This window comes from Escherichia sp. WS1368 (genome assembly GCF_046487485.1).
GTDB classification, from domain to species: Bacteria; Pseudomonadota; Gammaproteobacteria; order Enterobacterales; family Enterobacteriaceae; genus Escherichia; species Escherichia coli.
Genome location: NZ_JBJQJI010000001.1, coordinates 573,621 through 804,306 on the forward strand (window position 1 = coordinate 573,621; position 230,686 = coordinate 804,306).

Sequence of the window (230,686 nt, forward strand, 5' to 3'; positions counted from 1 at the left end):
GTGGAGCCTACACAGGCGTAACGGCAAAGTGGTTACATACCAAAGACCCGAAGCCACAAAAGCAGAAGGTAAAACTGAAACGCAAAAAGAAAGAGAAACACCTGCGCGCACTGGAGCACCCGAAAGCGAAACCGGTCACGCAGAAGAAAGCGCCAAAAGTACCGGAAGCGCGCGAAGGTGAATACATGGCCGGTGAGGCTGACAATGTTTTTGCCCTGACCACGGTATATGCCACGAAAGCGCAGGCCATGCGCGCCGCTCAGGCGAAGTGGGATAAACTGCAACGGGGCGTTGCGGAGTTCTCCATCAGCCTGGCTACCGGTCGTGCAGATATTTACACGGAAACACCGGTCAAAGTGTCAGGCTTTAAGCGCGTCATAGACGAGCAGGACTGGACAATCACTAAGGTGACACATTTTCTGAATAATAGCGGCTTCACGACGTCCCTGGAGCTTGAGGTCAGGCTTTCTGATGTGGAGTACGAAACAGAAGATGACGAGTGATGTTTTTATTTTATCTATTTGTTTTATAAGGATAAATTAACTAAAATGGCACCATCAACAAAACCGGAAGAGGTGCTCGCGATGTTTCATTGTCCTTTATGCCAGCATGCCGCACATGCGCGTACAAGCCGCTATATCACTGACACGACAAAAGAGCGTTATCACCAGTGTCAGAACGTGAATTGCAGTGCCACGTTCATCACTTATGAGTCGGTACAGCGATACATCGTGAAGCCGGGAGAAGTCCACGCCGTAAGGCCGCACCCGTTGCCATCAGGGCAGCAAATTATGTGGATGTAATTACAAACAGAAAGCCCCTCAGTCGAGGGGCTTTTTGTCGATGTGGTCAATGTGTGGACGTGACCAGAAATAAATCCTTTTATTTCAATTTGTTGTACGTAAAAAATAAGCCCGTGTAAGGGAGATTACACAGGCTAAGGAGGTGGTTCCTGGTACAGCTAGCATTTTATGGGTTATGTTTTTCAGCGAAACGGATGATAACCTTAATAAATGCAGCTGTATGTGATCGGTTTCTAAGAATTTTCCATCCGGGAAAAATAATCGAAATTAATCACTTACCGTGGGGGTTACGCGTGGTTTCCCCGGAGAAATTACGCATCAGCAGCGCGTAATTGAGCTCAAGATCCTGCGGGACCGGGATCCACACAGTATAACCATCGCCCGGTGCGACCGGCATTGCTTTGCCTTTGGCGTTTTCCATCTGCTCAAGGGTAAAGTTAATGTTCCCTTGCGGCGTCATCAGCTCAAGGCTGTCGCCAACGGAGAATTTATTTTTCACCGCTACCGCCGCGAGGTCGCCCTTGCGCTCACCGGTAAACTCACCAACAAACTGCTGGCGGTCAGAAACTGAATAACCGTATTCGTAGTTCTGATAATCGTCGTGAGTATGACGACGCAGGAAACCTTCGGTATAGCCACGATGCGCCAGACCTTCCAGAGTTTCCAGCAGGCTGGTATCGAACGGTTTGCCCGCAGCGGCGTCATCGATAGCTTTACGATAAACCTGCGCGGTGCGTGCGCAATAGTAGAAAGATTTAGTACGGCCTTCGATTTTCAGCGAATGCACGCCCATTTTGGTCAGGCGTTCAACGTGGGCGATGGCACGCAGATCTTTCGAGTTCATGATGTAAGTGCCGTGCTCATCTTCAAACGCGGTCATATACTCGCCCGGACGCTGGGCTTCTTCGATCATAAACACTTTGTCGGTCGGCGCGCCGATACCCAGCGTCGGCTCAACATTTTGCACCGGAATCGGCTCGTACTTGTGTACGATGTTGCCAACGTCATCTTCTTTCCCTTCCTGGACGTTGTACTCCCAACGGCAGGCGTTGGTGCAGGTGCCCTGGTTCGGGTCGCGCTTGTTGATGTAGCCAGAGAGCAGGCAGCGACCGGAGTAGGCCATGCACAGCGCGCCGTGAACGAAGATCTCTACCTCCATATCTGGCACCTGATTGCGGATCTCTTCAATCTCTTCCAGCGACAGCTCGCGAGAGAGGATCACGCGGGTCAGGCCCATTTGCTGCCAGAATTTCACCGTCGCCCAGTTCACGGCGTTAGCCTGTACCGAGAGATGGATCGGCATTTCAGGGAAGTGCTCACGCACCAGCATAATCAGCCCTGGATCGGACATAATCAGCGCATCCGGCCCCATTTCCACCACCGGTTTCAGGTCACGGATAAAGGTTTTCAGCTTGGCGTTGTGCGGTGCAATGTTGACCACGACATAAAACTTTTTCCCCAGCGCGTGGGCTTCGTTAATGCCGAGTTGAAGATTTTCGTGGTTGAATTCGTTGTTGCGCACACGCAGGGAGTAACGCGGCTGGCCCGCATAAACAGCATCTGCGCCATAAGCGAAAGCGTAACGCATATTTTTCAGCGTTCCCGCCGGGGAAAGGAGTTCCGGTTTAAACATAATTCTCTCGTTCTGATGACAGGTCAGATCCGCTTCACCTGATGAAGCGGTTAGGGGAGTGCCCCCACTTTAAGGGCGGGCATTGTAGCGCTGTAGGGGGGAGTTGGTAAAGCGCCGGACGCCAACAACACGCGCCCGGCATCGTAATTACGTATTGTCTTTCACCGTCTGGCTTGTGCCATTGGCTTTAACGGAGGCAATTCCGGTTTCACGAGATTGCGCGGTGGCGTACATTTGGCTGGAGCCGATAATTTGATGATTGGCGGCTTTCAGATTGAAATAGAATTTGCCGTTGCTTGCCGTTTTTTTCTCATAGCGTTCTTCTTGCGGGCTGTTGCTACGCACCGACGCGATGCCCTTTTCCGCAGAGGCTTTTGAGGTATACAGCTCGCTGGTGAGGATAGTCTCACCATTGCCCGCTTTTAGCACAAACCGGAATTGATTATCACTGCTCTTACTGAGTTCAAACCAACCAGCCATAATGACTCCTTGATTGAAATTGCGTATCGAAAACAGCATCTAAAGGTGCTGTTTACCGATTAAAGTATGAGCGATTTTCTGGTGCCTGCCAGGGCGGAGAGATAATGTCAGTTTGCTGACCATGCGTGGGATTATGTTGCCGGATGCGGCGTGAATGCCTTCTCCGGCAGGTAAAAATGTTAAACGATGCGGCAGGCGTCGGCTTCCCAGCGGTAACCGACGCCGTAAACGGCACGGATAAAGGACTGTTCGGCGTCGAGAGATTCCAGCTTGCGGCGCAGGTTTTTAATGTGGCTGTCGATGGTGCGGTCGGTTACTACGCGGTAGTCGTCATAAAGATGATTGAGCAATTGCTCGCGGGAGAACACTTTTCCTGGTTCATGAGAGAGCGTTTTCAGCAGACGAAATTCCGCAGGCGTCAGGTCAAGCATTTTACCGCGCCATGAAGCCTGAAAACGACCTTCGTCGATAATCAACGGGCTTTCAGCATCCTGTTGCTGCAACTCACGCTGCGGTTTGCAACGGCGCAAAATGGTTTTGACGCGCGCTACCACTTCCCGTGGGCTGTACGGCTTACAGATATAATCATCTGCGCCAATCTCCAGTCCGAGCAGGCGGTCGATCTCTTCTATTTTTGCCGTCACCATCACGATAGGAATGTCAGAAAAACGACGAATTTCTCGGCACAGCGTCAAGCCATCGGTGCCAGGGAGCATCAGATCCAACAGGATCAGATCCGGTGGTGTCTGGCGCACATACGGCAGTACCTGATCGCCGTGGCTGATAAGCGTCGGCGCATAGCTCGCAGCACGCAGATAATCAATGAGCAACTGTCCCAGCTTCGGTTCATCTTCCACGATCAAAATACGCGGTGTGTTTTCGTCGATTGGTAACTCGGTCATACTTCTCTCTGTAAATCCCGTTCCAGCGGTAACTCTACTGTAATGCTTACCCCGCCAAAAGGCGAATGGGCAGCAATAATGCGGCCATTATGTGCTTCAACAATGTTCAGGCAAATCGCCAGCCCCAGCCCGGAACCGCCGCTGGCTCGGTTGCGGGAACCTTCGGTGCGATAAAAACGTTCAAACAATTTTTGTAGCTGATCGTCACTGACGCCCGGCGCGCTGTCGGCAAAGGTCAGTCGCACCGTTTTGTCGTGCTGCTCGGCAGAGATTTTCAGGCTGCCGCCGCTGTCAGTGTAGCGCAGGCTGTTTTCAAGTAAGTTATTGAATAACTGCATTAAACGGTCGCGATCGCCAAATACGGTAATACTGTCTGGCAGGGAAAATTGCAGTTTCAGGCCACGGCTGGCAAATCGTTCGCGAAATGCGCCGCCCGCCACTTCCAGCAGTGGGATCAAATCTACCGGTGCTTTTTGATAGGCGAGAGCGCCTTCATCAGACATCGACAACTGATGAAGATCGTCAACCAGTTTGGTCAGTGTACCGACCTCCGCCTGTAAAGACGCCACCGTCTCCGGCGTGAATTTGCGCACGCCATCCTGAATGGCTTCCAGTTCACCGCGCAGCACCGCTAATGGCGTACGCAGTTCGTGAGAAATATCGGCCATAAAATCGCGCCGCATTTGCTGGTTTTTCTCCAGCGTGCTGGCGAGCTGGTTGAAGTCCTGCGCCAGTTTGCCCAGTTCATCTTCACTGGTGGGCGTCACGCGGGTTGTGAAATCGCCCGCCGCCAGTTTGTGCGTGCCGTCCACCAGCCGTTTGACCGGGGCCAACAGACCACGCGCCAGCAGAAAGGTGGCGAGCGCCGCGAGTAACGTTGCCAGGGCGACAATCAGCCAGCTGGTTTGCCGCTGTTGTTTATCGAAATTGATATCAGTATTGCGGGTCAGTCGCTCAACAGGGGAGGCAATCACCGCACCCACTTCCGCACCGTTGACCAGAATGGGTCGCCGTGTACCGTCAGGTGGAATCGGCGCTCGCGGACCAACCAGCACTTTGTTGTTTTGATCGACCACCCAGAATTGAGTACGCCAGCCGTGCGGCGGCATACCCGGGCCGGGTTTATCTTCCGAATTATCGTGTTCAAATGAACGCAAGATCTGAAAGACAAAGCGATCGTTGTTGCGCAGGAAGCGCCAGTTGCCATGCTGCGCATACTGCTCGCCAAGCGCATCACTTAACAGCTGTAATCGCTGTTCATTGCCGTGTTTGATGTAATCAATAAAGCCACGCTCAAAACTGATACGCACCGCCCAGTGCATACTGATCAGCAAGACAATGCAGGTGGCGAAAATCGCCAGAAACAGTTTGCCGGTAATACCGGGTCGCCAGAACTTCATTGCGCGCTCCTTTTTCGCCGCGAAATAGCTACATTTTGATGCGTATCGTTCGGCACTCTGGCAAAGATGAACGCCGGAAGGGCGATGATAAACGCCATGCTAAGCCAGGTGTACATAAAGACGGTTTGTGTGGTGCCGCTGTCGACGCTGACATGCTGCGAACCAAAAAGCCCCAGCAACAGCCCGGCGATGGTGACGCCGATACTCATCGACAATTGCATAATCATCGACAGCAGGCTGTTTCCGCTGCTCGCCAGATTGTCCGGGAGATCTTTCAGCGTCAGGGTGTTCATGGAGGAGAAACGGGTCGAGTTGACCATCCCTTGTAAAAACAGGACGAACGGCAAAACGTAGTACCAGCCCAGCAGAGCAGTGGTCATAAACAACAGGGTGACCAGCGACAGACCCAGCGTGGTCGACACCAGTACCCGACGATAACCAAAGCGATTCACCACCTGTACCACAATTCGCTTCATTCCCATGCTGCCGAGTACCATCGGGATCATCATCAGTCCGGCATGAAACGGCGAGAAACCGAGGCCAATTTGCAGGAAAACCGGTGTCATAAAGGGCAACATGCCACTGCCAATACGTCCGGCAAAGCTCCCCGCCAGACCCAGCGAAAAGGTACGAGTGCGGAACAGTTTCAGACTGAACAGGGCGCGGTTGTTATTTCTGGCGTGCAGCAGATAAAGCACCAGTGCTACCACGCCAACAGCGACCAGGCCAGCAATCGCCAGCGGCGATAAACCTGTACCTTTACTGCCGTCCAGCGCCAGGGTTAATACCGCCATGCCAACCGCCAGCAATAAAAAGCCGGAGAGATCAAAGCGCCGCGTCTGCATGGTGTAGTTCGGCATTAACATCAGTGTGGCGATCGCGCCGATAATTCCCACCGGAATGTTGATCAAAAAGATCCAGTGCCACGATGCGTACTCCACCAGCAGACCGCCGAGCGCCGGACCCAGCAGCGGACCGACCTGACCGGGCAGTGTGACAAAGGTCATCGCCGCCATATACTGCTCGCGCGGTACGATTTTCATCACCGTCAACCTGCCGACCGGCACCATCATCGCACCGCCAACGCCCTGTAACGCGCGTGCCAGCAACAGTTCGTTCAGCGTGCCGGAAAGCGCGCAAAACAGTGAACCGAGAGTAAACAGCACGATGGCGGTAAAGAAAATATTGCGCACGCCGACTTTGTCCGCCAGCCAGCCGCTGGCGGGCAGCATCACCGCCACGGTCAGTACATAAGAGACAATGACCATGTGCATATGCAACGGACTTTCCCCGAGGCTTTGCGCCATTGAGGGAAGCGCGGTGTTTACGATGGTGGTGTCCAGCGACTGCATAAAGAAGCCGAAAGCCACAATCCACAATTGCCAGCGGGTGCTGTCGGGAAGATCTGTCATTTACTCGGTTACCGTTTGTTTAGGTTTACGCGAAAAACGCAGCCGCAGACGGTCGAAAAAGAGATACACCACCGGCGTGGTATACAGCGTCAGAAGCTGGCTCATTACCAGACCGCCGACAATGGTGATCCCCAAGGGTTGGCGCAGCTCCGAGCCGTCACCGCCCGACAATACCAGCGGCAGCGCGCCAAACAGCGCCGCCAGGGTAGTCATCATAATCGGGCGAAAACGCAGCAGACAGGCCTGGAAAATAGCTTCCTGCGGCGTCAGGTTACCGTGCCGTTGGGCTTCAAGCGCAAAATCGACCATCATAATGGCGTTTTTCTTCACGATGCCGATTAATAGCATGATCCCTATCAGGGCGATTAGGCTGAACGGGGCATTGAACAGCTCCAGCGCCAACAGCGCTCCAACGCCCGCCGAGGGCAGGGTGGAGAGAATCGTCAGCGGATGTACGTAACTCTCGTAAAGGATACCCAGCACGATATACACCGTGGCGATGGCGGCGATAATCAGGATCACCTGCGAGTTCATCGTCTCCTGGAACACCTGCGCCGTGCCGGCAAAACTACCGCGCACCGTCGAAGGCACACCAAGCTGGGTCATTGCGCGATCGATCGCCGCACTGGCGTCCGAGAGCGATTTCCCGGTCGGCAGGTTGAACGAGATGGTCGAGGCCGCCGATAATCCCTGATGATTCACCGATAGTGGGGCATTCGCCGGTTGCCATTTAGCGAAATACGACAGCGGGATCGCTTTTCCTTCGTTATTGATAACGAACATTTTTTCCAGCGCGCTGATGTCCTGGGTATAGCGCGGATCCACTTCCATTACCACTTTATACTGGTTCATCGGCTGGTAAATGGTCGAGATTTGCCGCTGACCGAAGGCGTTATTTAACAGGCTGTTGGCGGCCTGTACGTCGATTCCCAGCCGTGCCATGGTGTCGCGATCGTAAACCAGATTCATCTCCGCGCCGTTATCCTGCTGATCGGAGTTCACGTCCGCCAGTTCCGGCAACGTCGCCAGTTTTTTGCGGATTTTCGGCTCCCATTCGCGCAGTGCCGCCAGGTCGTCGGATAACAACGTGTACTGGTAGCTGGCGTTCGACTGACGCCCACCAACGCGAATATCCTGTACCGCCATCAGGAACAGATTCGCCCCCGGTTCTTTCGCCAGTTTTACGCGCAGACGGTCGATAATTTGCTGCGCCGTTTCGCTGCGTTCGTCGCGTGGCTTGAGGGTGATAAACATCATCCCACTGTTCACCCGCGAACCGCCGGTAAAGCCGGTGACATTATCCACCGCCGGATCGTCACGGATAATTTTCATAAAATCCTGCAACTTACCGCGCATCGCCTGAAACGAAATACTCTGATCCGCCTGTATCCCGCCCATCAACACGCCGGTGTCCTGCTCCGGGAAGAAGGTTTTCGGGATCGAGATATATAGCCAGATATTCAGCGCAATGGTGCCAAGCAGCACCACGCCCACCAGACGGGTATGATTGAGCACCCATTTCAGCGACTTGCCATAGCCTTGTTGCAGGGCTACCAACATGCGACCAAAACCACGCAGTCGCTTTTGCTCGCGCGGCTTGCTGGCTTTCAGCATCCAGCCACACATCATCGGCGTTAGCGTCAGGGAAACCAGCAACGAAATACCAATGGCGACAGAAAGCGTCACGGCAAACTCGCGTAACAGTCGGCCCGGCAATCCGCCCATCAACAGCAGCGGCAGGAACACCGCCACCAGTGACAGACTCATCGACAGCACCGTAAAACCGACTTCGCGAGTACCTTGCAGTGCGGCTTGCAACGGTTTCATTCCCGCTTCCAGATGACGTGCAATGTTTTCCAGCACCACGATGGCGTCATCCACCACGAAACCAGTAGCAATGGTGAGCGCCATTAACGAAAGATTATTGAGACTGAAACCGCACAGGTACATCGCCGCAAACGTACCAATCAGCGAAACCGGCACCGCAACGGCGGGAATAATAGTGGCGCGACCCGAGCGCAGGAATAAAAAGACCACCAGAATGACCAGCGCCACCGAGATAATCAGCGTTTGCTCGACTTCCTCCAGCGAGGCGCGAATAGTGGGGGAGCGATCCTGGGCAATTTGCAGATCAATCGCCGCCGGAATGGTCTCCTGCAACTCCGGTAATTTTGCCCGGATGCTGTCAACCGTCTGAATTATATTGGCTTCCGGCAGCTTGCGGATCATCAGCAAAATAGCCGGTTTGGCGTTGGTCATCCCGGCGTTGCGCACATCCTGCACTGAGTCGGTCACCGTCGCTACATCGCCCAGACGAACCGCGCCGCCGTTGTTGTAATGAATAATCAGCGGCTGATATTCAGCGGCGGTTTTCAGTTCATCGTTAGTCTGGATCTGCCAGCGGTGAGTGCCATCTTCCAGCGCCCCTTGCGGTTTACGCACGTTGGCATTGCTGATGGCAGTGCGTACGTCGTCCAGCGAGACGCCCTGATTAAACAGCGCCTGCGGGTTCAGCCCGACGCGCACCGCAGGTAGCGAGCTGCCGCCAACATCGACATCACCGACACCGTCGATTTGCGAAATCGTCGGAGCCAGCTGCGTCGAGGCAAAATCGTACAGTTCACCTTGCGAATAAGTATCGGATGTTAGCGTCAGGATCATAATTGGCGCATCCGACGGGTTCGCTTTGCGATAGGTCGGACGGCTGGGCATCCCGCTGGGCAGCAAACTTTGCGCGGCGTTGATCGCCGCTTGCACATCGCGCGCTGCGCCGTTGATATCGCGGTCAAAATCAAACTGCAAAATAATGCGCGTGCTGCCGAGCGAACTGCTGGAGGTCATTTCACTGACCCCGGCAATGCGCCCAAGCGAACGTTCCAGCGGCGTGGCAACGGAAGACGCCATTGTTTCTGGTGACGCACCGGGCAGCGAGGCGCTGACCATAATCACCGGAAAATCGACCTGCGGCAGTGGGGCGACCGGCAGCATACGGAAGCCCAGTATGCCGCACAGGGTAATGGCGACCGACAGTAAAATCGTCGCCACCGGGCGGTAAATGAAGAGGGCAAAAAACTTCACTTACGCCTCCTCTTCATGACGAGCAAAGCGGCTTTTGGTCCACAATGCCAGGCGGTCGAACAGCAAATAAATCACAGGCGTGGTAAACAGCGTCAGCACCTGGCTGACAATCAGACCGCCGACCATGCCGATACCTAACGGACGACGCAGTTCCGCGCCGACCCCGGTACTCAACATCAGCGGCAGTGCGCCAAGCAGAGCCGCCAGAGTGGTCATCAGGATCGGACGAAAACGCAACAGACAAGCCTGGTAGATTGCCTCGCGCGGCGACATGCCTTGCTCGCGCTCAGCAGCCAGCGCGAAGTCGATCATCATGATGGCGTTCTTCTTCACGATACCGATCAGCAAAATAATGCCGATAATCGCAATCACATCCAGCTCGCTACCGGCAATCATTAACGCCAGCAGTGCGCCGACCCCTGCGGTGGGTAGCGTCGAGAGAATGGTGATCGGGTGAATAAAGCTCTCGTACAGAATGCCGAGCACGATATACATCGCCACCACCGCCGCGACAATCAGCCAGACAGTGCTGCCCAATGCCGACTGGAAGGCGAGGGTGCTGCCCTGGAACTGCGTGGTGATATCCACCGGCAGATTCAGCGTCTTCTCTGTGTCCATAATCGCCTGCACCGCATCGCCCAGCGAATAGTTATCCGGCACGTTAAAGGAGATAGTCGTTACCGGGAACTGATCCAGATGGTTGATGGAGAGCGGCGCAAAACGCTGCTCAATTTTGGCAATTGAGCTTAGCGGCACCACGCCGCCGTCGCTGCTGGTCAGGCGAATGGTATCCAGCGCCGCGAGGCCTGGGGTATTTTCAGTGTTGTGTTCCAGCACCACGCGATACTGGTTAGCCTGAGTATAAATAGTGGAAATCAGCCGCTGACCAAACGCGTTGTACAGGGCGTTATCGACGTCCGCCATGCTGATCCCCAGACGGCTGGCGCTGTCGCGATCAACATTGACATACGCCACCAGCCCTTGATCCTGCCAGTCGCTGGAGACATCAGAAAGCTGTGGCAGTTGCTGGAGTTTTTCCATCAACTGTGGCACCCAGGTACTGAGCGCATCCAGTGACGTGGCCTGCAAGGTAAACTGGTACTGGGTGCGGCTGACCTGAGTATCGATGGTCAGGTCCTGCGTTGGTTGCAGGAAGAGATCGACGCCCGGCACTTTATCCACCGCCGTTTGCAGACGGGCGATGACTTTTTGCACCCGATCATCACGTTCATCCAACGGTTTGAGGTTGATCTGCAAACGCGCACTGTTCAGCGACGGGTTAGTGCCATCAACGCCAACAAATGAGGTCAGACTTTGCACTGCCGGATCCTGCAAAATCACATCCGCGACCTGGCGTTGCCGCTGGGCCATATTGGTAAAGGAGCTGGATTGCGGTGCCTGCAAAGTGCCCTGAATAATGCCGTTGTCCTGTACCGGGAAGAAACCTTTCGGAATGAACACCCACAACAGCACGCTAAGCAGCAGCGTGCTGAGCGCCACGCTTAAGGTCAGCCACGGATGATTCAGCACTTTCGCAAGTCCCTGACCATAGGCGGCGATTATCCTGTCGAACATTTTCTCCGAGGCTCGGGAGAAGCGATTCTGTTTACGCAGCGACTCCTGGCTGAGCATCCGCGCGCACATCATCGGCGTCAGAGTCAGCGACACCACGGCTGAGATCAAAATCGCGACTGCCAGAGTAATTGCAAATTCGCGGAACAGTCGCCCGACGATATCGCCCATAAATAGCAGTGGGATCAACACTGCAATCAGCGAGAAGGTCAGCGAGATAATGGTAAAACCGATTTCACCTGCGCCTTTGAGCGCCGCCGCCAGCGGTTTTTCGCCTTTTTCGATATAGCGCGAAATGTTCTCGATCACCACGATGGCGTCATCGACCACGAATCCGGTGGCGATAGTTAACGCCATCAGCGTCAGGTTATTGATCGAAAAATCGAGAAACACCATGACTGCGAAGGTGCCGATTAACGACAGCGGCACTGCGACGCCAGGAATAATGGTCGCCGGAATATTGCGCAAAAACAGGTAGATAATCATGACTACCAGCGCGATAGCCATCATCAGTTCAAACTGGGTATCGTCGACCGATGCGCGGATGTTGGTGGTGCGGTCAGAAAGCACCGTCACTTTTACCGATTTCGGCAAACTCTCGGTGAGTTGTGGCAGCATCTGCCGGATGCTGTCGGCGGTGGAGATAATGTTAGCACCGGGCTGGCGCTGAACATTCATCACAATGGCCTGTTCTTTGTTCGCCCACGCGCCGAGCCAGCTGTTTTCTGCTCCTTGCTCTACGGTTGCGACATCGCCCAGACGAATCGGCGCGCCGTTCTGGTAGGCGATGATCAGCTGGCGATACTCTTCGGCGGATTGCATCTGGTCGTTCGCGGAAAGTGTGACCGCACGGGAAGGGCCGTCGAGGCTACCTTTTGCCGAGTTAACGTTAGCGCCGGTAATAGCGGTGCGCACGGTTTCGCTGGTCAGGCCGAGGGCGGCAATCGCCTGGGCGTTAAGTTTGACGCGAACAGCCGGACGCTGGCCGCCGGAAAGCGTCACCAGGCCGACGCCGGAAATCTGCGAGATTTTTTGCGCGACGCGGGTTTCCACCATATCTTCCACTTGCGTCATCGGCATGGCGGTTGAGGTGACAGCGAGCGTCATGATTGGCGGATCTGCCGGGTTCACTTTGCTGTAAACCGGCGGGTTAGGCAGATCGCTCGGTAGCAGGTTGGTCGCAGCGTTAATCGCGGCCTGCACTTCCTGCTCGGCGACATCCAGCGGTAATGTTAGCTGGAACTGCAAAGTGATAACTGACGCACCGCCGGAACTTTGCGACGACATCTGTTTCAGGCCGGACATCTGCCCGAACTGGCGTTCGAGCGGCGCGGTAACGGCAGAGGTCATGACATCCGGGCTGGCACCTGGGTAGAGGGTGACCACCTGAATGGTTGGATAGTCCACTTCCGGCAGCGCCGAAACGGGCAGGGCACGATAACCGATAATCCCGGCGAGTAAGATCGCCACCATCAGCAGCGTGGTGGCGACAGGACGCATAATAAACAGGCGCGATGGGCCGCCTGTGCTGCTCGGGGGTAACACCTGCATCAGGAGCGTGCTCCTTTTTTCGCGTATTCGCGGCTGGTGGCTTTCTCTTCCGGAGTGGTGGCGCTCTGGGCTTCCACTACTTCCACTTTCGCCCCTTCGGTCAGGCGATCAATGCCGTCTGTCACTACGCGGTCGCCCGCAGAAATACCTGCGCGGATCACCACTTTCTGACTGTCCTGAATGCCCGGCGTCACCAGATGTTTGCTGACCTTGTTTTCGCTATTCAGCACCCAGACAAAATGGCCTTCATTGCCCATTTGCAGGGCGGCGGTGGGGATCACCACGGCGTTTTGTTCGGTGTCGACTAACATACGCGCGTTAACAAACTGATTGGGAAACAGTGCATCATCCTGATTATTAAAGCGTGCTTTCACTTTAATCGTACCGGTAGTGGCATCGATTTGGTTATCGAGACTTAACAGCGTGCCTTCACTTAATTTCTTCGAGTTGGTGCGATCCCAGGCTTCAACAACCAGCGGTTTTCCGGCTTTTTGCGCCTGTACTACGGTAGTGATATCGCTTTCCGGCAGGGTAAAGAGCAAATCGATAGGATGCGTCTGGGTGATCACCACAATCCCGGTGGTATCACCACTGGAGATTTGGTTACCAACATCAACCTGCTTGAGACCAACGCGACCATCGACTGGTGCGGTAATACGGCTCCAGTCGAGCTGCAGCTGCGCGCTGGCGACGCTTGCTTCATCAGCCTTAATGGTGCCTTCGGTTTCACTGACCAGCGCTTGTTGGGCATCCAGTTCCTGACGAGATACGAGATTGGTTTTTGCCAGTTGCTGATAACGCGCCAGGTCACGGCGGGCGTTGGCAAGCGTGGCTTTATCTTTTGCCAGTTGGCCCTGGGCTTGTGCTAATGCAACTTTGAACTGGCTTGGGTCAATTTCTGCCAGTAAATCGCCTGCTTTGACCTGCTGGCCTTCCTGGAAATGTAACGCTATCAGTTGGCCGTCCACGCGGCTGCGCACCGTAACGGTATTAGCGGCGGTAATGGTGCCAAGCCCGGTGAGGTAACGCGGAACTGCCTGTTCTACGGCGGTCGCCGCCTGAACCGGGGCTAATGGGCCGGAACGCATACCACGGCGACCACCCGCTGGCGATTGCTGCGCTTGTTTCGTCGCCCCTGGGGCTGCACTCCGGGAGTCATTGCGGCCTTGCCAAAACCAGAATGCGGCGATGGCGGCGATAACCACCACGATTACGATTACCCAAAGGGATTTATAACTACCTTTCATCGTTAAGAGTTTCTCTTCCTGAAACGTTTCGCGGAATGATACTAGTGTAGCCAGCCAATAAGGGAGAAAAATGGAGGAATTATGAAACACTATCGGGAATCGTCTGAATGGCGGGCACATTTGCGAGCACGCATCCAGTAATAACACAGGAAACTATTTTATCTACGCGTTAGCGATAGACTGCTTGCATGGCGAAAGGAGGTAAGCCGACGATTTCAGCGGGACGCTGAAACGGGAAAGCCCCTCCCGAGGAAGGGGCCATAAATAAGGAAAGGGTCATGATGAAGTTAGTCATCATCGTGGTGCTCTTAGTGATTAGCTACCCAGCATACTAAGACTACCAAGGCGGGGGAAACCCCGCTCTACCCTCACTCCTGAAAGTATGCCTTCACGATAAGATTGTCAATCTGCAGGCTTTGCAGTCTGCGATCCTGCCAGCAAATATTCTTTGCGAGACGTTACGCAATAATCACACTGGAAACTATTTTATCCGCAAGTCAGCGATAGACTGCATACAGGGCGAAAGGAGGTAAGTCGACGATTTCAGCGGGACGCTGAAACGGGAAAGCCCCTCCCGAGGAAGGGGCCTTAAATAAGGAAAGGGTCATGATGAAGCTACTCATCATCGTGGTGCTCTTAGTCATAAGCTTCCCCGCTTACTAAGACTACCAGGGCGGGGGAAACCCCGCTCTACCCTCACTCCTGAAATTATGCCTTCACGATAAGATTGTCAATCTGCAGGCTTTGCAGTCTGCGATCCTGCCAGCAAATATTCTTTGCGAGTCGTTACGCAATAATCACAGAGGAAACTATTTTGTTCACGCGTTAGCGATAGACTGCATTCAGGGCGAAAGGAGGTAAGCCGACGATTTCAGCGGGACGCTGAAACGGGAAACCCTCTCCCGGAGAAGAGGGCTTTTAATAAGGAAAGGGTTATGATGAAGCACGTCATCATACTGGTGATACTCTTAGTGATTAGCTTCCAGGCTTACTAAGAACACCAGGGGGAGGGGGAAACCTCTCCCTAACCCTCACTCCTGAAATTATGTCACTCCGCCCTTAGTGTCAATCGACGGCTCTCCGTTCTTGCGAGGCGAATAGCAAAATTTTCTGCGCCGCCGGGCCTAATTCTGAAAGTTGCTTTGCCTGCTCATATTTCATTGTTGCAGTCGGTATGATACCGGACCTCAATAATTCTCTAAGAAAGGATTTCTTATGAGCGAACAAATCACGTTTGCCACCAGCGATTTTGCCAGTAACCCGGAACCACGTTGCCCCTGCATTTTGCTGCTGGATGTTTCTGGTTCTATGAACGGTAGACCCATTAATGAACTTAACGCCGGATTGGTTACCTTTCGCGATGAGCTGCTTGCCGATTCGCTGGCCTTAAAAAGAGTGGAACTCGGTATTGTGACGTTCGGCCCGGTGCATGTGGAACAACCCTTTACCAGCGCCGCTAATTTTTTCCCGCCCATCCTGTTTGCCCAGGGCGATACACCAATGGGGGCCGCCATTACCAAAGCCCTGGATATGGTTGAGGAGCGCAAACGTGAGTATCGCGCCAATGGTATTTCCTATTATCGCCCGTGGATTTTCCTGATCACCGATGGCGCTCCAACCGATGAGTGGCAGGCTGCCGCCAACAAAGTGTTTCAGGGGGAAGAAGATAAGAAGTTTGCCTTCTTTTCCATCGGTGTTCAGGGGGCGGATATGAAGACTTTGGCACAAATCAGCGTTTGTCAGCCTTTGCCACTGCAGGGATTACAATTCCGTGAACTGTTTAGCTGGTTATCCAGTTCGCTGCGTTCGGTTTCCCGCTCCACGCCGGGAACGGAAGTTGTGCTGGAAGCGCCAAAAGGCTGGACGTCAGTGTGAGCTGGCGTCTGGTCTATGCATCAACCGTTGGAACGTCGCACATCAGCGCGGACTTGCCTTGCCAGGATGCCTGCCAGATGCAGGTTGCCTGGTTAAATGACCAGCAGCCATTATTGTCGGTATTTGTCGCTGATGGCGCAGGCAGCGTCTCGCAGGGTGGCGAAGGTGCGATGCTCGCCGTCAATGAAGCGATGGCTTATATGTCGCAAAAAGTGCAGGGCGGGGAATTGGGGCTTAATGATGTCCTCGCAACGGACATTGTGCTGACCATTCGTCAGCGACTTTTTGCCGAGGCGGAAGCCAAAGAATTAGCGGTTCGCGATTTTGCCTGCACGTTTTTGGGATTGATTTCATCAGCTAATGGCACCTTGATTATGCAGATTGGCGATGGCGGCGTGGTGGTAGATTTGGGTCACGGTCTGCAATTGCCTCTCACGCCGATGGTGGGTGAATATGCCAACATGACGCACTTCATTACCGATGACGATGCTGTTTCCAGACTGGAAACTTACACCAGTACTGAGCGTGCGCATAAAGTTGCAGCATTTACGGATGGTATTCAGCGGCTGGCGTTAAATATGTTGAATAATTCTCCGCATGTGCCTTTTTTTACCCCGTTTTTCAATGGACTGGCGTCAGCAACGCAGGAACAACTCGATTTATTACCTGAATTGTTAAAGCAGTTTTTGTCCAGCCCGGCGGTAAACGAGCGTACCGATGATGATAAAACGTTGGCACTGGCGCTGTGGTTACCATGAAACCCACTTTATATACTGCTACTGGTGAGTGCGTTACGCCAGGCCGTGAACTGGGCAAAGGCGGTGAAGGTGCGGTTTATGATATCGAGGAGTTTGTCGATAGCGTCGCCAAGATTTATCACACGCCGCCACCCGCCTTAAAACAGGACAAACTTGCCTTTATGGCTGCGACAGCTGACGCGCAGTTGTTGAATTATGTCGCCTGGCCGCAGTCAACACTTCACGGTGGACGAGGCGGAAAAGTTATCGGTTTTATGATGCCAAAAGTTTCTGGTAAAGAACCGATTCATATGATCTATAGCCCGGCACATCGTCGCCAGAGTTACCCTCATTGTGCGTGGGATTTTCTACTCTATGTTGCGCGTAATATTGCTTCATCTTTTGCTACGATTCACGAGCACGGGCACGTCGTGGGTGACGTAAACCAGAACAGCTTTATGGTAGGCCGTGACAGCAAAGTGGTGTTGATTGATAGCGACTCCTTTCAGATTAACGCCAATGGCACACTGCATTTATGCGAAGTCGGCGTGTCGCATTTTACGCCGCCAGAGCTGCAAACCTTGCCATCATTTGTCGGCTTTGAACGCACCGCGAATCACGATAATTTTGGCCTTGCGTTGCTGATTTTTCACGTCTTGTTCGGTGGTCGGCATCCTTATTCCGGTGTACCGCTTATCTCTGATGCGGGTAATGCGCTGGAGACGGATATTGCCCATTTCCGTTATACCTACGCGTCAGATAATCAGCGACGTGGTTTAAAACCGCCGCCACGATCTATTCCGCTGTCGATGTTACCGGGTGATGTTGAAGCCATGTTTCAGCAGGCATTCACGGAAAGTGGCATGGCAACCGGGCGTCCGACGGCAAAAGCGTGGGTAGCGGCACTTGATTTACTACGCCAACAGTTAAAGAAATGTACCGTTTCGGCAATGCATGTTTACCCCGGTCATTTGACTGACTGCCCGTGGTGTACGCTGGATAATCAAGGCGTTATCTATTTTATTGATCTCGGCGAAGAGGTCATTACCACCAGCGGTGATTTTGTGCTGGCGAAAGTCTGGGCGATGGTGATGGCGTCAGTAGCACCACCAGCATTGCAACTGCCATTACCCGATCATTTTCAACCGACTGGCAGGCCGCTTCCTTTAGGCCTTTTAAGGCGTGAATACATCATTCTGATTGAGATCGCACTGTCAGCGTTATCGCTGTTGCTTTGCGGCCTTCAGACAGAACCGCGTTATATTATTTTGGTTCCTGTGCTGTCGGCTATATGGATTATTGGCAGCCTGACAAGCAAAGCGTACAAAGCAGAAATCCAGCAACGCCGTGAGGCGTTTAATCGCGCGAAAATGGACTATGACCATTTAGTCAGCCAGATCCAACAGTTGGGCGGGCTGGAAGGTTTTATAGCCAAACGGACGATGCTCGAAAAAATGAAGGACGAAATTCTTGGGTTACCGGAAGAAGAAAAGCGCGATCTGGCAGCACTTCAGGACACCGCAAGGGAACGGCAGAAGCAGAAGTTTCTGGAGGGATTTTTTATTGATGTTGCCTCTATTCCCGGCGTTGGCCCTGCGCGTAAAGTGGCGTTACGGTCCTTTGGTATTGAAACGGCGGCAGACGTTACCCGACGGAGCGTTAAGCAAGTTAGAGGTTTTGGTGATCATCTGACCCAGGCAGTTATCGACTGGAAAGCAAGTTGCGAACGCCGTTTTGTGTTCAGGCCGAATGAAGCGGTAACGCCAGTAGACAGACAAGCGGTAATGGCGAAAATGACCGCCAAACGACATCAGCTGGAATCGGCGCTGACTGTCGGTGCGACAGAGTTGCAGCGATTCCGCCTTCATGCTCCAGCACGGACCATGCCGTTGATGGAACCGTTACGTCAGGCGGCAGAAAAACTGGCTCAGGCGCAGGCTGATTTAAGCTGTTGCTGAGCCAGTTTTCAATTAACGAAACACCACTTCCGCCCAGCGTGCCAGCCCGGCGGTGACTGAGCCAAAGTCATCGCCACCTGCAATCGGAATGCCCGGCAACTGTTCTGTCAGCGCTTTTTTAATCAGCGGTGAACGGGCGCTACCGCCGGTCAGATAGATAACATCCGGTTTTTCCTGGGCGTTATCCAGCACCAGTTGCACCTGTTCCAGAATCCGCGCCAGTGGCTGGTTGAGGGCGCTTTCCAGCCCTTGCTGGCTAATCAGCGTAGCCAGTTCATCGCTGATAAACGGCAGTGAGGCGCGGGTTTCCGCTACGCTTGAAAGCGCAATTTTGCTCTCTTCTGCGCTACGTACCAGGCGATAGCTTAAACGCTGACGCCAGACTTTCTGTAACAGGGCCACTTTTTCCGGTTCGCGGGCATCGCGTACCAGATCGTTAAGCAGACGACCGTTGGCACTACTGTAGAAATCACTTTGCGCAGGTACGTCGTTGATGGCAACCGCATTCCACCACGGCAGAATCGGCAGGGCGATGCCTTTTTCGGTTTCGCCACCCATGCCCAGTAACGGCATCAGGTTTTTAAACGCCAGTGCGATATCCAGATCGTTACCGCCAATACGGCAACCACTGTGACCCAGCAGGCTGGCTTCACGATCGAGACGCGAACGCCACTGCGGCCCCATCAGCAGCAATGAACAGTCAGTCGTACCACCGCCGATATCCACCACCAGCACCCGTTTTTCTTCCTGCAAGGTGGCTTCGTAATCCAGCCCAGCCGCGACCGGCTCGTACTGGAATACCACATCCTTAAACCCGGCACGCTTCGCCGCGCGTTCCAGAATCCCCTGCGCCTGGGTGTTTGCTTCATCGCCGCCCAGCCCCTGGAAGTTGATAGGGCGACCAATCACCGCCTGAGTAATCGCTTCTGGCAGCTGTGCCTGCGCCTGCTGGCGAATGTGCAACATCATTGCGCAGACCAGATCCTCAAACAGCGCTACCTGCTGCGGTTTTAAGCCGCTGGCACCGAGGAACGATTTTGGTGATTTCACAAACCACACTTCTTCTGGATCATCAATGTACTGTGCCAGTGAGGAAAGACCGAACTGCACGCTTTTCGCCGTAACATCGATATCTTCTTCGCGGTTATAACGAATCGCCCGACGCAGCAGCGCCTGCGTTTCATCGTCGTCTGCCGGAACATCATGATGGCGGTACAGCCATTCGCTTACCGCTTCACGCGTTGGCGCGCAAAGCATTGAAGGCAGCAGCGTGCTGTCGTTTTCCATTTTCAGTAATTGCGGCTTACCGTCGCGCATGACCGCCACTGAACAGTTTGCTGTACCGTAATCAAAACCAATAAACACGAAATAATCCCCATGCCGGTGAAGAAGGGGCGTGACTTTAGCGAAATGTTGCCGTCGCGACAACCGGAATATGAAAGCAAAGCGTAGCGTCTGAATAACGTTTATGCTGAAAGCGGATTAACAAGGAGATGCGATGTATACCCTGAACTGGCAGCCGCCGTATGACTGGTCGTGGATGTTGGGATTTCTCGCCGCCCGTGCGGTGAACGGTGTGGAAACGGTCGCTGACGATTATTATGCCCGTAGTCTGGCGGTGGGCGAATATCGCGGCGTGGTGACTGCTATTCCGGATATAGCCCGCCATACTCTGCACATAAATTTAAGTGCAGGTTTAGAACCTGTTGCCGCAGAGTGTCTGGCGAAAATGAGCCGCCTGTTTGATCTGCAATGTAACCCGCAGATTGTTAACGGTGCGTTGGGCAAGTTAGGCGCGGCGCGGCCCGGATTGCGTTTACCTGGTTGTGTTGATGCTTTTGAGCAGGGCGTGCGGGCGATTTTAGGCCAACTGGTGAGCGTGGCGATGGCGGCAAAATTGACCGCCAGAGTGGCACAGCTTTATGGCGAACGGCTGGATGATTTTCCGGATTATGTCTGCTTCCCCACGCCTCAGCGGCTGGCAGCAGCCGACCCGCAGGCATTAAAAGCGTTAGGTATGCCGTTGAAACGGGCAGAGGCACTGATTCATCTGGCAAATGCGGCGCTGGAGGGCACCTTATCAATGACAATTCCGGGCGATGTGGAGCAGGCGATGAAAATGCTGCAAACTTTTCCGGGTATCGGGCGCTGGACGGCGAATTATTTCGCCTTACGTGGCTGGCAGGCGAAAGATGTTTTCCTGCCGGATGATTATCTGATTAAACAGCGATTTCCGGGAATGACACCGGCACAAATCCGCCGTTATGCCGAACGCTGGAAGCCCTGGCGTTCTTATGCGCTGTTGCATATCTGGTATACGGAAGGCTGGCAACCAGACGGAACGGACGAATTGTAGGCCTGATACGCCGCATCAGGCGATGGGGAAGCACGCCTTAGTTAATCGCGAAATAACTGCTATTCACCAGCAAATCCAGCGGTTGGGCATCGGCAATCACATCGCCATAAATCAGATCGACGCCGATGCCAGAAAGCGTATCCATCACCAGGGGTAAAACTACTGGCCCGGCGATGGTCTTCATCCCGAGCCGCTGAGCGTGCCCCTGAATGATCGTAATCAGCATCTCATCCATCAAATTTCCCTGCACATTGGCGCATAACTCACCATCAAGTAGCAGGTAATCTGCCATATTTGCTTTCAGCGAGTTGAAGATTTGCAGATCGCGGCCCACCTGACTGAATACGATCCGACATCCCGCCAGCCGCAGTTTTTGCACGCTTTCTGCGTGATCTAAAATCGCGTCTGCCGGAATAATCAGATGTAATAACCGTGGTGGTAGAGGGCTATTTTCCAGCTGCTCAATTAGTTCATTCACCAGCGTGGCGCTACTCAAACCGGCAACGGAAAGGGGGAGGGCGATACTTAAGCCTTTACTGGCAATAGCTTTTGCGGCCTGCTGGAAAAAATCGTGGAATACCCGTCGGTCAAGAGCATGGCTAAGTGCCGGATCGCTGAAGCTACGACGAAATGTTTGTTCATCAATAATCTCGCCTTCGCAACTCCAGAGCTTAAGTGAAATCAGCCACAAATTACGTGCTTCCGGGATCCGCGGCGAAGCGACACCGTGGGCGATCATCATCAACTGATTTTCTTTAATCATCCGCCACTGTTCATCAAGCGATATCGCCGCCCGTTCGCTATGTGTGGCAGCTTGCTGCGGTTCGTAAATCGTCACCCGGCCCCGTCCACCATTTTTGGAGGCATAACAGGCGATATCAGCCTGCGACATCACTTCAGCTGCCTGATGATTGTTGTCATCAATCAAGGTAATCCCGGCACTGGCACCTACCCGATGTACTCGTCCTTCCCAGATAAAGTGATAGTCATTAACGGCGCTGATAATGCGTGTAGCGATAAAACGCGCACTTTCGACATTACAGTCTGGCAGCAGCAGACCAAATTCATCGCCACCGAGTCGCGCCAGCACGTCGCTGGAGCGCAGCATACTCAGCATCAATGACGCCAGTTCGCGCAACAAAGCGTCGCCAGCGGCGTGCCCGGCGCTGTCATTCACCGCTTTAAAGCGATCAAGATCGATAAACACCAGTGCATGTCGCTGATGTGTATTGTTTACCGTTTGCAGCAGGATACGCAGTTGCTTCTCAAAACTGGCGCGATTGGCGAGATGCGTCAGTGCATCATGGGAGGCGCTGTAGCTCAGCTGGCGCAGCATTTTGCGTGATTCGGTGACGTCCTGAATCACCAGAACCGAGCCTATATTGCTGCCGTCCAGAGTACTTAACGGCGTAATACTATAATGCACGTCGTAGCTGCCGCCGCTCCGACAGTGCAACACCACATCTTGTTCAATCGCGGAACGTGAGGTGTCGGCACTGTAAATGTTCTCCATTAATGGTCCGTTGTCGCCAAAAGTAATATGCAACACCGTCAGGAGCGGAACACCTAATGCTTCTTCCTGCGTCCAGCCGCTCATCTTCTCCGCCACCGGATTCATAAAGGTAATTTTCATCGCCATATCAATACAGACCACGGCTTCACCGATGGAGTCCAGCGTAATGTGCAGGCGCTCTTTTTCCTGAAACAATGCCTCGTTAAGCTGTTTCACTTCGGTCATATCCATATTAATGCCGAGCAGGCGTTCGACTTCGCCTTCTTTATTCAGTACCCGGTTAGCGAGGGCGCGGATATGGCGAATGCCGTCTTTCACGGTAATGCGAAATTCCAGTTTAAAGGGAGAGCGTGATTGCAATGAATCGCGAATCACTTTTTCGGCGTGCTGGCGATCTTCCGGCAGCACGCACTCGTACCACACCTGCCAGTTCGGTTTGATATGCGGAGGAATTTCATACAGCTCGAACATCCGCTTATCCCAGCTAAAAATATTCGGCTTTAGCTCCCACTCCCAGATGCCAATCCCGCCCGCTTCGTTAGCCAGCGTGATGCGCTCCATCAGTTGCTGATTCACCTGTTCAGTGCGTTTTAGCTCGTTAATGTCTTCAATCTGAGCGATAAAATAGAGCGGCGTGCCATCCGTGTGGCGTACCAGTGAGACGGCAAGCAACGCCCAGACAACATCGCCATTGCGGTTGTAGTAGCGTTTTTCCATTGAATAGGTGTTTATTTCACCGCTGATCAGCTTTTCAACCTGTTGCAGATCTTTATTGAGATCCTCCGGCCAGGTCAGCTGCTGAAAGGTGAGTCCGCGCAGTTCTTCCTGACTGTAACCGAGAAACTGGCAGAGCGCTTTGTTGGATTGCAGCCATTGTCCCTCGGTGCCCACTAATGCCATGCCGATGGCGGAATATTCCATGGCGTTACGAAAGCGGGTTTCGCTTTCAGAGATGTGTTTGCGTTCCGCACGAAAGGCATACATCACCATCGTCATGATGTTGGCGGGCAGCAGGATCAGCAAAAACGGTAGCCACGGCATATGGCTCATCAGGTATGTACGCGGCGTAGCAAGCAGGGAGGGATCAGCGGCCATCATCAGTGACACCATCATCACCGTGGTAAGGAAGATCAAAAAGGCTTCCATTCGTGGCAGGCGCACGGCGCTCCACATCAACAGCACAATAATGAAAGTAAAAGGCCACGGCAGATACAGCATCGAAAGCCAGCTTAACGTCAGTGTGATGGCTAACGTGAGCAGCGACTCAAAAAGCAACCGTGGGTTGCGATGGCGCAGCAGATAGTGTGGTTTAAATAACAACCCCAGCGGCACCAGTGCCAGTGCGCCGATGGATTCTGAAAGTACCCATATCAAAAATGCCCTGAGAGGATCGTCTCCGGGCGTCAGCAGGACAACCAGAACACCCCCCAACAGAGGCGGAACAATGGCGCTGCCGAGTGCCAGACGCAGCCAGTCAGCCAGATTTTGCAATGGGTTATACCACGGCAGCAATTTACGCAGTAGCACTGCCCCGACCACGGCTTCAACAATATTGATGGTCGTCCAGGTCATGTTCAGCGAGCTGGTGGAAAAAAGCAGGATGGATGCGGCGATATTTCCCAGCGAGCAGCTCAGCGCAATCCCCGGCCACATGCGCCCGGCATGGCGATAAAACGCCACCATCATGATGGACGTCGGGAACCACAATGGGGCGAGTTGGGTGCCAAACTGCGAAAGCTCAAGCGAGAAAAGGGTAAAGATAAACGAGACTAAACCTAAACTGACCAGGTGAAGCAGCGGGTGGGGCAGGGCAATTAATACATGCTGTGATTGTTTGCTCATTACCGCTTTATCCGCAAGACCAGGTCGCCAGTATTCGTTTCTGTGTTTATGCTAGTACAAAAGTTTTACATTTTATATGCGAATTGCTCATAAAGTGACGTAAAGGCGGATAATTTGCGCAACTTCGTATAACAATTTTTACCTTGCATTAAAACTGAACAACGTAATTTGCCACCGGGAATTATTCGTCAACAATTACTCTGAGCGCGCGGCAACGCTATTCGACTGGTATCAGGCGGATGAAATCCCTATAATTGCCGCGTTTGGCGCTTCGTCGCCCCCTTCCTAACATCCAGGTTAATCAGGTCGCTAAATATATGACTGATCAGTCTCATCAGTGCGTCATTATCGGTATCGCTGGCGCATCGGCTTCCGGCAAGAGTCTTATTGCCAGTACCCTTTATCGTGAATTACGTGAGCAAGTCGGTGATGAACACATCGGCGTAATTCCCGAAGACTGCTATTACAAAGATCAAAGCCATCTGTCGATGGAAGAACGCGTTAAGACCAACTACGACCATCCCAGCGCGATGGATCACAGCCTGCTGCTTGAGCATTTACAAGCATTGAAACGCGGCTCGGCCATTGACCTGCCGGTTTACAGCTATGTTGAACATACGCGTATGAAAGAAACGGTGACGGTTGAGCCGAAGAAAGTCATCATTCTCGAAGGCATTTTGCTGCTGACGGATGCGCGTTTGCGTGATGAACTTAACTTCTCAATTTTCGTTGATACCCCGCTGGATATCTGCCTGATGCGCCGCATCAAGCGTGACGTTAACGAGCGTGGGCGTTCAATGGATTCAGTGATGGCGCAATATCAAAAAACCGTGCGCCCGATGTTCCTGCAATTCATTGAGCCTTCTAAACAATATGCGGACATTATCGTGCCGCGCGGCGGGAAAAACCGCATCGCCATCGATATATTGAAAGCGAAAATAAGTCAGTTCTTTGAATAAGCTTGATAAATTGTGTACCGTTCAGTGATAACCTGGTATGCCCTTGACGTAATTGGCGTTAAGGGAGTGATGCACGAAAGGAGAAAATGCCATGCGTCTGTGTGACCGAGATATTGAAGCCTGGCTTGATGAAGGCCGTTTGTCGATCAACCCACGTCCGCCAGTGGAGCGTATTAATGGCGCGACGGTGGATGTGCGCCTGGGCAATAAATTTCGTACCTTCCGTGGTCACACGGCAGCGTTTATCGATCTGAGCGGTCCCAAAGATGAAGTGAGCGCCGCGCTTGACCGCGTGATGAGCGATGAGATCGTACTCGATGAAAGCGAGGCGTTTTATCTTCACCCAGGAGAGCTGGCGCTGGCGGTGACGCTGGAGTCGGTGACGCTGCCAGCCGATCTGGTGGGATGGCTGGACGGTCGTTCCTCACTGGCGCGTCTGGGGCTTATGGTGCACGTCACCGCGCACCGTATCGATCCGGGCTGGTCTGGCTGTATTGTGCTGGAGTTCTACAACTCCGGTAAGCTGCCGCTGGCGCTGCGTCCGGGCATGTTAATTGGTGCGCTGAGCTTTGAGCCGCTTTCCGGCCCGGCGGCGCGACCTTACAACCGCCGTGAAGATGCGAAATATCGCAACCAGCAGGGCGCGGTAGCCAGCCGAATCGATAAAGACTAATTCAGGCCCATTGAGGATACCATGAGACGATTTCTGACGACGCTGATGATACTCCTGGTCGTGCTGGTGGCCGGGTTATCTGCGTTAGTGTTGCTGGTGAATCCGAATGATTTCCGCGACTATATGGTCAAGCAAGTTGCTGCACGTAGCGGTTATCAATTGCAGCTCGACGGGCCACTGCGTTGGCACGTCTGGCCGCAACTTAGTATCCTCTCCGGGCGAATGTCTCTCACCGCCCAGGGCGCGAGCCAGCCACTGGTTCGCGCAGACAACATGCGTCTGGACGTGGCGCTTTTACCACTGCTGAGTCATCAACTGAGCGTTAAGCAGGTGATGCTAAAAGGGGCAGTGATCCAACTGACGCCGCAGACGGAAGCGGTACGCAGTGAAGATGCCCCGGTTGCACCACGCGACAATACCTTGCCGGATCTGTCAGACGATCGCGGATGGTCGTTTGATATATCCAGTCTTAAGGTGGCGGACAGCGTGCTGGTGTTCCAGCATGAAGATGACGAGCAGGTGACAATCCGCAATATCCGCCTGCAAATGGAACAAGATCCCCAACATCGTGGCTCATTTGAGTTCTCCGGGCGGATTAATCGCGATCAGCGCGATCTCACGATATCCCTTAACGGTACGGTAGATGCTTCTGATTATCCGCATGATTTAACGGCGGCTATTGAACAAGTTAACTGGCAGTTGCAGGGTGCAGATTTACCAAAACAAGGTATTCAGGGGCAGGGGAGTTTCCAGGCCCAGTGGCAGGAGTCACATAAACGCCTTTCATTTAACCAAATTAGTTTGACCGCCAATGACAGTACGCTGAGCGGGCAAGCACAGGTCACGCTGACAGAGCAACCGGAATGGCAGCTGAGACTGCAATTTCCGCAACTGAATCTTGACAACCTCATCCCGCTTAATGAAACAGCGAACGGTGAAAACGGTACCGCGCAGCAAGGGCAGAGCCAATCAACGTTGCCGCGCCCGGTCATTTCTTCGCGTATTGATGAACCGGCCTATCAGGGACTGCAAGGCTTTACGGCTGATATTTTGTTGCAGGCCAGTAACGTGCGCTGGCGCGGAATGAATTTTACAGATGTTGCCACGCAAATGACCAACAAGTCGGGTCTGCTGGAAATTACTCAACTGCAGGGCAAACTTAACGGTGGACAGGTTTCACTGCCGGGCACGCTGGACGCGACATCAATAAATCCGCGGATAAACTTCCAGCCACGGCTGGAAAACGTTGAGATTGGTACCATTCTGAAGGCGTTTAACTATCCGATTTCGTTGACCGGAAAAATGTCACTGGCTGGTGATTTCTCCGGTGCTGACATAGATGCCGACGCATTCCGCCACAACTGGCAAGGACAGGCACATGTCGAAATGACCGACACGCGCATGGAAGGGATGAACTTCCAGCAGATGATTCAGCAAGCGGTAGAACGTAATGGTGGTGATGTGAAGGCCGCTGAAAACTTCGATAACGTAACGCGTCTTGACCGCTTTACCACCGATTTGACGTTGAAGGATGGCGTCGTGACGTTAAACGACATGCAAGGTCAATCGCCTGTGCTGGCGCTTACAGGGGAAGGTATGTTGAATCTGGCAGATCAAACCTGCGACACCCAGTTTGATATTCGGGTCGTGGGTGGCTGGAACGGGGAAAGCAAACTGATTGATTTCCTCAAAGAAACGCCAGTACCGCTGCGGGTTTATGGCAACTGGCAGCAACTCAATTACAGTCTGCAAGTGGATCAGTTACTGCGCAAACATCTACAGGACGAAGCGAAACGTCGCCTGAATGACTGGGCCGAGCGGAATAAAGATTCCCGCAATGGCAAAGATGTGAAGAAGTTGCTGGAGAAGATGTAGGTTACCAGGTGACCTGTCCTGTAGGCCTGATAAGACGCGTAAAGCGTCGCATCAGGCGTTCGTGGCGGCACCATTATATTCTGAATATGTAAGATCGAAGGCTGTTCCGTTCACTTGATGTTCCTCGTTACTATGGAACGCTCAAGCCGGTGAACGTGCCAGGGTGGCTCAATCGCCACCACCCTGGCAACGCGGGCTCCCGGCGATAAATCGCCGCTGGCGCGGTTCCCTCATCTTATTCCTTTCGGCTATCGGGTACGGGCGCGAGGTAACATCCCTGTAAAACGCGCCCTCAGCCCACATCCATGTGGGCTGCCCCGGCCTACAGGAAACGATTCGGCGATTTACAGCCGGACCCACACCCCCGCTGTGATGTCCATGTACCACAGACAACGCTTCATTGCTGAAGTTATAAGGCGTTACGAAGCATTGGGTAAAATGGCCGATACCATCACACCTCGTATTCCATCTCGCCATCCTTATGCAGCGGAATAATCTGCACCTTCTGCACGCGATGGCTTTCCACCTGCAACGTTTTAAGCAAATAATCCCCCACCTGAACTTCTTCGCCAGGTTTTGGAATACGCTGCAAATATTCCATCAATAGCCCGGCAATGGTGTGATATTCACGTTTTTCATCCAGCGGCAGCGGCACATATTGCACCAGATCCTCCAGCGGCATATGACCATTCGCCGTCCAGGAACCGTCCGCATTTTTCTGAATATCATGGCGGGCGTCGATCTCTTCCACTTCGTTCGGTAAGTTACCGGCAATGGTTTCAGTGACGTCACTTAATGTCACAATCCCTTCCACCGAGCCAAACTCATCCACTACAAAAGCAAAGTGCGTGCGGGCATTACGGAACTGCTCCAGGGCAGGTAACAACGGCAAGGTTTCCGGGAACACCAGCGGCTGGCGAATCAACACCCGCAGGTTGAGCGGTTCGCCGCGCAGAGACTGTTGTAGCAGGTCGATAACGTGAACAACACCGAGCAAATCTTCTGCGTCATCACCGTCGGTAACCACCACCCGCGTATGCTGATTTCGCTCCAGCAACTGGCGGATTTCTTCTTCCGGCGCGTTGAGATCGATATGCTCAATATCGTGGCGCGACGTCATAATGCTGCTGACGGTACGCTGATTAAGATTAAGTACCCGCTCAATCATCCGCCGTTCCTGCGGATTAAAGATCTGCTGGTTACCATGATCCACCAGCATGGACGCGGTTTCGGCGTCCAGTTCCGCATCTTCTTTTTGCCCGCTAAGCAGGCGCATTACCGCTTCGGTAGTCCGCTGGCGCAGTGTCTGGTTAGCGGAAAGAAAACGTCGACGGTTAAAGATAGCCAACTGATTGAGCGCCTCGATCATCACCGAGAAACCAATGGCAGCGTACAGGTAGCCTTTCGGAATGACGAAGCCGAAACCTTCTGCCACCAGGCTAAAGCCAATCATCAACAGGAAGCTTAAGCAGAGAATAACGATGGTCGGGTGACTGTTAACAAATTGCGTTAACGGCTTGCTGGCCATCAACATCAGGCTGATAGCGATAACCACGGCGGCCATCATGACCAGTAAATGGTCGACCATCCCGACGGCGGTAATCACCGAGTCGAGTGAGAAGATGGCGTCCAGTACCACAATTTGTGTCACCACCCCCCAGAACTTCGCACCTTTGCGTTGCGTGGGGTTATTGCTGTCTTTCCCCTCCAGCCGTTCGTTCAGCTCCATCGTGGCTTTGAACAGCAGGAAGAAACCACCAAACAGCATGATTAAGTCGCGGGCGCTAAAGGTAAACGAGCGAAAGCTGAATAGCGGTTGTGTCAGGGTGACCAGCCAGGAGATTGACGCCAGCAGTAACAGGCGCATTAACATCGCCAGCAGCAGCCCGGTAACCCGTGCGCGGTCGCGCTGCTTCGGCGGTAGTTTTTCGGCGAGGATGGCAATAAAGACCAGGTTATCAATGCCGAGGACCAGTTCGATCACAATCAGCGTGATTAACCCGGCCCAGATAGACGGATCGGCAATCCATTCCATAGTAAGTACAAAACCTATTCGTTGTATGACAAATGTCACAATTCGATCATGGATAAATCAGGGCAAAAATGCAATGTTGCGGCACTATTTATCTCACATTATTTGAGGTTTATAACCTCACATTATCCCTGAATTAAAAGTGGTAATAATAAAACATTATTTAAGAAATATCGCATGTGGAGACACTATATTAAATATTGTCAACCTAAAGAAACTCCTAAAAACCATATTGAATGACACTTAATATAATTCTTAAAAATAGCCAATTACCGAATTGTTACCTTGCCTGCTATTCCGTTAGCTGTAACACTTCCTCCTGCATTATTGGAGAGCCAATATTCAATTACCATAATGTCACCTTATATTCGGAAGTTAATTTCCGTAATAACCCTTTCTCATCAACGACTGCATGTTGAGAGGGTTTTAAAAATTAAACTAAATCAGTGTATTGGTAGCTAAAAAGCCAGGGGCGGTAGCGTGTCTGGATGCCTGAAAGACCAGTCTGAATTATTCTGTCAATAGCCTGCGGATGAAATCAATTTTTTTAGGACTGATGCCAGTTAAATTTTTATTCAATTAACTGCAAGGTAAATGTGCATGGCGACATTGCTATTAATAGTGCACAGGATAATTACTCTGCCAAAGTGATAAATAAACAATGATGAAATCCAAAATGAAATTGATGCCATTATTGGTGTCAGTAACCTTGATAAGCGGTTGCACAGTACTTCCGGGCAGCAATATGTCGACGATGGGTAAAGACGTCATCAAACAGCAGGACGCTGATTTCGATCTCGACAAAATGGTGAATGTTTATCCGTTGACCCCGCGCCTGATTGATCAATTACGCCCACGACCCAACGTAGCGCGCCCCAATATGACGCTGGAAAGTGAGATCGCGAATTACCAGTATCGCGTCGGGCCGGGGGACGTTCTTAATGTCACCGTCTGGGATCACCCGGAACTCACCACGCCAGCCGGTCAGTACCGCAGCTCCAGCGACACCGGCAACTGGGTACAGCCTGACGGCACTATGTTTTATCCGTATATCGGCAAAGTTCACGTGGTGGGGAAAACGCTCGCTGAAATCCGCAGTGATATTACCGGGCGCTTAGCGACGTACATCGCTGACCCGCAGGTGGACGTTAATATCGCCGCCTTCCGCTCGCAAAAAGCCTATATCTCCGGCCAGGTGAATAAATCCGGCCAACAGGCGATCACCAACGTGCCACTGACCATTCTCGACGCCATCAACGCCGCAGGTGGCCTGACCGACACCGCTGACTGGCGCAACGTGGTGTTAACACACAATGGTCGTGAAGAACGCATTTCATTGCAGGCGCTGATGCAAAACGGCGACCTCAATCAGAATCGACTGCTTTATCCTGGCGATATTCTCTACGTGCCGCGTAATGATGATCTGAAAGTGTTTGTGATGGGTGAAGTGAAGAAACAGAGCACCCTGAAAATGGACTTTAGCGGCATGACCCTGACTGAAGCCCTTGGTAATGCTGAAGGCATCGACATGACCACCTCCAACGCCAGCGGCATCTTTGTCATTCGTCCGCTGAAAGGCGAGGGTGGGCGTAACGGCAAGATTGCCAATATCTACCAGCTGGATATGTCCGATGCCACGTCGCTGGTGATGGCGACAGAATTCCGCCTGCAACCTTATGACGTGGTGTATGTCACCACCGCACCGGTTTCCCGCTGGAACCGTCTGATCAATCAGTTGCTGCCAACTATTAGCGGTGTCCGTTACATGACGGATACAGCCAGCGACATTCATAACTGGTAATCGTCATGTTTAACAACATTTTAGTTGTCTGTGTCGGCAATATTTGCCGTTCCCCGACGGCGGAACGCTTACTGCAACGTTATCACCCGGAGCTGAAAGTGGAGTCCGCTGGACTCGGCGCGCTGGTCGGTAAGGGCGCTGATCCTACCGCTATCAGCGTCGCCGCAGAACATCAACTGTCTCTGGAAGGTCACTGTGCACGGCAAATCAGCCGTCGCCTGTGTCGCAACTACGACCTGATTTTGACCATGGAAAAGCGCCATATCGAACGCTTATGCGAGATGGCACCTGAGATGCGCGGCAAAGTGATGCTGTTTGGTCACTGGGATAACGAATGTGAAATCCCCGATCCGTATCGCAAAAGCCGGGAAACGTTTGCAGCGGTGTACACATTACTTGAACGGTCTGCCCGCCAGTGGGCGCAGGCATTGAACGCAGAGCAGGTATAAGAATGACAGAAAAAGTAAAACAACATGCCGCTCCGGTAACGGGCAGTGATGAAATCGATATTGGTCGCCTGGTTGGCACCGTCATTGAGGCGCGCTGGTGGGTAATTGGCATCACTGCCGTATTCGCCCTCTGTGCCGTGGTTTACACCTTCTTCGCTACGCCGATATACAGCGCCGACGCACTGGTACAAATCGAACAAAGCAGCGGCAATTCGTTAGTGCAGGATATCGGATCGGCATTAGCCAACAAACCGCCTGCATCGGACGCCGAGATCCAGTTGATTCGTTCGCGCCTGGTGCTTGGTAAAACGGTGGACGATCTCGACCTCGATATTGCGGTGAGCAAAAACACGTTCCCGATTTTCGGTGCGGGCTGGGATCGCCTGATGGGACGCCAGAACGAGACGGTAAAAGTGACCACCTTTAACCGTCCTAAGGAGATGGCGGATCAGGTGTTTACGCTTAATGTGCTTGATGACAAAAACTACACTTTGAGCAGCGATGGCGGCTTTAGCGCCCGTGGGCAAGCGGGCCAGATGCTGAAAAAAGAAGGCGTCACGCTGATGGTTGAAGCTATTCACGCCAGCCCGGGGAGTGAGTTTACCGTCACCAAATACTCCACGCTGGGGATGATCAACCAACTGCAAAACAGCCTGACGGTAACGGAGAACGGCAAAGACGCAGGCGTACTGAGCCTGACTTATACCGGTGAAGATCGTGAACAGATCCGCGACATTCTTAACAGCATCGCTCGTAACTATCAGGAACAAAATATTGAGCGCAAATCGGCGGAAGCGTCGAAAAGCCTCGCTTTCCTCGCGCAACAGTTACCGGAAGTACGTAGCCGCCTCGATGTTGCCGAAAACAAACTGAATGCCTTCCGTCAGGATAAAGATTCTGTTGATCTGCCGCTGGAAGCGAAAGCGGTGCTCGATTCGATGGTGAACATCGACGCGCAGTTGAACGAACTGACCTTTAAAGAAGCGGAAATCTCCAAGCTGTACACCAAAGTTCACCCGGCGTACCGCACGCTGCTGGAGAAACGGCAGGCGCTGGAAGACGAAAAAGCCAAACTTAATGGTCGCGTAACGGCGATGCCGAAAACCCAGCAGGAAATTGTCCGTCTGACCCGCGATGTCGAGTCTGGGCAGCAGGTCTATATGCAACTGCTGAATAAAGAACAGGAGCTGAAAATCACCGAAGCCAGCACCGTCGGCGATGTGCGCATTGTTGACCCGGCAATCACCCAGCCTGGTGTGCTGAAACCGAAGAAAGGGCTGATTATCCTCGGCGCAATTATCCTCGGCCTGATGCTCTCTATCGTGGGTGTGCTGCTGCGCTCGTTGTTTAATCGCGGCATCGAAAGCCCGCAAGTGCTGGAAGAACACGGTATCAGCGTATATGCCAGCATCCCGCTGTCGGAGTGGCAAAAAGCGCGCGATAGCGTCAAAACCATCAAAGGGGTTAAACGCTATAAACAGAGCCAGCTACTGGCGGTGGGGAATCCAACCGATCTGGCGATTGAAGCCATCCGCAGTCTGCGTACCAGTCTGCACTTCGCGATGATGCAGGCGCAGAACAATGTGTTGATGATGACCGGGGTTAGCCCGTCAATCGGTAAAACCTTTGTCTGCGCCAACCTGGCGGCGGTGATCAGCCAGACCAATAAACGGGTGTTGTTGATCGACTGCGATATGCGCAAAGGCTACACCCACGAGCTGTTGGGCACTAATAACGTTAATGGCCTGTCGGAAATTCTGATTGGTCAGGGCGATATTACTACCGCTGCTAAACCGACCTCTATTGCCAAATTTGACCTGATCCCGCGCGGTCAGGTGCCGCCAAATCCTTCTGAACTGTTGATGAGCGAACGCTTTGCCGAACTGGTGAACTGGGCGAGTAAAAACTATGACCTGGTGTTGATTGATACGCCGCCGATTCTGGCAGTGACCGATGCGGCAATTGTTGGTCGTCATGTCGGAACCACGTTAATGGTGGCGCGTTATGCGGTCAACACATTGAAAGAAGTGGAAACCAGTCTGAGCCGCTTTGAGCAAAATGGTATTCCGGTGAAAGGGGTGATTCTCAACTCCATCTTCCGCCGCGCCAGCGCGTATCAGGATTATGGCTATTACGAATACGAATATAAGTCGGACGCGAAATAACGAGATCCGCTGTCGGATGCGATGCTGACGCATCTTATCCGACCTCCGTTCACGCCGCATCCGGCAACAGAACCCGTAAACAAGCTTATAAACCGGCAGAACATCTCGACACTCCGGGAGAACAACCTATGAAAGACAATCCGCTGATTTCAATCTATATGCCGACCTGGAACCGCCAACAACTGGCGATTCGGGCGATAAAATCGGTCCTGCGCCAGGACTACAGTAACTGGGAGATGATCATCGTGGATGATTGCTCCACCTCCTGGGAACAGCTGCAACAGTACGTCACCGCCCTCAACGACCCGCGTATCACCTACATTCACAACGATATTAACAGCGGGGCGTGCGCGGTACGTAACCAGGCGATTACGCTGGCGCAAGGGGAATACATCACCGGGATCGATGATGATGATGAATGGACACCCAACCGTCTGAGCGTCTTCCTCGCCCATAAACAGCAACTGGTCACTCACGCCTTTTTGTACGCTAACGACTACGTTTGCCAGGGCGAAGTCTATTCCCAACCGGCAAGTTTGCCACTGTATCCCAAATCGCCGTATTCACGCCGCCTGTTCTATAAACGGAATATCATTGGCAATCAGGTCTTTACCTGGGCATGGCGTTTCAAAGAGTGTTTGTTTGATACCGAACTGAAAGCGGCACAGGATTACGACATCTTCCTGCGGATGGTGGTGGAGTATGGCGAACCGTGGAAAGTGGAAGAGGCGACGCAGATCCTGCATATCAATCACGGTGAAATGCAGATCACCTCGTCACCGAAAAAATTCTCCGGGTACTTCCACTTTTACCGCAAGCACAAAGACAAATTCGACCGTGCCAGCAAAAAATATCAGCTGTTTACCCTCTACCAGATCCGCAATAAACGCATGACCTGGCGCACTTTGCTGACGCTGCTGTCGGTGCGTAACGGCAAACGTCTGGCTGATGGTATTCGGGGGCGCTAAAGATGCTGGAAGATCTGCGCGCCAACAGCTGGAGTTTACGCCCGTGCTGCATGGTTCTTGCCTATCGCGCCGCTCATTTTTGTTCGGTGTGGCGCAAAAAGAACGTCCTCAACAATCTGTGGGCGGCCCCGCTGCTGGTGCTGTATCGCATTATCACCGAATGCTTTTTCGGTTATGAAATCCAGGCTGCCGCGACCATTGGCCGCCGCTTTACTATCCATCACGGTTACGCCGTAGTGATCAATAAAAACGTGGTAGCGGGGGATGATTTTACCATTCGCCACGGCGTCACTATCGGCAATCGTGGTGCCGATAACATGGCATGTCCACACATTGGCAACGGCGTCGAGCTCGGTGCCAACGTCATTATTCTTGGTGATATCACGCTTGGTAACAACGTCACCGTGGGCGCGGGCAGCGTGGTGCTCGACTCTGTCCCGGACAACGCGCTGGTGGTGGGAGAAAAAGCGCGAGTGAAGGTAATTAAATGAATATTCTGCAATTTAATGTGCGACTGGCGGAAGGTGGGGCAGCAGGTGTGGCGTTAGATCTCCACCAGCGCGCGCTGCAACAGGGGCTGGCGTCACATTTTGTCTACGGTTACGGCAAAGGCGGCAAAGAGAGCGTCAGCCATCAGAACTATCCGCAGGTCATCAAACATACGCCGCGGATGACCGCGATGGCGAACATTGCCCTGTTTCGTCTGTTTAATCGCGATCTGTTCGGCAATTTCAATGAGTTATATCGCACCATTACTCGCACACCGGGTCCGGTGGTCCTGCATTTTCATGTGCTGCACAGCTACTGGTTGAATCTTAAGAGCGTGGTGCGCTTTTGCGAAAAAGTGAAAAACCACAAACCGGATATCACTTTGGTCTGGACGTTACACGATCACTGGAGCGTTACCGGACGCTGCGCCTTTACCGACGGTTGTGAAGGCTGGAAAAAGGGCTGCCAGAAATGCCCGACCTTAAATAATTATCCGCCGGTGAAGATTGATCGCGCGCACCAACTGGTGGCGGGCAAACGCCAGTTATTCCGCGAGATGCTGGCGCTGGGCTGTCAGTTTATTTCCCCCAGCCAGCATGTGGCTGATGCTTTCAATAGTCTGTACGGTCCAGGGCGTTGCCGGATTATCAATAACGGTATTGATATGGCAACCGAAGCGATTCTGGCGGACTTGCCTCCGGTGCGCGAAACCCAGGGCAAGCCGAAAATCGCGGTGGTGGCGCATGACCTGCGTTACGACGGCAAAACTAACCAGCAACTGGTACGCGAGATGATGGCGCTGGGCGACAAAATCGAACTGCATACCTTTGGTAAGTTCTCGCCGTTCACCGCTGGCAACGTGGTTAATCACGGCTTTGAAACTGACAAGCGCAAGTTGATGAGCGCGCTCAATCAGATGGATGCGCTGGTATTCAGTTCTCGCGTCGATAACTACCCGCTAATTTTGTGTGAGGCGCTATCGATTGGCGTGCCGGTGATTGCCACCCATAGCGACGCGGCGCGGGAAGTGCTGCAAAAATCCGGCGGTAAAACCGTCAGTGAAGAAGACGTGCTGCAACTGGTCCAGTTAAGCAAACCGGAAATCGCGCAGGCGGTATTTGGTACCACGCTGGCTGAGTTCAGCCAGCGCAGCCGTGCCGCCTACAGTGGACAACAGATGCTGGAGGAGTATGTCAACTTCTATCAGAATCTGTAGCTACCTGCTGCTGCCGCTGATCTACCTGCTGGTTAACGTCAAAATCGCCCAGCTTGGTGAAAGTTTCCCCATCACCATCGTCACTTTTTTACCTGTCTTGTTACTGCTGTTTTTAGAGCGCATCAGCGTTAAAAAATTAATGATTGCCCTGGGGATTGGCGCGGGACTCACGGCGTTTAACTACCTGTTTGGTCAGTCGTTGGATGCCAGTAAATACGTCACTTCAACCATGCTGTTTGTCTATATTGTGATCATTATTGGCATGGTGTGGAGTATTCGCTTTAAAACGATTTCGCCCCACAACCACCGCAAGATATTACGCTTTTTTTATCTGGTGGTCGGGTTGGTGGTGGCGCTGGCGGCGGTGGAGATGGCGCAAATTATCCTCACCGGCGGCAGCAGTATTATGGAATCGATTTCGAAATATCTGATTTACAGCAACAGCTATGTGCTGAATTTCATCAAATTCGGCGGCAAGCGCACGACAGCACTTTATTTCGAACCGGCATTTTTCGCTCTGGCATTAATCTCAATTTGGCTCAGCATCAAACAGTTTGGTATCAAAACGCCTAAAACCGATGCTATGATTCTCGCAGGGATAATATTATCCGGATCGTTTTCAGGGGTTATGACCTTTATCCTGTTTTATTTGCTGGAGTGGGCATTTCAATATCTGAATAAAGAGGCGATTAAGAAAAAGTTACCGTTAGCATTGATTTCTCTGGCTGTATTCCTGGTTGGTGTGGTAATTGCATTTCCTTATATTTCCACCCGTCTGGGTGATTTAGGCACGGAAGGATCGTCATCGTATTATCGTATTGTCGGTCCGCTGGTGATGGTCGGTTATTCTTTGACCCATATTGACGGTGTAGTCAGATTTGGCTCACTTTATGAATATGTCGCATCATTCGGAATATTTAACGGTGCGGATGTCGGAAAAACCATAGACAATGGTTTGTATCTGCTGATTATTTATTTTTCCTGGTTCGCAGTGTTTTTATCGCTGTGGTACATGGGGAAAGTGATAAAAATGATGATCAACGCTTTTGGTGATAACCGCAATTTTCGCGTGCAATTATATCTTTTTACTCCGGTATCGCTGTTTTTTACCGGTTCGATATTTAGCCCGGAATATGCATTTTTAATCGTCTGTCCGTTTATTTTGCGAAAAGCGTTAAATATTACGAGGTAAGAATAAGAACATGTTGCTTAGCATAATCACTGTCGCGTTTCGTAACCTCGCAGGGATAGTCAAAACACACGCCTCGCTGGCGCATCTGGCGCAGGCGGACGATATCAGCTTCGAATGGATTGTTGTCGATGGCGGTTCCAATGACGGCACCTGTGAGTACCTGGAAAATCTCAAGGGTATCTATAACCTACGCTTTGTCAGCGAGCCAGATAACGGTATCTACGACGCCATGAACAAAGGCATTGCGATGGCACAAGGCAAGTTCGCGTTGTTTCTCAACTCAGGTGATATTTTTCATCAGGATGCCGCAAATTTTGTCCGTAAGTTAAAAGTACAAAAAGATAACGTGATGATCACTGGCGATGCGCTGCTGGATTTTGGCGACGGGCATAAAATTAAACGTAGCGCCAAACCGGGCTGGTATATTTATCACAGCCTGCCCGCCAGTCATCAGGCGATATTTTTCCCGGTATCCGGCTTGAAAAAATGGCGTTATGACCTGGAATATAAAGTTTCGTCCGACTACGCGCTGGCGGCCAAAATGTATAAAGCCGGTTATGCATTTAAAAAACTCAATGGTCTGGTGTCTGAATTTTCCATGGGTGGGGTATCTACCACCAATAATATGGAATTGTGTGCTGACGCCAAAAAAGTCCAACGGCAGATATTGCACGTGCCTGGCTTTTGGGCTGAATTATCCTGGCATTTACGCCAACGTACTACCTCAAAGACGAAAGCCTTATATAACAAAAGCTGAATATAAGGGAAAACGATGCAGGATTTAAGTGGATTCTCGGTGCCGAAAGGGTTCCGGGGTGGCAACGCTATTAAAGTGCAATTGTGGTGGGCAGTACAGGCAACAATATTTGCCTGGTCGCCACAAGTATTGTATCGCTGGCGGGCATTTTTATTACGTTTATTCGGCGCAAAAATAGGAAAAAACGTAGTTATTCGTCCGTCAGTAAAAATTACCTATCCGTGGAAATTAACCTTAGGTGATTACGCGTGGGTCGGCGATGACGTCAATTTATATACCCTCGGTGAAATAACCATTGGCGCACATTCGGTGATATCGCAAAAAAGTTATTTATGCACCGGGAGCCACGACCATGCAAGTCAACATTTCACCATTAACGCCACGCCTATTGTGATTGGCGAGAAATGCTGGCTGGCGACAGATGTTTTTGTTGCCCCTGGCGTCACGATCGGCGACGGCACCGTCGTGGGTGCGCGAAGCAGTGTTTTTAAATCGCTTCCGGCAAATGTGGTTTGCCGGGGGAATCCCGCAGTGGTGATACGCGAACGCGTTGAAACTGAATAAATTCAAAAAATACAGAGGAATAAGACATGTCAAAAGTCGCTCTCATCACCGGTGTAACCGGACAAGACGGTTCTTACCTGGCAGAGTTTCTGCTGGAAAAAGGTTACGAGGTGCATGGTATTAAGCGTCGTGCATCGTCATTCAACACCGAGCGCGTGGATCACATTTATCAGGATCCGCACACCTGCAACCCGAAATTCCATCTGCATTATGGCGACCTGAGTGATACCTCCAACCTGACGCGTATTTTGCGTGAAGTGCAGCCGGATGAAGTGTACAACCTGGGCGCAATGAGCCACGTTGCGGTTTCTTTTGAGTCACCGGAATATACCGCAGACGTCGATGCGATGGGTACGCTACGCCTGCTGGAGGCGATCCGCTTCCTCGGTCTGGAAAAGAAAACCCGTTTCTATCAGGCTTCCACCTCTGAACTGTACGGTCTGGTGCAGGAAATTCCGCAGAAAGAGACCACGCCGTTCTACCCGCGATCTCCGTATGCGGTCGCCAAACTGTACGCCTACTGGATCACCGTTAACTACCGCGAATCCTACGGCATGTACGCCTGTAACGGTATTCTCTTCAACCATGAATCCCCGCGCCGCGGCGAAACCTTCGTTACCCGCAAAATCACCCGCGCAATCGCCAACATCGCCCAGGGGCTGGAGTCGTGCCTGTACCTCGGCAATATGGATTCCCTGCGTGACTGGGGCCATGCCAAAGACTACGTAAAAATGCAGTGGATGATGCTGCAACAGGAACAGCCGGAAGATTTCGTAATTGCTACCGGCGTTCAGTACTCCGTGCGTCAGTTCGTAGAAATGGCGGCGGCACAGTTGGGTATCAAACTGCGCTTTGAAGGCACGGGCGTTGAAGAGAAGGGCATTGTGGTTTCCGTCACCGGGCATGATGCGCCGGGCGTTAAACCGGGCGATGTGATTATCGCCGTTGACCCGCGTTACTTCCGTCCGGCGGAAGTTGAAACGCTGCTCGGCGACCCGACCAAAGCGCACGAAAAACTGGGCTGGAAACCGGAAATCACCCTCAGAGAGATGGTGTCTGAAATGGTGGCTAATGACCTCGAAGCGGCGAAAAAACACTCTCTGCTGAAATCTCACGGCTACGACGTGGCGATCGCGCTGGAGTCATAAGCATGAGTAAACAACGCATTTTTATCGCTGGCCATCGCGGAATGGTCGGTTCCGCCATCAGGCGACAGCTCGAACAGCGCGGTGATGTGGAGCTGGTATTACGCACCCGCGATGAACTGAACCTGCTGGACAGCCGCGCGGTGCATGATTTCTTTGCCAGCGAAAGCATTGACCAGGTCTATCTGGCGGCGGCGAAAGTGGGCGGCATTGTTGCCAACAACACCTATCCGGCGGATTTCATCTATCAGAACATGATGATTGAGAGCAACATCATTCACGCCGCGCATCAGAACGACGTGAACAAACTGCTGTTTCTCGGATCGTCCTGTATCTACCCGAAACTGGCAAAACAGCCGATGGCAGAAAGCGAGTTATTGCAGGGTACGCTGGAGCCGACCAACGAGCCTTACGCCATTGCCAAAATCGCCGGGATCAAACTGTGCGAATCTTACAACCGCCAGTACGGACGCGATTACCGCTCGGTCATGCCGACCAACCTGTACGGGCCGCACGACAACTTCCATCCGAGTAACTCGCATGTGATCCCAGCATTGCTGCGTCGCTTCCACGAGGCGACGGCACAGAATGCGCCGGACGTGGTGGTGTGGGGCAGCGGTACGCCGATGCGCGAATTTCTGCACGTCGATGATATGGCGGCGGCGAGCATTCATGTGATGGAGCTGGCGCATGAAGTCTGGCTGGAGAACACCCAGCCGATGCTGTCGCACATTAATGTCGGCACGGGCGTTGACTGCACTATCCGCGAGCTGGCGCAAACCATCGCCAAAGTGGTGGGTTACAAAGGTCGGGTGGTTTTTGATGCCAGCAAACCGGATGGCACACCGCGCAAACTGCTGGATGTGACGCGCCTGCATCAGCTTGGCTGGTATCACGAAATCTCACTGGAAGCGGGGCTTGCCAGCACTTACCAGTGGTTCCTTGAGAATCAAGACCGCTTTCGGGGGTAATGATGTTTTTACGTCAGGAAGACTTTGCCACGGTAGTGCGCTCCACTCCGCTTGTCTCTCTCGACTTTATTGTTGAGAACAGTCGCGGCGAGTTTCTGCTTGGCAAAAGAACCAACCGCCCGGCGCAGGGTTACTGGTTTGTGCCGGGAGGGCGCGTGCAGAAAGACGAAACGCTGGAAGCCGCATTTGAGCGGCTGACGATGGCGGAACTGGGGCTGCGTCTGCCGATAACAGCAGGCCAGTTTTACGGTGTCTGGCAGCACTTTTATGACGATAACTTCTCTGGCACGGATTTCACCACGCACTATGTGGTGCTCGGTTTTCGCTTCAGAGTCGCGGAAGAAGATCTGTTACTGCCGGATGAGCAGCATGACGATTACCGCTGGCTGACGCCGGAAGCGCTGCTCGCCAGTGACAATGTTCACGCTAACAGCCGCGCCTATTTTCTCGCTGAGAAGCGTGCCGGAGTACCCGGATTATGAAAATACTGGTCTACGGCATTAACTACTCGCCGGAGTTAACCGGCATCGGCAAATACACCGGAGAGATGGTGGAATGGCTTGCGGCACAAGGTCATGAGGTGCGGGTCATAACCGCACCGCCTTACTACCCGCAGTGGCAGGTGGGCGAGAACTATTCCGCCTGGCGCTACAAACGAGAAGAGGGGGCCGCCACGGTGTGGCGCTGCCCGCTGTACGTGCCAAAACAGCCGAGCACCCTGAAACGCTTGTTGCATCTCGGCAGTTTTGCCGTCAGCAGTTTTTTCCCGTTGATGGCGCAACGTCGCTGGAAGCCGGATCGCATTATTGGCGTGGTGCCAACGCTGTTTTGCACGCCGGGAATGCGCCTGCTGGCGAAACTCTCTGGCGCGCGTACCGTGCTGCATATTCAGGATTACGAAGTGGACGCCATGCTGGGGCTGGGCCTTGCCGGAAAAGGCAAAGGCGGCAAAGTGGCACAGCTGGCAACGGCGTTCGAACGTAGCGGACTGCATAACGTCGATAACGTCTCCACGATTTCGCGTTCGATGATGAATAAAGCCATCGAAAAAGGCGTGGCGGCAGAAAACGTCATCTTCTTTCCCAACTGGTCAGAAATTGCCCGTTTTCAGCATGTCGCAGATGTCGATGTTGATGCCCTTCGTAACCAGCTTGGCCTGCCGGATAACAAAAAAATCATTCTTTACTCCGGCAATATTGGTGAAAAGCAGGGGCTGGAAAACGTTATTGAAGCTGCCGATCGCCTGCGCGATGAACCGCTGATTTTTGCCATTGTCGGGCAGGGCGGCGGCAAAGCGCGGCTGGAAAAAATGGCGCAGCAGCGTGGACTGCGCAACATGCAATTTTTCCCGCTGCAATCGTATGACGCTTTACCCGCACTGCTGAAGATGGGCGATTGCCATCTGGTGGTGCAAAAACGCGGCGCGGCAGATGCCGTATTGCCGTCGAAACTGACCAATATTCTGGCGGTAGGCGGTAACGCGGTGATTACCGCAGAGGCCCACACAGAACTGGGGCAGCTTTGCGAAACCTTTCCGGGCATTGCGGTTTGCGTAGAGCCGGAATCGGTCGAGGCGCTGGTGGCGGGGATTTGCCAGGCGCTCCTGCTGCCCAAACACAACACGGTGGCACGTGAATATGCCGAACGCACGCTCGATAAAGAGAACGTGTTACGTCAATTTATAAATGATATTCGGGGATAATTATGGCGCAGTCGAAACTCTATCCAGTTGTGATGGCAGGTGGCTCCGGTAGCCGCTTATGGCCGCTTTCCCGCGTACTTTATCCCAAGCAGTTTTTATGCCTGAAAGGCGATCTCACCATGCTGCAAACCACCATCTGCCGCCTGAACGGCGTGGAGTGCGAAAGCCCTGTGGTGATTTGCAATGAGCAGCACCGCTTTATTGTCGCGGAACAGCTGCGTCAACTGAACAAACTCACCGAGAACATTATTCTCGAACCGGCAGGGCGTAACACTGCACCCGCCATTGCGCTGGCGGCGCTGGCGGCAAAACGTCATAGCCCGGAGAGCGACCCGTTAATGCTGGTGCTGGCGGCGGATCATGTGATTGCCGATGAAGACGCGTTCCGTGCCGCCGTGCGTAATGCTATGCCATATGCCGAAGCGGGCAAGCTGGTGACCTTCGGCATTGTGCCGGATCTACCTGAAACCGGATATGGCTATATTCGTCGCGGTGAAGTGTCTGCGGGTGAGCAGGATACGGTGGCCTTTGAAGTGGCGCAGTTTGTCGAAAAACCAAATCTGGAAACCGCGCAGGCCTATGTAGCAAGCGGCGAATATTACTGGAACAGCGGTATGTTCCTGTTCCGTGCCGGACGCTATCTCGAAGAACTGAAAAAATATCGCCCGGATATCCTCGATGCCTGCGAAAAAGCGATGAGCGCCGTCGATCCGGATCTCGATTTTATTCGCGTGGATGAAGAAGCCTTTCTGGCCTGCCCGGAAGAGTCGGTGGATTACGCGGTCATGGAACGTACGGCAGATGCCGTTGTGGTGCCGATGGATGCGGGCTGGAGCGATGTCGGTTCCTGGTCTTCATTATGGGAGATCAGCGCCCACACCGCCGAGGGCAACGTTTGCCACGGCGATGTGATTAATCACAAAACTGAAAACAGCTATGTGTATGCCGAATCTGGCCTGGTCACCACCGTCGGGGTGAAAGATTTGGTGGTAGTGCAGACCAAAGATGCAGTGCTGATTGCCGACCGTAACGCGGTGCAGGATGTGAAAAAAGTGGTCGAGCAGATCAAAGCCGACGGTCGCCATGAGCATCGGGTGCATCGTGAAGTGTATCGTCCGTGGGGCAAATATGACTCTATTGATGCGGGCGACCGCTACCAGGTGAAACGCATCACCGTGAAACCGGGCGAGGGCTTGTCGGTACAGATGCATCATCACCGCGCGGAACACTGGGTGGTGGTCGCAGGAACGGCAAAAGTCACTATTGACGGTGATATCAAACTGCTTGGTGAAAACGAGTCCATTTATATTCCGCTGGGGGCGACACATTGCCTGGAAAACCCGGGGAAAATTCCGCTCGATTTAATTGAAGTGCGCTCCGGCTCTTATCTCGAAGAGGATGATGTGGTGCGCTTCGCGGATCGCTACGGGCGGGTGTAGTAGTTGAATAATCAACCGGATTAATTCTCTGGTAAATAACGACAAAAACAAAATTGGCCGCTTCGGTCAGGGCCAACTATTGCCTGAAAAAGGGTAACGACATGAAAAAATTAACCTGCTTTAAAGCCTATGATATTCGCGGGAAATTAGGCGAAGAACTGAATGAAGATATTGCCTGGCGTATTGGTCGCGCCTATGGCGAATTTCTTAAACCGAAAACCATTGTTTTAGGCGGTGATGTCCGCCTCACCAGCGAAACCTTAAAACTGGCGCTGGCAAAAGGTTTACAGGATGCGGGCGTCGATGTGCTGGATATTGGCACGTCCGGCACTGAAGAGATCTATTTCGCCACGTTCCATCTCGGCGTGGATGGCGGCATCGAAGTTACTGCCAGCCATAATCCGATGGATTACAACGGCATGAAACTGGTGCGCGAAGGGGCTCGCCCGATCAGCGGTGATACCGGACTGCGCGATGTCCAGCGTCTGGCAGAAGCCAATGACTTCCCTCCTGTCGATGAAACCAAACGCGGTCGCTATCAGCAAATCAATCTGCGTGACGCTTACGTTGATCACCTGTTCGGTTATATCAACGTCAAAAACCTTACTCCGCTGAAACTTGTGATCAACTCCGGGAACGGCGCGGCGGGTCCGGTAGTTGACGCCATCGAAGCCCGCTTTAAAGCCCTCGGCGCACCGGTGGAGTTAATCAAAGTGCATAACACGCCGGACGGCAATTTCCCCAACGGTATTCCTAACCCGCTGCTGCCGGAATGCCGCGACGACACCCGCAATGCGGTCATCAAACACGGCGCGGATATGGGCATTGCTTTTGATGGCGATTTTGACCGCTGTTTCCTGTTTGACGAAAAAGGGCAGTTTATTGAGGGCTACTACATTGTCGGCCTGCTGGCAGAAGCATTCCTCGAAAAAAATCCCGGCGCGAAGATCATCCACGATCCACGTCTCTCCTGGAACACCGTTGATGTGGTGACTGCCGCAGGCGGCACTCCGGTGATGTCGAAAACCGGACACGCCTTTATTAAAGAACGTATGCGCAAGGAAGACGCCATCTACGGTGGCGAAATGAGCGCCCACCATTACTTCCGTGATTTCGCTTACTGCGACAGCGGCATGATCCCGTGGCTGCTGGTCGCCGAACTGGTATGCCTGAAAGGAAAAACGCTGGGCGAACTGGTACGCGACCGGATGGCGGCGTTTCCGGCAAGCGGTGAGATCAACAGCAAACTGGCGCAACCCGTTGAGGCGATTAACCGCGTGGAACAGCATTTTAGCCGTGAGGCGCTGGCGGTGGATCGCACCGATGGCATCAGCATGACCTTTGCCGACTGGCGCTTTAACCTGCGTTCCTCCAACACCGAACCGGTGGTGCGGTTGAATGTGGAATCGCGCGGTGATGTGCCGCTAATGGAAGCGCGAACGCGAACTCTGCTGACGTTGCTGAACGAGTAATGTCGGATCTTCCCTTACCCCACTGCGGGTAAGGGGCTAATAACAGGAACAACGATGACAAATCTAAAAAAGCGCGAGCGAGCGAAAACCAATGCATCGTTAATCTCTATGGTGCAACGCTTTTCAGATATCACCATCATGTTTGCCGGACTATGGCTGGTTTGCGAAGTGAGCGGCCTGTCATTCCTCTACATGCACCTGTTGGTGGCGCTGATTACGCTGGTGGTGTTCCAGATGCTGGGTGGCATCACCGATTTTTATCGCTCATGGCGCGGTGTTCGGGCAGCGACAGAATTTGCCCTGCTGCTACAAAACTGGACCTTAAGCGTGATTTTCAGCGCCGGACTGGTGGCGTTCAACAATGATTTCGATACGCAACTGAAAATCTGGCTGGCGTGGTATGGGCTGACCAGCATCGGACTGGTGGTTTGCCGTTCATGTATTCGCATTGGGGCGGGCTGGCTGCGTAATCATGGCTATAACAAGCGGATGGTCGCGGTGGCGGGGGATTTAGCCGCCGGACAAATGCTGATGGAGAGCTTCCGTAATCAGCCGTGGTTAGGGTTTGAAGTGGTGGGCGTATACCACGACCCAAAACCGGGCGGCGTTTCTAACGACTGGGCGGGCAATCTGCAACAGCTGGTCGAGGATGCGAAAGCGGGCAAGATTCATAACGTCTATATCGCGATGCAAATGTGCGACGGCGCACGAGTGAAAAAACTGGTCCATCAACTGGCGGATACCACCTGTTCGGTGCTGCTGATCCCCGATGTCTTTACCTTCAACATTCTCCATTCCCGTATCGAAGAGATGAACGGCGTACCGGTGGTGCCGCTGTATGACACGCCGCTTTCCGGGGTTAACCGTCTGATAAAACGTGCAGAAGACATTGTGCTGGCGACGCTTATCCTGCTGCTGATCTCCCCGGTGCTGTGCTGCATTGCGCTGGCGGTGAAACTGAGCTCACCGGGGCCGGTTATTTTCCGCCAGACTCGCTACGGCATGGATGGCAAGCCGATCAAAGTGTGGAAGTTCCGTTCTATGAAAGTGATGGAGAACGACAAAGTGGTGACTCAGGCGACGCAGAACGATCCGCGCGTCACCAAAGTGGGGAACTTTCTGCGCCGCACCTCGCTGGATGAATTGCCGCAGTTTATCAATGTGCTGACCGGGGGGATGTCGATTGTCGGTCCACGTCCACACGCGGTGGCGCATAACGAACAGTATCGCCAGCTCATTGAAGGCTACATGCTGCGCCATAAGGTGAAACCGGGCATTACCGGCTGGGCGCAGATTAATGGCTGGCGTGGCGAAACCGACACGCTGGAGAAAATGGAAAAACGCGTCGAGTTCGACCTTGAGTACATCCGCGAATGGAGCGTCTGGTTCGATATCAAAATCGTTTTCCTGACGGTATTCAAGGGTTTCGTTAACAAAGCGGCATATTGATATGAGCTTACGTGAAAAAACCATCAGCGGCGCGAAGTGGTCGGCGATTGCCACGGTGATCATCATCGGCCTCGGGCTGGTGCAGATGACCGTGCTGGCGCGGATTATCGACAACCACCAGTTCGGTTTGCTTACCGTGTCGCTGGTGATCATCGCGCTGGCAGATACGCTTTCTGACTTCGGCATCGCTAACTCGATTATTCAGCGAAAAGAAATCAGCCACCTTGAACTCACCACGCTGTACTGGCTGAACGTCGGGCTGGGGATCGTGGTGTGCGTGGCGGTGTTTTTGTTGAGTGATCTCATCGGCGACGTGCTGAATAACCCGGACCTGGCACCGTTGATTAAAACATTGTCGCTGGCGTTTGTGGTGATCCCCCACGGGCAGCAGTTCCGCGCGTTGATGCAGAAGGAGCTGGAGTTCAACAAAATCGGCATGATCGAAACCAGCGCGGTGCTGGCGGGCTTCACTTTTACGGTGGTTAGCGCCCATTTCTGGCCGCTGGCGATGACCGCGATCCTCGGTTATCTGGTCAATAGTGCGGTAAGAACGCTGCTGTTTGGCTACTTTGGTCGAAAAATTTATTGCCCCGGTCTGCATTTCTCGCTGGCGTCGGTGGCACCAAACTTACGTTTTGGTGCCTGGCTGACGGCGGACAGCATCATCAACTATCTCAATACCAACCTTTCAACGCTGGTGCTGGCGCGTATTCTCGGCGCGGGCGTAGCAGGGGGATACAACCTGGCGTACAACGTGGCCGTTGTGCCGCCGATGAAGCTGAATCCGATCATCACCCGCGTGTTGTTTCCGGCATTTGCCAAAATTCAGGACGACACCGAAAAGCTGCGCGTTAACTTCTACAAGCTGCTGTCGGTGGTGGGGATTATCAACTTTCCGGCGCTGCTGGGGCTGATGGTGGTGTCGAATAACTTTGTACCGCTGGTCTTTGGTGAGAAGTGGAACAGCATTATTCCGGTGCTGCAATTGCTGTGTGTGGTGGGGCTGCTGCGCTCAGTGGGGAACCCGATTGGTTCGCTGCTGATGGCGAAAGCGCGGGTCGATATCAGCTTTAAATTCAACGTATTCAAAACCTTTCTGTTTATTCCGGCGATTGTTATTGGTGGGCAGATGGCGGGCGCAATCGGCGTCACGCTTGGCTTCCTGCTGGTGCAGATTATCAACACCATTCTGAGTTACTTCGTGATGATTAAACCGGTGCTCGGTTCCAGTTATCGTCAGTACATCCTGAGTTTGTGGCTGCCGTTTTATCTCTCGCTGCCGACACTGGTGATCAGTTATGCGCTGGGCATTGTACTGAAAGGGCAAATGGCTCTGGGCATGCTGCTGGCGGTGCAAATAGCCGCGGGCGTGCTGGCGTTTGTGGTGATGATTGTGCTGTCGCGCCATCCGCTGGTGGTGGAAGTGAAGCGTCAGTTTTGTCGCAGCGAAAAAATGAAAATGCTTTTACGGGCGGGGTGAATGGTTGTTTTAGGCTACGGCAATAAAAACAACAACATAACCTCACCTGGCATCAAATTTATGAGGAAAAAATGAAATTACTGATTCTGGGCAACCACACTTGCGGCAACCGCGGCGACAGCGCCATCCTGCGCGGCTTACTTGATGCCATCAACATCCTCAATCCACATGCCGAAGTGGACGTGATGAGCCGCTATCCGGTCAGTTCTTCCTGGCTGCTCAACCGCCCGGTAATGGGCGATCCGCTGTTCCTGCAAATGAAACAACAAAACAGCGCGGCGGGCGTTGTCGGGCGCGTTAAAAAAGTCCTCCGTCGCCGCTACCAGCATCAGGTATTGCTCTCACGCGTCACCGACACTGGCAAGCTGCGTAATATCGCCATCGCCCAGGGATTCACCGACTTCGTGCGCTTGCTGTCAGGTTACGACGCCATTATTCAGGTCGGCGGATCGTTTTTTGTCGATCTCTATGGTGTGCCGCAGTTTGAACACGCACTTTGCACGTTTATGGCGAAAAAGCCGCTGTTTATGATTGGTCACAGCGTCGGTCCCTTCCAGGATGAGCAATTTAACCAACTGGCAAACTACGTTTTTGGTCACTGCGACGCGCTGATCCTGCGCGAATCGGTCAGCCTTGATTTGATGAAACGCAGCAATATCACCACTGCAAAAGTTGAACATGGCGTCGATACCGCGTGGCTGGTCGATCACCACACAGAAGATTTCACCGCCAGCTATGCCGTTCAACACTGGCTGGACGTTGCCGCACAACAGAAAACGGTGGCCATTACCCTGCGCGAACTGGCACCGTTCGACAAACGTCTCGGCACCACTCAACAAGCGTATGAAAAAGCCTTTGCCGGGGTGGTCAATCGCACCCTCGACGAAGGGTATCAGGTCATTGCGCTCTCCACTTGTACGGGCATCGACAGCTATAACAAAGACGACCGCATGGTGGCGCTCAACCTGCGCCAGCACATCAGCGATCCTGCCCGTTACCACGTAGTGATGGATGAACTCAATGATCTGGAAATGGGCAAAATTCTTGGAGCCTGTCAACTCACCGTCGGTACGCGTCTGCACTCAGCCATTATCTCGATGAATTTCTCCACTCCGGCAATTGCCATCAACTACGAACATAAATCCGCCGGGATTATGCAGCAGCTGGGGCTACCAGAGATGGCGATTGATATCCGTCATTTACTGGACGGTAGCCTGCAAGCGATGGTTGCGGATACCTTAGGCCATCTTCCGGCGCTGAACGCACGACTTAGCGAAGCCGTCAGTCGCGAACGTCAGATGGGAATGCGGATGGTGCAATCTGTGCTTGAACGCATTGGGGAGGCGAAATGAAGGTCGGCTTCTTTTTACTGAAATTTCCGCTGTCGTCGGAAACCTTCGTTCTTAACCAAATCACTGCGTTTATTGATATGGGCTTTGAAGTGGAGATTGTCGCGCTGCAAAAAGGCGACACCCAGAACACCCACGCGGCATGGACGAAATACAACCTTGCCGCCAGAACCCGCTGGTTACAGGACGAACCTACGGGCAAAGTGGCGAAACTGCGCCACCGCGCCAGCCAGACCTTACGCGGCATTCATCGTAAAAATACCTGGCAGGCGCTCAACCTCAAACGCTATGGCGCAGAGTCGCGGAACCTGATTTTGTCTGCCATTTGCGGCCAGGTCTCAACACCATTTTATGCCGATGTCTTTATCGCTCATTTTGGCCCTGCGGGGGTAACCGCAGCAAAACTACGGGAACTGGGTGTCATACGCGGCAAAATCGCTACTATCTTCCACGGCATTGATATCTCCAGTCGGGAAGTGCTCAACCACTACACTCCCGAATATCAGCAACTGTTCCGCCGTGGCGACCTGATGCTACCGATCAGCGATCTGTGGGCCGGAAGGCTGCAAAAAATGGGATGCCCGAGGGAAAAAATCGCCGTATCGCGCATGGGCGTGGACATGACGCGCTTTAGTCCGCGTCCGGTGAAAGCGCCCGCAACGCCGCTGGAAATCATTTCCGTTGCACGCTTAACCGAGAAAAAAGGCCTGCATGTGGCGATCGAAGCCTGCCGTCAGTTGAAAGAGCAGGGCGTGGCATTTCGCTATCGCATCCTCGGCATTGGCCCGTGGGAACGACGCCTGCGCACCCTTATCGAACAATATCAACTGGAAGATGTGGTAGAGATGCCGGGCTTTAAACCGAGCCATGAAGTGAAAGCGATGCTCGACGACGCGGATGTCTTCCTGTTGCCATCGGTTACAGGTGCGGATGGTGATATGGAAGGCATTCCGGTGGCGCTAATGGAAGCGATGGCGGTCGGCATTCCGGTGGTTTCTACTCTGCATAGCGGAATACCGGAACTGGTGGAGGCTGACAAATCCGGCTGGCTGGTGCCTGAGAACGATGCCCGTGCACTGGCGCAACGACTGGCGGCGTTTAGCCAACTGGACACCGACGAACTGGCACCGGTCGTCAAACGTGCGCGCGAAAAAGTCGAACACGATTTTAACCAGCAGGTGATCAATCGAGAACTCGCCAGCTTGCTGCAGGCTTTATAGAGGAGAACGTATGCCATTTAAAAAACTCTCCCGACGCACCTTCCTGACAGCAAGCTCGGCGCTTGCCTTCCTCCATACCCCTTTTGCCCGTGCAATTCCCGCCCGACAAAGCGTTAACATTAACGACTACAACCCACACGACTGGATCGCCTCATTTAAACAAGCCTTCAGCGAAGGGCAAACGGTCGTCGTGCCCGCCGGATTGGTTTGCGACAATATCAACACCGGCATCTTCATTCCTGCAGGTAAAACGTTACACATCCTTGGAAGCCTGCGCGGCAACGGCAGAGGGCGATTTGTCTTACAGGACGGCAGCAAGGTGACAGGGGGGGAGGGCGGCAGTATACATAACATCACCCTGGATGTGCGTGGTTCTGACTGCACCATCAAAGGGCTGGTGATGAGCGGCTTTGGCCCGGTGACGCAGATCTATATCGGCGGCAAAAACAAACGGGTCATGCGCAACCTGACCATCGATAACCTCACCGTTAGCCACGCTAACTACGCCATCTTACGCCAGGGATTTCATAACCAGATTATCGGTGCCAATATCACCAATTGTAAGTTCAGCGACTTACAGGGCGACGCCATTGAATGGAACGTGGCAATTAACGACAGTGATATTTTGATCTCCGACCATGTGATCGAGCGCATCAACTGTACTAACGGCAAAATCAACTGGGGCATTGGCATCGGCCTTGCGGGAAGTACCTACGATAATAATTATCCGGAAAACCAGGCAGTGAAAAACTTTGTCGTGGCGAATATCACGGGATCAGATTGTCGGCAACTGATCCATGTTGAAAATGGTAAACATTTTGTTATCCGTAATATCAAAGCTCGTAATATCACGCCGGATTTCAGTAAGAAAGCAGGTATTGATAACGCCACAGTTGCTATTTATGGTTGTGACAACTTTGTGATTGATAATATTGAAATGATTAATAGTGCCGGGATGTTAATTGGCTATGGGGTAATTAAAGGCAAATATCTCTCGATACCGCAGAATTTCCGAGTGAATGATATTCAACTGGATAATACTCATCTTGCTTATAAATTGCGCGGCATCCAAATCTCCGCCGGGAATGCTGTCTCCTTTGTGGCGCTGACTAACATTGAGATGAAGCGTGCGTCGCTTGAGCTACACAATAAACCGCAACACCTTTTTATGCGAAATATCAATGTGATGCAGGAATCCTCTGTTGGACCCGCATTGAGCATGAACTTCGACATGCGCAAAGACGTACGCGGTGTCTTTATGGCGAAAAAAGAAACACTGCTGTCTCTTGCAAATGTTCATGCGGTGAATGAAAAAGGACAAATCTCCGTCGATATCGACAGGATTAATCACCATATTGTTAATGTGGAGAAGATTAACTTTAGATTGCCAGAACGGAGGGAGTAGATTTGCGACCATTCCTGGAAAAATGGAGCCATACTTAGGAACAATGCTACTGCAATCCACAACGAAGCGGCGTAACATCACAAGTAATTCAGTAATCAATTCAGGGTAATTGATGCTGGCGAAAAAAATCGAACAAGCTATAATTCAGCAACCATTTTACAGGTGGATGAAATAATGACGAATTTAAAAGCAGTTATTCCTGTAGCGGGTCTTGGGATGCATATGTTGCCTGCCACTAAGGCGATTCCCAAAGAGATGCTACCGATCGTCGATAAGCCAATGATTCAGTACATCGTTGACGAGATTGTGGCTGCAGGGATCAAAGAAATCCTCCTGGTAACTCACGCTTCCAAGAACGCGGTCGAAAACCACTTCGACACCTCTTATGAATTAGAATCTCTCCTTGAACAGCGCGTGAAGCGTCAACTGCTGGCGGAAGTACAGTCCATTTGCCCGCCGGGCGTGACAATTATGAACGTGCGTCAGGGCGAACCTTTAGGTTTGGGCCACTCCATTTTATGTGCACGACCTGCCATTGGTGACAATCCATTTGTCGTGGTGCTGCCAGACGTTGTGATCGACGACGCCAGCGCCGACCCGCTGCGCTACAACCTTGCTGCCATGATTGCGCGCTTCAACGAAACGGGCCGCAGCCAGGTGCTGGCAAAACGTATGCCGGGTGACCTCTCTGAATACTCTGTCATCCAGACCAAAGAGCCGCTGGACCGCGAAGGTAAAGTCAGCCGCATTGTTGAATTCATCGAAAAACCGGATCAGCCGCAGACGCTGGACTCAGACATCATGGCCGTTGGTCGCTATGTGCTTTCTGCAGATATTTGGCCGGAACTTGAACGCACTCAGCCTGGTGCATGGGGGCGTATTCAGCTGACTGATGCCATCGCTGAACTGGCGAAAAAACAGTCCGTTGATGCCGTGCTGATGACAGGTGACAGCTACGACTGCGGTAAAAAAATGGGGTATATGCAGGCATTTGTGAAGTATGGACTACGCAACCTGAAAGAAGGGGCGAAGTTCCGTAAAGGGATTGAGAAGCTGTTAAGCGAGTAACAAATTCCTGACTGGAAGTGTCGGTCAGTAAGTAATTAAAAACGGCAGTGAAGATTCATAGCATAAGTTTTGCTCATTGAATCTCACTGCCGTTGTCTTTTTTATAAGTACAATAAAAACAGCATGTTAGCTTGCAATCATAGTTCAAATTTTTCCAGGATTTTCCTTGTTTCTACAGCTGTTTGGTAAGACAATTAGCGTTTGAATTTTTCGGATTTGGCACGAGTGGGTTACGCTCGTCACATCGTGGAAATGTACGCAGTGCTCTGGTAGCTGTTAAGCCAGGGGCGGTAGCGTGCATTAATGCATCTATTAATCAAATCTGGAGCAGTCTATTTCACAGCATGCTCTCTGGCTATATGGAATAAAAAAGTGAAGATACTTGTTACTGGTGGCGCAGGATTTATTGGTTCTGCTGTTGTTCGTCACATAATAAATAATACGCAAGATAGTGTTGTTAATGTCGATAAATTAACATACGCCGGAAACCTGGAATCACTCGCTGAAATTTCTGATTCTGAACGTTATTCATTTGAGCATGCAGATATCTGCGATGCCGAAGCGATGGCTCGTATTTTCGCACAGCACCAGCCAGACGCGGTGATGCACCTGGCAGCAGAGAGCCACGTTGACCGCTCAATAACTGGCCCTGCGGCATTTATTGAAACCAATATTGTGGGTACTTATGTTCTTTTAGAAGCGGCGCGCAATTATTGGTCTGGTCTGGATGATGAAAAGAAAAAAAACTTCCGTTTTCATCATATTTCTACTGATGAGGTGTATGGTGACTTACCCCATCCGGATGAAGTAAATAGCAATGAAACGTTGCCGCTATTTACGGAAACGACAGCATACGCGCCAAGTAGTCCATATTCTGCTTCTAAAGCTTCCAGCGATCATTTGGTTCGCGCATGGAAACGTACTTATGGTTTACCGACCATTGTGACTAATTGCTCGAACAACTATGGTCCTTATCATTTCCCGGAAAAGCTTATTCCACTGGTTATTCTTAATGCACTGGAAGGTAAGGCATTACCTATTTATGGCAAAGGAGATCAGATCCGCGACTGGTTGTATGTAGAGGATCATGCTCGAGCGTTATATACCGTCGTAACCGAAGGTAAAGCGGGCGAAACTTATAACATTGGTGGACACAACGAAAAGAAAAACATCGACGTAGTGTTCACTATTTGTGATTTGTTGGATGAGATAGTCCCGAAAGAGAAATCTTATCGTGAGCAAATTACCTATGTTGCTGATCGCCCAGGGCATGATCGCCGTTATGCAATTGATGCCGATAAAATTAGCCGCGAATTGGGCTGGAAACCGCAAGAAACGTTTGAGAGCGGTATTCGTAAAACGGTGGAATGGTATCTGGCTAATACAAATTGGGTTGAGAATGTGAAAAGCGGTGCTTATCAGTCGTGGATTGAACAGAACTATGAGGGCCGCCATTAATGAATATCCTCCTATTCGGCAAAACAGGGCAGGTAGGTTGGGAACTGCAGCGTGCTCTGGCACCGCTGGGTAATCTGATTGCTCTTGATGTTCACTCCACTGATTATTGTGGTGATTTTAGTAATCCCGAAGGTGTAGCTGAAACTGTCAAAAAAATTCGCCCTGATGTTATTGTTAATGCGGCTGCTCACACTGCAGTAGACAAAGCGGAATCAGAACCGGAATTTGCACAATTACTTAACGCGACAAGTGTCGAAGCGATTGCAAAAGCAGCCAATGAAGTCGGCGCTTGGGTTATTCACTACTCTACTGACTACGTATTTCCGGGAACCGGTGAAATACCGTGGCAGGAGACGGATGCTACAGCACCTTTGAATGTTTATGGTGAAACTAAACTAGCCGGAGAAAAAGCGTTACAGAAACATTGCGCGAAGCATATTATTTTCCGTACCAGCTGGGTATATGCAGGTAAAGGAAATAACTTCGCCAAAACAATGTTGCGTCTGGCAAAAGAGCGCGAAGAACTGGCTGTGATAAACGATCAGTTTGGCGCACCAACAGGTGCCGAATTGCTGGCTGATTGCACCGCTCATGCCATTCGCGTAGCAGTAGACAAACCAGAAGTTGCTGGTTTGTACCATCTGGTTGCTGGCGGTACAACAACCTGGCACGATTATGCCGCTCTGGTATTTGAAGAAGCGCGCAAAGCAGGGATTAACCTTGCTCTTAACAAACTTAACGCCGTGCCAACAACGGCCTATCCCACACCAGCCCGTCGACCCCATAACTCTCGCCTCAATACAGAAAAGTTTCAGCAGAACTTTGCGCTTGTCTTGCCTGACTGGCAGGTGGGTGTGAAACGAATGCTCAACGAATTATTTACGACTACGGCAATTTAACAAATTTTTGCATCTCGCTCATGATGCCAGAGCGGGATGAATTAAAAGGAATGGTGAAATGAAAACGCGTAAAGGTATTATTCTGGCTGGTGGTTCCGGCACTCGTCTTTATCCTGTGACGATGGCAGTAAGTAAACAACTGCTGCCGATTTATGATAAGCCGATGATTTATTATCCGCTTTCAACGCTTATGTTAGCGGGTATTCGCGATATTCTTATTATCAGTACGCCACAGGATACGCCGCGTTTCCAACAATTGTTGGGGGACGGGAGCCAGTGGGGGCTTAATCTACAGTATAAAGTACAACCGAGTCCGGATGGCCTGGCGCAAGCGTTTATCATTGGTGAAGACTTTATTGGTGGCGATGATTGTGCACTTGTGCTTGGTGATAATATCTTCTATGGACACGACTTGCCGAAATTAATGGAAGCTGCTGTTAACAAAGAAAGCGGTGCAACGGTATTTGCTTATCACGTTAATGATCCTGAACGTTATGGTGTCGTGGAGTTTGATAATAACGGTACTGCAATTAGCCTGGAAGAAAAACCGCTGGAACCAAAAAGTAACTATGCGGTTACTGGGCTTTATTTCTATGACAATGACGTTGTGGAAATGGCGAAAAACCTTAAGCCTTCTGCCCGAGGTGAACTGGAAATTACCGATATTAACCGTATTTATATGGAACAAGGACGTTTGTCTGTCGCTATGATGGGGCGTGGCTATGCATGGCTGGATACAGGGACGCATCAAAGTCTTATTGAAGCAAGCAACTTCATTGCCACCATTGAAGAGCGCCAGGGACTAAAGGTTTCCTGTCCGGAAGAAATTGCTTATCGTAAAGGGTTTATTGATGCTGAGCAGGTAAAAGTATTAGCCGAACCGTTGAAGAAAAATGCTTATGGTCAGTATCTGCTCAAAATGATTAAAGGTTATTAATAAGATGAACGTAATTAAAACTGAAATTCCTGATGTATTAATATTTGAACCAAAAGTATTTGGGGATGAGCGTGGTTTTTTTATGGAAAGCTTCAATCAGAAAGTTTTCGAAGAAGCTGTGGGGCGGAAGGTTGAATTTGTTCAGGATAACCATTCTAAGTCTACTAAAGGAGTAATTAGAGGATTACATTTTCAATTACCACCTTATTCACAGGCAAAATTAGTACGCTGTGTAGTAGGTGAGGTATATGACGTTGTTGTTGATATAAGGAAAGATTCTAAAACTTTTGGCAAATGGGTCGGTGTAAATCTTTCTGCTGAAAACAAGCGACAGTTGTGGATTCCAGAAGGATTCGCCCATGGTTTTGAAGTGATTAGTGAAGTCGCTCATTTTTTATACAAAACAAATAATTATTATAATGCAACTATGGAAAAAGGTATAAGATGGGATGATGAATATTTAGCTATTAATTGGAAAGAAAAAAAAGCGATAATCTCTGAGAAAGACATGAAACAACCATCATTCAGAGAACTTTTTGAGAAAGTTTAATTGATGAATAACAAACTAGCCAGGCAAGGATTATTATGGAGCACAATTGAAAGGCTAGGAACGCAAGCCATACAATTATTATTAATGTTGTATTTGGGTAGGGTTCTTGGACCAAGCTCTTTTGGTTATGTTGGTATGCTAACTTTATTTCTATCATTAGCTCAGGTTCTAATTGATAGTGGATTTAGTGCAGCATTAATTAGAAAATCGGAGCGTACTGAAAAAGATTATTCGACAGTATTTATATTTAATATTTGTCTATCAATACTAATATATATTGTACTTTATTGTTTATCTTCTTATATTGCTTTATTCTATCAAATACCTCTGCTGGAATCTTTACTTGATATTTTAGCATTAACAGTTATAGCAAATGGTCTAACTTTAATCCCCAAGATTCAACTCACTGTAGACGTGAATTTTAAGATCCAAGCTAAAAGTTCACTTATCGCTATTACCAGTAGTAGTGTAATAGCGATAACGTTAGCTGCTTTGGGTTATGGAGTATGGACATTGGTTTTCCAATCGTTATCCTATAGTGTCATAAATTGTATTGTACTGAATATTTATAATCCATGGTATCCAAAAGAGAAATTTTGCTATGAAACATTCAAAAAGCTATTTTCATTTAGCAGTAACTTACTAATTGCTGGAGTACTTGAAGCTTTTTATTCAAATATATATCAATTAATTATAGGGAAATTTTTTACACCACAGCTTGTAGGGCAATTTACACAGGCTAATCAGATCTCTAGCGTACCTGCAATGACACTTACTAATATTATTCAGAGAGTAACTTATCCACTTTTTTGTAATATTTATAATGGCAAAGGGAAAATAGATGATGCTTATTTAAACACACTTAAAATTGCAGGCGTTGTAGTTTTTCCAATTCTATTAGGAATAGGTTTAATCTCGAAGCCATTAGTCTCTGTATTATTAGGAAGTGAGTGGAAATTTACATCTGATATTCTGTTTCTACTTTGTATTGCATTTATGATTTATCCTATACATGCAATAAATATTAATATCCTACAGGTTCATGGGCGAAGTGATCTTTTTTTGCGTTTGGAAATACTAAAAAAGACATTGATGACAATTATTCTTGTCATTACGATGCAAATAAATATAAATGCAATGGTGATTGGTTTAGTTTTACACTCATATCTTTCGTGGTTTTTAAATGGATTATTTAGCCAGAAAGTATCAACGATCACAATAAGGAAGCAGTTAAAAGAGTTACTACCTATATGGTGTCTATGTTTAATTAGTGGGTTAGGTTCTAACTATATTATAAATGAAATAAGTATGGAACCTTTATTAAATATAATATTTACTATTTTATTAAATGCCATTATATACATCACACTAATTCGAATTATGTACAAAGAAATATTTATGACTATTATTTCTCTTATAAAAAATAAGGGCTGAAAATGAACGATAAAACTATTCCAGTAACGCAACCTTCTTTGCCGGAACTTGCAGAATTCATGCCTTACCTGGAAAAAATATGGAAAAATAAATGGTTGACAAATAATGGACCATTTCATCAAGAACTCGAGGAAAAATTATGTGAATTTTTGGGTGTGCAGCATATCTCGCTTTTTAACAATGCAACAATTGCATTGATCACAGCATTACAAGCCCTAAGAATAACAGGTGAGGTAATAACAACACCATATTCATTTGTTGCAACTTCACATGCTATTTTATGGAATGGACTTACGCCTGTCTTTGTTGATATTGAAAATGATGGATATAATATTGATTACAGAAAAATAGAACAGGCTATTACACCAAAAACTTCAGCAATTTTACCTGTCCATTGCTACTCAACACCCTGTGAAGTCGAAGAAATTCAAAAAATAGCTGATAATTATGGATTGAAAGTAATCTACGACGCAGCACATGCATTCGGTGTAAATTTTAAAGGGCAAAGTTTACTTAACTATGGTGATTTATCAATTCTTAGTTTCCATGCGACGAAAGTCTTCAATACATTTGAAGGTGGGGCAATAATTAGCCCTGATGCTAAAACCAAGTTACGTATAGATCGATTAAAAAACTTTGGTATCGCCGACGAGCTGACTGTGACAGCTCCAGGAATAAATGGCAAAATGAGTGAAATTAATGCTGCCTTTGGACTTGTTCAGTTAAAGCATATTGAGGGCTCAATATCTAAGCGAAAAATAATTGATAGTCTTTACCGGAATTTACTGAAAGGGACTCCGGGTATTACTATATTTCCAGGAAATATAAATGCAAATAGCAACTATTCATATTTTCCTATACTCATAGATGATGGTTTTCATATGAGTCGTGATCAGGCATATGAATTACTTAAGAAAAATAATATCCTATCTCGAAAGTATTTTTATCCATTAATCAGTAATATGCCTATGTATCGAGGATTGATTTCAGCTAGCGTTGATAATCTACCAATAGCCAATAGTGTTGCTGATAAAGTCCTATGCTTGCCAATATATACAGATTTAAATGAAGAGATTGTTGTGAAAATAACCAAATTATTATTGGGTAAGATGTGATATGGCCTATTTAGATGAAATACAGTTAAAAGAAATGGGCTTCAAAAGCGTTGGAGAAAATGTAAAAATATCAGATAAGGCATCTTTTTATGGGTGTGATAATATTAGTATTGGGAATAATGTAAGGATTGATGATTTTTGCGTGTTTTCAGCTGGAGAGGGTGGTATTGATATACACGATTATATTCATATAGCGGTATATTCTTCAATTATTGGCAAAGGAAAAGTAACTATATCTGACTACGCAAACATTTCATCTCGAGTCTCAATATATTCCAGTAACGATGATTATTCTGGCAATTATATGTCTAATCCAGTAGTTCCAAGTGAATATACGAATATACATAGCGGTACTGTATTTATAGGCAAACATGTTATCATAGGTTGCGGAAGTATTGTTCTTCCGGATGTTATTTTACATGAGGGTGCAGCAATTGGAGCTCTTTCTGTAGTCAAAGAGGATTGTGAAGCTTTTACGGTAAATGTAGGTATACCAGCTAAACCAATATCTGAAAGAAGCAAGAAATTATTGGAGCTTGAATCTGTATTTAAACCAAGCGCTATTGGAGATAATCTGTGAAGATTCATATTTATTTTCGGCATACGGATATTAGTCGGACAACTAAAAATAATCGGCCTGAGTGGTTTAGTCATGAAAATTGTTTTATAAATCTTATAAATACAATAAAAGAATCTAAATATAAAGACCAAATAGCATTTACTTTTATTTTTGATGGATCATTAAACGTTGCTTCCTTAGATCCGTTATATCAACACTTTGAAAATATCGATATGAATAATAAAAAGATATTCATAATCAATGGAGGAGATCAGCGCAAAGCATGGCGTGAATGCGTAAAACTAGTAGATGAAGATCGTCGAGTTGGAAAAATTGATAAAAATGATTTAATATATTTTTTAGAAAATGATTATTTGCATGAGTCTAAATGGATTGATGAGATATTTAACTTGGTCAAATCAAATATAAGATGGGATATGGCAACGCTTTATGATCATCCAGATAAATATAGTGAATATTGTGAACATCTTGATTCATTAAAAAATAAAAACAAAAAAACTATTGTATTTTATTCTGGGAGTAGGCATTGGAAAATAGCACCAAGTACATGTGCAACATATATTATGAAAGCCAGGGTTTTTGATAGGACAAAAATAATTCTAAAATTAGCTATTTACGATTACAAATTATTTTTGATACTTACTAAAATATTTAGAATTAGACTTCTTTCACCTATCCCCGCTCTTTCAACTCATTGTATGGCTTCTTTGTTATCACCTTCAATCAATTGGGATGATTTATAATGGATTGTAAAAAAAAATTATGCATTGTGGCCTGTTCTTATACTTTAAAGCCAGAATTCATAATTAATAAATTATATAATTATTTACCAGATTATGAACTAGATGGTGTTGTGATTTCCAATAATCATGTAGTAGAACAGATTACAATGAAGGGATTTCATATCGAAAACGGGACAAATTCTCTTTTTGAGTTTTCTGCCTATAAGGAAGGAATAGATTTTTTAGAAGATAGCTCATTATTACCATCAGGAGTACCAATTCTCATTTTGAATGATACATTGTTCTTGAAACATAATGCAAAATTCTTTTTAAGGAAAATTGTGAGTTATTATTCAACAATTCAAAGAACTGAATTGCCTACAATGGCAGGTCGTTTAGATCCTTATAATAATATATGTTACAGTAACCCTTGGAATAATATGAATGGCTATATATCTTCCTTTTGTATGCTAATAAATGAAAAATCTGCAAAAATAATTGTTAGTTGCTACAATGAGCTTCCAAAATATTTTTTTAGTAATGATATTGATATTATTGACCCCAAATGGGGAATGCAGATTGAATCAAGACTGAGAGAATTTATTCGTAGTCATTTAATTGATATAGACACAGATACGGTTTGGTATCAAGCTAAATTGTTACATAATGATAAACAACGAATTAATATTAAAGCTCAATGTGTCTTCATGGAACATTTCATATCAGGGAAGATTGGTGAAAGTGGAATTGTTGTTTCTATTTTTCCCACATGGAAAGGAAAGGTGTTAAATTTTTTAAACGAGCAATTGGCTAAAATCAAGAGGAAGATTATAATTAAATGAGGAAAAATTTTTACACGACACCAATCACATTACTAATTCTTACGCTTAATATTGCTGCAACAATTGTAGTTATAAACAACAGTGAATTATTGATTGGCGATTTAATGGGGTTTAAATCAGAAACTGTCGTAATAATTCAATCTCTAATTTATATATCTCTTAGCTTATTATTTCTATCGGTATTATATAATGGATTGGAAAAAATAAAACCACTTACAACAAAATTAGCTGATTCTAATAGTAGACCGATCGCCATTTTTTTAATTTGTTTAGAATTATTATATATAACATACGTATTTAATACAGGCTTATTTGTTGCCGGTAATAATGAGCGCGGAGGCGGAGTAATTTCAGCGTTATTTGTATTACTGAATGTTGATGTACTTGTTTTAATATTTCTAACACATGTTAAAACAAGTAAGTACAAGCCCATTATTATCATGTTGTGGATTATTTCTTTTCTTCAGCGTGGTTGGATATCTTATTTTTTCATTTTGATTTTAATCTCATTTATCGATCGTCGATTGAAAAACAAAAAAAATTGGAAAGCTGGGGTAGTATTAATATGTTTTATTCTGGCTCTGCCATTTGTAGAACAGATTAAGAATTCTATCAGAAGTGGCGAAGCTATCAGCACGCAATTAACTTTTTTTGATTATGCGGATTCTTTTAATCAACAATTTATGAAGGTTGTTGGCAGAGTTCAAACAGTTTCACACGTTGCATTTATAACAGATAATATTAATCAACTTCAGAATTTAAAAAATAATGGAGAATCTACTGATTTTTTTGAAGAAAATTTTATTTATATAATTGCTAAAAAATTAGGGAGTGCTGATGATAAGATTAATACTCCAGATTTGCTTGCCAGATATATTTCTCCATCTCTGGATAGCTCATGGAATGTGAATCCATCGTTAATTGGTTGGATTTTTATTCAAAATGATTTATACGTTTTACCCATCATATGGGTTGTTTTGCTGTGTTTTCTATTTACAATGCTATCTAAAATTATTGCGAATGACCTATATGCAATGAATATGAGATGGTTGTTTTGGTTAGTGTTTTTATTTCCGGGTTGGATATTCCAATTCACAGCAGTTATATTTTCGCTTTTAGTATTTATTTTATTAAAGTACACACTTAGGACTAAAAGAGTAAAACCTTTATGACGAAAATAGTTTTCAATTTACTATCTTTTTCAGAATTAAAATATTATGGGGTTGGAGTATACTTTAGAGATTTAATTGCAAAAAATATTAATGAAATATTCGATGGGATTGATTGCGAAATAATAGTTGTTCACCAGGCTAATATCCCTGTTAAAGAATTGTTCAATTTTCCAGAAAACAATAATATTACCTATAATCCTGTAAAAGGCATTAATGGGAAATTTTTGCGTGTTATTTACGAACAGATATTTATGCCGATTAAATTTCGTAACTATAACATAATTTATTCCCCAAATAATATTAATCCGATTCTTTTGGGGGCTAAATGTAAGTCAATAATTACTATTCATGACTTGCTTCCATTTAGAAAGGCTAATAGATTTGGTCTTCTACAAAGATTGTATCTAAAGTTTTTCACATATATGTGTGCTCACAAATCGGAAAAAATCGCTACAGTGTCCAATAATTCAAAAAATGATATTATCAATACCCTTAATGTCAAGAGCGATAAGGTTATTGTAACTTACAATATATTAGGTGATTTTAAAAAATCCTCTATACACCAATATGATTGTGAACCTTTTTTTTTCTCGGTGGGTGCTTTGCATGAAGATAAACAATACGATTTGATGATAAAGGCTTTTCTAAAGTTCAAAAAATTAGTCAATGATAATTGTAAATTATTAATTGCTGGGGGTGATCATGGAGCTAAGAAAATTTTACAGGACTTGATTGATGAATTAAAATTAAATGACCATGTTCAATTATTAGGATATATCACTGATGAAGATAAGTGGGACTACTATGAAAATTGTTGTGCACTTATCTTACTAGGGAAATATGAAGGTTTTGGTATTCCTGTATTGGAAGCTATGAGTGTCAATAAGCCATCAATTGTAGCAAATACCGGGGCTCTACCTGAGATCATAGGTAAAGCAGGATTTGTCATAAATGCTGATATTGATTCAATTTGTGATGCTATGTTAAAAAGCTATTCATATAAAGTTGACCCAAAATTGTTTGAAGATGAATTATCACGCTTTTCTACTAATAAACAAATAAATACTTTGCAGCACATGTTTAAGGAAATATGTAAAGATGTCAGATGACACTCCAAAGTTTTCTGTTTTGATGGCTATATACATCAAGGATTCTCCCCTATTTCTCTCTGAGGCTTTACAATCAATTTATAAAAATACGGTTGCCCCAGATGAAGTTATTATTATTCGTGATGGTAAGGTCACATCTGAACTCAATTCTGTTATTGATAGTTGGAGAAGATATTTAAATATAAAAGATTTCACACTTGAAAAAAATATGGGGTTGGGGGCAGCGTTAAATTTTGGGTTGAATCAATGTATGCATGATTTAGTAATACGTGCTGATTCTGATGATATAAATAGAACAAATCGATTCGAATGTATACTTGATTTTATGACTAAGAATGGTGATGTTCATATTCTTAGCTCTTGGGTTGAAGAGTTCGAATTCAATCCAGGAGATAAGGGCATAATAAAAAAAGTACCAAGTCGGAATTCTATACTTAAATATTCAAAAAACAGATCTCCTTTTAATCACCCTGCAGTTGCATTTAAAAAGTGTGAAATAATGCGCGTCGGTGGTTATGGAAATGAGTACTTATATGAAGATTATGCCCTTTGGTTGAAATCTTTAGCTAATGGATGTAATGGTGATAATATTCAACAAGTTTTAGTTGATATGAGATTTTCAAAGGAAACAGCAAAAAGACGAGGTGGAATAAAATATGCCATTTCAGAAATTAAAGCTCAGTATCATTTTTATCGTGCAAATTATATATCATATCAAGACTTTATAATAAATATTATCACAAGGATATTTGTTAGACTTCTTCCCACTAGTTTTCGTGGCTATATATATAAAAAAGTTATCAGGAGATTTTTATGAGCTCACCTCTTATTCCGGTTATATTAAGTGGTGGTAATGGTACTAGGTTATGGCCACTATCTAGAGAGGAATATCCTAAGCAGTTTTTAAAACTAACCGACTCAATATCAATGCTGCAATCAACAATATCTCGGTTAGACTCATTAAATACTTCCTCTCCAGTTGTAATATGCAATGAATTACACAGATTTATTGTTGCAGAACAACTCAGGCACTTAAATAAATTAGATAATAATATTATTTTAGAACCATCTGGTCGCAATACTGCACCTGCTATTTGTATTGCTGCTTTAATTTTAAAAATGAAGCATCCAAATGAAAATCCACTTATGCTCGTTCTTCCAGCCGATCACTCCGTAAAAAAAGTCAAAACTTTTTGTAATACAATAAAAAGTGCTATTCCCTTCGCTGAAGCTGGTAATTTGGTTTCTTTTGGTATTAAACCTACTCATCCTGAGACGGGGTATGGATATATACAAAAAGGCAAAGTGTTATCTGATTCTGATATATATGAGGTCAGTGAAGTTAGAACTTTTGTTGAAAAGCCTAATCTTAAAACAGCAGAAAGCTTTATAGAAAAAGATGAGTATTATTGGAATAGTGGTATGTATTTGTTTAGTGTTGAACGTTACTTACAAGAGTTATCATTATACCGACCAGACATAGTTAAAGTATGCCAGGAAACTGTTAAAAATATTCATTATGATATGGATTTTATTAGATTGGACGATAAAATATTTCGGAACTGTCCACAGGAGTCTATTGATTATGCTGTAATGGAGAAAACAAAGGATGCTGTAGTTGCTACAATGGATATCGGTTGGAATGATGTAGGAGCATGGTCTTCGCTTTGGGAATTAGGGAAAAAAGACTCCTCTGGTAATGTTATCACGGGAGACATCGTTTGCCACGAGACAGAAAATAGTTATATTTATACTGAGTCTGGATTGGTAGCAACTATTGGTATTCAAGATCTTGTTATTATTCATACTAAAGATTCATTACTGGTTTCCAGACGTGATTCAGTACAAAATGTAAAAAATATTGTTCAGCATCTTGATTTGTCAGGACGTAAAGAACATAAAGAACATAGGGAAGTATTCAAGTCATGGGGACGATGTGACTCCATAGATAGTAGTGAAAAGTACCACTATCAGGTCAAACGAATAACAGTTAATCCAAGTGAAAAATTATCGTTGCAATTGCATCATCACCGTGCGGAACATTGGGTTGTTGTAATGGGGATTGCTAAAGTTACAGTTGCAGAAGAAATAAAAATTTTAAAAGAGAATGAGTCTGTATATATTCCTGCAGGTATTAAGCATAGTTTGGAAAATATTGGGACAATACCACTTGTGTTAATAGAAGTTTGGACCGGTTCTTATCTTGCTGATGATGATATCCTTCGATTTGAAGATTGATATGGTAGAGCTTAGAAATAGAGAGTCTTAATAATGCTAACTTGCTTTAAAGCTTATGATATTCGCGGGAAACTAGGCGAAGAACTGAATGAAGATATCGCCTGGCGCATTGGGCGTGCCTATGGCGAATTTCTCAAACCGAAAACCATTGTGTTAGGCGGTGATGTCCGCCTCACCAGCGAAACCTTAAAACTGGCGCTGGCGAAAGGTTTACAGGATGCGGGCGTCGATGTGCTGGATATCGGTATGTCCGGCACCGAAGAGATCTATTTCGCCACGTTCCATCTCGGCGTGGATGGCGGCATTGAAGTTACCGCCAGCCATAATCCGATGGATTATAACGGCATGAAGCTGGTGCGCGAGGGGGCTCGCCCGATCAGCGGGGATACCGGACTGCGCGATGTCCAGCGCCTGGCAGAAGCCAACGACTTCCCTCCCGTTGACGAAACCAAACGCGGTCGCTATCAGCAAATCAATCTGCGTGACGCTTACGTTGATCACCTGTTCGGTTATATCAATGTCAAAAACCTCACGCCGCTCAAGCTGGTGATTAACTCCGGGAACGGCGCGGCGGGTCCGGTGGTGGACGCTATCGAAGCCCGCTTTAAAGCCCTCGGCGCACCTGTGGAATTAATCAAAGTACACAACACGCCGGACGGCAATTTCCCCAACGGTATTCCTAACCCGCTGCTGCCGGAATGCCGCGACGACACCCGCAATGCAGTCATCAAACACGGCGCGGATATGGGCATTGCCTTTGATGGCGATTTTGACCGCTGTTTCCTGTTTGACGAAAAAGGGCAGTTTATCGAGGGCTACTACATTGTCGGTCTTCTGGCAGAAGCGTTCCTCGAAAAAAATCCCGGCGCGAAGATCATCCACGATCCGCGTCTCTCCTGGAACACCGTTGATGTGGTGACCGCCGCGGGCGGCACTCCGGTGATGTCGAAAACCGGACACGCCTTTATTAAAGAACGTATGCGCAAGGAAGACGCCATCTACGGTGGCGAAATGAGCGCCCACCACTATTTCCGTGATTTCGCTTACTGCGACAGCGGCATGATCCCGTGGCTGCTGGTCGCCGAACTGGTGTGTCTGAAAGGAAAAACGCTGGGCGAACTGGTGCGCGACCGGATGGCGGCGTTTCCGGCAAGCGGTGAGATCAACAGCAAACTGGCGCACCCCGTTGAGGCGATTAATCGCGTCGAACAGCATTTTAGCCGCGAGGCGCTGGCGGTGGATCGCACCGATGGCATCAGCATGACCTTTGCCGACTGGCGCTTTAACCTGCGCTCCTCCAACACCGAACCGGTGGTGCGGTTGAATGTGGAATCGCGCGGTGATGTACCGTTGATGGAAGAAAAGACAAAACTTATCCTTGAGTTACTGAACAAGTAATTCAGTAATTTCATATAAATGGGTTTTAAAAAACGGAAAAGATGAGATATCCGGTGTGGTATAGCCAAGGTAATGCTATTCAGTATCTCTATGAGTGAGTTAACATCTATACCACATTTAAGCCGCACACTTCGCGGTGACCACCCCCTGACAGGAGTAAACAATGTCAAAGCAACAGATCGGCGTCGTCGGTATGGCAGTGATGGGGCGCAACCTTGCGCTCAACATCGAAAGCCGTGGTTATACCGTCTCTATTTTCAACCGTTCCCGTGAAAAGACGGAAGAAGTGATTGCCGAAAATCCAGGCAAGAAACTGGTTCCTTACTATACGGTGAAAGAGTTTGTTGAATCTCTGGAAACGCCTCGTCGCATCCTGTTAATGGTGAAAGCAGGTGCAGGCACGGATGCTGCTATTGATTCCCTCAAACCATATCTCGATAAAGGCGACATCATCATCGATGGTGGTAACACCTTCTTCCAGGACACCATTCGTCGTAACCGTGAGCTTTCTGCCGAAGGCTTTAACTTTATCGGTACCGGTGTTTCTGGTGGTGAAGAAGGTGCGCTGAAAGGGCCTTCCATTATGCCTGGTGGGCAGAAAGAAGCCTATGAACTGGTTGCGCCGATCCTGACCAAAATCGCTGCAGTGGCTGAAGACGGTGAGCCATGCGTTACCTATATTGGTGCTGATGGTGCAGGTCACTATGTGAAGATGGTTCACAACGGTATTGAATACGGTGATATGCAGCTGATTGCTGAAGCCTATTCTCTGCTTAAAGGTGGCCTGAACCTCACCAACGAAGAACTGGCGCAGACCTTTACTGAGTGGAATAACGGTGAACTGAGCAGTTACCTGATCGACATCACCAAAGATATCTTCACCAAAAAAGATGAAGACGGTAACTACCTGGTTGATGTGATCCTGGATGAAGCGGCTAACAAAGGTACCGGTAAATGGACCAGCCAGAGCGCGCTGGATCTCGGCGAACCGCTGTCGCTGATTACCGAGTCTGTGTTTGCACGTTATATCTCTTCTCTGAAAGATCAGCGTGTTGCCGCATCTAAAGTTCTCTCTGGTCCGCAAGCACAGCCAGCAGGCGACAAGGCTGAGTTCATCGAAAAAGTTCGTCGTGCGCTGTATCTGGGCAAAATCGTTTCTTACGCCCAGGGCTTCTCTCAGCTGCGTGCTGCGTCTGAAGAGTACAACTGGGATCTGAACTACGGCGAAATCGCGAAGATTTTCCGTGCTGGCTGCATCATCCGTGCGCAGTTCCTGCAGAAAATCACCGATGCTTATGCCGAAAATCCGCAGATCGCTAACCTGCTGCTGGCTCCGTACTTCAAGCAAATTGCCGATGACTACCAGCAGGCGCTGCGTGATGTCGTTGCTTATGCAGTACAGAACGGTATTCCGGTTCCGACCTTCTCCGCAGCGGTTGCCTATTACGACAGCTACCGTGCTGCTGTTCTGCCTGCGAACCTGATCCAGGCACAGCGTGACTATTTTGGTGCGCATACTTATAAGCGTATTGATAAAGAAGGCGTGTTCCATACCGAATGGCTGGATTAATCTGATTTAACCAACAATAAGATTGAGGCCCGGCGTATATTGCACCGGGCTTTTTTTTGCCAAACATCTTATAGACTAAATTTCACTGCTTAATATTAACTTAATAAATATCAGCTATTCTTATAAAGAAAATCTGAATTGTTTTTCGTTGCGTTGACCATCTGACAACGTAGCGTTAAAACTTTTAACTCTTATCAGGATGCTAAAAACATCATGATTCACAGTTAAGTTAATTCTGAGAGCATGAAATGAAAATTACCATTTCCGGTACTGGCTATGTAGGCTTGTCAAACGGGCTTCTAATCGCACAAAATCATGAGGTTGTGGCATTAGATATTTTACCGTCACGCGTTGCTATGCTGAATGATCGGATATCTCCTATTGTTGATAAGGAAATTCAGCAGTTTTTGCAATCAGATAAAATACACTTTAATACCACATTAGATAAAAATGAAGCCTACCGGGATGCTGATTATGTCATCATCGCCACTCCAACCGACTATGATCCTAAAACTAATTATTTCAATACATCCAGTGTAGAATCAGTAATTAAAGACGTAGTTGAGATAAATCCTTATGCGGTTATGGTGATCAAATCAACGGTTCCCGTTGGTTTTACCGCAGCGATGCATAAGAAATATCGTACTGAAAATATTATTTTCTCTCCGGAATTTCTCCGTGAGGGTAAAGCCCTTTACGATAATCTCTATCCTTCACGTATTGTCATCGGTGAGCGTTCAGAACGCGCAGAACGTTTTGCTGCGTTATTACAGGAAGGCGCGATTAAGCAAAATATCCCAACCCTGTTTACCGACTCCACTGAAGCAGAAGCGATTAAACTTTTTGCTAATACCTATCTGGCGATGCGCGTAGCGTACTTTAATGAGCTGGATAGCTATGCAGAAAGTTTAGGTCTGAATACTCGCCAGATTATCGAAGGCGTTTGTCTCGATCCGCGTATTGGCAACCATTACAACAATCCGTCGTTTGGTTATGGTGGTTATTGTCTGCCGAAAGATACCAAGCAGTTACTGGCGAACTACCAGTCTGTGCCGAATAACCTGATCTCGGCAATTGTCGATGCAAACCGCACGCGTAAAGATTTTATTGCCGATGCCATTTTGTCACGCAAGCCGCAAGTGGTGGGTATTTATCGTCTGATTATGAAGAGCGGTTCAGATAACTTCCGTGCGTCTTCCATTCAGGGGATTATGAAACGTATCAAGGCGAAAGGCGTTGAAGTGATCATCTACGAACCGGTGATGAAAGAAGATTCATTCTTCAACTCTCGCCTGGAACGCGATCTCGCCACCTTCAAACGACAAGCCGACGTCATTATTTCCAACCGTATGGCAGAAGAGCTTAAAGATGTGGCAGATAAGGTCTACACCCGCGATCTCTTTGGCAGCGACTAACATCCTGTTATCAGGGCTATTTACGCCCTGATTGTCTTTTGTTACTTGCGTAACAATTCATTATTTTTATCAATTATCCTATAGCATTCATGAGGATTATCGCTAAACTATGCGGACTTGGAAATTTCCGTCAGTTAGGGTAATGATGAGAGTAGAAAATAATAATGTTTCTGGGCAAAACCATGACCCGGAACAGATTGATTTGATTGATTTACTAGTGCAGTTGTGGCGTGGCAAGATGACAATCATCATTTCCGTCATTGTGGCTATTGCCCTGGCTATTGGATATTTGGCAGTAGCGAAGGAGAAATGGACGTCAACAGCAATTATCACTCAGCCCGATGTGGGGCAAATTGCTGGCTATAACAATGCCATGAATGTTATCTATGGTCAGGCTGCACCGAAAGTATCGGATTTGCAGGAGACGTTAATTGGTCGCTTCAGTTCTGCCTTCTCTGCATTAGCAGAAACGCTGGATAATCAGGAAGAACCAGAAAAACTTACCATCGAACCTTCTGTTAAGAACCAGCAATTACCATTGACTGTTTCTTATGTTGGGCAAACTGCAGAGGGCGCACAAATGAAGTTGGCCCAATACATTCAGCAAGTTGACGATAAAGTGAATCAAGAGTTAGAAAAGGATCTCAAGGACAACATTGCTCTGGGACGGAAAAACTTGCAGGACTCTTTAAGAACGCAGGAAGTGGTTGCGCAGGAGCAGAAAGATCTGCGTATCCGTCAGATTCAGGAAGCGTTGCAGTATGCGAATCAGGCGCAGGTGACAAAACCGCAAATTCAACAGACTGGCGAAGATATCACACAAGATACGTTGTTCCTTTTGGGGAGCGAAGCGCTGGAGTCGATGATTAAGCATGAAGCGACCCGTCCGTTAGTGTTCTCACCAAACTACTATCAGACTCGTCAAAACCTGCTGGATATCGAAAGCTTAAAAGTTGATGATCTTGATATTCATGCTTACCGTTATGTGATGAAACCGACGTTACCTATTCGTCGCGATAGCCCGAAAAAGGCAATTACCTTGATTCTGGCGGTGCTGCTGGGCGGCATGGTTGGCGCGGGGATTGTGCTGGGGCGTAACGCTCTGCGTAATTACAACGCGAAGTAATCTTTTCGGTTTTAAAGAAAACGGGCAGGGTGGTGACACCTTGCCCGTTTTTTTTGCCGGATGCGACAACAACATCGCATCCGCTCAGCACGCCACTCACTGATGCCGTTTACGCAGGTTCTCAATTACCGTCGTTAAATCCAGATCCTGATCCTGCAACAACACCAGCAGGTGATACATCAAGTCAGATGCTTCGTTGGTCAGTTCAAAGCGGTCATGCACCGTTGCGGCCAGTGCGGTTTCCACGCCTTCTTCGCCCACTTTCTGCGCAATGCGTTTGGTGCCGCTGGCATACAGTTTGGCTGTGTAAGAGGTTTCCGGGTCGGCAGATTTGCGTTCGGCGAGCAGTTGTTCCAGTTGATACAGGAACAGCCACTGGTGAGCGGTGTCGCCGAAGCAGCTGCTGGTACCTTTGTGGCAGGTTGGCCCGATTGGATTTGCCAGCACCAGTAACGTGTCGTTGTCGCAGTCCGGAGCAATACTCACCACATTGAGAAAATTGCCCGACGTTTCGCCTTTGGTCCACAGTCGCTGTTTAGTGCGCGAGAAGAAGGTGACATTGCCGCTTTCGATGGTTTTGTCCAGAGCTTCCGGGGTCATATAGCCCAGCATTAACACTTCGCCAGATACCGCGTGTTGCACAATCACCGGCATAAGTCCGTCGGTTTTTTCCCAGTCCAGTTCGCGACGTTGTTGTTCTGTTAACATATCCTGATCTCCACGCCCTGTGTTGCCAGGTACGCTTTTAATTCACCAATATTGATTATTTGTTTGTGGAATACGGAAGCTGCCAGCGCGCCGTCAACGTCGGCATCGCGGAAGGCTTCCAGGAAGTGTTCCATGGTGCCCGCGCCACCGGAGGCAATTAGCGGGACGTGGCAAACTTCACGCACTTTTTTCAGTTGTTCGAGGTCGTAACCGTTACGCACGCCGTCCTGATTCATCATGTTGAGGACGATTTCTCCGGCACCGCGTTTTTGCACTTCCTGTACCCAGTCGAGCGTTTCCCACTGAGTGACGCGAGTGCGGCTTTCGTCGCCGGTATATTGATTCACATGATATTTACCGGTTTCGCCGTCGTACCAGGTATCAATACCGACCACAATACACTGCACGCCAAAGCGATCCGCCAGGCGAGTGATTAATGTCGGCTCCGCCAGCGCAGGGGAGTTGATGGAAATTTTATCCGCGCCAAAGGAAAGAATTTTCGCGGCATCTTCCAGAGACTTAATCCCACCCGCCACGCAGAACGGAATGTCGATCACTTCCGCCACGCGAGATACCCAGCTTTTATCTACCACACGGCCATCGCTGGAAGCGGTGATATCGTAGAACACCAGTTCGTCAGCGCCTTCTTCAGCGTAGCGTTTTGCCAGCGGCACGATATCGCCAATGATTTCATGGTTGCGAAACTGTACGCCTTTCACCACCTGACCATCACGAACGTCGAGACATGGAATTATGCGTTTTGCCAGCATGCGATGGCCTCCTTCACGGTGAATTTACCTTCCAGTAATGCACGACCAACTATTACGCCGCGCACGCCAGTGCCACGCAGGGCAGCAACATCGTTAATGTCGCCAATGCCGCCGGATGACTGAAATGCCACCTGCGGGTATCTGGCGCACACTTCTTCATATAAAGAGACGTTAGAGCCTGCCAGCGTGCCGTCGCGCGAGATATCAGTACACAGCACATGTTTCAGGCCGACGGGCAAATAGGTTTCCACCAGTTGTTCCAGTGAAACGCCCGAGTTCTCTTGCCAGCCGCTGACTGCCACCTGCTTGTTGCCTTGCTCGTCAATACGGACATCCAGCGCCAGCACTAAGGCATCGGCACCGAAACGTTCAAACCAGCCTTTCACCATTTCTGGTGATTTCACCGCGGTGGAGCCAACCACCACGCGCGCAACGCCCGCTTCCAGTAACGCCGCCACGTCTTCTTCGCTACGCACGCCGCCGCCAACCTGCACCGGAACGTTAACGCCCGCCACCAGGGTTTTAATCAGCGGGATTTGACGTCTAGCCGGATCTTTTGCCCCGGTCAGATCCACCAGATGCAACACTTCGGCACCCTGCGCGGCGTAATCCTGTAAGCGCGGCAGCGGGTCGTTACCGTAATCGCGCTGTTTGCCGTAATCGCCCTGATGGAGACGCACCACAGTGCCGTCGATTAAATCTAATGCCGGAATAATCATCACATCTCCAGGAAGTTTTTCAGCAACTTAGCGCCAGCGGCACCAGAACGCTCCGGATGGAACTGCACGCCGTAGAAGTTATCTTTTTGTACCGCCGCGGTGAACGGTTCGCCGTAATTACACTGGGCGATGGTCCACGGATTGACCGGCATTGCGTAGCTGTGAACAAAGTAAAAGTACGCGCCATCTTCAATCCCCTGAAACAGGCGGTTGCCTGCCTGCGGGTAAACGCGGTTCCAGCCCATATGCGGCAGTGGCAGACCAAAGTCGGTCATTTTCGGCACGTCTTCGTCGATGATGCCCAGCAAATCGACGCCGTTGCTCTCTTCGCTGCGCCGCCCCAGCAGTTGCATCCCTAAGCAGATGCCCAGCACCGGTTGGGTACAGGCTTTGATGAGATCAAACAGTTCGCGCTCACGGACCTGATCCATCGCTGCTTGTGCGGTGCCTACGCCGGGTAAAAATAGTTTATCGGCCAGCAACACGACGTCCGGGTCACGGCTGACTTTGGGTTCATAACCGTGACGCACAATGGCTGACTTCACCGAGTTCAAATTGGCGCAGCCGGTATCAAGGATCACCACGTTCATTACAGCACTCCTTTCGACGAGGGCAGGGTATCGCCTTCCACGCGGATGGCCTGGCGCAGGGTACGACCAAAGGCTTTGAACAGGCTTTCTACACGGTGATGATCGTTTTTACCTTTGGTTTTCAGGTGCAGCGTCACGCCCATGGTGTAAGAGAGTGAGCGGAAGAAGTGTTCGATCATTTCAGTGCTGAGATCGCCCACGCGCTGGTAGGTAAACTCGGCTTTATATTCCAGGTGCGGGCGACCAGAGATATCCAGCGCGCAGCGGGCAAGGCATTCGTCCATCGGTAGCACAAAACCAAAGCGACAAATACCGCGTTTATCGCCGAGGGCAATTTTTAACGCTTCGCCCAGCGCCAGGCCGGTATCTTCGACGGTGTGGTGATCGTCGATATAGAGGTCGCCTTTGACGTTGATTTCCATGCGGAAACCGCCGTGGGTGGCGATCTGATCCAGCATATGATCAAAGAAGCCAACGCCGGTGTTAATCTTGCTGCCACCTTCGCGATCCAGCCACACCTGGACGTCAATCTGCGTCTCTTTGGTGTTGCGCACTACATGGGCGTAACGGTCTCGTTTAGTGAGTTGCTCGCCAATCATCGGCCAGTTCAGGGTTTCACGGTCGTAGCGTAAACCATTAATGCCCATGTTTTCCGCCAGTTGAATGTCGGTCGCGCGATCGCCAATCACATAACTATTGGCACGATCCATCGCTTGCTCAGCGAGATAACGCTCCACCAGTTTTACTTTCGGCTTACGGCAGTCGCACTCATCTGCGGGCAGGTGCGGGCAAATCAGCACTTCATCAAACTGTACGCCTTGCGAGGTGAAGATCTGCATCATTAGGTTGTGCGGACCATCGAAATCCGCCTGCGGGAAACTTTGTGTTCCCAGACCATCCTGATTAGTGATCATCACCAGTTTGTAGCCCGCTTTTTGCAGCTTCAGCAGTTCCGGGATCACGCCCGGTTCAAAGGCGAGTTTGTCAAAACGATCCACCTGAAAATCACTCGGCGGTTCGCTAATCAGGGTTCCATCGCGATCGATAAAAAGATACTTCTGACTCATCAAACTTGCTCCGCACGTAAGGCGTCAATGACGCGCTGGCTTTCTTCACGGGTTCCGACGGTAATTCGCAGGCAGCCGCTTAAAGAGGGTTGTTTATTCTGATCACGTAAGATAATGCCCTGATCCCACAAAGATTTAAACACTGCGCTGGAGGCTTTAAAGCGCGCCAGAATGTAGTTGGTTTCAGAGTCAAAAACCTGCTCCACGCAGGAGATTTCTTTCAGTGCGGCAATCAGATATTCGCGTTCTGCAATAATTTGCGCCACCCGTTCGCGCATGGCGACGCTCCCCTGCGGGCTTAACGCCTGGGCCGCAATGTCGGCAACCGGCGTCGAGAGCGGGTAGGGGGCGATCACTTTCATCAACAGGTTGATGACTTCTTCGTTTGCCAGCGTAAATCCGCAACGAAGGCCCGCCAGAGCAAAAGCTTTCGACAGTGTGCGTAAAATAGCCAGGTGCGGATATTCCGCCAGCCAGCCAGCCAGCGATGCCTGCGGGCAAAACTCGATATAGGCTTCATCGGCAACCACAATCGCTTTACCGCGGGTTAACTCCAGCAGAGTGCGAAAATCCTGCGGGTTGATCAGTTGCCCGGTCGGGTTGTTGGGGCTGCAAACATAGACCACTTTTACGCCGTCCAGCTTGTCGGAAATGCCCTGTAAGTCCAGTTGCCAGTTGTCCAGCGTCGGCACTGTGCGGCACTCGACGCCAATGGTTTCAGCGCTGACGCTGTACATGCCGTACGTTGGCGGGCAGTAGAGGATGGCGTCTTTACCTGGTTCGCAAAAAGCGCGAATCAGTAGTTCAATACCTTCGTCCGCGCCACGGCTGACCAGCACCTGCTCCGGTTTTACGCCTGCATACTGCGCGTAATTTTCAATCACCGCTTTCGGCTGACATTCCGGGTAGCGGTTGAGCGTTTGCTGAGTAAGCTGAAACTCCACGGCTGTGGGGTATTCGTTGGCGTTCAGCCAGACGTCGCCGTTACCGCCCAGACGACGCGCCGACTGATACGGCGTCAGGTTGCGGACGTTTTCACGCGCTAAATCGGTAATAGTCACGGTGCTCATGCTTGCTCCTTAAGGGCGTTAACACGCAAAGTAACGGCATTTTTATGGGCGGTCAGGCGCTCGGCGGCGGCCAGTGTTTCAATGGTCGAAGCCAGCGCGGAGAAACCTTCTTTCGACAGTTCCTGCACGGTCATGCGCTTCTGGAAATCTGCCAGCCCGAGGCTGGAACAGGTGGCGGTGTAACCGTAAGTCGGCAGAACGTGGTTGGTGCCGGAGGCGTAATCACCTGTCGATTCCGGTGACCAGTCACCCAGAAATACCGAACCGGCACTGGTGATGCCATCGACCAGATCGCGGGCGTTGCGGGTCTGGATGATCAGGTGCTCCGGGCCGTACTGGTTAGATATCTCCACGCACTGCGCTAAATCTTTAGTCACGATCAGACGGCTGGCGCTCAGTGCCTGACGGGCGGTTTCGGCACGCGGCAGCTCTGCCAACTGGCGTTCGACAGCTTCGGCTACGCGACGCGCCATCTCAGCATCGGGCGTCAGTAAAATCACCTGAGAGTCCGGGCCGTGTTCAGCCTGGGAAAGCAAATCAGAAGCCACGAAATCCGGCGTAGCGCCGCTGTCAGCAATCACCAGCACTTCCGACGGGCCTGCGGGCATATCGATCGCCGCACCGTCCAGACGCTGGCTCACCTGACGTTTTGCCTCGGTGACAAAGGCGTTTCCTGGCCCGAAGATTTTGTCCACTTTCGGCACAGATTCCGTACCAAACGCCAGCGCGGCAATGGCCTGTGCGCCGCCGACGTTAAACACGTCCTGCACGCCGCACAGCTGCGCCGCGTAAAGGATCTCATCGGCAATCGGCGGTGGTGAGCACAGCACCACTTTTTTACAGCCCGCAATACGCGCCGGAGTTGCCAGCATTAATACCGTTGAGAAGAGCGGGGCGGAGCCGCCAGGAATATACAAACCCACTGAAGCCACCGGGCGCGTGACTTGCTGGCAACGTACGCCTGGCTGCGTTTCTACATCTACCGGCGGCAGTTTTTGCGCAGTGTGGAAGGTTTCAATATTCTTTACTGCCACCGCCATCGCCTGTTTTAGCTCGTCGCTCAGGCGTTCGCTGGCGGCGGCGATCTCCTCAGCAGACACCTTCAGCGCGGTAACCGTGGTTTTATCAAACTTCGCGCTGTATTCCCGCAGGGCGTCATCACCGCGTGCTTTCACGTTATCGAGAATATCGTTAACAGTGCGGGTAATGCTTTCAGAAGCGGAGATCGCCGGGCGCATTAACAGCTGGCGTTGTTGCTCCGCAGTACAGCTATTCCAGTCAATGATTGTGTTAAAGCTCATGGCGATCACTCCATCATCTTCTCAATCGGCAGCACCAGGATTGAACTGGCACCCAGCGCTTTCAGTTTTTCCATCGTTTCCCAGAACAGGGTTTCGCTACTGACCATGTGCATCGCTACGCGCTGTTGATCACCTGCCAGCGGCAGAATAGTTGGGCGTTCGGCACCTGGCAGCAGGGCGATGACTTCATCCAGACGTTCAGTCGGTGCGTGCATCATGATGTATTTTGATTCGCGCGCCTGGATCACGCCCTGAATACGGGTCAGCAGCTTGTCGATCAGTTGCTGTTTAGATTCTTCCATTTCGCCATCGCGCTGGATCAGGCAGGCTTTCGAGCGGTAGATAACTTCGACTTCGCGCAGGCCGTTAGCTTCCAGCGTGGCACCGGTGGAAACCAGATCGCAAATCGCATCCGCCAGTCCGGCGCGCGGGGCGACTTCAACAGAACCGTTCAGTAAGCAGGATTTAAAAGAGATGCCTTTCTGGTCGAGATAACGCTTGAGCAGGTGAGGATAAGAGGTGGCGATACGTTTACCGTTTAAGGAGAGCGGACCGTCCCAGGCTTCATCAACCGGCGTTGCCAGCGAAAGGCGGCAGCCGCCGAAATCCAGTCGACGCAGGGTAAAGTAGCGCGGATCTTCACCCTGGGCTCGGCGGTTAAGCAGCTCTTCTTCCAGCACGTTTTCGCCGATAATCCCAAGGTCTACCACGCCGTCCATTACCAGACCGGGAATGTCGTCGTCACGCACGCGCAGAATATCAATCGGCATGTTTTCTGCCATCGCGATCAGGCGCTGGGTGTGAAGATTGATTTTAATGCCACAGCGCGCCAGCAATTCGCGTGAGTCATCACTTAAACGGCCGGATTTCTGCATAGCTATGCGTAAACGAGTGTTGTCTGTCATTTTCTTATTCCTCTTTAAACCTGTCTGAACCGTTATCAACAGCGCAATAAAAAAGCCCCCGGAAGGTGATCTTCCGGGGGCTTTCTCATGCGTTCATGCACCACTGGAAGATCTGAATGTCTTCCAGCACACACCGCCTGAAAGACTAGTCAGGATGATGGTGATGATGGTGGTGTTTAAATTGAACGCGTGTCATAAAAGTCTCTGTGAATGTTTATTCAACTGATGTCTTTTAACCTAAACCACTTTCACGTTAGAAAGCAAGGGCTTTTTTATATATTTTATGGCGATGGATTTGTTTAATGAATGAGCGGGGAAAGGAGGGGGCTAAGAGGACTGTCCTCTAACCTGACGGCACCAAAAATAGCGAAGCCTGGATTTTCGTCTCACTGACAATATCTTGATCTACAAACTAATTAATAAATAGTTAATTAACGCCCATCATTGTACAATGAGCTGTACATAAGAGGAGATTGATATGCGTACAATTAGCTACAGCGAAGCGCGTCAGAATTTGTCGGCAACAATGATGAAAGCCGTTGAAGATCATGCCCCGATCCTTATTACTCGTCAGAATGGAGAGGCTTGTGTTCTGATGTCACTCGAAGAATACAACTCGCTGGAAGAGACGGCTTATCTACTGCGCTCCCCCGCTAACGCCCGGAGATTGATGGACTCAATCGATAGCCTGAAATCAGGCAAAGGAACGGAAAAGGACATTATTGAGTGAAACTAATCTGGTCTGAGGAGTCATGGGATGATTATCTGTACTGGCAGGAAACAGATAAGCGAATTGTTAAAAAGATCATTGAACTTATCAAAGATACCCGCAGAACACCATTTGAAGGTAAGGGGAAGCCAGAACCCCTGAAGCATAATTTGTCAGGCTTCTGGTCCCGACGCATTACAGAGGAGCACCGTCTGGTATACGCGGTTACCGACGATTCACTGCTCATTGCAGCATGTCGTTATCATTATTGAACAGATTCATTCATAGAATGAATTGTCAGTTTTGATACGCTAGCGTAGCCTTATAGATCTAAGGTGTATCAGGAGATAACGGATGAAAAAGGTCGCAATTGTCGGGTTAGGGTGGTTAGGCATGCCGCTGGCGATGTCACTTTCAGCGCGAGGCTGGCAAGTCACCGGGAGTAAAACCACGCAAGATGGTGTCGAAGCGGCCCGAATGAGTGGCATTGATAGTTATCTGCTTCGCATGGAGCCTGAGTTAGTTTGCGATTCTGACGATCTGGATGCCCTGATGGATACCGATGCGCTGGTCATTACGCTTCCGGCACGTCGTAGCGGCCCCGGCGATGAGTTCTATTTACAAGCGGTACAAGAGTTAGTGGATAGCGCGCTGGCCCATCGTATTCCCCGCATTATTTTCACCAGCTCAACATCTGTCTATGGCGATGCGCAAGGCACGGTGAAAGAAACTACCCCGCGTAATCCGGTGACCAACAGTGGACGAGTATTAGAAGAGCTCGAAGACTGGCTGCACAATTTACCCGGTACTTCGGTCGATATTCTGCGTCTTGCGGGGCTGGTCGGACCGGGACGTCATCCCGGACGCTTCTTTGCCGGAAAAACCGCCCCTGATGGTGAACATGGTGTTAATTTAGTCCATTTAGAAGATGTTATTGGCGCTATCACTCTGTTGTTACAGGCACCTAAAGGCGGACACATCTATAATATATGTGCGCCAGCTCACCCTGCGCGTAATGTTTTCTATCCGCAGATGGCCCGTTTACTGGGGCTGGAACCTCCGCAGTTCAGAAATAGTCTGGACAGCGGCAAAGGTAAGATTATTGATGGCAGTCGGATTTGTAATGAACTGGGGTTTGAATACCAGTATCCCGATCCGCTGGTAATGCCGCTGGAGTAAACGATCACGCCAGCAGGACGCCGCATACACTGCAAGGGGGCGTGTATGAAACCACTGCTGGATGTGTTGATGATCCTCGATGCCTTAGAAAAAGAAGGCAGTTTTGCGGCGGCGTCGGCCAAACTCTACAAGACGCCGTCCGCTCTGAGTTACACCGTTCACAAGCTGGAAAGCGACCTTAATATTCAATTGCTTGATCGTAGCGGTCACCGCGCTAAATTCACCCGTACCGGAAAAATGTTATTAGAGAAAGGGCGGGAAGTTCTGCATACCGTGCGGGAACTGGAAAAGCAGGCGATCAAACTGCATGAAGGCTGGGAAAACGAGCTGGTGATTGGCGTGGACGACACGTTTCCTTTTTCTCTGCTTGCGCCACTGATTGAAGCTTTTTATCAACATCATAGTGTGACGCGCCTGAAGTTTATCAATGGCGTACTCGGTGGTTCCTGGGATGCCCTGACTCAGGGGCGAGCGGATATTATTGTTGGCGCGATGCATGAGCCACCATCTTCCAGTGAGTTTGGTTTCTCGCGGTTAGGCGATCTGGAACAAGTCTTTGCGGTCGCGCCACATCATCCGTTAGCCCTGGAAGAAGAACCGTTAAACCGTCGTATCATTAAGCGATATCGGGCGATTGTGGTGGGGGATACTGCGCAGGCAGGCGCTTCTACGGCCTCACAACTTCTCGACGAACAAGAAGCCATTACCGTTTTCGATTTTAAAACCAAGCTGGAGCTGCAAATTAGCGGCCTTGGCTGCGGCTATTTACCCCGTTATCTGGCGCAACGTTTTCTCGATAGTGGCGCGTTAATCGAGAAGAAAGTGGTTGCCCAAACTCTCTTTGAACCCGTCTGGATTGGCTGGAACGAACAGACCGCAGGGCTTGCCAGCGGCTGGTGGCGAGATGAAATTTTAGCAAATAGTGCGATCGCCGGTGTTTATGCAAAATCTGATGACGGAAAATCAGCCATTTAAAGAAAAATTATTATGACAAGCCTCTCATTCTCTTGTCATTTCCCCCCCATTTAGGCACAATGCGCCGCTGTCAAAAAATGACTAAAAACCGACGTTTCATCAGCGTCGGTTATTTTTTGCTTCAAACCAATCATTCATACCAAGAGGCCGGGCTTCGTACCGGATAGATATTTACTAAAAATCGACAGTTGTTGTCGCTGAGGAATCCAAAAAAATGGGGCAATTTTTTGCTTACGCGACGGTTATCACCGTAAAGGAGAATGACCATGTCGCATAACGTTACTCCAAACACCTCTCGCGTGGAATTGCGTAAAACGCTTACGTTAGTTCCGGTTGTAATGATGGGTCTTGCCTATATGCAGCCGATGACGCTGTTTGATACTTTTGGTATCGTTTCAGGCCTCACGGATGGTCATGTGCCGACAGCCTATGCGTTCGCATTGATTGCGATCCTGTTTACGGCTCTGAGCTACGGGAAGCTGGTTCGCCGCTATCCTTCTGCTGGCTCTGCATACACTTACGCCCAGAAATCCATTAGCCCGACTGTCGGCTTTATGGTGGGTTGGTCTTCTCTGCTCGACTATCTGTTCGCGCCGATGATCAACATTCTGCTGGCGAAAATCTATTTTGAAGCTCTGGTGCCTTCCATTCCATCGTGGATGTTTGTGGTGGCGCTGGTGGCCTTTATGACCGCCTTTAACCTGCGTAGTCTGAAATCCGTAGCGAACTTCAACACTGTAATCGTCGTGTTGCAGGTAGTGCTGATCGCGGTGATCCTGGGCATGGTTGTTTATGGCGTATTTGAAGGTGAAGGCGCGGGTACGCTGGCGAGCACTCGTCCGTTCTGGTCTGGCGATGCGCATGTTATCCCGATGATTACCGGGGCGACAATCCTGTGCTTCTCCTTTACCGGCTTTGACGGCATCAGCAACCTGTCGGAAGAAACCAAAGATGCAGAGCGCGTGATCCCGCGTGCGATTTTCCTGACCGCGCTGATCGGCGGCATGATCTTCATCTTTGCAACTTACTTCCTGCAACTGTATTTCCCGGATATCTCTCGCTTTAAAGATCCGGATGCGTCACAGCCTGAAATCATGCTGTACGTTGCGGGTAAAGCGTTCCAGGTTGGCGCGCTGATCTTCTCCACCATTACCGTACTGGCGTCCGGTATGGCGGCGCACGCAGGCGTAGCGCGTCTGATGTACGTAATGGGGCGTGATGGCGTGTTCCCGAAAAGCTTCTTCGGTTATGTACACCCGAAATGGCGTACTCCGGCGATGAACATCATCCTGGTTGGCGCGATTGCTCTGCTGGCAATCAACTTCGACCTGGTAATGGCTACGGCGCTGATTAACTTTGGTGCGCTGGTGGCGTTCACCTTCGTTAACCTGTCGGTTATTTCGCAGTTCTGGATTCGTGAGAAGCGTAACAAGACGCTGAAAGATCACTTCCAGTATCTGTTCCTGCCGATGTGTGGTGCGCTGACCGTTGGTGCGCTGTGGGTTAACCTGGAAGAAAGCTCAATGGTTCTGGGTCTGATCTGGGCTGCTATCGGTCTGATTTACCTGGCTTGCGTAACCAAGAGTTTCCGTAACCCGGTTCCGCAGTACGAAGACGTAGCATAATCATCTTTTCTAATAATAAACCGGAGTCGAATGAACATTTGGCTCCGGTTTTTTTATTCTTTTTTATCGAAATCCTCATTAATAACCATTTGTTCTAATTTAGATAATTTGGTTATTGGTCTGCATTCCACCAGTCATGAATAATTTCCCCATTAACATTCATCTGGTTAATTAATTTATGTTTTCAATGATATTAAGCGGGCTAATTTGTGGTGCTCTGCTGGGATTTGTCATGCAGCGTGGGCGTTTTTGCCTGACTGGTGGTTTTCGCGATATGTATATCGCGAAAAATAATCGCATGTTTTACGCCTTGCTGATTGCAATTTCGGTACAAAGCGTGGGGGTTTTTGCGTTAATTCAGGCGGGCCTACTGACTTACGAAGCCGGGGCGTTCCCGTGGCTTGGTACTGTTATAGGTGGGTATCTTTTCGGGCTGGGAATTGTTCTGGCGGGTGGATGTGCCACCGGGACCTGGTATCGCGCGGGTGAGGGATTGATCGGCAGTTGGATCGCGCTTTTCACTTATATGGTGATGAGTGCGGTGATGCGTTCTCCACACGCCAGTGGTTTAAATCAAACCTTGCAGCACTACACTACTGAACATAACTCTATTGCTGATACTTTTAATTTGTCTGTGTGGCCGTTGGTTGCCGTTTTGCTGGTGATAACGCTCTGGGTGGTGATGAAAGAGTTGAAGAAGCCAAAACTCAAAGTCGCGACCTTACCGCCGCGCCGAACCGGGATCGCTCATATTCTGTTTGAAAAACGCTGGCATCCCTTTGTCACAGCTGTACTCATCGGTTTGATTGCGCTTTTAGCCTGGCCCCTGAGTGAAGCAACCGGACGTATGTTTGGGTTAGGCATCACTTCCCCAACGGCCAATATTCTGCAATTTCTGGTCGCGGGTGACGTGAAATACATTAACTGGGGCGTTTTCCTGGTGTTAGGGATCTTCGTGGGGTCATTTATTGCCGCCAAAGCGAGCCGTGAGTTCCGCGTTCGCGCTGCTGATGCACAAACAACATTACGTAGCGGGTTAGGTGGTGTGCTGATGGGCTTCGGTGCCAGCATTGCAGGTGGTTGCTCTATCGGTAATGGACTGGTTATGACTGCAATGATGACCTGGCAGGGCTGGGTTGGCCTTGTATTTATGATTCTCGGAGTCTGGACTGCGTCCTGGCTTATGTATGTTCGACCGCAGCGTAAGGCGCGGCTGGCAACTGCTGCGGCAAATTAAGTAAGGTGTAAAGATGGCGATTAAAAAGCTGGATGTGGTGACGCAGGTCTGTCCGTTTCCACTCATAGAAGCAAAAGCAGCACTGGCAGAAATGGCCAGCGGCGATGAGTTGGTAATTGAGTTTGATTGCACCCAGGCAACTGAAGCAATCCCGCAGTGGGCGGCAGAAGAAGGACATGCAATCACCGATTATCAGCAGATTGGCGATGCAGCGTGGAGCATCACCGTTCAAAAAGCCTGACTCAACATTGTCCTCCGCCGTACCAGCGGCGGAGGCTTCACATTAGACAATCTCTTCCGCGTACTGCCAAAGCGCTTTTAACAGCGCCACTTTTTCTTTATCGTCGGCATACTGCTGTGCCAGCATCTGAATCTCTTCTGCATAGCCTTGTAAAAACTCGGGTGTGAATACCTGGCGGCGGTGCTCCAGCCAGCGTTGCTGCTCGGCATAATCCAGCGTCCCCGGGAAGTTGCGCGCCCGATAATTGAACAACAGCTTTTCAATCCGTTTATCGACAAAAGTGATATCCAGTGCCGGTAAATTACGCGGCTCGGTTTCCAGCACAATTTTCATTGCTGCACGATCGGCGTCGCTAAAAAAGCCATTATAAAGCTGTGCATCCACGTTATCTGAAGGCGTAAACGGTTCGGCTTCCGCGAATATCGCCACCACTTTTTCACGCACTTGCGGATTTTCACGCAGAATTTTCAGGTTATCGAGGCAATGCTGACGATTAATTCCCAGTCGGTCGGCATCTTCCGGGCGTAGCGTATTCGCCTGGGCCAGCACCGGACATTTATTGATATGCACCAGCTTAACCGGAACGGCGGCGTTATCGCCAAGATCGACTTTTGCGGTATATAAACGCTCGCGCAATGTGTCGCTATCCAGCTCCAGTAATGGCGAAATGTCTCCTGCCAAATCCACCATAATTACGGCATTGCGATTTTCAGGATGCCACGCCAGCGGTGCCACCCAGCTTGTATTGCCGCGCCATGCCCCAAACATTCCGGAAACGTGAACCAGGGGTTTCATCTGCGGAACATCAATCAACGCCATCAGTTTGTGTTTATTACGATGGGTAAAGAGATAATCAAACAGGCGTGGCTGACGCGTTTTTACCAGTTTCGCCATCGCAATAGTGGCGTACACATCAGCCATCGCATCGTGGGCGTTGCTATGTTCAATACCATTCGCTTTGGTTAAATGCTCAAGGCGAAAGCTCGGTAGACCGTCATCATTTTCAGGCCAGTTTATTCCTTCCGGGCGCAGGGCATAACAGGCACGCATAACATCCAGTAAATCCCAGCGCGAGTTATCATGCTGCCAGCTCCAGGCGTAAGGATCGTAGAAATTACGATAAAAAACGTTGCGTGTGACTTCGTCGTCGAAACGCACATTGTTGTAGCCCAGAATACAGGTCTTCGGTACGGTAAAAAGTGAGTGAATACGAGCGGCAAACGCGGCTTCGTTTTCTCCTTTCGCCCGTGCTTCCTGCGGGGTAATACCGGTAATTAATACTGCTCCTGGCTGGGGTAAATAGTCATCCGCGGGCTTGCAGTAAAAGACTTCGGGTTCGCCGATGACATTGAATTCGTTATCAGTGCGAATGGCTGCGAACTGTGCAGGGCGATCTAACGCGGGGTGCGTTCCAAAGGTTTCGTAATCGTGAAAGAGGAAGGTAGGTTGTTTATCTGTGTCTGTCATTGTCTAGCATTGTCCACTGTAGTTAATTAACTGTCTGTTATAACTCGAAAAACAACCATTTTTTCACCTGAGTATGTCTACGAACGTCAAATATAGTTGTTTACTGTGCGCTGTTGTCCATGTGATATTGTGTACCAGATGTGTACCAAACCATTATTTTTGAGCGTACCAAATATTATTTATGGCTATAAGCGACACAAAACTGCGTACTATTTATGGTAAACCATATTCGGGCCCACAAGAAGTGGCTGATGCCGATGGCCTCAGCGTACGAATTTCACCGAAGGGGGTCATCCAGTTCCAGTACCGCTATCGCTGGCATGGCAAGCCTAATCGACTTGGGCTTGGTCGATACCCATCCCTGTCTTTGAAGGATGCCAGACAGATCACTGCTGACTTGCGAAAGCTCTATTTCTCAGGAACGGATCCACGCACTTATTTTGAAGAGAAGGTGGAGAACTCCATGACGGTCGCCCAGTGTCTCGACTACTGGTTCGACAACTACGTCTCTACAACTCTCAGAGAAAAGACCCAGGCACTTTACCGATCAACGGTTATGAAGCGCATGCATGACGCCTTTCCTAATCGTCCGGCATCTTCTATCACGGTTAAGCAATGGGTTGACCTGCTTACCGAAGAAGAAAGAGATAATCCACGCCGAGCAAGGCAGGTGCTAAGTCAACTAAGATCAGCAATAAGTTGGTGCATGCGTCGTCAGTTGATAGATAGTTGCGCAATTATGAGCATCCAACCAAGGGACTTCGGCTCCCGCGCTGAGATAGGGGATCGGGTACTGTCGTATCACGAACTGGCTAAGATTTGGCTTGCTATTGAAAGAAGCCGTGCATCTACGTCAAATAAGCTACTTCATCAGATGCTTATGCTGTGGGGGGCGAGGCTCTCAGAGCTTAGGCTGGCAACAAAGACAGAATTTGACCTGCTGGAAAACGTATGGACCGTACCGAAAGAGCATAGCAAGATGGGTAATGTTATCCGCCGTCCAATCTTCGAACAAATTAAGCCTTTCCTCGAAAAGGCCATGACAACGTACAATGATGTTCTTTTCCCTGGAGAAGACATAAACAAACCGATCAGCATCGCTGCAGCCAACCGATTCGTAAATAGAATAAGGGGAGGGATGGATATAGGTTACTGGCGAACACATGATTTCAGAAGAACGCTTGTTACACGTCTGTCCGAGATGAATGTCGAGCCTCATGTTACTGAGCGAATGCTCGGTCATGAACTTGGCGGGATAATGTCCGTGTACAATAAACACGACTGGATAGAGGCTCAGCGCAAAGCGTATGAGCTTCACGCTGATAAATTGTTCTGGCACATCAGGAGCATTTCTGATTAACGCCACCGTTAAGAATCCACCCCTCAACAGCTTCACGAAGGTATGATTTGGGGTGGGTTCTGACTGGCTTCGGAAATCCGTGCCGTTTGGTATAGTTCCAGATTGTCTGACGTGATGAAACACCGAGCTTGTTCATCACTTCTTTCTCAGGAATCAGGCTGGTATCGGTCATCTTAATTCTCCAGGCAAAAAGAAACCGCCATCAGGCGGCTTGGTGTTCTTTCAGTTCTTCAATTCGAATATTGGTTACGTCTGCATGCGCTATCTGCGCCCATATCATCCAGTGGTTATAGCAGTCGTTGATGTCCTCTGCTTCGATAACCCTGTCGAATGGCTCTCCATTCCATTCACCTGTGACTCGGAAGTGCATTTATCATCTCCATAAAACAAAACCCGCCGTAGCGAGTTCAGATAAAAGAAATCCCCGCGAGTGCGAGGATTGTTATGTAATATTTGGTTTAATCATCTATATGTTTTGTACAGAGAGGGCAAGTATCGTTTCCACCGTACTCGTGATAATAATTTTGCACGGTATCAGTCATTTCTCGCACATTGCAGAATGGGGATTTGTCTTCATTAGACTTATAAACCTTCATGGAATATTTGTATGCCGACTCTATATCTATACCTTCATCTACATAAACACCTTCGTGATGTCTGCATGGAGACAAGACACCGGATCTGCACAACATTGATAACGCCCAATCTTTTTGCTCAGACTCTAACTCATTGATACTCATTTATAAACTCCTTGCAATGTATGTCGTTTCAGCTAAACGGTATCAGCAATGTTTATGTAAAGAAACAGTAAGATAATACTCAACCCGATGTTTGAGTACGGTCATCATCTGACACTACAGACTCTGGCATCGCTGTGAAGACGACGCGAAATTCAGCATTTTCACAAGCGTTATCTTTTACAAACCCGTATTCCTGCTCATCTCACTCTCCTTTGATGCGAATGCCAGCGGCGCGGATTGCAGCGATGACCTCAGAAACTTTGTATGCCATTACCGTTTGGTAATCATCGTGAAAATCTGTTCGATGAAGCATGCTGCTACGTTCCGGGAGCAGTATTTCCCGCTCCTCCAGTTCTGCTATGCGATTCTCTGCGGATTCCAGCGCCGCAACCAATTCGTCTACAGTTCCGGCAGCTTGCAGTGCGTAATCGGTAATAGCCATCTCATGATCAATTTCAGTACCGTTCTCATTCGTTGAGGTGATAGCAAAATAATCAGAGTCGATTTCGTTATCAGCTAAGTGGCGTAGCGTATCGGCAACAAGCCGGCCGTTTTCGATTAGCAGCTTCCCTACCGTTAGCGCAATATCCTCGTTCTCCTGGTCGCGGCGTTTGATGTATTGCTGGTTTCTTTCCCGTTCATCCAGCAGTGCCAGCACGGTAGCCGGATTGGCTGCGGCGATGAATTCAGCATTGGCCTGCTGTTCCATTTGGAAATCTTCATCGAAACCGCTTTCAGGATGCGCTCCTTCAATTCTGCAAATAGGAATATATCCAGCAACTTCACGATGAATTAGTGCATCATCACCATCAAATCGGCCCTTTCCATATTCGAGCGACCACTCACCACACGTTGCTTTTTCTGCCGCTTCACGCAGTGCCTGATAGTCAATTGTCATTCTCGCCATCCTTCACAGTTGTAATCACTACAGCCTTCAAAATCATATGGGCTGTACTGCCAGGTGATTTTTCCGCAATGCGGACAATTCCAACGCACCTTCCCGCTTCGCGACTTCTTTCTTCTGTTCTGCTCTTTCAACCAGTCAGGCATGACCAAACCTGCGCCCTGAACCATTGTTCTGCGGTTAAAGTTATTGATATTGAACGTCCGGCGCTTTGCTGCATCAGCAATGGGAAATGGCAACCAAACTATTCCTGGTTCGTTTTTGTTGGCGACGCTAAAGATGGTCGCTTTACTGAAGTCATCTGTTGGCAATCCACCGTGTTGAAGCCAGTAAACATCGTTGCCGTTCCAGCTACCTTTTTTGTAGGCCACATACGCAGTGCAATCTGACTCAATCAGGCTTTCTGTAGGGATGTACTGGCAATCAACGTGCCACACTGCCATTGCATCCACGCTATCAGCGCAAACAGGCTGATCGATATCTCGACCACAATTCCAGGTTTTTTGGGCTTCTTCCAGCGTGTAAACATGAGCGCGATCGATATCAGAACTGTAACCATTGCCGTTATGGCAATGGAATGAAGCGTTATTACCCACAGTTTCACGCAAGCACATCATGTAAAAGCGGTTATTCACTGGCTGCCTCCTTTGCGCCACATCGCATTCAGATATTTGTTTTGATTCACTGAAGGAAAAGAATTTCTCTTAAGTAATTCCTCTCTCGATGGCATTGGCTTTACGCGTTGGCGAATAATCATTTCTGCCGGAAGAATGCCGGGATTGTATGCAAGTCCTCTCATGATTTACTCTCCACGAACTGGTCAACAGCCATGCTAAGTGACACACCTAAAGTCTCGATATGTTGCTGAATATCCTGTAGCGTCTGCGCCTGAGATAACAGGATTTCACGGTTACATAACTCTTTAACCAGATGCTCAAACTTGCTGTAATAACCGATACGGCTTAGTGTTTCTTTCCCTGCATTCTCACCTTCTTTGATAATTCCTCTTTCACTAAGAATCAGGTCGTGTTTGGTTCCGGTAATAACGTATTTTCCGAGGTCGATGTTTAGCTTCATTGTTAATTATTCCATGTTAATTTATTCGTATGCCTGCTCTTTCTTCATCGAGTTTTTTTAGCTTGTATCGCATAGCTCTTACTGAATAAATTGAGCGGCAGGTTGCAATTGCTATTTCTTCTACGGGGAACTTACCGAAAAGTGATACTTCGGCTCTTGTCCAGCGTCTTCCACGAAGTCGGCTAACAATGTCAGCGCCAATCCTTGTTGCTTTCGCCATTACTGCTTTTTCAGTCCTTTCCAGTTTTTCAGCGATAACTTCAACTGGCATTGTCGCCGCTACTTCGCGCAAGAAATCGACTTCCCATTTCTCCCATGGAGTCTTTTTCATAGTCGATACCGTTATTTGATAAGAAGTGAAGGTTTCCCAACTTTGAGTTGAGCGCCGGGGATATTTATTCCTGCTTTTAGTTGGTGTTTGATTGCCAGTTTGTCGGCTTTAATTGTCGTTTCAAACTCAACGTATTCAGGAGGAAGGGCGCTTGAGTCGATGATTTCTACAGTTTCTGACGGTTTGCGGATTGTTACCTGGTGAATACCTGCTCGAATCTTTTTCTTGCCAACCATTTCAAGCGATGACGCTATATACGCCATAATGCTGTCAATCTTATTTTGAATTACTGCGGCTCGCTCATTTAGTGACTTTGCCTCTTCCTTGAGGCGTTCAGCATAACCAGATTCGTTTTTAATGACGGAAAGAAGTTGCTCTATTTTATCGGTAAATTCTCCTTCCATGCCTTCTATTGTGTCAGCAATCATCTCTGGCTCTAAATCTGAATCCATCAGCTTTGCGTATTCATTGGCTATTTCATACAGTTTGCTCACTGGCAACCTCCAGTTTCGCTTTGCATTCTATGTAAATGGCTTGTACGTTCTGCTGCAATTTCATTCCAGATGTCAGGCGATATGCTTCTGCAAAATATCGCTTCAAATCATCCATGTTTTCTGCCTGAGCCATTTCATCGCAAAGAAGTTGTGCTTTATCCATTATTTTCTGCTGGCGTTTCCGTTCATCTTCGCGGATATCTTCCTCTGATTTGTGCGGCATAACTGGTTCAGTCCACACACCTTCTTCTTCGTTTAGTACGTGAATAGCACTATCAAGACGTGATGCCTTAGGCCAATACTTGCTTGCACGCTTTACGACCGTCTTTCGCGCCATCTCATTCCAGTGATTTACCCATGGTCCTTTATCGCTGAATGCTGCCTTGCTTGTTTTCCTTACAGCCTCAATTTCAGCCAGACTCATCTCTTCCGTTAGATAATCACCTGCTGGCGTCTTAACTGTGCAGTAAACGCCAACGATATCACCACGATCACCGAAGGCGTTGTATTTATGGGTTGGTGCTTTATCAAGCCCGTTTGACTCATAGGTATCGTTAGCATGAACAAGTTTTGCCTGACCCCATGAGATAACACCAGACTCCATTGCAATATGGAGCAATCCCATATAACTGATATCAAGGCACACCATGCCGTCGCGCGGAACCAGATAAGCCAGTTTGCTAGCCGGGTTTAAGGTGATACCGATCGCCGCAACATTGATGATGGCGTTCTGTGCGCTGGTTGGATTTGCCAGTGCTGTTTTAGCCAGGTAATCATTTTTCTGGAAATACTGAATTGCAAACTGGCTTTCCTTAGCCCATGTCACCGTCTGTTCAGTCAATGCTCCGCAGAATAACTGCTCTTGCTGTTTAACGAATTCAACGATATTGCTCATGCTGCTTCTCCATAAACGTGTCTGCGTTTGAATATTGCGAAGGCATATTCAGCCTTAACTCTTTCGGTTATTGCATCCCAGAACCATTCAGCGGCTTTTTCCTGATAGTTACAGTCATAATCTTCCAGCCAGTCGATAGCGTCCTTAGTGTGTTCATCTGGTTTATATGAGCGAAGCATTTCGCTTATTGGGTCGCAACGTTTGCAGAGGCGATCAACTTCACTGTTGATTCGTTCGTAATCTTCATCAGTAAAACTTGCGATTATTTGCGATATTTCACGCTCATCTTTCAGAGTCAGAATCATCATCTTTCTCCTGTTCTTTGTGCTGATTGAGCATTTCTTTCATCTGACGAATAAATTCTTCGTCTGACCAGTTATCTGTAAAACTCATTTCCTGCGATACCACGGAAGGTTGATAGCTGATTTCATCGCTTTATTTGCTTCAAGCCACATTTTTGAATCACCAATAAATCTGGCTATTACTGCTTTGTTCTGTGCTGCACGAAGCATCTGGTGATTGATGGCTATTTCATTGCGCATAACGCCTCCAGTTGTTTCTTTGCTGCTCTGATTAATTGTTTAACTCGGCGTGATAATTCAGATTCGTGCGGGTAGAAAGCGGACATGACGCCGCTACCCGCGAGCTGAAAGTGCATCATGGGTAACTCCTTATATTTGATTGCATAACGAAAACGCCTCAAGTGAAGCGTTATTGGTATGCGGTAAAGCCGCGCTCAGGCGGCTACTCTATTTCTTCTTCGAATGATTTTATTAGCCGGTCAATAACATCATCTGTTTCAATATCATTTCCGTCTGATTGCTTTAATACGTCTATTGATTCTGCTGCGGTAAATTCCATCGCTGTGAGAAACTCGACAATTGCACACTCAACGACATATCGTTCTTCATCTGTACGGCATGAGATAAAAGAGCATTTAATTGCTGTTATTACTTTTTGTTTAAGTTCTGCAGGATAATCAGTTTTTATCATCGTTCACTCTGTCAAAAAAACGCCCTCACATCGGAGGGCAAAGAAGATTTCCAACAATCAGAACAAGTCGGCTCCTGTTTAGTTACGAGCGACATTGCTCCGTGTATTCACTCGTTGGAATGAATACACAGTGCAGTGTTTATTCTGTTGTTTGTGCCAAAAATAAAGGCCACCATCAGGCAGCCTTGTTTTTCTGTTTGCCAAGTTCTCTGGCAATCATTGCCGTAGTTCGTATTGCCCATTTATCGACATACTTCCCATCCTCCATTACAGGAAGCATTTCTTCAGGCTTAACCATGCATTCCGATTGCAGTTTGCATCCATTGCATCGCTTGAATTGTCCACACCATTGATTTTTATCAATAGTCGTAGTCATAAGGATAGTCCTGGTATTGTTCCATCACATCCTGAGGATGCTCTTCGAACTCTTCAAATTCTTCTTCCATATATCACCTCAAATAAGTGGTTTGCTGCCTAATTTCATTTTCTGGCGACCAACACAAGTCACACCCATTTCACTGCGTGGCTTGCTGTACCATGTGCGCTGATTCTTGCGCTCAATACGTTGCAGGTTGCTTTCAATCTGTTCGTGGTATTCAGCCAGCACTGTAAGGTCTATCGGATTCAGTGCGCTTTCTACTCGTGATTTCGGTTTGCGATTCAGCGAGAGAATAGGGCGGTTAACTGGTTTTGCGTTTACCCCAACCAACAGGGGATTTGCTGCTTTCCATTGAGCCTGTTTCTCTGCGCGACGTTCGCGGCGGCGTGTTTGTGCATTCATCTGGATTCTCCTGTCAGTTAGCTTTGGTTGTGTGTGGGAGTCGTAGTCCTGAACGAAAACACCTCGCAATGGCACATTGGCAGCTAATCCGGATTCGCACTTCCGGCCAATGCTTCGTTTCGTATCACACACACCAAAGCCTTCTGCTTTGAATGCTGCCCTTCTTCAGGGCTTAATTTTTAAGAGCGTCACCTTCATGGTGGTTAGTACGTCCTGCTGATGGCTAAATAGTACGATTTGTACTTTATCGAGTCAATACAAAATGTTCTAAATATAATTAGTTTTTTATAACGCTTTGTATTTAATGGGTTTATATTTTGGAAAAAGAAAACCCGACGCTAAGGTCGGGTTATTGTTGTGTGTTTTAGAGTTGTGAGGCTGTTAACTAAATGTCTCTTCAGGCCACTGGCTGGCGATAACTTTCCCTACTACGGAACAGCTATCATTGCATGGAATCATTGGATATTGCGGGTTTAGTGGCTGTAGGAACACCTGACCGCTATCCCTGATCAGTTTCTTGAAGGTAAACTCGTCACCACCAAGTCTGGCTATGCAGAAATCACCTGGCTCAACAGCCTGCTCAGGGTCAACGAGAATTAACATCCCGTCAGGAAAGCTTGGCTTGGATCCTGTTGGCGCGGTCATAGAATTACCTTCAACTTCAAGCCAGAACGCACAATCACTGGCTTTTTTGGTTGTGCTGACCCATCTCTCCGCATCACCTTTGGTAAAGGTTCTAAGCTCAGGCGAGAACATCCCGGCCTGAACATGAGAAAAAACAGGGTACTCATATTGTTTTTTAACGGGGGAAGATGAGTATTCGCCAATAGGTGAAAATGTACCGTCGTGGTTGAATGAGACGTTATCAATACCAAGGTATTTAAACACCACACCAATCTCGTCAAGAGATGGATGACGAGATCCGCGCAACCAGTGACCAATTCCACCCTGCGTCATACCAAGCTCTTCAGCTAACTTCTCTTGAGTTATGCCGAGCTCTTTCATTCTGGATCTAGCCAGTTCATACCATTTCATTTTCATACCCTTATTATTACGCTCTGTACTAAAACCATCCATGCACAAGATGTATTTTTTGTTTGCATTCTAAAAGTACATATCGTATTATTGTTTCATGGTTACTATGGAGGGCATATGAGCAACCTACGAAAATATCGAGAGTCACTGAATATCTCTCAAACAACACTTGCTAAGGCAGTTGGATGCACACAGGGAGCTATCGGACATTGGGAATCTGGTCGTCGCTTCCCAGACCTTAAAACATGCCGTGCTCTTGTTGAGTGCCTAAACAAGTTAGGCGCAAAAGTCAGTCTTGATGACGTGTTCCCGCCGGAACACAAAGCCGCTTAAGACATTCCAGCTCTTACACATCCCAGCCCTGAAAAAGGGCATCAAATTAAACCACACCTATGGTGTATGCATTTATTTGCATACCTTCAATCAATTGTTATCTAAGGAAATACTTACATATGCAACTTACAAGTACTCGCAAGAAAGCGAATGCAATTACAAGCAACATCCTGAATCGAATTGCTGTACGTGGTCAGCGAAAGGTTGCCGACGCGTTAGGGATTAATGAATCGCAAATTTCGCGATGGAAAGACAGCTTCATCCCAAAAATGGGAATGCTTCTTGCTGTTCTTGAATGGGGTGTTGAAGACGAGGAGTTGGCGGAACTGGCTAAGCAAGTAGCCAGAATGCTGACAAAAGAAAAAGCCCCGAAGAACGGCGAATTCTTCGAGGCCTGATGTAGAAAGACTGGATCAATCCACAGGAGTAATTATGACAAAACGTCGTAAGAAATACCAGGAAAAAGAAGAGATTCGACACCCTGATTCACCTGAGGGATTAGTGGTAGCCGCAGCAAATAACAGGGCGTTCGCAGAGCGCCTTGTTGGTGTTTACAGACTAGCCAAAGCAGGAGTGAAACATGGGCGTCGTTAAGTTAGCTGATTACAGGCCTCAACTGGAGGTCGTGGAGCATCGCGTGGCAGATACCGAAGATGGTTTCATGCGCGTTGCTAACGAGATTACCGACAGTCTGCTGATGGCTGATTTAACCGTCCGGCAGTTGAAGGTGATGCTCGCTATCATGCGCAAGACATACGGATTCAATAAGCCGATGGATCGACTCACAAACACGCAGATAGCAGCCATGACAGGTATTCATCACACTCATGTTTGCGCTGCCAAGCGCCAGCTTATTGAGCGTAAATTCCTCATTGCTGATGGCGTGAAAATCGGAGTGAACAAGGTGGTTTCTCAGTGGATTAGCCATGACAGCTTAACATTAGCTAAAACAGCTAATAAAACATTAGCTGAGTCGGCTAATGGGTATAAGCCAAGTCAGCTAAACACAAAAGACAATATACAAAAGACAATAAATACAAATACCCCCTTACCCCCTAACGGGGGCGGCGATGGGCAGGTTAAACCTGAACGTCGCAAGGCAGAACGAATCGACTACGAATCCTTCCTGAACGCCTACAACACCGAAGTCGGTGACAGACTGCCACACGCTGTTGCGGTCAACGAGAAACGCAAACGCCGCCTGAAGAAAATCATCCCGCAACTGAAAACGCCAAACGTGGACGGTTTCAGAGCGTATGTCAGGGCGTTTGTGCATCAGGCCAAGCCGTTTTACTTCGGAGACAACGACACGGGCTGGACGGCTGATTTTGATTACCTGCTGAGAGAAGACTCGTTAACGGGAGTTCGGGAAGGGAAGTTTGCAGACAGGGGGATTGCATGAGACAGGATATCGAAGCGAGCGTTATCGGTGGCCTGCTGATTGGTGGATTAACTCCAACCGCCAGCGACGTTCTAGCAACGCTAGAGCCGGAAGCGTTTTCAATTCCGCTCTACCGGAAAGCCTTCGAGGTTATTCGCAAGCAGGCGAGAAACAGAAACCTAATCGATGCGCTGATGGTTGCCGAGGCGTGCGGAGAGGAGCATTTCACGTCAATCCTGATGACCAGTAAAAACTGCCCGAGTGCCGCAAACCTGAAGGGATATGCCGGAATGGTCGCGGATAACTATCACCGCCGTCTGGTGCTGGAAATCATGGATGAAATGCGTGAACCAATCCAAAGCGGAACCATCGACGCATCGAGTCAGGCGATGGATGAACTTGTAAAGCGTCTTTCAGCCATCAGAAAGCCCCGTGACGAGGTTAAACCGGTACGGTTAGGGGAAATCATCACTGACTACACTGACACGCTTGACAGGCGTCTGAGGAACGGAGAAGAGTCAGATACCCTGAAGACCGGAATCGACGAACTTGACGCCATCACCGGAGGGATGAACGCAGAAGACCTGGTGATTATCGCCGCTCGTCCTGGTATGGGTAAAACCGAACTGGCGCTGAAGATTGCCGAAGGCGTTGCAAGCCGCGTTATTCCTGGTTCTGACGTCCGGCGCGGAGTGTTGATTTTCTCGATGGAAATGAGCGCATTGCAGATTGCAGAGCGAAGCATTGCCAACGCCGGGAGGATGTCGGTTAGCGTACTGCGAAATCCTGCATCGATGGATGACGAAGGCTGGGCGCGTGTTGCTAACGGCATGAGTCAGCTTGCAGATTTGGATGTATGGGTAGTCGATGCCTCGCGGTTATCGGTCGAAGAAATTCGCTCAATCGCAGAGCGGCACAAACAGGAAAATCCAAACCTGTCACTCATCATGGCGGATTATCTTGGCCTGATTGAGAAGCCGAAAGCAGACCGCAACGACCTCGCAATTGCTCACATCTCCGGAAGCCTGAAGGCGATGGCGAAAGACCTGAAAACACCGGTTATCTCCCTGAGTCAGCTTTCGCGCGATGTTGAGAAGCGACCAAACAAACGCCCGACAAACGCAGATTTGCGTGATTCAGGAAGCATTGAACAGGACGCAGACTCAATCATCATGCTCTATCGGGAAGCGGTATATGACGAGAACAGTAGCGCCGCGCCATTTGCTGAAATCATCGTGACGAAAAACCGTTTTGGCTCGCTTGGTACGGTTTACCAGCGGTTCTGCAACGGACACTTTGTTGCATGTGACCAGGATGAAGCCAGACAGATTTGCACAGCATCAAATTCACCTGCTGCACGTGGCAGACGATATGCACAAGGGGCTGACGTATGACCATCTACATCACTGAGCTAATAACAGGCCTGCTGGTAATCGCAGGCCTTTTTATTTGGGGGAGAGGGAAGTCATGAAAAAACTAACCTTTGAAATTCGATCTCCAGCACATCAGCAAAACGCTATTCACGCAGTACAGCAAATCCTTCCAGACCCAACCAAACCAATCGTAGTAACCATTCAGGAACGCAACCGCAGCTTAGACCAAAACAGGAAGCTTTGGGCTTGCCTTGGTGACGTCTCTCGTCAGGTTGAATGGCATGGTCGCTGGCTGGATGCAGAAAGCTGGAAGTGTGTGTTTACCGCAGCATTAAAGCAGCAGGATGTTGTTCCTAACCTTGCCGGGAATGGCTTTGTGGTAATAGGCCAGTCAACCAGCAGGATGCGTGTAAGCGAATTTGCGGAGTTATTAGAGCTTATACAGGCATTCGGTGCAGAGCGTGGCGTTAAGTGGTCAGACGAAGCGCGACTGGCTCTGGAGTGGAAAGCAAGATGGGGAGACAAGGCTGCATGATAAATGTCGTTAGTTTCTCCGGTGGCAGGACGTCAGCATATTTGCTCTGGCTAATGGAGCAAAAGCGACAGGCTGGTGAAGACGTGCATTACGTTTTCATGGATACAGGGGCAGAGCACCCTAAAACATATGAGTTCATCCGAAATATCGTCAGTAACTGGAAAATAGACTTACATTGCCTTCGTGTAATACCTAATCCAGAAATGGGGAAGGCCAGTAGTTATGAAGAGATAGGTGTCACTGATATTGGTCCAGATCTTATACCGTGGAAAAGGATGTTGAATAAATACGGACATCCATATATCGGCGGTGCGTTCTGTACCGACAGAATGAAGTCTGTTCCATTCACCAAATATTGTCAGGAAAAGTTTGGGAAAGGAAATTACATCACATGGCTTGGCATTCGCACAGATGAACCAAACAGGCTTAAAAGGGCTAATGGTTTTCGGTACCTGGCTGATATAAGCGATTTTGAAAAACAGGATGTGCTTGATTGGTGGAGTGGGCAGAAGTTTGATCTTGGCATACAGGAGCATCTTGGTAATTGTGTTTTCTGTATAAAAAAAAGTATGCAAAAGGTTGCGCTGGCAGCCATGGATGAGCCAGAACTTGCAGATGCATTTATCAACATCCTTGATACAGAAATAAAAACAGGAAAGGAACCGGTTATGTATCGAGGGAATAATACACTTAAATCACTGATTGCCTTGTTTAGTGATATATCAAGAGATGAGTTAGCCTCAAGAATGACATCAATGCGACAGTATGATTCAGGTTCGTGTTCTGAATCATGTGAAGCATTTTCATGTCAGCTTGGATTTAATTTTGAGGATGCGACATGAGACGACAGCGACGAAGTATCACCGACATAATCTGCGAAAACTGCAATTACCTTCCAACGAAACGCTCCAGAAATAAACGCAAGCCAATCCCAAAAGAATCTGACGTAAAAACCTTCAACTACACGGCTCACCTGTGGGATATCCGGTGGCTAAGACATCGTGCGAGGAAATGACAATGGATTATTCACAGTTAAGTGATTTTGAAATTAACGTGGCGGTATTCGAAGCCATTCATAACGGATCACCGGATTACAAAGAAGGTGAGAATGGCGATATGGTGTTTGTCTCATTTGAGGGAGACATTGTAAACGGAGACGCAGTTGAAGTAGAAGTTGAGCGCGGATCCTTTAACCCATGCGCAAACCCAGCAGACGCATGGCCGATTATCACTGAAAACAACATCAGCATAATTTTAGACAATCCCTCAATGCCGTGCGCCACAGACAACGCAAGGGACTTGTTTGATGATGCCTTACCGAATGTTGGTGTCGCATATGACAATCCACTCCGTGCCGCCATGATTGTCTTTCTCATGATGCGGAGAATCCAATAATGCTTAGCCCATCCCAATCCCTTCAATACCAGAAAGAAAGCGTCGAGCGGGCTTTAACGTGCGTTAACTGCGGTCAGAAGCTGCATGTTCTGGAAGTTTACGTGTGCTCCGATTGCTGCGCAGAACTGATGAGCGATCCGAATAGCTCAATGTACGAGGAAGAAGACGATGGCTAAACCAGCGCGAAGACGATGTAAAAACGATGAATGTCGGGAATGGTTTCACCCTGCATTCGCTAATCAGTGGTGGTGCTCTCCAGAGTGTGGAACCAAGATAGCACTAGAACGACGAAGTAAAGAACGCGAAAAAGCGGAAAAAGCAGCAGAGAAGAAACGACGACGAGAGGAGCAGAAACAGAAAGATAAACTGAAGATTCGAAAACTCGCCTTAAAGCCCCGCAGTTACTGGATTAAACAAGCCCAACAAGCCGTAAACGCCTTCATCAGAGAAAGAGACCGCGACTTACCATGTATCTCGTGCGGAACGCTCACGTCTGCTCAGTGGGATGCCGGACATTACCGGACAACTGCTGCGGCACCTCAACTCCGATTTGATGAACGCAATATTCACAAGCAATGCGTGGTGTGCAACCAGCACAAAAGCGGAAATCTCGTTCCGTATCGCGTCGAACTGATTAACCGAATCGGGCAGGAAGCAGTAGACGAAATCGAATCAAACCATAACCGCCATCGCTGGACTATCGAAGAGTGCAAGGCGATCAAGGCAGAGTACCAACAGAAACTCAAAGACCTGCGAAATAGCAGAAGTGAGGCCGCATGACGTTCTCAGTGAAAACCATTCCAGACATGCTCGTTGAAGCATACGGAAACCAGACAGAAGTAGCACGCAGACTGAAATGTAGTCGCGGTACGGTCAGAAAATACGTTGATGATAAAGACGGGAAAATGCACGCCATCGTCAACGACGTTCTCATGGTTCATCGCGGATGGAGTGAAAGAGATGCGCTATTACGAAAGAATTGATGGCAGCAAATACCGAAATATTTGGGTAATTGGCGATCTGCACGGATGCTACACGAACCTGATGAAAAAACTGGAGACGATAGGATTCGACACCAAAAAAGACCTGCTTATCTCGGTTGGCGATTTGGTTGATCGCGGTACAGAGAACGTCGAATGCCTGGAATTAATCACATTCCCCTGGTTCAGAGCTGTACGTGGAAACCATGAGCAAATGATGATTGATGGCTTATCAGAGCGTGGAAACGTCAATCACTGGCTGCTTAATGGCGGTGGCTGGTTCTTTAATCTCGATTACGACAAAGAAATTCTGGCTAAAGCTCTTGCCCATAAAGCAGGTGAACTTCCGTTAATCATCGAACTGGTGAGCAAAGGTAAAAAATATGTCATCTGCCACGCCGATTATCCTTGTGATAAATACGAGTTTGGAAAGCCAGTTGATCATCAGCAGGTAATCTGGAACCGCGAACGAATCAGCAACTCACAAGACGGGATCGTGAAAGAAATCAAAGGCGCGGACACGTTCATCTTTGGTCATACGCCAGCAGTGAAACCACTCAAGTTTTCCAACCAGATGTATATCGATACCGGCGCAGTGTTCTGCGGAAACCTCACATTGATTCAGGTACAGGGAGAAGGCGCGTGGGCATAAGAGAACTAAACCTCACCAAAGAGCAGCACGAGTGGCTGAATGGCTGGCTTGAACTGTGGGGCGCATGGGTTTATTCAGGTCGTCTGGAAAAGCGCATGAGCAGCGTAATAGCGAAGTTCATGGAGAGCGTAGAGCCGGGAAGAGTTATGACAAGGCCAATGTGCAATGATGATGATGGAATGTTGATTTCTCAGGTCGTCGATTCCGTCATGTGCATTGACAAGAAAGCCTTTGGCATCCTCCTCAGCTACTACGCTCATGGTTCATCTAAGCGAGCAATTGCATCCTACTATCACGCGACTGCAAAGCCACGCAAGATGTGTGGACGTGGTGGCGAGGGATGGAGAAAACCTTCACTGGCAACCTGTAGAAACGAAATTGACGACATCCTGAAAGCGTCGTTATTTGTTTTGTACCAGCCAATGCAAAATGCTTTCAAAATGCGTAAACGTGTTGAGAAAGTTAAGCATGTTGCTGTTAAAAGCCTTGACATGCAATTATCCATTTAGCCATAATTAGAAGGTAAGCTGCCGTTAGTGACTCTTAAGTTGCAACGGTGGCTTTTTTGTTTGCACAACAGGTAAGAGCATTGAACCCGCAGACCTCGCGGAATTGGTGAAAGGTGCCGCGCAGTACTCTTATCGTTGTGGTGAATACGCAGGCTGATGCGTTAATCAGGTGAACGAGACACCCGCCGGTCCGTGATATGGCACACCGTGCCGGTCATATCTGCCGCGGTTAGGTTTACGAGGATTTCGTAAAGCTGGTCTAGGGTGAAGCCGTGAAAGCGGAGGAAGTAAAACGAGGCGTCGGTACACGCCTATCGTCATTAAGTCGGAGTTCAGCACCGACCGCCACAACCCAAACTGAGCCGTAGCCACTGGCTATCCTGAATTCATCAGTGATAGTTACGCTGCGGCCTTCTACACATGATCTTCGTGAAAGCGGGCGGCATGAGGTTGCGCTAACAACCTCCTGCCGTTTTGCCCGTGCATATCGGTCACGAACAAATCTGATTACTAAACACAGTAGCCTGGATTTGTTCTATCAGTAATCGACCTTATTCCTAATTAAATAGAGCAAATCCCCTTATTGGGGGTAAGACATGAAGATGCCAGAAAAACATGACCTGTTAGCCGCCATTCTCGCGGCAAAGGAACAAGGCATCGGGGCAATCCTTGCGTTTGCAATGGCGTACCTTCGCGGCAGATATAATGGCGGTGCGTTTACAAAAACAGTAATCGACGCAACGATGTGCGCCATTATCGCCTGGTTCATTCGTGACCTTCTCGACTTCGCCGGACTAAGTAGCAATCTCGCTTATATAACGAGCGTGTTCATCGGCTACATCGGTACTGACTCGATTGGTTCGCTTATCAAACGCTTCGCTGCTAAAAAAGCCGGAGTAGAAGATGGTGGAAATCAATAATCAACGTAAGGCGTTCCTCGATATGCTGGCGTGGTCAGAGGGGACTGATAACGGACGTCAGAAAACCAGAAATCATGGTTATGACGTCATTGTAGGCGGAGAGCTATTCACTGATTACTCCGATCACCCTCGCAAACTTGTCACGCTAAACCCCAAACTCAAATCAACAGCCGCCGGACGCTACCAGCTTCTTTCCCGTTGGTGGGATGCCTACCGCAAGCAGCTTGGCCTGAAAGACTTCTCTCCGAAAAGCCAGGACGCTGTGGCACTGCAACAGATTAAGGAACGTGGCGCTTTGCCGATGATTGATCGCGGTGATATCCGTCAGGCAATCGACCGTTGCAGCAATATCTGGGCTTCACTGCCTGGCGCTGGTTATGGTCAGTTCGAGCATAAGGCTGACAGCCTGATTGCAAAATTCAAAGAAGCAGGCGGAACGGTCAGAGAGATTGAGGTATGAGCAGAGTAACCGCGATTATCTCCGCTCTGGTTATCTGCATCATCGTCTGCCTGTCATGGGCTGTTAATCATTACCGTGATAACGCCATGACCTACAAAGAGCAGCGCGATAAAGCCACATCCATCATCGCTGATATGCAGAAGCGTCAACGTGATGTAGCAGAACTCGACGCCAGATACACAAAGGAGCTTGCTGATGCTAACGCGACTATCGAAAGCCTCCGTGCTGATGTTTCTGCTGGGCGTAAGCGCCTGCAAGTCGCCGCCACCTGTGCAAAGTCAACGACCGGAGCCAGCGGCATGGGCAATGGAGAAAGCCCAAGACTTACAGCAGATGCTGAACTCAATTATTACCGTCTCAGAAGTGGAATCGACAGGATAACCGCGCAGGTTAACTACCTGCAGGAGTACATCAGGACTCAGTGCCTGAAATAATTTTTTTGCAAATCACAAAGTCCATTTAATGAGCCTCGCGATGCGGGGCTTTTTTATGTCCGCAGTAAACGCGCTTCACACGCGCGACTTATGAACACAGAACCTTTCAGGATGACCCTTGAGGATGCCGGTTTGGTGATCGGTGCCTTTCTGTGGGCCGGAATCCTGTGTGACAAGGTTCATCACTAAAAGGTGAGCACTGATGAAGTACCCAACAGTTATTGTCAATGGTGTGTCCGTTCGTGTTGATGAGGATGGACGCTACAACTTAAACGATCTCCATGCAGCAGCTGTTGCAAATGGAGAGGCTACAGAGCAACAGCGCCCAAGCCAGTTTTTGCGTAGCGCGCAGATAAAACGCTTCATAAAAGCACTGGAGGCCAAAGTGCAAAAAAGCACTTTGGAACAAATTCAACCACTTAAAATAATCAAAGGTGGTGCAGAACCAGGTGTGTGGGGTGTTGAACTTCTGGCAATCAGATATGCAGCATGGATTAAGCCGGAATTTGAAATCGAAGTTTATGAAGTTTTCAAAACGGTTGTCCGTCTCGGCGTTGGCGCAATGTTACGTCTGAATAGAATCGATCACATCATCAATACTGAAACCAAAGCGATAAGCCAGTGCGCAAGCCAAATGGCTAAGTGGGGCGTTGGTGGGCGAAAAAGATTGCTTCATGTTGCACGTGAGAGAGCGGCAAATGAAGTGCAAATGTATTTGCCCGGAATGGTGTGATTTCGCAGGTTAATCCAGTTTTTGCATTACGGCAGTACAGCGAAACAACCCAAGCCAGTAAGTGGGGAAATAACACTGGCAGCCACTGAAAGATGAACCTCCTGCCTTATGGCAAAAAAGATTCTTTGTGGTGGCGGACTGATGGAAAGACATCCTAATCAAGCAACCACTCCACAGGGTCATAATTATGAACGACCAGCAAATCGAAAAAGAAATCGTTGAGAAAGGCAAAACGGCACCGCGAATCACTCCGCAGCACATCGAAGACGTGATTAAAAGCGAGCATTACTTTACTGCTTATGATGGACGTAATGGTGCCATCTCCAGCAACGAATATTGTGGCAGGGAAAAACCAGAAGAAGGCGATCGTGATTTATCACCATTGAAGTTGCTCACTTTCTGCGTACTGGTGCTGAAGAATGGCTTCACCGTCACCGGAGAGAGTGCCTGTGCAAGCCCGGAAAACTTTGATGCAGAAATTGGTCGGAAGATTGCCCGGCAAAATGCTGTAAACAAAATCTGGATGCTCGAAGGTTACTTGCTGAAGCAGAAGCTAAGCGAACAGTAGTTATTACAAAAGCCATTCCCTACAGAGTGGCTTTGATAATGGCTTATACCCTACACGGGATAACTTAACTAATATCCCTTTTAACGGATAAACGGAGCCAACAATGGCAGAGATTATTCCCATGACTGAAGAACAGAAATTCCAGTTAGAGATTTACAAACTGGTCATGAACCAGAACGCAGCTGCAGAGGAAGCATTTCAGTTCATTGGCACTGACGAACTGAAGCTTGAGCTATTCAAAATTCACTTCCAGTCAGGCGGCGCTAATTCGGATATCACGACCCGCACTATCGAAGCGGTGCGTAAATCGAAGGAAGCGTTAGACCTGTTCACCACCGGAGCATGATGTGAGCCGCGTAATCAATTTGGGTAAGGAGAAGAAATTCCCAATTACTCAAGAGCTATACGAGCGGCTGGAAAGCGTCATCCATGATTACGATGGTGAAATCAGTTTATGCGAGGCGATTGGCACACTCGAATTGCTGAAGCAGTCACTGATTGAAGGCGCGAAAGAGTCCTCAGCCTGAAATAACAACTAAGTGAGATGAATATGGCAGCACCAAAGGGCAACCGATTTTGGGAGGCCCGCAGTAGTCATGGGCGAAATCCTAAATTCGAATCGCCTGAGGCGCTGTGGGCTGCTTGTTGTGAATACTTCGAGTGGGCTGATGATAACCCGCTATGGGAGGGTAAGGTATTTTCATATCAGGGAGAAATAATTAAGGCTAATGTCCCTAAGATGCGAGCCATGACTATTTCAGGATTGTGTACCTTCCTTGATATCACCAGGCAAACATGGGGAACCTTCCGGTCAATGGAAGGTTTTTCTGACGTCACATCACGAGCGGAAGACATCATCTACGACCAGAAATTCTCTGGCGCAGCCGCTGACCTTCTCAACGCTAACATCATCGCCCGTGATTTGGGCCTCAAAGAGCAGTCGCAAGTTGAAGACGTGACACCTGATAAGGGAGATCGCGATAAGCGACGCTCTCGTATCAAGGAGCTATTCAACCGTGGAACTGGACGCGATTCTTGATAACTTGAGCGACGAAGAGCAAATCGAGTTGCTCGAGCTACTCGAAGAAGAAGAGAACTACCGGAACACACACCTGCTATATGAATTTACGCCATACAGCAAACAGCGTGAGTTCATCGACGCCGGTCATGACTATCCAGAGCGCTGTTTTATGGCTGGTAACCAGCTTGGTAAGTCATTTACTGGCGCTGCTGAAGTCGCGTTTCACCTTACCGGGCGTTATCCGGGCACAAAAGGCTATCCTGCTGATGGTAAATATGGCGGTGAGTGGAAAGGTAAGCGTTTCTATGAGCCTGTTGTCTTCTGGATTGGTGGCGAGACAAACGAGACGGTAACCAAAACGACTCAACGCATCCTGTGCGGTCGTATTGAAGAGAATGATGAGCCGGGCTACGGTTCAATACCGAAAGAGGACATCATTAGCTGGAAGAAGTCTCCTTTCTTTCCGAACCTTGTTGATCACCTTCTGGTTAAGCATCACACGGCTGATGGCGTTGAAGATGGCATTTCAATCTGCTACTTCAAACCATACTCGCAAGGCCGTGCTCGCTGGCAGGGTGACACAATCCACGGCGTGTGGTTTGACGAAGAGCCACCATACAGCATTTATGGCGAAGGTCTTACCCGTACCAACAAATACGGTCAATTCTCAATTCTGACGTTTACCCCGCTGATGGGGATGTCTGACGTTGTTACCAAGTTCCTGAAGAATCCCAGCAAGTCGCAGAAAGTGGTCAACATGACCATCTACGACGCTGAGCACTACACAGACGAACAGAAAGAGCAAATCATCGCATCTTATCCTGAGCATGAGAGAGAGGCGCGTGCTCGCGGTATTCCTACGATGGGTAGTGGTCGAATCTTCCAGATACCGGAAGAGACTATTAAGTGTCAGCCGTTCGAGTGTCCTGATCACTTCTACGTGATTGGCGGGATGGATTTCGGATGGGATCACCCGCAGGCGCAGGTTCAGCTTTGGTGGGATAAGGACGCAGACACAATCTACGTTTCACGCGTGTGGAAGGCGAAAGAAAAAACAGCCGTTCAGGCGTGGGGAGCTGTTAAACCATGGGCGCATAAAGTGCCAACCGCATGGCCTCATGACGGAAACCAGCACGAGAAGGGCGGCGGTGAGCAGCTCAAAGGGCAGTATGCGGACGCTGGATTTATGATGTTGCAGGAGCATGCGACATGGCCTGATGGCGGTAACGCTGTTGAGCCTGGCATCACTGAATTGCGAGACATGATGCTCGACGGTCGCTTCAAAGTATTCAACACCTGTGAGCCATTCTTTGAGGAGTTCCGCCTCTATCACCGTGATGAAAACGGGAAAATCGTCAAGCTTAACGACGACGTGCTATCCGCCGTTCGCTATGCATACATGATGCGCCGCTTCGCAAAAATGATGCGCGACATCAAAAAGCCAAAAGAGAAAAAGATACCAGCCCCAATCAGGCCCATCGCACGGAGAACTTAAATGGCCGACGAAAACAGACTCAATTCCATTCTGTGTAAGTTTGACGCAGACTGGATGGCGAGCGATGAAGCCAGAACCGAGGCGACAAATGACCTGTATTTTAGCCGAGTGTCGCAATGGGATGACTGGCTATCAAACTACACCACCCTGCAATATCGCGGACAATTCGATGTTGTCCGCCCGGTGGTCAGGAAGTTGGTCGCAGAGATGCGCCGGAACCCTATCGACGTTCTCTTCCGACCAAAAGACGGTGCTAATCCTGATGCAGCCGATGTGTTGATGGGGATGTATCGTACTGATATGCGCCATAACACGGCAAAAATTGCCGTTAACGTTGGCGTTCGTGAGCAGATAGAGTCCGGCGTTGGTGCATGGCGTCTGGTCACGCAGTACGAAGACAACGATCCAACAAGCAACAATCAGGTAATTCGACGCCTGCCAATTCATGAAGCCTGCTCACACGTCATATGGGACGCCAACAGCAAGCAGATGGATAAGAGCGACGCTAAGCACTGCACGGTGATTAACGCCTTGTCGCGCAATGGCTGGAAAGAGTTCGCAGAGGATTACGGTATTGATCCGGACACCTTGCCATCTTTCCAGACTCCGAACGATACATGGCTGTTTCCGTGGGTATCGAATGATGTCGTCTACGTCGCTGAGTATTACGAGGTCGAAGAGAAGAAAGAGAAAGTCTTCATCTACCGCGACCCGCTGACAGGTGAGCCGGTAAGCTATTACCAGCAGGATATCAAAGACGTCATCGACGACCTGGCTAATCGTGGATTCATTAAGGTAGCAGAGCGCAAGGTGAAGCGTCGGCGTGTGTATAAGTCGATCATCACCTGTACGCAGATACTGAAAGACCGCGAGAAGATAGCCGGAGAGCATATTCCAATCGTTCCAGTGTATGGTGAATGGTCATTCGCTGGTGACAAGGAGTGCTACGAAGGAGTGGTAAGGCTGACGAAAGACGGTCAACGCCTTCGTAACATGATCATGTCGTTCAACGCCGATATTGTTGCTCGTTCACCGAAGAAGAAACCGACCTTCTTCCCTGAGCAAATCGAAGGCTACGAATACATGTACGGTGGAAATGATGACTATCCGTACTATCTGCAGAACAGGACCGATGAAAACGGTAACGACCTGCCGATTGGTCCAATCTCCTACATGGAAAACCCTGAAGTGCCGCAAGCCAACGCTTACATGCTTGAGGCAGCCACCAACGCAGTGAAAGAGGTGGCTAGTCTTGGCGTGGATGCGCAGGCGGCAAATGGTCAGGTCGCTTTCGATACCGTCAATCAACTGAACATGCGGGCAGACCTTGAGACATACGTGTTTCAGGATAACCTGGCTACCGCAATGCGACGTGATGGCGAGATTTATGCCTCAATGGTCAACGATATTTATGACGTTCCTCGCCATGTAACGCTGACTCTTGAAGACGGAAGCGAGAAAGACGTTCAACTCTACGCGCAAGTTGTAGATTACCAGTCCGGCAATGTGGTCACACTCAACGACATTCGCGGTCGCTATGAGTGCTATACAGACGTTGGACCATCCTTCCAGAGCATGAAGGAACAGAACCGCGCAGAGATTCAGGAGTTACTCACCAAGGTTCCGCAAGGTACTCCAGAGTTCCAGATGCTGATGCTGCAATACTTCACGCTGCTTGACGGTAAAGGCGTTGAGATGATGCGAGAGTACGCGAACAAGCAACTGGTGATGATGGGGCTGAAGAAACCAGAAACACCTGAAGAGATGGAGATGGTACAGCAGGCACAACAACAGCCGCAGCAGCCATCAGCAGAGCAAATTCAGGCGCAGGGTATCCTTCTGCAAGGTCAGGCTGAATTGCTCAAGGCAGAGAACCAACAGGCGCAGATTCAGGTTGAAGCTGCCAAGGTTGAAGCCCAAAACCAACTCAACGCCGCGAAGATTGCAGAAATCTTCAACAATATGGACCTCGACAAGCAGGCAGAACTGCGTGAGTACCTCAAGCTCGTAGGTCAATTCCAGCAACAGCGCAGCAAAGATGCTCGTGCTAACGCTGAGCTGCTTCTTAAAGATGCAGACCAGACTCATTCACAACGCATGGATTTCGCGAATCTTATGCGTCAAGTTCAAATCCCCTCCGGCGGAGTAGCCGAGACACCTCAATAAGAGAGAGTTAATCATGGACCAAACCACCGACATTCAGGCTTCTGAAGAATTAACCCTGCCCGGCAATCATGCAGCGGCATCTGCTGATGGCTTAGTTGTCGATAATGCCAACGACAACGCAGGTCAGGAAGAAGGCTTCGAGATTGTCCTGAAAGACGATGAGAAACCAAAACAAGACCCGGCAACTAATGCTGAATTTGCCCGTCGCCGCATCGAACGCAAACGCCAGCGTGAGCTTGAGCAGCAGATGGAAGCGGTTAAGCGTGGAGAATTGCCGGAGCACCTGCGGGTGAACCCTGAGTTACCAAAACAACCAGACCCTAACGATTATCTTTCCGAAGATGCACTGGCTAAGTACGACTATGACCAGAGCCGCGCACTGGCTGCCTTCCAGCAGGCAAATAGTGAATGGCAGATCAAGGCTATGGACGCACGAAGCCAGGCTGTCGCCGAGCAGGGTCGCAAAACTCAGGAGTTCACCCAGCAATCAGCGCAATACGTCGAGGCAGCCCGTAAGCACTACGACGCAGCGGAAAAGCTCAATATCCCTGACTATCAGGAGAAAGAGGATGCATTCATGCAACTGGTGCCGCCAGCAGTCGGTGCCGACATCATGCGCCTCTTCCCGGAGAAATCCGCTGCTCTCATGTATCACCTTGGTGCTAATCCTGAGAAAACACGCCAGTTGCTGGCGATGGACGGGCAATCCGCGCTGATTGAACTCACTCGACTGTCAGAACGTTTAACTCTCAAGCCTCGAGCCAAACCTGTTTCAGAAGCCCCGCTACCTGATGAACCCATTCAGGGACACGCTGTTGCTGCAAATATATCTGCGATTGAAAAGCAGATGGAAGCGGCAGCAAACAAAGGGGATGTAGAGACATACCGCAAGCTCAAGGCGCAACTGAATAAAGGAATTCGATAATGGCATTAAATGAAGGTCAACTGGTCACGTATGCTCTGGATGAAATCATCGAAACCGTCCAGAACCTGACGCCAATGGCGTCCAAAGTGACAAAATACACCCCTCCGGCAGAATCCATGCAGCGTTCAAGCAACACCGTGTGGATGCCTGTTGAGCAGGAAGCGCCAACCCAGACTGGCTGGGATTTAACTGGCAACGCAACCGGGATTCTGGAACTCTCCGTGAAGTGCAACATGGGCGATCCGGATAACGATTTCTTCGAGCTTCGTGCAGATGACCTGCGTGATGAGCGTTCTTACCGTCGCCGCATCCAGGCATCCGCCAAAAAACTGGCGAATAACATTGAGTCAGCAATTGCCAAACAGGCAACCGAAATGGGCTCACTTGTTGTTCACGATACCCGCGCAATTGGTCCATCTACTGGCCTGTCTGGCTGGGATTTTGTGTCTGATGCAGAGCGCCTGATGTTCTCCCGTGAGCTAAACCGCGATATGGGCATCAGTTACTTCCTGAACCCTGACGATTACCGCAAAGCAGGCCGCAACCTGGTAGATGGTGACATCTTCGGTCGCGTTCATGAAGAAGCGTATCGCAACGGTACTATTCAGCGTCAGATTGCTGGCTTTGATGAAATTCTTCGCTCACCGAAACTTCCGGCAGTTACCAAGTCAACCGCTACTGGTGTAACTGTTTCTGGTGCGCAGAAGTTTAAGCCGCAGGCATACACTCTTGATACCGATGGTAACAAAGAGAACGTCGACAACCGTGTTGCAACGGTGACCGTATCCTCCACCACCGGATTTAAGCGCGGCGACAAAATCAGTTTCACTGGTGTGAAATTCCTGTCTCAGATGGCGAAGAACGTGCTGACTGATGATGCTACTTTCTCAATCACCCGTGTGATCGATGGTACTCACATCGAAATCACGCCGAAGCCGATTGCACTGGATGACGCGTCACTGACAAAAGAAGAGAAGGCTTACGCTAACGTAAACACCTCTCTTGCTGATACCACTACGGTAAACGTTCTGAATGTGGCAACAACCACCGCTAACGTGTTCTGGGCTGATGACTCAATCCGTCTGCTGTCTCAGCCGATCCCGGTAACCCATGAGCTGTTTGCTGGCATGAAAACGTCTTCCTTCAGCATTCCTGGTATTGGTGTTAACGGCATCTTCGCAACGCAGGGTGATATCAACACTCTGTCTGGTAAGTGCCGTATTGCTGTGTGGTATTCAGCATGTGCTGTACGACCAGAGGCAATTGGTGTTGGTCTGCCTAACCAGACTGCGTGATAACCAGAGGGAGCTTCGGCTCCCTTTTTTATCTGGAGACAAGCATGACACACATGATCTTTCGTCATGGCGACATGAAGAAGTGGAAAGGCGTTGGCTACGACTTTGAAATCGTGAAAGCCGAAGAGCTTCAGGAATATCTGGATGCTGGTTGGTTTTCACATCCTGATGACCTTTTGAAGGATGTTGCAGAGCCAGAAGAAAAACAGCGTAAAAAGCCCGATCGAAAACCTAAGGCGGCAGCAGATGAACCTGACAACGAAGGGTGATTTAGTTCTTGCGGCATTACGTAAGCTCGGTGTGGCATCAAATGCCACGTTAACCGATGTCGAACCGCAGTCTATGGAAGACGGGGTCAACGACCTTGAAATGATGATGGCTGAATGGCTTGGCGGTGATGTGTCACCTGGTATCAACGTTGGCTACATTTTTGCTGATGCAGATGTCGCTCCGGATCCGGGCGATGAGCACGGTTTATCAAATAACGCTATCAATGCCGTCATTTTCAACCTTGCCTGCCGCATTGCTCCTGATTATGCGCTGGAAGCGTCAGCAAAACTTATAACCACTGCCAGATACGGGAAAGAGCGACTCGTCAAACTGTCTGCAATGGACAGAGCAAAAGCCGCTAAATGTAAGTCCGGTTATCCAAACCGTATGCCTGTTGGCAGTGGAAACCAGTTGGCGAAGTGGAACGGTTGGAATTACTTCCACCGAAAGGAACCTTGCGATAATGGGAGCGAATAATGCCGATTCAGCAACTTCCGCTTATGAAAGGTGTCGGCAAAGACTTTAGAAACGCTGACTATATCGACTATCTACCAGTGAATATGTTGGCTACACCCAAAGAAATCCTCAACAGCAGCGGATATCTTCGCTCATTCCCGGGCATTGCCAAACGTTCTGATGTGAACGGCGTATCGCGAGGCGTCGAGCACAACATGGCGCAGAATGCTGTTTATCGCGTGTGTGGTGGCAAGCTGTATAAGGGCGAAAGCGAGGTTGGTGATGTTGCCGGAAGTGGTCGCGTATCAATGGCGCATGGTCGAACATCACAGGCGGTAGGCGTTAATGGTCAACTGGTCGAGTATCGCTATGATGGCACGGTTAAAACCGTCTCAAACTGGCCTACAGACAGCGGATTCACACAGTACGAGTTAGGTTCAGTTCGCGACATTACGCGCTTACGTGGGCGTTATGCGTGGTCAAAAGACGGAACTGATTCATGGTTTATCACTGACCTTGAAGACGAATCGCATCCTGACCGATACAGCGCACAATATCGTGCAGAGTCGCAGCCTGACGGCATCATCGGCATAGGTACATGGCGAGACTTCATAGTCTGCTTTGGTTCGTCGACGATTGAATATTTCTCCCTGACTGGTGCAACCACTGTTGGTGCTGCTTTGTATGTCGCACAGCCATCACTGATGGTGCAGAAAGGCATTGCCGGGACTTACTGTAAAACGCCATTCGCTGATTCTTATGCGTTCATCAGCAATCCGGCAACGGGTGCGCCGTCTGTATACATCATCGGCTCCGGTCAGGTGTCACCTATCGCCAGCGCGAGCATTGAGAAAATACTCCGCTCCTACACTGCTGATGAACTGGCTGATGGCGTGATGGAATCGTTGCGGTTTGATGCGCATGAGTTGCTGATTATCCACCTTCCGCGCCACGTCCTCGTGTACGACGCATCTTCAAGCGCCAATGGTCCGCAATGGTGTGTACTGAAAACTGGCCTGTATGACGATGTGTACCGCGCTATCGACTTCATTTACGAAGGCAATCAGATAACGTGCGGCGATAAGCTGGAGTCCGTGACCGGGAAATTGCAATTCGACATCAGCAGCCAGTACGACAAGCAACAGGAACACCTGCTGTTTACTCCACTGTTCAAAGCGGATAACGCCAGAGTGTTCGACCTTGAGGTTGAATCGTCAACTGGCGTTGCGCAGTATGCTGACCGCCTTTTTCTCTCTGCAACCACTGACGGCATCAATTACGGGCGTGAGCAGATGATTGAGCAGAATGAACCGTTCGTTTACGACAAACGCGTTTTGTGGAAGCGAGTAGGGCGCATCAGGAAAAATGTCGGCTTCAAATTGCGCGTTATCACGAAGTCACCTGTCACTCTGTCTGGCTGCCAGATAAGGATTGAGTAATGGCGGATTCGAATCTCAATGTGCCGGTAATCATTCAGGCTACACGACTCGACACATCAGTACTTCCACGCAATATCTTCTCGCAGTCGTATCTGCTTTACGTTATCGCACAGGGTACTGATGTTGGTAATGTGGCGAACAAGGCCAACGAGGCCGGACAGGGCGCTTATGACGCACAAGTCAGGAACGATGAGCAGGATGTGATTCTCGCTGACCATGAGCAGCGAATTTCTGCTGCGGAAGCAACGCTTGTTAATCATGAGGAGCGAATCAGCCAGGCAGAATCAACTCTTCAGGACCATGAAACGCGAATCGCTCAGAATGAAAGCGATATTGCGTCGCTTGATACCAGAGTTCAGTCGCTGGAGTCGCAGGTTTCAGACCATGAAACGCGCATTGATGCTCTGGAGTATGCCACTACTCGCAAAAAGTCAGAGGTTGTTTACTCTGGCGTATCTGTAACCATCCCGACAGCGCCGACCAACCTTGTTAGCCTGCTGAAAACGCTCATGCCGTCATCCGGCACGTTGGCACCATTCTTCGACACCGTTAACAACAAGATGGTTGTGTTCAACGAGAACAAAACCTTGTTCTTCAAGCTGTCGATCGTCGGGACGTGGCCCAGCGGAACCGCCAACAGGTCAATGCAGCTAACCTTTTCCGGCTCTGTTCCTGACACGTTGGTCAGCAGTCGTAATGCGGCGACAACAACCGACAACATCCTGTTAGCTACGTTCTTCAGCGTGGATAAAGACGGCTTTCTTGCCACAAATGGCAGTACGTTAACCATTCAGTCAAATGGGGCGGCGTTTACTGCCACAACCATCAAGATAATCGCGGAGCAGTGATGATTCAGTTCAAACCAACGCGAAACATCGACCTGATCGAAGCAGTAGGAAATCACCCTGACATTATCGCCGGGAGCAACAACGGTGATGGATACGACTACAAACCTGATTGCCGTTACTTTGAGGTGAACGTGCACGGGCAGTTCGGCGGCATTGTTTACTATCAGGAGATTCAGCCGCTGACATTCGATTGCCACGCCATGTACCTGCTAGAGGTTCGCGGCTTCAGCAAGGAAATCGGGCTGGCGTTCTGGCGATACATTCTGACTAACACCACCGTTCAGTGCGTCACATCGTTCGCTGCACGCAAATTCCGCCACGGTCAGATGTATTGCGCGATGATTGGCCTTAAGCGTGTAGGAACCATCAAGAAATACTTCAAAGGCGTGGATGACGTGACGTTTTACAGCGCCACACGCGAAGAACTAATCGACTTCCTGAATCACGGGAGATAGCCATGTTATATGCATTTAAGCTGGGCAGAAAACTGCGCGGCGAGGAACCTTATTGCCCTGAAAAAGGCGGGAAAGGTGGCAGTTCTGATAAAAGCGCAAAGTATGCAGCAGAAGCTCAGAAGTATGCTGCAGACCTGCAAAATCAGCAGTTCAACACCATCATGAACAACCTGAAGCCGTTTACTCCTCTGGCTGATAAGTATGTCGGCAGCCTCGAGAACTTATCGTCTCTGGAAGGGCAAGGTCAGGCGCTTAACCAGTATTACAACTCTCAGCAGTATAAAGACCTTGCAGGTCAGGCTCGCTATCAGAGTCTGGCGGCAGCGGAAGCAACAGGTGGATTGGGTTCCACTGCAACCGGTAATCAGTTAGCAACAATCGCACCAACGCTTGGTCAGCAGTGGCTGTCTGGTCAGATGAACAACTACCAGAATCTGGCAAACGTTGGGCTTGGTGCTCTGCAAGGTCAGGCAAACGCAGGGCAGACATATGCCAACAACATGAGTCAGATTTCGCAGCAAAGTGCGGCTCTTGCAGCGGCAAATGCCAACAGACCATCAGCAATGCAATCTGCTATTGGTGGAGGTGCGTCTGGTGCTATTGCTGGGGCCGGACTTGCGAAATTAATTGGTTCATCAACTCCGTGGGGGGCTGCGATCGGCGGCGGTCTTGGTCTGCTTGGCTCGTTGTTTTAAGGGGTAATCAATGGCTACGTGGCAACAAGGTATTAATTCTGGTGGTTTTCTGGCTGGCATCGGTACGCAAAATGAGAATGCGCCAAAGGCAAGCGACATTAACGCAACGCTTGGTCTGATCCGCGAAAACAATGAACTGGCTCGCTCAGGTGCAAATAACGTTGGCCTGACCGCGTTACGTGGTCTGGCTGGAGTTGCTGATATTTACAATCAGGAACAGCAACAGAAAGCTATTAGTGCGTTCAATAAGGTTCACGCTGATGCATGGGCTTCTGGTGATCCATCGGGACTATTTAAGTTTGCCAAGGAAAATCCAGCGTTTGTTGCACAGGCACAACAGGCGTTTTCCGGTCTTAATGAGCAGCAACGCAACGATATGGGCGATTTAGCCATGAGGGCTAACGTCGCTCTTTCTCAGGGACCGGAAGCCTACAGTAAATTCATTACTGACAACAAGGACAGGTTGAATCGTGTAGGTGCGAATGCTGACTGGATGATTCAGACAGGTATTCAGAATCCAGAGCAGCTATCACACATGCTGACTACCATGTCTCTCGGTGCGCTTGGACCAGAAAAGGCGTTTGCTGTTCAGGATAAGATGGCTGGTCGTGAAATTGACCGAGGCAGGCTGGCAGAGACAATCCGCAGCAATCAGGCTGGCGAGGCACTTCAGGCGAGAGGGCAAAACCTTTCCTATCAGTCAGCAATGACTGGGCACAATATCGCAGCACAACGCTTGGCTCTGGATCAGCAAGAGTTCGGGTTTAAGATGCAGCAAGCGCAGGAAAAGGCTCAGCAGTTGATTAGCGAAGCACCTAAGCTGTCAGTAAACATGGAAAAAGGCATCGAGACGGCTGTAAACAATGCTACAGCATCATCAAACTCAGCCAATTCTATGAGTGCGCTTGCTCAACAGTTCAGAGCAGAAAAACCAACGACAGGTTTGTTCGGTAACGCACAGAACATGTTCGCAAAACTTACCGGAAGCGATACAACATTGCGTGATTTGCGCATTCGCCAAAATGCCCTTGTTAACAGTCAGGTCCTTAAATTCCTACCTCCCGGCCCAGCAACGGATAAAGACGTTGAGATCGTTCGACAGGGTGCGCCAACTGACATGGATAACCCTGAGACGGTCGCAAGATGGCTTGATGCAATGGCAAACCTTGAGCGACGAAACGCGCAGTTTAATGAGTTTAAAGCCGAGTGGATGAGCGCGAATGGCAACCCTGGACAATCGCGTAATGGCGGTCAGATATTGGGGTTGGATGTTAAAAAAGGTGAATCATTGGGGAGTGCCGTTAAGCGGTATATGTCAATGAATACTGACGCAGCGCCAGCACAAGATTCGACACCTTCAGGAGAACCACGGAATCAGGTTGGATCATATACCTCAAAATCAGGCATTCAATTTATGGTGGAATGATGAAAGTAACTGCAAACGGTAAGACATTTACCTTTCCTGATGGTACGAGCACCGAAGATATTGGCACCGCCATTGATGAGTATTTTGCTGGTCAGGCTGTTCAGCAACAAACAGTTAATCAGGACAATAATGCACCAACACGGGAAGAACCATCATTGATGCAACAAGCTGGCGATTGGCTCACTGGTGGTCAAAGTGCAGGGCAAATTGCAGAACAGGCTGGTCGTGGTCTGGTAAACATACCATTTGACGTATTGCAGGGTGGCGCAAGTCTGATTAATGCAATCAGTCAGGGGCTTGGTGGGCCAAAAGTTTTGGATGATGTTTATCGTCCAGTAGATAAACCGACAGACCCATACGCACAAGCCGGTGAAACAATTGGTGGGTATTTAGTTCCAGGAGTTGGAACGGCAGGAAGCATGGCTATTGGATCGCTGGCAGAGGCCGCAAATCAGAAAGGCGATTTCGCACAAAATGCAGCTAAAAATGCCGGAGTTAACCTTGCCGCTCAGGGTGTTCTTTCCGCAGCAGCAAAGGGAATAGGGCGTGGAATAACGGCTATAAAAGGTGATATTGCGCCAGAAGTGGCGAAGAAAATTGCCACATCAGAATCGATGGGCGTGACACCAATGACATCTGATGTTATCCCGCCGAAAAATGCTTTCACTCGCGGCCTTACTCAGGATGCCGAGGGGGCTTTGCTCGGGACGGGCTCAAAGCGAGCAGAGCAATATGCAACGCGTAGTAAGCTGGTAAGCAATTATTTTGACCGTTTTGGTGAGTACAACCCTGATGATGTGGTGAAATCTCTGACCACCACGTTAAGGGGGCGGAAGGATGCTGCTGGCGCTGTTATCAATGACGTCACCAATAAAATGGGTAATGCCGCAGTTGATACTACAAATACCATGAATGCTCTGAATACAGCGATCGCAAGACAGGAACGGCTTGGGACTTCAGCCAATCAAAGCCTGCTTACATCCTTGCGTAACCTGCGTGAAGAATTAGCAAACCCTGCAACTGATTTGGATGTTACGTTTGATCTCTTGCGTCAGCACAGAACAGCATTTAGATCTAATGTTCAGGGAGATGCTATGGTCTTCCCCAACCAGGCAAAAGCAGCTACCAATATGGTAGAGAATGCAATGTCAAAAGACCTTCGTAACGCAGTTGCAAAAAACCTCGGTGCGTCAGACGCAGCAAAATACCTTAAAGCAAATTCCGATTATGCAAACGTTTATAATAAGGTGCTTAATAAAAACATTGCTAACAAGCTCAACAAGGCAAGCAGTGAAGCCAGTCCTGAACTTATAAATACTGTTGTATTAAGCAGAAAACCATCTGACGTGAAACGAATCTGGAGCGCATTGGATGATAAAGGGAAAGATGCTATGCGTGCAGCTTACGTCAGCAAAATAGCGGAAAAGGCCGGTGACTCTCCAGCCAAGTTCATCACTGAAGTTAATAAGCTGAAATCTCAGTCAGGCGGTGAGATTTACAACACTATTTTTTCTGGAAAGCACATGAAAGAGCTTGATTCTCTTCATGAAGTTCTACAGCAAACAGCAAGGTCAGACACCGCAAATGTAGTAACTCAGACGGGGCAATCGCAAGCCAACCGGATAAGGACGATTGGCGCAACTGCGACTCTTGGCGTATCAATGGGGCTTGAGGCTGGCTTTGGTGCAATGATGCGTTTGTATGAGTCTAAAGCAGCAAGAAACATGCTTCTCCGCCTTGCAAACGTCAAGCCTGGAACTCCGGCATATGAGCGAGCGTTAAATCAGGCTGCTAACGCCGTTCGCCCTCTCCTAACTAACGAAGCTACCAGGCAGTAGAAATGAACGCCAAGGAAGGCTATTTAATTCTCTTTTCAATGGCTGCAATTATTGCTTTTCCTGATGTTTCAGGAGATTTTGTAGCCATATAAGACGAAAAAATCATGTCGGTCATTCTTTCATAACTTACTATTTCCCACTTAGCCAATGCATGGGACAGTTTGTAGTTGTCATCAGTTAGTGCCCTTATGGAATTTTTTAAGTGTTTATTCTCTTCTGTTAATCGCGCAATTTTTGTATCAATTTCATGTGAGCGATCTAATTCCTTAACCTGTTTCTTGAGGGCAGCTAACCCTGCATATAGTACGCAACAGGATATCCCAAGAGCGAGTACGACTATTTCTAACACACCAACCTCCTTAGTTTTGAGCAGAATACCATGATGTCAGTGCAAGGGGGAGAAAGTCTCCTCATTATCTGATTTGCAATTTACGTGCATATTTAAATATTGCACGTTACAACGTGCATGTGTATGATTGACTTATCAATCACAACACGAGATATGCTCATGAAAAATGATGATGTTAGTGGGAAGGCCAAAGGCGGTAAGGCACGCGCGGCAAAAATGACAGCAGAGCAAAGAAAAGAATCCTCAAGAAAGGCTGTTGCCGCAAAAAAAGAAAAAGCTTTATTGCCCGTATCTGCGAATGAGGGAAAGTTAAAGATCGGTGATGCGGAATTAGATGTCGCGGTTCTCGAAAATGGACGGCGTATCATATCACAAGCTTCTGTTTTTAAAGCATTTGGCCGACCACAAAGAGGGGGTAGAGCACCTCAAGAAGAGGGGGCGATCAATATGCCCGCTTTTATGGATGCTGCAAACCTTAAAAAATATATAAATCAAGATGTTATGGATGTGATCAATAAGGTCAAATACAAGACGATTACTGGCTCCGTCCAAGAAGGTTATGACGCATCCATAATACCTCTTGTTTGCGATGTTTATTTAAAGGCAAGAGAGGCAGGCGCTATCACCAGGCCAAACCAGTTAGAGACAGCCAAGAAAGCTGAAATTCTGGTGCGCTCATTAGCTAAAGTCGGAATAATAGCGCTTGTTGATGAAGCGACGGGGTACCAGCGAGATAGAGAAAAAGATGCGCTCGCCAAAATACTCGAGGCCTTTGTCGCAAAGGAAATTCAACCTTATATTACAACATTTCCGGCTGATTATTATGAAGAGCTTTTCAGGTTAAGGGGCTTAGAATACCCGCCGGAAAATCCCCGCTTCCGCCCTCAGTATTTTGGCGTTTTGACAAATGATATCGTCTACAAGCGATTGGCACCAAACATCCTTGAGGAGCTTAAAAAGCAGAACGTAAAGGCTTCAAAAGGTACAAAGTTGTTTCAGGGGCTGACGCCAAATATTGGATATCAAAAATTAAGAGAGCATCTGTCATCAACCGTTACGATTATGAAGCTATCTAACGACTATTCAGATTTTATTGCAAAAATGAATCGCCTGCATCCAAGGTTTGAGGATGTGAAAACAGACGAACTGGATGATTCAGACAAGTAACAGTAACCCACCGTCAGGTGGGTTTTTTGTACAAATCCTTCAGCGTATCAAACACCATCTTCTTAACAAGCTCTGACTGCTCATCAGCGAGTCGTTCTGCATCGTCGCGATATCCAGTCACAGGCGATGGTTTTGATAGAGCATCTTGGACGATTTGTAACAACTCGGAGTTCATTGATCTCCCATTCGCCTCCGCCCTGAATTTTAATTTCTCCCTTACTTCCATAGGCATACGGAAGTTAAAGTGCGGATCATCTCTAGCCATGCCATCACTCCAAGTTAGTGTATTGACATGATAGAAGCACTCTACTATATTCTCAATAGGTCCACGGTGGACCTATATTGTGAGGTGAATATGAAAGGAATGAGCAAGATGCCGCAGTTCAATTTGCGGTGGCCTAAAGAAGTATTGGATTTGGTACGCAAGGTGGCGGAAGAGAATGGTCGGTCTGTTAACTCTGAGATTTATCAGAGAGTAATGGAAAGCTTTAAGAAGGAAGGGCGCATTGGCGCGTAAAGTTGAAGCCCCAACTGCGGGAACAGTCAGGGCTTCGGTATCAACAAATCGGATTAGGAAATATTGACATGAAAAGTATAGCAAAGGCACAAAACGATTTCACCATCTTCAAATTCGGCGACAGTGAAATCCGCGTCATCAACAAATGCGGTGAGCCGTGGTTTGTAGCAAAAGATGTTTGTGATGCTTTAACCCTGACTAACTCACGCAAGGCGCTTACTGCACTTGATGACGATGAAAAGGGAGTAACTTTAAGTTACACCCTTGGTGGTGAGCAGAATCTAAGCATTGTTAGCGAATCAGGTATGTATACATTGGTTCTGCGCTGCCGCGATGCTGTCAATAAAGGTTCGGTCCCGCACAAATTCCGCAAGTGGGTAACAGCAGAAGTTCTACCTTCAATTCGCAAACATGGCGAGTATGTGAAAGGCAAGAAAACCACTGTTGAGGAAAGAACGCCGCTACGCGATGCAGTAAACATGCTGGTAGGAAAGAAAGGACTTCGCTATGACGATGCATACAATATGGTTCATCAGCGTTTTGGTATTGACAGCATTGATGAACTTTCAATTGAACAAATCCCGCTGGCCGTAGAGTACATCCACAGGGTAGTGCTTGAAGGCGAGTTTATCGGCAAACAAGAGAAGAAAGCAAATGAGCTTTCTGCAAAAGAAGCAAACAGCCTTGTATGGCTATGGGATTATGCTAACCGTTCACAGGCATTATTCCGCGAACTGTATCCGGCATTAAAACAAATTCAATCGAACTATTCCGGCAGATGCTACGACTACGGTCATGAGTTCTCGTATGTTATCGGAATGGCGAGGGACGTTTTAATTAATCACACACGAGATGTTGATATCAGTGAGCCAGACGGACCAACGAATCTTTCCGCATGGATGAGACTTAAGAATAAAGAATTACCTCCTTCAGTACATAACTACTGACAGATAACCAACGCAACGACCCAGCTTCGGCTGGGTTTTTTTATGCCCAAAATTCACCGTAGTCATGCTGCGGCGATTCCTTGTATCTGGAGCAAATTAAATGACAGATTCAATAAATGCCAATGTTGTAGTGAGTATGCCTTCGCAACTCTTCACTATGGCGCGTTCTTTTAAAGCCGTTGCCAATGGCAAAATTTATATCGGTAAAATTGACACTGACCCGGTAAATCCTGATAACCAGATTCAGGTTTATGTGGAGAACGAAGACGGCTCTCACGTTCCTGTTTCGCAGCCAATCATCATTAACGCTGCTGGATATCCTGTATATAACGGACAGATTGCCAAGTTTGTAACTGTGCAAGGCCATTCTATGGCTGTTTATGATGCGTACGGTGCGCAGCAGTTCTATTTTCCTAATGTGCTGAAGTATGACCCGGATCAGTTAAGGCAAGAACTTTTAAGTTCAGATGATGGGCTTGGTGATTCATTAATCACAGTAAAACAACCTTTAATTAATTCTACAAAACGAACACAGCATGATAAAAATGCAGAGAATATTAGTATTCTTGATTTTGTAAAACATGAAGATGTTAGCGACATTGTTAATGGCAATATTGACGCAACACACATATTTTCCTATGCATCTTCAGTTTCACCTGATGGTGTTTATGTTCCACAAGGTACTTATTTAATTGAGGGCTATATTAATGGAAAATTTTATGGCCCTGGTAAAATAATACAAAGTAAAGGAGATGAACCTATTCCATTTGCAAATCCTGCTCAGACAATTGGAAATGTTTTTTTGGGTTTTGATGCTGGCAAGCTATATAATGGAAATGATATATCTGGGCAAGTTGTTGCGATTGGACCAAGTGCTGGAAGAAACATTAGCACGGGCAATAACATTACAGCAATTGGGACAGGTGTATTATCAGGTGATACCCTTCAAGACGATCTCACAGATACATCGCCATGCACTGGCACTGAGATTGTAGCAATTGGTGTGAATGCGTGCAAAAAAGCAACCACAGCTAGTAACATAATTGGAATTGGGCGCGATGCCCTAAATGAAAATAAAGAAGGAAATTTTAATGTTGCAGTAGGATCAAGTGCATTACAACAACTTCATACTGGTAGTGGTAATGTTGCAATAGGTCGAGCGGCTGGAATGCGAGCTGGAATTGTTACAGACCAATCAGGCAAAAGGTTGTCTTATAACATTCTAAATAATAACACATTTATAGGCAATGCATCCGGAAGGGAGATTACAAATGGAGATAACAATACATATATTGGTAGCGGCTCAGGAAGAGGGATTTCTTCTATAGATAACCCTTATACAGGCACATCTACAGGTATGAATAATGTCGCAGTAGGAGCCGACTCACTTAATTCTATTGGTTCAGCAAGTAATAATGTAATGCTTGGATATAGATCTGGTAGATCGTTAAGCTCTGGAACAGGTAATATATTTATCGGAAACAATGCTGGTTCGGCAATTTCTTCAGGTGACAACCAATTAATAATTGCTAATCAGAGCGGGCTCCCTTTTTTGAGTGGGTTGATGGGACCTGTTTCTGATGAGAATAATTATGCTCGTTTTGATGCGTCGGTACAACCAGCAACAGATAACGCTAGAAATTGCGGTTCAGCATCCAGAAGGTGGAATACAATATTTGCTGGCACTTCAACGATTAACACATCGGATGGTCGAGTTAAGACTGATAAAAGACCGATTACTGATGCAGAGAGACGTGTTGCATATAAAATAAAGGGTTTGGTTTGTTGTTTTAGATTTATAGATTCAGTAATTGAAAAAGGAGAAAGTGCTAGATTACATTTTGGCATTATTGCCCAAGATGTATATAAAGCATTTGCTGAAGAAGGGCTTGATGCAAACGACTATGGTCTTTTTTGCTATGATAAATGGGAAACTGAATACGAACCAGTAATTGCTAAAAAGATAATTTTTGACGAAGAATCCGGTGATGAAAAATTAATTGAATATGATACTGGAGAACGCAGAATATCTATAGAAGGGGGTGAGCGATATGGAATAAGATATGAAGAATTATTATGTTTTATAATATCTGCAATATAATGTTGTTTAAATAAGTGTTAGACACAAAGCTTTGCACTTGAATGCAATGCTTTGTGCCATTCGATATTTAAGGTGGATTACTCCACCTTCTCATCAATCCAGTCCGCCCACCACTGCATCATTTCTCTGCGCTTATCGTGGCAGATGCCTCACTATCACACGGTGATGGTTCATTACTGGTTTGCATAATGGATAGAGAACTGCGGATAAAAGATATCCCAAAACCCCAAAATCTCATCTTTAGGATTTGCAGAAAGGGAGGCGTGAACAAATACCTGCGCATGAAAGCGGAACTAGTCCAGATGTGATGTTTGTGGTGATCACATACATCATTAACGATGCTCGTTATGGTGAGTTTGATGACTACCCGCTGAAGTGAAAATTGTGTTGTGTACCAAATTGCGTACCAAACTAAAATCACAAATCATGAAACCCTTGTTCATGGCGGTTCTCAGGGGTATTGCGCGTAATCGTGAAACAAAAAGGTAGATTGTGGCTTACCGTCATTCATCATTAGGTTAAATCCGTTATTTCTGCTGTCTGCCAGAGTATCAAATATCACCGTGCTAATCAGCTTTAGCGCGACAATTTGACAGCGAGTGGCAACAGATCATGTCAGATGAAAATGAGAGGGTAGTCACATTTTCTTGCACTTTATTCCAGCCAGTTCATAAGTATTTCCGTAAAAAGAACAGCTATTTGAAACTCCTGAGGGTTTGCTGTTGAAACGCCGTCTTATTATTGCTGCTTCTTTGTTCGTTTTTAACTTATCGTCTGGTTTTGCGGCGGAAAACATTCCTTTTTCACCTCAGCCTCCTGAGATTCATGCCGGCTCCTGGGTATTGATGGATTACACCACCGGTCAGATCCTCACCGCGGGTAATGAGCATCAACAGCGCAATCCCGCCAGCCTGACAAAGCTGATGACGGGTTATGTCGTGGATCGCGCTATCGATAGTCATCGCATTACGCCAGACGATATTGTCACCGTGGGGCGCGATGCGTGGGCGAAAGATAATCCGGTGTTTGTCGGTTCTTCACTGATGTTTTTGAAAGAGGGCGATCGCGTATCGGTACGTGATTTAAGCCGTGGTTTAATTGTGGATTCCGGAAATGACGCTTGTGTTGCACTGGCTGACTATATTGCCGGTGGGCAACGGCAGTTTGTTGAAATGATGAACAACTATGCCGAGAAGCTGCATCTCAAGGATACGCATTTTGAAACAGTGCATGGTCTGGATGCACCTGGCCAGCATAGCTCGGCTTATGATTTAGCTGTGCTTTCTCGCGCTATCATCCACTGCGAGCCCGAGTTTTATCATATGTACAGTGAGAAAAGCCTCACCTGGAACGGTATCACCCAGCAAAACCGTAACGGGTTATTGTGGGATAAAACCATGAATGTTGACGGCCTGAAAACGGGTCATACTTCTGGTGCCGGGTTTAATCTCATTGCTTCGGCTGTAGATGGGCAGCGTCGTCTCATTGCAGTGGTAATGGGGGCTGACAGTGCAAAAGGTCGTGAGGAAGAGGCAAGAAAATTACTGCGTTGGGGGCAACAAAACTTTACTACGGTGCAAATTTTGCATCGTGGGAAAAAGGTCGGTACGGAACGCATCTGGTATGGCGATAAAGAAAATATCGCCCTGGGAACGGAACAAGAGTTCTGGATGGTGCTACCGAAAGCCGAAATTCCACATATCAAAGCCAAATATACCCTTGATGGTAAAGAACTCACTGCGCCAATTAGCGCCCATCAGCGGGTAGGGGAAATTGAACTTTACGACCGTGATAAACAGGTGGCGCACTGGCCGCTGGTTACCCTGGAATCTGTCGGGGAAGGCAGCATGTTTTCCCGCCTGAGTGATTATTTCCACCATAAGGCTTGACCTTTCTTTTGCAGCAGACTGGCAGGAGTGCGAGTCTGCTCGCATAATCAACACTCATTCCTTGTGGTTTTAATATTGCAGATATACTGTATATAAAAACAGTATTAATGGAGGCGTCATGAACTACGAGATTAAGCAGGAAGATAAACGTACCGTTGCAGGTTTCCATCTCGTTGGCCCGTGGGAACAGACGGTACAGAAAGGTTTTGAGCAGTTGATGATGTGGGTAGATAGCAAAAATATTGTGCCGAAGGAGTGGGTTGCTGTCTATTACGACAATCCAGATGAAACACCCGCCGAAAAATTACGCTGCGACACCGTCGTGACGGTGCCGAATAACTTTACGCTCCCTGAAAACAGTGAGGGCGTCATTCTGACAGAAATTTCAGGTGGTCAGTATGCGGTGGCGGTGGCTCGTGTAGTCGGTGATGATTTTGCTAAACCCTGGTATCAATTCTTTAATAGCCTCTTGCAGGACAGTGCTTATGAAATGTTACCAAAGCCCTGCTTCGAGGTTTACTTGAACAATGGCGCGGAAGATGGGTACTGGGACATCGAAATGTATGTTGCGGTGCAGCCAAAACATCACTAATTCATCTCAGGGCGGTGTGTTGACGCGAAGACCACTCTTTTTTTGAAAGCGAAAAGAGTAAGATGCGCCTTTCAAATTTTTCGCTCCTGCCGGGAAATTACACCGTTCCCGGTATGTCCGTCGGATAACTCAGAGGCGCGCCTTCTGGCCGACAGATGTGTTATGAGCGCTTTTAATCTTCATTACGGAGTTTCTGCGTGCGTGCCGATAAGTCATTAAGCCCGTTTGAAATCCGGGTATACCGCCATTACCGCATTGTGCATGGTACTCGGGTCGCGCTGGCATTCCTGCTCACTTTTCTCATTATCCGCCTGTTTACTATCCCGGAAAGCACCTGGCCGCTGGTCACCATGGTGGTGATTATGGGGCCAATCTCGTTCTGGGGGAACGTTGTCCCTCGTGCCTTCGAACGTATTGGCGGTACGGTGTTGGGGTCGATTTTAGGTCTTATCGCTCTACAACTGGAGTTAATCTCGTTACCGCTGATGTTAGTCTGGTGCGCGGCGGCCATGTTCCTTTGCGGTTGGCTGGCGCTGGGTAAGAAACCGTATCAAGGTTTATTGATTGGGGTGACGCTGGCAATTGTTGTTGGTTCCCCGACAGGTGAAATTGATACGGCGTTATGGCGAAGCGGCGATGTGATCCTCGGCTCTTTACTGGCAATGTTGTTTACCGGTATCTGGCCACAACGGGCGTTCATCCACTGGCGCATTCAACTGGCAAAAAGTCTGACCGAGTATAATCGGGTCTATCAATCTGCATTCTCACCGAACTTACTCGAACGCCCGCGTCTGGAAAGCCATCTACAAAAACTCCTGACCGATGCCGTGAAAATGCGTGGGCTGATTGCGCCCGCCAGCAAAGAAACTCGTATTCCAAAATCGATATATGAAGGTATCCAGACCATTAACCGCAATCTGGTTTGTATGCTGGAGTTGCAAATCAATGCATACTGGGCCACGCGCCCCAGCCATTTCGTGTTATTGAACGCGCAAAAACTTCGTGATACCCAGCATATGATGCAGCAAATACTGCTGAGCCTTGTTCATGCGCTGTACGAAGGTAATCCGCAGCCGGTTTTTGCCAATACGGAAAAATTGAACGATGCTGTGGAAGAGCTGCGTCTGTTGCTTAATAACCACCATGACCTGAAGGTTGTGGAAACACCAATCTATGGTTATGTGTGGCTGAACATGGAAACGGCGCATCAGCTTGAGTTGCTATCGAATCTGATTTGCCGGGCCTTGCGCAAATAATTCCTGAACTTCAGAATCATCTTGCTGCTGCTTCGATTCAGCAAGGATAAAGGGTATGATAGTGAAAAGGGATAAAAGCATTGTCATCTGCGGCAGCTATGAGTAATGTTGGCCCTATCGAATAGCGGTTGCTTAAACGAATCCGACTCTCACATTATCAGGGGTATAAAAATGGAAACTACCAAGCCTTCATTCCAGGACGTACTGGAATTTGTTCGTCTGTTCCGTCGTAAGAACAAACTGCAACGTGAAATTCAGGACGTTGAGAAAAAGATCCGTGACAATCAGAAGCGCGTCCTGCTGCTGGACAACCTGAGTGATTACATCAAGCCGGGGATGAGCGTTGAAGCAATCCAGGGCATCATCGCCAGCATGAAAGGTGACTATGAAGATCGTGTTGACGATTACATCATCAAAAATGCCGAGCTCTCCAAAGAACGCCGCGATATCTCCAAAAAGCTGAAAGCTATGGGCGAAATGAAAAACGGCGAAGCGAAGTAATTCCTGTTTTATTCAATGAGGGTTGCCCGGCAACCCTCATTGCTCATTGTTTCTTTTCTGTGTATCACCGTCATCATTCCCATCTGATAACCTATTGAAATTAGCGACAGCCTTCTTCTGTATGCAGCAAGGCAAAAAGTTCTGCAACTCCATTGTTATTAACCGCACTGGTTACTAACACATTGTGCGCTCCAGCTTCCCGTAACCAACTTTTCACCAAAGATATTTGTTCCATGCTGGCTAAATCTGCTTTGGTGACTACTCCAATGACCGGGCGATTCATTGACGAGGTAAAGCCTGGCGAAAAAGGGGACCACGGTGCGTCCGCATTAAGCACCAGGGCGATAATGTCCGCTTCGCAGGCGCTGACCAACAGAGCACTGTAGAGGCTGCGGTTTTCGAGGTATTCGCCTGGTGTATCAATGGTGGTCGGGGACCAGACGATTGCCTGCGTTTTCTGATAATGAATATTTTCGCCACGCAGACATTGCGTGAGTGACGTTTTTCCGCACTGGCTGGGGCCGATGAGCATCATACGTTGCATAACGTCAGGTCCGCGTAATGGGGCAGGCGGTAAAGCGCATCATTTCACCCAGCGTACGGGTAACCTGGCTAAGTGCATATTCAATGGCAGAAACATCACCAGTCAGCACTACGGCACCGGTAAAACGATCAAGAAAACCGATCTCTACAGCGCCTGATTTTGTGGCGATATCACATGCGATGATAGATGCTTCGCTGGGGGTAATTGTCAGAATGCCAATAGCAGAAACGGTGTCTGGTAAACCCAATTTCTTAAACAGATCCTTCCCTGGATTGGCGATGACATGTGCCAGCGTGACCTGCTTACCAGGGACATATTCCTGAATCATCCGTTCAGTTGTGTGCTGAGTTGTCATTATCCCTCCACCATCTGACGCCACATGGCTTCATGTGGACGGGCAATCACCGACCGATAGACCAACAAACCTTTTTCTCCCGCACGCTCGCTGGCGACAGAGACCGCGTTATTAACATCTGAAATATCGCCAGCAACCACCATGTAGCATTTACCGCCAATGCCAAAAGCCATATGCACGCGAACAAGAATGACATTCGCAGCTTTGACAGCACAATCGGCAGCGTCAATGCAGGCGGCGACACTCCAGGTTTCGACTACGCCGACAGCCCGGTGCTGTTCAACTTGGTTCAGTCCGCTGGTTGCAGAAAGGAGGCTGGGATGAATATTCGGCAGGACAAGACTGTCGACCAGCATTTCACCAGCAAGGGAAGCACCGCTGTTGATGGCCTGTTGCACCGCGCCCACATCGCCACCGAGCATCAGCAGAAATTTTCCGGGGCATAGCGTTTTGCTGACCAGTAACTCAACGTTGGCGCTTTTCAGCATGGCGTCGCCGGTTTCCATCCCTTTCGCGATACTGCTAAGTTCTAAAATACCTACCGCTTTCGACATCGTTAACCTCTCACAAGCGTAATCGCGTTTTCTGTCACATCGCTGACCATGCCATCAATACTGGCATGAATGGGGGCACCTAATGTGCCGTGTGGAATTTGACCTACACATTGCCCATGAACGACGCGATCGCCTTTTTGTACACACGCAATTGCGCTGGCACCGATGTGCTGGCGTAACAATAACGTCACTTTTTCGGTCTGAGGCACCTGTTCAGACAATGGCGCATCCTGATACCACGGGGTTAAGCCAAGTCTGGTTACCAGCCGTTTTACGGGAATCAGTCGATAATTTGCCATGGGATCTGCAGGATTTAAGGTACCTTCGTAACGGAGATTTTGTGCGCGTAATTCTTGCTTAAGCAGGCGGTTTATGCGCATTGGTGAAATTCCTACCGGACAGGCGACGCTGGCGCAGACGTTGCACTCCGAACAGGTGAGCGCCGTCAGTAACAGTTGTGGCGTAGCGAGCTGTTGGTAGTTAACCGCACGTACTAATAAATGGGGTGCCAGTTCGTGACCGATTAAATGACGTGGGCAGAGATCGGTACACAAGCGGCATTGCTCACAAACAGTTTTCGCGACGGCAAGTACGCTGCGGTCATTCTGCATTCGACGTTGGATCAGTGAATGAGAGTTGGGTAAAACCAGCAAGCCGCCAGTGGTTTTGCTGACTGGTGTGTCGAGCGATGTGATCAAACTTCCCATCATCGGCCCGCCATTGATAAAACCAGGAGCATCCACTGTTGCGCCGCCCGCCAGCGCCAGGACTTCACGTAAAGACATGCCGATGGGGACGGTTACCGTTATTGGTTTCGCCACTGCACCATTAACGGTGAGTGTGCGGCGCGTCACTGGATACTGTTGCTCGACGGCTCTGGCAATATTAAGTACGGTTTGAACATTATTGACCACCACACCGACGTTAACGGGTAATGCAGCGGGTGGAACACGGCGACCAGTTGCCATCCAGATGGTCAGCACTTCGTCTCCTGCGGGGTAAACGTCGGGCAAAATATGCAGGCGGATATCCGGTGGTAACAGTGGTGTGAGTGCGTTTATTGCCCGTTGATATTTCTCTTTCAGCGCGATGATTCCGCTACTGGCCCCGGTGGCTTTCATCGCATAGTGAACACCGCGAAGCAGGCGGCTGGCTTGCTGCGCCATTAACTGTTGATCCACTTTCAACATTGGTTCGCATTCCGCCGCATTCACCAGGAACGTGTCAACACGCGCTTGTAGCTTAATATGGGTTGGGAAACCTGCGCCGCCAGCACCCACGACACCAGCTGCCTGTACTCGCTCGCGGATGGTCTGGTCGTCGCAGGAGGTTAACTCGACGTTCATAACAACTCCTCGAGCAGTTCTGCAATAGCGGTGGCATCAGCCGTACGCGGGTTGGTACGCAACGTTGCATCCGCCAGTGCCGCCTGAACCATATCTGGTATGCGTATTGACCATTCTGCTTTTTTTTCTTTCAGCACATTGGTAAGAGTCGGTAGCTTACAGGTTGTTTTAAGCTGTTCAATATGTTGAATAAGTATATTCAGGCTGGCGGTGTCATTGGCGTTGTCCGGGCATAAATGGCACGTTTTCGCCAGCCGGGCGTAGCGTTTGGCAGCGCGCGGATCGCCAGCATTAAAGCGGATAACCGCCGTGAGCAGGAGCGCATTCGCCAGGCCGTGTGGCAGATGAAACTGTCCGCCGAGTTGATGAGCAATTGCATGGTTTAATCCCAGTCCAGCCTGGCTAAAGGCCATTCCTGCAAGTGTCGATGCATTATGCATTTTGCCACGGGTGGCGAGACAATCGCCTTTCTTCACTGCAGTGGGCAGGTATTGAAAAACAATTTGCACGGCTTTTTCGACCAGTGCATCCGTGAAGTCGCTGGCGCGGGGAGAAACATAAGCTTCAAGCGCATGGGTTAAAACATCCATCCCGGTATTGGCCGTTATCGCCGGTGGCACGCTGACGATCAGAGATGGATCAAGGATCGCGATATCCGGATAAAGTGCATTATCGAAAAGGGGATATTTAATCCCTTTCTCAGGATCGCTGATGACACAAGCACTGGTCACTTCGGAACCGGTACCGCTGGTGGTAGGAATGGCTACGCAGGTTTCAATTTCAATGCCACACTGGCGACCGAACCAGACAATCGCTTTTGCGGCGTCCAGGGCAGAACCGCCGCCAAAACCGATAACCACATCCGGGCGTAAAGTCTGCATTTGCGCAATGCCTTTCACCACGGTCTGGATAGTTGGGTCGGGCGTTATTTCGCTAAAAATACTAAGACGATTACTGTCGGGCAGCGCCTGATGCAACGTGTTAATGAGTGGTGAGCGTGCCAGAAAGACGTCGCAAATAATCCAGATGTGTTTATGAGAGAAACGGCTAAGTACCTTGAGACTTCCCGGTCCGCTGTATAAACGCGTCTGCAGTGAAAAAGTATTCATTTCCGTTTCTCTAGCGAATTGAAAAGCCGCTGGTTAACACGCAGCGTCGTGAGCGGGCAAAAGTCCGTGCTGACGTTGTCCCTTCTCCGGTCGGTGTTGCAATGGTAAAGGTCGTAAAGCCTTCGCCGCCGACGCCAATACCCGCCCAGGAGGGGCCGTTTTTGACAAAGATTGAGGTTTGCATAACGCGTGCGGCAAGGTTGAGCCGTGAGACGTTCTGCGAGTGCATAATTGCCGTGTGGTGCAAGCCGTCTTCCACTTTCAGCGCCAGGGTGAGAGCGCTATCAAAATCGTTGACCTTCACAATGGGCAGCATTGGCATCAGTTGTTCACAAGTAACCCAACTATCATTGGCGTCGACAACAGCAATCAGTAGGCGCGGCGCTTTTGCGGGCAAAGGGAGGCCTGCCGCTTCCAGCAAGGCTGATGGGCTTTTCCCAACCAGTTTTTTGTTGGCGCTACCGTCTGGCAGGCAAATTGCACGCAATTTCTCCGTTTGCTCATAGTTAAGAAGAAGCGCGCCAAAACTTTGCATCTGCTGAATTAAATAATCTGCCACTGATGCCACGACAATCAGGCTTTTTTCAGCAATACACGGCAGGTTGTAATCAAATGAAGCGCCGTTGATGATGTCCTCGGCGGCTTTCACAATATCCGCCGTTTCATCGACGATGCACGGAGGGTTACCCGCTCCGGCACCAATCACTTTCTTGCCACTTTTCATTCCCATGGCGACGATCCCCGGACCGCCGGTAATCGCCAGAACGCTGATTTTAGGGTGCGCCATCATCTGTTCGGTTGCAGCAAAGGTCGGTTCAGATACGGTAACGATCAGGTTATGAATGCCACTACAACGAAACGCGATGTCTTCGATTGTGGTAATCAGTTTTAACGAAACGTATTTGGCTCCCGGGTGTGGACTGAAGTAGACGCTATTACCTGCTGCCAGCATGCTGATGCTGTTGTTAATGATGGTTTCCGTGGGGTTGGTGCTTGGCGTGACCGAGCCAATAACCCCAAACGGGGAGTATTCAAACAAAACCATGCCACCATCACCGGTTAGTGCAGTGGTGGTTAAATCTTCAATTCCTGGCGTGTTATCAAGTGCCGCTTTGTTTTTTAGGTACTTATCTTCTTTATTTCCCATCCCCGTTTCTTTGGCGCTTTCTTCTGCCAGTTCGGTCAGGCGGGGTATTAATTCTTCGCGAATGGCGCTGATAATGGCGCTACGGGTTTTAAGCGGGCACTGTTGAAAGCGTAAAAAGGCCTGGTGTGCTGCGCAGACCGCTTCATCAACAGTCTGGAAAATAGCGTTTCTTTGCATTCGTTGCGTAGCGGGGGCAAGCTGCTCACGCAGAATATTGCGGATCAGTGTTTCTAATTCAGAGTTATTCATTGGTTTACTCCCACGTTAATTGCCGCCATTGCGCTTTGGGCAATATCCATATCTTGTTCAACGCTACCACCGCTGATGCCAAGCCCCCCGAGCAATATTCCGTCACGCCAGAGGGGGAAGCCGCCACCAAAGGTGACGACTTTGCCTTGCATATGGCTTTCGAGCCCGTAAAGCGGCGCGCCGGGTTGCACGGTATCAGCAAGTTTGTGGGTTGCCGTTTTCATCGCCACGGCAGTCCAGGCTTTTTTCGGTGCCAGTTCACTGCTGACCAACAGGGCATCAGGCATCCGCCAGGTAACACTTTCTGTTCCGTTGGCATCAACAATGCTGATGACAACGGGAATATGCAGTTCATCCGCGCGCATTGCCGCACTACGAATGAGCTGGTGAAGATCCTGAAAAGTGAGCGGCATTGTGCGTTCCTTCAATGCTGGTGTGTGGTTGGCTTTGTGATAACGTTTTGTGATTTCCTGAATTATCAGGTTTTGATGAGCGACGTTGTCTTCCACGCGGGCGAGGGCATACAGGCAATCGGAAAGTCGGTTGATATAGTGCAGCAAAACATTCCGGACGGTGATTTCCGTTGTCAGTTCAACCAGACGTCTTTCAGCACGTCGAGCCACCGTGCGGGCGAAATGCATACGGCTTGCAGCTTCACATCGCCCAGGCAGAATGAAGCTGTGAACTGGGGGGACGGCGTTCATTGCGCTATCGATCGCGTTTTCCAGCGCGGCAATTTCTTCCGTACCGATGTAACGCAGCTGCGCTGACGGCTGTTCGCTTTCACTGGCAAGTTCGGCGCTAAACCAAAATATCTGTTGTTGAATGGCTTCCAGTAAGATGCGATGGCTTTCGATGGCGGTGGCGCAATAACACAGACTGAGTGTCGCGTTCAGTTCATCCAGCGTGCCATAGGTTTCGACACGTAGATGAGTTTTGCTGACGCGCTGTCCGGTAAATAAAGACGTACTTCCTGAATCACCTGTTCGGGTATAAATTGCCATCTTTCAGCTCCTTAGCGCGAAAGCGTATCGACAATGCCGACCACTGCCAGGTCGATGGCCTCGTTAGGGCCGGAAAACACATGTCTGGCGCTGGAACCACTGCTGAGGAGTACCAACTCACCAACGCCTGCGCCGACTGAATCAACGGCAACTTCGTCGCCGGTTAATGGCGTGAGAGGCAGTTCGCCGTCAGCACTGACCCGGCGAACCAGCAGCAGTTTTTTCCCGATCAGAGATGGTGATTTTTGCGTGGATACTACCGCGCCAGTGACTCGAGCCAGATGCATAGGTTACTCCTGCCTGATTAACTGAATATTTCGGGTAATTGCCGCTTCACGAGCCAGTGCGGTCACACAACATTTCCGCTGTAACACCAGTATTCCCGAGCTTAACTGTGCGATATCGGCATAACTTAAAAGTCGATCACGATGAAGGTAGATCGGTTGCCCTTGTTCGTCGCACCAGCTTAGCGGTAGACGGGCGAGAGTCTTCAATTCAATGGCGTTCAGGAAATGACGCTGCAACGACAATTGAATGTGCATTCCCCAGGCTAACGCTTCGTGTATCTGGATTGCTGCTCGATCTGACGTTTCGTTCTCCGCAAGTTGTCGCAGCAGCGGCAGATCGACATATCGGATTTGTAATGACGCATACTGATGAACGCTCTCTTGAACGCTGGCGTCTCGCAGTTGAAAAACAGTCAGCACGAGTGTTTTTCCCGCACGTTGTTTAAGGCGAAAAACCACCTCGTCAACAATACGTTGCATCAGCATGTTATTCATGGCACTGACACCAGTGTGGCAAAAACGTCAGGGCTATCAGCGCCTGCGGCGTTGGCCTCATCGGTATCAATATGCATTTCAAGACGCATATCCGGAGAGACGCGAACAGCGACGTTTTCGAATATCAGTCCTCGCTCATCACCTTCAATGGCAACCGCCACTTTATCGCCATGCGTAACGCCATAAATCAGGGCATCCAGCGGAGACATATGAATATGCCGTTGCGCGACAATGACGCCAGATGTGATCTCCAGTTCCGCAAATGGGCTTATCAAACGAATCCCCGGAGTGCCGCTGAGATCGCCTGACATGCGTAGCGGGGCGGTGATCCCTAACGTTCTGGCGTCCGTCCGGGAAATTTCCACCTGGCTTGCATTGCGTAGCGGCCCCAACAAGCGAACGTTGTGCAATTTGCCTTTTGGTCCCTCCAGCGTAACAACCTGTTCAGCAGCGAATTGGCCAGGTTGCATTAACGGCTTTTTCTCGCTAATCGGTTGTTCAGGAAAAAGACGCAAATAATCCGCTGTTGAAAGATGAATATGGCGACTGGAAACGCCCAGTGGGATAGGGCGCTCGCGCATCTCATCCAGAATCTGGCTCACTGTTTCCTGCAGGGTTTGTTTATCCACTGCTACTCCCCTCGCTTATTGGCGTACAGGCAAAGTGAGCGGGGCTCACCTTTTTGCCGCTGACATGCCGGGTCAAGACACAAATTACAACTGATAATCTCTGAGGTGACGGTTGTTGCTGGTGTTTTGCTTGTTTCAACCGTCACGGTCAATGCTTCAGTTGTGTGGGGCAGAATGCCGTCTCCCGGGCGGGCAATCACTTTGTGTGCGACAAGGCCATTTCGCTGTCCGGCGAAACTGGCTCCCGTCGCGATCGCCGCATTAACCGAGGCGACGTCACCGGTGATTTTGATGAGCGTCCAGCCTGAGCCATTGGTCTTCTCAAGGCCAACCAGCGTGATGGACGCGGCTTTTGCCATAGCGTCTGCGCAACTGATGGCGAGAGCCAGACCACTGACTTCAAGTAATCCCAGTGATTGCTTCACGCTGTGCTCCTTAGCAAATGGGGTTATGCCGATTTAGGTAAAATAGCCTCAACATCACTGTGTGGGCGCGGGATGACATGGCAGGATTTCACTTCGCCAACTGCGCTTGCCGCAGCGCTCCCCGCATCCACGGCGGCCTTTACTGCACCAACATCACCGCGGACCATCACCGTAATCAGACCCGAACCAATCTTTTCATAGCCAACCAGTTGCACGTTGGCGGATTTAACCATGGCATCTGCAGCTTCAATTGCGCCAACTAACCCTTTTGTTTCAACCAGTCCTAGTGCGTTGTTCATACTGCATTTCTCCTGTGGATTATGAGTGGAGTTCCCGGAAGGGAATCCCTTTTACCAGGCGGGCAGCGTTAGAGCCAATGCTGCGCCGGGCATGGTTATCTTGTTGATACATCAGCGTAAACAGTGGCGCTGATGCCGGTAAGTTTTTGTAATGCACAATTAGTTTTTCCTGATCGCAGGCAATGCCAACCAACAGGGGAGATTGACGAGCAGCCAGCCAGGCGCTATCGATAACTTCACCTGACGGAATGTGTTGAATGCGAAAGGGAATACCTTCCTCTTCAATGCCAAGAAGCACCTCATCCCATATAGTGATGCAGTTACCGATCTCCATGACGACGATGGCTGGTGCACGCTCTTTACTTTCCATGAATCGACTCCTTGTGCCAGGCGATGAGTAGCCCAGTAGCTACCGCGCTGCGCGGACCTTCGCTACCACGGATATTCCCCCGTCCGGCGACCAATCGATAATGCGCCAATGCATCGGTGACTAACTGCGGTACTTCGAAATCCAGCGAAGAACCGCCCACCAGAACGACGAACGGAATATCGCGAATATTTCCGGCAGGGCTTACCTGACGTAGCGCGCGCAGGGCATTGGTTACGAAGACACGCTCTTTCGCACTGCGGCGAACAGCGCGTACTTTTTCCAGCGTCAAATTACCGGGAATAGGCACCAGTTCGTCGGGTTTCACTACACAGACGCGGGCAAATACATGGGGGGATAGGGGAGTAGGGAAGAACTGAACGCTGCCGTCTTCATGGCGTAAGTGGAACAGGCTTTCTACTTTTGCCAACGGGTACTTTTTGATTTCTTCTGCCAGATAACGATCATTTAAGCCCAGCTCACGAGCGATAATCATCGTTACCATGTCGCCCGCTCCCGCAAGGTGAGTGGCAACGATTTCCCCTTTCTGATTGATGATGGAGGCATCGGTAGAGCCTGCACCTAAGTCCAGAATTGCCAGTGGACGTGTGGTTCCAGGGGTAGTCAAGGCCCCCTGAATGGCGGCTTCTGCTTCTGCGCCTCCGACCTGAACATCAACATGCAGTTTTTGCTTAATTTCACTGGCGATCATTGCCATTTGCAGACGGTCGGATTTCACCATAGAGGCAATACCCACAGCCTGTTCCAGTGAAAATTCACCTGCCAGACCGCCGGTTACGCTGACGGGGACAGAGGTATCTATCGCCAGCAAATCCTGAATAAAAATTTCGTTGCTGGGTTTGTTGGTCAGTTCCGCCATGGTCTGGCGAACATGTTCCAGCATTCCGCCGATGTTGGTGCCTGGTTCTCCCGTCACGTTTTCCAGTTTTGGGCACTCACCGACCGCTTTCATAATGGCATCGGCACCAGCAGCTACATCAACGCGCGTTGTGCGCCCGGCAGAAAGCAGTTCGATATTTCCGGCGGGTATCGAACGGGCTTTAACGTCGCCAGAAGGCGTTTTCACTACCACTGCTGAACGGTTGCCGATTAGCGCTTGCGCGACAGGAACAATATTTTTAGTCTCTTCAGCATTGAGGGCGAAAACGGTGGCAATCCCATACGGGTTAGACAGGGTTTCGATAACTTTCCCGGGAACGGCAACTTCAATTGCAGCCAGCATGCCGAGCGGAATACGATCGATGTAGAGGACTTCATCCACAATAGGTAAAGGAATTTCCAGGCGGTTATTGACCAGTACGCCATCGTCGCGTTGCAGAATAACGCCAGTCAGCTGATATCCGGCGCGTACGGAGGCGTTTATCATCGTCGCGATATCGGCAAAATCAAATGCCGATGACACCACCAGGATGTAAGGTGTGTCCGCCGGACGTGTTAATAACTCTTGCGGAGTGATGGTGAGCCCTACGCCCAGCCCCACTCCGCCCGGAGTTTTCGGGTTGTGACCGATCATGGTTGATTCGGTGATGATAGTTTCAGTGATGGTTTCCATCGCCACATCACCAATAACCGGAGTTGCTTCGTTGATACGAATAAGCGAAATATCGCTAACATTGATGCCGACTTTTTTCGTTGCCTGTGCGAGCGCCTCCTGAATACCATGGACGTTACGCAACGTACCTTTAATTCCGGTGGTTTCCGCCAGGGCGCTACTCACGAACGACAACTCTCCAGTTGCACTGAGCGTTGCCAGCGCAACCTCTGTTGATGAGTTGCCGATATCAATGCCTGCTATATATCGCATAGTTCGTCCTTAATCGTCGCCTTTCAGTTTTTTGCGCTCGACATAAAGTTCCGCAGCTTCACGGACAAATGCAGCACAAATTTTGGCCTGATAACGCCGTTCAAGATCGTCAGCAATGGCAATAAGCTCTTGCTTAGTCGAACGATAAGGGCGTAACGCATTGTAGATTTCGAGGATGCGATCATCCGGTACTGAGGTAAGCTCAGCGGCGCGTTCAAAATTCATCGCCAGGCGATCGCGACCAGCATCTCTGGCAATCGCGGCCTGAATACGCAATGTTTCAGGGGTTATACGCATATCCTGGGCGGTGACGTTATCGCTGAGTACATTTTCCAGAGTGAAATCGTCGAGCGTTTTATTGGTCGCCGTTTTAACCCATTCCGGATGTTTATTTGCCAGCGGGTAATCCGTCACTTTGGCGCTCTGTATTGACGCGTTGGGGACCGCAGAAACAGGAGCTGCATCCTGTAAACTGTTCATGCGGTTCAACACGTCCCTGACCATCGACTCAATTGCATCGGTATTCATGAAGGTTTCCTTTGTTAAAACGTCACGCGCAGTTCTTGCGGTTTTTTGCCGGTGACCACGTACTTCGTCTCTTTAATATGCAAAATGGCAGATTTGGCCTGGTATTTCGGCCGCGCCATTTGATCGTTGAGGGTCGGCACTGGTTGTGGAGACTCACGCTTCGCATAACGCGCGGCGTTTTTGCCAATCTGACGATAAGTATCCAGCGTCAACAAAGGCGCTTGTGGGAAAAGTTCCAGGTTAGATAAGGGAGGAAGACCTTGCTGGTGGATAACCGTTGTACCTTTCGACTGAATACCGATAGCAATACCTGAACCACTAAGACGATCGCCTTCGACTGCTACGAATGCGACATCGGACGATTTAAAGCAGCGAATCACACGGGCTTTAATGCCTTCTTCTTCGATACCGGCAATCACTTCGCGCAAGATGTTTTTATGCGGAATACCAATGATATTGACGGTTTGCGCCAGGCCGAACGCCGGGCCTACAGCAATAATGACTTCATCTTGCTGAGTGCCTTGTTGGGCTTCGCCAATTTCGGCCAGAAAAGTTCCGGTATCTGGCGCGGAAGAGACAGTTGCACAGGCAGGTGCGCGAAATGAAACGGACTTGTCGCTGGTTTGCATTTCTGCCAGCACGTCTTCGATAATCTGACGCAGTAATTTTTCGTTAATTTCCATTTCTCACCCTTAGTCAATTTCGTTGGGATCAAGTGCACCGGGAATATTTTTGATCTCTTCCCAGCGTTCCCCTTGCAGGCGGTAACCTGTAGCCGGTCCGGCGTAATCATTGACGTCATTGACCGCAGAGAGCACTTGTCCGTCATCGACGATGATGGCTGAGGTATGGAGATAATCGCCGGTCAGTTTTGCTTTTTGCATGTTGAGCATGTCCTGGGCGACATCGGTAAAACCGCCTTGCGCCAGGGCTTTCACCACTTCCAGGCTGTTCCGGTTTTTATTGATAATCTCCTGGGCGAACTTGATGTCTTCCACAATATTGCGCTCAGGCATATCTTTTGAACCGTGGGCATAGGTTGCCGCTTCGACTTCTTCATCGGTAATAGGCGGTAGTCCCATACCGGCAAAGACAGCCTGTAAAGCGCGAGCGGCTTTATTGCGGATAGCGATAACATCTTCTTCGCGTACTGGTCGCAGGCCGCCATCAACCTTCAGGTCACGCTGAATGACGTTGTAATCATCGAAGTCTTCAGCATCTTCGTTTGAACCAGCAAACATGTTGTCGTAGTTCGGCACAGCGGAAAAACCGGAAGAGATAAAGTCGGTACCTGGCAGAAACTGCATCAGGAAACGTGCGGTACGGCGCATATCCGAGTGGGTAAAGGTCTGGTCATTACTGGAGGCGCATTCCAGATCCAGCGATGAGCAAATTAAGTTTTCCGCTAATACTGCGCGGATGCCTGATGGCACAGCTGATGGAACACCGATGCAGCTTACCGAACCATTCTGCAGGCCCTGAACGCCTGCGGCTTTGGTGATGTAAATGCAACGAGCCTCGAGATAAAGCATTGATTTGCCTTCCGCGTAACCCATCTGTACTTCAGAGCCGGAGCCGGAAGTAAAGCGCATTTTTAAGCCGCGAGACGCATAGGATGACGCGAGAAATCCTTTTGACCACGGGGTGTCATCGCCATCGGTGAAAACAGGTTCTGTACCATAGACAGAAATTGTTTCGGCGTAACAGGTGTGGCCTAACATACCGAGTTTCAGTTCGGTGGCTTCTTCCAGTGAACACTGGGTCAAGACGCCCGGACGTCCCACCTGTGAGCCGACCAGCAGGGCGATGGCGTTGAACGGGGCATAGCGAGCAACGGCAACGGTGGTTTCCTGTTCATCAAACCCGCGCCATGCGCCTTCAGCTGCGTCGGCGGCAATTTGTACCGGGTTATCTTTAACGTTGGTGACGTGAGCCTGTTGTGATGGTGTTCGACGGGCGCGCATTTTCTGCATCGCCATCATCATCTCTACCACGTTCATCTGCGAAACCACTTCGACGATTTTTGCAGGCGTCATTGCTGTGGTAAGGGGAACGATATCGCTACGTTTGACATTTGGATCGCACAACATATTGGCAAGTTTTACCGAATCCATCGCGATGACTTCTTCGGCGCGCGCGAGATTGATGCCGTAGCGGGCGATAAAGTGGTCGATCAGGTCAAACTGATTGGCGGGTTTTCCATCCAGTTCGGTAACGACGCCGTTAACAATTTTGATTGACGGTTTAGGATCGTTCGGGCTTTCCATCGCAATGAAGCCTTCTTCAATCCACTCTTTAACGAAACCGTCCTGGTTGACCGGGCGTTTTGCCAGTGCTTCAAATCTTTTCGATCTCATAAATCTGCCTCAGAGAATTCAGATGTAGGAAGGGCGATCGTTTTTCGGTGTATCGCCGAGAGTCGAAAGCACGGTTTTACCGATTTCGCGTGCGGAGATGACCGCCTGGCGGACTGCGCCGGAGTCACCCGAGATAATCAGAATGACTTCGTTGCTGTAGCTGGTGCCTTGAGCGGGGGAGCTGTATGCCACGACATCCACATTGGCGGACTTCAGCGCGGTGTCGGCCATCAGAACACCCACCGCAGCCGGAGCGCCGACAATAACGCCGCAAGCCCGTCCCAGTGGAGCGCCAAACGCTTTTTCCAGTGCATAGCTGGCGCGGGCGGTGTATTGCAGTTCAAGATGCCCGGCTTCGTTGGCATAGACATCACCAAAGGTCCGATCGAGTTCTTTCAGGGCAACTTCAATACCGCGTTTCACGTCGGAAACATCGTTGCCACCTAAGAGGATCAATGAGCCGTGTCCGGCACCGCCTTTAGTATCGCGAGGAAGTTCAATGCTAATAACTTCAGTGTTGGTGGCTTTTACCGCTTCATCAGCGGCCATAATGTGTGGCCCTGCGCCAATACGAGCCCCCAGAATGCCAATGGAACGATAGCGTTTTTCAAGTTTCATCGCGTCCAACAGGGCGCTATCAACGTTCGCAATGACCAGACCTACAGTGTCGCCAATAGCGGTGCCAACAAATTCTGTTAACGTGCAGCTTTTTTCTGCCATAGCCGTCTCTCGTATTTGATGAGTGGTTTTCGGGAGAACCTTATGCGCTGGCGTCGCTACGCGAGCGATGACCTGCGCCATGATCTGTTCGACCAGTTCATTGCTGCTCATGGGTTAATTCCCTTTGGTAAGATTTTTTCGACATCGGTATGTGGGCGGGGAATAACGTGTACGGCTTTTACTTCGCCGACGTTACGCGCAGCTGCGGCACCCGCGTCTGTTGCCGCTTTTACCGCCCCGACATCACCACGAACGATGACGGTAACCAGCCCGGAACCTATTTTTTCGTAGCCGACCAGCAAAACATTTGCCGACTTCACCATGGCGTCTGCGGCCTCTATGGCGGCAGTTAAGCCTTTGGTTTCTACCATTCCTAACGCTTCTTGTTGCATAAAGACCTCGCCTGGATTTTTTTGACGATATGACTATAAAAAAAAGCGAGGAAAAAGAATGGCTGACTTAATCGGCTAATCAGAAAAATTAATAGAGAACAAATATTATAAAATTGCTTTTATGAACTATATGTTGTTAATTTATTAGTTGTTTTGTGGATATTTCAATGTGAATTAATTGCGTTGGCTAGTGAGTTTAATCGCGAGTAATATTTTGTGGGGTTTTGTTCGAGGAAGGAACTGTGATATTTGTTTCAATTTTATTATGTCATGATGGCAATTTTTTATTATAAAAGTTTGGCGGTAATTATTACTTTCAACACTGATTAACGCTGTGTTGCATGCTTCGGCAATGACAATAATTTGTTATGTTAGCACGATTTTTACACGAGTCTGTCATGCATGTTAGCAATATTTTCTGCAGAGCAATTTTTTATAGTTGCGCTCGGTATACACAACAATCAGCGCATAGTTGGCTGATAAAGAAAAACTCCGTAAAGAAGGTGTCACTATGAATGATTCACTCAAGGCGCAATGCGTTGCCGAGTTTTTAGGCACCGGACTGTTCCTCTTTTTTGGCATTGGTTGTTTGTGCGCCCTGAAACTTGCCGGGGCAAGTCTGGGACTGTGGGAAATTTGTATCATTTGGGGGTTAGGGATTTCGCTTGCTGTTTACCTTACGGCAGGTATTTCCGGCGCTCATCTCAACCCGGCAGTTACCATTGCTCTGTGGCTGTTTGCCTCTTTCCCAGCCCGTAAAGTGCTGCCATTTTGTGTGGCGCAATTAGCGGGTGCCTTTGGTGGTGCGGTTCTGGCATATTCTCTCTACAGCAGTTTGTTTACCGATTTTGAATCTGCTCACAATATGGTGCGTGGTAGTGCAGAAAGTTTACAACTCGCCAGTATCTTCAGTACTTATCCGGCAGCGGCGATTAATGTATGGCAAGCTGCGTTGGTCGAAGTGGTCATAACGTCCATGTTAATGGGGTTGATTATGGCGTTGACCGATGACGGTAATGGCGTACCCAAAGGACCGCTTGCGCCTTTACTTATTGGTATTCTGGTTGCTGTTATTGGTGCTTCTACCGGACCATTAACCGGTTTTGCCATGAATCCAGCGCGTGATTTTGGACCTAAAGTTTTCACCTGGCTTGCGGGTTGGGGGGAAATTGCGATGACTGGTGGACGCAATTTTCCTTATTTCATTGTACCCATTATTGCACCGATCATTGGCGCATGTGTTGGTGCGGCGATTTATCGCTATCTCATTGCAAAGAATTTACCTGTCAATAGTGTAACGCCTAAAGAAATTAGCGAATAACGAAATAATCTGGCAGTTATAAACGTTTATTTTTTTACTGTTTGTGATCTGCTTTCCGAACTTATTAAAAAGTCTCCCGATTCACGGAGGCTTTTGTTATTGTCCTTTGTGCTTCTCGTAAGTAAATCATCAGGGATGATGTGAAGATTAAATGTAAAACAATTGTTTTGCTATAACAATAAATTAACTGGGAGGTTTTATCATGATTTCTGCGGCGACACTTAATTCAGAACTCATTAATAAAATCGCGCAGGATTTTGCGCAGGCGACCAGCCTTGCGGTTGTCGTGGTCAATATTCACGGCGATGAAATTTCCGAGCTGTTTAACTTCACTCCATTTTGTCAGATGATGCGGCAACACCCTCAGCTAAGCACTCGATGTCGCATGAGCGATCGTTGTGGGGGCCTGGAAGCCTCTAAATCCGATCAGCCTTGTATTTATCGCTGTCATGCCGGATTAACCGATTTCTCTATTCCACTGGTAATCGCCGGGCATTTAGTCGGTTTTGTATTGTGCGGGCAAGTTCGTCTGCGTAATGATGATGTCGATTTGGTCGATATTCTGAATGTCGATGATTGCTGGCAGGCAGATCCCGAATTACTTAATGAATTCCGCAAAGTTCCTGAGATGGATTACTCAAGAGTTATGGCCTCTGCTGATTTGTTGAAGTTGATTGTGGAAAATTGCCTCAAAAAACAACTCAATTTTGTGGTTATTAAAGAGAACAAATCTCAGTCAGATTCGGTGCGCCAGACTCGTGCGCCTAATCCCCACGACAATAAAATGAAAAAAGCTTTACGCTATATTGATGCGCATTTATCAGACGATTTGCGTCTGGAAGATGTCGCCTCGCACGTTTATCTAAGCCCTTATTATTTCAGCAAGTTATTTAAGAAATACCATGGAATCGGTTTTAATGCGTGGGTAAACCAACAACGGATGGCCAGCGCTCGTGAGTTACTGTGCCATAGTGACTGGAGCATCGCCAGCATTGCGCGTAATTTAGGTTTTTCGCAAACCAGTTATTTTTGCAAAGTTTTCCGTCAGACTTATCAGGTTACGCCGCAGGTGTATCGACAGCAAGTGAGTGATAATGCGGCGATGGAAACGGTATAGAGTAAATGCCCCAAAAAAAGAGGACGGTTTAAATAAACTCTGCAATGAATAATTAACGTTATTTACCTGTTATGGGAAAAGTGAAATCAGCTCATAACATACGCTGACAGGTGTGGCACATTTGTGCCTGGGAAGAGGGTGAAAATCCCTCGCAGCCCCCGCTGCTGTAATGCTGACAAACCCGAAAATGCCACTGATCGCGAGATTGGGAAGGTCGGGAGAGGATGACGCTAAGCCAGAAGACCAGCCAGTCAGTCAATACCAACAACTTCGGTGGGAAGTGGGTTGCCCGGAAGCGTCCGGTAGAGTACCGGCGCGTCTTTATACCCCTACCACCCTGAAAGGATCAGGGTATGGCGGCATCATTTAGTTCTTTCATCGCAGTGCCGACAGGCACCAGGGCTGCACTTAAGGTGTGGCAATCTTGTTTCATGGCTCATCAACCAGACCGCCATTACAGGAAACTAAGTGGAGGGCGAGAGGCATGAAAACGATAAAACCCGAATCGATAGCTCTTTTTTGCCTCTTATCTGGAGATGTGGATCTGGCGAAACATTTGGCTGAAATATTGCCAATAACTTGTTTTGTTGGTGAGGACTGGCAGCAAGATTTCCAGCCTCTTGACGGTGGGCCTGTGCAATCGTTATCAGATGCGTATAGCGATTATTCAGTGCTGCTATTGATAGCAGCTGAAAGCGAGATATCCGTACCAGAATGGCTCGCTCATTCTGAGGGAACGACGGTAATTTTGATTACAGAACACAATGCCCGTTTGCTGAATGGTCCGGCTGGTGGGGCTGTAGCATTAATCCATTATCTGAATGAAATCTGTCATGCCAGAGAAACCGCTGTCAATGACGCATTTTGTCGGACGTTAACACGAGGAAGTCTGGCTATTCCGCAATGCCATCTTCTTTCGTAATGGATTGAGAATGCTGGATTTTTAATTATATTACGCGCAGTATTAATCGCGTAAATGTTTTGCGGTCAGCAACGGTGGGGGATCCATTGTTCTGTTCAATGAATACCATCATACAATTGAATCAGGAGTCGGTATGATGATTTTGGTGACGGGGGGCGCACGGAGCGGGAAGAGTCGCCACGCAGAGGCGCTTATTGGGGACTCTTCACAGGTTCTGTATATCGCCACCTCGCAAATCCTTGATGATGAGATGGCTGCACGGATAGAACATCATCGGCAAGGCCGCCCGGCGCACTGGCGCACGGTGGAGCGCTGGCAACATCTTGATAAATTAATTCATGCAGACATTAACCCGCATGAAGCTGTGTTGCTGGAATGCGTTACCACAATGGTGACTAATCTGTTGTTTGATTATGGCGGCGATAAAGACCCTGATGAATGGGATTATCAGGCGATGGAACAGGCGATTAATGCTGAGATTCAGTCGTTGATTGCTGCCTGTCAACGTTGCCCCGCAAAGGTTGTATTAGTGACTAACGAAGTGGGAATGGGGATTGTGCCGGAGAGTCGTCTGGCACGACATTTTCGTGATATTGCCGGGCGGGTAAATCAGCAACTGGCCGCTGCGGCAAATGAAGTGTGGCTGGTGGTTTCGGGTATTGGAGTAAAAATCAAATGAGTAAATTATTTTGGGCGATGCTCTCATTTATTACGCGTCTGCCTGTACCGCGTCGCTGGTCTCAGGGATTGGATTTCGAGCATTATTCTCGCGGTATTATTACTTTTCCTTTAATTGGTTTATTGCTTGGCGCGATTAGCGGGCTGGTCTTCATGGCGTTGCAGGCATGGTTTGGCGTACCACTGGCGGCACTGTTTAGCGTGCTGGTGCTGGCGCTGATGACCGGGGGATTCCACCTGGACGGCCTCGCCGATACCTGTGATGGCGTATTTTCTGCACGTAGCCGCGATCGCATGTTGGAAATCATGCGTGATAGCCGTTTAGGCACCCACGGCGGTCTGGCATTGATTTTTGTTGTACTGGCAAAGATTTTGGTGTTAAGCGAGTTGGCTTTGCGTGGCGAACCGATCCTTGCATCGCTGGCGGCAGCATGCGCGGTCAGCCGCGGGACTGCCGCATTATTGATGTATCGTCATCGTTATGCCCGGGAAGAAGGGCTTGGCAATGTGTTCATTGGCAAAATTGATGGGCGACAAACCTGCGTCACACTCGGTTTAGCCGCTATTTTTGCTGCTGTATTATTGCCAGGTATGCATGGTGTGGCTGCTATGGTGGTGACGATGGTGGCGATTTTCATCCTCGGTCAGCTTCTCAAACGTACGCTGGGCGGGCAAACCGGCGATACGCTGGGAGCAGCCATAGAGCTTGGTGAACTGGTCTTCCTGCTGGCACTGCTATAAAGAGACGTGACATGCAAACACTTGCCGATTTACTGAATACGATCCCTGCCATCGATCCTGCCGCTATGTCGCGTGCACAACGGCATATCGACGGGTTACTCAAACCTGTTGGTAGCCTGGGAAGGCTGGAGGCGCTTGCCATACAACTGGCGGGAATGCCGGGGTTGAATGGCATACCGCATGTGGGCAAAAAAGCGGTACTGGTTATGTGTGCCGATCACGGCGTCTGGGAGGAAGGGGTCGCTATTTCCCCAAAAGAAGTGACAGCCATTCAGGCTGAAAATATGACCCGCGGAACAACCGGCGTGTGTGTGCTGGCAGCACAAGCGGGCGCTAACGTCCACGTAATTGATGTTGGTATTGATACTGCTGAGCCTATCCCCGGGCTTATCAACATGCGTGTCGCACGAGGTAGCGGCAATATTGCTTCAGCTCCGGCAATGAGTCGCCGTCAGGCTGAAAAGTTGCTTTTGGACGTCATATGTTATACGCGGGAGCTGGCAAAAAACGGTGTCACGCTGTTTGGTGTAGGTGAACTGGGGATGGCAAACACGACACCGGCAGCGGCAATAGTCAGCACAATCACTGGCCGGGATCCTGAAGAAGTGGTTGGGATTGGCGCAAACCTGCCGACAGATAAACTGGTTAATAAAATTGATGTTGTGCGACGGGCGATTATGTTGAATCAACCAAATCCGCAGGATGGCGTTGATGTCCTTGCAAAAGTGGGTGGATTTGATTTGGTCGGAATGGCTGGCGTGATGTTAGGCGCTGCGTCCTGCGGTTTACCGGTGTTGCTGGATGGATTTCTTTCTTATGCTGCTGCGCTCGCAGCCTGCCAGATGTCTCCTGCAATCAAACCGTATCTCATTCCTTCTCACCTGTCGGCAGAAAAAGGGGCGCGTATAGCGCTGTCGCATTTGGGGCTGGAGCCTTATCTCAATATGGAGATGCGTTTAGGTGAGGGGAGTGGCGCAGCTCTGGCGATGCCCATCATCGAAGCTGCTTGTGCGATATACAACAACATGGGCGAACTTGCTGCCAGTAATATTGTTCTACCGGGGAATACGACTTCTGATTTGAACAGTTAAAAACGAAAAGTCTGATAAAAGCTATACTTAACCGATAGCTTTCGCGACTTAGGAAAGGGACATGATGCGTCGTGTAAATATTTTTTGCTCATTTGCTCTACTTTTTGCCAGCCATACTAGCCTGGCGGTAACTTATCCATTACCTCCAGAGGGTAGCCGTTTAGTGGGGCAGTCGTTTACTGTAACTGTTCCTGATCACAATACCCAGCCGCTGGAGACTTTTGCCGCACAATACGGGCAAGGGTTAAGTAACATGCTTGAAGCGAACCCGGGCGCTGATGTTTTTTTGCCGAAGTCAGGTTCGCAACTCACCATTCCGCAGCAACTGATTTTGCCCGCCACTGTTCGTAAAGGGATTGTGGTTAACGTCGCTGAGATGCGTCTTTATTACTACCCACCAGACAGTAATACTGTGGAAGTCTTTCCTATTGGTATCGGCCAGGCTGGGCGAGAAACCCCGCGTAACTGGGTGACTACCGTTGAACGTAAACAAGAAGCACCAACCTGGACGCCAACGCCGAACACCCGGCGCGAATATGCGAAACGAGGGGAGAGTTTGCCTGCATTTGTTCCTGCGGGGCCCGATAATCCCATGGGGCTGTACGCGATTTATATTGGCAGGCTATATGCCATCCACGGTACCAATGCCAATTTTGGTATTGGGCTCCGGGTAAGTCAGGGCTGTATTCGTCTGCGCAATGACGATATCAAATATCTGTTTGATAATGTTCCTGTAGGTACTCGTGTACAAATTATTGATCAGCCAGTGAAATACACAACGGAACCGGATGGATCAAAGTGGCTGGAAGTTCATGAGCCGCTGTCGCGCAATCGTGCAGAATATGAGTCTGACCGAAAAGTGCCATTGCCGGTAACTCCATCTTTGCGGGCGTTTATCAACGGGCAAGAAGTTGATGTAAATCGCGCAAATGCTGCGTTGCAACGTCGATCGGGAATGCCTGTGCAAATTAGTTCTGGTTCAAGACAGATGTTTTAAGAGCGTTGGTAATTAGAAAGCAAAAAGCCTGCTAAAAAGCAGGCTTTTTTGAATTTGGCTCCTCTGACTGGACTCGAACCAGTGACATACGGATTAACAGTCCGCCGTTCTACCGACTGAACTACAGAGGAATCGTGTGAACGGGGCGCATATTAATGGCAGTACATGGTGATGTCAAAGGGTGAAATGCATTTTTTTGTTTGTTTGCTGTCAATTTCAACAAAGTGGTGAGCTTTCAATCTTATTGGTAATGAACCATCGTGGTGCATACCCTCCTTTTATAGGGCAGGGGAACGCGACAGCTGATAAAAAGAGCCAATGACGAACCTATCATAATCTCTTATTTGACAGTTGCTTAGCTTGTACATCAACGCCAAAATAAAACTGGCAAGCATCTTGCAATCTGGTTGTAAGTAATGGCGGCACTTGGGCCGATTCTTAAAAACCGGAGGCAACATGAACTTCAGACGCCTGAAATACTTCGTAAAAATTGTAGATATTGGTAGCCTGACCCAGGCTGCTGAAGTATTGCATATCGCACAACCAGCGCTCAGTCAGCAGGTTGCCACACTGGAAGGTGAGTTAAATCAACAACTTTTGATTCGCACAAAACGGGGCGTTACGCCAACTGACGCCGGAAAAATTCTCTATACCCATGCGCGGGTCATTTTACGTCAGTGTGAGCAGGCCCAACTGGCGGTGCATAACGTTGGTCAGGCATTATCGGGGCAAGTCTCGATTGGCTTTGCGCCAGGAACCGCTGCGTCATCCATCACCATGCCCTTATTACAGGCGGTTCGCGCTGAATTCCCGGAGGTCGTTATCTATCTTCATGAAAATAGCGGTGCAGTACTTAACGAAAAACTGATAAATCATCAACTCGATATGGCGGTGATTTATGAGCATTCCCCTGTGGCTGGTGTATCCAGCCAGGCTTTGCTGAAAGAAGATCTTTTCCTGGTAGGAACTCAAGATTGCCCGGGGCAAAGCGTTGATGTTAATGCTATTGCGCAAATGAACCTCTTTCTCCCCAGTGATTACAGTGCTATTAGACTTCGTGTTGATGAGGCTTTTTCCCTACGGCGACTCACGGCAAAAGTCATTGGTGAAATTGAGTCTATTGCCACGCTTACCGCAGCGATTGCTAGCGGCATGGGCGTTGCAGTATTACCCGAATCGGCCGCGCGTTCGTTATGTGGCGCAGTAAATGGTTGGATGTCACGCATTACCACTCCTTCCATGAGTCTCTCTTTGTCATTAAATTTACCCGCCAGAGCGAACTTATCGCCACAGGCACAGGCAGTGAAAGAGTTGTTAATGTCAGTGATGAGTTCTCCAGTGATGGAAAAAAGGCAGTGGCAATTGGTGAGCTAAGCGTTATATCGGGATGGAATAAGATGCGGGTTTTTATTATTTGTTATGCCGGGCATTAGACTTTAACAATAACGGGATATCTGAACTGCCCGGAGTTTACCGTGAATTTCCAACAACTAAAGATAATCCGCGAGGCTGCACGTCAGGATTACAACCTGACAGAGGTTGCGAATATGCTTTTTACCTCACAGTCAGGCGTCAGCCGTCACATTCGGGAACTGGAGGATGAACTTGGCATCGAAATATTTGTTCGACGAGGTAAGCGACTGCTGGGCATGACTGAACCGGGCAAAGCATTACTGGTCATTGCAGAACGCATTCTTAATGAAGCCAGTAATGTTCGTCGGCTTGCAGACCTGTTTACCAACGATACGTCTGGCGTTCTCACTATTGCAACGACGCATACTCAGGCACGTTATAGCTTGCCTGAGGTCATTAAAGCTTTTCGCGAACTTTTCCCTGAGGTTCGGCTGGAGCTAATCCAGGGTACACCACAGGAAATTGCGACGTTGTTGCAAAATGGCGAAGCTGATATTGGTATCGCCAGCGAGCGTTTGAGTAATGACCCCCAGCTCGTCGCCTTCCCGTGGTTTCGTTGGCACCATAGTTTGCTTGTTCCACTCGATCATCCCTTGACGCAAATTACACCGTTGACGCTGGAATCAATAGCGAAGTGGCCGTTAATTACTTACCGACAGGGGATTACGGGGCGCTCACGTATTGATGACGCATTTGTCCGCAAAGGTTTGCTGGCAGATATTGTATTAAGTGCGCAGGATTCTGATGTCATTAAAACCTATGTTGCTCTTGGGCTGGGGATTGGATTAGTTGCCGAACAATCCAGCGGCGAACAAGAGGAAGAGAATTTAATCCGTCTGGATACGCGGCATCTTTTCGATGCCAATACTGTATGGTTGGGACTGAAGCGAGGGCAACTTCAACGTAACTATGTCTGGCGCTTTCTGGAACTTTGTAATGCAGGACTGTCAGTTGAGGATATCAAGCGCCAGGTGATGGAAAACAGTGAAGAGGAAATTGATTATCAGATATAGCAAAAAGCCCGCTATAAAAGCGGGCTTTTCAGAAATTTGGCTCCTCTGACTGGACTCGAACCAGTGACATACGGATTAACAGTCCGCCGTTCTACCGACTGAACTACAGAGGAATCGCTGTTGAGGCACATCTTAACGGCGAAAAATCTTTTGTCAAACCCGATTTTTAAATTTCCCAACTGTTTGCCGTTTCTATCAACAGTTTGTTGCATTTGCAGACAATTTGTTGGCGAAAATCTTTGCAGCTTTGCTAATTCTCCCTCATCATTTGAAATGTGGTTTCACTTTCTGCAATTAAGGTCGGCTTTGAATATCTCCTCTGCTTTACGCCAGGTTGTTCACGGCACTCGCTGGCACGCCAAACGCAAGAGTTACAAAGTGTTGTTCTGGCGCGAGATAACCCCGCTTGCTGTTCCTATCTTCATGGAGAACGCCTGTGTCCTGTTGATGGGTGTCCTGAGCACTTTTCTGGTCAGCTGGCTGGGAAAAGATGCGATGGCCGGCGTGGGATTGGCGGACAGCTTCAATATGGTCATTATGGCATTTTTTGCGGCTATCGATCTTGGTACCACTGTCGTTGTGGCATTTAGTCTCGGTAAGCGGGATCGACGACGAGCGAGGGTGGCGACGCGGCAGTCATTGGTGATCATGACGTTGTTTGCCGTGCTGTTGGCAACGCTTATTCATCATTTTGGCGAACAAATTATTGATTTCGTTGCGGGTGATGCCACGACAGAAGTTAAAGCACTGGCGTTGACTTATCTGGAGCTGACGGTACTTAGTTATCCAGCAGCTGCCATCACTTTGATTGGTAGCGGGGCACTTCGTGGTGCAGGGAATACGAAAATACCGCTACTGATTAACGGTAGCCTGAATATTCTTAATATTATTATTAGCGGCATATTGATTTACGGCCTTTTCTCCTGGCCGGGACTGGGATTTGTCGGGGCTGGGTTGGGGTTAACCATTTCTCGTTATATTGGCGCAGTTGCAATTTTGTGGGTGCTGGCGATTGGTTTTAATCCTGCGCTAAGGATTTCGTTAAAGAGCTATTTTAAACCGCTGAATTTTAGCATTATCTGGGAAGTCATGGGGATTGGTATTCCAGCAAGTGTCGAATCAGTATTATTTACCAGTGGTCGGTTATTAACCCAAATGTTCGTTGCCGGGATGGGGACCAGTGTTATTGCCGGAAATTTTATCGCGTTTTCAATTGCGGCTCTTATCAACTTACCCGGAAGTGCGCTCGGCTCTGCTTCTACGATCATTACAGGCCGAAGGTTGGGAGTAGGGCAGATAGCGCAAGCAGAGATTCAGTTGCGTCATGTGTTCTGGCTGTCCACTCTTGGATTAACGGCCATCGCCTGGCTAACGGCTCCCTTTGCCGGGGTTATGGCATCGTTTTACACCCAGGATCCACAGGTTAAACATGTCGTTGTGATTCTGATTTGGCTAAATGCTTTATTTATGCCTATTTGGTCTGCCTCATGGGTGCTACCCGCTGGATTTAAGGGTGCTCGCGATGCACGTTACGCCATGTGGGTTTCTATGTTGAGCATGTGGGGTTGCCGGGTTGTAGTCGGTTATGTGCTGGGAATCATGCTTGGCTGGGGTGTGGTTGGTGTCTGGATGGGAATGTTTGCCGACTGGGCTGTGCGGGCCGTGCTGTTTTACTGGCGAATGGTTACTGGACGTTGGCTGTGGAAATATCCTCGATCTGAGCCGCAAAAGTGTGAAAAAAAGCCAATTGTGTCGGAATAAACGACAAAGTGCAGATTATTTCAGCAAACGATTTCAAATTTAAAAAACAGGCTTTGACATTGTGGATGGGCATCGCTAATATTCGCCTCGTTCTCACGATTCCTCTGTAGTTCAGTCGGTAGAACGGCGGACTGTTAATCCGTATGTCACTGGTTCGAGTCCAGTCAGAGGAGCCAAATTCAAGTTTTCATGCTTATCTGTACGTCTCTATTTGTTTACGATTCAGTAAGTTAGCGTGAAAATCCTTCCCGGTGCGTATCTGGTTTTCTCTCTGTATCGGGATAATTTGGTGGTCAGATCTGGGGTCAGTTTGGTTCGATTCTGGAGTGACCCCCAAATGTCTTTAAACGATTCTAAAATCCGCAAGTTAAAACCCTCTTCCCGTCTGGTAAAACTCTCCGACTCTCACGGTCTGTATCTGCTCGTCAATCCGGGCGGTTCACGCATCTGGTATCTCAAATATCGTTTCAACGGAAAAGAATCCAGAGTCAGTCTTGGCGCATACCCGCTTGTCTCACTGGCAGAAGCCAGGCAACAGCGCGACGGTATCCGTAAGTTACTGGCGCAGAATATCAACCCGGCGCAGCAGCGCATGGCGGAGAAAGCGGCCTGCTCCCCTGAAAAGTGCTTTAAGGCAGTGGCGCTGGCCTGGCACAAAACCAACAAAAAATGGTCGGCTGATTATGCCGCCCGTATTCTCGCCAGTATGGAAAACCATATCTTCCCGGCGATTGGTCATCTGCCAGTTGCCACTCTTAAAACGCAGGATTTACTGCTTTGTTGCGGGTTATCGAGGATAAAGGCTTTCTGGAAGTCGCGTCCCGAACCCGGCAGCAACTCAGCAACATCATGCGCTATGCCGTTCAGCAGGGGCTTACCGAAAGCAATCCGGCGCAGCATCTGGATGGCGTTGTCGCCTCACCCGTAAAGAATCACTACCCCGCGTTACTGCTGGAGCGGTTGCCCGAACTGCTTGGCCGCATCGGTGACTATCAGCAGGGCCGGGAGTTAACACGGCTGGCGGTGGTGCTGACGTTGCACCTGTTTATCCGTTCCAGCGAACTGCGTTTCGCCCGCTGGAGCGAGATCGATTTCAGGCACAAAATCTGGACCATCCCCGCCACCCGCGAGGCAATCGACAAAGTACGGTTTTCGGGGCGTGGCGCAAAAATACGTACCCCGCATATCGTGCCGCTCTCCCGCCAGGCGATTGCCATTCTGAAACAGATACAGGAGCTTTCCGGCCATCTGGATCTGGTGTTTCCCGGTGATCATAACCCGTACAAGCCAATGAGTGAAAACACCACCAACCGGGCGCTACGCCTGATGGGGTATGATACGAAAACTGAAATCTGCGGGCATGGACTCAGGGCGATGGCCTGTAGCGCCCTGGTGGAGTCGGAGCTGTGGTCACGCGATACGGTGGAGCGGCAAATGAGCCACCAGGAGCGTAACAGCGTGCGGGCAGCCTATGTGCATAAAGCGGAGCATCTGGAGGCCAGAAAGGCCATGATGCAGTGGTGGTCGGATTATCTGGATGTGTGCCGCGAGGGGTATGTTGCGCCGTACATTTATGCCCGGCAGCATAAGGCAGCCTGAATCAGAAATAACGGAAATCATTAAAAATGTAAAAGCAGATCCTGATTGACCGGGATCTGCTTTTTTGTGTTGATAGGTATTGCCGTTTTTTTATTATTATCAATCGGAAAGCATCTATAAATATTTGGCCCCAAATAATTTTTGGTGAAAACCAATCAATGAACCACTTATAAATAGGTAAGTACCGGAAATTATTCCAGTAGAATATTTTTAGGCAACTGCCTATTAATAAATACATTATTGATAGATAACTACCTTCTGTGATTTGCCCGCAAATCACAGAAGATGAAAACCTATCAATACGGGATATTTTCACGGAAATACCAATTAATACTCCAGAATATCTGCACCAGAATATCTCCTGACCCTATACTCTGAAACCTGTAAGAACTGCATCAGATATTCAGAGACCAGATAGATATAATTCTGAAATTATTTAGTTTCCAATGATTTCAGGCGAAAAACCTATCAATACATCTGTTTTCAACAGGCAGCCACCTTCCGTGATTAACATGTTAATCACGGAAGGTGAAAAGCTATCAATAATCGATATTTTCACGGAATTACCACTTAATACATCCCAAAAAATGCGCCATAAAATACCGGACAATCTTTCCTGATACACATTATCACTGCACCAGCTATACAGAGACAAAATAATCTGCACCAGCCCCTGTAAATCGGTTATCTGCGCCAGTGTCCCGCCGCTCTACCTGTTCAGGGCTGCGCCAGTTCCTGGCCCTTTGGTTTTCGGCCCTTTCCGGTCAGGCGCTGTTCCCCTTATTGCCCCTTAACCTTTATGGCCCTTTTCCTTTCTGGCGCAGCCAGTTTATTCGGAAATACACCATGACAGTCTGCACCAGACTGTATTTTCACCACAGGATAACGATCACAAAGTGCAAAAAAATAACATGAAGCACCGAAGATTGTTAATCTATATGTAGCAGGTAATGATGTCAAAAACTGTCGCAGCATTTTTTATAAAATTATGAGACATTCTGTGGGCATATAATATATGTCACAAGATGCAGGAAAACAAAGAGAGAGTTTTCAGATATAATCCTGCGTCAGAATTAATGTGATGCCCCGGTGAATTTACATTTTAAAATTTCCCTGTCCCGTAATATCGGTAAAAACGATTGAAACACCAGTTATTAATCGGGAACGTTTCGAGTGATTACAGGGTAATCACTATAATATCCCGGCAAACTATATTGGTTAAGCAGGAGAATCTGATCAGTTGATATTTATTCGTCATGCTGTAACGATATTTTCACAATATAAACCCGTTCGCCCCCTGCGCCAGATCCGGTACAGAGGGTACGATAAATCGCTGTCGTTACGCAGTAACGTACTATTTTGCGACATTCATGAATTCAGTCATTCCTCCCTCCAGCGGTAGCCGTACACCTGTTTCACCCAGCGACCGCGACCGTCGCCATGACCCAGATCCGTCGCCGTCAGCGCCAGTGACTCCTTTTCGCTGAATCCCTGCGCCAGTATCCAGGACTGTCGTATAACGGGGACGCCCGCCTTTGGTGCCAAATACCACTTTTAGCCGGGTTTCACCGCGGGAAATGGCTTTCAGCCACGTTTTCAGCGACTGTGAACTCTGTACCGCCTCCTGCGAACGCAGCCCCATCAGCCGCGCAATCTCCAGCGCTGCTGCCAGCCCTGCGTCCTGAGTACGGGCTTTCTCCATCACCTGCCTGCGTCCAGCCTGTCTCAGCACGGCCCGCAACGCTGCCATTTCGTTTTGCAACGTTCGTAAACCAATATCCAGCTCCAGCCGTTCCTCAATGTAGCATTCGATATGGCGAACCTTGATCTGCTCCACCCGCTGGATCTGGATATTCAGCGCCCGTAAATGTTCACTGAACCGTTTTGTAATATGGATACGGTCATTCACCGTTTTGAAGCTGCCGCCCGCTTTCTTCGCCAGCGCCTTCATTTCACTGCTTAATTTACTCATGAATCCCCCTGCAACAAAAACAAACAGTCTCCGGCGTGTGCTTTTTGGCTGCGCCAGAACGATACCTTCACGCCGGAGTGGTAGTTTGTTGAGGTTTAGGGAGTTTCAGGCTGTACGCAGTACAGACTGCCTGCGAAGCAGGAGTGTCTCCGGGGCTTCTTGCCCCCCTCGGTATCGATCTTTTTCTCCTTTACTCTTAGCTGACAGCGGCCCCAAAGGGCATGTCAGACGGCGGAAATATGGCGCAGGCCAGAACTGGCGCGGCTTGTGGCGGTGAGTTGTGCGGCGTCACTTTGCTTTTTCGCTGGCGCGACCAAAGTGACGCCTCGTCTGGTGCAGGGGGTAAACGTTACGTTTCTGGTGCAGGGTGACGGTCACGCGGCAGCAAAGCCTGACGGCAATGCAGGCCGCAGCCCGTCAATGTAAGGCGCTGGTTGTCAGCAGAAGATAAAACCCGGCAAAGCCAGAGTGTCAGCCCGTAAAGCCGGGTATCTGGTGCAGTGATGGTGTATATGTACGTCAGTCTCAGATGCAGGTATTATTGCATCCTCGGCGTTTTCAGAGATCAACGCCGGTAAAGGATGCCATGCTGGCGAAGCCAGGCGCTTCTTTCAGACGTGAAGCGACAAAGGGACTGCCCGGAGGCAGTTTGTTGCAGGCGGGAGACTGCGCCATTATTTCTGGTGCAGGAAGGAAAAACTGTTTCCGGGTTTAAAAGATTGTTTGCTTACCTGGTGACGGAAAAACTGCCGCGCTTCGCTTGTCTTCTCCCGGCGCGCTGCCAGCAAAAGCAGGCAGCGCGCCGGGAGAGTCTGGTTTTACTGTAACAATGCGCCTGACGGTTCAGCCATCAGGATCGGCGTTTATGCATGAGTCTTCCGGTACGGTTGCCCCGATCATCGATGTATCTGGACGGTCAGATAATTTCCGGTGATGTTTCCAGCGCATCCGCAATCAGTTTTTCGCCGCGCGGCCTGGAGCGGGTCAGCGCATTTGCCAGCGTGGAAGACGCCAGCCCGGCCCTGCGGGAAACCTCAGCCAGCGATGTTCCCTTTTTTCTCAGGCCCGCGATAATATCGGCGGGGTGCCAGTCGGGTTGCATCATGCTGGCCTCCCGTCGATAACCTGTATGCCGTCAGCAGTACATATCCAGCGTGGGGCGTTCAGATTGGCGGCAAAATACCAGACCAGTTCGCACAGCAGCCCGGTCAGCGTGGTTTCGGTTTCCGGCAGCAGCACGTGGCCGTTCAGTATCTGCGTCAGCGCCAGGCAGTAATCGCAGAGTGATCCTGCATCAGGCTCAAAACCGGGTGAAACATCGGGAAGATCATTCGTAATAAACCCGTCAATCAGATGTGGTGGGATCGGCTCGTTCAGCGTGGGCCGCAACAGTGCAAGACAGGTATTAAGCCTGCCACAGAGCGCCGTTTTCAGCGCCGGTTCGCAGCACTCGATGAGCGTTGTGGCAACGCGATCGCAGTACTCCGCCAGATCGGTGAAATCGGTAGCGGCACTAAAGGGAACAGCAAGTAAATTGCATTCAGAGGTGAGAGTAGTCGCCATAAGGCCGTCTACAGTGAGTGATAAATATTCCAGCCACTGGAGAGGCTAATCTCACGGGTGGTGGAACCGGACGGGGTTAGCCTTACCAGCCTCACTGACACTGGCGCGTCTTTCGACGCCCCCGCCCGATCCCGCCATTGAGATGAGACCGTGCGCGACACACAAATATTGTATCGTCAGTGAGGATCTTCAGGAGGCTAATCCCGACGCCTGATTTTGCAGGCGCGGCGCAACAATACAATGTTCGGTAATTTTCAGCAAGAGGTTTAGCGGAAGCAGACGCACAGGAAAATACAATCACGCGATAAATATTAAATACAATTATATTTATATAAAATATATATTGAGCAATATGCAGACACTTTCCAGTAAATATCCTGTCAGTTAATTCGTCCCGTTGATATCAGTCAAAAAAATAAATGTAAAAAGAGCGTATTTCGTTTCATACAGTAACGTTATTTATCATTTTGTCCGGTGTCGCCAGCATCAGGCCAGATGAACCATAAAAAAGGATATCAGCGATGAGCGGAAAACCGGCAGCACGTCAGGGCGATGCCACAATGAAAGGTGGCCCGATAGTCCAGGGGTCGGCAGGCGTGAGGATTGGCGCGCCAACCGGCGTGGCCTGTTCAGTGTGCCCCGGCGGATTCACTTCCGGTAACCCGGTGAATCCGCTGCTCGGTGCAAAAGTACAGCCCGGCGAAACCGATTTCGCGCTGCCCGGCCCGTTACCGTTCGTGCTCTCCCGCACCTACAGCAGCTACCGGACGAAAACCCCTGCGCCCGTCGGTATCTTCGGTCCTGGCTGGAAAGCACCCTTTGATATCCGCTTACAGATACGCGATAACGAACTGATACTCAATGATAACGGTGGCAGAAGCATTCATTTTGAGCACCTGTTTCCCGGTGAGGATGGCTTCAGCCGCAGCGAATTATTCTGGCTGGTGCGCGGCGGCGTGGCGAAACTGAATGAAAGTCACCGTCTTGCCCCACTCTGGCAGGCTCTGCCGGAAGAACTCCGCATGAGTCCGCATATTTATCTGGCGACGAACAGTCCGCAGGGGCCGTGGTGGATACTCGGCTGGAGTGAGCGGGTACCGGGTGTGGATGAGATGCTGCCTGCGCCATTGCCGCCGTACCGGGTGCTGACCGGCCTGGTGGACCGCTTCGGGCGTACCCTGACCTTCCGGCGTGAGGCAGTTGGCGAATTTACCGGGGAAATCACCGGCGTGACCGATGGCGCAGGCCGTCAGTTCCGCCTGGTGCTGACCACGCAGGCGCAGCGGGCGGAAGAGGCCCAGCAGCAGGCGGTTGCAGCCGGAGCAAAACGACCAGATATCCCGGTTTCATTGCCGGACTATACAGAATATGGCCGGGATAACGGCATCCGCCTGTCAGCGGTGTGGCTGACGCATGACCCGGAATACCCGGAGAATTTACCTGCCGCGCCACTGGTGCGCTACGACTGGACGCCACGCGGTGAACTGGCGGCGGTGTATGACCGCAGCGGTACGCAGATGCGCCACTTTACTTACGATGATAAATACCGGGGCCGGATGGTGGCGCACCGTTACGCAGGCAGGCCGGAGATGCGTTACCGCTACGACGACATCGGGCGCGTGACGGAACAACGTAATCCGGCGGGTTTAAGCTACACCTATCAGTATGAGAAAAACCGCATCATCATCACCGACAGCCTGAACCGGTGCGAGGTGCTGCATACAGAAGGCGAAGCCGGGCTGAAACGGGTGGTGAAAAAAGAGCACGCTGACGACAGCGTCACACAGAGTCAGTTCGATTCCATTGGCCGCCTTCAGTCACAGACGGATGCGGCAGGCCGGACGACAGAATACAGTCCGAATGTGGTGACGGGTCTCGTCACACGCATCACCACGCCGGACGGCAGGAAATCGGAATTTTACTATAACAACCAGAACCAGTTAACCTCAGCATCCGGGCCTGACGGACTGGAAATGCGCAGGAAATATGATGAGTACGGGCGTCTGACGCAGGAAACCGCTCGCAACGGCGATATCACCCGCTACAGTTATGATAATCCGCACAGTGAATTACCCTCTGCAACTGAAGATGCGACGGGTAGCCGCAAGCAGATGACGTGGAGCCGTTACGGGCAGTTACTGACTTTCACCGACTGCTCAGGCTACCAGACCCGTTATGAATACGACCGCTTTGGTCAGATGACGGCGGTCCACCGTGAGGAAGGTGTCAGTCTTTACCGCAGCTATGACAGCCGTGGTCAGTTAATCTCGGTGAAAGATACGCAGGGCCGTGAAACGCAGTATGAGTACAACGGTGCAGGCGACCTGACCGCCATTATCACGCCAGACGACAACAGAAGCGAGACACAGTACGATGCGTGGGGAAAGGCCGTCAGTACCACGCAGGGCGGGCTGACGCGCAGCATGGAATACGACGTTGCCGGACGTGTCATCAGCCTGACCAACGAGAACGGCTGTCACAGCGACTTCAGTTACGATGTGCTCGACCGCCTGATACAGCAGAGCGGCTTTGACGGGCGGACGCAACGTTACCGTTACGACCTGACCGGGAAACTCACGCAGAACGAGGATGAGGGGCTTGTCACCCTCTGGCACTACGACGAATCGGACCGTATCACACACCGCACGGTGAACGGCGAACCGGCAGAGCAGTGGCGGTATAACGACCACGGCTGGCTGAAAGAAATCAGCCACCTGAGCGAAGGTCACCGGGTGGCGGTGCATTACGGCTATAACCGTAAGGGACGTCTCACCGGCGAGTGCCAGACGGTGCATAACCCGGAGACGGGGGAACTGCTCTGGCTGCATGAGACAAAACACGCCTACAACGAACAGGGTCTGGCAAACCGCGTCACGCCGGACTGCCTGCCTGCTGTGGATTGGCTGACCTACGGCAGCGGTTACCTGGCGGGGATGAAGCTGGGCGACACGCCGCTGCTGGAGTACGCGCGCGACCGCCTGCACAGAGAAACGGTGCGCAGCTTTGGCAGCATGGCAGGCAGTAATGCCGCATACGAACTGACCAGCACATACACCCCTGCAGGCCAGTTACAGAGCCAGCACCTGAACAGCCTGGTGTATGACCGTGACTACGGGTGGAATGACAACGGCGACCTTGTGCGCATCAGCGGCCCGCGACAGACGCGGGAATACGGCTACAGTGCCACGGGCAGGCTGGCGAGTGTACGCACCCTCGCACCGGACCTGGATATCAGCATCCCGTATGCCACCGACCCGGCGGGAAACCGGCTGCCGGACCCGGAGCTGCATCCGGACAGTACACTCACGGCGTGGCCGGATAACCGCATCGCCGAAGACGCGCATTACCTGTACCGTTACGATGAATACGGCAGGCTGACGGAGAAGACGGACCGCATCCCGGCGGGTGTGATACGGACGGACGACGAGCGGACCCACCACTACCACTACGACAGCCAGCACCGTCTGGTGTTCTACACGCGGATACAGCATGGCGAGCCACTGGTCGAGAGCCGCTACCTCTACGACCCGCTGGGACGGCGAATGGCGAAAAGGATATGGCGGCGGGAGCGTGACCTGACGGGGTGGATGTCGCTGTCGCGTAAACCGGAGGAGACATGGTACGGGTGGGACGGCGACAGGCTGACGACGGTGCAGACTGACACCACGCGTATCCAGACGGTGTACCAGCCGGGAAGCTTCACGCCGCTCATCAGAATCGAAACAGACGTGACCGAACTGGAGAAAGCGCAGCGGCGAAGCCTGGCGGAGAAGTTACAGCAGGAAGGGAGTAAAGATGGTCACGGCGTGGTGTTCCCGCCTGAACTGGTGCGGCTGCTGGACAGGCTGGAGGGGGAAATCCGGGCAGACCGTGTGAGTGACGAAAGCCGGGCGTGGCTTGCGCAGTGCGGGCTGACGGTGGAGCGGCTGGCGGCACAGATCGAGCCAGTTTATTTGCCTGAGCGAAAAATACATCTTTATCACTGCGACCACCGGGGACTGCCGCTGGCGCTTATCAGTACTGAAGGTGCAACGGAATGGCGTGGGGAGTATGACGAGTGGGGGAATCAGCTTAATGAGGAGAACCCGCATCATCTGTTCCAGCCATACCGCCTGCCGGGGCAGCAGTACGATGATGAATCGGGGCTGTGCTATAATCGTTATCGTTACTACGAGCCGTTACAAGGGAGGTATATTACACAGGACCCGATTGGGTTAAATGGGGGGTGGAATTTATATAAATATCCGCTGAATCCAATAAATTATGCAGATCCTCTTGGCTTAGCCGTAGATATAAACCACTTCCCAGTCAACGAAGACATACGAAATTATGCAGAGAAAGTTTGGAATAATCCTAATATCATTACAATTGGAACACATGGTGATCCTCAATCAGTATATGATGAAAATTATAATAAGATAGATGTCAAGACATTAGCTAATGAGGTTCGAAATCATCCTAAATTTAAACCTGGAATGTCAGTAAGACTGTTATCCTGTAATACAGGAAAAGGAAATAACTCTTTTGCACAGCAATTGGCAGATGAACTAGGTGTGAGAGTCTATGCTCCTGACCAATATGACTGGTACTATTCAAATGGTAAGGTAGAGCCTTGGGGAGGATTCTATGATGCAAACAATCAATTGCAAATGGACACGAATCAGCCTGGACATGAGTTTACATTCAAGCGAAGGAAACCATAGGTATGAGGTATTTTCTCTTTATATTTATAACAATCCCCCTTATCTCTGGAGGTCATATGAGTAATGATAGCGAAAAGATAATATCAACATATTCGCTCAATTTTTTATCACCAGATGATGTGAGGAAAGAAGAACTTAAGGCATCACAAGGTGATAGTGATGCTGCATTTAAATTGTACAAATATTACCTTTTTTGCGAGCCAAAATCATACAGAAAACAGCACGAATGGTTAATAATATCGGCAAATAATGGAAATGCTATAGCTCAATATAACTTATCAAGAGAACTTGAGTCAGAAGGAAAAGTAGATGAATCAATACAATGGCTGAAAAAATCAGCGGAACATGGTAATAATTATGCACAATATCAGATGTCAAAATATTTATTAAAAATAGGTGATATTAGAGGATCGGAATATTATCTAAACTTATCTGCGGATAACGGATGTGTATTTGCAATAAAAGATATTATCAAAAATATGATGGATAGTGGAAGGTACGATGACGCCCTCATTTGGGTTGAAAAATTGAAAAAATTGTATCCTGACACAAATACCGAACTTTACATACAAAAAATAACGCAGAAAAAAAAGCAATCCAAATAATAATTATATATAATTACTCGCACAGAGTTACAGTATTGCAAGAAATATATCTAGCATATAAAGTCGCCGCCAGTAAAGATAAAGTACTGTGTAATCCTTCCTCCCATATAGGGGTAAAAACTTAGCATCCAGTGCCCTCGACTTAATTTTTAGTATTTTCTCTGTGAAGTGACACTTCGTAGGATTCAGTTCATGTTTACCAGAAAAAAGGTGGTCATTCTGGTGGTCTTGACAATCTCGATTTTTTGTTTTAGCTTTCCAATCAGCCAATTAATGGCTACGGCGATCCCAGTCAGAGGAGCCAAATTTTAGTTTTGAGACATCTCTATGAGTCTCAAGACAGTTAAAAAATAAAAATTATTTTTACCCGGTTACCTTGTAAAAAAGTGACCGGGTTTTTTGATTTCTGTGTTTCGTGCGCTTAATCGAGTCTCACGCTTCAGTGAGCAAATTGCCCCCCAACAGACATCACGATTCGCAAGGTCAAAAACTTCGTTCCGTGAAGTACCGTACAAAGGTATAGAGAAAAATACCTTATGCTGGATGTCGCTGTCGCGTTTTTATCGGGAAACTATGCGTAATTGCCACTTTGCCTTCTGTAATCAGAAAAAGAAGAACTGGAATTTTAATAAATATTATTTCTCTGGGAATGGGGATTTTTTATAATCAATATGACGAGTTGAACATTATATTTTTATAATGATTATATGAGATTAAAGAAATCTGCCATAAAGACAGATTTCTTTAAAATATAATTAGAGATTTGCGACGTTATGATAAACTTTTTGTACATCGTCGTCATCTTCAAGGGCATCAACAAGCCCTTCAAAGATTTCTAAATCTTCTGGGGAAAGCTCAACTTCAGATTGAGCAATCATTTCTAATTCTGTTGTTGAGAACTCAGTGATTCCAGCTGCTTTTAGAGCCGCGATTCCTTTATGAAGGTCAGTAGGTTCAGTATAAATAACAATATTACCTTCTTCTTCAGTTACATCACGAACATCAACTTCAGCTTCAAGTAAAATTTCAAAAATATGGTCAGGGTCTGTTCCTTTAAATACAATCACACCCGTATTGTCAAACATATAGCTGACAGAACCTGCCGCTCCGATATTGCCGCCTTTTTTATTGAAAATTGTGCGAACGTTAGCAATCGTACGGTTAACATTGGAAGTCAAGGTCTCAGCGATAATCATTGAGCCATTAGGACCAAAGCCTTCATAACGGCCCTGCACGAACGTTTCATCTCCGCCGCCTTTGGCTTTATCAATTGCTTTATCAATAACATGCTTTGGAACTTGTGCCTGCTTTGCTCGTTCAATAACGAATTTTAAAGATGTGTTTAATTCTGGATCGGGTTCACCTTGTTTGGCAGCGGCATAGATTTCTACACCGAATTTTGCATAAATTTTAGACGTCGCACCGTCTTTAGCCGTTTTTTTAGCAACAATATTGGCCCATTTACGTCCCACTGGAATGATCTCCTCGAAAATTTATTTACATTACTGGTAAATCGTTAACATGTGTTAATTCGGCATATTATATCATAACAGGAAAAATCTCGTCTATTAGAAATAAAAATATTCTAAAGTCATAATCTTATATTTAATTTCATAAAAAATTATATTGTTGGCGGGATTTTTTATAATTGTGTTTTGAAAGCATACTTGCTTTTAATATGTGGGAATTATTAAGACGATAATAAAACTCGCATCTGTCCAAGAAAGCAAACAGCCCGCGTTTATTGCAGGCTATTTGCCAGATGTCTTACTTACTCCTTCACATCTATTTCTGATAAGAAGGTTCAGAACTTATTATCGGAACGGCGGCTCATTAAAGGTTCGTAATTTACGTGAATGCAGTCGGTCGCCTTCTGCGCGCAGCAAATCGATCGCCCGAATGCCAATTTGCAGGTGTTCGGAAATAGCGCCTTCATAAAAACGGTTAGCCTGACCGGGAAGTTTAATCTCACCATGTAATGGTTTATCTGAAACACACAGTAGTGTCCCGTATGGCACGCGGAAACGATATCCTTGCGCGGCAATGGTTGCACTTTCCATATCAATTGCTACGGCCCGGCTTAAGTTAAAACGAAGTGCAGAAGCTGAGTAACGTAATTCCCAGTTCCTGTCATCTGTGGTTACCACAGTACCAGTACGTAGCCGCTGTTTGACTTCCTCACCGGGCCTGCCGCTGACTAACTTGGTGGCGTCATAAAGCGCACGTTGCACTTCAGCAATACTCGGAATAGGAATATCGGGCGGCAGTACCGCATCAAGAACGTGGTCATCGCGTAAATAAGCGTGTGCAAGTACATAATCTCCAATGGCCTGGCTTTCACGTAAGCCACCACAGTGACCAATCATCAACCAGACATCCGGGCGCAGCACCGCCAGATGATCGCAGATGGTTTTAGCATTTGACGGTCCCACGCCAATATTCACCAGAGTAATACCCTGACCATCGGCGGTAATTAAATGCCATGCGGGCATCTGGTGTTTTTTCCATGCAAGGTCGGAAATGGCTTCTTCTGGCGCTTCGGTTTCGGCGGTGATCCAGTTCCCGCCAGCACAAGAAAGGGCAATGTAGGGACTATCAGGATCGAGGATCTGGCTGCATCCCCAACGAACGAATTCATCCACATAACGTGTGTAGTTGGTAAACAAGACGAACGGCTGAAAATGTTCAACTGGCGTACCGGTATAATGGCGCAACCGCGCAAGGGAAAAATCGACGCGGCGCGCATCAAAATGCGATAGCGGGGAGAATTCCGTTGGATGATAAATGCCGTCTGCAGTTTCATCGCCAATTTGCGCCAGTTCTGTTGTCGGGAAATAGCGAGTTAACCCAGCGCTCATTGAGCGATCAAGTGTCAATTCAGAGCCATCGATGACATAAGGATAAGGGATTTCATGCTGCGAGGGTTGCACCGAGATATGCGCACCATAATCCTGATACAGCAACGTAAGTTGTTCATTGAGATACGAACGAAAGAGAGTAGGGCGAGTAATCGTGGTGGTGTAGCTGCCTGCGTGGGTAAAACGACCAAATGCGCGCGTTTTGGGGGGATTGGTTGTGCTACCGTCCCAGGTTACGGTCAGTGATGGATAGACAAAAAGACCTTGTTTGCGGGCGTTTTCATCAGGTAATTCGCCACTTGTAATATATTTGCCAATGGCGTTGCGTAAAGCGACTACAGATTGCTCATACAGCGCGTCGAGTTTATCCAGTGCCTGAGCTGGGGTCAGACCGGAGCCCTTATTATTCATGTGTGTCTCCTGTTCCATACAATTACCGCACATCCGATAGTATGTCACAGGAATGTGAAACAAAAGTGTAAGGCGAAGATCGGATGATCTTCGCCAGGCTATTAAGCGCGTTGATTGTCTTTCATCAACAAAGCGGTCATTGCGGAAATCAGGCATCCAGCCAGCAAATAAATAGCGACGCTATGCCAGTTCCCGGCAAAGTAAGTGATGAGTGCAGCGGCAATAAAAGGTGTAAATCCACCGCCAACCACACTGGCAACCTGATAACCGACTCCAGCGCCACTATAGCGATAACTGGCACCAAACATTTCGGTAAACATCGGTTGTTGTACACACACCACCATATCATGCGCAATGTTTGCCAGCATGATGGAGAAGAAAACTATCCAGAAAATAGATTGTGCTTCAAGCGCCATAAAGAAAGGAAATGCGCTCAACGTTCCGAATAACGCACCTGTGATATAAACCCTGCGGCGACCAAAACGATCGGCAAGCCAGGCAAAACAGGGAATTGTCAGGCAGCTTAATCCACCGACCAGCAAACCAATATTAAGGAAAAGTTCGCGCGGTAACCCCATATTCTGGGTTGAATAATTAAGTGCAAAGGCAGTAACAATGTACATCGTCAGCAACTCGCACAGTCGTAGTGCAATAATCTTCAGGAAAGCACCGGGATGTCGTAACAGAGCTTCGATAACCGGGATGCGTTTTTTCGCGGCCGCTTGATTATGTTGCTGTTGTTCAAATTCCGCGGACTCCTCCATGCCATTGCGCACCCACAATGCTCCCAGTACCAGTACGATGCTAAACAGGAAAGGAATGCGCCAGCCCCAGCTCAAAAACTGTTCGTCAGTCGTCATCATACTGATCAATGAAACCAGTCCGGTTGAAAGCAGTAAACCTACTCCGTAGCCAACTTGTACACCGCTACTGTAAAAGGCTTTTTTATTTTTCGGCGCACTTTCAACGGAAAGCAACGCTGCGCCTCCCCATTCGCCGCCGACGGCAAATCCCTGAATGGCACGCAGTGTCACCAGCAAAATAGGTGCCCACCACCCAATGGTCGAGAATGAAGGAAGAATACCAATCAAGGCTGTCGCGATGCCCATCATCCAGACGGTCAGCATTAACATGCGCTTACGTCCCAGTCGGTCGCCAAAGTGACCGAAAATGACACCGCCTAGCGGTCGGAAAAGGAAGCCGACACCAAAGGTGGCAAATGCGGCGAGCGTTCCCATCGCCGGGCTTACTTGCGGGAAAAACTCGCGATTAAACACCAGTGCGGCGGTAATGCCATAGAGTAAAAAATCATACCAGTCGACGACGGCACCAGCGAAACTGCCTAACGCAGCTCGTCGGGCGCGACTTAACGAAAGCGTCCCTTCATCGGGACGAGTGGAGATGAGCGTGGAGTCCATAATGATCCTGTTTGTACTGTCTTTTTATAATTAGTATGGAAAAGGTAACTCACATTGCCGTCGATCTATAAACGAACCTTATGAGACTACCTCGACAGAGCGCATCTGCAAATGATTTTATGGCTGATTAGCGGCAACATGAAAAATTCGATGGAAGATGAAAGCACGGGCGTTGCTGGTGTTGTTTAAGGATTAAGCAGAGCACCCACAGGTTCGAGATATGAAACATAAAAGTCCGCATATGTACAAAATAGCACCCTGATGAGTCTGATAGACTGCATTGCATTATAACCAGTAGGGAGGCGAGGTTAGGTATGTTTTTAGCATCATTGTTGAGACGTATTGCATTTAGTTACTACGATTATAAAGCTAATAATTTCAATATTGGAAAAACAGACTTTGTTGTCATCCATATTCCCGATCAAATTGGCGATGCTATGGCCATCTTTCCAGTTATTCGGGCGATTGAAATGCATAAAATAAAGCATCTTTTAATTGTTACTTCGACTATTAATTTAGAAGTCTTTAATGCGCTCAAACTTGAACAGACTAAATTAACATTAGTTACAATGACTATGCAGGATCACGCAACATTAAAAGAAATAAAAAATTTAGCGAAGAACATAACACTGCAATACGGTACGCCGGATCTTTGTATAGAGGCGATGCGTAAAAAGAACCTGAAAACGATGATATTTATCAGTCAGTTGAAAGCAAAAACGAATTTTCAGGTTGTTGGTTTAACCATGAAGTGCTATTCCCCTTTGTGTAAGGACGCGTCCCGGATGGATCAGAGTCTCCGGGCTCCCGTACCCATGACATGGGCATTTATGATGCGTGAGGCGGGTTTTCCAGCAGTCAGGCCAATATATGAATTGCCACTAAGTGAGGATGTACTCGATGAGGTGCGCGAGGAAATGCGATCGTTAGGAGCTTACATTGCGCTCAATTTAGAAGGTAGTGCACAGGAACGTACATTTTCATTATCGATAGCAGAAAATCTAATAGCAAAAATTCAAAGTGAAACAGATATGCCAATAGTGATCGTTCATGGACCAAAAGGGGAAGATAAAGCCAGGGTATTAGTGGATTGTTATAATAATGTCTTCCGTTTATCCTTATCACCCTCGATTAAACGTTCGGCAGCAATCATAAAAGATGCTTATATCGCAATAACTCCTGACACCTCAATATTACATATGGCAAGTGCCTATAATACCCCCGTTGTTGCAATTTATGCTGATTACAAAACGCGATGGCCCGCAATGGCCGATGTTTCGGAGTCAGTCGTCGTTGGGCAAAAAATTGACAATATAAGTCTGGATGAATTCGCAAAGGCATTAAAAAGTGTTTTGGCGAGAATATGAGGCAGTATTTATGCATATTAATGCCGATCTGTTATGAACGGTGGTGTCATCAATACTCTGTGGCTGGTCAATCATTACAGAAAGCCAGTCTTTGGAGCAAAGCTGTACTCACCGGATACAACCATAGTCACACCGAACGCGAATCTGGCGGTATCGCATTTTTATTTATTCATTTTCTGTGAGAGAAGGGCAAGTTCTGTAGAGGGAATGTAAAAAAGAGTGCCCCGAATGGAGCACTCTTTAAGGAATTATAGCGGAAAATCAGAGGTTTTTATAACATGTCGCATGAGCAAACCCAAGCTTTTCATATACACTTTGCTCACCTGTTGCCAGAGAAATTACGTATTGTTCGCTTGAGTTTGCGGGACTAGATGACCAATACATATTTGATTGAAAACCAGCTTCAGTCGTGTAATGCCCCATATCTCCCCATTCACTGTACAGTGACCCGATGCCTCGGGAACGACTATGGTTTAAATGGTCTCCAAGGGGAAGTGTGTAGCCATTGCTACTGCAAAAATTTTCAGCAAGGCTGTATATCATGAAAGCATCGCCGGCGTTCACCCACCAACTCTTCACTCGGATTTCGTATATATAGCTAGGGCCGCCTGTTTTTGGCGTCGCCGTAATCCTCTCCCATTTGCTGCCGACATTTTTAAATGTCACTTTACCGGTAGCATCAACATCGACCCAGGAGCCAGAGCTTGAAAACTCATAATCAGCCGCCGTTTTTCCTGGAGCAAAGTTGTCATTATTCAACTGATAATACGCCCCGGTGAATCCCTGCGAAGGGAATGTAGTTGTTGGTAGGTTAGCACCATTGACCAACACTGTACCGCTCATTATTTTGTCTTCTGCGCGAGTGAATTGTATTGTGGTACTCAGACCCGCTTGATGAACACCATTCAATACAGGGATCAGCGTTGCGATACCCTCTCCGCCGCCTGTAACAGTGGCTTTGTAATCACCGTTGATATTTTGACTGTAATCAATTGCGCTAATTTTCACATAGGGCACGTTAGTACCTGATTGCACAAATTCCATCCCTTCAGAAACTTTGATCGGATTGCCTGATATATCGTACAAAACAAGATGTAGCTCAGCACTATCGGTATAGTCCCCTTTCAGTGATGACCGATTGTTCTTAAGGACGGACTGCGAGGCGTCAGCCGGGCCTGCCACCAGCGTTATATCTACTGTTTGCATTCCACCAGCGGTCGTGACTGCGCTTACCGTGACGCTACCTGTCATCGCTCCTTTCACGCTTGTTGTCGCGATTCCGTTTTGATCGGTCACCGCTGTTAATGTCGTTAATGTGGCAGAGCCGCTTTTTAAGGCGAAGTACACAGTGAGACCTTCGATCAGGTTACCACTGCCATCCTCAACCGTTGCCTTTAAGGTACTTAAATCACTGTTGGTGGCGGCGATAGTCGATGGATCAGCGATAAAGCTAGCAACATGTGCGGTGCTTGAGTTGCCAGTGACTTTCACGGTTGTCTGTGTCTGTATTGTTACGCCGTTATGGAACGATGCAGTCACCGTATATGTACCGACTTTATTGCTGGTCAGAACGACTGGTGCCTGACCTGAAGAGTTGGTTCTCACTTTTCCGCCACTTAACGTTGCACCTTCTGGCGTTACGCTAAAGTTGATGACCTGACCTTCCACTGGAGTGCCATTTGCAGAAGTTAGCGTTGCCGTCAGAGTTGCACCTGTTGGGGAATTGACACCGATAAGCGGGCTGGACGCCGTGAGTGTCAGTTTTTCATCAATAGCCTCCAGTTGTTTCTCAATTGAGGCTCCATTCGCCAGGGATGCTTTCACCATATACGAACCGTTTCTTTCGGGCGTCATGGTGACCTCGGCTATACCCTGCGTATTAGTAGACACCGTATTCTGGCTGATGATCATTTGCGAGGATGGCTCTGCACTGAATGTCACGGGTTGATGCGCAACCGGGTTGCCAAACTGGTCGTTAACGTGAGCTTTAACTGCTACGTCTTGTGCGACCATTACCTGACCTTCAGGTATCTCCAGACTGGTAAACGTCGCAGAATTAACATCTGCACTGGCATTCAGTAATCGCGAGATGACTTCAGTAGGTTTATCTGCCAGAGAGGCTGAAACTGTTTTCAGTCCGACCTCGGTGCTTGTCACAAGAATTTCAGCGAATCCCTGACTATCCGTTTCAACGCTGGTGCTGCTTAGCGTGACGGAGGTTCCGCGGAAATTAACTTTTATGCCTTCTACCGGGTTGCCGTTAGCGTCAGTGACGCTTGCCGTCATGGTTGCGCCCTCGGTCGTGCTGACGACGAATGAGTATACAGAGGTTAAGGAGGTCAGTTTTGCGGTACCAGCATCGGCAATCAACGTCACCTGTTTCGTATCACTGACACCATAATTGTTCACGCTAACTGTCACGGGGTAGGTGCCGGATTTTGTACCGCTCAGTGTAACTTCAGCCTTGCCGTTGATGTCTGTAATGGCGGAACCGCCTTGTCCGAGAGTGAAGCTTGCGCTCACATCTGCCGGTAGCGTGAATGTCACCGCCTCATTGGCTAACGGGTTGCCGTTTCCATCAGTCACTGTTGCCTGAAGTGTGGTCATCCCAACGTTATTGGCGATAAAGTTGTCCTCGGTAACGTTAAGATTAACCTGCGCAGTGAGCGTATCCGCAGTAAAGTTCACCACCAGTTGTCCGCTCTTACCGCCAGCCATCGATGCTGTAACAGTATGAGCGCCTGCTTTTGTACCTTTCAGCGTGACTTTCGCTTTGCCTTCAGTATCCGTAATCGCTTTACCGCCATCGCTCAGCGTGAAGTTCGCCCTCACATCTTCCGGCAGAGTAAATGTTACCTCAGTGTTGGCTATCGCATTGCCCTCTGTATCAGCGACTGTTGCTGTGAGTGTCGTGAGATCGTTATTGTCGGCAATCACCGGATCCTTAGAGGCTGCCAGCGAGATTTCAGCATTCGCGACGTTCGGCACATAGGTCACTGTTTGTTGCATCGAATCACCATTTTCGAGGGTTGCCGTCACTTGATAAACCCCGGCTTTTGTAGCGGTAAAGCTTGCGTAAAAATTGCCGTAGTAGTTGGTAGTATATATACCGTTATTACTGGGGGTCACGCCTTCACTTGGTGAAACGCTGAGGGTCACCTGATGCTGGGGGACACCGTTGCCGTAATTATCCTTCACCTCAATATACAGACTGGTTGTCTCGCCTGCGGAGACTGTATCAAAAAGTGCATGTAGCAAAGTGAGGTGTGCCGTAGACGCATCAGCATTGACATTAATTGATGTGCTAAGCGTGGAGCTACCATTTTCCAGACTGGCCTCAACGGTATCTGGTCTCGCTCCTGATTCTATCGAGGAGCGGGTATTGGTATAAGTGACGGTAGCCTTACCCTGTTCGTTCGTTACGGCTTGGCCGCCATTCGTCATTTCGGCAGAGTTTGTTCTGCTGGTGAAGTTCACAGTCACACCTTTCACCGGAAAGCCATTATTATCAACGACTGTGGCGGTAATGACGCTGCCGGTGCTGTTCTGCGGGGTACCGGCGAATATGCTGTCTGGGACAGGCGTCAACTCGATAATTTTTGCCGCCGCTGTGTCGCCAATAAAATGCACAGTTTTGTTGTCGCTGGCACCAGTATTAGCCAGTGATGCAGTAACAGTCTGCTCACCAAAGGCAACGCCTGCGAGAGTGGCCTGCGCGATGCCAGACTCATTGGTATTACTTTCCCCTGGGGTCAGGGTGAGGCCTGAAGAAGCTGTGCTGAATGTTACCGGAAGATTGTTCACCTCATTGTCGAACTGATCTTTGACCGTTGCAGTTAGCGTTGCGCTATCGACGCCATTACCTGTTATCTCATTTTTTGATATCTGCAGGACAACCTGAGCCGAGGTTTTGTCCGCCACAAACGTTACCGGCTGCGAATCACTGGTATTGTTATTACTCAGCGTTACGGTAACCGTATGCGTGCCCGCTTTTTTGCCTTTGAGGGTGACATGCGCTTCGCCATTGGCCTGAGTGATGGCAATACCGTTATTTTCGAGGGTAAAGTTTGCCGCAACGTCCTGTGGCATGGTGAAGTTCACCGTTATTCCCGCCACCGGATGATTCGACGGATCTTTCACCGTTGCCGTCAGCTGCACGCTGTCGCTGTTATTCGTCACCACCTGTTGAGCAGGGATATTCAGCGTGACCTGCGCGTTGCTGGCATCGGGCGCAATATTGACTGTCTTCGTATCGTTGTTGCCGTTAGGCAGTGTGGCTTCGGCTGTATGAACACCCAAAACCGTGCCCTTAAGGGTAACTTCAGCAACACCACTGTCGTTTGTATTGCTCGTGCTCTGACTAAGTTGTGTATCAGCCGGGTTAGTACTAAAGGTGACCGGTAGATCTATTACTACGTTATCAAAAGGATCTTTCACTGTTGCTGTCAGCGTTGTCTCATCCACGCCATTCCCAATGATTTCCGCTTTCGAGGTTTGCAGAACGACAACTGCGCTGTCCTTATCCGCCACGAATGTGACTGGCTGCGCATCGCTGGCATTATTGTTACCCAGCGTTGCGGTAACCGTATGCGTGCCCGCTTTTTTACCTTTGAGCGTGACATGCGCTTCCCCATTGGCCTGAGTGATGGCAATACCGTTATTTTCGAGGGTAAAGTTTGCCGCAACGTCCTGTGGCATGGTGAAGTTCACCGTTATTCCCGCCACCGGATGATTCGACGGATCTTTTACCGTTGCCGTCAGCTGCACGCTGTCACTATTATTCGTCACCACCTGTTGAGCAGGGATATTCAGCGTGACCTGCGCGTTGCTGGCATCGGGCGCAATATTGACTGTCTTCGTATCGTTGTTGCCGTTAGGCAGTGTGGCTTCGGCTGTATGAACACCCAAAACCGTGCCCTTAAGGGTAACTTCAGCAATACCGTTCTCATTAGTATTACGCGCGTTCAGACTCAGTTGCGTGTCTGCGGGAGAGGTGCGGAAGACTACTGACAAATTTTTAACCACGTTATCAAAAGGATCTTTCACTGTTGCTGTCAGAGTCGTCTCATCCACGCCATTCCCAATGATTTCCGCTTTCGATGTTTGTAGAACGACAACCGCTCTGTCTTTATCCGCCACAAACGTCATTGGCTGTGTATCGCTGACATTGCTGTTAGCCAGACGAGCCGTGATCATATGCGTGCCCGCTAACGTGCCGGTCAGGGAGGCGATTGCAACCCCGTTACTATCCGTCATGCCTTTTCCGCCGTTACTAATCGAGAACCGACTTGCGACGTCGTTTGGCACAGTGAAGGTGATTTCTTTATCTTTTAGTGGGTTGCCATTTTTATCCTGCAAGGTTGCAGTCATATGTTGCGGAGCTGTGTTGGTGACGGTGATCTCGCCTGAGGGCACACTGAGGGTCAGGGCAGCAGTACTTTGATCACCGATAAAATTCACCTGTTGACTAGCCTGGGAACCAGAGCTGACAGAGGCCGTAACCGTATAATCACCATTTTTCAAACTGGTCAGCGTGGCTGTGGCGATCCCGTCGTGGCTATTCACTTCGGTTTGGCTCAGTTTCGCCTCTGCTGAATTAACATTGAAGGTTACCTTGACGTCATTGAGCAGGTTGCCTTTTGCATCCCGAACTGTCGCGGTCATTGTGGCGCTGTCATTGCCGTCAGCGACCACTTCATTTTTCGACTTCTGCAGATCAACCTGCGCGGTACTCGAGTCGCCGACAAAACTGACGATTAACGTTTGTTTCACGCCATTTTCAAGGGTGACTTCAACCGTGTTGTCTTCCTGCTTACTACTTTTCAGATCAAAATTCGCCAGACCATTAACATCCGTTTTTGCGGTGTTTTGATTGTTAAAGGAAGTTGCCGATCCGCTTAATACCGCAAACGTGACGGTATGATCATTGATTGGGTTGCTTCCCTCATCAGCGACATTGACCGAGACGGTGTTTGCTGCATTCTCATTGGCGAGCACACCATTATTGCTGGCAGATAATGTCGCAATTTTCGCTGACTGCGGGTTGGCGTCGATGATAAATCCAGCGGTATGCAAATCTTCATTCCAGTTTTGCATTAACAGCTTCGCAGTAAGCCCACTGCCTTTGGTATAGGCGGTATAGGTCGCCTTATAGACGCCATCTGCGGTTTCTTTCCAGTCAGTAGTGACTCCTGGTTTCACGTTGTCGATGCTGACTGCGGTATTCAGTTGCTGTTTTTGTTCCTTAACAGGTTTGTCATTTTCATCTCTCAGTTCTACCGTCACCTCGATAGGATTGCCGGAGAGATAACGGTCCTTATCAATCTTAATTGACGAGTGAGTCCGGGATGACGAAACAGAAATGATATTCACCACGGCGGGGGCTTTAGCCGCATCCACACCGTTCAGCTGTGGCATAAGCGTCAGCGTGCCAGACATCGCTCCTGTGGTCAGGATCTGGGTATAGCTTCCGTCACCATTATCTTTCCAGTCAGAAAGGGTGATGTCCTGAACACCTTCGTGACGCGTCGAGAGCACCAGCCCGATAACAGGATTACCTGCTGCATCATGAGCAATAAAAGTCAGTGTGGCGGTTGAATGGGAATCCGCGCTCAACGTCTGGGTACTTAACGATACCGAGGAATCTTTCTGGCTTAGCGTAGGTGCCTGAACGACTACCATGCTCTGTTCACGATTCGAAAAATTGCCTTTGACATCTTCAGCGGTGACTTCAATTGGCCAGGTGTTATCGGTTTCTGGCGTACTGGTGAACCGGTACGGCGGCAGGGTAACCAGAATATCTTTACCCGTTGTGACCACTTTACCACCGACAGCTTCCAGAGCGGTGGCTTCGACGTTATAGCCTTTCAGGGCATATTTGGTTTGTAGCGACGAAACCAATGATTTCACTTCTCCTGACTTCCCTGTCACGGGGTCTGTCAGGGTCAGGCGAACCAGTTCTTTTTTGCGATATTCCAGAACGATGTTGTTGTTGCGATCCACCAGATCATAACGGCTGCCTGCAAGGCTACGCCGTGCAGCGACTTCGTTCGGGTCAAGCTGTTTCTGCATTGCGCTGCCAGGTTGCCAGGTAAAATCGACGGCAAAACGGGTGTCATTTTCACCCTGTTTACCCTGGCGTTGCTCCGCGCTGAAGGTCATCAGCGGGAAGGGGGTATAGTTAAGTCCAGCGGTTATGGCATGAGGATTACTTTGCCGATCATCTTTATCGAACAGGGCCACTTCATCGCCATAATACTGTTCATAGACCAGTTTACCGCCAAGGTGCGGCCAGGCGGGTAGCCAGCCTTCTGCGCGTACATCCCAGCCATTGGCCGGGCGTGCTTCATAATCGTTGTCCAGTTCAGGTGCGCAGCGCCAGTTGGTCAGTCGCAAATAGCCGTTACTACTTAATTTTAGATAGTCGCGCCAGTACTCCGCGCCAATGCCGGCGCGGGAGTGGTAACGGCTAAGGTCGTGGTCGAAAAAGAAGTTGATGCCCGACATCCATGTGGGCGTGAAATGACGCCAACCCAAGCCGTTGTTAATCTGCGTACGTTCGTCAGTACGGTGGAGGGTATGCTGGCTGAAAAAGAGATTATCAGGCGTTTCATACCACGGATGGAGAAAATCGAACTGGGAATTCTTCAGGCTAAAATCTTCATCCACGCCCAGCGTGATTCTTGCGGTACCGAAGCGGCTTAACCAGTCTGTCATTGCGCCTGAAGCCTGAGAAGAGGCCCATCCACGCGCCATATTTGCCGCTTGCTCGCTGTTCATATCTTCGGCGAGCAGAGACCCGATTTGCTGTGAAGTACTGGCTATCTGTTGCTCGAGGTTGTCACTGCTATTACCCGGCGGCGGGGTTAATTTTTTTTCACTAACTTGTGCCGGGACATCCAGTTCATCCCCCTGGCGGACATTATCAAAACCTCGAGCAAACGTACGAAACTGGTTGAGTTTGCGTAACTCAGCCAACGAAATACCGAAACGTTCGGCAACGCTTTGGGCCGATTCCAGCGCTCCAAGCGTATAGGGCACCGTATTGGCATTTGCAATGGCGATTTGTGCAGGAACTGGTTGTTGGGTTGCAGCGTTTATCACACCTTGTGCTGCCGCAGCCATAGGGAACGCAAGTTGAGTTACCAGGCAGATACCCGCAGTTAAGCGGCGTAGTTTAATTCCCATCCCGCATAAGATTTGTCGGTCATTTATTTCTTCTCCACTTCTCTTCTTCGTAGCCATGCTTACCTTCCCTGAACGAGCTAACATAAATGCGCCCTTTCTAGCACAGCGAAAAAATATAAATCCTGATAGCAATATGATTGAAAATTAATAACTTTTCGTTAGGTAGTTTTGGGTGTGAGTTGCAAGAGGGGAGACTACTGAATTACTCAAGTTTTATAATCGAGGGGAAAATGGTGATGGCGTCCATAGCAAAACGCCCTCAACCATTAAGGTCGAGGGCGCTTAAGATGTCAAAAACCCGCTATCCGTTAAAAAGCAATGCTCAACTAAGATCAGTGACATTGCGCTAAAAAGCGAATTTTTAGAATTTGGCTCCTCTGACTGGACTCGAACCAGTGACATACGGATTAACAGTCCGCCGTTCTACCGACTGAACTACAGAGGAATCGTGTGAACGGGGCGCATATTACTTAGCGGTACCTTGTCTGTCAACACTAAATTTCATAAGTCATTTCAATTGGTTAATTAATCTGCAAAGTTGTTAATTAATGAACATTCGTCGCCGAAAACGAGTCTGTATCATTAGCGTGATGCAGTCTCTGCAAAGGATCTTGTTGATAAAATTGGCAGAAACGTTGCCACAATGAAGGGAAACGAGGAGCAAAAAGTTCTGGGGCGCTAAAGAAATATTCAGAAAGTACGGCAAAACACTCAGCAGGATCACTGGCAGCATAAGCATCGATGCTCGCCGCATTCTCGCCAACTAATTCGATTTCTTCCTGAATATTGTTCATTGCAGCATGAAGATCGTGTTCCCAGCCAGCAACCTCACGCAACGGAATAAAGGGAACTCCGCTTGCGCGATCGCCATTACGGGTGTCCAGCTTATGAGCGACTTCATGAATAATCAGGTTAAAACCAGAAGCATCAAAAGAATCTTGTATATCCAACCAGTTCAAAACGATAGGCCCTTGCTGCCAGCTCTGACCTGACTGAACAATACGTTGGTTATGCACCAGACCGATATCGTCTTCCCATTCGTCATCGACCACAAATGGCGCAGGATAAATTAAGACTTCATGAAAACCATCCAGCCATTCCAGTCCTAACTCCAGAACGGGCAGGCAAAATAGAAGTGCTATCCGGCAGCTTCTTAATGAATCCAGTTCAAAGCCCTGTAAAGGAACAAGCCGCTTTTGCTGTAAAAAACGTTCGGCAAGAGTGACTAATTTGCTTTGTTCCTGTTCCGTCAGACACGTTAAAAGGGGGATCGATAGTGCTTCCTGCCAGGGAAGGGCAGTTTGATGTGCTGATTCTTGTACTTTCCAGGGCCACTTAATCATCGTTTTGCTCGCAAACTCGTCACTTGAACAAAATTGCACGGACAGGGACTGTTAAAATGCCAAATTTCCTGGCATCATGGCAACCATCTGAACGGAGAGATGCCGGAGCGGCTGAACGGACCGGTCTCGAAAACCGGAGTAGGGGCAACTCTACCGGGGGTTCAAATCCCCCTCTCTCCGCCACCTTATCAATGACTTATCTCCCGACTTCCCGCCTTGCTTTTCCTAAACAGAACAATCGTAGAATATTCTTGAAGGGTTAGATCGTCACTGTTTTCTGTTCGATACTGTGACATTCAGCACTTGATTCGCTATGGATCTGACAGGAAGGTTTCGAGCGAAAATCTGCAGTTATTCAGTCGTTTTCTTATCGGTCACCATTATTCTTTTAGACATTGATCCTACGAAGCTGCCGCAAAGTTGGTGGTGGGAACTGAAGTTGCGTAGAGAAGGAGTCAATAATTGAGCCAAAAAAGGAACGCGGCCGTCAGATTAAAGCCGCGGGACAAAGTCCATAATTTCCAAGAGTTGTTGAATTTCCCAACTTTTTTGAAAGCCTTTGTATCATACTAACAAGTAAAAAAGGTTTAAATACCAAAATTAACCTATATTTCTGGTTAGCTTTACCATGACAGATGACTTGCTCCTGGAGACATTGGCGCAGCCAGTCTGTATTGGTGAGTTGTGTATTTATTGTTCGCCGTTTTCTCAGTTTTTTCTACAGACATAATAAAAAAGACACGTCTCAAGCATGAGCGTGTCTGAGTTTGTCTTATTTATTTGTCTTGGTAAATTATTGTCGTTACTACTAGGCACTGTTCTGTTAAATAATTGAATCAGCGAAAAAAAATCAATGAGACATCATTTCCTCGACCACTTCTTCGCTACTCAACTGATAGGGATAATACGTTGGCCAGTTTTCCATTTCATTTAATAAAGATTGCTGTGAATCATTACCCATAAAAATGTGAAAATGAGATGATTTTCGTGGTGCAATTATATGATCGCTAAATTGAATATATTTAGGGGCTTTGCTTTCAGGATCTTTACATTCGAATAAATAACGAACGCCTTTCTTACCTGATTTATAGGTGAGTATTTTGTATCCATCGTAATCATATTTACAGGATGTTGTTTCATTATTTCTATGGAATTCAACAATGCCGTCCTCAATGCCAATCATCTCGATATCTGTCACATAACCTTTGCGATAATAATCTTTAATTTCAGCAAATGTTTTGGTTTTATCTGCATCCGCTTTCTTCTGAAAGACGGGGTCAAGTTTGCCACTTTGCAGTAAAGGATAAACGGATTGCCATACTCCATCCCAGTCACTTAGCGTTCGGTTTTGTACATTGGCATCATCAAAAACACCATTAGCAGCTTTTTGTTCGACCTCTGTTAAGGGTTTGCCGTGTGAGTGATGACCATGCGAAAAGGCAGGAGCGCTAACAATAAAGACACCTAAAGCAACAGCCAGTTTATGAAGACGAATCGCCAAAACAGTTTCCTCCAGAGTTAATGTATATAATGTGTAATGTTATATTGTAACATATAACAAAATGCAACAACTCTTAGGAAACGAGTGCAAAGTTACCTCAGGTATATTTTCCTATCTTATTGAAATGACATAAATTATGTCGATGATTTGAGGTTGATGACAAACGAAACATAACCTGATGTGATCTGCGTAGGCCGGATAGGGCGCTCGCGCCGCATCCGGCAGGGATAACGCGTACTTTGTCGGTAATATGAAGTTATAGAGATAATTTGTTGTGAACCTGCTTGCGTAACCGGTTGAAAAGGGAAAGCAACTTCTTATACCGTAAGGCTAAAAGCAGTACCGCCAGCCCAGCGTAGATGAGTGGCTGCGGTGAAATAATCTTCACTGACCACAGATAATGTATTGGGGCCAGGATCGCGACAAGATAGACGAAATTATGCAACTGTTGCCAGTGCTTGCCGAGTTTTCGCTGCATCGCCTGGGTTGAAGTAAACGCTAAAGCAAGCAAAATAACCCAGCTGATAATTCCTAACGTTAAATAAGGCCGGGTAATTAACTCCTTACCTAATAACGCCAGATTATTCACGCCCAGCTCCAGTAATGCGTAACTGGTTAAATGCAGTGTCGCCCAGGCAAAGCACCATAAGCCTAACAGGCGGCGAGTGCGTATCAATAACGGCTGTTTTGCGTAGCGTGCCAGAGGTGTGATTAACAAGGTCGCCAGCAAAAATTTCAGTGCAGTGCGACCAGTAAAATGCTGAATATCTTTCACTGGATCGGCACCCAGTCCACCGTGATTGATCGCCCAGACCAGCCAGAGAAACGGCAACAATCCGGCAAGATGCAGGCAAACTTTCATCCATGTCACCTGTTTTGCTGTCAGACGCATTTAGAAATTCTCCCGCAAATCCAGGCCACGATACAGCGATGCCACCTGCTCGGCGTAACCATTAAACAGTAGCGTTGGCTGGCGCTGTACATCGAGGATGCCGCCTGAACCAATAAATCGTTCGGTAGCCTGTGACCAGCGCGGGTGATCAACATGCGGATTAACGTTGGCGTAAAAACCGTATTCGTCAGGCGCTGCCAGATTCCAGGTGGTTGGCGGACGCTCGCGGGTCAGCTTAATACTGACTATCGATTTAATCCCTTTAAAGCCATATTTCCACGGCACAATCAGTCGCACCGGCGCGCCATTTTGTGGCGGTAACGCCTTGCCATAAACACCCACGGTCATCAGTGTGAGCGGATGCATTGCTTCGTCGAGACGCAATCCTTCGACATAAGGATATTTCAGCCCGCCGCCGATAAAGCGGTCCTGCTGGCCTGGCATCTGTTCCGGTGCATAAATTGTTTCGAAAGCGACATACTTCGCATTGCTGGTGGGTTCGGCAAGCGCCAGTAATTTGTGCAGCGGAAAACCAATCCACGGCACCACCATCGACCATGCTTCCACGCAGCGCATACGATAAATACGCTCTTCCAGCGGGAAGCGACGGGTTAAATCATCGTGATCGAGGGTCAATGGTTTTGCCACTTCGCCGCTGATTTTCAATGTCCATGGATCGGTTTTCAGGCTACCAGCATTAGCGGCGGGATCGGCTTTATCCAGCCCGAATTCATAGAAGTTGTTATAGCCGGAAACTTTATCTGCTGGCGTCAGTGGCAGGTCATTTTGCCAGGCGGCAGGCTTGCTGAACTCCAACGGTTTTCCGGCGGGGGCAGGTGGGCGATCGTTCCCTTTAAACCAGCTAAGCAGATCGGCATGCGCAGCGTGAGGCAAAGAAAGTGCAGCCGCGCTGATGCCCAGTGCTTTTAACACCTGCCGACGCTTCATAAAGAATACTGACTCGGCCGTAACATCTGATTCTTTTAAAAATTGATTCTTTTTCATAAGCCATCACACTTTTTTGTCGTTAGCCAGCAAGAGCCGTTTACTGTTAATCTGTCAGGGAGTGTCCTCCCTAACAGTAGCAGAGATCTGCTTTTACATATTTATGCATTAACTGCCACGATAGGTTGAATACCCATATTGGCTAAGTAATAAAGGCACATGATAATGCTCGTTCACTTTATTAATATGAAATTCAACGGGGATCTCAGGGAAGAAACTTTCAAGATTTTGTTTCTTGAAATAGTCCCCGGTTTTAAATACGACACGGTAATCGCCCGTAGTTGCAGTTTGCTCGGGCCACAGTGCCTTAATTCGTCCATCCTTATCTGTTTTGGCGGTATTAAGTTGTAACCAGCCGTTGTCCGCTTTCTTTTCAAGAGTGACTGTCACGTCGGCAGCGGGTTTTCCTGTTTGCTGGTTCAAAATGTGCACGCTAAGAATGTTTTGTTGTGCAGCATAGACCAAAGAAGGTAATGAAAATGCAGCCGTTACTACGGAGAGAACTAAATAACGCTTTAACATGTTTATATCCTTGTCATGTGAATGAGTTTTGAGGATAGCGAAAAAGCGTCCAGGGTAACCTTACAGCAGCATTACAATTTTGTAATGAACCAGGCTGTTTCTATAACATATGATTTATGGCATATTATTTTCATGAAGATTTTACTTATTGAAGATAATCAAAGGACCCAGGAGTGGGTAACGCAGGGGCTTTCCGAAGCGGGTTATGTCATTGATGCCGTTTCTGATGGCAGAGATGGGCTTTATCTTGCGCTGAAGGATGATTATGCATTGATCATTCTGGATATTATGCTTCCGGGTATGGATGGCTGGCAGATCTTACAAACGTTAAGAACAGCAAAGCAAACCCCTGTTATTTGCCTTACTGCAAGGGATTCTGTCGATGACAGAGTCAGAGGGCTGGACAGTGGAGCAAATGATTATCTGGTAAAACCTTTTTCATTTTCTGAGTTGCTGGCAAGGGTTCGGGCACAATTAAGGCAACATCATGCTTTGAATTCAACATTAGAAATCAGTGGCTTAAGAATGGACTCTGTTAGTCAAAGTGTGAGCAGGGACAATATCAGTATTACACTGACGCGCAAGGAGTTTCAGTTACTTTGGCTACTGGCCTCCAGAGCTGGCGAAATTATACCCAGAACGGTTATTGCGAGTGAAATTTGGGGAATCAACTTTGATAGTGATACCAATACGGTGGACGTCGCCATTCGCAGGCTCCGCGCAAAAGTTGATGATCCTTTTCCTGAAAAGCTAATCGCTACAATCCGGGGGATGGGCTATTCATTCGTAGCGGTAAAAAAATAATGAAAAGATTATCTATAACCGTCCGTTTAACCTTGCTTTTTATATTGGTGCTGTCTGTTGCTGGCGCTGGAATTGTCTGGACTCTCTATAATGGCCTGGCAAGTGAGTTGAAATGGCGCGATGATACAACACTCATTAACCGGACAGCGCAGATCAAGCAGTTGTTAATTGATGGGGTAAATCCAGATACGTTACCTGTGTACTTTAACCGGATGATGGATGTTAGTCAGGATATCTTGATCATTCATGGTGATAGCATCAACAAAATTGTTAACCGGACGAATGTCAGTGATGACATGTTAAATAACATACCTGCTACTGAGACAATCAGCGCAGCTGGCATTTACAGAAGCATTATTAATGATACAGAGATAGATGCTTTACGAATTAATATTGATGAAGTTTCGCCATCATTAACGGTTACTGTGGCTAAATTGGCTTCAGCCAGACATAACATGCTTGAACAGTATAAAATTAATAGCATTATAATTTGCATTGTCGCCATTATACTTTGCTCAGTATTAAGTCCGCTGTTAATCAGAACGGGGTTACGAGAGATCAAAAAGTTGAGTGGTGTAACGGAAGCGCTGAATTATAACGATAACCGGGAGCCTGTTGAGGTTAGCGCATTACCGAGAGAACTAAAACCTCTTGGGCAGGCGTTGAATAAAATGCACCAAGCCTTAGTCAAAGATTTTGAACGCCTAAGTCAATTTGCTGACGATCTCGCTCATGAACTTAGAACGCCAATTAATGCATTACTGGGTCAGAATCAGGTTACGCTCAGTCAAACCAGAAGTATCGCTGAATATCAAAAAACAATTGCCGGAAACATTGAAGAGCTGGAAAATATTTCGCGGTTAACAGAGAACATACTGTTTCTTGCCAGGGCAGATAAAAATAATGTTTTGGTGAAACTGGACTCGCTTTCTCTCAATAAGGAAGTCGAAAATTTGTTGGACTATCTTGAATACCTTTCAGACGAGAAAGAGATTTGCTTTAAGGTCGAGTGCAATCAGCAAATCTTTGCGGATAAAATTTTACTACAACGAATGTTATCGAATCTTATTGTTAACGCTATTCGATATTCGCCAGAAAAATCGCGCATTCTTATAACCAGTTTTCTTGATACCAACGGCTCTCTTAATATTGATATCGCCAGCCCTGGTACGAAAATTAATGAGCCTGAAAAACTCTTCCGTAGATTTTGGCGCGGAGATAATTCGCGTCATTCCGTAGGTCAGGGACTTGGTCTTTCTTTAGTCAAAGCGATTGCCGAATTGCATGGGGGAAGTGCTACGTATCACTATCTCAATAAGCTTAATGTGTTCCGGATTACGTTACCGCAAAGAAATTAACATAGGGCTTCAGTACGCCATAAATTAACCGTGAAAAACGCAGCCACGTCGTGAGTATTAACGTGGCTGCGATTGATTATGCGCTTACATTACAATGTAACAGGGATTAACTCGAGTAAGCGGCCAGCATTTCCTGCGCCGCCAGTTTACCCAACGCATTCGCTGCGAAAGGACTGTCGCCGGTGAGAACTTTACGGTCCTTATGTACTCGCCCGGTGATGTCGTCATTAATAATGTTCATGCCCATTTTCTTCAGCTCTTCGCCGAAGTACCAGGTGAGATGACCCGGCATATAGCCTATCTCTGGCGTTTGTTTGTCTGCGGCGTCTGGGAATGCGCAAATGGAATAACCATTCAGTGGGTTATCGCCGTGGCGAAGTGCCAGAAAAGCCGCCGGACCGTGGCAAAGGGATATAACAAAACGGTCATTTTTGATTGCCCACTGTAAAGCGGCAGCCACGTCCTGGCTTTCTGGTAAACCAATAAGTGCGCCATGACCACCAGGAACAAAGATTGCTGCATATTCGCTGTCAGCGTTGAGGCTGGCGACAACATCCGCGAGTTTATTCGGATTGCGGAACAACGATTTATGCTGCTCAAAGAATGGCATTACTTTTTCATCTTTGTGTGGCATAGCCCAGTATTCAAACTTGGTCATCAGACCGGAAATGGTCGCCACTTCGAATTCGAAACCTGCAGCATGGAGATGATACAACGGCAGCAACGTTTCAATCGGATGGTTACCGGTCGAAAACAGTTTGCCGTTATCGGTCGGCAAATAACGTTCGTCCGCGGCGATCACCAGAATTTTATGTTTACCACGATAAGGTTTTGGGTAGTCCACGCCATCAAGATCAGAGACAGGACTAGTATATTGGCTAAGCGAATATTCTGAAGGGAAGAATGCATTATCTTCAGCAATATCGACCTGCGGATTTTTACTTGTTTGAACAGTCATAGTGTATTCCTTATTGTTGCTTAGTTAGGGTAGTCACTATATTTGCGACTGAGCTGGTCGCTATTTTTAACCAGGCTGGAAAATTGAGTCAATATATCGAAAGCGGTAGTCGGCGGGTGTAAGTATGTAATGATGATGCTGCACTGGTGTTGAATATTATTCACGCCAAATTTTCCTTATTGAGCAACGTCGTCGCAAGTGGCCTCAATGATTTTAGACCATTATCAGAGGTCCGGGGCGGCAGGGAGAGATTTAGTGCTGTGGAATATTGTGGTGCTGATGAATATTTATATCCCGGATTGGTAGAGAAAAAGCTTTTTCCATGCACTTTTTTTGCAAATATTTCTGTATGGGAGGCGGTTTTGTTGCAGATTAATTCATAAAGAAATGCATTTGGGTGTTGGCTGGAAGAGTCGCGGGTAGATGTTATTGTGCCAGCAGGGGCAGGGTAAGGTACTGTATCGATATGCTTTGGCAATTGCATGTGCCGCAGAGGGAGATGAAATGCCAATAAAAAAGCCTGAGTTCGATGAGGGACGAACTCAGGCTAGTGTTAACTTTTACAGTAACACGCCGCGGCGCGTTGGCTGATTAGAACTGGTAGACTAAGCCCACAGCAACGATATCATCGGTAGCGATGCCGTTTGCTTTGTAGAAGTCGTCGTCGTTGTCCAGCAGGTTGATTTTGTAATCAACGTAGGTGGACATGTTTTTGTTGAAGTAGTAAGTCGCACCAATATCAACGTATTTAACCAGATCTTTATTGGTGTAACGTGGGTCGCCGTTGCCGTCATGAGCCCAACCACCTAAATCCTTACCTTTAGATTGCAGGTAAGCGATGGACGGGCGTAGGCCGAAGTCGAACTGATACTGAGCAACAACTTCAAAGTTTTGGGTTTTGTTCGCAATACCACCTCTGTCAATGTCGTTATTGTCTTTTCCGCTGCCATATGCAGTCATATTACGTGTTTCTGCATACATTGCCGCTAAATAGACATTATTCGCATCATATTTAGCACCGACTGTCCATGCTTCAGCTGTTTCACCACCAGCATATTTATTCGAGCGTTGCTCACCTAAACCAGTAGCACGTTGGTTATCAGTACGGTCAGAGTTTGAATATGCAGCCCCGAGGCTTAACCCGAAGTCAAAGTCATAGGAAGTGGACATACCGAAACCGTCACCATTTTCTTTAGACAGTTTACGATTATTACCATTACCAGAACCTTCTTGATCCCAAAGCCCACCCGATCCTTCATTATTACCCTGATATTGCAGAGCAAAGTTCAGGCCATCGACCTGACCAAAGAAGCCATTGTTACGGTAGGTTGCAACACCATTAGCACGACCGTTCAGGAAGTTGTCGGCACCAGCATAGGTATCGCCACCAAATTCTGGCAGCATATCGGTCCATGCTTCAATGTCATATACGACACCGTAGTTACGACCATAGTCGAAAGTACCATTCTGACCAAAGCCTAAACCTGCAAATGCCAGACGCGTTGCGGTATTACCTTTGTCGCTTTCAGGACCGTTTGCGCCAATGTTAAATTCCCACTGACCATAACCAGTGAATTGGTCAGCGATCTGAGTTTCACCTTTGAAACCGATACGGGCATATGACATGTCGCCATCGCTGCCAGCATCATCAGAGAAGTAGTGCAGGCCCGCTACTTTTCCGTACAAATCCAGTTTATTACCATCTTTATTATAGACTTCAGCCGCATTTGCTGCGCCAGCAACTAATAACGCCGGGACCAGCATTGCCAGAACTTTTCTTTTCATTATGTATTCCCTTGTGATTATAATCTTCATGAATATATCAATAAGTGCCGTTATCCAAAAAAAAGCACATTTGGATACTATTCTATGAAGTTCATTTTATTTTAAAGATTACATGTAACAAATATATTTAAAAGATTTCAAAATGTTTCTAATCTATTTAATATAATTCAGAATTATGAATTCTAAATATAAATATTCATGAAAATTATAAATGTATATCAATATGTTATGAGTTGAGCGGAAACATAGGGGGTATCAATGATTGTTGCGCCAAACGGCTGGTGTGATCACGCGCACATTAATGAAGGCATAAAAAAAGCCGGCATCATGCCGGCCCAAAAAAAATAAACAAGACGATAAAAGGCTAATAACGGAAGCATCATGACACAGAATAATAAAAAGGTATAATTGTAATCAGTGCTAATATATTGATTGAATGAATTAATAAAGCCGATATCAAAGATAAATAAAATCGCTCAAAACGATTTTTCCTGTATTCACTGCCGTTGCGCAAAAATTATCTATTTGTTCAAAAAATGATTGAGTCTTGACTGGCTCATCCAATGTGGAAAAATGTGACTTTTATCACATAATAGTACTAAGTCTGAATTTTCCGGGTTATCTCAAAATGGAATACGGTTCGACAAAGATGGAAGAGAGACTCTCTCGCAGCCCTGGCGGCAAATTGGCTTTGTGGGCTTTCTATACATGGTGTGGCTATTTCGTCTGGGCAATGGCGCGTTACATCTGAGTGATGAGCCGGATCCCTGATGCCCCGGTGTCGGGATTTGAAAGCGATTTAGGCTCTACCGCGGGAAAGTGGTTAGGGGCACTGGTCGGATTTTTATTTATGGCTCTGGTCGGGGCATTGTTAGGCAGCATTGCCTGGTATACCCGACCTCGTCCCGCACGTAGCAGACGCTATGAATAAAAACTGCTAAGGTTGCGACTCTTTGGCAACGGAGCGCGTATGGACTTACAACACTGGCAGACACAGTTCGAAAACTGGTTGAAAAACCATCATCAGCACCAGGACGCGGCCCATGACGTATGTCATTTTCGCCGCGTCTGGGCTACGGCACAGAAGCTGGCGGCAGATGACGATGTCGATATGCTGGTGATTTTAACCGCCTGTTATTTTCACGATATTGTGAGCCTGGCGAAAAATCATCCGCAACGGCAGCGTTCTTCAATCCTGGCGGCAGAAGAGACGCGTCGCCTGCTCCGTGAAGAGTTCGTGCAATTTCCGGCGGAGAAAATCGAGGCCGTTTGTCATGCCATTGCCGCTCACAGTTTCAGCGCGCAAATCGCCCCCTTAACAACGGAAGCTAAAATCGTCCAGGATGCGGATCGGCTGGAAGCCCTGGGTGCGATTGGCCTGGCGCGCGTGTTTGCTGTTTCAGGGGCATTGGGCGTGGCGCTGTTTGATGGTGAAGATCCGTTCGCACAGCATCGCCCGCTTGATGATAAACGCTACGCGCTGGATCATTTCCAGACTAAGTTGCTGAAGCTACCGCAAACCATGCAAACCGCAAGAGGCAAGCAGCTGGCGCAGCACAACGCGCAATTTTTAGTCGAGTTTATGGCGAAGCTCAGTGCCGAACTGGCGGGGGAGAATGAAGGTGTCGATCACAAGGTGATAGATGCGTTTTCACCCGCGGGCTGAGCGCGTGGCCCTAAATGGCTGTAATTATGTTAACCTGTCGGCCATCTCAGATGGCCGGTTAAATCTATGCAGGAAAATATATCAGTAACCGATTCATACAGCACCGGGAATGCCGCACAGGCAATGCTGGAGAAACTGCTGCAAATTTATGATGCTAAAACGCTGGTGGCGCAGCTTAATGGTGTGGGTGAGAATCACTGGAGCGCGGCAATTTTAAAACGTGCGCTGGCGAATGACTCGGCATGGCACCGTTTAAGTGAGAAAGAGTTCGCCCATCTGCAAACGTTGCTACCCAAACCACCGGCACATCATCCGCATTATGCGTTTCGCTTTATCGATCTGTTTGCCGGAATTGGCGGCATCCGTCGCGGTTTTGAATCGATTGGCGGACAGTGCGTGTTTACCAGCGAATGGAACAAACATGCGGTACGCACTTATAAAGCCAATCATTATTGCGACCCGGCGACGCATCATTTTAATGAAGATATCCGCGACATCACCCTCAGCCATAAAGAAGGCGTGAGTGATGAGGCGGCGGCGGAACATATTCGTCAACACATTCCTGAACACGATGTATTACTGGCGGGTTTTCCTTGTCAGCCATTTTCGCTGGCTGGCGTATCGAAAAAGAACTCGCTCGGGCGGGCGCACGGTTTTGCCTGTGATACCCAGGGCACGCTGTTCTTTGATGTGGTGCGTATTATCGACGCGCGTCGACCGGCGATTTTTGTGCTCGAAAACGTCAAAAACCTGAAAAGCCACGACCAGGGTAAAACGTTCCGCATCATCATGCAGACGCTGGACGAACTGGGCTATGACGTGGCCGACGCAGACGATAACGGGCCGGACGATCCGAAAATCATCGATGGCAAACATTTTCTGCCGCAGCACCGTGAACGCATCGTGCTGGTGGGTTTTCGTCGCGATCTGAATCTGAAAGCCGATTTTACTCTGCGTGATATCAGCAAATGTTTCCCTGCACAGCGAGTGACGCTGGCGCAGCTGCTGGACCCGATGGTCGAGGCGAAATATATCCTGACGCCGGTACTGTGGAAGTACCTCTATCGATATGCGAAAAAACATCAGGCGCGCGGTAACGGCTTCGGTTATGGAATGGTTTATCCGAACAATCCGCAAAGCGTCACGCGTACGCTGTCTGCGCGTTATTACAAAGATGGCGCGGAAATTTTAATCGATCGCGGTTGGGATATGGCCACGGGTGAGAAAGACTTTGACGATCCGCTGAATCAGCAACATCGCCCACGTCGGTTAACGCCTCGTGAATGCGCGCGTTTAATGGGGTTTGAAGCGCCGGGAGAAGCGAAATTCCGCATTCCGGTTTCGGACACTCAGGCCTATCGCCAGTTCGGTAACTCGGTGGTCGTACCGGTCTTTGCCGCGGTGGCAAAACTGCTTGAGCCAAAAATCAAACAGGCGGTGGCGTTGCGTCAGCAAGAGGCACAACATGGCCGACGTTCACGATAAGGCCACTCGCAGCAAAAATATGCGCGCGATTGCTACGCGTGATACGGCGATTGAGAAGCGCCTCGCCAGTCTGTTAACCGGGCAGGGCCTGGCATTTCGCGTTCAGGACGCGGATCTCCCCGGACGCCCGGATTTTGTCGTTGATGAATATCGCTGCGTGATATTTACCCACGGCTGCTTCTGGCATCATCATCACTGCTATCTGTTTAAAGTGCCTGAGACACGAACCGAGTTCTGGCTGGAGAAGATAGGTAAAAATGTTGAGCGCGATCGCCGCGATATCAGTCGCTTGCAGGAACTCGGCTGGCGCGTATTGATTGTCTGGGAGTGCGCGTTACGTGGGCGCGAGAAGCTGAAGGATGAAGCGCTTACCGAGCGTCTGGAAGAGTGGATCTGCGGCGAAGGTGCCAGCGCGCAGATCGACACGCAGGGGATTCATTTACTCGCTTGATGCGTCCTGAATAACTGGCGCAACTACGGGTTTTGCCGGGAAGAGATATTTTCCCAACGTGACCAGTACCACCGCGAAGACAATTACGCCGAGCGCCAGCCATTCAATCTTCGACAGCGTCTCTCCGCCCAGTCCCGTACCCAGCAAGACCGCGACCACCGGGTTAACGTAGGCGTAGCTGGTGGCGAGAGCCGGACTGACGTTGCGGATTAAATACATATAAGCGTTAATGGCGATAATCGAACCAAACAGCGCCAGATAGCCGACCGCAAGGAAGCCTGAAAGGGAAGGGAGCGCCGTCAGTTTTTCACCTGCAATCATCGACGCGATCATTAACACCACGCCTGCTGCCAGCATCTCAATCGCACCCGCCATCATCCCTACAGGTAATGTAATGCGCGAGCCATAAACCGAGCCAAACGCCCAGCTAATCGAGCCGATTAAAATCAGAATCGCGCCCCACGGATTGCCGCTTAAATTTCCACCGCTATTGAGCATGATGATTCCGGCAAGCCCAATGGCGATACCCACCCATTCCAGTTTGCGCGTTTTAATGCCAAATAGGCGGCTGAAGCACAAGGTAAAGAGAGGCACGGTTGCAACCACTACGGCGGCGATGCCGGAAGGAACATTTTGATGTTCGGCAACCGTTACCATGCCATTACCGACAGCCAGCAATAACAGGCCAATCAGCGCGGCATTGAGCAGCGGACGTAGCGGGGGGAGTTTGTGTCCGCGCAGTAGCAAAAATGCCAGCAATAAAATACCGGCTGCCAGGAATCGCACGCCCGCCATCATTAACGGCGGCCAGCTTTCCACGCCAATCCGAATGACAAAATAGGTTGAGCCCCAAATGATATACAACGCAAACAACGCGCCAAAAAGCGGTAACAACTGGCGGAAACGCATAATCCCTCACGGTGGAAATAAAAAGGTGGTTCATAGTAAACGTGAAAATCATTCTGCTGGCGAGAGATATAATTGCACTTGATTGTTAAAAAAATGTTGACCTGTGAAGCAAGTATCAGAGCTGCCGTTTTTGCTTCATACTTACACCCTTCAACAATAAAAATGAGAGGGAATGCTTTTGGCCGGGAGTAGTTTACTGACGTTGCTCGATGATATCGCCACACTGCTGGACGATATTTCCGTGATGGGCAAACTGGCGGCGAAGAAAACCGCCGGTGTATTAGGGGATGACTTATCGCTCAATGCGCAACAAGTTTCAGGCGTGCGCGCCAACCGGGAACTTCCCGTGGTCTGGGGCGTGGCGAAAGGATCGCTGATCAATAAAGTGATTCTGGTGCCGCTGGCGCTGATCATCAGTGCGTTTATCCCGTGGGCGATTACGCCACTGTTGATGATTGGCGGCGCGTTTCTCTGCTTTGAAGGGGTAGAGAAAGTGCTGCATATGCTGGAGGCGCGTAAACATAAAGAAGATCCGGCGCAGAGTCAGCAGCGTCTGGAGAAGTTGGCGGCGCAGGATCCGCTGAAGTTTGAAAAAGACAAAATAAAAGGGGCGATTCGTACCGATTTTATATTGTCTGCGGAAATCGTCGCCATCACGCTGGGGATTGTGGCAGAAGCGCCGTTGCTTAATCAGGTGCTGGTGCTTTCAGGCATCGCGCTGGTAGTGACCGTGGGCGTCTACGGTCTGGTAGGGGTTATCGTTAAGATTGATGACCTGGGGTATTGGCTGGCGGAAAAATCCAGCGCGCTGATGCAGGCATTAGGTAAAGGGTTATTGATCATTGCGCCCTGGTTGATGAAGGCGTTATCGATTGTCGGCACGCTGGCGATGTTCCTCGTCGGCGGCGGGATTGTGGTACATGGTATTGCGCCGCTGCATCACGCCATTGAACATTTCGCCGGGCAGCAAAGTGCAGTGGTGGCGATGATATTACCGACTGTTTTAAATCTGATTCTTGGTTTTATCATCGGTGGCATCGTGGTGCTGGGAGTGAAAGCAGTAGCGAAAATGCGCGGTCAGGCACATTAATACTCGCACAGGCTATTATGCAAAATTCGCCATCTTAAACTAAGGTGAACAAGTTTCACTCGAAAAAAGGAGGCGAGTATGAGCTTTATGGTTAGTGAGGAAGTTACGGTTAAAGAGGGCGGCCCGCGGATGATTGTCACCGGATACTCCAGCGGTATGGTTGAGTGTCGTTGGTATGACGGTTACGGGGTCAAGCGGGAAGCTTTTCATGAAACCGAGCTTGTTCCGGGGGAGGGGAGTCGTTCTGCGGAAGAAGTTTGAAAGGGTATCATTAACACCAGGCCGGATCACATCCGGCCTGGTGTGCCAATGCCTGCAATGAATGATAGTCGCGTCTTATCATGCCACCATTATAAAATTATCGCTGTTTTGCGGTACGTTATCGCCGGGTTATGCCAGAATCATAAAAAAGCAGGTTGGGAGTCGTCAGGGTGCAGCACGAGACAAAAATGGAAAACCAGAGCTGGTTGAAAAAACTCGCACGCCGCCTGGGGCCTGGTCATATCGTTAATCTCTGCTTTATCGTGGTATTGCTTTTTTCCACCTTGCTCACCTGGCGTGAAGTGGTGGTGCTGGAAGATGCCTATATCTCCAGCCAGCGTAATCATCTGGAAAACGTAGCCAACGCGCTCGATAAGCATTTGCAGTATAACGTCGACAAACTGATCTTTTTGCGTAATGGCATGCGCGAAGCTCTCGTAGCGCCACTGGATTTCACCTCTCTGCGTAATGCCGTAACCGAGTTCGAACAGCATCGTGACGAGCACGCCTGGCAAATCGAACTCAACCGACGACGCACCCTGCCAGTCAATGGCGTGTCGGATGCATTAGTCAGCGAGGGGAATCTCCTGTCTCGCGAAAATGAAAGCCTCGACAATGAAATTACCGCTGCGCTGGAAGTTGGTTACTTGCTGCGACTGGCGCACAACTCCTCGTCAATGGTTGAACAGGCGATGTATGTCTCGCGTGCCGGATTTTACGTTTCGACGCAGCCGACCTTGTTTACGCGCAATGTACCGACGCGTTATTACGGCTATGTCACCCAACCCTGGTTTGTCGGCCATTCGCAACGAGAAAATCGTCACCGCGCGGTACGCTGGTTCACTTCGCAACCGGAACACGCCAGCAATACTGAACCGCAGGTTACCGTCAGTGTTCCGGTAGACAGTGATAACTACTGGTATGGCGTGCTGGGGATGAGTATTCCCGTGCGTACCATGCAGCAATTTTTAAGAAACGCCATCGATAAAAACCTCGATGGTGAGTATCAGCTCTATGACAGTAAGCTGAGATTATTGACCTCTTCTAATCCCGACCATTCAACAGGGAATATTTTTGACCCTCGTGAACTGGCCTTGCTGGCGCAGGCAATGGAACATGACACGCGGGGCGGCATTCGTATGAACAGTCGCTATGTTAGCTGGGAACGTCTGGACCATTTCGACGGTGTGCTGGTGCGCGTCCATACGCTAAGCGAAGGCGTGCGCGGCGATTTCGGCAGTATCAGCATTGCATTAACCCTGCTGTGGGCGCTCTTTACCACCATGTTACTCATCTCCTGGTATGTGATTCGCCGGATGGTCAGCAACATGTATGTTTTGCAAAGCTCGTTGCAGTGGCAGGCGTGGCACGACACCTTAACGCGTTTATATAACCGTGGCGCACTGTTCGAAAAAGCCCGTCCGCTCGCTAAATTGTGTCAGACGCACCAACATCCTTTTTCTGTCATTCAGGTCGACCTTGACCATTTTAAAGCGATTAATGACCGCTTTGGTCATCAGGCGGGCGACCGTGTTCTTTCTCATGCTGCCGGATTAATTAGCAGTTCCTTGCGTGCGCAGGACGTTGCCGGGCGGGTCGGTGGTGAGGAGTTTTGTGTGATTCTGCCCGGCGCGAGCCTGACGCAGGCTGCGGAGGTTGCAGAACGTATTCGCCTGAAGCTAAATGAAAAAGAGATGTTGATCGCCAAGAGTACGACGATACGCATCAGTGCCTCGCTGGGGGTAAGCAGCAGCGAGGAAACCGGTGATTATGATTTTGAACAACTCCAGTCACTGGCCGACCGTCGACTTTATCTCGCTAAACAGGCCGGGCGCAATCGGGTATTCGCGAGCGATAACGCTTAATGGGCGGAGAAAAAATGGTCCAGCCCTTCACGCCAGCCTTCCGGTCCTTCACGCTGCGTTCGCCAGACGCGGGCCGGCTCCTCATCATGCAGATGCACCCCTTCACGGTTTAGCCCTTTCACAATCACCGCGTAATCCATTACCTCCAGTAAGGGCGCATCGTTTGGCCCATCGCCCAGGCCAAGTGTGGTTGGGCGTTTGCCTGACAATTGTTGATAGGTCGCGATAATCCAGTTGGCAGCCTGATCTTTTCCGGCAGAGGCATCCAGGACGTGCCAGAAGCGCGCACCCTGCATAAACTGCAAGCCCAGTTCGTTCAGACGAGCGGTAAATTGTGCCATACGCTCGTCACTGTCGCGCCAGATTAGCGTTACCGACGCCTCATGTAGCTGCGTCAGCGCCGCCTGGCTACGGCTTAATCCCGTCCATTCGGCGATGGTTGCATCGTCGACATCATCAAAAGTTGTGAATTTAAAATGTTCTTTCTCGCGTAGCGTATTTAAAACCTGGCTGATTTCGCCATGGCTAATACCTGAGATGATGCGTGGAAAACCGTCTATATCCTGCCATTGCTCAGCAAGCTGGATCACTGCGCCATTTTCGGCAATCAGCGGTAAACCTTGTAGCCCCAACGTTTTTTGCAAGTACAGCATTTCCGCTGATGTCTTACTGCTACAGAGAATGACGGGAACATTCGCTTCGCGTAAACGGCTGAGCCAGGGGGCAGCTGGTTGCCAGTCATAACTATGACTGTCCAGCAGGGTGCCATCAAGATCGCTAAAAACCAGTAGTGGTTGTTGAATTGAAAGCATGGTTGCGCAGTACTCCCCTTACCAGGATGATTCTCAAAACAGCACAAATTATCAAAGATGTTTTTTTCGGGAGCGATCCCGTTGACGCCAGAGCCACCAAGGGGTGACGCGCGTCACATTTCTATTCATAAGTAGCGTTAATCATTCATATCACGAATATTTTCTTGTCAGCGAAAAAAATTGCGGATAAGGTGATGAACACATCAGATTTCCTGGTGTAACGAATTTTTTAAGTGCTTCTTGCTTAAGCAAGTTTCATCCCGACCCCCTCAGGGTCGGGATTTTTTTATTGTGCATTCAACGATTCACTTCAGAGACGCTGAAGTCATGAATATCCAGTTCGAAGGCATCCGCCAATTCACGCCATGTATGATATTCACGTCCATCGACGCTAACGTGTTCAGAATCGTTCTGGCTGCGATGAACTTCGCTTTCGCTAATTTCATTGATCGCCGCCAGCAGGGCATCGACATCGACGCTGACCTCACGTTTTGCGGTATCGCTGTACTCTTTTGCGGTTTTCATCATCTTTCCTCGCAACCGTTACTCTGTTGTTGCCGCCAGTCGTTAAGTCCGCCTGGCATCTCTTAAGTATAGACCGTCGAGAAAATCAGCACTCGCGCGCGCCTGGCGCTGCCAGAAAAACGAAATTGTTCTACACTGGCACAAAGCCACAGGAGGAAAACGATGAAGGTGAATGATCGGGTAACAGTCAAAACGGATGGCGGTCCGCGTCGTCCTGGCGTGGTACTGGCAGTTGAGGAGTTTAGTGAAGGCACAATGTACCTGGTTTCGCTGGAAGACTACCCGCTCGGCATCTGGTTCTTTAATGAAGCAGGGCATCAGGACGGTATCTTTGTGGAGAAAGCAGAGTAATCTAATTCAGCCTGACTGGTGGGAAACCACCAGTCAGAATGTGTTAGCGCATGTTGACAAAAATACCATTAGTCACATTATCCGTCAGTCGGACGACATGGTAGATAACCTGTTTATTATGCGTTTTGATCTTACGTTTAATATTACCTTTATGCGATGAAACGGTCTTGGCTTTGATATTCATTTGGTCGGAGATTTGAATGGTTCCCTGACCTGCCATCCACATTCGCAACATACTCGATTCGGTTCGGCTCAATGATAACGTCGGCATATTTAAAAACGAGGTTATCGTTGTCTCTTTTTTCAGAATATCGCCAAGGATATCGTCGAGAGATTCCGGTTTAATCGATTTAGAACTGATCAATAAATTTTTTCTGACCAATAGATATTCATCAAAATGAACATTGGCAATTGCCATAAAAACGATAAATAACGTATTGGGATGTTGATTAATGATGTGCTTGATGCGCTGACTGTTAGAAGCATCGTGGATGAAACAGTCCTCATTAATAAACACCACTGAAGGGCGCTGTGAATCACAAGCTATGGCAAGGTCATCAACGGTTTCAATGTCGTTGATTTCTCTTTTTTTAACCCCTCTACTCAACAGATACCCGGTTAAACCTAGTCGGGTGTAACTACATAAATCCATAATAATCGTTGACATGGCATACCCTCACTCAATGCGTAACGATAATTCCCCTTACCTGAATATTTCATCATGACTAAACGGAACAACATGGGTCACCTAATGCGCCACTCTCGCGATTTTTCAGGCGGACTTACTATCCCGTAAAGTGTTGTATAATTTGCCTGGAATTGTCTTAAAGTAAAGTAAATGTTGCGATATGTGAGTGAGCTTAAAACAAATATTTCGCCGCAGGAGTATCCTGGAAGATGTTCGTAGGTATTATTTTTCGGATAATCCTTAGGATAACATGATAAACGTTACGGAATTATATTAATGGCAATTCACTAATAATATCAGCCAGCAAATTAAACATCTCACTGAATAAATGTTCGCAAAAAGGCGCAATTAACGGCATTAATGCCGCCATTAAAGAGATACCGACAGTCAGAGTTAATGGAAATCCAATAACAAAAATGGATAATTGCGGGGCCATACGATTCAGTAAACCTAATGCCAGATTCAGGGTCAGCAGCAGAGTAATGAGCGGTAACGCCAGCATCAGTCCGTTAAGGAAAATCAAACTCCCTGCTTTGGTGAGTGCCAGAAACGCATTGCTGTTCAACGGTTCGCCACCAATTGGCAGGGTGTGAAAGGTATCGACCAGCAGTGAAATCAACCATAAATGACCGTTAAATGTCAGGAACAGCAGTAACGCCAGCATATCCATGATACGCGCTAAAACGGGCATATTGAGATGGCTGGCCGGATCGACAAACGTCGCAAATGACAGCCCCATTTGCAGACCGATAATTTCACCAGCGGTTCGCACAGCGGCAAAGGCAAATTGCATGGTAAAACCAAGCGCAATGCCGATCAGGATCTGCTGCACGGCCAGCCACAGAGCAAAGAACGAAAAAACAGGAACATCGTTGGCAGGTAATGATGGGGCAATAGCGAACGTGATCATCATTGCCAGACCCAGTTTTACCCGTTTCGGCACGCTGCGTTCGCTCAGAATTGGTGCGGTAGAAATGAGCGCCAGCACGCGCAGTAACGGCCAGAAGTACAGGCTTAACCAGGAAAGCCATTGATCGCTTGTTACCTGCATCATTGTACGGCCTACCCGATGATATACGGCAGGTTAGTGAACAAGGTGCGGACGTAATCCAGCAACAGATTGAGCATCCACGGTCCGGCAATAATAATGGCGATAAATACGGCGATGATTTTTGGAATAAACGACAGCGTCATTTCGTTGATCTGCGTGGCGGCCTGCAAAATACTGATGATAAGACCCGTGACCAGCGCCACCAGCAACAGTGGGGCAGCCAGTGCCAGCGCGACTTTCATCGCTTCAGTCCCCATCATCATGACCGATTCAGGTGTCATTTTGCCTCTCTAGCTGTAAAAGCTCTGCGCCAGCGAACCGACCAGCAATTGCCAGCCATCCACCAGTACAAACAGCATCAGTTTAAAGGGCAGAGCAATGGTGGCTGGGGGAACCATCATCATCCCCAATGCCATCAACACGCTGGCAATCACCAGGTCGATAATCAAAAAAGGAATGAAAATCGTGAAGCCTATCTGAAATGCGGTTTTCAACTCGCTGGTCACGTAGGCCGGGAGCAAAATGCGCATCGGCACAGCTTCAGGTCCCTGCAACGGGCCAGTATTCGCCAGTCTGGCAAACAACCCTAAATCCGCCTCACGGGTCTGACGCAGCATAAACTCACGCAGCGGCTGCGCCCCTTTTTCCAGCGCCTCCTGCATTGATATTTTCTCTTCGCTAAATGGCTGGTACGCATCGACATAAATTTTGTCGATCACCGGCGACATAATAAAAAAGGTCAAAAACAGTGCCAGCCCCAGCAATACCTGGTTAGGTGGCGCGGAGGGCGTTCCCAGTGCGTTACGCAATAAACCAAAAACAATGATGATGCGGGTGAAACTGGTCATCATCAGTAAAATTGCCGGAATAAACGTCAACGAGGTAATGAACACCAGCGTCTGCACCGGGAGCGACCAGCTTTGTCCACCGCCAGGCAGCGGCTGGCTGGTGATACCCGGCAGTTGCGCAAAGGCGAGGGGCGTAACCAGCCAGAGAAGGACAGGTGCGACAGACAACAAACGACGCATCAGGATCTCCCGCTACGCTTAAGCAAGTTTTTCATGACCAACTGAAAATCGGTCTGCGGTATCTCTTCCGTTGGTGCTGAAGGGGGAAGTTTATGCAGCAGATTGATTTGCCCTGCGGTAACGCCGAGCACCAGCCGTGCATCTTCCACATCGACCACCACGACCCGTTCACGCGCGCCCAGCGAAGCACTGGCGCTAATTTTCAGACCGTTAACGCCAGTGCGTTTCGGGGCAAATCCCAGCCGTTTTACCAGCCAGGCAGCAGCGAGGATCAGGGCAATAATGGCGATGAGTGCGCCGCTCACCTGCAGCAGTGGCGCAGCAGAAACCGGCGCGGAAGATTGCACAGTAGCGTGGTTATTCATCACTAACGGCTCAGGCGGCGCATCCGCTCAGACGGAGTAATGATATCGGTGATCCGCACGCCATATTTATCAGCGACTACGACAACTTCGCCTTGGGCGATTAAATAACCGTTGATCAGAATATCCAGCGGTTCGCCCGCCAGACCGTCCAGCGCCACGACTGACCCTTGCGTCAGACGCAACAGCTCTTTGATGGTCATCCGCGTACGGCCCAGTTCGACGGTCAGCTTGACCGGAATATCCATAATCAGGTCGATATCCTGCAACGTTCCGCTGACATCACCACCGCCAAATTGCTGGAACACCGCGTCGGCAGCGCTTTTGCTACTGGTTGATTTTTGTTCGCTCAACGCTTCAGCCCACAGATCGTCCATTGCGCCGTTGTTGTCATCGGCCGGATTATTCATGTCACTCATTTGGGCTGTTCCTCGTTCAGAGAATTTAAAATCGGGTTAATCAAATGTTCTATCCGTAACGCATACTGACCGTTGAGGGTGCCGTACTGACTGGTCAGCACCGGGACGCCGTCAACATGGGCGATGATGCGGTCGGGTTTTTCTATCGGCAGGACGTCACCTGGTTTCAGTTTTAAAATTTGCGACAGGCGTAGCGATATATCGGCAAAGTTGGCGACCAGCTCGAGCTGTGAATGCTGCACCTGGCGCACCAGGTTATCGCGCCAGTTCTGATCTTCATTACGCGAGTTTTCCAGCGGCGGGTTAACCAACAATTCCCGTAGCGGCTCGATCATGCTGAATGGCAGGCAAATATTAAATTCGCCGGTCAGGTTGCCAATCTCCACATGGAACGGCGTGTTAACCACGATGTCGTTCGGCGAGGTGGTGATATTGGTAAATTTCACCTGCATTTCCGAACGCACGTACTCAACTTCCAGCGGATTAATCGCCTTCCAGGCGTCGCTATAGCCTTCAAGCGCCAGCTTTAACATGCGGTTGATGACGCGCTGTTCTGTATGGGTAAACTCGCGACCTTCCACTTTGGTCGGGAAGCGTCCATCGCCGCCAAACAGGTTATCCACGGCGATAAACACCAGACTCGGTGAGAACACCACCAGCCCTGTGCCGCGCAGCGGTTTCAGATGGATAAGGTTCAGGTTGGTCGGCACCGGCAGGTTGCGGGCAAATTCATGGTACGGCTGAATGCGGATGGCCCCGACGGTAATGTCCGGGCTACGGCGCAGCAGGTTGAACAGCCCCATACGAAAATGGCGGGCAAAGCGCTCATTAATGATTTCCAGCGCCTGCAAACGTTCGCGCACAACCCGTCGTTGGGTATTCGGATCGTACGGACGAATGTCACTTTCGCCGCTAACACTGGCTGTCGGTTCGTCTTTGACTTCGCTGTCGCCATTCAACAGCGCATCAATTTCAGCTTGAGAAAGAATACTATCGCCCATGTCGTTATCGCAGAATAAAAGCGGTATACAGCACGTCGGTGACATCCTGTTTCGGTTGCCCGGCAACAAGCGGGGTGGAAAGTGTGGTTTTAATCTCGGCAATCAGGTTTTTCTTGCCTTCTTCTGTCGCCAGTACGGCAGCATCCTGACGCGAAAACAGTAACAGCAAACGGCTACGGACTTCCGGCAAATACTCACTCAGCCGCGAGCGGGTAGCTTCATCTTTCAGTCGCAGGGTTATGCCGATATAAAGCACGCGATCCGCATCGCCCAAATTGACCGTAAAGGTATCCAGCGCATAGAAGACCGGGGAGGGCACGACGCGTTGCTGCGCTTTGTCTTCAGCGGCAACCTGATGCGAATGCCAGTAGCTGTAACCTGCGCTGGCACAGGCCGCGAGGGTAATGAATACCAGAATCGGGATCCAAAGCGATCGCTTGCTTTTCTTGCTTATCGCGTAATCAGTCATGTGTTGCGGTCTTCCTGTGTCGCTACTGCTTATCGGCTAATTATCCTGCGTCTTGAGCGCAACAAAGCGGGGAAAAGACGCGGATTACGGTGCTACCTCTGACGTTAGGCGAAAATATCAACGCCGCTGTTGCCTGTTACACGCCCTTGTAAAGAGACGGGAACCGGAAGCGTATCGTCGTCTTCCCCCGCCAGAGGTTCATGGTTTGCTGTGCGTTGGCTTTGCTGTTGTTGGGAAGCGGCCTGCTGCTGACCACTAAAGCTTTCGCCACTGATGTTGATTTGCCCTAACTGAATGCCACTTTCCGCCAGCTGCGTACGCAGTACCGGCAGCGCTGCTTCCAGCGCGGCGCGTACGTGTTGATGCGGTGAAACCATCTGGATTTGCGCCTGGTTATCATCCACTTTGAGGGAAATTTGCACTTCACCTAAATCCTGTGGGTGCAGACGCAACTCTGCACTTTGTTGCCCCTGGCGGGTGAACAGCGAAATATGCTGGCTTAATGATTGTTGCCATTCGTGAGAACCCAGCGGTGCACTCAAAACAGGCGCGGCGACGGTGGGCAGTGGCTGTGTCTGGTGTGGAGTGATTAGCGGGCTGGCGGCAGCGGTCACCGACGAAGGCGTGCTGATGACTTCCGCTTTACTCTGGGATTCTGCTACCAGCGGTGTTAATGGCTGAGCTGGCGTGCCGGGGGCGTCATCAGGCTGTGCTGTTGTGAGTTGCGCAGAAGTCAGTTTTGTGAAAAGCGTTGGTTTCTCTGCCGGTAACACGGTTGACGGTGCATCAGTCACTTTGGGCGTATTGTCAAAACCCGGCAACATCGCAAAAAGGGCACTCAGGCTGGCGGTGACGTCTTCATTCAGATCATCCGCTTTTTCGTCTTTTGCCGTATTGTTGTCAGCCGCCGCAGCCAACGTTATCGTCTGAGCGGTGTTTAACGGTGTTGATGTGGATTGTTCGTCGTTGATGACAGGCGGTGTTTCATCCACAGGGATCAGTAAATCCGCTTGTTGCGCGTCTGAAAGAATATCGCTGACCAGCGGCTCGCCTTTTGTCGTGGGCTTATCTGTTGCCATCAGCAACTGGGGAGTCGCTTTGTCGGTTGTTGCCTCGCCTGTTAATGCTTCGCTCAACAACGCGAGAAAATCTTGTGCAGCATCGCTGGCTTTGCCGCCAGGCAATGTGGCGTTATCAACGTCAGCGGTAATCAAGGGCGCTATGCGAATCATTCAGGTTTCCTCATGGCGGCGCGCTGGGCGAACTCATCCATCTTTTTCTGATCGAGGCGGTTTTCTGCAAGCAGTGCCGCCGTGGATTGCCGTTCCTGCAGTGTCTGCCAGGCCTGCAAACGTTGTTTCTTTTCTCGCCAGCTGTTCAGGGCAATGTCAACTTTCTGCGTCCACTGATTAAGTTGCTGGCGATGCTGAGTAATGGCTTTTTCCAGCGTCTGGATAAACTGCTGATAGTTGATCCAGCGGTTGCTGGTCATCCCGGCACTCATATCGCTATTGAGGTTATTGCGATATTCATTCTGATAATCGATCAGCATTTTGAGCTGTTCTTCCGCCTGCTGACATCCGCGACGCATTTCACCCAGCAGGCGCGCGGCATCCTCTACCTCTTTTTCTGCCAGATCTTTCAGGGTCGCCAGCGCACCATGTTCTGCCATCTGCCGTTATCTCCTGGGTTATGACACTGTCGGGAAAATACGCTCCAGCCCCTGGAGAGATGCTTCCCAGTCCGCGCGTTCAAAAATGCCTTGTTGTAAATAGCCCTCCAGCTGCGGCCACAGGGCGATGGCTTTATCGAGCATCGGATCGCTGCCTTTGGCATACGCACCGACGCTAACCAGATCGCGGTTACGCTGAAAACTCGACAACAGCTGTTTGAAGGTGCGCACTCGCGCATAATGTTGCTCGCTGATCAACGCCGTCATTGCGCGGCTGATCGACGCTTCAATATCGATAGCCGGATAGTGCCCGGCTTCCGCCAGTCGGCGAGACAGCACAATGTGACCGTCGAGGATTGCCCGCGCGGAGTCAGCAATGGGGTCCTGCTGGTCATCGCCTTCGGTGAGCACGGTATAAAACGCGGTAATCGAGCCGCCGCCGCTAATACCATTTCCGGCACGCTCGACCAGTGCCGGTAATTTGGCAAACACCGACGGTGGATAACCTTTAGTGGCAGGTGGTTCGCCAATCGCCAGCGCAATCTCACGCTGGGCCATCGCGTAGCGGGTGAGGGAGTCCATAATCAGCAAAACATGCTGACCACGATCGCGAAAATCTTCGGCAATGCGCGTGGCATAGGCGGCACCCTGCATTCGCAGGAGCGGAGAAACATCCGCCGGAGCGGCAATCACCACGGAGCGTGCACGCCCTTCGGCACCGAGGATATTCTCAATAAAATCTTTTACTTCGCGCCCTCGTTCACCAATCAAACCCACGACAATGACATCAGCGCGGGTGTAACGGGCCATCATCCCCAGCAGCACACTTTTACCAACGCCGGACCCGGCAAACAGCCCCATACGCTGCCCGCGCCCGACGGTAAGCAGGGCATTGATTGGGCGCACGCCGGTGTCCAGCACATGTTCAATCGGTGTACGTTGCAATGGGTTAAATGGCGGGGTAATCAGCGCACCGGTTTCCGTCGTATCGGGGGAGGGGAGGCCATCGAGCGGTTTACCGCTGCCGTCCAGAACGCGACCTAATAACGCCGGACCGAGCGGCAACTGCTTGCCGCTTTGCAGCCCTTCAGCCGAAATGTTTTTGGCATAAACACGCGCGCCGGGCAGGACACCTTCCACTTCCTCCAGCGGCATTAAAAACAGCCGTTGACCGTTAAAGCCAACGACTTCGCTTTCTACTTCGTGCGTTTCGCTGCCGTTCTGGCGCTCAATCACACAGGTTGCGCCGAGCGGCAATTGTAATCCGGTGGCTTCCAGCACCAGCCCGGTAGCGCGGGTTAATCGCCCGTAGCGACGTACCGCAGGCAACTGCGCCATTTTGGCTTCAAAGTTATCCAGCGTGGTTAGCCAGCGAGTCAGACGCGTGGTCATTACACCACTCCTGGTGCTGCCAGACGGCAGAGTTCTTGCCAGCGAGTGGCGACACTGGCGTCGAGATCGCCTTCATCGGCGGAGACTTTACAGCCGCCAGGATGGAGTGTGGGATCGCCCCGCAAGCGCCAGCCATGCAAACTTAAGGTTGCGCCGAGCATATCATCCACACGTTGCAGATCATCCGGGTGCACGCGCAGCTGTGGTTTACCGCTGAATAACGGTTCTTGCTGCAACAACTGTTGGATCTGTTTGATCAGTGCCGAGTTATCCACTGTTGGCGTCTGACCGATCACCTGACGTGCCGCCTCCAGCGCCATCTGCATCAGGCGCGACGCTATCACACTATCAAGTGCATCAAGGGTAGTTTGAAATTCGCTGACCAGTTGCTGCATCCGGGCATGAATTGGCGCTTGTTGAGACTTCGCCTCTGCCAGACCTTGCTCCAGCCCCTGGGCCAGTCCTTCCTGATAGCCCTGTTCGTGACCTTGCTGGCGACCTTCGGCAATACCCGCCTGATAACCTTGTTCATGGGCTTGCATTTGCAGTTGCGCCAGTTGCTGCTCAAGGCTGGGTTCGGCCTCTTCAATGATGGTTTCTTCCGGCTCGACCATGGGCACAAACTCTGCCTGTGGTGGCGCGAGATCGTCCGGCGTCCAGGTTTTCCACGGCAGATTATCAGACATAGGTATCCTCGCCGCTGCCAATTACCATCTCGCCAGTTTCGGCAAGGCGGCGCACAATCAGCAGAATCGCTTTCTGTTCGTTTTCCACCTGCGACAGACGCACCGGACCACGGTTGGCGAGATCGTCGCGCAGAATATCGGCGGCACGCTGCGACATATTGCGCAGGAATTTCTCGCGCAGTGGCTGCTCGGCCCCTTTCAGCGCGATCAACAGCGATTCGGAATCCACTTCCTGCAACAGTCGCTGAATGCTGCGATCGTCGACATCCACCAGATTCTCGAACAGGAACATCTCGTCGATGATTTTCTGCGCCAGCTCGCCGTCGAATTCACGCACGGCGGTAATAACGGCTTCTTCCTGCTGAGTTTTCATCAGGTTGATAATTTCGGCTGCTGTTCTCACGCCGCCCATTTTACTGCGCTTGAGATTCTGACCGTCGAGCAAGCCATTCAGAACTTCGGTCAGCTCCGCCAGCGCGGCAGGCTGCACGCCGCCAAAGGTGGCGATACGCAACATCACGTCGTGGCGCAGACGTTCATCGAACAACGCCAGAATATCGGCGGCCTGGGCGCGCTTCAGATGCACCAGAATGGTGGCGATAATTTGCGGATGCTCATCGCGAATCAGATCGGCGGCGCTCTGCGGCTCCATAAAGTTGAGCGTTTCAATACCGCTGGCGGTATCGCGGGTTTCGAGAATATCTTCCAGCAGGCTGGCGGCACGTTCTTCACCCAGAGCTTTGACCAATACCGAACGCAGATAATCGTTGGCGTTGATATTCAGTGCGGCAAACTGTTCAGCTTCTTGCTCAAACTCCGCCAGCACATCGGTTAGCTGCTTGTTGGAGATCTGCGTGACGTTCGCCATTGCAGCGCTCAGAGTTTGCACTTCGCGCTGGGAGAGGTGCTTGAACACCTCTGCCGCCCGGTCTTCGCCAATGGTCATCAGTAGGATGACGCTTTTATCGGTGCCTGTCAGGTTACTCATGATCGTTATTTATCCACTGGCGAATGACCAGCGCCACCACGCGCGGATCGTTATCAGACATTTCACGGATACGCTGGCTCATGACTTCTGCCCCCAGACGTTGGTTAGCGCGCCGTTGTTGGAGTTGTTCGTCTTTGCTCAGGCGGACTTCCACCGCATCTTCCACTTCCTCGCGGGCCTGTGCCTGTTGCTGTACAGCTTTCATCGCCTCAGCGCGACGTGTTAGCTGCGGGCGTACCGCTTTACGCCACAGCAGCCACGCCACCAGCAGTACCAGCAACCAGCGACCGGCAGCAAGTAACTGATCGATAAACGCTTGCTGTTGCCAGAACGGCAGTTCTCCGCCGCTTTCGTCACTGCTATTGAACGGCGAGTTAACAACATTGAGCGAATCACCGCGTTTTTCAGAAAAGCCCATCGCCTCGCGGGTCAGATCTTCAATTTGCTTCATCTGTTCGTTGCTGAGAGGCAACGGTTTGCCATCTGGCAAGGTTTTGTAATTCACCACGACCGCGACGGACAGACGTTGCACATCGCCCACGTTCATTTTGGTATGACGAATGGTGCGATCGACTTCGTAGTTACTGGTTTCATTCCGCTGTGTGCTACGCGGCCCACTATTGCTGGTGGTGCTCGCCTGCTGCTGGCGGTTATTTTGATTTGCCGGAGGCGTGCTGATTGGCGCGTTATTCGCAGGAGCCGGTTGATTCGACAACGCCCCCGGTACGCCGCCCGGATAACCGGAACCGCTTTGCTCGCTCTCATTAAGCTGGCGTGAACGAAGCGCCGCCTGAGATTCATCACCGTTAGGGCGATACTGTTCTTCCGTTTGTTCTTTACTGGCGAAGTCCAGTTGCGCCGTAACCTGGGCGTGAATATTACCGTTACCAACAATTGGCGACAGGATCGCTTCAATACGCCGCTGAATCCGGCCTTCGACATCGCTGGCATATTTCAACTGAGCGTCATTAAGATCGCGCCCGCTGGTATTGGACTGGGTTAACAGATGTCCACCCTGATCCACCAGCGTGACGTTCCCCGGCGGCAGACCAGCAACCGCGCTGGAAACCAGATGCACAATGGCGCTAATTTGCCCTTCATCGAGTGCGCGGCCGGGTAACAGATTTACCGTCACCGATGCAGAAGGGGATTTTTGTTCACGGACGAATAAAGACGGTTTCGGCATTGCCAGATGTACGCGCGCCCCTTTTACCGGGCCGATAGTTTCGATGGTACGAGAAAGCTCGCCTTCCAGCGCCCGCTGATAATTCACCTGTTCGCTGAACTGGCTGATACCAAACTTTTCCTGATCGAGCAGTTCGAAACCGACCGCGCCGCCTTTGGGCAAACCTTGTTGTGCCAGGCGCAGACGCAGTTCGTGAACTTTATCTGCCGGAACTTCAATAGCGCCGCTGGCTTCGCTGAAGCGGTAAGGAATATTCATTTGCGTCAGTTGGCTGACAATTGCGCCACCATCCTGATCGGAAAGATTGCTGAATAATGTGCGGTAGTCGGGGGCTTTCGCCCACAGGATCAGTGCGACCATGACCGCCACTGCTGCGGAACCGGCAACAATCAATGGAATTTTCGGATTCGCACGCAGGCGATTAAGCCACTCAAGAGATTTTGTCTGGGCTGCAGTCGCATTCATCGCGCACCTCGTGGCTGATTATGGACGGCGTTATTGGCAAAGTGGAACAAGACTCACTCCCGGGTCAGCAAACTCGAAAAATTGACGCTGCCATTATTTGTGCTTTCGTTTTTTTCTATCCGCCAATAAACCCGTTTTTTTGTTGCTATTTAGCGCCTTTGTCTTATTGACTTACTGGTAGGCTTTGCTACCAGAAATTATCCGGGAGATGAAAATGTCAGCGATACAGGGGATTGAAGGGGTTATCAGCCAGTTACAGACCACGGCGATGAGTGCACGTGCGCAGGAATCACTGCCGCAACCGACCATTAGTTTTGCCGGGCAGCTGCACGCCGCGCTCGATCGCATAAGCGATACACAAACAGCCGCCCGCACGCAGGCAGAAAAATTCACTCTCGGTGAACCCGGCGTGGCGTTAAACGATGTGATGACCGATATGCAAAAAGCCTCAGTTTCAATGCAAATGGGGATTCAGGTGCGTAATAAGCTGGTGGCGGCGTATCAGGAAGTGATGAGCATGCAGGTGTAGGTTGTGTAACCTGTTGTTAATTACATCCGATCTCACCGCGTGGGGCATGGATGGGGCAAACTCACTCTATTTCTGGTTTAAAATGGATACCTGATCCTGAACGTTTTCTGCCATCCACGATCCGTAAACGCAATAAACCCTTTGACCATCAGAGTGTCTCATTTGACACTCATCACCACGTCGGATGTTGTTACGACCACAGACGCAACAGTAACCTCTGGATAATTTAATCTTCGTTCTTATTTTTATTAATATACTGCGTTATAAAAATGAGCGATTTTTGATAGTGGTAATTTTATTGTGTTTTAGAATGCTCCCTGGGCAATATAATTTATTAAACAGGAGTGTAAATGTTTCCATTAAATGATCTGTCGTTAAAAGCTCAGTCGGTTCAATTAAATAAAATCACATCTAATACTGAGTCTACGATAAAACAACAAGATTTAGTATCTGATGATGCAATGATAAATGAATTATCAAGTGAGTTAGTCAGTTGTCTTGGAAATGGTAGGTTTACACCAATTAGTGAAGACAGCAAATTACTGAATATGCTGTCAGAATTTAAGTTGTTGCACTCAGAATATTTCGGATGGGGTGATTATAGTCTCTGGTTTCAAGGTTTCTCGATTTATGATAAGACAGGTTTTATCATGATAGAAAAAAGTCAGGGAGCTGGTAATCCACCCATTCGGCATACATTAGAGTTTATATCGACTAATATTGCAGAGTTTCTAGACAAGTTAACGAAAATTACAGATGCCAGACTTTGCAAAGGTTTCAGTGACTGGGCTAATTCAGTCAAAGAAGGCGCATCGAATGACTTCAAAGAAAATGTGGATATAGCATTGGTGAGATTGTTTAAATGTGTTGAACTCCACAATAGTAAACTTGACTTAACAGATCTTCACTTGGGGTCTTTGCCACCTCTTCCAGACTGGATTGAGGTGCTTTCTCTTCGTCATAATGGCCTTGCCACAATACAAATTCCCAAATTCTGCAAAGAATTAGAACTCGATTTTAATAATTATATGGTATTTCCAAAAGTATCCGATGGAATTACCCAGGTCTCCGTAGATAATAATCTGATATCGCGTGTTGACTCATCTCCGTCAAAGGCTATGAAAATTTTTATTTATCGCAATAAAATATGGTAAATACCAGCAATGCCTGAGACTACTAATCTGTTTAATTGTGGCGATAATAAGATAAAAAAATTCAATACTTCCCAAATCATCTGGAGACAGCACGTATGGAGTATAATATTGAGGTTGTCCCTGCGATACATAGCAATTTAAAATTACTTTTTATAGAATGTTATCCTATTAAAGAGGAGTTTTTAATGCCGTGGACTTTGACAGACATTACCTATGAAATATCGCAGCGAAAATATATTGTTACGAATTCCGCTGATTATGATAAATATTCTGACATAGTCAAAAGGGGCGTAATAGATGGTAAGAATTAAATAGTTAGGCGCAATTGTGTCACTGGAATAGAGGTTTCTTGTGGCGCATGTGGAAGGAGCGTCTAAGGACAAGACATATGCGGCTGGTGATGAATAAAGGCGCAGCACGTCGAATGCAAGAATGTGCTGCGTCTGGCTCATGGCAATTCATTATTTTCGCATAGCGTCAATGACAAAAATCGACTGTGTGGATCAAGTTGATAATCAGCAAACGGTTCGCAATCAACGAAACCATGCTTCAAATAAAGTTGATGGCAGGCCGTAAATCCAGCCTGTGTACCCGTTTCTAAGCTCAGGCGATGAAGGCATCTGTCATGGGCGACCTGCAAAATGTGGCGTAAAATCAGACTGGCGACACCTCGACGTAAATAATTTGGCGCGGTACGCATTGATTTCAGTTCGCCATGTTTATCATCCAGCAACTTCAGCGCACCAATTCCTGCGAGTTGTTCGCCTTCCCATACTGACCAGAATGTCACTGTCGGGTTACGTAATTTTTGCACATCTAAAGCATGACTGCTTTCGGGGGGAGACTGCTGCAGCATGCCGGAAATATGGTAAGCCACTAATGCTTGCACTGCTGGATGGGTGAGATCATCTGTTTTAATCGTGAACATAACGATTCCGCATTGGTGTTATTTTTGCAATATGCCAACAGGTAATGAAATCTTTGTCTAATAGAGATTTCTTATGACGCAGTATTGTTGATCAATAATCTTCAGGCTTGTCAAACAGGTTGAATTAACGCCGCGCCCTGGTTTTTGACATTACCCACCGCGCGCGATACCGGGTGCCAGGTGAACTGGTTTGCTGGCACACAGCCACTGGTAGCGATTTCTGAGGCTTCTTTACCGCCAATATCTTGCCGCATCCATTCCCGCGCAGCTTCTGGCGACAGTACCAGTGGGCGGCGGTCATGAATATCTACCAGACCCTGGTCTGCTGCTGCAGTGACAATCAAAAATCCTTCGGCTTCGTCACCGCGCTCGAACGGTGTGCTACCTATCGCGGCCAGAAAAACAGGTTGTCCATCAGCACGATAGATAAAATAAGGCTGCTTTTTGTCGCCTTCTTTTTTCCACTCAAACCAGCCATCGACAAAACAGATTGCCCGACCATGTTGCCAGAGCGGTTTAAACATGCGACTGGTTGCGGCAGTTTCTACGCGGGCGTTAATCAGCGGCGGTTTATCCCACCATCCGGGAGCATATCCCCAAAAAACCGGATCCAGATGAAGGTGTTCATCACGTTCACTGAGTAGAAGAACTTTGGTTCCCGGCGCGACGTTGTATCTGCCAATGGGTTCGGGATCGTAGGGAATATCGCGTTCAATATCTTCCGCGAGAAGCGCAAGGTAATCTTCACGCGTTTGGGATTGGGCAAAGCGTCCACACATAGCAACCTCCTGAGATCATACTGAAAAGAATAGGAGAGGGGGCGGGTAAAATCTATGTGTCAGAGGCAACGATGTTCCCGCTGTGGGCCACAGCGGGAATGAGGGATTACTTCTGAATTAAATAACGAATGGTCGGCCCGTCTTGCTGAATATCCAGCACCGTATAGCCGTGATTACGCGCATCCAGTGGAATATTATTGATCGACTGCGGACAGTCGCTCACAACTTCTAGGATCTCACCTTTTTTTAATTGCGGCATCGCCTCAAGGGTTGCGACTGCCGGATAAGGGCAGGGTTCACCCACCATATCAAGGCGGTAATCAGGAACGATATTTTTCATGCGATCTCCTTAGCAGTCTGCGGTGCCGCACGGCGGAAGAAGCGTTTTTCCCAGCCGATAATCAACATCAGCGCAGCAAACAACAGCAAATATGTCACCAGCAGGCCACCCATCGGACCAAAGGTTTTCAGTAGGTTGATTTTGTCCCAGTCGGTGGCCAGCGCCGGAGCGAAATCATCCCAGTAATACGCCAGAATCGTTGAGCCGATCACGTTGCCCAGACCGACCCACCAGTAGTGCACCTGGCCTTCTACCGCGCGGTACATCCAGCCGGTTTCGCAGCCGCCTGCCAGCACGATGCCAAAACCAAACAGTAAACCACCAATTACCGCGTTTGGTCCCGCCCACATGATTTTGGGTTCAACGCCTAACTGCACGTAACTGAAGATCCCGATGGCACTCACCGCCATACCGATAATGATTGCTTTCGCCATATGGGTACGTCCGGTGATCCACATATCGCGGAACGCCGAAGTAAAGCAGATTTGCGCACGTTCAATCAGTAAACCAAAGCCGACGCCAAACAGCATTGCCAGCCCCAGTTTTGGTTGGTTCATCGCCGTCAGCAGTGCCCAGCCCAGCATGCCGAAAAAGACCAGCATCCCGAGACGAAAACGACGCCGCGCCTGATCCGGTTTTTGCGTCAGCGGTGAGGCGGCAGAAACTTTCTGCATTTTCACGGGAATACGGAAGATGGGCAGCAGGGTAAAGCGCGCGCCAAACCATGAACCAATGGCAGTGGCGATGGCAAAGAACCAGGCATGCAGCGAGAACTGAGGAATGCCGGTAAAGAACGCCGCCAGGTTACAGCCCATTGCCAGACGCGCGCCAAAACCAGCGATAATGCCGCCAATAATGGCTTGCATAATGCGGATACGGCTGCGTGGCATGCGTAGTTTGACATTGTTGGCCCACAGCGCTGCAGCAAAGCAGCCGCCAAACATACCGAGGATCATCATCCCGTCGATGCGGGTTAATGGCGATCCTTCCAGATGGATAATTTTAAAATAACCCCACTCTTCAGCATGGACGCCGAACAGCTGCAGGAGCTGACCGCCCCAACGGGTAAATTCACCCGTGACAGCCCAAAAGGTGCCAGTGATGCCAAAATAGTAAGTGGAGAGAATACCCGCCGCGATGACCGCAGGGATGGGCGCCCAGAATTTAATCAACCAGGCGTGTTTGAATTGCTGCCATGACATGAATGTAGCCTCTGAACTCAGAAGGTTTGAAACAGGAGTCGCGAATCATACACCATGCAAATTTATTTTCGGGGTAATAATTCACAAAAATAATAGTTAGATCAAATTTCTCTCTGAACCTGGAAAGGCTGGCGACATCAGGGCTTTAATGCCACAATCCTCTTTTCTTCTCATGCAGGACGAATGATGAAAAAACTCGCAATTGCAGGCGCGCTCATGTTGCTGGCGGGCTGTGCCGAAGTCGAAAACTATAACAATGTCGTGAAAACCCCCGCGCCGGACTGGCTGGCGGGCTACTGGCAGACCAAAGGGCCGCAACGTGCGCTGGTCAGTCCGGAAGCGATAGGCAGCCTGATTGTCACTAAAGAGGGCGATACTCTGGATTGCCGTCAGTGGCAGCGGGTGATTGCCGTGCCGGGCAAGTTGACATTGATGTCAGATGATCTCACTAACGTTACCGTAAAACGTGAGCTGTACGAGGTTGAGCGTGACGGTAACACCATTGAGTACGATGGTATGACGATGGAGCGTGTGGATCGCCCGACGGCAGAGTGTGCCGCCGCGCTGGATAAAGCGCCGTTACCGACGCCACTGCCGTAATGAAATCTCCCCGGCTTGCCGCCGGGGATGAATTTAAATCACCTCTTCGATAACCCACACGCTGACGCTGCCGCCGTTGCAAAAGAAGGTCGCTTCGCCGTTTTCGTCGGTCACTACGCTCTCTTGCCGATTCCCCAGAAAATCACGCCAGGTTTTATTGCCGTAATTCTCTCCCAGATGAATGGTTTTTTCGCCATCATCCCCGTTCGACATGACCACCACGCAGCCGGGATATTCGTCAGTGCCACTGCGGCTAAAGGCAATGCAGTTCGGATGGTCGAAAAATAACGTCTGTACACCGTGGGCGAAACGCTGACGGGCGAGAATTAACTCATCAAGCTGTTCGATTATTGGCATATCTATCGGATAGGTTTGCCCGTCACCGCCAACATCTTCGTAATGCGCGCCATAGAGGTCAGGATAGAACACCGAAGGAACGCCATTTTCCCGCAACAAAATTAGAGCATACGCCAGCGGTTTAAACCACGGTTCGACGGGGGCTTCGAGGGCTTGCAACGGTTGGGTGTCGTGGTTGGCAACGAGGGTTACGGCGTGAAAAGGATCGGCTTCCACTAATGTACCCGTGAAAATCTGCGTCATGTCGTAGTCGCGCCCCATGCGCGATGCTTCATGGAATTTCATCTGCAGCGGTGCATCGAACAGCATGGTTTTGCCTTCCACCTGATCAATATACGTTTGCAGTTTATCGACTTCATGCGACCAGTATTCAGCCACAATAAATAGCGGCTTTGGTGCAACTTCTTGTACGTGTTCGATCCACTCTTTATAAAACCACGCCGGAATATGTTTGACCGCATCAAGACGAAAACCGTCGCATTGCGTTTGTTCCATCACCCAGCGCGCCCAGTATTTAATCTCTTCCGTCACGGCATGATTGCGAAAATCGATATTCTCGCCCATCAGATAATCGAAATTACCGAGTTCATCATCAACCTGATCGTTCCAGCCTTCGCCGGTGTAGTCGTTAACAATTTTAAAAATGCCATCTTCATCAGGGTTTTCGATATGGTCGATACCGCTAAAACATTTGAAATCCCAGATAAACTGCGAGTATTGCCCGGCACGCGCGGGGAAGGTGTAACGCGTCCAGCCTTCGCATTCAATGATTTCTTCATCAATTTGCGTACGGTCGTCAGCATTAACGCGCTGCACGCGAATAGCTTCTTTTTCATCCGCCCCCATTTTGTGGTTGACTACCACGTCCAGCAGCACCGCAATGTCATTACGTTTCAGGGCGTCAATGGCGGCCAGCAGTTGTGCTTTATCGCCATATTTAGTAGGGATGCTGCCTTTCTGATCAAACTCGCCTAAATCAAATAAATCATAGGAGTCGTAGCCGACCGAATACCCGCCCGATGCGCCTTTATAGGCGGGCGGCAACCAGACCATATTGATACCAATATCATTAAAACCGTCGGCGCGCTCGGCCAGTTCAGGCCAGAGCTTACCGCCTTCCGGGTAATACCAGTGAAAACATTGTAACAGCGTGGGATTACGCATTCTTCGACTCCATTCAAGGGGAACATTAGAAGCGTAGCCGTAATCGGATTATTCGCGAGCCATCGGCTCGTTAAGATTCAAAAGAGGTTATCCTGCGGAGCCAGCACAAAGCCGCCCTGATCACCATAGGCACTTAACACCGATTTTTGCACCGATGACTGACCGACCAGTTTCGCCAGTTCATCCATCCGAATCTGTAATAACTGCTTTACCTTGCTTTCGTTGTCGAGAATCAGGCGCAGCATCGGGCGGAGTTGCTCCTGCATCGTGGTGGACGGCTCAACCTCTTCAGTCAGGTGTGCAATCTCCTGCACCGCATTCACATACGCCATTTCGCTGGCGATGAGTTCGTCCCACTGTTCTTCTGTTGCCAGGCGTAACATGAGCTGGCTTTTTTCGACGAGTTGTTGCCAGGCGAAATACAAATGCGGTGCATGGTTCATCAGACTGGGTCCTGAATCAAAGAAGGGGAGAGTAAAGACTCTTTCCAGGCATCGGCAATATTGCGCATTAATGCTTCCACTTCTTCGACTGCGGAGACATCGTTGCGTAAATTGGCTTGCAGCAAGCGCCTGACCATATAGCTATAAAGAGCAATCAAGTTTTGGGTTAGTTCGTCTTTGCTCTCTTCATCAAGACTCACTCGCAGCCCGTTCTCAATGATGTTGATCGCTTTTGACAAAGAGACGCCTTTGCCTTGCTGATTGTTGTCCTGCATAAACAGGCGCGCTCTAACCAGTGCGCTCAGCACTCCATCAAATAGCATGGTGACCAACTGCTGCTGGCTGGCGCTCATTACGGCGCTTTCGACGCCAATTTGTGCATAGGCCTGGGTGCCTTTTGCCGCGTACATGACCTGTCTCCCGATAAATAATGATTACTTGGAATTACTGTTGTTTTCGAACTGCTGCGTTAAGTAGCTGCTGGTGCTATTTAACGAGGTCATTAAAACGTCCAGTTGGGTAAATTGTTCTTTGTAGCGAGCGACCTGCGCATCAATGCGATCGCTGGCGGCGTTGTAGTCTTTAGTTAACTTATTCAGGGTCTTACTAACGCCATCGGTAGCGGCTTTAATAATGCCCGTTGTCGAAAGCCAACTGGTCAGGTTGCTGCCGATGGTGGTTGTGATGCCGGTTTTTTTACCATCGCCAACAATCAATGCACCTACGCCGCTGGCATCTTTTTTCAGTGCAGCGGTGAGTTTGTCGGCATCCAGTTCCAGTTTGCCATCGCTGGGATCGGTCGTGATACCAATCTGCGCCAACGTTTTATAGTTGGAAGAACTAACGGTATTACTCAGCATCGATTTCAACTGCGTCTGAATCGTCCGCAACGTGGAGTCGCCGAGCAGTGCGCCATTGCTAGAACTCTGGCTATCAGCTCCCGCATCTACGGCGGTGTATTTGGTCAGGCTGCTGAAGGTATCTATTAGCGAGTTATAGGCATTCACCCAGTCTTTAATCGCCGTTTGCGCTTTGGAGGTGTCCTGAGTGATGGTTAGCGTCTGGTTGCCCGTGGTGACATCGTTCAGGTTCAGGGTGATGTTTTCCAGCGCGTCGCTGATGGTGTTGCTGCTGTTCTCAATGGCGACGTTGTTGACCGTCAGCTGCGCATTCTGGGCGGCGACCGAGACCTCCATGCCGTTGCTGCTGGCACTGGCGTCATAGCCCATAAAACTTTGTAGCGCATCATCACCGCTAACCGAGAGCGTCATCGCATTATCAAGGCCGGTGTCATTCGATGTGACTGACAGACGATATTCACCGTTACCCACGTTAATGATGCTTGCGCTTACACCTGCTTTTGCGTTGTTGATGGCATCACGGATCCCGCTTAACGACGAGTTAGCCGCGCTGATATCAATGGTGATCGGCTCTTTGTCGCCGCCTTGTTGAATGGTGAGTTTGCTGTCGCTGGTGGCGATCGCCGTTTTCGTATCGTCTCTGGTGGTGCGCGTGGTCAGGGTTTGCGCCTGCGCCAGATGGGTGACACTGATGGTGTATTTCCCGGCGATGGCGTTACCCGCAGTGGTGGCACTGAATGCGGTGGTGCTGCTGGTGGTGCTGGTGGCGGAAAAAAGATCGGCTTTAGACAATGCAGTATTGGCGGTCTGGAAAGTCGTCAGCGCGCTTTTCAGCGTACCGTAGGCGCTAAGTTTAGCGGTAAACGACGATTGCTGATTTGAAATGGGGGTTAGCGTCGCTTTTTGCGCGGCGGTGAGGCTATCAAGGATTGAACTTAAATCCAGACCTGACCCGACTCCCAGCGATGAAATACTTGCCATGCGATTTCCTTTTATCTTTCGACACGTAAAACGAATACCGGGGTTATCGGCCTGAATTGCGCAAAGTTTACGTTTAATTGTTTTTTTTAATAGCGGGAATAAGGGGCAGAGAAAAGAGTATTTCGGCGACTAACAAAAAATGGCTGTTTGTGAAAAAAATTCTAAAGGTTGTTTTACGACAGACGATAACAGGGTTGACGGCGATTGAGCCGACGGGTGGAAACCCAATACGTAATCAACGACTTGCAATATAGGATAACGAATCATGGCACAAGTCATTAATACCAACAGCCTCTCGCTGATCACTCAAAATAATATCAACAAGAACCAGTCTGCGCTGTCGAGTTCTATCGAGCGTCTGTCTTCTGGCTTGCGTATTAACAGCGCGAAGGATGACGCCGCAGGTCAGGCGATTGCTAACCGTTTTACTTCTAATATTAAAGGCCTGACTCAGGCTGCACGTAACGCCAACGACGGTATTTCTGTTGCACAGACCACCGAAGGCGCGCTGTCCGAAATCAACAACAACTTACAGCGTGTGCGTGAACTGACCGTTCAGGCGACCACCGGTACCAACTCCCAGTCTGACCTGGACTCTATCCAGGACGAAATTAAATCCCGTCTGGACGAAATTGACCGCGTATCCGGTCAGACCCAGTTCAACGGCGTGAACGTGCTGGCAAAAGACGGTTCCATGAAAATTCAGGTTGGCGCGAACGATGGCCAGACCATCACTATCGACCTGAAGAAGATTGACTCTTCTACCTTGAACCTGACAGGTTTTAACGTTAACGGTTCTGGTTCTGTGGCGAATACTGCAGCAACTAAAGCTGATTTAACCGCTGCTCAACTCTCTGCACCCAGTGCAGCAGACGCAAATGGTACAGTTACTTATACTGTCAGTGCTGGTTATAAAGAATCCACTGCTGCAGATGTTATTGCTAGCATCAAAGACGGCAGTGCTCCGACTTCTGCAATTACTGCAACCATTAATAATGGCTTCGGTGATTCCAGTGCGCTGACTTCCAATGACTATACTTATGACTCAGTAAAAGGCGACTTCACTTACAACGTAGCTTCAAGCGCCAATAATACTGCAGCCCAGGTTCAGTCCTTCCTGACGCCGAAAGCAGGTGATACTGCAAATCTGAAAGTAACCGTTGGTACGACATCGGTTGATGTCGTTCTGGCCAGTGATGGTAAGATTACAGCAAAAGATGGTTCTGCATTATATATCGACAATACAGGTAACCTGACTCAGAACAGTGCTGGCTTGACCTCTGCTGATCTGGCTACTCTGACCGGCCTTCAGAGCTCTAGTGTTGCTTCAACCATCACTACTGAAGATGGCACTAATATTGATATTGCTGCTAACGGTAATATTGGTCTGACCGGTGTTCGTATCAGTGCTGATTCTCTGCAGTCAGCAACTAAATCTACGGGCTTTACTGTTGGTACTGGCGCTACAGGTCTGACCGTAGGTACTGATGGTAAAGTGACTATCGGCGGGACTACTGCTCAGTCCTACACCAGCAAAGATGGTTCCCTGACTACTGATAACACCACTAAACTGTATCTGCAGAAAGATGGCTCTGTAACCAACGGTTCAGGTAAAGCGGTCTATGTAGAAGCGGATGGTGATTTCACTACCGACGCTGCAACCAAAGCCGCAACCACCACCGATCCGCTGGCCGCTCTGGATGACGCAATCAGCCAGATCGATAAGTTCCGTTCATCCCTGGGTGCTATCCAGAACCGTCTGGATTCCGCGGTCACCAACCTGAACAACACCACTACCAACCTGTCCGAAGCGCAGTCCCGTATTCAGGACGCCGACTATGCGACCGAAGTGTCCAACATGTCGAAAGCGCAGATCATCCAGCAGGCCGGTAACTCCGTGCTGGCAAAAGCTAACCAGGTACCGCAGCAGGTTCTGTCTCTGCTGCAGGGTTAATCGTCGTAACCTGATTAACTGAGACTGACGGCAACGCAAAATTGCCTGATGCGCTGCGCTTATCAGGCCTACAAGGTGAATTGCAATTTATTGAATTTGCACATTTTTGTAGGCCGGATAAGGCGTTTACGCCACATCCGGCAACATGAATGGTAACTTGTCAGCAACGTACTTCCCCGCCACCGGCGGGGTTTTTTCTGTCCGCAATTTACCGGTAACCCCCAAATAACCCCTCATTTCACCCACTAATCGTCCGATTAAAAACCCTGCAGAAACGGATAATCATGCCGATAACTCATATAACGCAGGGCTGTTTATCGTGAATTCACTCTATACCGCTGAAGGTGTAATGGATAAACACTCGCTGTGGCAGCGTTATGTCCCGCTGGTGCGTCACGAAGCATTGCGCCTGCAGGTTCGACTGCCCGCGAGCGTGGAACTTGACGATCTGCTACAGGCGGGCGGCATTGGGTTACTTAATGCCGTCGAACGCTATGACGCCCTACAAGGAACGGCATTTACAACTTACGCAGTGCAGCGTATCCGTGGCGCTATGCTGGATGAACTTCGCAGCCGTGACTGGGTGCCGCGCAGCGTGCGACGCAACGCGCGTGAAGTGGCACAGGCAATAGGGCAACTGGAGCAGGAACTTGGCCGCAACGCCACGGAAACTGAGGTAGCGGAACGTTTAGGGATCGATATTGCCGATTATCGCCAAATGTTGCTCGACACCAATAACAGCCAGCTCTTCTCCTACGATGAGTGGCGCGAAGAGCACGGCGATAGCATTGAACTGGTTACTGATGATCATCAGCGAGAAAACCCGCTACAACAGCTGCTGGACAGTAATCTGCGCCAGCGGGTGATGGAAGCTATCGAAACGTTGCCGGAGCGCGAAAAACTGGTATTAACCCTCTATTACCAGGAAGAGCTGAATCTCAAAGAGATTGGCTCGGTGCTGGAGGTCGGGGAATCGCGGGTCAGTCAGTTACACAGCCAGGCCATTAAACGGTTACGCACTAAACTGGGTAAGTTATAACGTCAGTAAATGCCGCACTTTAATTTTGACTACCAGGAGTTCTTAATGATGGTGCAGCACCTGAAAAGACGGCCATTAAGCCGCTATCTTAAAGACTTTAAACACAGCCAGACCCATTGCGCGCATTGCCGTAAATTACTCGACCGCATTACCCTCGTTCGCGACGGCAAAATAGTGAATAAAATCGAGATTTCCCGCCTGGACATGCTGCTTGATGAAAATGGCTGGCAAGTGGAACAAAAATCATGGGCGGCATTGTGCCGATTCTGCGGTGATTTACATTGCAAAACGCAAAGTGATTTTTTCGATATTATCGGCTTTAAGCAATTTCTTTTTGAGCAAACTGAAATGAGCCCAGGTACGGTGCGTGAATATGTCGTTCGTCTGCGCCGTTTGGGTAATCATCTACACGGGCAAAATATTTCCCTCGATCAGCTGCAGGACGGTTTCCTTGATGAAATCCTCGCCCCGTGGCTGCCCACCACCAGCACCAACAATTACCGCATTGCGTTACGGAAGTATCAACACTATCAGCGTCAAACGTGTACCGGACTTGTGCAGAAATCCTCCAGTCTGCCAGCTTCTGATATATATTAAATAAGAATAAGATGTAGCGGAGTTGTTTTTGTGTTTACAAACAATGGCTCTACACTGCAAACAGACATAACAACATTCGGGGTGAATATGAAATTAGCACATCTGGGACGTCAGGCATTGATGGGTGTGATGGCCGTGGCGCTGGTTGCGGGCATGAGCGTTAAAAGTTTTGCAGATGAAGGTCTGCTTAATAAAGTCAAAGAGCGCGGCACGCTGCTGGTAGGGCTGGAAGGAACTTATCCGCCGTTCAGTTTTCAGGGGGATGACGGCAAATTAACCGGTTTTGAAGTGGAATTTGCCCAACAGCTGGCAAAACATCTTGGCGTTGAGGCGTCACTAAAACCGACCAAATGGGACGGTATGCTGGCGTCGCTGGACTCTAAACGCATTGATGTGGTGATTAATCAGGTCACCATTTCTGACGAGCGCAAGAAAAAATACGATTTCTCTACCCCGTACACCATTTCCGGTATTCAGGCGCTGGTGAAAAAAGGTAACGAAGGCACCATTAAAACGGCTGCTGATCTGAAAGGCAAAAAAGTGGGTGTCGGTCTGGGCACCAACTATGAAGAGTGGCTGCGTCAGAATGTTCAGGGCGTCGATGTGCGTACCTATGATGATGACCCGACCAAATATCAGGATCTGCGCGTAGGCCGTATCGATGCGATCCTCGTTGACCGTCTGGCGGCGCTGGATCTGGTGAAGAAAACCAACGATACGCTGGCAGTAACCGGTGAAGCATTCTCCCGTCAGGAGTCTGGTGTGGCGCTGCGTAAAGGAAATGAAGACCTGCTGAAAGCGGTGAATGATGCAATTGCGGAAATGCAAAAAGATGGCACTCTGCAAGCCCTTTCCGAAAAATGGTTTGGTGCTGATGTGACCAAATAATCAGCATAATGACAAAAAAGGGCGCTTTCACTAGCGCCTTTTTTATTTACGCGTTTTCAGCGTGCATAATAAGAAAATCACAACAACACACATCGGAGGCTGTTATGCCACTGCATAATTTAACCCGTTTTCCACGGCTGGAGTTTATCGGCGCGCCAACGCCGCTCGAATATCTGCCGCGCTTTTCTGATTATCTTGGACGGGAAATTTTCATCAAACGGGATGACGTCACTCCCATGGCAATGGGCGGCAATAAATTACGTAAGCTGGAATTTCTCGCGGCAGATGCTCTGCGCGAAGGTGCCGATACGCTGATTACTGCCGGGGCGATCCAGTCTAACCATGTGCGCCAGACTGCCGCAGTCGCTGCGAAACTCGGCCTGCACTGCGTGGCGCTGCTGGAAAATCCTATTGGCACAACCGCAGAAAACTATTTAACCAACGGCAATCGTTTGTTGCTGGATCTGTTCAATACCCAGATTGAAATGTGCGACGCACTGACCGATCCCAATGCCCAACTGGAAGAGCTGGCGACGCGAGTCGAAGCACAAGGCTTTCGCCCGTATGTCATTCCGGTTGGCGGTTCTAATGCTTTGGGCGCATTGGGTTATGTGGAGAGTGCGCTGGAAATTGCGCAACAGTGTGAAGGGGCAGTTAATATTTCGTCGGTGGTGGTCGCGTCGGGTAGTGCCGGAACTCACGCCGGACTGGCTGTTGGGCTGGAACACCTGATGCCTGAAAGCGAACTGATTGGCGTGACCGTGTCGCGTTCCGTTGCCGATCAATTGCCGAAAGTGGTTAACCTCCAACAGGCGATTGCGAAAGAACTGGAGCTGACCGCATCAGCGGAAATTTTACTCTGGGATGACTATTTTGCACCTGGCTACGGCGTGCCGAACGACGAAGGCATGGAAGCAGTGAAATTGCTGGCGCGGCTGGAAGGCATTCTGCTTGATCCTGTGTATACCGGAAAAGCGATGGCGGGGCTGATTGACGGTATCAGTCAGAAACGCTTCAAAGATGAAGGGCCGATTCTGTTTATTCATACCGGCGGCGTGCCTGCGCTGTTCGCCTATCATCCCCACGTTTAGCTCCGGAAACGCTCATGCAAGAAAGTATACAACTGGTTATTGATTCCTTGCCGTTCCTGCTGAAAGGGGCTGGGTATACGCTGCAACTCAGTATCGGCGGCATGTTTTTTGGCTTACTGCTAGGGTTTGTTCTCGCGCTGATGCGCCTTTCGCCAATCTGGCCCGTGCGCTGGCTGGCGCGTTTTTATATCTCTATTTTTCGTGGTACGCCACTCATCGCACAACTGTTTATGATCTATTACGGCTTGCCGCAGTTTGGCATCGAACTAGATCCCATTCCGTCAGCAATGATTGGTCTGTCGCTAAACACTGCCGCCTATGCTGCCGAAACGCTGCGCGCCGCCATTTCTTCTATTGATAAAGGTCAGTGGGAAGCTGCTGCCAGTATTGGTATGACGCCGTGGCAGACCATGCGTCGCGCGATTTTGCCACAGGCGGCGCGGGTGGCGTTGCCGCCGCTGTCGAACAGCTTTATCAGCCTGGTAAAAGATACGTCGCTGGCCGCGACAATCCAGGTGCCGGAGCTGTTCCGTCAGGCGCAGTTGATTACCTCGCGTACGCTGGAGGTGTTCACCATGTATCTGGCGGCTTCGCTCATCTACTGGATCATGGCGACAGTGTTATCGACGTTGCAGAACCATTTCGAGAATCAACTTAATCGCCAGGAGAGAGAACCAAAATGAGTGCCATTGAAGTTAAGAACCTGGTGAAAAAATTCCACGGTCAGACGGTGCTGCACGGTATCGACCTTGAGGTGAAGCCTGGCGAAGTAGTGGCAATTATCGGTCCAAGTGGTTCCGGCAAAACCACGTTGCTACGCAGCATAAATCTGCTGGAACAACCGGAAGCGGGAACCATCACCGTTGGCGATATCACCATTGATACTGCACGTTCATTAAGTCAGCAAAAATCGCTGATTCGCCAGTTGCGTCAGCACGTCGGGTTTGTCTTCCAGAACTTTAATTTGTTTCCGCATCGTACGGTGCTGGAAAACATTATTGAAGGGCCGGTGATCGTCAAAGGCGAACCAAAAGAAGAGGCCACGGCGCGCGCTCGCGAGCTGCTGGCGAAAGTTGGGCTGGCAGGTAAAGAAACCAGCTATCCACGTCGTTTGTCTGGCGGTCAACAGCAGCGTGTCGCGATTGCGCGAGCGCTGGCTATGCGTCCTGAGGTGATTTTGTTTGACGAGCCAACGTCGGCGCTGGATCCAGAGCTGGTGGGCGAAGTCCTGAACACCATCCGTCAGCTGGCGCAGGAAAAGCGCACGATGGTGATTGTGACGCACGAAATGAGCTTTGCCCGGGATGTTGCGGACCGGGCGATCTTTATGGACCAGGGGCGGATAGTTGAGCAGGGGGCAGCAAAAGCGTTATTTGCCGATCCCCAGCAGCCTCGCACCCGCCAGTTCCTCGAGAAGTTTCTGCTGCAATAATAAGAAAAAATCAGCCCCGACGATTTACCAGTCGGGGCGGGACGTCACTTCAAACGTGATAAAACTGCTTAACAAATCAGCATAACTCATTAATAACATAAGAGAATGCGATGGCTTGCAAAAGTAATTCATTGCCTGAATAATATAAATTATATATAAATCTTATTTATGTGATAGTTTGAATTATCATTATAAATGATACTCACTCTCAGGGGCGTTGCGGTTTACTATGCAGGATACGGATTTTTTCAGCTGGCGTCGCACGATGCTGTTGCGTTTTCAGAGGATGGAGGCCGCAGAAGAGGTCTACCATGAAATAGAGCTTCAGGCTCAGCAGCTGGAGTACGATTACTATTCGTTATGTGTTCGCCACCCGGTACCATTCACGCGACCTAAAGTGGCTTTCTACACCAATTACCCTGAGGCTTGGGTTAGTTATTATCAGGCAAAAAACTTTCTCGCAATTGATCCTGTGCTGAACCCTGAAAACTTTAGTCAGGGCCATTTAATGTGGAATGATGACTTATTCAGCGAAGCACAGCCGTTATGGGAAGCCGCGCGCGCACATGGTTTACGCCGCGGTGTCACTCAGTATTTAATGCTGCCAAATCGGGCGCTGGGCTTTTTGTCCTTTTCCCGTTGCAGCACGCGCGAAATACCCATTCTTAGTGATGAACTGCAATTAAAAATGCAGTTACTGGTGCGAGAAAGTCTGATGGCTCTGATGCGTTTAAATGATGAAATAGTGATGACGCCAGAGATGAATTTCAGCAAGCGCGAAAAAGAAATTCTGAAATGGACGGCGGAAGGGAAGACATCAGCAGAGATAGCGATGATTTTGTCAATCTCTGAGAATACGGTCAATTTCCATCAGAAAAACATGCAGAAAAAAATCAATGCACCAAATAAGACCCAGGTGGCCTGTTACGCGGCCGCTACTGGCTTAATTTGATCGCTTTTCTTTCTGCGTGCCAGATGCAAAAACCGGCTGAAAGGCACGCTCTCAGCCGGTTTTATATTACTGACGGTAGGCTTGTTTAATTTGCTTAACCGTTTTGGAAAATACTGCAGCCTGGGTTTCGTCTTCGATCAGCGCAAGCTGTTTTTCCATCTTTAACATCACGCGGCCCGCGTCAGCTTGTCCCATCGCCTGCAGCATCAGCGTCAGCATCGCTTTCAGGCAGGAGACTTCATTTGCCAGTTCTTGATTATTCTCGGCAGTAGAAAAATCAGGCGTACTCATTTATTTTCCTCGTCATGTTGCAATGAAAATTTGCGGTGAAAAATGTTAAGGCGGCGGAGTATACCATAAGCTTTGCTAAAAATAGCAGTGGTTGTTTTTTGAGCGTGATATCGGCAGTGCTATAAAATACGTTAATATAATGACCAATAAATATTTTTATCATGAATGTTTTTTGCCCGTATTGTTCGGGTTAATTAATGTTACATATTCAGCGGGCTGATTTTCATTTTTGCTGAATAAAGTCAATTTTTGTCACATTTCATCGTAGGGCTTACTGTGAAACGATCCCGGAAGCCGTTGGTGACGGGCGTGACCATAACTGTGGACAATCGAATTTACAAAAACGAGAGAAAAATCGAATACCCACCATTTTTAACGTTTCAAAGTTGCAATAAAAACCGCTAATATACGAATGACTAACTATCAGTAGCGTTATCCCTATTTCTGGAGATATTCCTTTGATCAACGTTCTACTTGTTGATGACCACGAACTGGTGCGCGCAGGGATACGACGCATTCTGGAAGATATAAAGGGTATAAAAGTCGTCGGTGAGGCATCGTGCGGTGAAGACGCCGTTAAGTGGTGCCGGGCAAATGCCGTTGACGTGGTGCTAATGGACATGAGTATGCCGGGCATTGGCGGTCTTGAGGCGACGCGTAAAATCGCGCGTTCCACAGCTGATGTCAAAATCATCATGCTTACCGTCCATACAGAAAACCCTTTACCAGCGAAAGTCATGCAGGCCGGTGCTGCTGGCTACCTCAGCAAAGGCGCGGCTCCGCAGGAAGTCGTGAGTGCGATCCGTTCTGTCTATTCAGGGCAGCGTTACATTGCTTCTGACATCGCTCAACAAATGGCGTTAAGCCAGATCGAACCAGAAAAAACAGAAAGCCCATTTGCCAGTTTGTCTGAACGTGAATTGCAGATTATGCTGATGATCACCAAGGGCCAGAAGGTCAATGAGATCTCAGAACAGCTCAATCTCAGTCCGAAAACGGTGAACAGCTACCGCTATCGTATGTTCAGTAAACTAAACATTCATGGCGATGTTGAGCTGACTCACCTGGCAATTCGCCATGGTCTGTGTAATGCGGAGACATTATCAAGTCAGTGAGTGATCAGTTTGACGCAAAAGCGTTTTTAAAAACCGTAACCAGCCAGCCAGGCGTTTATCGCATGTACGATGCTGGTGGTACGGTTATCTATGTCGGCAAAGCGAAAGACCTGAAAAAACGGCTTTCCAGCTATTTCCGTAGCAACCTCGCTTCGCGCAAAACCGAAGCGCTGGTCGCCCAGATCCAGCAAATTGATGTAACGGTTACTCATACAGAAACCGAAGCGCTGTTGCTGGAACACAACTACATCAAACTCTATCAGCCGCGTTACAACGTTTTGCTACGCGATGATAAATCTTATCCCTTTATCTTCCTGAGTGGCGATACCCATCCGCGTCTGGCGATGCATCGTGGTGCGAAGCATGCCAAAGGTGAATATTTCGGCCCGTTCCCGAATGGCTATGCTGTACGTGAAACACTGGCGCTACTGCAAAAGATATTCCCCATTCGCCAGTGCGAAAATAGTGTTTATCGCAATCGCTCGCGTCCGTGTCTGCAATATCAGATAGGGCGCTGTCTGGGACCGTGCGTTGAAGGACTGGTGAGTGAAGAAGAATACGCTCAGCAGGTCGAGTATGTGCGCCTGTTTTTGTCTGGCAAAGATGATCAGGTGCTTACGCAACTCATTAGTCGTATGGAAACTGCCAGCCAGAATCTGGAGTTTGAAGAAGCAGCACGTATTCGCGACCAAATTCAGGCGGTGCGACGCGTCACCGAAAAACAGTTTGTGTCCAATACCGGCGACGACCTTGACGTTATTGGTGTGGCGTTC

The 230,686-nt window shown here is 49.1% G+C and carries 235 protein-coding genes, 5 tRNA genes, 5 pseudogenes, 1 riboswitch and 1 other annotated feature (2 of these 247 only partly in view); of the genes and pseudogenes, 141 read left to right on the plus strand and 104 right to left on the minus strand.

The features are described from left to right. Positions 1-503 carry the end of a phage late control D family protein gene (locus ACJHYD_RS02655; RefSeq protein ID WP_000882969.1) on the plus strand. 661 nt of this gene lie to the left of the window's left edge, so 503 of the gene's 1,164 nt are visible here — the last part of the coding sequence; its start codon lies off the left edge, out of view; it ends in the stop codon at positions 501-503. 81 nt (positions 504-584) lie between these two features. Then, entirely contained in the window at positions 585-803 is a 219-nt protein-coding gene (gene ogrK, locus ACJHYD_RS02660) for a prophage transcriptional regulator OgrK (protein ID WP_000468308.1), read from the plus strand. A 271-nt stretch (positions 804-1,074) separates the two neighbouring features. On the opposite strand, the gene yegQ is transcribed toward ogrK, so the two are convergent. The 8 genes from yegQ to mdtA all read right to left on the minus strand — a co-directional run bounded on the left by yegQ (position 1,075) and on the right by mdtA (position 14,078). Next, a complete protein-coding gene (gene yegQ, locus ACJHYD_RS02665) occupies positions 1,075-2,436 on the minus strand; it encodes a tRNA 5-hydroxyuridine modification protein YegQ (protein WP_001551329.1) in 1,362 nt (453 codons plus the stop codon). 147 nt (positions 2,437-2,583) lie between these two features. Continuing rightward, positions 2,584-2,916: a YegP family protein gene (locus ACJHYD_RS02670; RefSeq protein WP_000929408.1), complete on the minus strand. Its 333-nt coding sequence runs from the start codon at positions 2,914-2,916 to the stop codon at positions 2,584-2,586. A gap of 179 nt (positions 2,917-3,095) precedes the next feature. Beyond that, complete coding sequence (gene baeR, locus ACJHYD_RS02675) at positions 3,096-3,818, minus strand: two-component system response regulator BaeR (RefSeq protein ID WP_000137877.1); 723 nt, start codon at positions 3,816-3,818, stop codon at positions 3,096-3,098. Then, positions 3,815-5,218: a two-component system sensor histidine kinase BaeS gene (baeS, locus tag ACJHYD_RS02680; protein ID WP_000675144.1), complete on the minus strand. Its 1,404-nt coding sequence runs from the start codon at positions 5,216-5,218 to the stop codon at positions 3,815-3,817. The genes baeR and baeS overlap by 4 nt, the downstream gene beginning before the upstream one ends. After that, the gene (locus tag ACJHYD_RS02685) at positions 5,215-6,630 is read right to left on the minus strand and encodes an MFS transporter (protein ID WP_001551327.1); all 1,416 of its coding nucleotides are present in this window, start codon (positions 6,628-6,630) and stop codon (positions 5,215-5,217) included. Before ACJHYD_RS02685 ends, baeS begins: the two co-directional genes overlap by 4 nt. Continuing rightward, entirely contained in the window at positions 6,631-9,708 is a 3,078-nt protein-coding gene (gene mdtC, locus ACJHYD_RS02690) for a multidrug efflux RND transporter permease subunit MdtC (RefSeq protein WP_000667531.1), read from the minus strand. It abuts the gene before it with no gap. Beyond that, positions 9,709-12,831, minus strand: a complete 3,123-nt coding sequence (gene mdtB / locus ACJHYD_RS02695) for a multidrug efflux RND transporter permease subunit MdtB (RefSeq protein ID WP_001551326.1) — start codon at positions 12,829-12,831, stop codon at positions 9,709-9,711. Next, complete coding sequence (gene mdtA, locus ACJHYD_RS02700; RefSeq protein ID WP_001551325.1) at positions 12,831-14,078, minus strand: multidrug efflux RND transporter subunit MdtA; 1,248 nt, start codon at positions 14,076-14,078, stop codon at positions 12,831-12,833. The genes mdtB and mdtA overlap by 1 nt, the downstream gene beginning before the upstream one ends. A gap of 278 nt (positions 14,079-14,356) precedes the next feature. On the opposite strand from mdtA, the gene ACJHYD_RS02705 reads away from it, so the two are divergent. The 6 genes from ACJHYD_RS02705 (at position 14,357) to yegI (ending at position 18,648) form a co-directional block, all read left to right on the plus strand. After that, positions 14,357-14,413 carry a type I toxin-antitoxin system Ibs family toxin gene (locus ACJHYD_RS02705; protein ID WP_101685758.1) on the plus strand — a complete coding sequence of 19 codons (57 nt, stop codon included), beginning with the start codon at positions 14,357-14,359 and terminating at the stop codon, positions 14,411-14,413. 271 nt (positions 14,414-14,684) lie between these two features. After that, positions 14,685-14,741 carry a type I toxin-antitoxin system Ibs family toxin gene (locus tag ACJHYD_RS02710; RefSeq protein WP_001386899.1) on the plus strand — a complete coding sequence of 19 codons (57 nt, stop codon included), beginning with the start codon at positions 14,685-14,687 and terminating at the stop codon, positions 14,739-14,741. Between the two features lie 272 nt (positions 14,742-15,013). After that, positions 15,014-15,073 carry a type I toxin-antitoxin system toxin IbsA gene (gene ibsA / locus ACJHYD_RS02715; protein WP_010723109.1) on the plus strand — a complete coding sequence of 20 codons (60 nt, stop codon included), beginning with the start codon at positions 15,014-15,016 and terminating at the stop codon, positions 15,071-15,073. Positions 15,074-15,293: 220 nt separating this feature from the next. Beyond that, positions 15,294-15,953: a vWA domain-containing protein gene (locus ACJHYD_RS02720; protein WP_001551323.1), complete on the plus strand. Its 660-nt coding sequence runs from the start codon at positions 15,294-15,296 to the stop codon at positions 15,951-15,953. Further along, a complete protein-coding gene (gene pphC, locus ACJHYD_RS02725) occupies positions 15,950-16,711 on the plus strand; it encodes a protein-serine/threonine phosphatase PphC (protein ID WP_019842463.1) in 762 nt (253 codons plus the stop codon). The genes ACJHYD_RS02720 and pphC overlap by 4 nt, the downstream gene beginning before the upstream one ends. Beyond that, positions 16,708-18,648: a protein kinase YegI gene (gene yegI, locus ACJHYD_RS02730; protein ID WP_001551321.1), complete on the plus strand. Its 1,941-nt coding sequence runs from the start codon at positions 16,708-16,710 to the stop codon at positions 18,646-18,648. Before pphC ends, yegI begins: the two co-directional genes overlap by 4 nt. A 12-nt stretch (positions 18,649-18,660) precedes the next feature. Here yegI and yegD read toward each other — a convergent pair whose 3' ends face one another. After that, positions 18,661-20,013: a molecular chaperone gene (gene yegD / locus ACJHYD_RS02735; RefSeq protein ID WP_001551320.1), complete on the minus strand. Its 1,353-nt coding sequence runs from the start codon at positions 20,011-20,013 to the stop codon at positions 18,661-18,663. A gap of 133 nt (positions 20,014-20,146) precedes the next feature. Between yegD and alkA the strand changes: the two genes are divergently transcribed. Further along, positions 20,147-21,004, plus strand: coding sequence for a DNA-3-methyladenine glycosylase 2 (alkA, locus tag ACJHYD_RS02740; protein ID WP_001551318.1), 858 nt, complete (start codon positions 20,147-20,149; stop codon positions 21,002-21,004). Between the two features lie 37 nt (positions 21,005-21,041). Here alkA and ACJHYD_RS02745 read toward each other — a convergent pair whose 3' ends face one another. Next, positions 21,042-24,359, minus strand: a complete 3,318-nt coding sequence (locus ACJHYD_RS02745; RefSeq protein WP_001520812.1) for a diguanylate cyclase — start codon at positions 24,357-24,359, stop codon at positions 21,042-21,044. 317 nt (positions 24,360-24,676) lie between these two features. Here ACJHYD_RS02745 and udk point away from each other — a divergent pair, with 317 nt between their 5' ends. The 3 genes from udk to asmA all read left to right on the plus strand — a co-directional run bounded on the left by udk (position 24,677) and on the right by asmA (position 27,866). After that, on the plus strand, positions 24,677-25,318 hold the full coding sequence (gene udk, locus ACJHYD_RS02750; RefSeq protein WP_001295424.1) for a uridine kinase: 642 nt from the start codon (positions 24,677-24,679) through the stop codon (positions 25,316-25,318). 91 nt (positions 25,319-25,409) lie between these two features. Beyond that, the gene (gene dcd / locus ACJHYD_RS02755; RefSeq protein WP_001234777.1) at positions 25,410-25,991 is read left to right on the plus strand and encodes a dCTP deaminase; all 582 of its coding nucleotides are present in this window, start codon (positions 25,410-25,412) and stop codon (positions 25,989-25,991) included. A gap of 21 nt (positions 25,992-26,012) precedes the next feature. Beyond that, entirely contained in the window at positions 26,013-27,866 is a 1,854-nt protein-coding gene (asmA, locus tag ACJHYD_RS02760; RefSeq protein ID WP_001252301.1) for an outer membrane assembly protein AsmA, read from the plus strand. Positions 27,867-28,317: 451 nt separating this feature from the next. On the opposite strand, the gene ACJHYD_RS02765 is transcribed toward asmA, so the two are convergent. Continuing rightward, entirely contained in the window at positions 28,318-29,901 is a 1,584-nt protein-coding gene (locus ACJHYD_RS02765) for a TerC family protein (protein ID WP_001513855.1), read from the minus strand. A gap of 658 nt (positions 29,902-30,559) precedes the next feature. Between ACJHYD_RS02765 and wza the strand changes: the two genes are divergently transcribed. The 38 genes from wza to wzzB all read left to right on the plus strand — a co-directional run bounded on the left by wza (position 30,560) and on the right by wzzB (position 72,764). Continuing rightward, positions 30,560-31,699 (plus strand): polysaccharide export protein Wza, encoded by a 1,140-nt coding sequence (gene wza / locus ACJHYD_RS02770; protein WP_000978094.1) that lies wholly within the window; start codon positions 30,560-30,562, stop codon positions 31,697-31,699. A gap of 5 nt (positions 31,700-31,704) precedes the next feature. Continuing rightward, the gene (gene wzb, locus ACJHYD_RS02775) at positions 31,705-32,148 is read left to right on the plus strand and encodes a low molecular weight protein-tyrosine-phosphatase Wzb (RefSeq protein ID WP_000482901.1); all 444 of its coding nucleotides are present in this window, start codon (positions 31,705-31,707) and stop codon (positions 32,146-32,148) included. 2 nt (positions 32,149-32,150) lie between these two features. Further along, complete coding sequence (gene wzc / locus ACJHYD_RS02780; RefSeq protein WP_000137156.1) at positions 32,151-34,313, plus strand: tyrosine-protein kinase Wzc; 2,163 nt, start codon at positions 32,151-32,153, stop codon at positions 34,311-34,313. A 128-nt stretch (positions 34,314-34,441) separates the two neighbouring features. Continuing rightward, entirely contained in the window at positions 34,442-35,281 is an 840-nt protein-coding gene (gene wcaA / locus ACJHYD_RS02785) for a colanic acid biosynthesis glycosyltransferase WcaA (RefSeq protein ID WP_000654510.1), read from the plus strand. 2 nt (positions 35,282-35,283) lie between these two features. Continuing rightward, positions 35,284-35,772, plus strand: a complete 489-nt coding sequence (gene wcaB / locus ACJHYD_RS02790; protein ID WP_000888714.1) for a colanic acid biosynthesis acetyltransferase WcaB — start codon at positions 35,284-35,286, stop codon at positions 35,770-35,772. Further along, the gene (gene wcaC, locus ACJHYD_RS02795) at positions 35,769-36,986 is read left to right on the plus strand and encodes a colanic acid biosynthesis glycosyltransferase WcaC (protein ID WP_001023882.1); all 1,218 of its coding nucleotides are present in this window, start codon (positions 35,769-35,771) and stop codon (positions 36,984-36,986) included. The genes wcaB and wcaC overlap by 4 nt, the downstream gene beginning before the upstream one ends. Continuing rightward, positions 36,961-38,178, plus strand: coding sequence for a colanic acid polymerase WcaD (gene wcaD / locus ACJHYD_RS02800; protein WP_000107816.1), 1,218 nt, complete (start codon positions 36,961-36,963; stop codon positions 38,176-38,178). Before wcaC ends, wcaD begins: the two co-directional genes overlap by 26 nt. Before the next feature lie 10 nt (positions 38,179-38,188). Continuing rightward, positions 38,189-38,935 carry a colanic acid biosynthesis glycosyltransferase WcaE gene (gene wcaE, locus ACJHYD_RS02805; protein ID WP_000927005.1) on the plus strand — a complete coding sequence of 249 codons (747 nt, stop codon included), beginning with the start codon at positions 38,189-38,191 and terminating at the stop codon, positions 38,933-38,935. 15 nt (positions 38,936-38,950) lie between these two features. Beyond that, entirely contained in the window at positions 38,951-39,499 is a 549-nt protein-coding gene (gene wcaF / locus ACJHYD_RS02810) for a colanic acid biosynthesis acetyltransferase WcaF (protein ID WP_001153547.1), read from the plus strand. 26 nt (positions 39,500-39,525) lie between these two features. Beyond that, entirely contained in the window at positions 39,526-40,647 is a 1,122-nt protein-coding gene (gene gmd, locus ACJHYD_RS02815; protein WP_000048190.1) for a GDP-mannose 4,6-dehydratase, read from the plus strand. A 2-nt stretch (positions 40,648-40,649) separates the two neighbouring features. After that, positions 40,650-41,615, plus strand: coding sequence for a GDP-L-fucose synthase (fcl, locus tag ACJHYD_RS02820; RefSeq protein WP_000043615.1), 966 nt, complete (start codon positions 40,650-40,652; stop codon positions 41,613-41,615). Between the two features lie 2 nt (positions 41,616-41,617). After that, complete coding sequence (gene gmm, locus ACJHYD_RS02825; RefSeq protein WP_024186464.1) at positions 41,618-42,097, plus strand: GDP-mannose mannosyl hydrolase; 480 nt, start codon at positions 41,618-41,620, stop codon at positions 42,095-42,097. After that, positions 42,094-43,317 carry a colanic acid biosynthesis fucosyltransferase WcaI gene (gene wcaI, locus ACJHYD_RS02830; protein ID WP_000699734.1) on the plus strand — a complete coding sequence of 408 codons (1,224 nt, stop codon included), beginning with the start codon at positions 42,094-42,096 and terminating at the stop codon, positions 43,315-43,317. Before gmm ends, wcaI begins: the two co-directional genes overlap by 4 nt. A gap of 2 nt (positions 43,318-43,319) precedes the next feature. Next, a complete protein-coding gene (gene cpsB / locus ACJHYD_RS02835) occupies positions 43,320-44,756 on the plus strand; it encodes a mannose-1-phosphate guanyltransferase (protein ID WP_000079285.1) in 1,437 nt (478 codons plus the stop codon). A gap of 101 nt (positions 44,757-44,857) precedes the next feature. Continuing rightward, positions 44,858-46,228 carry a colanic acid biosynthesis phosphomannomutase CpsG gene (cpsG, locus tag ACJHYD_RS02840; RefSeq protein ID WP_001551317.1) on the plus strand — a complete coding sequence of 457 codons (1,371 nt, stop codon included), beginning with the start codon at positions 44,858-44,860 and terminating at the stop codon, positions 46,226-46,228. 54 nt (positions 46,229-46,282) lie between these two features. Next, entirely contained in the window at positions 46,283-47,677 is a 1,395-nt protein-coding gene (gene wcaJ / locus ACJHYD_RS02845; RefSeq protein ID WP_000183119.1) for an undecaprenyl-phosphate glucose phosphotransferase, read from the plus strand. A 1-nt stretch (position 47,678) separates the two neighbouring features. Then, on the plus strand, positions 47,679-49,157 hold the full coding sequence (gene wzxC, locus ACJHYD_RS02850) for a colanic acid undecaprenyl disphosphate flippase WzxC (protein WP_000058425.1): 1,479 nt from the start codon (positions 47,679-47,681) through the stop codon (positions 49,155-49,157). 71 nt (positions 49,158-49,228) lie between these two features. Further along, positions 49,229-50,509 carry a colanic acid biosynthesis pyruvyl transferase WcaK gene (gene wcaK / locus ACJHYD_RS02855; protein ID WP_000770841.1) on the plus strand — a complete coding sequence of 427 codons (1,281 nt, stop codon included), beginning with the start codon at positions 49,229-49,231 and terminating at the stop codon, positions 50,507-50,509. Next, entirely contained in the window at positions 50,506-51,726 is a 1,221-nt protein-coding gene (gene wcaL, locus ACJHYD_RS02860; protein ID WP_000862689.1) for a colanic acid biosynthesis glycosyltransferase WcaL, read from the plus strand. The genes wcaK and wcaL overlap by 4 nt, the downstream gene beginning before the upstream one ends. 10 nt (positions 51,727-51,736) lie before the next feature. After that, positions 51,737-53,131, plus strand: a complete 1,395-nt coding sequence (gene wcaM, locus ACJHYD_RS02865) for a colanic acid biosynthesis protein WcaM (protein WP_033546875.1) — start codon at positions 51,737-51,739, stop codon at positions 53,129-53,131. A 174-nt stretch (positions 53,132-53,305) separates the two neighbouring features. Further along, a complete protein-coding gene (galF, locus tag ACJHYD_RS02870) occupies positions 53,306-54,199 on the plus strand; it encodes a UTP--glucose-1-phosphate uridylyltransferase GalF (protein ID WP_001590301.1) in 894 nt (297 codons plus the stop codon). 372 nt (positions 54,200-54,571) lie between these two features. Beyond that, complete coding sequence (rfbB, locus tag ACJHYD_RS02875; protein ID WP_001590300.1) at positions 54,572-55,657, plus strand: dTDP-glucose 4,6-dehydratase; 1,086 nt, start codon at positions 54,572-54,574, stop codon at positions 55,655-55,657. Beyond that, positions 55,657-56,556 carry a dTDP-4-dehydrorhamnose reductase gene (rfbD, locus tag ACJHYD_RS02880; RefSeq protein WP_001023616.1) on the plus strand — a complete coding sequence of 300 codons (900 nt, stop codon included), beginning with the start codon at positions 55,657-55,659 and terminating at the stop codon, positions 56,554-56,556. The genes rfbB and rfbD overlap by 1 nt, the downstream gene beginning before the upstream one ends. Before the next feature lie 58 nt (positions 56,557-56,614). After that, on the plus strand, positions 56,615-57,493 hold the full coding sequence (rfbA, locus tag ACJHYD_RS02885) for a glucose-1-phosphate thymidylyltransferase RfbA (RefSeq protein ID WP_000857508.1): 879 nt from the start codon (positions 56,615-56,617) through the stop codon (positions 57,491-57,493). A 4-nt stretch (positions 57,494-57,497) separates the two neighbouring features. Then, the gene (gene rfbC, locus ACJHYD_RS02890) at positions 57,498-58,043 is read left to right on the plus strand and encodes a dTDP-4-dehydrorhamnose 3,5-epimerase (protein WP_001100801.1); all 546 of its coding nucleotides are present in this window, start codon (positions 57,498-57,500) and stop codon (positions 58,041-58,043) included. 3 nt (positions 58,044-58,046) lie between these two features. Then, on the plus strand, positions 58,047-59,477 hold the full coding sequence (gene wzx / locus ACJHYD_RS02895) for an O7 family O-antigen flippase (RefSeq protein ID WP_001590298.1): 1,431 nt from the start codon (positions 58,047-58,049) through the stop codon (positions 59,475-59,477). A gap of 2 nt (positions 59,478-59,479) precedes the next feature. Continuing rightward, positions 59,480-60,592, plus strand: coding sequence for a dTDP-4-amino-4,6-dideoxy-D-glucose aminotransferase VioA (vioA, locus tag ACJHYD_RS02900; RefSeq protein ID WP_000998544.1), 1,113 nt, complete (start codon positions 59,480-59,482; stop codon positions 60,590-60,592). Between the two features lies 1 nt (position 60,593). After that, positions 60,594-61,172 carry a dTDP-4-amino-4,6-dideoxy-D-glucose acetyltransferase VioB gene (gene vioB, locus ACJHYD_RS02905; RefSeq protein ID WP_000323726.1) on the plus strand — a complete coding sequence of 193 codons (579 nt, stop codon included), beginning with the start codon at positions 60,594-60,596 and terminating at the stop codon, positions 61,170-61,172. Next, the gene (locus tag ACJHYD_RS02910; RefSeq protein WP_000690820.1) at positions 61,169-61,915 is read left to right on the plus strand and encodes a glycosyl transferase; all 747 of its coding nucleotides are present in this window, start codon (positions 61,169-61,171) and stop codon (positions 61,913-61,915) included. The genes vioB and ACJHYD_RS02910 overlap by 4 nt, the downstream gene beginning before the upstream one ends. Continuing rightward, positions 61,915-62,736 carry a hypothetical protein gene (locus tag ACJHYD_RS02915; RefSeq protein WP_001590297.1) on the plus strand — a complete coding sequence of 274 codons (822 nt, stop codon included), beginning with the start codon at positions 61,915-61,917 and terminating at the stop codon, positions 62,734-62,736. The genes ACJHYD_RS02910 and ACJHYD_RS02915 overlap by 1 nt, the downstream gene beginning before the upstream one ends. Continuing rightward, complete coding sequence (wzy, locus tag ACJHYD_RS02920; RefSeq protein WP_001230642.1) at positions 62,733-63,908, plus strand: O7 family O-antigen polymerase; 1,176 nt, start codon at positions 62,733-62,735, stop codon at positions 63,906-63,908. The genes ACJHYD_RS02915 and wzy overlap by 4 nt, the downstream gene beginning before the upstream one ends. Continuing rightward, on the plus strand, positions 63,905-65,017 hold the full coding sequence (locus ACJHYD_RS02925; protein WP_001590296.1) for a glycosyltransferase family 4 protein: 1,113 nt from the start codon (positions 63,905-63,907) through the stop codon (positions 65,015-65,017). The genes wzy and ACJHYD_RS02925 overlap by 4 nt, the downstream gene beginning before the upstream one ends. Continuing rightward, positions 65,007-65,834 carry a UDP-Gal:alpha-D-GlcNAc-diphosphoundecaprenol beta-1,3-galactosyltransferase gene (gene wbbD / locus ACJHYD_RS02930; protein WP_001278665.1) on the plus strand — a complete coding sequence of 276 codons (828 nt, stop codon included), beginning with the start codon at positions 65,007-65,009 and terminating at the stop codon, positions 65,832-65,834. The genes ACJHYD_RS02925 and wbbD overlap by 11 nt, the downstream gene beginning before the upstream one ends. Continuing rightward, complete coding sequence (locus ACJHYD_RS02935; protein WP_000097983.1) at positions 65,831-67,255, plus strand: mannose-1-phosphate guanylyltransferase/mannose-6-phosphate isomerase; 1,425 nt, start codon at positions 65,831-65,833, stop codon at positions 67,253-67,255. Before wbbD ends, ACJHYD_RS02935 begins: the two co-directional genes overlap by 4 nt. A 33-nt stretch (positions 67,256-67,288) precedes the next feature. After that, entirely contained in the window at positions 67,289-68,653 is a 1,365-nt protein-coding gene (gene cpsG / locus ACJHYD_RS02940) for a colanic acid biosynthesis phosphomannomutase CpsG (protein ID WP_000954427.1), read from the plus strand. Between the two features lie 163 nt (positions 68,654-68,816). Further along, complete coding sequence (gene gndA, locus ACJHYD_RS02945) at positions 68,817-70,223, plus strand: NADP-dependent phosphogluconate dehydrogenase (RefSeq protein WP_000043484.1); 1,407 nt, start codon at positions 68,817-68,819, stop codon at positions 70,221-70,223. Between the two features lie 248 nt (positions 70,224-70,471). Continuing rightward, entirely contained in the window at positions 70,472-71,638 is a 1,167-nt protein-coding gene (gene ugd / locus ACJHYD_RS02950) for a UDP-glucose 6-dehydrogenase (protein WP_001590291.1), read from the plus strand. A gap of 145 nt (positions 71,639-71,783) precedes the next feature. Further along, positions 71,784-72,764, plus strand: a complete 981-nt coding sequence (gene wzzB, locus ACJHYD_RS02955) for an LPS O-antigen chain length determinant protein WzzB (RefSeq protein ID WP_001350693.1) — start codon at positions 71,784-71,786, stop codon at positions 72,762-72,764. Between the two features lie 96 nt (positions 72,765-72,860). Here the strand turns inward: wzzB and hisIE are convergent, their stop codons facing one another. From hisIE to hisL, 9 genes are all read right to left on the minus strand, one after another. Then, positions 72,861-73,472, minus strand: a complete 612-nt coding sequence (gene hisIE, locus ACJHYD_RS02960) for a bifunctional phosphoribosyl-AMP cyclohydrolase/phosphoribosyl-ATP diphosphatase HisIE (RefSeq protein ID WP_001578574.1) — start codon at positions 73,470-73,472, stop codon at positions 72,861-72,863. Beyond that, positions 73,466-74,242 carry an imidazole glycerol phosphate synthase subunit HisF gene (gene hisF, locus ACJHYD_RS02965; RefSeq protein ID WP_000880201.1) on the minus strand — a complete coding sequence of 259 codons (777 nt, stop codon included), beginning with the start codon at positions 74,240-74,242 and terminating at the stop codon, positions 73,466-73,468. Before hisF ends, hisIE begins: the two co-directional genes overlap by 7 nt. Beyond that, a complete protein-coding gene (gene hisA / locus ACJHYD_RS02970) occupies positions 74,224-74,961 on the minus strand; it encodes a 1-(5-phosphoribosyl)-5-[(5-phosphoribosylamino)methylideneamino]imidazole-4-carboxamide isomerase (protein ID WP_001559370.1) in 738 nt (245 codons plus the stop codon). The genes hisF and hisA overlap by 19 nt, the downstream gene beginning before the upstream one ends. Next, a complete protein-coding gene (hisH, locus tag ACJHYD_RS02975) occupies positions 74,961-75,551 on the minus strand; it encodes an imidazole glycerol phosphate synthase subunit HisH (RefSeq protein ID WP_001103586.1) in 591 nt (196 codons plus the stop codon). The genes hisA and hisH overlap by 1 nt, the downstream gene beginning before the upstream one ends. Further along, the gene (hisB, locus tag ACJHYD_RS02980) at positions 75,551-76,618 is read right to left on the minus strand and encodes a bifunctional histidinol-phosphatase/imidazoleglycerol-phosphate dehydratase HisB (protein ID WP_000080093.1); all 1,068 of its coding nucleotides are present in this window, start codon (positions 76,616-76,618) and stop codon (positions 75,551-75,553) included. The genes hisH and hisB overlap by 1 nt, the downstream gene beginning before the upstream one ends. Beyond that, positions 76,618-77,688 carry a histidinol-phosphate transaminase gene (gene hisC / locus ACJHYD_RS02985; RefSeq protein ID WP_000108952.1) on the minus strand — a complete coding sequence of 357 codons (1,071 nt, stop codon included), beginning with the start codon at positions 77,686-77,688 and terminating at the stop codon, positions 76,618-76,620. Before hisC ends, hisB begins: the two co-directional genes overlap by 1 nt. Next, a complete protein-coding gene (hisD, locus tag ACJHYD_RS02990; RefSeq protein ID WP_410228798.1) occupies positions 77,685-78,989 on the minus strand; it encodes a histidinol dehydrogenase in 1,305 nt (434 codons plus the stop codon). The genes hisC and hisD overlap by 4 nt, the downstream gene beginning before the upstream one ends. 5 nt (positions 78,990-78,994) lie before the next feature. Beyond that, positions 78,995-79,894, minus strand: coding sequence for an ATP phosphoribosyltransferase (gene hisG / locus ACJHYD_RS02995; protein ID WP_000131782.1), 900 nt, complete (start codon positions 79,892-79,894; stop codon positions 78,995-78,997). Positions 79,895-79,940: 46 nt separating this feature from the next. Then, positions 79,941-80,064: a sequence feature (His leader region), on the minus strand. Further along, positions 80,040-80,090, minus strand: coding sequence for a his operon leader peptide (hisL, locus tag ACJHYD_RS03000; protein ID WP_001364200.1), 51 nt, complete (start codon positions 80,088-80,090; stop codon positions 80,040-80,042). (Overlaps the previous feature by 25 nt.) A gap of 282 nt (positions 80,091-80,372) precedes the next feature. Here hisL and yefM point away from each other — a divergent pair, with 282 nt between their 5' ends. The 8 genes from yefM (at position 80,373) to tsuB (ending at position 85,860) form a co-directional block, all read left to right on the plus strand. Next, complete coding sequence (gene yefM / locus ACJHYD_RS03005) at positions 80,373-80,624, plus strand: YoeB-YefM toxin-antitoxin system antitoxin YefM (protein ID WP_001259255.1); 252 nt, start codon at positions 80,373-80,375, stop codon at positions 80,622-80,624. After that, positions 80,621-80,875, plus strand: coding sequence for a type II toxin-antitoxin system mRNA interferase toxin YoeB (gene yoeB, locus ACJHYD_RS03010; protein ID WP_000767820.1), 255 nt, complete (start codon positions 80,621-80,623; stop codon positions 80,873-80,875). Before yefM ends, yoeB begins: the two co-directional genes overlap by 4 nt. Before the next feature lie 82 nt (positions 80,876-80,957). Continuing rightward, the gene (locus tag ACJHYD_RS03015) at positions 80,958-81,782 is read left to right on the plus strand and encodes an SDR family oxidoreductase (protein ID WP_000754756.1); all 825 of its coding nucleotides are present in this window, start codon (positions 80,958-80,960) and stop codon (positions 81,780-81,782) included. A gap of 45 nt (positions 81,783-81,827) precedes the next feature. Next, positions 81,828-82,757, plus strand: coding sequence for a LysR substrate-binding domain-containing protein (locus tag ACJHYD_RS03020; protein ID WP_000803351.1), 930 nt, complete (start codon positions 81,828-81,830; stop codon positions 82,755-82,757). A 214-nt stretch (positions 82,758-82,971) separates the two neighbouring features. After that, entirely contained in the window at positions 82,972-83,034 is a 63-nt protein-coding gene (gene yoeI / locus ACJHYD_RS03025; RefSeq protein WP_010723108.1) for a membrane protein YoeI, read from the plus strand. After that, on the plus strand, positions 83,024-84,382 hold the full coding sequence (plaP, locus tag ACJHYD_RS03030; protein ID WP_000019197.1) for a putrescine/proton symporter PlaP: 1,359 nt from the start codon (positions 83,024-83,026) through the stop codon (positions 84,380-84,382). The genes yoeI and plaP overlap by 11 nt, the downstream gene beginning before the upstream one ends. Before the next feature lie 178 nt (positions 84,383-84,560). Continuing rightward, a complete protein-coding gene (gene tsuA / locus ACJHYD_RS03035; protein ID WP_033547227.1) occupies positions 84,561-85,619 on the plus strand; it encodes a thiosulfate utilization transporter TsuA/YeeE in 1,059 nt (352 codons plus the stop codon). Between the two features lie 13 nt (positions 85,620-85,632). Beyond that, entirely contained in the window at positions 85,633-85,860 is a 228-nt protein-coding gene (gene tsuB / locus ACJHYD_RS03040) for a thiosulfate utilization sulfurtransferase TsuB/YeeD (protein ID WP_000985273.1), read from the plus strand. Positions 85,861-85,902: 42 nt separating this feature from the next. Here the strand turns inward: tsuB and sbcB are convergent, their stop codons facing one another. Beyond that, positions 85,903-87,327, minus strand: coding sequence for an exodeoxyribonuclease I (sbcB, locus tag ACJHYD_RS03045; RefSeq protein ID WP_106475206.1), 1,425 nt, complete (start codon positions 87,325-87,327; stop codon positions 85,903-85,905). Between the two features lie 181 nt (positions 87,328-87,508). Here sbcB and ACJHYD_RS03050 point away from each other — a divergent pair, with 181 nt between their 5' ends. Continuing rightward, positions 87,509-88,687: a tyrosine-type recombinase/integrase gene (locus ACJHYD_RS03050; protein ID WP_128457125.1), complete on the plus strand. Its 1,179-nt coding sequence runs from the start codon at positions 87,509-87,511 to the stop codon at positions 88,685-88,687. Here ACJHYD_RS03050 and ACJHYD_RS03055 read toward each other — a convergent pair. From ACJHYD_RS03055 to ACJHYD_RS03135, 17 genes are all read right to left on the minus strand, one after another. Then, the gene (locus ACJHYD_RS03055) at positions 88,668-88,859 is read right to left on the minus strand and encodes a helix-turn-helix transcriptional regulator (RefSeq protein WP_000132739.1); all 192 of its coding nucleotides are present in this window, start codon (positions 88,857-88,859) and stop codon (positions 88,668-88,670) included. The two genes, ACJHYD_RS03050 and ACJHYD_RS03055, sit on opposite strands and share 20 nt — an antisense overlap. Positions 88,860-88,889: 30 nt before the next feature. Continuing rightward, positions 88,890-89,057 carry a hypothetical protein gene (locus ACJHYD_RS03060; RefSeq protein ID WP_001518157.1) on the minus strand — a complete coding sequence of 56 codons (168 nt, stop codon included), beginning with the start codon at positions 89,055-89,057 and terminating at the stop codon, positions 88,890-88,892. A gap of 88 nt (positions 89,058-89,145) precedes the next feature. After that, entirely contained in the window at positions 89,146-89,427 is a 282-nt protein-coding gene (locus ACJHYD_RS03065) for a hypothetical protein (protein WP_000026224.1), read from the minus strand. Positions 89,428-89,629: 202 nt separating this feature from the next. Then, positions 89,630-90,325: an ead/Ea22-like family protein gene (locus ACJHYD_RS03070; protein WP_410228799.1), complete on the minus strand. Its 696-nt coding sequence runs from the start codon at positions 90,323-90,325 to the stop codon at positions 89,630-89,632. Continuing rightward, complete coding sequence (locus ACJHYD_RS03075) at positions 90,322-90,966, minus strand: hypothetical protein (RefSeq protein WP_135564016.1); 645 nt, start codon at positions 90,964-90,966, stop codon at positions 90,322-90,324. The genes ACJHYD_RS03070 and ACJHYD_RS03075 overlap by 4 nt, the downstream gene beginning before the upstream one ends. Further along, on the minus strand, positions 90,963-91,130 hold the full coding sequence (locus ACJHYD_RS03080) for a DUF2737 family protein (RefSeq protein WP_001214455.1): 168 nt from the start codon (positions 91,128-91,130) through the stop codon (positions 90,963-90,965). The genes ACJHYD_RS03075 and ACJHYD_RS03080 overlap by 4 nt, the downstream gene beginning before the upstream one ends. Next, on the minus strand, positions 91,127-91,408 hold the full coding sequence (locus tag ACJHYD_RS03085) for a DUF5405 family protein (protein WP_000773125.1): 282 nt from the start codon (positions 91,406-91,408) through the stop codon (positions 91,127-91,129). The genes ACJHYD_RS03080 and ACJHYD_RS03085 overlap by 4 nt, the downstream gene beginning before the upstream one ends. 16 nt (positions 91,409-91,424) lie before the next feature. Beyond that, complete coding sequence (locus ACJHYD_RS03090; protein ID WP_272469313.1) at positions 91,425-91,739, minus strand: hypothetical protein; 315 nt, start codon at positions 91,737-91,739, stop codon at positions 91,425-91,427. Positions 91,740-91,750: 11 nt separating this feature from the next. Further along, entirely contained in the window at positions 91,751-92,233 is a 483-nt protein-coding gene (locus tag ACJHYD_RS03095) for a siphovirus Gp157 family protein (protein ID WP_023241301.1), read from the minus strand. Further along, a complete protein-coding gene (locus ACJHYD_RS03100; protein ID WP_272469312.1) occupies positions 92,217-93,128 on the minus strand; it encodes a recombinase RecT in 912 nt (303 codons plus the stop codon). The genes ACJHYD_RS03095 and ACJHYD_RS03100 overlap by 17 nt, the downstream gene beginning before the upstream one ends. Continuing rightward, positions 93,125-93,433 carry a hypothetical protein gene (locus tag ACJHYD_RS03105; protein WP_032174195.1) on the minus strand — a complete coding sequence of 103 codons (309 nt, stop codon included), beginning with the start codon at positions 93,431-93,433 and terminating at the stop codon, positions 93,125-93,127. The genes ACJHYD_RS03100 and ACJHYD_RS03105 overlap by 4 nt, the downstream gene beginning before the upstream one ends. Before the next feature lie 84 nt (positions 93,434-93,517). Then, a complete protein-coding gene (gene kil, locus ACJHYD_RS03110) occupies positions 93,518-93,670 on the minus strand; it encodes a host cell division inhibitory peptide Kil (protein ID WP_001243355.1) in 153 nt (50 codons plus the stop codon). Beyond that, on the minus strand, positions 93,655-93,789 hold the full coding sequence (locus ACJHYD_RS03115) for a hypothetical protein (RefSeq protein WP_000972063.1): 135 nt from the start codon (positions 93,787-93,789) through the stop codon (positions 93,655-93,657). Before ACJHYD_RS03115 ends, kil begins: the two co-directional genes overlap by 16 nt. Positions 93,790-93,872: 83 nt before the next feature. Further along, positions 93,873-94,121 (minus strand): hypothetical protein, encoded by a 249-nt coding sequence (locus tag ACJHYD_RS03120; protein WP_000597940.1) that lies wholly within the window; start codon positions 94,119-94,121, stop codon positions 93,873-93,875. A gap of 175 nt (positions 94,122-94,296) precedes the next feature. Further along, complete coding sequence (locus ACJHYD_RS03125) at positions 94,297-94,497, minus strand: antirestriction Ral family protein (RefSeq protein ID WP_097178730.1); 201 nt, start codon at positions 94,495-94,497, stop codon at positions 94,297-94,299. Between the two features lie 78 nt (positions 94,498-94,575). Next, on the minus strand, positions 94,576-94,902 hold the full coding sequence (locus ACJHYD_RS03130; RefSeq protein WP_410228800.1) for an antitermination protein N: 327 nt from the start codon (positions 94,900-94,902) through the stop codon (positions 94,576-94,578). A 381-nt stretch (positions 94,903-95,283) separates the two neighbouring features. Beyond that, positions 95,284-95,979, minus strand: a complete 696-nt coding sequence (locus ACJHYD_RS03135) for a LexA family protein (protein WP_272469307.1) — start codon at positions 95,977-95,979, stop codon at positions 95,284-95,286. A 75-nt stretch (positions 95,980-96,054) separates the two neighbouring features. Here ACJHYD_RS03135 and ACJHYD_RS03140 point away from each other — a divergent pair, with 75 nt between their 5' ends. The 34 genes from ACJHYD_RS03140 (at position 96,055) to ACJHYD_RS03305 (ending at position 120,539) form a co-directional block, all read left to right on the plus strand. After that, entirely contained in the window at positions 96,055-96,270 is a 216-nt protein-coding gene (locus ACJHYD_RS03140; protein ID WP_000067728.1) for a helix-turn-helix transcriptional regulator, read from the plus strand. Between the two features lie 119 nt (positions 96,271-96,389). Then, entirely contained in the window at positions 96,390-96,668 is a 279-nt protein-coding gene (locus ACJHYD_RS03145) for a lambda phage CII family protein (RefSeq protein WP_001177654.1), read from the plus strand. Positions 96,669-96,702: 34 nt separating this feature from the next. Continuing rightward, positions 96,703-96,864: a hypothetical protein gene (locus tag ACJHYD_RS03150; RefSeq protein WP_000166961.1), complete on the plus strand. Its 162-nt coding sequence runs from the start codon at positions 96,703-96,705 to the stop codon at positions 96,862-96,864. Beyond that, positions 96,851-97,672, plus strand: a complete 822-nt coding sequence (locus ACJHYD_RS03155) for a replication protein (RefSeq protein WP_124038849.1) — start codon at positions 96,851-96,853, stop codon at positions 97,670-97,672. The genes ACJHYD_RS03150 and ACJHYD_RS03155 overlap by 14 nt, the downstream gene beginning before the upstream one ends. After that, positions 97,669-99,045, plus strand: a complete 1,377-nt coding sequence (locus ACJHYD_RS03160) for a replicative DNA helicase (protein ID WP_191650411.1) — start codon at positions 97,669-97,671, stop codon at positions 99,043-99,045. Before ACJHYD_RS03155 ends, ACJHYD_RS03160 begins: the two co-directional genes overlap by 4 nt. Before the next feature lie 73 nt (positions 99,046-99,118). After that, positions 99,119-99,559, plus strand: coding sequence for a recombination protein NinB (locus ACJHYD_RS03165; RefSeq protein ID WP_410228801.1), 441 nt, complete (start codon positions 99,119-99,121; stop codon positions 99,557-99,559). After that, positions 99,556-100,401, plus strand: a complete 846-nt coding sequence (locus ACJHYD_RS03170; RefSeq protein WP_410228802.1) for a phosphoadenosine phosphosulfate reductase family protein — start codon at positions 99,556-99,558, stop codon at positions 100,399-100,401. Before ACJHYD_RS03165 ends, ACJHYD_RS03170 begins: the two co-directional genes overlap by 4 nt. Beyond that, a complete protein-coding gene (locus tag ACJHYD_RS03175; protein ID WP_080182530.1) occupies positions 100,398-100,574 on the plus strand; it encodes a NinE family protein in 177 nt (58 codons plus the stop codon). Before ACJHYD_RS03170 ends, ACJHYD_RS03175 begins: the two co-directional genes overlap by 4 nt. A 2-nt stretch (positions 100,575-100,576) precedes the next feature. Beyond that, positions 100,577-100,954 carry a phage protein NinX family protein gene (locus tag ACJHYD_RS03180; RefSeq protein ID WP_000386659.1) on the plus strand — a complete coding sequence of 126 codons (378 nt, stop codon included), beginning with the start codon at positions 100,577-100,579 and terminating at the stop codon, positions 100,952-100,954. After that, complete coding sequence (locus tag ACJHYD_RS03185; protein ID WP_089615020.1) at positions 100,954-101,130, plus strand: protein NinF; 177 nt, start codon at positions 100,954-100,956, stop codon at positions 101,128-101,130. The genes ACJHYD_RS03180 and ACJHYD_RS03185 overlap by 1 nt, the downstream gene beginning before the upstream one ends. Further along, positions 101,123-101,734: a recombination protein NinG gene (locus tag ACJHYD_RS03190; RefSeq protein ID WP_001108032.1), complete on the plus strand. Its 612-nt coding sequence runs from the start codon at positions 101,123-101,125 to the stop codon at positions 101,732-101,734. Before ACJHYD_RS03185 ends, ACJHYD_RS03190 begins: the two co-directional genes overlap by 8 nt. Continuing rightward, positions 101,731-101,937: a phage NinH family protein gene (locus tag ACJHYD_RS03195; RefSeq protein WP_000144614.1), complete on the plus strand. Its 207-nt coding sequence runs from the start codon at positions 101,731-101,733 to the stop codon at positions 101,935-101,937. The genes ACJHYD_RS03190 and ACJHYD_RS03195 overlap by 4 nt, the downstream gene beginning before the upstream one ends. Further along, positions 101,915-102,586 (plus strand): serine/threonine protein phosphatase, encoded by a 672-nt coding sequence (locus ACJHYD_RS03200; protein ID WP_085455938.1) that lies wholly within the window; start codon positions 101,915-101,917, stop codon positions 102,584-102,586. Before ACJHYD_RS03195 ends, ACJHYD_RS03200 begins: the two co-directional genes overlap by 23 nt. Next, on the plus strand, positions 102,577-103,095 hold the full coding sequence (locus tag ACJHYD_RS03205) for an antiterminator Q family protein (RefSeq protein WP_000512805.1): 519 nt from the start codon (positions 102,577-102,579) through the stop codon (positions 103,093-103,095). Before ACJHYD_RS03200 ends, ACJHYD_RS03205 begins: the two co-directional genes overlap by 10 nt. Positions 103,096-103,691: 596 nt before the next feature. Then, positions 103,692-104,015 carry a phage holin, lambda family gene (locus ACJHYD_RS03210; RefSeq protein ID WP_000783734.1) on the plus strand — a complete coding sequence of 108 codons (324 nt, stop codon included), beginning with the start codon at positions 103,692-103,694 and terminating at the stop codon, positions 104,013-104,015. Then, complete coding sequence (locus tag ACJHYD_RS03215) at positions 103,999-104,475, plus strand: glycoside hydrolase family protein (protein ID WP_000229392.1); 477 nt, start codon at positions 103,999-104,001, stop codon at positions 104,473-104,475. Before ACJHYD_RS03210 ends, ACJHYD_RS03215 begins: the two co-directional genes overlap by 17 nt. Further along, the gene (locus tag ACJHYD_RS03220; RefSeq protein ID WP_247759975.1) at positions 104,472-104,909 is read left to right on the plus strand and encodes a lysis protein; all 438 of its coding nucleotides are present in this window, start codon (positions 104,472-104,474) and stop codon (positions 104,907-104,909) included. Before ACJHYD_RS03215 ends, ACJHYD_RS03220 begins: the two co-directional genes overlap by 4 nt. Before the next feature lie 202 nt (positions 104,910-105,111). Next, entirely contained in the window at positions 105,112-105,642 is a 531-nt protein-coding gene (locus ACJHYD_RS03225) for a KilA-N domain-containing protein (protein ID WP_410228803.1), read from the plus strand. Between the two features lie 187 nt (positions 105,643-105,829). Then, entirely contained in the window at positions 105,830-106,210 is a 381-nt protein-coding gene (locus tag ACJHYD_RS03230) for a Gp49 family protein (RefSeq protein ID WP_000999674.1), read from the plus strand. A gap of 103 nt (positions 106,211-106,313) precedes the next feature. Then, complete coding sequence (locus tag ACJHYD_RS03235; protein ID WP_000807788.1) at positions 106,314-106,556, plus strand: DUF2560 family protein; 243 nt, start codon at positions 106,314-106,316, stop codon at positions 106,554-106,556. A gap of 1 nt (position 106,557) precedes the next feature. Next, positions 106,558-106,737 (plus strand): hypothetical protein, encoded by a 180-nt coding sequence (locus ACJHYD_RS03240; protein WP_000091987.1) that lies wholly within the window; start codon positions 106,558-106,560, stop codon positions 106,735-106,737. A gap of 23 nt (positions 106,738-106,760) precedes the next feature. Then, positions 106,761-107,249: a DNA-packaging protein gene (locus ACJHYD_RS03245; RefSeq protein ID WP_000729920.1), complete on the plus strand. Its 489-nt coding sequence runs from the start codon at positions 106,761-106,763 to the stop codon at positions 107,247-107,249. Beyond that, positions 107,227-108,726 carry a terminase large subunit domain-containing protein gene (locus tag ACJHYD_RS03250; protein ID WP_023277064.1) on the plus strand — a complete coding sequence of 500 codons (1,500 nt, stop codon included), beginning with the start codon at positions 107,227-107,229 and terminating at the stop codon, positions 108,724-108,726. The genes ACJHYD_RS03245 and ACJHYD_RS03250 overlap by 23 nt, the downstream gene beginning before the upstream one ends. Next, positions 108,727-110,892, plus strand: coding sequence for a portal protein (locus ACJHYD_RS03255; RefSeq protein ID WP_410228804.1), 2,166 nt, complete (start codon positions 108,727-108,729; stop codon positions 110,890-110,892). It begins immediately after the preceding gene. 13 nt (positions 110,893-110,905) lie between these two features. Beyond that, a complete protein-coding gene (locus ACJHYD_RS03260) occupies positions 110,906-111,817 on the plus strand; it encodes a scaffold protein (RefSeq protein WP_000373006.1) in 912 nt (303 codons plus the stop codon). After that, positions 111,817-113,112 (plus strand): P22 phage major capsid protein family protein, encoded by a 1,296-nt coding sequence (locus ACJHYD_RS03265; RefSeq protein ID WP_410228805.1) that lies wholly within the window; start codon positions 111,817-111,819, stop codon positions 113,110-113,112. The genes ACJHYD_RS03260 and ACJHYD_RS03265 overlap by 1 nt, the downstream gene beginning before the upstream one ends. Positions 113,113-113,156: 44 nt before the next feature. Continuing rightward, positions 113,157-113,381: a hypothetical protein gene (locus ACJHYD_RS03270; RefSeq protein ID WP_410228806.1), complete on the plus strand. Its 225-nt coding sequence runs from the start codon at positions 113,157-113,159 to the stop codon at positions 113,379-113,381. Then, positions 113,359-113,859 carry a packaged DNA stabilization gp4 family protein gene (locus ACJHYD_RS03275; RefSeq protein WP_021514122.1) on the plus strand — a complete coding sequence of 167 codons (501 nt, stop codon included), beginning with the start codon at positions 113,359-113,361 and terminating at the stop codon, positions 113,857-113,859. Before ACJHYD_RS03270 ends, ACJHYD_RS03275 begins: the two co-directional genes overlap by 23 nt. Beyond that, positions 113,859-115,277 carry a packaged DNA stabilization protein gp10 gene (locus tag ACJHYD_RS03280; protein ID WP_001122370.1) on the plus strand — a complete coding sequence of 473 codons (1,419 nt, stop codon included), beginning with the start codon at positions 113,859-113,861 and terminating at the stop codon, positions 115,275-115,277. Before ACJHYD_RS03275 ends, ACJHYD_RS03280 begins: the two co-directional genes overlap by 1 nt. After that, positions 115,277-116,125, plus strand: a complete 849-nt coding sequence (locus ACJHYD_RS03285) for a tail needle knob protein (RefSeq protein ID WP_072652737.1) — start codon at positions 115,277-115,279, stop codon at positions 116,123-116,125. Before ACJHYD_RS03280 ends, ACJHYD_RS03285 begins: the two co-directional genes overlap by 1 nt. Next, complete coding sequence (locus ACJHYD_RS03290; protein WP_410228807.1) at positions 116,125-116,580, plus strand: DUF2824 family protein; 456 nt, start codon at positions 116,125-116,127, stop codon at positions 116,578-116,580. The genes ACJHYD_RS03285 and ACJHYD_RS03290 overlap by 1 nt, the downstream gene beginning before the upstream one ends. A 2-nt stretch (positions 116,581-116,582) precedes the next feature. Continuing rightward, positions 116,583-117,275: a hypothetical protein gene (locus tag ACJHYD_RS03295; protein ID WP_024236257.1), complete on the plus strand. Its 693-nt coding sequence runs from the start codon at positions 116,583-116,585 to the stop codon at positions 117,273-117,275. A gap of 10 nt (positions 117,276-117,285) precedes the next feature. Next, positions 117,286-118,701, plus strand: a complete 1,416-nt coding sequence (locus ACJHYD_RS03300; protein WP_263889974.1) for a DNA transfer protein — start codon at positions 117,286-117,288, stop codon at positions 118,699-118,701. Then, positions 118,701-120,539 (plus strand): hypothetical protein, encoded by a 1,839-nt coding sequence (locus tag ACJHYD_RS03305; RefSeq protein ID WP_049038079.1) that lies wholly within the window; start codon positions 118,701-118,703, stop codon positions 120,537-120,539. Before ACJHYD_RS03300 ends, ACJHYD_RS03305 begins: the two co-directional genes overlap by 1 nt. A gap of 19 nt (positions 120,540-120,558) precedes the next feature. Here ACJHYD_RS03305 and ACJHYD_RS03310 read toward each other — a convergent pair whose 3' ends face one another. Further along, positions 120,559-120,888: a hypothetical protein gene (locus ACJHYD_RS03310; RefSeq protein ID WP_000890120.1), complete on the minus strand. Its 330-nt coding sequence runs from the start codon at positions 120,886-120,888 to the stop codon at positions 120,559-120,561. A gap of 117 nt (positions 120,889-121,005) precedes the next feature. Here ACJHYD_RS03310 and ACJHYD_RS03315 point away from each other — a divergent pair, with 117 nt between their 5' ends. Then, on the plus strand, positions 121,006-122,055 hold the full coding sequence (locus ACJHYD_RS03315; protein ID WP_077791094.1) for a P63C domain-containing protein: 1,050 nt from the start codon (positions 121,006-121,008) through the stop codon (positions 122,053-122,055). 13 nt (positions 122,056-122,068) lie between these two features. Here ACJHYD_RS03315 and ACJHYD_RS03320 read toward each other — a convergent pair whose 3' ends face one another. Further along, on the minus strand, positions 122,069-122,320 hold the full coding sequence (locus ACJHYD_RS03320; RefSeq protein ID WP_000090241.1) for an Arc family DNA-binding protein: 252 nt from the start codon (positions 122,318-122,320) through the stop codon (positions 122,069-122,071). Between the two features lie 90 nt (positions 122,321-122,410). On the opposite strand from ACJHYD_RS03320, the gene ACJHYD_RS03325 reads away from it, so the two are divergent. From ACJHYD_RS03325 to ACJHYD_RS03355, 7 genes are all read left to right on the plus strand, one after another. Beyond that, positions 122,411-122,572, plus strand: a complete 162-nt coding sequence (locus tag ACJHYD_RS03325) for an Arc family DNA-binding protein (RefSeq protein ID WP_000677939.1) — start codon at positions 122,411-122,413, stop codon at positions 122,570-122,572. Positions 122,573-122,640: 68 nt separating this feature from the next. After that, positions 122,641-123,519: a P22AR C-terminal domain-containing protein gene (locus ACJHYD_RS03330; RefSeq protein ID WP_195806941.1), complete on the plus strand. Its 879-nt coding sequence runs from the start codon at positions 122,641-122,643 to the stop codon at positions 123,517-123,519. Positions 123,520-123,619: 100 nt separating this feature from the next. Beyond that, on the plus strand, positions 123,620-125,620 hold the full coding sequence (locus tag ACJHYD_RS03335; RefSeq protein ID WP_410228808.1) for a phage tailspike protein: 2,001 nt from the start codon (positions 123,620-123,622) through the stop codon (positions 125,618-125,620). A gap of 722 nt (positions 125,621-126,342) precedes the next feature. Continuing rightward, the gene (dacD, locus tag ACJHYD_RS03340; protein ID WP_033547224.1) at positions 126,343-127,509 is read left to right on the plus strand and encodes a serine-type D-Ala-D-Ala carboxypeptidase DacD; all 1,167 of its coding nucleotides are present in this window, start codon (positions 126,343-126,345) and stop codon (positions 127,507-127,509) included. A 118-nt stretch (positions 127,510-127,627) separates the two neighbouring features. Then, positions 127,628-128,101 (plus strand): DNA gyrase inhibitor SbmC, encoded by a 474-nt coding sequence (gene sbmC, locus ACJHYD_RS03345; protein ID WP_001105408.1) that lies wholly within the window; start codon positions 127,628-127,630, stop codon positions 128,099-128,101. A gap of 197 nt (positions 128,102-128,298) precedes the next feature. Beyond that, the gene (locus tag ACJHYD_RS03350; RefSeq protein WP_001200888.1) at positions 128,299-129,357 is read left to right on the plus strand and encodes an FUSC family protein; all 1,059 of its coding nucleotides are present in this window, start codon (positions 128,299-128,301) and stop codon (positions 129,355-129,357) included. A gap of 171 nt (positions 129,358-129,528) precedes the next feature. Beyond that, a complete protein-coding gene (locus ACJHYD_RS03355) occupies positions 129,529-129,858 on the plus strand; it encodes a DUF496 family protein (protein ID WP_000450409.1) in 330 nt (109 codons plus the stop codon). 100 nt (positions 129,859-129,958) lie between these two features. Here ACJHYD_RS03355 and ACJHYD_RS03360 read toward each other — a convergent pair whose 3' ends face one another. Genes ACJHYD_RS03360 through pduA form a run of 19 tightly spaced genes read right to left on the minus strand, consistent with a single transcriptional unit; the run spans position 129,959 to position 144,490 of the window. After that, positions 129,959-130,402 carry a EutP/PduV family microcompartment system protein gene (locus tag ACJHYD_RS03360; RefSeq protein ID WP_001578566.1) on the minus strand — a complete coding sequence of 148 codons (444 nt, stop codon included), beginning with the start codon at positions 130,400-130,402 and terminating at the stop codon, positions 129,959-129,961. Between the two features lie 4 nt (positions 130,403-130,406). Then, positions 130,407-130,757, minus strand: a complete 351-nt coding sequence (gene pduU, locus ACJHYD_RS03365) for a propanediol utilization microcompartment protein PduU (protein ID WP_000211397.1) — start codon at positions 130,755-130,757, stop codon at positions 130,407-130,409. Beyond that, the gene (gene pduT, locus ACJHYD_RS03370) at positions 130,757-131,311 is read right to left on the minus strand and encodes a propanediol utilization microcompartment protein PduT (RefSeq protein ID WP_001578565.1); all 555 of its coding nucleotides are present in this window, start codon (positions 131,309-131,311) and stop codon (positions 130,757-130,759) included. Before pduT ends, pduU begins: the two co-directional genes overlap by 1 nt. A 2-nt stretch (positions 131,312-131,313) precedes the next feature. Further along, positions 131,314-132,657 carry a 4Fe-4S dicluster domain-containing protein gene (locus tag ACJHYD_RS03375; protein ID WP_001578564.1) on the minus strand — a complete coding sequence of 448 codons (1,344 nt, stop codon included), beginning with the start codon at positions 132,655-132,657 and terminating at the stop codon, positions 131,314-131,316. Then, positions 132,654-133,766, minus strand: a complete 1,113-nt coding sequence (locus ACJHYD_RS03380) for a 1-propanol dehydrogenase PduQ (protein WP_001590282.1) — start codon at positions 133,764-133,766, stop codon at positions 132,654-132,656. The genes ACJHYD_RS03375 and ACJHYD_RS03380 overlap by 4 nt, the downstream gene beginning before the upstream one ends. Before the next feature lie 10 nt (positions 133,767-133,776). Continuing rightward, positions 133,777-135,162: a CoA-acylating propionaldehyde dehydrogenase PduP gene (gene pduP, locus ACJHYD_RS03385; RefSeq protein WP_001065561.1), complete on the minus strand. Its 1,386-nt coding sequence runs from the start codon at positions 135,160-135,162 to the stop codon at positions 133,777-133,779. Next, positions 135,159-136,166, minus strand: coding sequence for a two-domain cob(I)yrinic acid a,c-diamide adenosyltransferase PduO (gene pduO / locus ACJHYD_RS03390; protein ID WP_001578561.1), 1,008 nt, complete (start codon positions 136,164-136,166; stop codon positions 135,159-135,161). The genes pduP and pduO overlap by 4 nt, the downstream gene beginning before the upstream one ends. Before the next feature lie 11 nt (positions 136,167-136,177). After that, positions 136,178-136,453, minus strand: coding sequence for a propanediol utilization microcompartment protein PduN (pduN, locus tag ACJHYD_RS03395; protein WP_000549827.1), 276 nt, complete (start codon positions 136,451-136,453; stop codon positions 136,178-136,180). A 3-nt stretch (positions 136,454-136,456) separates the two neighbouring features. Further along, positions 136,457-136,948: a microcompartment protein PduM gene (pduM, locus tag ACJHYD_RS03400; RefSeq protein ID WP_001578560.1), complete on the minus strand. Its 492-nt coding sequence runs from the start codon at positions 136,946-136,948 to the stop codon at positions 136,457-136,459. Next, on the minus strand, positions 136,945-137,577 hold the full coding sequence (locus ACJHYD_RS03405; RefSeq protein ID WP_000361043.1) for a phosphate propanoyltransferase: 633 nt from the start codon (positions 137,575-137,577) through the stop codon (positions 136,945-136,947). Before ACJHYD_RS03405 ends, pduM begins: the two co-directional genes overlap by 4 nt. Positions 137,578-137,579: 2 nt before the next feature. Continuing rightward, a complete protein-coding gene (locus ACJHYD_RS03410; RefSeq protein ID WP_369761030.1) occupies positions 137,580-138,029 on the minus strand; it encodes a BMC domain-containing protein in 450 nt (149 codons plus the stop codon). Then, positions 138,026-138,301: a propanediol utilization microcompartment protein PduJ gene (gene pduJ, locus ACJHYD_RS03415; protein WP_001057752.1), complete on the minus strand. Its 276-nt coding sequence runs from the start codon at positions 138,299-138,301 to the stop codon at positions 138,026-138,028. Before pduJ ends, ACJHYD_RS03410 begins: the two co-directional genes overlap by 4 nt. A gap of 19 nt (positions 138,302-138,320) precedes the next feature. Next, positions 138,321-138,671: a glycerol dehydratase reactivase beta/small subunit family protein gene (locus ACJHYD_RS03420; protein WP_024230226.1), complete on the minus strand. Its 351-nt coding sequence runs from the start codon at positions 138,669-138,671 to the stop codon at positions 138,321-138,323. After that, positions 138,661-140,493, minus strand: coding sequence for a diol dehydratase reactivase subunit alpha (locus ACJHYD_RS03425; protein ID WP_033547216.1), 1,833 nt, complete (start codon positions 140,491-140,493; stop codon positions 138,661-138,663). Before ACJHYD_RS03425 ends, ACJHYD_RS03420 begins: the two co-directional genes overlap by 11 nt. Positions 140,494-140,502: 9 nt before the next feature. After that, positions 140,503-141,021 (minus strand): propanediol dehydratase small subunit PduE, encoded by a 519-nt coding sequence (gene pduE / locus ACJHYD_RS03430; protein WP_001090584.1) that lies wholly within the window; start codon positions 141,019-141,021, stop codon positions 140,503-140,505. Positions 141,022-141,035: 14 nt separating this feature from the next. Continuing rightward, entirely contained in the window at positions 141,036-141,704 is a 669-nt protein-coding gene (locus tag ACJHYD_RS03435) for a propanediol/glycerol family dehydratase medium subunit (RefSeq protein ID WP_033547214.1), read from the minus strand. 9 nt (positions 141,705-141,713) lie between these two features. Further along, entirely contained in the window at positions 141,714-143,378 is a 1,665-nt protein-coding gene (gene pduC / locus ACJHYD_RS03440; protein ID WP_001256906.1) for a propanediol dehydratase large subunit PduC, read from the minus strand. An 18-nt stretch (positions 143,379-143,396) separates the two neighbouring features. Beyond that, positions 143,397-144,209 carry a propanediol utilization microcompartment protein PduB gene (gene pduB / locus ACJHYD_RS03445; RefSeq protein ID WP_000097475.1) on the minus strand — a complete coding sequence of 271 codons (813 nt, stop codon included), beginning with the start codon at positions 144,207-144,209 and terminating at the stop codon, positions 143,397-143,399. Continuing rightward, on the minus strand, positions 144,206-144,490 hold the full coding sequence (gene pduA, locus ACJHYD_RS03450) for a propanediol utilization microcompartment protein PduA (RefSeq protein WP_001183614.1): 285 nt from the start codon (positions 144,488-144,490) through the stop codon (positions 144,206-144,208). Before pduA ends, pduB begins: the two co-directional genes overlap by 4 nt. Before the next feature lie 511 nt (positions 144,491-145,001). Between pduA and pduF the strand changes: the two genes are divergently transcribed. The 7 genes from pduF (at position 145,002) to ldtA (ending at position 151,357) form a co-directional block, all read left to right on the plus strand. Beyond that, positions 145,002-145,811, plus strand: a complete 810-nt coding sequence (gene pduF, locus ACJHYD_RS03455) for a propanediol diffusion facilitator PduF (RefSeq protein WP_410228809.1) — start codon at positions 145,002-145,004, stop codon at positions 145,809-145,811. Between the two features lie 202 nt (positions 145,812-146,013). Then, positions 146,014-146,928: a transcriptional regulator PocR gene (gene pocR, locus ACJHYD_RS03460; protein ID WP_032352495.1), complete on the plus strand. Its 915-nt coding sequence runs from the start codon at positions 146,014-146,016 to the stop codon at positions 146,926-146,928. 91 nt (positions 146,929-147,019) lie between these two features. Beyond that, positions 147,020-147,195, plus strand: a riboswitch (cobalamin riboswitch). Between the two features lie 217 nt (positions 147,196-147,412). Further along, positions 147,413-147,850 (plus strand): hypothetical protein, encoded by a 438-nt coding sequence (locus tag ACJHYD_RS03465; RefSeq protein WP_024230230.1) that lies wholly within the window; start codon positions 147,413-147,415, stop codon positions 147,848-147,850. A gap of 133 nt (positions 147,851-147,983) precedes the next feature. After that, positions 147,984-148,529 (plus strand): bifunctional adenosylcobinamide kinase/adenosylcobinamide-phosphate guanylyltransferase, encoded by a 546-nt coding sequence (gene cobU, locus ACJHYD_RS03470; RefSeq protein WP_024230231.1) that lies wholly within the window; start codon positions 147,984-147,986, stop codon positions 148,527-148,529. Beyond that, positions 148,526-149,269 (plus strand): adenosylcobinamide-GDP ribazoletransferase, encoded by a 744-nt coding sequence (gene cobS, locus ACJHYD_RS03475; RefSeq protein ID WP_001308745.1) that lies wholly within the window; start codon positions 148,526-148,528, stop codon positions 149,267-149,269. The genes cobU and cobS overlap by 4 nt, the downstream gene beginning before the upstream one ends. A gap of 11 nt (positions 149,270-149,280) precedes the next feature. Further along, entirely contained in the window at positions 149,281-150,360 is a 1,080-nt protein-coding gene (gene cobT / locus ACJHYD_RS03480; protein ID WP_001193776.1) for a nicotinate-nucleotide--dimethylbenzimidazole phosphoribosyltransferase, read from the plus strand. A gap of 61 nt (positions 150,361-150,421) precedes the next feature. Then, positions 150,422-151,357 carry a L,D-transpeptidase gene (ldtA, locus tag ACJHYD_RS03485; protein WP_072264946.1) on the plus strand — a complete coding sequence of 312 codons (936 nt, stop codon included), beginning with the start codon at positions 150,422-150,424 and terminating at the stop codon, positions 151,355-151,357. Between the two features lie 55 nt (positions 151,358-151,412). Here ldtA and ACJHYD_RS03490 read toward each other — a convergent pair. Next, positions 151,413-151,488 (minus strand) — tRNA-Asn (locus ACJHYD_RS03490). 325 nt (positions 151,489-151,813) lie between these two features. Between ACJHYD_RS03490 and nac the strand changes: the two genes are divergently transcribed. After that, positions 151,814-152,731: a nitrogen assimilation transcriptional regulator NAC gene (gene nac / locus ACJHYD_RS03495; protein ID WP_001578547.1), complete on the plus strand. Its 918-nt coding sequence runs from the start codon at positions 151,814-151,816 to the stop codon at positions 152,729-152,731. Between the two features lie 101 nt (positions 152,732-152,832). Continuing rightward, entirely contained in the window at positions 152,833-153,783 is a 951-nt protein-coding gene (cbl, locus tag ACJHYD_RS03500) for an HTH-type transcriptional regulator Cbl (protein WP_001011028.1), read from the plus strand. Between the two features lie 37 nt (positions 153,784-153,820). Here cbl and ACJHYD_RS03505 read toward each other — a convergent pair. Continuing rightward, positions 153,821-153,896, minus strand: a tRNA-Asn gene (locus ACJHYD_RS03505). Between the two features lie 160 nt (positions 153,897-154,056). Here ACJHYD_RS03505 and yeeO point away from each other — a divergent pair. The 3 genes and pseudogenes from yeeO to ACJHYD_RS03520 all read left to right on the plus strand — a co-directional run bounded on the left by yeeO (position 154,057) and on the right by ACJHYD_RS03520 (position 157,143). After that, on the plus strand, positions 154,057-155,544 hold the full coding sequence (gene yeeO / locus ACJHYD_RS03510; RefSeq protein ID WP_001578546.1) for a toxic metabolite efflux MATE transporter YeeO: 1,488 nt from the start codon (positions 154,057-154,059) through the stop codon (positions 155,542-155,544). A 100-nt stretch (positions 155,545-155,644) separates the two neighbouring features. Beyond that, positions 155,645-155,720 (plus strand) — tRNA-Asn (locus tag ACJHYD_RS03515). Between the two features lie 161 nt (positions 155,721-155,881). Then, positions 155,882-157,143 (plus strand): annotated as a pseudogene (locus ACJHYD_RS03520) (tyrosine-type recombinase/integrase). Between the two features lie 1,380 nt (positions 157,144-158,523). Here the strand turns inward: ACJHYD_RS03520 and ACJHYD_RS03525 are convergent. After that, positions 158,524-159,115, minus strand: a pseudogene (locus tag ACJHYD_RS03525) (phage integrase N-terminal domain-containing protein). Between the two features lie 267 nt (positions 159,116-159,382). Here ACJHYD_RS03525 and ACJHYD_RS03530 point away from each other — a divergent pair. Next, entirely contained in the window at positions 159,383-159,541 is a 159-nt protein-coding gene (locus tag ACJHYD_RS03530) for a hypothetical protein (protein ID WP_000301065.1), read from the plus strand. Between the two features lie 490 nt (positions 159,542-160,031). Here the strand turns inward: ACJHYD_RS03530 and ACJHYD_RS03535 are convergent, their stop codons facing one another. Both ACJHYD_RS03535 and ACJHYD_RS03540 read right to left on the minus strand, forming a co-directional pair. Continuing rightward, the gene (locus ACJHYD_RS03535) at positions 160,032-160,220 is read right to left on the minus strand and encodes a helix-turn-helix domain-containing protein (RefSeq protein WP_001578542.1); all 189 of its coding nucleotides are present in this window, start codon (positions 160,218-160,220) and stop codon (positions 160,032-160,034) included. Continuing rightward, positions 160,217-160,678, minus strand: a complete 462-nt coding sequence (locus tag ACJHYD_RS03540) for a hypothetical protein (RefSeq protein WP_033547210.1) — start codon at positions 160,676-160,678, stop codon at positions 160,217-160,219. Before ACJHYD_RS03540 ends, ACJHYD_RS03535 begins: the two co-directional genes overlap by 4 nt. A 521-nt stretch (positions 160,679-161,199) precedes the next feature. Here ACJHYD_RS03540 and ACJHYD_RS03545 point away from each other — a divergent pair. Next, positions 161,200-165,381, plus strand: a complete 4,182-nt coding sequence (locus ACJHYD_RS03545) for an RHS element core protein (RefSeq protein WP_059326696.1) — start codon at positions 161,200-161,202, stop codon at positions 165,379-165,381. A 56-nt stretch (positions 165,382-165,437) separates the two neighbouring features. Further along, a complete protein-coding gene (locus tag ACJHYD_RS03550) occupies positions 165,438-165,986 on the plus strand; it encodes a tetratricopeptide repeat protein (protein ID WP_001578539.1) in 549 nt (182 codons plus the stop codon). A 755-nt stretch (positions 165,987-166,741) separates the two neighbouring features. Here ACJHYD_RS03550 and ACJHYD_RS03555 read toward each other — a convergent pair. The 3 genes from ACJHYD_RS03555 to shiA form a co-directional block, all read right to left on the minus strand. Beyond that, positions 166,742-167,458 carry a YebC/PmpR family DNA-binding transcriptional regulator gene (locus ACJHYD_RS03555; RefSeq protein WP_000532923.1) on the minus strand — a complete coding sequence of 239 codons (717 nt, stop codon included), beginning with the start codon at positions 167,456-167,458 and terminating at the stop codon, positions 166,742-166,744. Between the two features lie 342 nt (positions 167,459-167,800). Beyond that, a complete protein-coding gene (amn, locus tag ACJHYD_RS03560) occupies positions 167,801-169,255 on the minus strand; it encodes an AMP nucleosidase (protein WP_001060231.1) in 1,455 nt (484 codons plus the stop codon). Positions 169,256-169,356: 101 nt separating this feature from the next. Further along, positions 169,357-170,673, minus strand: coding sequence for a shikimate transporter (gene shiA, locus ACJHYD_RS03565; RefSeq protein ID WP_000378560.1), 1,317 nt, complete (start codon positions 170,671-170,673; stop codon positions 169,357-169,359). A 314-nt stretch (positions 170,674-170,987) separates the two neighbouring features. Here shiA and ACJHYD_RS03570 point away from each other — a divergent pair, with 314 nt between their 5' ends. Beyond that, a complete protein-coding gene (locus tag ACJHYD_RS03570) occupies positions 170,988-172,040 on the plus strand; it encodes a glycosyltransferase family 9 protein (RefSeq protein WP_000477867.1) in 1,053 nt (350 codons plus the stop codon). 261 nt (positions 172,041-172,301) lie between these two features. On the opposite strand, the gene ACJHYD_RS03575 is transcribed toward ACJHYD_RS03570, so the two are convergent. The 3 genes from ACJHYD_RS03575 to mtfA form a co-directional block, all read right to left on the minus strand. Continuing rightward, on the minus strand, positions 172,302-180,284 hold the full coding sequence (locus ACJHYD_RS03575) for an Ig-like domain-containing protein (protein ID WP_137473673.1): 7,983 nt from the start codon (positions 180,282-180,284) through the stop codon (positions 172,302-172,304). A 312-nt stretch (positions 180,285-180,596) separates the two neighbouring features. Continuing rightward, positions 180,597-180,672, minus strand: a tRNA-Asn gene (locus tag ACJHYD_RS03580). A 100-nt stretch (positions 180,673-180,772) separates the two neighbouring features. After that, on the minus strand, positions 180,773-181,570 hold the full coding sequence (mtfA, locus tag ACJHYD_RS03585) for a DgsA anti-repressor MtfA (protein ID WP_001302302.1): 798 nt from the start codon (positions 181,568-181,570) through the stop codon (positions 180,773-180,775). A 93-nt stretch (positions 181,571-181,663) separates the two neighbouring features. Here mtfA and ACJHYD_RS03590 point away from each other — a divergent pair. Beyond that, positions 181,664-181,753: transfer RNA gene (locus tag ACJHYD_RS03590), tRNA-Ser, on the plus strand. Between the two features lie 667 nt (positions 181,754-182,420). Here the strand turns inward: ACJHYD_RS03590 and zinT are convergent. The 4 genes from zinT to hiuH form a co-directional block, all read right to left on the minus strand. After that, positions 182,421-183,071, minus strand: a complete 651-nt coding sequence (gene zinT, locus ACJHYD_RS03595) for a metal-binding protein ZinT (RefSeq protein ID WP_001007767.1) — start codon at positions 183,069-183,071, stop codon at positions 182,421-182,423. 256 nt (positions 183,072-183,327) lie between these two features. Further along, positions 183,328-183,963 carry a protein-methionine-sulfoxide reductase heme-binding subunit MsrQ gene (msrQ, locus tag ACJHYD_RS03600; protein ID WP_001241115.1) on the minus strand — a complete coding sequence of 212 codons (636 nt, stop codon included), beginning with the start codon at positions 183,961-183,963 and terminating at the stop codon, positions 183,328-183,330. Then, a complete protein-coding gene (gene msrP, locus ACJHYD_RS03605; protein WP_021559287.1) occupies positions 183,964-184,968 on the minus strand; it encodes a protein-methionine-sulfoxide reductase catalytic subunit MsrP in 1,005 nt (334 codons plus the stop codon). Between the two features lie 108 nt (positions 184,969-185,076). Continuing rightward, the gene (gene hiuH, locus ACJHYD_RS03610) at positions 185,077-185,490 is read right to left on the minus strand and encodes a hydroxyisourate hydrolase (protein ID WP_000920132.1); all 414 of its coding nucleotides are present in this window, start codon (positions 185,488-185,490) and stop codon (positions 185,077-185,079) included. A gap of 132 nt (positions 185,491-185,622) precedes the next feature. Here hiuH and hprR point away from each other — a divergent pair, with 132 nt between their 5' ends. Both hprR and hprS read left to right on the plus strand, forming a co-directional pair. Continuing rightward, on the plus strand, positions 185,623-186,294 hold the full coding sequence (hprR, locus tag ACJHYD_RS03615) for a response regulator transcription factor HprR (RefSeq protein ID WP_001339045.1): 672 nt from the start codon (positions 185,623-185,625) through the stop codon (positions 186,292-186,294). Further along, on the plus strand, positions 186,294-187,652 hold the full coding sequence (gene hprS, locus ACJHYD_RS03620; RefSeq protein ID WP_000826807.1) for a two-component system sensor histidine kinase HprS: 1,359 nt from the start codon (positions 186,294-186,296) through the stop codon (positions 187,650-187,652). The genes hprR and hprS overlap by 1 nt, the downstream gene beginning before the upstream one ends. 106 nt (positions 187,653-187,758) lie before the next feature. Here hprS and hchA read toward each other — a convergent pair whose 3' ends face one another. Continuing rightward, entirely contained in the window at positions 187,759-188,610 is an 852-nt protein-coding gene (hchA, locus tag ACJHYD_RS03625) for a glyoxalase III HchA (RefSeq protein ID WP_001544645.1), read from the minus strand. A gap of 591 nt (positions 188,611-189,201) precedes the next feature. After that, positions 189,202-190,395: a porin OmpC gene (gene ompC / locus ACJHYD_RS03630; protein WP_000824405.1), complete on the minus strand. Its 1,194-nt coding sequence runs from the start codon at positions 190,393-190,395 to the stop codon at positions 189,202-189,204. A 649-nt stretch (positions 190,396-191,044) separates the two neighbouring features. Between ompC and drpB the strand changes: the two are divergent. The 4 genes and pseudogenes from drpB to vsr all read left to right on the plus strand — a co-directional run bounded on the left by drpB (position 191,045) and on the right by vsr (position 193,997). Then, positions 191,045-191,326, plus strand: a pseudogene (drpB, locus tag ACJHYD_RS03635) (cell division protein DrpB). A 39-nt stretch (positions 191,327-191,365) separates the two neighbouring features. After that, a complete protein-coding gene (locus ACJHYD_RS03640) occupies positions 191,366-192,061 on the plus strand; it encodes a phosphohydrolase (protein WP_024229419.1) in 696 nt (231 codons plus the stop codon). Positions 192,062-192,127: 66 nt separating this feature from the next. Then, entirely contained in the window at positions 192,128-193,546 is a 1,419-nt protein-coding gene (gene dcm / locus ACJHYD_RS03645; RefSeq protein ID WP_001157214.1) for a DNA-cytosine methyltransferase, read from the plus strand. Beyond that, positions 193,527-193,997: a VSPR family DNA mismatch endonuclease gene (gene vsr, locus ACJHYD_RS03650; RefSeq protein WP_021561325.1), complete on the plus strand. Its 471-nt coding sequence runs from the start codon at positions 193,527-193,529 to the stop codon at positions 193,995-193,997. Before dcm ends, vsr begins: the two co-directional genes overlap by 20 nt. Here vsr and yedA read toward each other — a convergent pair. Further along, the gene (yedA, locus tag ACJHYD_RS03655; RefSeq protein WP_001212226.1) at positions 193,986-194,906 is read right to left on the minus strand and encodes a drug/metabolite exporter YedA; all 921 of its coding nucleotides are present in this window, start codon (positions 194,904-194,906) and stop codon (positions 193,986-193,988) included. The genes vsr and yedA overlap by 12 nt on opposite strands. Before the next feature lie 172 nt (positions 194,907-195,078). Here yedA and ACJHYD_RS03660 point away from each other — a divergent pair, with 172 nt between their 5' ends. From ACJHYD_RS03660 to dgcQ, 3 genes are all read left to right on the plus strand, one after another. Continuing rightward, positions 195,079-195,996 carry a DUF808 domain-containing protein gene (locus ACJHYD_RS03660; RefSeq protein WP_000922683.1) on the plus strand — a complete coding sequence of 306 codons (918 nt, stop codon included), beginning with the start codon at positions 195,079-195,081 and terminating at the stop codon, positions 195,994-195,996. Positions 195,997-196,074: 78 nt separating this feature from the next. After that, positions 196,075-196,257, plus strand: a complete 183-nt coding sequence (locus ACJHYD_RS03665) for a YodC family protein (RefSeq protein WP_000009307.1) — start codon at positions 196,075-196,077, stop codon at positions 196,255-196,257. 170 nt (positions 196,258-196,427) lie between these two features. Further along, positions 196,428-198,122 (plus strand): cellulose biosynthesis regulator diguanylate cyclase DgcQ, encoded by a 1,695-nt coding sequence (gene dgcQ / locus ACJHYD_RS03670; RefSeq protein WP_021561324.1) that lies wholly within the window; start codon positions 196,428-196,430, stop codon positions 198,120-198,122. Here the strand turns inward: dgcQ and ACJHYD_RS03675 are convergent. Together ACJHYD_RS03675 and yodD are read right to left on the minus strand one after the other, a co-directional pair. Continuing rightward, positions 198,119-198,934, minus strand: a complete 816-nt coding sequence (locus tag ACJHYD_RS03675; protein ID WP_001544640.1) for a mannosyl-3-phosphoglycerate phosphatase-related protein — start codon at positions 198,932-198,934, stop codon at positions 198,119-198,121. The two genes, dgcQ and ACJHYD_RS03675, sit on opposite strands and share 4 nt — an antisense overlap. A 297-nt stretch (positions 198,935-199,231) precedes the next feature. Beyond that, on the minus strand, positions 199,232-199,459 hold the full coding sequence (yodD, locus tag ACJHYD_RS03680; RefSeq protein WP_000844800.1) for a peroxide/acid resistance protein YodD: 228 nt from the start codon (positions 199,457-199,459) through the stop codon (positions 199,232-199,234). Between the two features lie 162 nt (positions 199,460-199,621). Here yodD and dsrB point away from each other — a divergent pair, with 162 nt between their 5' ends. Further along, on the plus strand, positions 199,622-199,810 hold the full coding sequence (gene dsrB / locus ACJHYD_RS03685) for a protein DsrB (RefSeq protein WP_000867217.1): 189 nt from the start codon (positions 199,622-199,624) through the stop codon (positions 199,808-199,810). Between the two features lie 43 nt (positions 199,811-199,853). On the opposite strand, the gene rcsA is transcribed toward dsrB, so the two are convergent. From rcsA to fliF, 14 genes are all read right to left on the minus strand, one after another. Next, positions 199,854-200,477, minus strand: a complete 624-nt coding sequence (gene rcsA / locus ACJHYD_RS03690; protein ID WP_000103994.1) for a transcriptional regulator RcsA — start codon at positions 200,475-200,477, stop codon at positions 199,854-199,856. Between the two features lie 289 nt (positions 200,478-200,766). After that, positions 200,767-201,552: a flagellar biosynthetic protein FliR gene (gene fliR / locus ACJHYD_RS03695; protein ID WP_000983977.1), complete on the minus strand. Its 786-nt coding sequence runs from the start codon at positions 201,550-201,552 to the stop codon at positions 200,767-200,769. 8 nt (positions 201,553-201,560) lie between these two features. Next, positions 201,561-201,830, minus strand: a complete 270-nt coding sequence (fliQ, locus tag ACJHYD_RS03700; RefSeq protein WP_000187358.1) for a flagellar biosynthesis protein FliQ — start codon at positions 201,828-201,830, stop codon at positions 201,561-201,563. 9 nt (positions 201,831-201,839) lie between these two features. After that, positions 201,840-202,577, minus strand: a complete 738-nt coding sequence (gene fliP / locus ACJHYD_RS03705) for a flagellar type III secretion system pore protein FliP (RefSeq protein WP_001253450.1) — start codon at positions 202,575-202,577, stop codon at positions 201,840-201,842. Continuing rightward, positions 202,577-202,942 (minus strand): flagellar biosynthetic protein FliO, encoded by a 366-nt coding sequence (gene fliO, locus ACJHYD_RS03710; protein WP_021561323.1) that lies wholly within the window; start codon positions 202,940-202,942, stop codon positions 202,577-202,579. Before fliO ends, fliP begins: the two co-directional genes overlap by 1 nt. Positions 202,943-202,944: 2 nt before the next feature. Further along, positions 202,945-203,358 carry a flagellar motor switch protein FliN gene (gene fliN, locus ACJHYD_RS03715; protein WP_001282098.1) on the minus strand — a complete coding sequence of 138 codons (414 nt, stop codon included), beginning with the start codon at positions 203,356-203,358 and terminating at the stop codon, positions 202,945-202,947. Beyond that, positions 203,355-204,359: a flagellar motor switch protein FliM gene (fliM, locus tag ACJHYD_RS03720; RefSeq protein WP_001295641.1), complete on the minus strand. Its 1,005-nt coding sequence runs from the start codon at positions 204,357-204,359 to the stop codon at positions 203,355-203,357. The genes fliN and fliM overlap by 4 nt, the downstream gene beginning before the upstream one ends. A 4-nt stretch (positions 204,360-204,363) precedes the next feature. Then, the gene (fliL, locus tag ACJHYD_RS03725) at positions 204,364-204,828 is read right to left on the minus strand and encodes a flagellar basal body-associated protein FliL (protein WP_000133119.1); all 465 of its coding nucleotides are present in this window, start codon (positions 204,826-204,828) and stop codon (positions 204,364-204,366) included. A 104-nt stretch (positions 204,829-204,932) separates the two neighbouring features. Further along, positions 204,933-206,060, minus strand: a complete 1,128-nt coding sequence (locus ACJHYD_RS03730) for a flagellar hook-length control protein FliK (RefSeq protein ID WP_033547199.1) — start codon at positions 206,058-206,060, stop codon at positions 204,933-204,935. After that, a complete protein-coding gene (gene fliJ, locus ACJHYD_RS03735; RefSeq protein ID WP_000807584.1) occupies positions 206,057-206,500 on the minus strand; it encodes a flagellar export protein FliJ in 444 nt (147 codons plus the stop codon). Before fliJ ends, ACJHYD_RS03730 begins: the two co-directional genes overlap by 4 nt. An 18-nt stretch (positions 206,501-206,518) precedes the next feature. After that, positions 206,519-207,892, minus strand: coding sequence for a flagellar protein export ATPase FliI (fliI, locus tag ACJHYD_RS03740; protein ID WP_000213294.1), 1,374 nt, complete (start codon positions 207,890-207,892; stop codon positions 206,519-206,521). After that, positions 207,892-208,578: a flagellar assembly protein FliH gene (gene fliH / locus ACJHYD_RS03745; protein WP_001282694.1), complete on the minus strand. Its 687-nt coding sequence runs from the start codon at positions 208,576-208,578 to the stop codon at positions 207,892-207,894. The genes fliI and fliH overlap by 1 nt, the downstream gene beginning before the upstream one ends. Next, positions 208,571-209,566, minus strand: a complete 996-nt coding sequence (gene fliG, locus ACJHYD_RS03750; RefSeq protein WP_000067950.1) for a flagellar motor switch protein FliG — start codon at positions 209,564-209,566, stop codon at positions 208,571-208,573. Before fliG ends, fliH begins: the two co-directional genes overlap by 8 nt. Next, the gene (gene fliF / locus ACJHYD_RS03755) at positions 209,559-211,217 is read right to left on the minus strand and encodes a flagellar basal-body MS-ring/collar protein FliF (protein WP_000994435.1); all 1,659 of its coding nucleotides are present in this window, start codon (positions 211,215-211,217) and stop codon (positions 209,559-209,561) included. The genes fliG and fliF overlap by 8 nt, the downstream gene beginning before the upstream one ends. Before the next feature lie 214 nt (positions 211,218-211,431). Here fliF and fliE point away from each other — a divergent pair, with 214 nt between their 5' ends. Next, entirely contained in the window at positions 211,432-211,746 is a 315-nt protein-coding gene (gene fliE / locus ACJHYD_RS03760; protein ID WP_001301376.1) for a flagellar hook-basal body complex protein FliE, read from the plus strand. 66 nt (positions 211,747-211,812) lie between these two features. On the opposite strand, the pseudogene ACJHYD_RS03765 reads toward fliE, so the two are convergent. Then, positions 211,813-211,911, minus strand: a pseudogene (locus ACJHYD_RS03765) (integrase); the annotation flags it as partial. Positions 211,912-212,096: 185 nt separating this feature from the next. Here ACJHYD_RS03765 and ACJHYD_RS03770 point away from each other — a divergent pair. Beyond that, positions 212,097-213,211 (plus strand): annotated as a pseudogene (locus tag ACJHYD_RS03770) (DUF5503 domain-containing protein). Between the two features lie 137 nt (positions 213,212-213,348). Here the strand turns inward: ACJHYD_RS03770 and ACJHYD_RS03775 are convergent. The 4 genes from ACJHYD_RS03775 to yedE form a co-directional block, all read right to left on the minus strand. After that, a complete protein-coding gene (locus ACJHYD_RS03775; protein WP_000494170.1) occupies positions 213,349-213,828 on the minus strand; it encodes a GNAT family N-acetyltransferase in 480 nt (159 codons plus the stop codon). 110 nt (positions 213,829-213,938) lie between these two features. Further along, positions 213,939-214,607 carry an SOS response-associated peptidase gene (locus ACJHYD_RS03780; RefSeq protein WP_001595870.1) on the minus strand — a complete coding sequence of 223 codons (669 nt, stop codon included), beginning with the start codon at positions 214,605-214,607 and terminating at the stop codon, positions 213,939-213,941. A gap of 106 nt (positions 214,608-214,713) precedes the next feature. Then, positions 214,714-214,947: a sulfurtransferase-like selenium metabolism protein YedF gene (gene yedF / locus ACJHYD_RS03785; protein ID WP_000790504.1), complete on the minus strand. Its 234-nt coding sequence runs from the start codon at positions 214,945-214,947 to the stop codon at positions 214,714-214,716. Further along, positions 214,944-216,149 carry a selenium metabolism membrane protein YedE/FdhT gene (gene yedE, locus ACJHYD_RS03790; protein WP_000118897.1) on the minus strand — a complete coding sequence of 402 codons (1,206 nt, stop codon included), beginning with the start codon at positions 216,147-216,149 and terminating at the stop codon, positions 214,944-214,946. Before yedE ends, yedF begins: the two co-directional genes overlap by 4 nt. Before the next feature lie 186 nt (positions 216,150-216,335). Between yedE and yedD the strand changes: the two genes are divergently transcribed. Further along, the gene (gene yedD / locus ACJHYD_RS03795; protein WP_001295642.1) at positions 216,336-216,749 is read left to right on the plus strand and encodes a lipoprotein YedD; all 414 of its coding nucleotides are present in this window, start codon (positions 216,336-216,338) and stop codon (positions 216,747-216,749) included. A 33-nt stretch (positions 216,750-216,782) separates the two neighbouring features. On the opposite strand, the gene amyA is transcribed toward yedD, so the two are convergent. From amyA to fliD, 4 genes are all read right to left on the minus strand, one after another. Next, entirely contained in the window at positions 216,783-218,270 is a 1,488-nt protein-coding gene (gene amyA, locus ACJHYD_RS03800) for an alpha-amylase (RefSeq protein ID WP_001245699.1), read from the minus strand. A gap of 77 nt (positions 218,271-218,347) precedes the next feature. Then, complete coding sequence (fliT, locus tag ACJHYD_RS03805) at positions 218,348-218,713, minus strand: flagella biosynthesis regulatory protein FliT (protein WP_001015036.1); 366 nt, start codon at positions 218,711-218,713, stop codon at positions 218,348-218,350. Then, positions 218,713-219,123: a flagellar export chaperone FliS gene (gene fliS / locus ACJHYD_RS03810; RefSeq protein WP_000270663.1), complete on the minus strand. Its 411-nt coding sequence runs from the start codon at positions 219,121-219,123 to the stop codon at positions 218,713-218,715. The genes fliT and fliS overlap by 1 nt, the downstream gene beginning before the upstream one ends. A 24-nt stretch (positions 219,124-219,147) precedes the next feature. Then, positions 219,148-220,554, minus strand: coding sequence for a flagellar filament capping protein FliD (gene fliD / locus ACJHYD_RS03815; protein ID WP_000146793.1), 1,407 nt, complete (start codon positions 220,552-220,554; stop codon positions 219,148-219,150). A 265-nt stretch (positions 220,555-220,819) separates the two neighbouring features. On the opposite strand from fliD, the gene ACJHYD_RS03820 reads away from it, so the two are divergent. From ACJHYD_RS03820 to sdiA, 8 genes are all read left to right on the plus strand, one after another. Beyond that, a complete protein-coding gene (locus tag ACJHYD_RS03820) occupies positions 220,820-222,508 on the plus strand; it encodes a FliC/FljB family flagellin (RefSeq protein WP_021561320.1) in 1,689 nt (562 codons plus the stop codon). Between the two features lie 319 nt (positions 222,509-222,827). Beyond that, on the plus strand, positions 222,828-223,547 hold the full coding sequence (fliA, locus tag ACJHYD_RS03825; protein WP_001087469.1) for an RNA polymerase sigma factor FliA: 720 nt from the start codon (positions 222,828-222,830) through the stop codon (positions 223,545-223,547). Positions 223,548-223,592: 45 nt separating this feature from the next. Beyond that, positions 223,593-224,144, plus strand: coding sequence for a flagella biosynthesis regulatory protein FliZ (fliZ, locus tag ACJHYD_RS03830; protein WP_021561319.1), 552 nt, complete (start codon positions 223,593-223,595; stop codon positions 224,142-224,144). A gap of 87 nt (positions 224,145-224,231) precedes the next feature. After that, positions 224,232-225,032, plus strand: coding sequence for a cystine ABC transporter substrate-binding protein (gene tcyJ, locus ACJHYD_RS03835; RefSeq protein ID WP_001295643.1), 801 nt, complete (start codon positions 224,232-224,234; stop codon positions 225,030-225,032). A gap of 104 nt (positions 225,033-225,136) precedes the next feature. Then, entirely contained in the window at positions 225,137-226,123 is a 987-nt protein-coding gene (gene dcyD, locus ACJHYD_RS03840; RefSeq protein ID WP_021561318.1) for a D-cysteine desulfhydrase, read from the plus strand. 14 nt (positions 226,124-226,137) lie between these two features. Next, positions 226,138-226,806 carry a cystine ABC transporter permease gene (tcyL, locus tag ACJHYD_RS03845; protein ID WP_001158231.1) on the plus strand — a complete coding sequence of 223 codons (669 nt, stop codon included), beginning with the start codon at positions 226,138-226,140 and terminating at the stop codon, positions 226,804-226,806. After that, positions 226,803-227,555 (plus strand): L-cystine ABC transporter ATP-binding protein TcyN, encoded by a 753-nt coding sequence (gene tcyN / locus ACJHYD_RS03850; protein WP_001272994.1) that lies wholly within the window; start codon positions 226,803-226,805, stop codon positions 227,553-227,555. Before tcyL ends, tcyN begins: the two co-directional genes overlap by 4 nt. A gap of 229 nt (positions 227,556-227,784) precedes the next feature. Next, the gene (gene sdiA / locus ACJHYD_RS03855; RefSeq protein ID WP_001154271.1) at positions 227,785-228,507 is read left to right on the plus strand and encodes a transcriptional regulator SdiA; all 723 of its coding nucleotides are present in this window, start codon (positions 227,785-227,787) and stop codon (positions 228,505-228,507) included. Between the two features lie 66 nt (positions 228,508-228,573). Here the strand turns inward: sdiA and yecF are convergent, their stop codons facing one another. Both yecF and yecU read right to left on the minus strand, forming a co-directional pair. Then, positions 228,574-228,798, minus strand: coding sequence for a DUF2594 family protein YecF (gene yecF, locus ACJHYD_RS03860; RefSeq protein WP_000106474.1), 225 nt, complete (start codon positions 228,796-228,798; stop codon positions 228,574-228,576). Continuing rightward, the gene (gene yecU, locus ACJHYD_RS03865) at positions 228,785-228,961 is read right to left on the minus strand and encodes a protein YecU (RefSeq protein ID WP_000590347.1); all 177 of its coding nucleotides are present in this window, start codon (positions 228,959-228,961) and stop codon (positions 228,785-228,787) included. The genes yecF and yecU overlap by 14 nt, the downstream gene beginning before the upstream one ends. A gap of 295 nt (positions 228,962-229,256) precedes the next feature. Here yecU and uvrY point away from each other — a divergent pair, with 295 nt between their 5' ends. Further along, a complete protein-coding gene (gene uvrY / locus ACJHYD_RS03870; protein WP_000611328.1) occupies positions 229,257-229,913 on the plus strand; it encodes a UvrY/SirA/GacA family response regulator transcription factor in 657 nt (218 codons plus the stop codon). Then, positions 229,910-230,686, plus strand: the beginning of a protein-coding gene (gene uvrC, locus ACJHYD_RS03875; RefSeq protein ID WP_001283421.1) for an excinuclease ABC subunit UvrC. 1,056 nt of this gene lie beyond the right edge of the window; 777 of the gene's 1,833 nt are visible here — the first part of the coding sequence; the start codon lies at positions 229,910-229,912; its stop codon lies off the right edge, out of view. The genes uvrY and uvrC overlap by 4 nt, the downstream gene beginning before the upstream one ends.

Bases quoted from the DNA above. Each gene is read 5' to 3' on its own strand.
- cobS (WP_001308745.1), top strand. From the start codon at position 148,526: ATGAGTAAATTATTTTGGGCGATGCTCTCATTTATTACGCGTCTGCCT.
- ACJHYD_RS03360 (WP_001578566.1), bottom strand. From the start codon at position 130,402: ATGCAACGTATGATGCTCATCGGCCCCAGCCAGTGCGGAAAAACGTCA.
- ACJHYD_RS03120 (WP_000597940.1), bottom strand. From the start codon at position 94,121: ATGATAAAAACTGATTATCCTGCAGAACTTAAACAAAAAGTAATAACA.
- msrQ (WP_001241115.1), bottom strand. From the start codon at position 183,963: ATGCGTCTGACAGCAAAACAGGTGACATGGATGAAAGTTTGCCTGCAT.
- mtfA (WP_001302302.1), bottom strand. From the start codon at position 181,570: ATGATTAAGTGGCCCTGGAAAGTACAAGAATCAGCACATCAAACTGCC.
- wzzB (WP_001350693.1), top strand. From the start codon at position 71,784: ATGAGAGTAGAAAATAATAATGTTTCTGGGCAAAACCATGACCCGGAA.
- wcaB (WP_000888714.1), top strand. From the start codon at position 35,284: ATGCTGGAAGATCTGCGCGCCAACAGCTGGAGTTTACGCCCGTGCTGC.
- ACJHYD_RS03230 (WP_000999674.1), top strand. From the start codon at position 105,830: ATGAACGACCAGCAAATCGAAAAAGAAATCGTTGAGAAAGGCAAAACG.
- ACJHYD_RS03195 (WP_000144614.1), top strand. From the start codon at position 101,731: ATGACGTTCTCAGTGAAAACCATTCCAGACATGCTCGTTGAAGCATAC.
- ACJHYD_RS03175 (WP_080182530.1), top strand. From the start codon at position 100,398: ATGAGACGACAGCGACGAAGTATCACCGACATAATCTGCGAAAACTGC.
- ACJHYD_RS03375 (WP_001578564.1), bottom strand. From the start codon at position 132,657: ATGAACGTCGAGTTAACCTCCTGCGACGACCAGACCATCCGCGAGCGA.
- ACJHYD_RS02670 (WP_000929408.1), bottom strand. From the start codon at position 2,916: ATGGCTGGTTGGTTTGAACTCAGTAAGAGCAGTGATAATCAATTCCGG.
- cpsB (WP_000079285.1), top strand. From the start codon at position 43,320: ATGGCGCAGTCGAAACTCTATCCAGTTGTGATGGCAGGTGGCTCCGGT.
- hisIE (WP_001578574.1), bottom strand. From the start codon at position 73,472: ATGTTAACAGAACAACAACGTCGCGAACTGGACTGGGAAAAAACCGAC.
- hiuH (WP_000920132.1), bottom strand. From the start codon at position 185,490: ATGTTAAAGCGTTATTTAGTTCTCTCCGTAGTAACGGCTGCATTTTCA.
- ACJHYD_RS03335 (WP_410228808.1), top strand. From the start codon at position 123,620: ATGACAGATTCAATAAATGCCAATGTTGTAGTGAGTATGCCTTCGCAA.
- fliH (WP_001282694.1), bottom strand. From the start codon at position 208,578: ATGTCTGATAATCTGCCGTGGAAAACCTGGACGCCGGACGATCTCGCG.
- wcaM (WP_033546875.1), top strand. From the start codon at position 51,737: ATGCCATTTAAAAAACTCTCCCGACGCACCTTCCTGACAGCAAGCTCG.
- pocR (WP_032352495.1), top strand. From the start codon at position 146,014: ATGATTTCTGCGGCGACACTTAATTCAGAACTCATTAATAAAATCGCG.
- udk (WP_001295424.1), top strand. From the start codon at position 24,677: ATGACTGATCAGTCTCATCAGTGCGTCATTATCGGTATCGCTGGCGCA.
- ACJHYD_RS03020 (WP_000803351.1), top strand. From the start codon at position 81,828: ATGAAACCACTGCTGGATGTGTTGATGATCCTCGATGCCTTAGAAAAA.
- baeR (WP_000137877.1), bottom strand. From the start codon at position 3,818: ATGACCGAGTTACCAATCGACGAAAACACACCGCGTATTTTGATCGTG.
- ACJHYD_RS03150 (WP_000166961.1), top strand. From the start codon at position 96,703: ATGACAAAACGTCGTAAGAAATACCAGGAAAAAGAAGAGATTCGACAC.
- ACJHYD_RS03185 (WP_089615020.1), top strand. From the start codon at position 100,954: ATGCTTAGCCCATCCCAATCCCTTCAATACCAGAAAGAAAGCGTCGAG.
- pduF (WP_410228809.1), top strand. From the start codon at position 145,002: ATGAATGATTCACTCAAGGCGCAATGCGTTGCCGAGTTTTTAGGCACC.
- dcd (WP_001234777.1), top strand. From the start codon at position 25,410: ATGCGTCTGTGTGACCGAGATATTGAAGCCTGGCTTGATGAAGGCCGT.
- plaP (WP_000019197.1), top strand. From the start codon at position 83,024: ATGTCGCATAACGTTACTCCAAACACCTCTCGCGTGGAATTGCGTAAA.
- gmm (WP_024186464.1), top strand. From the start codon at position 41,618: ATGTTTTTACGTCAGGAAGACTTTGCCACGGTAGTGCGCTCCACTCCG.
- ldtA (WP_072264946.1), top strand. From the start codon at position 150,422: ATGATGCGTCGTGTAAATATTTTTTGCTCATTTGCTCTACTTTTTGCC.
- tcyL (WP_001158231.1), top strand. From the start codon at position 226,138: ATGCAAGAAAGTATACAACTGGTTATTGATTCCTTGCCGTTCCTGCTG.
- ACJHYD_RS03210 (WP_000783734.1), top strand. From the start codon at position 103,692: ATGAAGATGCCAGAAAAACATGACCTGTTAGCCGCCATTCTCGCGGCA.
- ACJHYD_RS03295 (WP_024236257.1), top strand. From the start codon at position 116,583: ATGTTATATGCATTTAAGCTGGGCAGAAAACTGCGCGGCGAGGAACCT.
- cpsG (WP_001551317.1), top strand. From the start codon at position 44,858: ATGAAAAAATTAACCTGCTTTAAAGCCTATGATATTCGCGGGAAATTA.
- ACJHYD_RS03305 (WP_049038079.1), top strand. From the start codon at position 118,701: ATGAAAGTAACTGCAAACGGTAAGACATTTACCTTTCCTGATGGTACG.
- ACJHYD_RS03130 (WP_410228800.1), bottom strand. From the start codon at position 94,902: ATGAATGCACAAACACGCCGCCGCGAACGTCGCGCAGAGAAACAGGCT.
- ACJHYD_RS03190 (WP_001108032.1), top strand. From the start codon at position 101,123: ATGGCTAAACCAGCGCGAAGACGATGTAAAAACGATGAATGTCGGGAA.
- ACJHYD_RS03540 (WP_033547210.1), bottom strand. From the start codon at position 160,678: ATGGCGACTACTCTCACCTCTGAATGCAATTTACTTGCTGTTCCCTTT.
- ACJHYD_RS03665 (WP_000009307.1), top strand. From the start codon at position 196,075: ATGAGCTTTATGGTTAGTGAGGAAGTTACGGTTAAAGAGGGCGGCCCG.
- ACJHYD_RS03245 (WP_000729920.1), top strand. From the start codon at position 106,761: ATGGCAGCACCAAAGGGCAACCGATTTTGGGAGGCCCGCAGTAGTCAT.
- ACJHYD_RS03320 (WP_000090241.1), bottom strand. From the start codon at position 122,320: ATGGCTAGAGATGATCCGCACTTTAACTTCCGTATGCCTATGGAAGTA.
- yeeO (WP_001578546.1), top strand. From the start codon at position 154,057: ATGTGGTTTCACTTTCTGCAATTAAGGTCGGCTTTGAATATCTCCTCT.
- ACJHYD_RS03435 (WP_033547214.1), bottom strand. From the start codon at position 141,704: ATGGAAATTAACGAAAAATTACTGCGTCAGATTATCGAAGACGTGCTG.
- hisF (WP_000880201.1), bottom strand. From the start codon at position 74,242: ATGCTGGCAAAACGCATAATTCCATGTCTCGACGTTCGTGATGGTCAG.
- ACJHYD_RS03105 (WP_032174195.1), bottom strand. From the start codon at position 93,433: ATGATTCTGACTCTGAAAGATGAGCGTGAAATATCGCAAATAATCGCA.
- galF (WP_001590301.1), top strand. From the start codon at position 53,306: ATGACGAATTTAAAAGCAGTTATTCCTGTAGCGGGTCTTGGGATGCAT.
- ACJHYD_RS03380 (WP_001590282.1), bottom strand. From the start codon at position 133,766: ATGAATACTTTTTCACTGCAGACGCGTTTATACAGCGGACCGGGAAGT.
- yecU (WP_000590347.1), bottom strand. From the start codon at position 228,961: ATGATAAAAATATTTATTGGTCATTATATTAACGTATTTTATAGCACT.
- ACJHYD_RS03135 (WP_272469307.1), bottom strand. From the start codon at position 95,979: ATGGATGGTTTTAGTACAGAGCGTAATAATAAGGGTATGAAAATGAAA.
- alkA (WP_001551318.1), top strand. From the start codon at position 20,147: ATGTATACCCTGAACTGGCAGCCGCCGTATGACTGGTCGTGGATGTTG.
- hprS (WP_000826807.1), top strand. From the start codon at position 186,294: ATGAAAAGATTATCTATAACCGTCCGTTTAACCTTGCTTTTTATATTG.
- nac (WP_001578547.1), top strand. From the start codon at position 151,814: ATGAACTTCAGACGCCTGAAATACTTCGTAAAAATTGTAGATATTGGT.
- ACJHYD_RS03325 (WP_000677939.1), top strand. From the start codon at position 122,411: ATGAAAGGAATGAGCAAGATGCCGCAGTTCAATTTGCGGTGGCCTAAA.
- ACJHYD_RS03165 (WP_410228801.1), top strand. From the start codon at position 99,119: ATGAAAAAACTAACCTTTGAAATTCGATCTCCAGCACATCAGCAAAAC.
- ACJHYD_RS03265 (WP_410228805.1), top strand. From the start codon at position 111,817: ATGGCATTAAATGAAGGTCAACTGGTCACGTATGCTCTGGATGAAATC.
- tcyJ (WP_001295643.1), top strand. From the start codon at position 224,232: ATGAAATTAGCACATCTGGGACGTCAGGCATTGATGGGTGTGATGGCC.
- wzx (WP_001590298.1), top strand. From the start codon at position 58,047: ATGAATAACAAACTAGCCAGGCAAGGATTATTATGGAGCACAATTGAA.
- ACJHYD_RS03640 (WP_024229419.1), top strand. From the start codon at position 191,366: ATGGACTTACAACACTGGCAGACACAGTTCGAAAACTGGTTGAAAAAC.
- yedD (WP_001295642.1), top strand. From the start codon at position 216,336: ATGAAAAAACTCGCAATTGCAGGCGCGCTCATGTTGCTGGCGGGCTGT.
- ACJHYD_RS03050 (WP_128457125.1), top strand. From the start codon at position 87,509: ATGGCTATAAGCGACACAAAACTGCGTACTATTTATGGTAAACCATAT.
- fliJ (WP_000807584.1), bottom strand. From the start codon at position 206,500: ATGGCAGAACATGGTGCGCTGGCGACCCTGAAAGATCTGGCAGAAAAA.
- hisB (WP_000080093.1), bottom strand. From the start codon at position 76,618: ATGAGTCAGAAGTATCTTTTTATCGATCGCGATGGAACCCTGATTAGC.
- yegQ (WP_001551329.1), bottom strand. From the start codon at position 2,436: ATGTTTAAACCGGAACTCCTTTCCCCGGCGGGAACGCTGAAAAATATG.
- fliI (WP_000213294.1), bottom strand. From the start codon at position 207,892: ATGACCACGCGTCTGACTCGCTGGCTAACCACGCTGGATAACTTTGAA.
- ACJHYD_RS03660 (WP_000922683.1), top strand. From the start codon at position 195,079: ATGCTTTTGGCCGGGAGTAGTTTACTGACGTTGCTCGATGATATCGCC.
- pduC (WP_001256906.1), bottom strand. From the start codon at position 143,378: ATGAGATCGAAAAGATTTGAAGCACTGGCAAAACGCCCGGTCAACCAG.
- pduM (WP_001578560.1), bottom strand. From the start codon at position 136,948: ATGAATAACATGCTGATGCAACGTATTGTTGACGAGGTGGTTTTTCGC.
- hprR (WP_001339045.1), top strand. From the start codon at position 185,623: ATGAAGATTTTACTTATTGAAGATAATCAAAGGACCCAGGAGTGGGTA.
- dsrB (WP_000867217.1), top strand. From the start codon at position 199,622: ATGAAGGTGAATGATCGGGTAACAGTCAAAACGGATGGCGGTCCGCGT.
- rcsA (WP_000103994.1), bottom strand. From the start codon at position 200,477: ATGTCAACGATTATTATGGATTTATGTAGTTACACCCGACTAGGTTTA.
- pduT (WP_001578565.1), bottom strand. From the start codon at position 131,311: ATGTCGAAAGCGGTAGGTATTTTAGAACTTAGCAGTATCGCGAAAGGG.
- baeS (WP_000675144.1), bottom strand. From the start codon at position 5,218: ATGAAGTTCTGGCGACCCGGTATTACCGGCAAACTGTTTCTGGCGATT.
- ACJHYD_RS03675 (WP_001544640.1), bottom strand. From the start codon at position 198,934: ATGCTTTCAATTCAACAACCACTACTGGTTTTTAGCGATCTTGATGGC.
- wcaF (WP_001153547.1), top strand. From the start codon at position 38,951: ATGCAGGATTTAAGTGGATTCTCGGTGCCGAAAGGGTTCCGGGGTGGC.
- yedA (WP_001212226.1), bottom strand. From the start codon at position 194,906: ATGCGTTTCCGCCAGTTGTTACCGCTTTTTGGCGCGTTGTTTGCGTTG.
- fliD (WP_000146793.1), bottom strand. From the start codon at position 220,554: ATGGCAAGTATTTCATCGCTGGGAGTCGGGTCAGGTCTGGATTTAAGT.
- ACJHYD_RS02745 (WP_001520812.1), bottom strand. From the start codon at position 24,359: ATGAGCAAACAATCACAGCATGTATTAATTGCCCTGCCCCACCCGCTG.
- ACJHYD_RS03275 (WP_021514122.1), top strand. From the start codon at position 113,359: ATGAACCTGACAACGAAGGGTGATTTAGTTCTTGCGGCATTACGTAAG.
- hisC (WP_000108952.1), bottom strand. From the start codon at position 77,688: ATGAGCACCGTGACTATTACCGATTTAGCGCGTGAAAACGTCCGCAAC.
- yegI (WP_001551321.1), top strand. From the start codon at position 16,708: ATGAAACCCACTTTATATACTGCTACTGGTGAGTGCGTTACGCCAGGC.
- ACJHYD_RS03255 (WP_410228804.1), top strand. From the start codon at position 108,727: ATGGCCGACGAAAACAGACTCAATTCCATTCTGTGTAAGTTTGACGCA.
- tcyN (WP_001272994.1), top strand. From the start codon at position 226,803: ATGAGTGCCATTGAAGTTAAGAACCTGGTGAAAAAATTCCACGGTCAG.
- wzc (WP_000137156.1), top strand. From the start codon at position 32,151: ATGACAGAAAAAGTAAAACAACATGCCGCTCCGGTAACGGGCAGTGAT.
- pduU (WP_000211397.1), bottom strand. From the start codon at position 130,757: ATGACAACTCAGCACACAACTGAACGGATGATTCAGGAATATGTCCCT.
- ACJHYD_RS02720 (WP_001551323.1), top strand. From the start codon at position 15,294: ATGAGCGAACAAATCACGTTTGCCACCAGCGATTTTGCCAGTAACCCG.
- ACJHYD_RS03160 (WP_191650411.1), top strand. From the start codon at position 97,669: ATGAGACAGGATATCGAAGCGAGCGTTATCGGTGGCCTGCTGATTGGT.
- ACJHYD_RS02915 (WP_001590297.1), top strand. From the start codon at position 61,915: ATGGATTGTAAAAAAAAATTATGCATTGTGGCCTGTTCTTATACTTTA.
- ACJHYD_RS03055 (WP_000132739.1), bottom strand. From the start codon at position 88,859: ATGACCGATACCAGCCTGATTCCTGAGAAAGAAGTGATGAACAAGCTC.
- sdiA (WP_001154271.1), top strand. From the start codon at position 227,785: ATGCAGGATACGGATTTTTTCAGCTGGCGTCGCACGATGCTGTTGCGT.
- ompC (WP_000824405.1), bottom strand. From the start codon at position 190,395: ATGAAAAGAAAAGTTCTGGCAATGCTGGTCCCGGCGTTATTAGTTGCT.
- ACJHYD_RS03820 (WP_021561320.1), top strand. From the start codon at position 220,820: ATGGCACAAGTCATTAATACCAACAGCCTCTCGCTGATCACTCAAAAT.
- fliP (WP_001253450.1), bottom strand. From the start codon at position 202,577: ATGCGTCGTTTGTTGTCTGTCGCACCTGTCCTTCTCTGGCTGGTTACG.
- ACJHYD_RS03155 (WP_124038849.1), top strand. From the start codon at position 96,851: ATGGGCGTCGTTAAGTTAGCTGATTACAGGCCTCAACTGGAGGTCGTG.
- yefM (WP_001259255.1), top strand. From the start codon at position 80,373: ATGCGTACAATTAGCTACAGCGAAGCGCGTCAGAATTTGTCGGCAACA.
- wcaI (WP_000699734.1), top strand. From the start codon at position 42,094: ATGAAAATACTGGTCTACGGCATTAACTACTCGCCGGAGTTAACCGGC.
- fliR (WP_000983977.1), bottom strand. From the start codon at position 201,552: ATGATGCAGGTAACAAGCGATCAATGGCTTTCCTGGTTAAGCCTGTAC.
- cpsG (WP_000954427.1), top strand. From the start codon at position 67,289: ATGCTAACTTGCTTTAAAGCTTATGATATTCGCGGGAAACTAGGCGAA.
- fliZ (WP_021561319.1), top strand. From the start codon at position 223,593: ATGATGGTGCAGCACCTGAAAAGACGGCCATTAAGCCGCTATCTTAAA.
- ACJHYD_RS03280 (WP_001122370.1), top strand. From the start codon at position 113,859: ATGCCGATTCAGCAACTTCCGCTTATGAAAGGTGTCGGCAAAGACTTT.
- ACJHYD_RS03200 (WP_085455938.1), top strand. From the start codon at position 101,915: ATGCGCTATTACGAAAGAATTGATGGCAGCAAATACCGAAATATTTGG.
- gndA (WP_000043484.1), top strand. From the start codon at position 68,817: ATGTCAAAGCAACAGATCGGCGTCGTCGGTATGGCAGTGATGGGGCGC.
- ACJHYD_RS03060 (WP_001518157.1), bottom strand. From the start codon at position 89,057: ATGCACTTCCGAGTCACAGGTGAATGGAATGGAGAGCCATTCGACAGG.
- wcaC (WP_001023882.1), top strand. From the start codon at position 35,769: ATGAATATTCTGCAATTTAATGTGCGACTGGCGGAAGGTGGGGCAGCA.
- ACJHYD_RS03355 (WP_000450409.1), top strand. From the start codon at position 129,529: ATGGAAACTACCAAGCCTTCATTCCAGGACGTACTGGAATTTGTTCGT.
- ACJHYD_RS02685 (WP_001551327.1), bottom strand. From the start codon at position 6,630: ATGACAGATCTTCCCGACAGCACCCGCTGGCAATTGTGGATTGTGGCT.
- fcl (WP_000043615.1), top strand. From the start codon at position 40,650: ATGAGTAAACAACGCATTTTTATCGCTGGCCATCGCGGAATGGTCGGT.
- amyA (WP_001245699.1), bottom strand. From the start codon at position 218,270: ATGCGTAATCCCACGCTGTTACAATGTTTTCACTGGTATTACCCGGAA.
- ACJHYD_RS03225 (WP_410228803.1), top strand. From the start codon at position 105,112: ATGAAGTACCCAACAGTTATTGTCAATGGTGTGTCCGTTCGTGTTGAT.
- ACJHYD_RS03085 (WP_000773125.1), bottom strand. From the start codon at position 91,408: ATGAAGCTAAACATCGACCTCGGAAAATACGTTATTACCGGAACCAAA.
- cobU (WP_024230231.1), top strand. From the start codon at position 147,984: ATGATGATTTTGGTGACGGGGGGCGCACGGAGCGGGAAGAGTCGCCAC.
- tsuB (WP_000985273.1), top strand. From the start codon at position 85,633: ATGGCGATTAAAAAGCTGGATGTGGTGACGCAGGTCTGTCCGTTTCCA.
- ACJHYD_RS03290 (WP_410228807.1), top strand. From the start codon at position 116,125: ATGATTCAGTTCAAACCAACGCGAAACATCGACCTGATCGAAGCAGTA.
- ACJHYD_RS03260 (WP_000373006.1), top strand. From the start codon at position 110,906: ATGGACCAAACCACCGACATTCAGGCTTCTGAAGAATTAACCCTGCCC.
- ugd (WP_001590291.1), top strand. From the start codon at position 70,472: ATGAAAATTACCATTTCCGGTACTGGCTATGTAGGCTTGTCAAACGGG.
- ACJHYD_RS03080 (WP_001214455.1), bottom strand. From the start codon at position 91,130: ATGAGAGGACTTGCATACAATCCCGGCATTCTTCCGGCAGAAATGATT.
- hisA (WP_001559370.1), bottom strand. From the start codon at position 74,961: ATGATTATTCCGGCATTAGATTTAATCGACGGCACTGTGGTGCGTCTC.
- wcaJ (WP_000183119.1), top strand. From the start codon at position 46,283: ATGACAAATCTAAAAAAGCGCGAGCGAGCGAAAACCAATGCATCGTTA.
- ACJHYD_RS03300 (WP_263889974.1), top strand. From the start codon at position 117,286: ATGGCTACGTGGCAACAAGGTATTAATTCTGGTGGTTTTCTGGCTGGC.
- tsuA (WP_033547227.1), top strand. From the start codon at position 84,561: ATGTTTTCAATGATATTAAGCGGGCTAATTTGTGGTGCTCTGCTGGGA.
- rfbC (WP_001100801.1), top strand. From the start codon at position 57,498: ATGAACGTAATTAAAACTGAAATTCCTGATGTATTAATATTTGAACCA.
- ACJHYD_RS03545 (WP_059326696.1), top strand. From the start codon at position 161,200: ATGAGCGGAAAACCGGCAGCACGTCAGGGCGATGCCACAATGAAAGGT.
- ACJHYD_RS02925 (WP_001590296.1), top strand. From the start codon at position 63,905: ATGACGAAAATAGTTTTCAATTTACTATCTTTTTCAGAATTAAAATAT.
- fliS (WP_000270663.1), bottom strand. From the start codon at position 219,123: ATGTACGCGGCAAAAGGCACCCAGGCCTATGCACAAATTGGCGTCGAA.
- ACJHYD_RS03170 (WP_410228802.1), top strand. From the start codon at position 99,556: ATGATAAATGTCGTTAGTTTCTCCGGTGGCAGGACGTCAGCATATTTG.
- wza (WP_000978094.1), top strand. From the start codon at position 30,560: ATGATGAAATCCAAAATGAAATTGATGCCATTATTGGTGTCAGTAACC.
- vioB (WP_000323726.1), top strand. From the start codon at position 60,594: ATGGCCTATTTAGATGAAATACAGTTAAAAGAAATGGGCTTCAAAAGC.
- ACJHYD_RS03550 (WP_001578539.1), top strand. From the start codon at position 165,438: ATGAGTAATGATAGCGAAAAGATAATATCAACATATTCGCTCAATTTT.
- vioA (WP_000998544.1), top strand. From the start codon at position 59,480: ATGAACGATAAAACTATTCCAGTAACGCAACCTTCTTTGCCGGAACTT.
- yecF (WP_000106474.1), bottom strand. From the start codon at position 228,798: ATGAGTACGCCTGATTTTTCTACTGCCGAGAATAATCAAGAACTGGCA.
- wzb (WP_000482901.1), top strand. From the start codon at position 31,705: ATGTTTAACAACATTTTAGTTGTCTGTGTCGGCAATATTTGCCGTTCC.
- ACJHYD_RS03015 (WP_000754756.1), top strand. From the start codon at position 80,958: ATGAAAAAGGTCGCAATTGTCGGGTTAGGGTGGTTAGGCATGCCGCTG.
- fliQ (WP_000187358.1), bottom strand. From the start codon at position 201,830: ATGACACCTGAATCGGTCATGATGATGGGGACTGAAGCGATGAAAGTC.
- shiA (WP_000378560.1), bottom strand. From the start codon at position 170,673: ATGGACTCCACGCTCATCTCCACTCGTCCCGATGAAGGGACGCTTTCG.
- ACJHYD_RS03315 (WP_077791094.1), top strand. From the start codon at position 121,006: ATGTGTATGATTGACTTATCAATCACAACACGAGATATGCTCATGAAA.
- pduN (WP_000549827.1), bottom strand. From the start codon at position 136,453: ATGCATCTGGCTCGAGTCACTGGCGCGGTAGTATCCACGCAAAAATCA.
- ACJHYD_RS03425 (WP_033547216.1), bottom strand. From the start codon at position 140,493: ATGCGATATATAGCAGGCATTGATATCGGCAACTCATCAACAGAGGTT.
- pduA (WP_001183614.1), bottom strand. From the start codon at position 144,490: ATGCAACAAGAAGCGTTAGGAATGGTAGAAACCAAAGGCTTAACTGCC.
- cobT (WP_001193776.1), top strand. From the start codon at position 149,281: ATGCAAACACTTGCCGATTTACTGAATACGATCCCTGCCATCGATCCT.
- wcaE (WP_000927005.1), top strand. From the start codon at position 38,189: ATGTTGCTTAGCATAATCACTGTCGCGTTTCGTAACCTCGCAGGGATA.
- kil (WP_001243355.1), bottom strand. From the start codon at position 93,670: ATGCGCAATGAAATAGCCATCAATCACCAGATGCTTCGTGCAGCACAG.
- dcyD (WP_021561318.1), top strand. From the start codon at position 225,137: ATGCCACTGCATAATTTAACCCGTTTTCCACGGCTGGAGTTTATCGGC.
- gmd (WP_000048190.1), top strand. From the start codon at position 39,526: ATGTCAAAAGTCGCTCTCATCACCGGTGTAACCGGACAAGACGGTTCT.
- pduB (WP_000097475.1), bottom strand. From the start codon at position 144,209: ATGAGCAGCAATGAACTGGTCGAACAGATCATGGCGCAGGTCATCGCT.
- ACJHYD_RS03065 (WP_000026224.1), bottom strand. From the start codon at position 89,427: ATGAGTATCAATGAGTTAGAGTCTGAGCAAAAAGATTGGGCGTTATCA.
- fliT (WP_001015036.1), bottom strand. From the start codon at position 218,713: ATGAACCATGCACCGCATTTGTATTTCGCCTGGCAACAACTCGTCGAA.
- wcaL (WP_000862689.1), top strand. From the start codon at position 50,506: ATGAAGGTCGGCTTCTTTTTACTGAAATTTCCGCTGTCGTCGGAAACC.
- mdtB (WP_001551326.1), bottom strand. From the start codon at position 12,831: ATGCAGGTGTTACCCCCGAGCAGCACAGGCGGCCCATCGCGCCTGTTT.
- ACJHYD_RS03780 (WP_001595870.1), bottom strand. From the start codon at position 214,607: ATGTGTGGACGCTTTGCCCAATCCCAAACGCGTGAAGATTACCTTGCG.
- sbcB (WP_106475206.1), bottom strand. From the start codon at position 87,327: ATGACAGACACAGATAAACAACCTACCTTCCTCTTTCACGATTACGAA.
- fliN (WP_001282098.1), bottom strand. From the start codon at position 203,358: ATGAGTGACATGAATAATCCGGCCGATGACAACAACGGCGCAATGGAC.
- wcaA (WP_000654510.1), top strand. From the start codon at position 34,442: ATGAAAGACAATCCGCTGATTTCAATCTATATGCCGACCTGGAACCGC.
- ACJHYD_RS03100 (WP_272469312.1), bottom strand. From the start codon at position 93,128: ATGAGCAATATCGTTGAATTCGTTAAACAGCAAGAGCAGTTATTCTGC.
- ACJHYD_RS03270 (WP_410228806.1), top strand. From the start codon at position 113,157: ATGACACACATGATCTTTCGTCATGGCGACATGAAGAAGTGGAAAGGC.
- wbbD (WP_001278665.1), top strand. From the start codon at position 65,007: ATGTCAGATGACACTCCAAAGTTTTCTGTTTTGATGGCTATATACATC.
- pduP (WP_001065561.1), bottom strand. From the start codon at position 135,162: ATGAATAACTCTGAATTAGAAACACTGATCCGCAATATTCTGCGTGAG.
- ACJHYD_RS02935 (WP_000097983.1), top strand. From the start codon at position 65,831: ATGAGCTCACCTCTTATTCCGGTTATATTAAGTGGTGGTAATGGTACT.
- ACJHYD_RS03775 (WP_000494170.1), bottom strand. From the start codon at position 213,828: ATGTTCACGATTAAAACAGATGATCTCACCCATCCAGCAGTGCAAGCA.
- ACJHYD_RS03180 (WP_000386659.1), top strand. From the start codon at position 100,577: ATGGATTATTCACAGTTAAGTGATTTTGAAATTAACGTGGCGGTATTC.
- ACJHYD_RS03215 (WP_000229392.1), top strand. From the start codon at position 103,999: ATGGTGGAAATCAATAATCAACGTAAGGCGTTCCTCGATATGCTGGCG.
- hisH (WP_001103586.1), bottom strand. From the start codon at position 75,551: ATGAACGTGGTGATCCTTGATACCGGCTGCGCCAATTTGAACTCGGTG.
- fliF (WP_000994435.1), bottom strand. From the start codon at position 211,217: ATGAATGCGACTGCAGCCCAGACAAAATCTCTTGAGTGGCTTAATCGC.
- pduO (WP_001578561.1), bottom strand. From the start codon at position 136,166: ATGGCAATTTATACCCGAACAGGTGATTCAGGAAGTACGTCTTTATTT.
- ACJHYD_RS03330 (WP_195806941.1), top strand. From the start codon at position 122,641: ATGAAAAGTATAGCAAAGGCACAAAACGATTTCACCATCTTCAAATTC.
- vsr (WP_021561325.1), top strand. From the start codon at position 193,527: ATGGCCGACGTTCACGATAAGGCCACTCGCAGCAAAAATATGCGCGCG.
- mdtA (WP_001551325.1), bottom strand. From the start codon at position 14,078: ATGAAAGGTAGTTATAAATCCCTTTGGGTAATCGTAATCGTGGTGGTT.
- fliL (WP_000133119.1), bottom strand. From the start codon at position 204,828: ATGACTGATTACGCGATAAGCAAGAAAAGCAAGCGATCGCTTTGGATC.
- wzxC (WP_000058425.1), top strand. From the start codon at position 47,679: ATGAGCTTACGTGAAAAAACCATCAGCGGCGCGAAGTGGTCGGCGATT.
- hisG (WP_000131782.1), bottom strand. From the start codon at position 79,894: ATGACAGACAACACTCGTTTACGCATAGCTATGCAGAAATCCGGCCGT.
- ACJHYD_RS03420 (WP_024230226.1), bottom strand. From the start codon at position 138,671: ATGGAAAGTAAAGAGCGTGCACCAGCCATCGTCGTCATGGAGATCGGT.
- yedF (WP_000790504.1), bottom strand. From the start codon at position 214,947: ATGAAAAATATCGTTCCTGATTACCGCCTTGATATGGTGGGTGAACCC.
- ACJHYD_RS03220 (WP_247759975.1), top strand. From the start codon at position 104,472: ATGAGCAGAGTAACCGCGATTATCTCCGCTCTGGTTATCTGCATCATC.
- fliG (WP_000067950.1), bottom strand. From the start codon at position 209,566: ATGAGTAACCTGACAGGCACCGATAAAAGCGTCATCCTACTGATGACC.
- rfbD (WP_001023616.1), top strand. From the start codon at position 55,657: ATGAATATCCTCCTATTCGGCAAAACAGGGCAGGTAGGTTGGGAACTG.
- pduE (WP_001090584.1), bottom strand. From the start codon at position 141,021: ATGAATACCGATGCAATTGAGTCGATGGTCAGGGACGTGTTGAACCGC.
- fliE (WP_001301376.1), top strand. From the start codon at position 211,432: ATGTCAGCGATACAGGGGATTGAAGGGGTTATCAGCCAGTTACAGACC.
- amn (WP_001060231.1), bottom strand. From the start codon at position 169,255: ATGAATAATAAGGGCTCCGGTCTGACCCCAGCTCAGGCACTGGATAAA.
- ACJHYD_RS03140 (WP_000067728.1), top strand. From the start codon at position 96,055: ATGAGCAACCTACGAAAATATCGAGAGTCACTGAATATCTCTCAAACA.
- ACJHYD_RS03575 (WP_137473673.1), bottom strand. From the start codon at position 180,284: ATGGCTACGAAGAAGAGAAGTGGAGAAGAAATAAATGACCGACAAATC.
- ACJHYD_RS03285 (WP_072652737.1), top strand. From the start codon at position 115,277: ATGGCGGATTCGAATCTCAATGTGCCGGTAATCATTCAGGCTACACGA.
- ACJHYD_RS03115 (WP_000972063.1), bottom strand. From the start codon at position 93,789: ATGATGCACTTTCAGCTCGCGGGTAGCGGCGTCATGTCCGCTTTCTAC.
- ACJHYD_RS03235 (WP_000807788.1), top strand. From the start codon at position 106,314: ATGGCAGAGATTATTCCCATGACTGAAGAACAGAAATTCCAGTTAGAG.
- pduJ (WP_001057752.1), bottom strand. From the start codon at position 138,301: ATGAACAACGCACTAGGACTGGTTGAAACAAAAGGGTTAGTTGGCGCA.
- fliM (WP_001295641.1), bottom strand. From the start codon at position 204,359: ATGGGCGATAGTATTCTTTCTCAAGCTGAAATTGATGCGCTGTTGAAT.
- ACJHYD_RS03145 (WP_001177654.1), top strand. From the start codon at position 96,390: ATGCAACTTACAAGTACTCGCAAGAAAGCGAATGCAATTACAAGCAAC.
- hchA (WP_001544645.1), bottom strand. From the start codon at position 188,610: ATGACTGTTCAAACAAGTAAAAATCCGCAGGTCGATATTGCTGAAGAT.
- ACJHYD_RS03535 (WP_001578542.1), bottom strand. From the start codon at position 160,220: ATGATGCAACCCGACTGGCACCCCGCCGATATTATCGCGGGCCTGAGA.
- fliO (WP_021561323.1), bottom strand. From the start codon at position 202,942: ATGAATAACCACGCTACTGTGCAATCTTCCGCGCCGGTTTCTGCTGCG.
- ACJHYD_RS02765 (WP_001513855.1), bottom strand. From the start codon at position 29,901: ATGGAATGGATTGCCGATCCGTCTATCTGGGCCGGGTTAATCACGCTG.
- hisD (WP_410228798.1), bottom strand. From the start codon at position 78,989: ATGAGCTTTAACACAATCATTGACTGGAATAGCTGTACTGCGGAGCAA.
- ACJHYD_RS03730 (WP_033547199.1), bottom strand. From the start codon at position 206,060: ATGATTCGCATAGCGCCCTTGATTACCGCTGACGTTGATAACGCCACA.
- ACJHYD_RS03570 (WP_000477867.1), top strand. From the start codon at position 170,988: ATGTTTTTAGCATCATTGTTGAGACGTATTGCATTTAGTTACTACGAT.
- ACJHYD_RS03465 (WP_024230230.1), top strand. From the start codon at position 147,413: ATGAAAACGATAAAACCCGAATCGATAGCTCTTTTTTGCCTCTTATCT.
- dcm (WP_001157214.1), top strand. From the start codon at position 192,128: ATGCAGGAAAATATATCAGTAACCGATTCATACAGCACCGGGAATGCC.
- ACJHYD_RS03090 (WP_272469313.1), bottom strand. From the start codon at position 91,739: ATGAAAAAGACTCCATGGGAGAAATGGGAAGTCGATTTCTTGCGCGAA.
- rfbA (WP_000857508.1), top strand. From the start codon at position 56,615: ATGAAAACGCGTAAAGGTATTATTCTGGCTGGTGGTTCCGGCACTCGT.
- wcaK (WP_000770841.1), top strand. From the start codon at position 49,229: ATGAAATTACTGATTCTGGGCAACCACACTTGCGGCAACCGCGGCGAC.
- ACJHYD_RS03070 (WP_410228799.1), bottom strand. From the start codon at position 90,325: ATGACAATTGACTATCAGGCACTGCGTGAAGCGGCAGAAAAAGCAACG.
- yodD (WP_000844800.1), bottom strand. From the start codon at position 199,459: ATGAAAACCGCAAAAGAGTACAGCGATACCGCAAAACGTGAGGTCAGC.
- wcaD (WP_000107816.1), top strand. From the start codon at position 36,961: ATGTCAACTTCTATCAGAATCTGTAGCTACCTGCTGCTGCCGCTGATC.
- ACJHYD_RS03125 (WP_097178730.1), bottom strand. From the start codon at position 94,497: ATGACTACGACTATTGATAAAAATCAATGGTGTGGACAATTCAAGCGA.
- asmA (WP_001252301.1), top strand. From the start codon at position 26,013: ATGAGACGATTTCTGACGACGCTGATGATACTCCTGGTCGTGCTGGTG.
- ogrK (WP_000468308.1), top strand. From the start codon at position 585: ATGTTTCATTGTCCTTTATGCCAGCATGCCGCACATGCGCGTACAAGC.
- msrP (WP_021559287.1), bottom strand. From the start codon at position 184,968: ATGAAAAAGAATCAATTTTTAAAAGAATCAGATGTTACGGCCGAGTCA.
- wzy (WP_001230642.1), top strand. From the start codon at position 62,733: ATGAGGAAAAATTTTTACACGACACCAATCACATTACTAATTCTTACG.
- sbmC (WP_001105408.1), top strand. From the start codon at position 127,628: ATGAACTACGAGATTAAGCAGGAAGATAAACGTACCGTTGCAGGTTTC.
- yedE (WP_000118897.1), bottom strand. From the start codon at position 216,149: ATGTCATGGCAGCAATTCAAACACGCCTGGTTGATTAAATTCTGGGCG.